The sequence below is a fragment of the Oceanobacillus arenosus genome, from assembly GCF_003369575.1.
Lineage (GTDB): Bacteria > Bacillota > Bacilli > Bacillales > Amphibacillaceae > Oceanobacillus > Oceanobacillus arenosus.
In genome coordinates, this window is record NZ_PIOC01000012.1 from 1 (window position 1) to 196,941 (window position 196,941).

The window sequence follows — 196,941 nt, forward strand, 5'->3', positions numbered from 1 at the left end:
GTGCCCGCGGAAAGCATCCGCCCGTAGCGAACTCGGACGGCGGTTTAGCACATACTATTTGTAATTCAGTTAATCTGCACTTTATATCAACTTTTATCTATTATTAACTACCAAGTGATTAAAGGTCCCTTTTTTGTTATAATTTATAGTGGTAGTTAATTGTTTCTAAATGGAGAGGGATGTGATCTTTCATGAAATATAATTCAGTATTTGATATTATTGGTCCAGTAATGATAGGACCCTCAAGTTCACATACGGCCGGTGCCGCACGAATTGGATTGGCGGCAAGAAACTTATTTGGAGAAGAACCAAAATGGGCTAAGATTCACTTATATGAATCATTTGCTAAAACATATAAAGGGCACGGAACCGACTTTGCTTTAGCTGGAGGATTATTAGGCTTTGCCACAGATGATCCACGTATGAGTAAAGCATTAGATATTGCAAAGGAACATGGAATGAAGATAGAGTATATTGAAGATAGCGCCGCCAGTAACCATCCGAACACAGCAAGGTTAATTATTGGCAATGACAAAGAAATTTTAGAACTTGTTGGTATTTCCATTGGTGGTGGTAAAGTAGAAATTACTGAATTAAATGGCTTTGAATTACGTTTGTCCGGAAATCATCCGGCAATTTTAATCATGCATAATGATCGATTTGGTGCTATTGCATCGGTTACGAGGATATTAGCCAAACATGAAATTAATATTGGTCATATGGAAGTAAATCGTAAAGATGTTGGGAAAGAAGCTTTAATGGTAATTGAAGTAGATCAAAATGTTGAAGATTCTATTTTAGAAGAATTAAGGAATGCAGAACATATTATTCGTATTTCAAAGATTGTTAGTTAACGATAGAAAGGAGCATGAAAATGTTTAGAACGGTTGCAGAGTTAGTAGCACAAGCTGACAATGAACAAATGTCAATTTCTGAAGTAATGATTCTTCAGGAAATGGATGCTAAAGAAAAGACTCGTGAAGAAGTATTCTTAGAGATGGAGAAAAATTTACAAGTGATGGAAAAAGCAATAGAGGATGGATTAAGAGGGGTACAATCCACTACCGGACTAACTGGTGGCGATGCTGTCCTGATTCAAAAATATATGAGAGAAAAGACCCCATTATCTGGTCCAGTCATGATGGATGCCGTGAGTAAAGCAATGGGAACGAATGAAGTAAATGCGGCGATGGGAATTATTTGTGCAACACCAACAGCAGGAAGCGCTGGTTGCGTACCTGGCGCTTTATTTGCGGTTAAGGATCAACTAAATGCAACGCGCGAACAAATGATCCGTTTCTTATTTACTGCCGGTGCATTTGGCATGGTAGTAGCTAATAATGCATTTATTTCTGGTGCTGCGGGTGGATGTCAAGCAGAGGTCGGTTCTGCTGGTGCAATGGCATCAGCTGCGATCGTTGAAATGGCGGGTGGTACACCACAGCAATCAGCGGAGGCATTTGCGATTACGTTAAAGAACATGCTTGGACTTGTATGTGATCCAGTTGCAGGACTTGTTGAAGTTCCATGTGTAAAACGAAATGCACTTGGCTCCTCGCAAGCAATTGTCTCAGCAGATATGGCTTTAGCAGGAGTCGTTAGTCGAATTCCTTGTGATGAAGTAATTGGTGCGATGTACCGAATTGGTAGACAAATGCCATCTTCCTTACGAGAGACTGGTGAGGGTGGATTAGCTGATACACCGACAGGTCGCTTATTAAAAGAAAAAATATTTGGAATGTCCATATAGAAAGAGTGATCGATTGTGCTTAGTGATTCAGTAATGGAGATAAAAGGTGTAGGTGAAAAATTTGCAGAGGATTTGGCTGCATTAAATATCAACACCATCAATGATTTATTGTTTTATTTCCCAAGTCGATACAATGAATTTGAAATTAAAGCCTTGAGTGAGCTAATTCACGATGATAGAGTAACGATTGAGGGAAGGGTTGTTCATGAACCTTCTCTTACTTTTTATGGAAGAAAGAAGTCGCGCTTAACGTTTACCGTCATTGTTGAAAATGTCGCGATTAAAGTGGTAATGTTCAATCGCGCATTTGCTAAAAAACAACTGAATGCAGATGATATCGTAACCCTTACAGGTAAATGGGATGCACATCGTTTACAAATAACAGTTGACCATTATAAAAAAGGACCTGCAAGTACGCAAGAGGAAATACAGAGCTTATATTCGCTAAAAGGTGATATTACCAATGTGAAGCTAAAGAAAACGATTAAACAGGCTTTAGATAGTTATGGAAATGAGATTAAGGAGTTGCTACCCGAACAATATTTACAATCCTATAAAATCCCGACTCGAAAAGTGGCGGTGCAAACGATGCACTTTCCAGCAAACCGGATTGCATTAAAACATGCAAGACGTCGATTTATTTATGAAGAATTTTTACTTTTTCAGCTAAAAATGCAGTTGTTACGAAAGATAAAACGTGAAGCAGCCCAAGGGAATGCACAGCACTATGATCAACAGAAGCTAGAGGAGTTTATTCAAGATTTCCCGTTTTCATTAACCAATGCTCAAGAGAAGTCATTGAAGCAAATTTTAGCTGATATGAAATCGCCATACCGAATGAATCGGCTATTACAGGGGGATGTAGGTTCAGGAAAAACAGCAGTAGCAGCGATTTGCTTATACGCAGCGCTCACAGCCGGGAAGCAGGGTGCATTGATGGTTCCAACTGAAATTTTAGCGGAACAGCATTATCAGTCATTAACAGAATTATTCGGAGAACGTGCCAAAATTGCCTTGCTTACAGGATCCGTAAAAGGAAAGAAACGAAAAGAAATTTTAGAGCAAATGGTGAATCATGATGTACATATCGTTGTTGGTACACATGCACTTATTCAAGATGATATTGTATTTGATGATTTAGGGTTTGTGATTGTTGACGAGCAGCACCGATTTGGTGTAGAACAGCGCCGTACATTACGGGAGAAAGGTCTTGACCCAGATGGATTATTTATGACAGCGACACCAATACCTAGAACACTTGCAATTACTGCATTTGGTGACATGGATGTGTCGGTCATTGATGAAATGCCTGTAGGAAGAAAAGCAATTGAGACTTATTGGGCTAAGGAAAATATGCTAGAACGTGTGCTCACGATGATTGAAAAACATGTAGGTTTAGGTGAACAAGCGTATGTTATTTGTCCACTTATTGAGGAATCAGATAAATTAGATATTCAAAATGCGGTAGACCTCCATCAACAGCTTCAAGTGTTTTATCCCCCAGAAATCAATGTCGGTCTTATGCATGGTCGACTGAAAGCAGCTGAAAAAGATGAGATTATGAAGCAATTTGCTGCGAATGAAATTCAAATACTCGTTTCGACGACGGTAGTTGAGGTAGGAGTAAACGTCCCAAATGCAACCATCATGGTTATTTATGATGCGGAGCGTTTCGGATTATCGCAGCTACATCAATTACGAGGTAGAGTAGGTAGGGGAAGCAAGCAAAGCTATTGTATTCTAATTGCCGATCCAAAGGGTGAGGTAGGGAAAGAACGAATGCGAATCATGACCGAAACAACCAATGGATTCGAATTATCAGAACAGGATTTGAAATTAAGGGGTCCAGGAGATTTTTTTGGCAAAAAACAAAGTGGTGTACCAGAGTTTAAAGTGGCAGATATGATCCATGATTACCGTGCACTGGAAACAGCGCGTAATGATGCGATGGAAATTATCGAGGAGAACTTATTGGAACGTGATGCTGCCTTTGCCCCTCTCTTGGATTATTTAGAAAAAAATCATACGATTACTGATAAACTTGATTAAATCGATGCTTGCATAAATATAGATGCTATTATATATTACTATTAGTACCAAGTCATAGAATGAACTAGAGTAGGGATCATATTTAATTATTCTAATTTCATATAAAGGATTCAACTTTTCCATTATATTTTATCAGTGGATATTTTCACTTCATAAACTAAAAATAAATGAAATGTAAATGTGGATGGTGCAATAATGAAACGAACAAAGGCAGAGCGTCAATCATTGTTAAAGGAGAAAATAGAAGAGACTCCATTTATAACGGATGAGCAGCTTGCAAAGTATTTTGCTGTTAGTATTCAAACAATCCGCTTAGATCGGATGGAGCTATCGATCCCGGAGCTTAGGGAGAGAATTAAATATGTTGCAACCAATCAATGGAATGAAACATTAAAGGCATTACCACTAGAAGAAGTTATTGGCGATATTATTGATTTAGAATTAGATAAACGCGCCATTTCCATTCTGGATATTACAGCTGATCTTGTCTTTTCACGGAATAAAATCGCCAGGGGGCATCATTTATTTGCACAAGCAAATTCACTTGCAGTTGCAGTGATCAATGATGAATTGGCATTAACCGCTAAATCAGAAATCAGATTTACAAGACAAGTAAAAGCTGGTGAAAGAGTAATTGCCAAAGCAACAATCGAAGGCAAGGAAAAAGGCTTAACCATTGTGAAAGTGAATAGTTATGTAGGTAAAGAAAAAGTTTTTACCGGAATCTTTTATATGTATCAATCCAATGAACAAAAAGGGGAAATATCAAATGAGACTAGCAGTTGATGCAATGGGTGGCGATAATGCACCAAAGGAAATTGTTGAAGGTGCAATGGAAGCTGTATCTCAATTAGATGATCTACAGATTATTTTAGTTGGCGATGAGAATAAGATTACCCCTTTTCTGACAAACTCGAAAAATATTGAAATTATCCATACAGAGGAGGTCATTACTGGGGATGATGAACCGGTAAGAGCTGTCCGACGTAAGAAAAATTCCTCGCTCGTACTAATGGCGAATGAAGTAAAGGAAGGGCGAGCAGATGCTTGTGTTTCCGCTGGTAATACGGGAGCGTTGATGAGTGCTGGTCTATTCGTTGTTGGTAGAATACCTGGGATTGATCGTCCGGCACTTAGCCCAACATTGCCAACGATTGATGGCAATGGCGTACTGTTGTTAGATGTAGGTGCAAATGTGGATGCAAAGACCACGCATTTAGTACAATATGCGGTCATGGGTTCTGTTTATGCAGAGAAGGTTCGTGCCGTTGATAAACCAAGAATTGGTCTATTAAACATTGGAACCGAAGATGGAAAAGGGAATGAACTGACGAAAAAGACGTTTACACAATTGCAGGATGCACCAATTAATTTTATTGGCAATGTTGAAGCACGTGATATTTTAAATGGCGTAGCAGATGTTGTTGTTGCGGAAGGGTTCAGTGGAAATGTAGCATTGAAAACAATCGAAGGTACAGCCCAAATGATATTAAAATTATTAAAAGAAACATTAATGTCATCAATGAAAACGAAGCTTGCTGCAGGGTTGATTAAAAATGACTTACTTAGCCTGAAGGAAAAACTCGATTACTCAGAATACGGTGGTGCTGGATTATTTGGATTAGCTGCCCCAGTTATTAAGGCGCATGGATCGTCCAATGCTCGAGCGATTTTTAATGCAATTAAACAAGCGAAATACATGGTAGATTTCGATGTAACGAATACGATAAAGACAACGATAGAAACAATGAAACTGGAGAAGGAGTGAGCATATGAAGCGTGTAACATTTATGTTTCCTGGGCAAGGATCACAGGCAGTAGGAATGGGAAAGGAATTTTATGAGCATTTTTCCGAGGTAAAGGATCTCTTTCAGCAAGCAAATGATTTATTAAACAAGGATATTACTTCGTTAATGTTTGAAGGCCCTGCAGAGGGTTTGACCGAGACTGAAAACGCGCAGCCAGCATTATTATTAACGAGTATTGCGATACATACATTGCTAGCAAAAGCAGAAATAAGCCCGGTCATGACAGTTGGTCATAGTCTTGGTGAATATAGTGCATTGGTTGCGGCAGGTGCCCTAACACTCGAAAGTGCACTTCCGCTAGTTGCGATGAGAGGAAAATTAATGGAAGAAGCATTCCCTAAGGGACAAGGAACAATGGCGGCGGTACTTGGTTTATCGCAAACGGAAATTGAAGATGCATTAAAAGGGATAACCAATGAAATTGTTGATATTGCCAATTTAAACTGCCCAGGACAAATTGTAATTTCAGGGTCAAAAGCCGGCATTGAAGAGGCGGCAACATTGCTGAAGGAGCATGGTGCAAAACGTGTCCTACCATTGAATGTTAGTGGTCCATTCCATTCAAGATTGATGAAATCTGCTAATGAGGAATTTGCTAACTATTTAAACAAGGTTGAAATTCGTGATGCGGCTATTCCTGTCTATGCGAATGTTTCAGCACAACCTGTAATTGCAAGCAGCGAAATTAAAGATTTATTAATCAAGCAATTGTATTCACCGGTTCGCTTTGAGGAATCGATTCACCATATGCTAGAGCAAGATGTGGATGCATTTGTTGAGGTTGGTAATGGAAAAGTACTTTCAGGACTGTTAAGAAAAATTGATCGGAAGGCACAAACATTTGCAATCCAGGATATGAAATCAATGGAGGAATTTATCGCTTGGTACAAGGAGGATGCGTCATGTTAAAAGGTAAAAATGCATTAATTACCGGAGCATCTCGCGGAATTGGTCGTGCAATTGCTTTAGAGCTTGCTAAAAACGGTGTCAATCTTGTGATTAATTATGCTGGAAATGAAGCAAAAGCACAGTCGGTTGTAGAAGAAGTCGAGCAACTTGGTGTAAAAGCATTTAAAGTCCAAGCAGACGTGGCAAATGAAACAGAAGTTAAAGCAATGATTAAAGAAGCGATTAACGAATTTGGTAGCCTTGATATTTTAGTTAATAATGCAGGTATAACGAAAGATAATTTATTAATGCGGATGAAAGAGGAAGAATTTGATCAAGTAATCAATACGAACTTAAAAGGTGCATTTATTTGTACCAAAGCGGTTACAAGACAAATGATGAAGCAAAAAGCCGGCAGAATTATTAATGTTGCATCTATTGTTGGCGTTAGTGGCAACCCTGGTCAAGCAAATTATGTTGCTGCAAAAGCAGGTGTAATCGGCTTAACAAAATCTACTGCAAAGGAACTCGCATCTAGAAATATCCTAGTGAATGCCGTTGCACCTGGATTTATAGCAACTGACATGACAGATGTAATGACAGAGGAGCAAAGAGAGCGAACGCTTGCAATGATTCCGTTAGCAGCGCTTGGTAAACCGGAAGACGTTGCAAGGGTTGTCCGTTTCCTTGCATCAGAAGACGCGAATTATATTACGGGACAAACCATCCATATTGATGGCGGAATGGTAATGTAAGGTTAAGAGCTGACGTGAATATCAAAGGTTAGACAAAGCATTTTGGCTGTAAACTACTAACTTTTTGAACAGACTTATTTCAAAACTAGATTTTTTAATAGAAAATCTTTATACTATTGAAGGGAGGTGAAGCAAAATGGCAGACGTGTTTGATCGTGTCAAAACAATTATCATCGATCGTCTTGATGTTGAAGAATCTAAAATAACGATGGAAGCATCTTTCAAAGATGATCTTGAAGCAGATTCACTTGACGTTGTTGAGTTAGTAATGGAGCTTGAAGACGAATTCGATTTAGAGATTGCTGATGAAGAAGCTGAAAATATTAATACAGTAGGTGACGCTGTGAACTACATAAATAGCAAACAGTAATTAGTCCTATTTATCAAAAAAGAGAAGTCTCGCTATATGCGAGACTTTCCGCATATTACAGACTAGAGGTGACATGCATGGATGTTACACAATTAGAAAAACAGTTAAAGATGAGCTTTCATAATCATGAGTTGATTAAACAGGCTTTTACACATTCATCTTATGTTAATGAGCATCGGCACGAAGTTTTTTTGGATAATGAACGCTTGGAGTTTTTAGGAGATGCTGTACTAGAATTAGGTGTGTCACAATATTTATATCGAAAAAATAGCGATATGCCTGAGGGAGAAATGACAAAATTACGCGCGGCAATCGTATGTGAGCCGTCGTTGATGGATTTTGCGCAGAATCTTGAGTTCGGTAAATTCTTATTACTTGGTAAAGGTGAGGAACAAACCGGTGGTAGAGAACGTCCAGCTATTTTAGCGGATGTATTTGAAGCGTTCCTCGGCGCAGTTTACCTTGATCAAGGATTTGATCAAGCATTGAAGTTTTTACAGGACCATGTGTTTCCAAAAATATCTACTGGTGCTTTTTCGCATGCGATGGATTATAAAAGTCAGTTACAAGAATTAGTACAAGCAGTGAAAAATCAAATGGTTGAGTATCAGATTGTCGAAGAAAAGGGACCGTCCCATAATAAAGAATTTATCTCACAGGTATTAATTGATAGTGCGGTACAGGGTGAAGGATTTGGGAGAACAAAGAAAGAAGCAGAGCAACGGGCTGCAAAGCATGCATTAGATAAATTCAGCGAAAATAAAAGATAATGATTTTCTAGTATTTAGGCAAAGGCTGTGATTTGATATGAATGACAGCCTTTGCCTAATTACATTATTTTTTCCTGACAATTGCTAATTCTTCTAGAAATGCTTGAGCTTCAAGTGGAGTTAGCTTCCCTTTTTTTATAACGATATCATATAATAATTTAATATCCTCATATTTATCTAAATCATAATCATCCGCATCCAAGATTGAAACATTCACGACATTCAATCGTACTGCTAAATCATCTAATAATTGTTTTAAGTTTTCTTGTGAAGCATGTTCTAAATCCATCGAATTCCCTCCTCTTTTACTAGAAATAAACAGGCACCTAGTTATATGTAGTGTGCACGCTTCTTTTGTTCCTCATTTTATGATAAAATAAATGCGGTAAAAAGCCAACTATTTAATTTAGTGCAGTTATAGCCGTCGGATAATGGCTTGGTGACAAGTGAGTTTTTGAATAATAGGAGAATTAAGTATGTATTTAAAACGAATTGAGAGTGTGGGGTTTAAATCATTTGCCGAACGGATAAATATTGAGTTTGTCCCCGGAGTAACGGCAGTCGTTGGTCCAAATGGAAGTGGAAAAAGTAATATCATTGATGCAATCCGGTGGGTTCTCGGAGAGCAATCAGCGAAAGCGTTACGTGGAACGAAAATGGAAGATATTATTTTCCAAGGTAGTGATACGAGAAAGGCCTTGAATGTTGCAGAAGTAACATTAGTGCTCGATAATCAAGACCAAAAACTTCCATTAGATTATGAAGAAGTAAGTGTAAGCAGGCGGGTATTTCGCAGTGGAGATAGTGAATTTTATATTAATAAACAATCTTGTCGTTTAAAAGATATTATTGATTTGTTTATGGATTCTGGACTTGGTCGAGAAGCCTTTTCTATTATCAGTCAAGGTAAAGTGGAAGAGATTCTCAGCTCGAAGCCGGATGATCGACGGACGATTTTTGAAGAGGCAGCAGGTGTTTTAAAATACAAGCAGCGAAAGAAGAAAGCCGAATATAAATTAGCAGAAACCCAGGAAAACCTAAATCGGGTGGAAGACATTATTCATGAGATAGAAAAACAAATAAATCCCTTAAAGGAACAAGCAGAGACCGCGAATAAATATGTCGATTTAAAAGAAAAATTAAAGCATCATGAAATTTCTTTGCTAATTGCTGAAATTGAACAATTACATAATGGGTGGCAATCATTACTGGCAGATATCGAAAAGCAAAAAGCAGCCGAGCAAAATCTGCGAACGGCAATTCAGCAAAAAGAAACTGCAATCGAAAAAGAAAAGCAAGGGATACAAAAGCTCGATGAAGAAATGGAAGTACAGCAGTCACGCTTATTGGCTACAACGGAGCATTTAGAAAAGTATGAGGGTCGGAAGCAACTGCTACATGAGCGGACAAAGCATCTTGATGAAAATAAACAAAAGCTTGATACCCAAAAGAATGAAACCGCAGTAAAAATTGGGGCAATGCATGAGGAGCTTATTAAGGAACAAAAGAAATTAAGCGAGATTCAAGCAAAGCGTCAAACTACAAAAGAACAGATAAAAAGCTTGCAAGCAAAATTAGAAATAAGTAAAGAAACAATCTTTGATCAAATTGAAGATTTAAAAGCCGACTACATTGAGTTATTAAATAACCAAGCTGCAAAGCGAAATGAAAAGCAGTCCATCCATAGTCAATTAAAGCAAATTACTGGAAAGAAAGATAAACAGCATGATAAATTTCAAGATCTATTAAAGGTCCGAGAAGCATTACAGGAGAAAAAAGTAGAAATAGAGGCCATATATCAAGTTAAAAATGAAGGTTATTTAAAGACAACGACGCAAATCAAGGGTTTGAAACAGCGTTTAGAGACGGGAAGAAATACATTCCAAGATTCACAGTCGAAGCTTTACAAAGGCTACCAATATATTGAAAACTTGAAATCGAAAAAGGAAATGCTGGATGAAATGAAAGAGGACTTCCAGGGTTTTTTCCAAGGAGTCAAGGCTGTTTTAAAGGCCCGAGAGGAGAATCAATTAGATCAGATAGAGGGAGCAGTTATTGAACTAATTGATGTACCTAAAAAGTATATTACAGCAATTGAAACGGTATTAGGTGGTCAAGCACAGCATATCGTGGTTCAAGACGACCAAGCAGCCCGAAATGCAATTATGTGGTTAAAGCGAACGAATAATGGGCGGGCAACTTTCCTACCTCTTCAGTCAATCCAGGAACGTTTTATCACACTAGATATGGAACAGCAGATAAAAACACATCAAGGCTATATTGGAATTGCTGCGCATTTAGTGAAGGCGAATGCACGTTACATGCGGGCTATAAATCATTTGATGGGACATGTTATTATTGCAGAAAACTTAAAGGATGCAAATGACATTGCAAGAATGGTTAATCGTCGGTATCGTGTCGTCACGCTTGAAGGTGATGTTGTAAATCCAGGAGGATCAATGTCAGGTGGTGCACAAAAGAAAACAAATCAATCGCTGTTTACGAGGGAAAAGGATATTCTAGAAATTACAGAGAAATTAACTGAATTCCAAAAGAAAATTATTTTATTTGAACAGAAGGTCCAGCGTGAAAAGCAGCAAATCGCTACAGATGAAAAAGAGCTGGAACAAGCGGAAGCAACTTTAGCGGATCAACAGCATACACTTCGAGAATTACAAGCAGATGCAAGAGAAGTGACATTAAAGCTGGAATCATTAAATGATAATCTGTCTATCTATGATCAGGATAAAAACCAATTCATGCAGGATAGTGATACTTTACAAACTCGCGATGAACAATTAACAAAAGAGCTTGATACAATTACGACCAGTTTAGAATCGATTCAAAAAGAGATAGACAGTTTATCCAATCAGGAAGCTAAGTTCAAAGATAACCAGGAAAAGCTGCAAAATGAATATTATCAACATCAGGTTGTACTTGCGGAACAGGATGAACGTGTGAAAAACCAAAGAGAAAAAGCGAGGATAACACAAAGTCAACTAGAGGTTCTGCAAGAACAATATGATACGATGGCAATAGAATTAACGAATTTAGTAGAAATGGAACAATCAACAGAGACAGCGGAGGAAGTTGATCAAACAATCGAATCCAGTCGACTGGAAAAAGAAGAAATAATAACATCCATTCAACAAAAGAGAAATGAGCGCATCGAACGAACAGAGCGCACTTCTGTTTTAGAAAACGAATTAAAGATAGAGAATAAAGAGCATCAAGCATTCCTACAAGCAATTCAGCAAATGGAAGTGAAAGTTAATCGTTTGGATGTGGAATTAGAAAATCGTCTGAATCATTTGCAGAATGAATATACAATCACATATGAGAAAGCGAAACAAACGTATGAAAAGGCTGATGATATGGAGCACTCGAAGCAAATAGTGCAGGAACTTAAATTCAGTATCGAACAATTGGGTGCCGTTAATTTAGGTGCGGTCGATGAATATGAGCGCATTTCGGAACGATATACTTTTTTAACGGAGCAAAAAGATGATTTGGTTGAGGCCAAACAAACCTTATATACAGTTATTAATGAGATGGATGAAGAGATGAAGCGGCGATTCGATCTTACCTTTAATCAAATAAAAGAAGAATTTACGATCGTTTTCCAACAATTATTCAATGGTGGGCATGCAGAATTAAAGCTAACAGATCCAAAAAATTTGTTAGATACAGGTATCGATATTGTCGCACAGCCACCAGGGAAAAAACTACAGAATTTAAGTCTGTTATCAGGTGGGGAACGTGCATTAACTGCAATTGCATTGTTATTTGCAATCTTACGTGTACGCCCAGTGCCATTTTGCATTCTCGATGAAGTGGAAGCCGCGCTTGATGAAGCAAATGTTGTTCGCTTTGCTAAATACGTAAAATCCTATAGTAAACAAACACAGTTCATTGTTATTACGCATCGTCAAGGAACAATGGAGGAAGCGGATGTTTTATATGGTGTAACGATGCAGGAGTCTGGTGTTTCACGGCTGGTTTCCGTTCGCCTAGAAGATACAAAGGAATTAATTAATTCATAGGGAGGTATTTTTAAGATGGGATTCATGGATAAATTAAAAGATCGGTTTAAAAAAAATAAAGAAACAGAAGAGGTTTCCGAAAAATATAAAGAAGGTATGAAAAAAACGAGAAATTCATTTTCCTCTAAATTGAATGATTTAATGGCAAGATATCGTAAAGTCGATGAGGATTTCTTTGAAGAATTGGAAGAAGTACTGATCACTGCTGATGTTGGTGTCATGACAGTTATGGATTTAATTGAGGAACTGAAGATGGAAGTAAAGCGTCAAAATATTAAGGACACAAAAGAAGTAAAAGATGTCATCTCGGAAAAACTAGTGGAAATCTATTATGGTGATGACGATGAGCAAATAGAATCCTTGAATATTCAAGAAAAAGAGTTAACGGTTATTCTAGTCGTCGGGGTAAATGGAGTAGGGAAAACAACGTCGATTGGTAAGCTTGCACACCAATTGAAACAACAAGGGAAAAAAGTTGTACTCGCGGCTGGTGATACATTTCGTGCAGGTGCAATCGAGCAACTTGAAGTATGGGGAGAGCGCGCTGGAGTTGATGTTGTAAAACAAAGTCCAGGCAGTGACCCTGCTGCGGTTATTTTCGATGGGATTAAAGCCGCAAAAACGCGAGATGCAGATGTATTATTATGTGATACAGCCGGAAGACTTCAGAATAAAGTGAATCTGATGAATGAGTTATCCAAAGTAAAACGTGTAATTGAACGGGAAGTACCTGGTGCACCACATGAGGTGTTACTCGTACTTGATGCAACAACAGGGCAAAATGCATTAAGTCAGGCAAAGACCTTCTCAGAAGCTGCCGGTGTTACAGGAATTGTCTTAACGAAATTAGATGGAACAGCAAAAGGCGGAATTGTTTTGGCGATTCGTCATGAGCTAAACCTCCCAGTGAAATTTATTGGACTTGGTGAACAAATAAATGACCTGCAAGTATTTGATGCTGAAGCCTTTGTATATGGGCTATTTGCAGACATGATTGACGAAGAGTAGAAAGTAATATCCCTTGACAGAACGTCAAAATCCAGTATGATAAAATGTAAAGGATTTTCACTTAACAAGGGGTGAACAGGATGCTGGAAAAAACAAACAGAGTGAATTTTTTATTCGATTTCTATCAAGCATTGTTAACACCCAAACAACGTAATTACATGGAATTGTATTATTTGGAGGATTATTCTCTTGGGGAAATCTCTGAATTATTTCATGTATCACGTCAAGCAGTATATGATAATATCAAACGTACAGAAGCAATGCTTGAATCCTATGAAGAGAAACTTCATTTATATGAGAAATTTGATCAACGTTTATCGATTATTGCAGAAGTTGAATCATTCATAACGGATAAAAATACGTTAGACTTAATAAAGCAATTAAAAGAATTAGATTAGGAGGACACCTTCTATGGCATTTGAAGGATTGGCCGACCGCCTGCAAAGTACAATTAAGAAGATTACCGGTAAGGGGAAGGTTTCTGAGCAAGATGTAAAAGAAATGACCCGTGAAGTGCGCTTAGCATTACTTGAAGCGGATGTAAACTTTAAGGTGGTAAAAGATTTAATCAATCGCATTAAAGAACGCGCTGTTGGACAGGAAGTAATGGAAAGCTTAACACCTGGACAGCAAGTTATTAAAGTTGTAAAAGAAGAACTGACAGGTTTAATGGGTGGCGAGCAGAGTAAGATCGCTGTTAGTGATCGTCCACCAACGGTAATTATGATGGTAGGTCTTCAAGGTGCGGGTAAAACGACGACAACAGGAAAGCTTGCTAATTTATTACGGAAGAAACACAATCGTTCACCATTACTCGTTGCTTGTGACATTTATCGTCCTGCAGCGATTAAGCAGCTGGAAACATTAGGTGTGCAATTAGATATGCCTGTTTTTTCACTTGGAACAGAGGTAAGTCCGGTAGATATCGCCAAGCAAGCGATTGAAAAAGCAAAAGAAGAACATAACGATTATGTCATCATTGATACTGCAGGTCGACTGCATATTGATACAGATTTAATGGATGAGTTACAACAAATTAAATCAACTGTAAAACCAGATGAAATCTTTCTAGTTGTTGATTCCATGACAGGTCAAGATGCGGTTAATGTTGCTGAGAGCTTTAATGAACAATTAGATATTACTGGCGTTGTCTTGACGAAGCTTGATGGGGATACACGTGGTGGTGCAGCACTGTCAATTAAGGCTGTAACTGGTAAGCCGATTAAATTTGCTGGGATGGGTGAAAAGCTAGATCAGTTAGAGGCTTTCCATCCTGAGCGAATGGCATCACGAATTCTTGGTATGGGTGACGTTCTTTCTTTAATCGAGAAAGCACAGACAAATATCAATGAAAAGCAAGCAAAAGAGCTAGAAGAGAAAATGCGGACCATGTCATTTACGTTTGATGATTTCTTAGAACAGATGGGGCAAGTTAGAAACATGGGTCCCCTCGATGAATTAATTTCGATGCTTCCAGGTGCAAACAAAATGAAAGGGCTCAAAAATGCCCAAATCGATGAAAAACAAATTGTGCACGTTGAGGCTATCATTCAGTCGATGACTAAAAAGGAAAGACAGGATCCAAGTCTTATGAATGCAAGTCGGAAGAAAAGGATTGCAAAAGGGTCAGGGACAAATGTTTCCCAAGTGAATCGATTGCTCAAGCAATTTGATGAAATGAAGAAGATGATGAAGCAAATGACCAACATGCAAAAGGGTAAAAAAGGCAAAGGAATGAAATTTCCATTCATGTAAAAAAATAAAAGCTCCGGCGACCCTCGTCGCCGAAGCTAGATGTGGCCTGTTCCCGTAAAAAAGATACTGACTGTATTTTATACTTTTTAATGTTGTAATGGAAAAATACTTTACAGACGAACAATTATCTGTTAGAATCTTAAATTGTGAATAACATTTTTATGGAGGTGCAAATAAATGGCAGTTAAAATTCGTTTAAAACGTATGGGTTCTATAAGAAATCCATTTTATCGTATCGTTGTTGCTGATTCACGTTCTCCTCGTGACGGACGTTCTATTGAACAAATTGGAACATACAACCCAGTAGTTAATCCAGTTGAAGTTAAAATAGATGAAGAAAAAGCGCTTGATTGGATGACAAAAGGTGCAAAACCAAGTGATACAGTTCGCAATCTATTCTCAAACGAAGGCATCATGAAGAAATTCCACGAAGCTAAAAACCAAAAGTAAAGTAGCGTGATATCATGAAAGCCCTAATAGAATCAATTGTTACGCCGCTTGTTGATCACCCTGAAGACATCGTAATAACGGAATCAGAAGAGGAAACAAAAATTGTTTACCATCTAACGGTTAACGGTGATGATGTTGGTAAGGTGATCGGCAAAAACGGCCGTATTGCAAAGGCGATTCGAACAGTGGTGTATGCAACAAAACAGAAAAGTAAGAAGCGTATTTATTTAGATATTATGTAAAGGGGAAGGGGATACCTTTCCCTTTTACGCATCATTGCTGGAAATTAAGACGTTTTGTGAGAGTGAGGAGAGAAGATGAAGATAATCAAGAAGGTCCTAATCAAACAAATTGTCACGGAGAAAAGCAAAGAGAAAATAGATCGGAAATTTAATGAACAGAAAATGCGACTTGAACAAGAGTGTCAACAACTGTTATTTGAAAAACGGAAGCTACAAAATAAAGCAGGTGTATCGAAGCAGGAAATTACCCAACGCTTTCAGCTGGAAATTAATAATCGCAAAGAGAAGATTAAATTGGTTGAGTTTAAGATTGAACAGTTGGACATGCTTGAAATAGGTAGTGAAATTATTGAAAAAGAAGTTGAAGCTCTTGTTGAAGTAACTGAAGGATCGCATTGGAATGATATAGATGAATCAGCAATTATTATAAAAGACGATGTCGTCATTAGAATAGATGAGTAGTAGGTGATCGTATGACAGAAAAAATGTTTAATATTGGTAAAATTATAAATACGCATGGGATACGTGGTGAGGTTAAGGTACATCGCATCACAGATTTTGAAGAACGCTTTGTGGTAGGGGAAATGGTATATCTCGCTAAAGAGGATGGAATACCATTAAAATTAATTATTGATGGGCATCGTTTGCATAAAGGGTTCGATCTGATTCATTTTGAAGGATATAATAATATTAATGATGTAGAACATTTCAAAGGGTCGGAACTGCAAATAACAGAAGACCAGCAAAAAGAGTTGGACGAGCATGAATATTACTATCATGAGATTATTGGCTGTGAAGTTCATACAACGAGTGGTGATAAACTTGGTGTAATTAAAGAAATATTGTCACCAGGTGCGAATGACGTATGGGTTGTAAAGCAAGAAAAGGGTAAGGATTTACTTATTCCATATATCGAAGAAGTTGTAAAGGAAATTGAAGTAGAAGCAAAGAAAATCGTAATTGAACCTCTGGAAGGATTGCTAGATTAATGCATATTGATATTTTGACCCTTTTTCCTGAAATGTTTTCTGGAGTTTTTGATGCTTCTATCTTGAATAAGGCAAATGAAAAAGGAAAATATAGCTATAGTCTTGTTAACTTTAGGGAATACTCGGATAATAAGCATGCAAAAGTAGATGATTATCCATATGGTGGTGGTGCAGGGATGGTATTGCAGCCACAACCGGTTTTCGATGCGGTCGAAGCAGTTACAAGTAAAAAGGCAACAAAGCCAAGAATTATATTAATGTGTCCACAAGGTGAGCCTTATAGCCAGAAAAAGGCTGAAGAACTGGCAAAGGAAGAACATCTTGTTATCATTTGCGGCCATTATGAAGGTTATGATGAACGCATTAGGGAGCATCTTGTAACAGATGAAATATCGATTGGTGATTATGTTTTAACAGGTGGGGAGCTAGGGGCAATGGTCGTCGTTGACAGTGTCGTACGTTTGCTTCCTGATGTACTGGGCAATGACCAGTCTGCACCAATGGATTCCTTTTCCACCGGTTTATTAGAACATCCGCATTATACTAGACCAGCTGATTTTAGAGGGATGAAGGTTCCAGAAGTGTTATTGTCAGGTGATCATGCAAAGATTGATGCATGGCGTTCGAGGCAGTCTTTAAAACGGACGTATGAAAGAAGGAAGGATTTACTGGAGAATCTTTCATTATCGACTGAAGAGCAAAAGTTATTAAATGAAATTAAGAAAAATGAAAATTGCTAAGGGAATTCAGTAAAATTTTGTTGAATTCGATGTTGTCTTATGATATATTAATTATTGTGCTTAAGTATGCTTAGGTCGCTATAAACGATGTTCCGCTGTTCCAATGAGAATGATGAACATTGGTTGGAAGGAGAAAAAACAATGCAAAAACTTATTGCAGACATTACAAAAGATCAACTTCGTACAGATCATCCCGAGTTTCGTGCAGGGGACACTGTAAAGGTACACGTTAAAGTTGTTGAAGGAACTCGTGAACGTATACAGATATTCGAAGGTGTTGTTATCAAACGTCAAAATGGTGGAATTAGCGAAACTTTCACAGTAAGAAAGATTTCTTATGGTGTAGGTGTTGAACGTACATTCCCAATCCATTCACCTCGAGTAGACAAAATCGAAGTTACTCGTCACGGTGTTGTACGTCGTGCGAAATTATACTATCTTCGTAATCTACGTGGAAAAGCTGCGCGTATTAGAGAACGTCGTCACTAATTCACGAATCGAAAAAACAGAAAGGAGCTTGGCAGTGTGCACAAGCTTCTTTTTTCTTTCATAGACTTACTTGGTAGTTAAGAAAGTATAACGACTTTCTTACTACATAAGTGCAACTAAGGCTGTCACCGAAAGGCTTGGTTAAACCTTAGTTTTCTAAAAAATGTGAAACTGGGTGTTTGGAGGAGTATAGATGTCCAAAAAAAGGAATGAATGGTTTGATTGGATAAAGGCATTATTAATTGCACTTGGATTGGCACTCGTCATTCGGATGTTTCTGTTTACACCCATTATTGTTGATGGCCCATCCATGGAGCCTACGTTACATGATCGTGATCAAATGATTGTGAATATGTTTACGTATCGCTTCTGGGAGCCAGAACGTTTCGATATTATTGTTTTCCATGCGAATTCTGAAAAAGATTTTATTAAACGTATTATCGGCTTGCCAGGTGAGCATGTTGAAATGAAAGATGATGTATTATACATTAATGGTGAAGAAGTGGCAGAACCATTTTTACAGGATCAAAAAGAACAATTGGCATCGAATGAAGTATTAACGAATGATTTTACACTTGAGAATTTACCTGGGGAATTTGAAGTTATACCTGATGGGTATGTACTTGTACTTGGGGACAATCGACGTAATTCTACGGATAGTCGAATCATCGGTGTGATTCCAATGGATCAAGTAGTTGGTAAGACAGAACTTACTTACTGGCCAATTAATCGGCTACAACTAGTAGGAGAGTAGGATAAAATATGACAATACAATGGTTTCCCGGGCATATGGCAAAAGCAAGACGCCAGGTAGAGGAGAAATTAAAACTCGTTGATTTTGTAATGGAGTTAGTAGATGCTAGAGCGCCATTATCATCACAAAATCCAATGCTCCAGCAAGTGCTGCAAAACAAAACAAAGATGGTTGTGCTGATGAAAAGAGACTTAGCAGACCAACGAATAACAGAGAGCTGGATAAGTTATTTTAAAGCAAAGGAAATACCAGCGATTGCCGTAAACGTGAATGATAAAGCTGATATTAAGAAAGTCGTACAACTAGCTAAATCACTTGGGCAAGAAAAAATGGAAAAGCTGATGAAAAAGGGAATCCAGCCAAGACCTGCTAGAGCAATGATTGTCGGGATCCCAAATGTCGGTAAATCGACATTGATTAACCGGTTAGCAAATAAAAAGATTGCGCAAACTGGCGATAGACCGGGAATTACAAAGCATCAATTATGGATTAAGGTAAAGAAGGATTTTGAATTACTGGATACGCCGGGAATTCTCTGGCCTAAATTCGAGGATCAAATGGTTGGCTACCGCTTAGCTGCGATTGGTACGATAAAGGACCAATTATTATCATTGCAAGATATTGTTGCATTTGTCATCAAATATTTACAAGAACATTATCCAGCAATGCTTAAAGAAAGATTTAATATTGAACATGATATGGAAGACATGTGGGAGATATTTGAATTGATTGGCAAGCAAAGAGGCGCATTAGAAAGTGGCGGAAACACTAATTTAGAAAAAGTATCGGAAATCGTACTGCAGGATCTTCGTGCAGGAAGACTCGGTAATATTACACTTGAATCACCTGAATAATAAATAAGACATGCATCTTAAATTCGCAGATGGATGTCTTATTTTTCATATTGGCTAGTAACGGGAGATAATGCATATTTGATATAAAGTGCGAACTAACTTGATTTGTCAATTGCTCTCAGGCTAATCGCTCCAGAAATACACTACGCTTTCCGCGGGGAGCTGGTGAGCCTTCTTCCCGCGAAAGCGACTGTCCGGAGCGGAAATCAACATTGCGACTAGTTCGCACTTTATATAAATAGTAACAAATGAATTAGGATGGGCCTCATAAATAAGATAAGTGTAAATGATTAAGCAGTATTATTTTTTGACGATATAAAATAGAAAGAAAGGTGTCATCATGGAGAAACAATCAATTTCAATTCTGAAACAACTAATAGACAATGGAGAACTGAATGAAGCGATGCTTGAAGCATTAAAGAAGGATGAACGAAAAGGTGTGCAAAAGTTAATCCATACATACGAAAGACGTTTGGCGAAGGAAAAAGAGCTAGAAAAGCAGTTTCTTGAGATGTGCCGCTTTGAAAAGGAAGCATTTGCAATAGGAAAGCAATATGTTGCAGGTATTGATGAAGCAGGAAGAGGACCACTTGCTGGACCAGTTGTTGCTGCAGCAGTTATTCTCCCTCAAGACTTTAGATTACTAGGGTTAAATGATTCCAAGCAAATAAATGAGGCAACAAGGAAAAAGTTTTTCATGATAATTAAACAAGAAGCAATTAGCTACGGCATATCGATTATCAGCAATGAAACAATTGATGAAATAAATATATTTGAAGCAACAAAATTAGCAATGCGAGATGCTGTTGATCAGCTTAATCCAAAGCCAAATCATGTGTTAATTGATGCTGTGCAGCTCAAAGGTCTTCCATGCACATCAGAGTCAATCATCAAAGGGGATGCGAAGAGTATTTCGATTGCAGCAGCCAGTATTTTAGCTAAAGTTACTCGTGATCATTTAATGAAGGAACTCCATCAGCAATATCCGAATTATGATTTCATTTCGAATATGGGCTATGGAACAAAGCACCATTTAGACATGTTACAAGAATATGGTGCGACACCATACCACAGAAAGTCGTTTGCACCAGTTCGAGATGTGCTAACAAATTCATGATTGTTTAGTTGTTATAGCTAGCAGTGATAGAAGGGAGTGAAACAATTTGAGTATAAATAAAATAATTGGTACGCGGATTAGTTCGACACTGGAATCATCACAAAATCTGCGACCTGGTCAAATTGTAGAAGGAAAAATTTTACATTTATATCCGAACAATAAGGCGCAAATCCAATTAGGTATGCAAAAGATGATTGCACAACTTGAAGTTAATTTACTTATTGGTGAAAAATATCATTTTCAAGTACAATCATCCGGTGATGTTATTCCATTGAGGGTGATTGGTGAACCATTAAAAAGCCAAACAAAAGCAAATGGCATCAGTTTGCTAAAGCACTTAGGCTTAAAAACGACAAAAGCTAATGTTGCTATTATGCAGCAACTTTTAGATGGCAAAATTTCTTTCAGTAAAGCACAGTTAATGGATGCTTTTCAACTATTGGATGGGGAAAAGAATAAAGTGAAAGCACAAAGTGTTTTACTTGAGATGTTTACCCGTAAATTGCCGATAACACCTTCCGTATTCGAGGCATTACTCACTGTTGAAACGACAAAGCTAAATGAATCAATGAAAACGCTATTGCATCAACTAAAGCAAAATAACACCCATCCGGAACTTGTAAAGCAATTAAGTCAAATGATCGAAAAGCCAACCGATTTAATGGCGTCATTAGTCAAACAGGTTAATCTGAATAAGCAGCAATTATTTCCGCTATTCAAGACATTGGGGATGATTGATCGAAATGTTGACTTGGAAACATGGGATACGGCCTGGAAGTCCTTATCAGAGGGAATGGGGCAGGTTAATGCTAACCAAGGGAATCCTGCCAGTAAGCAGCTAATTGACCTGGAATTACCGTTTCAATTGAATTTAACAACTATATTACAAAGCTTAAAGCAAGTTAATATGAATCCAACTTCATTGGCACCACAAGCAGAAAGATTATTACAAACATGGGGAGGTAAATTAAATAGCGTTATTTCAACGAATTCAACACTATCTGCAAATGATTTTACAATACTGAAGCAGGAGCTTGTACAAGCCTTACAGCCACTATTAGGGAAGGAAACAGGGCAAGTAATAATTGGATTAGAGAATAACCCGATACAATTAGGACAGACACGATCACTACTTCAGCTATTGAGCAATCAGCAGACTTATATGAAACTTGAAGAAATAATAACGGCAATAAATATGGATCAAGCATTTCTCTCCAGCAGCCCGAAACAGCAATTCCAGCAACAGGTTATGCAAGCACTATTATTCACGGGACTTTCCTATGAAAATCAACTTGCAAATGATCAGGTTCAACAACAACCAACGTTGAAAGAAATGTTAATCCAACGCTTACAAAGTAGTGAAGGTCAACAGCAAGAAAATAGTTCGAAGCTATTGCATTATATTAACGGAATGCAAATAAATTCCGTACAGGAGTCTAGTAACTTTATTCAAGCAAGCATACAAATACCTGCAGAAAGAATCGGATTAAATCGTGATATTGAACTGGAATTCGAGAGTAGAAAAACAGAAAATGGAGAAATTAATCCAGAATTTTGCCGAATACTTTTTTATTTAGATCTTGCCAAACTAAGAGAAACAGTGATTGATATGAACATCCAAAAGAGATCCATTTCGATCACAGTATTCAATGATTTTGACCAATTGAAAGTACAGGTAGAGCGCTTACAGTCATTGCTAAAAAAGGGTTTAGAGAGCCTAAATTATCATCTTTCAAGTGTCACTGTGAAGCCGCTAACAGAAAAGGAACAAATAAAACCGAATAAGTTTAAGCATAACACCATGTCATCCTTTCAAGGAGTGGATTACCGAATATGACCGAGAAACGTAAAAAAGCTGCAGCACTTAAATACGAGGCAGAAGCTGATTATGCTCCGAAGGTTTCTGCGACTGGTAAAGGAATCATTGCTGACGAAATCATAAAGAAAGCGAAGGAAAATAATATTCCTATTATAGAAGATGCTACCCTAGTTGAGCTTTTAGCGGAGTTAAATATAAACGAAGTGATACCAGAAGAGTTATACCAAGCGGTTGCAGAAGTATTTGCCTTTATTTATCGAGCAGATCAAAGCATAGAGAAGAGGGATGGAAAATGAGGGGCCACTGAAAAAGTCCAAAAAAGATATGATTCCCGAATTTATGTTGGGAATCATATCTTTTTTTAGTTACAATAAGAGTATCAATTAAAAGTGGGTGGCCATAATGATTCAAAAACAAGAGTCGATGATCTTAAGTCCATATTTAGAAATCTATGATTTAGTTGTGCCAAAGGATAATTTATTGCGAAGACTCAATGAGTTAGACGACTTTTCTTTTGGATATGATGAATTGAACGATAAATATTGTCATACGAATGGTCGGAATGCGATTGATCCGATTCGTATGTTTAAATATTTACTTCTTAAAACCATTTTTGATCTGTCAGATGTTGATATTGTTGAGCGTTCTTAATATGATATGTCTTTTAAATATTTCCTTGGCATGGCTCCAGAGGAATCTGTTATTGAACCAAGTTCGTTGACTAAGTTTCGTAAATTACGATTAAAAGACGTCAATCTATTAGATCTGTTGATTAATAAAACGGTGGAGATAGCCATCGAAAAAGAGGTTATAAAAAGCAATTCTATCATCGTTGATGCCACCCATACAAAAGCCCGTTATAATCAAAAATCACCACAGGAAATACTGATGGATTGTTCCAAGAAACTTCGGAGATCAGTTTATGAGATTGATGAATCCATGAAGCAGAAATTTCCATCCAAATCGACAACAAATAAGTTGGAGGATGAGATCTAATACTGCCAAAAACTAATGAATGTGATTGAGCGTTAGGAAACAATTTCCAAATTCCCGAAAGTAAAAGAGAAGTTAAACCTATTAAAAGAAACCGTAAATGATGACGTCGAACATTTACGAATCTCTGAAGACGAGGATGCGAAAATTGGTAACAAAACAAAGGATACATCGTTTTTCGGTTATAAAACACATATAGCGATGAGTGAAGAAAGAATTATCACGGTAGCTACAGTTACAACTGGTGAGAAGAATGATGGAAAGCAATTACAAACACTGATTGAGAAAAGTATAGAAGCAGGAATGTACGTCTGCCAGGCAGGACATATGGCTACACGGAAGGCACGTCAAGGAAAGAAAGGTGTTTCCACGAACCAAACTGATACCTATTATTTTGACGTGGAAAAATGTAAAATTTGTCCGTTCAGAGAAGGCTGTTACAAACCTGGTGCAAAAAGCAGGAGCTATTCCGTAAGTATCAAATCAGATGAACATAGCGAGCAGGCGACGTTCCAAGAAACGGATTATTTTAAAGAGAAATCCAAAGAGCGCTATAAAATTGAAGCAAAAAATAGTGAATTAAAACACAGACACGGGTATGATGTAGCGAAATCCTCGGGTCTAGTTGGTATGGAAATGCAAGGAGCCATGGCAATATTCACTGTAAATCTAAAACGAATATTAAAACTAATGGATTAAAAATGAGCAAAATAGGATACATGAATCAAAAAAAGACGACTCTAAATTCAAAAAAATGAATTTGAGTCGCCTTTTTTATAACAAATATTTCGTTTCTTTGAAAAATCGTAAATTCTTCAGTGGTCTCGAAAATGAGTCCATCTCTTTTTGTAATTATTAATCTGTTCCATAATTCTTGTTTATTTTGTTAATTTTTAATACAATGAAGTTGCAGTTAAATTGATAGGAGGATGGAAGATGAATATTCACGAATATCAGGGCAAAGAGCTTTTACGTGCGTTTGGTGTCAAGGTTCCTAATGGATATGTTGCATTTACAGTGGATGAAGCTGTAGAAGCGGCTGAAAAGCTAGGCACAAATGTAACCGTTGTAAAAGCGCAAATCCATGCAGGGGGACGTGGAAAAGCTGGTGGTGTCAAGGTTGCTAAAAGCTTAGATGAAGTTCGTACATATGCGAATGAAATATTAGGAAAGACGTTAGTTACCCATCAAACGGGTCCAGCAGGTAAAGAAGTTAAACGCTTACTTATCGAAGAGGGCTGTGACATACAAAAAGAATATTATGTTGGTGTCGTACTCGATCGCACAACATCTAGAGTAGTTATGATGGCTTCCGAAGAGGGTGGAACAGAGATTGAAGAAGTTGCTGAGAAAACTCCGGAGAAGATTTTCAAAGAAGTAATCGATCCTGTAATCGGACTCTCTCCTTATCAAGCTCGTAGACTAGCATTTAATATTAATATACCGAACGAATTAATTAATAAAGCAGTGCAATTTATGACAAGTCTATATCAAGCATTTGTGGAAAAAGATTGCTCTATTGCGGAAATAAACCCACTTGTAACTACTGGTGATGGTGAAGTTCTTGCGCTTGATGCTAAATTGAATTTTGATGATAATGCATTGTATCGTCATAAAGATATACTAGAATTCCGCGACCTAGAAGAGGAAGATGAGAAAGAAATCGAAGCATCGAAATATGATTTAAGTTATATTTCTTTGGATGGAAATATTGGCTGTATGGTTAACGGTGCAGGACTTGCGATGTCGACAATGGACATCATTAAACATTATGGCGGCGACCCGGCTAATTTCCTTGATGTTGGGGGCGGTGCAACAGCAGAAAAAGTAACTGAAGCATTTAAAATAATTTTATCTGACGCTAATGTTAAAGGTATTTTTGTAAATATCTTTGGTGGAATCATGAAATGTGATGTTATTGCTGAAGGTGTTGTCGAAGCAACTAAACAAGTAGGATTGGAAATACCGTTAGTCGTTCGCTTAGAAGGAACAAATGTTGATTTAGGGAAGGAAATTTTGAAGGAATCGGGACTTAATATAACTGCTGCAGACTCAATGGCTGATGGCGCTGAAAAAATCGTTTCTTTAGTGAATTAAATAGTAAATAATAGAAAGGACGGACGACAAATGGGTGTATATATTAATAAAGATACAAAAGTAATTGTTCAAGGGATTACTGGGTCTACAGCTACATTCCATACGAAACAAATGCTAGAATACGGCACCAAAATAGTTGGCGGTGTAACGCCTAAAAAGGGTGGCACAGAGGTAGAAGGTGTACCAGTATTTAATACATTACAAGAGGCAGTAGATGCAACAAATGCAACAGTTTCGGTTATTTATGTGCCAGCGCCATTTGCAGCTGATGCAATTATCGAAGCAGTTGATGCGGATTTAGATTTAGTAATTTGTATAACAGAGCATATCCCAGTTTTAGACATGGTAAAAGTGAAACGCTATATGGAAGGCAAGAAAACGCGTCTTATCGGACCAAACTGTCCTGGCGTTATCACGGCTGATGAAACAAAAGTAGGGATTATGCCAGGTTACATCCATAAAAAAGGTCATATTGGTGTTGTATCGCGTTCAGGTACCTTGACATATGAAGCAGTTCATCAACTAACACAAGCAGGTTTCGGTCAATCATCTGCTGTTGGTATTGGTGGGGATCCTGTAAATGGGACAAACTTTATTGATGTATTAAAAGCATTTAATGAAGATGATCAAACAGAAGCAGTAATCATGATTGGTGAAATTGGTGGTACCGCTGAAGAAGAAGCAGCGGAATGGGTGAAGGCAAATATGAATAAACCTGTCGTTGGCTTCATTGGTGGTGCAACAGCCCCTCCTGGAAAAAGAATGGGACATGCTGGAGCTATTATTTCAGGTGGGAAAGGGACTGCAGCAGAGAAAATTCGTGTGATGGAAGCTTGTGGTATTGCAGTTGCAGAAACACCTGCAGTTATGGGAGAAACAATGATAAGAGTGCTGGAAGAAAAAGGTCTAGCAGAAAAATGTAAAACCCATTAAAATCAGCGTATTTCCGCAATTATATTAAGCTAGGATAGCTGGAACCTAATCATTAAGTTGTAGGTTCCAGTTTAATCAATAAGATAAGGAAGTGATGTATTGAATCAGCAACGAAAGCGGCTCATCCACATTAGCAGATGCCGTGGCTTAACGAGGAGAAGTATCCGGAAAATCCTCCATCAAGACCCCACTTTAATACAAATCTATTCGATGTCCCCTACAGATATTTGCAAACAGTTTTCTCTTCCAATGAAAAATGCAACATTATTTTATCAGGATCTTCATAATCTAGGAATAATCAAACAATTAAATGTAGATTTGATAACCTTCAAAACTATCACAATACTTGACGAAAACTACCCGCGTGTGTTAAATACAATTAAAGATGCGCCACTCGTTTTATATGCAGTTGGTGATTTATCTTTGTTGTCCATAACGCCAGCATTAAGCGTAATTGGAACGAGGAATCCATCTAATGACGCAATGAAGAAGGTGGAGCATATTGTGAAACCATTGGTGGAAGAACAATGGACAATTGTAAGTGGCATGGCAAAAGGAATTGACAGTTATGCACATCTTGTATCCTTGAGAAGTAATGGCAAGACAATCGCGGTTTTAGGGGGTGGATTTCACCATATCTATCCCAAACAGAACCTCCCTTTGTTCCACCAGATTGCTAAAACAGGATTAATTATCTCGGAATACGCTCCAGATCAACCACCTGCCAAGTATCATTTTCCAGAAAGGAATCGAATAATCAGTGGATTAAGCTTTGGTACATTAGTTATTGAGGCAACGGAAAGAAGTGGCACATTGATAACTGTTGATCAAGCTTTAGATCAAGGCAGAGAAGTTTATGCTGTACCCGGTTCTCCTCTAATGGCACAAACGAAGGGCTGTCATCAGCTAATTCAAGATGGTGCGAAACTAGTCATAGAGGCAACGGATATTAAGGAAGATTGGAATAGAATAAAAAATTACCAGGCAACATTTATAGATGAAGTTTAATGTACGAATGAAACGTGAGTGTTTAATTAATGAGTATAGTAAGATTGACAAAAACAGCTTCTATCCTTACTATTAGTGAAAGATTTTAAATATTAATTGTCAACCTCATTTTAGGAGGATTTATTATGTCGGAATATCTAGTAATCGTAGAATCACCAGCAAAAGCAAAAACAATCGAACGTTATTTAGGAAAAAAATATGAAGTAAAAGCATCAATGGGGCACATACGTGATCTACCAAAGAGCCAAATGGGTGTTGATGTAGAGGATAACTATAATCCAAAATATATAACAATTCGCGGAAAAGGGGAAGTATTAAAGGAACTACGTAAGTCAGCAAAAAAGGCGAAGAAAATATATCTCGCGGCCGACCCCGACAGAGAGGGAGAGGCAATTGCTTGGCATTTAGCCCATATTTTAAATGTCGACGAAACTTCAGATTGCCGTGTTGTTTTTAATGAGATAACAAAGGATGCAATCAAAGAATCTTTTAAGCATCCAAGATCAATTGATCTTGATTTGGTGGATGCACAGCAGGCGAGACGTATTCTTGATCGCTTAGTTGGCTATAACATCAGTCCGTTACTCTGGAAAAAGGTTAAAAAGGGACTCAGTGCTGGTCGAGTACAATCCGTTGCCCTAAAAATGATTTTAGACCGTGAAAAGGAAATCGAAAACTTTGAACCAGAAGAATACTGGACAATCGAAGCAAGCTTCCTAAATGAGAAAGAGTTATTTGAAGGTTCATTTTATGGAGTCGATGGCGAAAAACAAGAGCTTAAAACAGATGCAGATGTAGAAGAAATTACCAAAAAGCTAGAAAATGATCATTTCAAGATCGACAAAATCAATAAACGTGAACGAAAACGGAATGCACCTAAACCATTTATTACCTCTTCGCTTCAACAAGAGGCAGCGCGGAAATTAAATTTCCGAGCAAGAAAAACAATGATGATTGCACAACAATTATATGAAGGAATCGATCTTGGTAGAAAAGCGGGCGGCATTACAGGTTTAATTACGTATATGCGTACCGATTCAACGAGAATCTCCGATACAGCGAAAGAGGAAGCAAAAGGCTTCATTGAAGAGAAACATGGGAAGGAATATCTTGGAACAAGTGCACCAGTGAAGAATAAAGAAGGTGCACAGGATGCGCATGAGGCAATTCGTCCAACATCTGTATTAAGGGAACCGAGTTCACTGAAAGAAATATTATCAAATGATCAACTTCGTTTATATAAACTAATTTGGGAACGATTTTTAGCTAGTCAAATGTCGGCCGCAGTGATGGACACGATGACCGTACATTTAATTAATAATGGCGTGGAATTCCGTGCGACAGGTTCTAAAATTAAGTTTAAAGGTTTCATGAAAATTTATATTGAAGGTACAGATGATAATAAGAAGGTTGAAGATAAACTACTTCCTGATTTAGCAGAAGGTATGGTCGTTGATACGAAAGAAATCATACCGAGTCAACATTTTACACAGCCACCTCCAAGATTTACGGAAGCAAGGCTAGTACAAGTAATGGAAGAACTCGGGATTGGTAGACCGTCAACCTATGCGCCGACAATCGATACGATTCAGCGCAGAGGGTATGTATCCATTGATAATAAGCGCTTTATGCCTACAGAACTCGGCACGATCGTTAATGAATTAGTGGAAGAATTTTTCCCTGAAATTATCAACGTTGATTTCACTGCCAAGATGGAAGCGGATTTGGATTCCATTGAAGACGGAAAGCGTGAATGGGTAACCATTATTGATGACTTTTATCAAGGATTTAGTAAACGACTTGAGATAGCGGAAAAAGAAATGGAAAAAATAGAAATTAAAGATGAACCAGCAGGAATTGATTGTGAAAAATGTGGTCATGAAATGGTTTACAAAATGGGAAGATACGGTAAATTCCTAGCGTGCTCCAATTTTCCGGAATGCCGAAACACAAAACCAATTTTAAAAGAAATTGGCGTTAAATGCCCGACATGTAAAGAAGGGAACGTTGTAGAGCGGAAATCTAAGAAACGCAGAACATTCTACGGCTGTGACCGATTTCCTGAATGTGATTTTGTCTCATGGGATAAACCAATCGCAAGACCATGTCCGAAATGTGATTCACTTTTAGTGGAAAAGAAAAATAAAAAAGTAACACATGTACAATGCACAAATTGTGATTATAAGGAAAATGAACAAAGTTAATTACGTGCTGCCCATCCTCAAGGTGGGCAGCATTGTTTTGATCTTGGATTGAACATTTGAAAGCAACTGAAACTCCTATTATTTATTATAAATGCTATATACCTAAGATATTTTGCTAATTAATATTACGAAGTAGATATAAAGTGCGGATTAGTGACAATTTTAAATTCAGTTCTTTAGAGAAGTTGAAATCACTCAAAAGGTTACATTGTTTTACTTCAATATAAGATCGTTTATAAGTGGTAAGCCGCTCTTTTATTAGTGATTTTTTGTAACCCCAGCAGAAGAAATACCCGAAGACTCCTGCGGGAAGAAGAGCCTACGAAGTGCGACAGCACAAGTAGGCTCACCAGCTCCCCTAAGGTGCGCGAAGGGTATGTCTGGAGCGATTAGCCTGAGAACCCTATGCACTAAACTAGTCCGCAGTTTATCCAAATACTGACATGTAATATTAAGTGACTCCTAATAAAATTTTACAAAGACTAAATAATAATGATTCAACTTATTTAATTTTGGGAAAACTACTTAAGAAGAATTCAATTAGAATAGAATGTTCAAAAAATGGCAATATTGGAAAATAGTGCAGTTTCACAAAAAATTCACGAAATCATTATGGCAGCGTTTTAACACGCAATATTTATTGACTAATTAATACCAAGCCTTTATAATATCGCATTGGTAGGATGATTTTAGTTTATTGGGCAAATTAACAAATCATTTAAAAATACCATAAACACATTATTGGCTATGATTCAGAATTTTGTTGCAATTTAGTTAAATTTATTGCATCAACTGAATTAGTATGATATGATTTATTCGCAGTCCTTTTGAGGTGCTAAAATGAAAGAATTCTTAACTTCATTTCGATCTTTTGTGGAATATTTACAGATTGAAAAAAATGCTTCCCCTAATACGGTGAAGTGTTATCAGAATGATTTGGAATCATTTTTGGAATTTCTAAATCAAGAGGGGATTCATCAGTTGAATGATGTGAATCATCAGGTTGTTCGATTGTTCTTAACGGGTTTATACGATCAGAAACTAAGTAGAAGATCGGTATCTAGAAAAATTTCGTCACTACGAAGTTTTTTTAAATTCATGGAACGAGAGAAGCAGGTTGAATCAAATCCGTTTATTCAAGTAACTTTACCAAAAACAACGAAACCGATTCCAGGTTTTTTATATATGGAAGAACTCGAGAAGCTGTTTGAAGTTAGTGATATGACGGATCCTTTAGGCCAACGTGATCAGGCAATCTTGGAAACTCTATATGGTACAGGAATTAGGGTAAGTGAATGTCAGGGAATCAAGCTAAGTGATATTGATTTTTCAATTGGTACTATTTTTATTATGGGAAAGGGTCGGAAAGAACGTTATGTTCCTTTTGGAAGGTATGCAGAAATTGCCATGGAGACGTACATCCAAGAAGGCAGACAGAAGCTACTGAAAAAGTCCAATACAGAAACTAACGCACTATTCTTAAATGCGCGAGGTAATCCGCTAACAGTTAGGGGTATCCGACTTATTCTGAATAAAATGGTTGATAAAGCGGCATTAACTGTTCATGTACACCCACATAAATTAAGGCATACATTTGCAACCCATTTACTTAATGAAGGTGCTGATCTCCGTACCGTGCAAGAACTACTTGGTCATGAAAATTTATCTTCCACTCAAATCTATACTCATGTAACGAAAGATCATTTACGAGAAGTGTACATGAAGAGTCATCCGAGAGCAAATGATTAAATGCTACTAAAGAGGTGATCGTTTTTGGCAAATGAAATGCATGCTACAACTATTTTTGCGATTCAACATAATGGACAATGTGCGATGAGTGGCGATGGTCAAGTGACACTTGGCAATGCCGTTGTTATGAAGCATAAGGCGAAGAAAGTTCGAACGTTGTATAATGGTCAAATTCTAGCTGGTTTTGCTGGATCTGTTGCAGATGCATTTACTTTATTTGAGAAATTCGAAGGAAAGCTAGAAACCTTTAATGGAAACTTAACACGTGCTGCCGTTGATTTAGCCCAAGAATGGCGAAGTGATCGAGTATTGAGAAAATTAGAAGCGATGTTGATTGTGATGAATAAAGAACAAATGTATTTAGTTTCTGGTACTGGAGAAGTGATTGAGCCTGATGATGGAATACTTGCAATTGGTTCAGGCGGAAATTATGCACTCAGTGCTGGAAGGGCTTTAGTGAGGCATTCAAGTGGGTTATCTGCTAAAGATATAGCACAAACAGCGTTAGAGGTTGCTAGTGAAATTTGTGTTTACACAAATGATTATATTACTTTAGAGGTGCTTGACTAATAAGGAGGTCATTCTAAAGCATGGGAATCGATTACACTCCAAAAGAAATTGTAAGTCAATTGGATAAATATATTATTGGACAAAAGAGTGCAAAGAGGGCTGTTGCCGTTGCGCTAAGAAATCGTTATCGAAGAATGAAGCTTGATGATGCAATGAAAGAAGAGATAATGCCTAAGAATATTTTGATGATTGGACCTACAGGAGTTGGTAAGACAGAGATTGCCAGAAGATTAGCTAAGCTTGTTGGTGCACCCTTTATAAAAGTTGAGGCAACTAAATTTACGGAAGTTGGTTATGTTGGCCGCGATGTCGAATCAATGGTACGTGACTTAGTGGAGATGGCTGTTAGAATGATCAAAGAAGAAAAGATGCATGATGTGATAGATCAGGCACAGCGAAGGGCAAATAAGAAGCTTGTCAATTTATTAGTTCCACAAGCTAAGAAACAAGCAGGCATAAAGAATCCATTCGAAATGTTTTTTTCTAATCAAGAATCTGATCAAGCTGAAAATGATATAAGTGAAAAAGATGAAGAAATGAAGAATAAACGAAAGCAAATCGAGCATAAACTTGCACTCGGTGAGCTTGAAGATCAGATGGTCACTGTAGAAATCGAAGAAATGCCGCCTTCCATGTTTGATATGCTGCAAGGTTCGGGTATGGAACATATGGGCATGAATATGCAGGATGCATTTGGTCAGTTTATGCCATCCAAGAAAAAGAAACGAAGACTTCCTGTCGAAGAGGCTAGAAAAGTATTGACACAGCAAGAAGCACAGAAGCTAGTTGATATGGAAGAAGTTGCACAAATAGCAATCGAACGCGCAGAACAATCGGGAATCATCTTTATTGATGAAATTGATAAAGTTGTCAGTAAGGGAGAAAACGCAGCGAATGTTTCACGCGAAGGTGTACAGCGGGATATTTTGCCAATTGTTGAAGGCTCAACAGTAGCTACGAAACATGGACCAGTCAAAACGGATCATATGTTATTTGTTGCAGCTGGAGCATTCCATATGGCAAAGCCATCTAATTTAATCCCTGAGTTACAAGGTAGATTTCCAATTCGAGTGGAACTTGAGAAGTTGTCGATAGAGGATTTTAGGCTGATTCTAACAGAGCCATCCAATGCGTTAATTAAACAATATCAAGCTTTATTAAAAACAGAAGGTATAGATGTTGTTTTTACAGTCGAAGCTATAGATAGATTGGCAGAAATCGCCTTCCAAGTAAATCAGGATACAGATAACATTGGTGCGAGAAGACTTCATACTATAATGGAAAAATTGTTAGAAGATCTCTCCTTTGAATCACCAGAGATAACGATGGAGAAAATTGAAATCACTCCAAATTATGTTGATCAAAAACTAAAAACTATTGTACAAAACAAAGACCTAAGCCAATTTATACTATAAATTGAAACAATTGAATGGAGGATTATCATGGAATTATTAGATCGCGCAAGAAAAATTAATGCAATGTTACAAAAGGCAACAGGAAAATCGGTAAATTTTAACGACATGTCTGCATCTTTAAGAGATGTAATCGAGGGGAATATTTATATTCTTAGTAGAAGAGGTAAATTATTAGGTTTTGCAGTAACAAAAGAAGTTGAAAACGACCGTATGAAGAAAATGCTAGAAGAAAGACGATTTCCTGAAGAATATACACAAGGACTTTCAAATATCCATGAAACAACTGCAAACCTTGATATTGATAGCCCACAATCCGTATTTCCAGTGGAAAACAAGGATTTATTCAAAAATGGTTTAACAACTGTTGTTCCTATTATTGGTGGTGGGGAACGTTTAGGTACACTTGTACTTGGAAGAGTAAACGAAACCTTTAACAATGACGACCTATTACTTGCTGAATATGGCGCAACCGTCGTTGGTATGGAAATTTTACATGAAAAAACAGAAGAAATTGAAATGGAAGCTAGAAGTAAAGCGGTTGTTCAAATGGCGATTAGTTCATTATCATATAGTGAATTAGAAGCAATTGATCATATATTTGAAGAATTAAATGGTAACGAAGGACTTCTAGTTGCAAGTAAAATTGCAGATAGAGTTGGAATTACAAGATCAGTAATTGTTAATGCATTGCGTAAGCTTGAAAGTGCTGGCGTTATTGAATCTCGTTCGTTAGGTATGAAAGGGACTTACATTAAAGTATTAAACGATAAGTTCTTAGTAGAACTTGAAAAACTACGCTCAAGATAAGTTAGAAAATAAAACAGCCAGGACATGTCCTGGCTGTTTTATTTTGTCGAAATTTAGCGATTTATGTGAGGACTATTTTATTGATCATAACTAAATAAAGGCATCACAGGAGAGTATTACTACCATCACTAATGATTTTTTTGGGTTTATAGAACTAGGTCTAGTTAACTATGCAGCACATTAACTTTCCATAATTATACAAATTTTGGTAAAAAATTTTCTAACTTTAGTTGATATCTCTGATAAATAATCCAAAATACCTATAAATAAAATAGTGCAAAAGATTCAATTGTGAACAAGCAGAGGATATTCTCTATATTTAGTGGACTTTGTCCCATTTATAAATTAAAATATTTGTAGGAACCAATAACTATTGGTCATTACTTAAAGTAACATAATAGGAGGAATTAATTTGGGGTTATTTAGTGGGACTATTCAAAAAATAGAACAATCATTGGACTACTCATCCGCTAAAAATCGAGCGATTTCTACAAATATTGCTAATATTGATACACCAAACTATAAATCTAAAGATGTCGCATTCAAAAACGTTTTAAATGATGCCCTTGAATCCTCAATTAAACCGAAAACTACCCATTCTAAACACATTTCATTTAATCAAACATCATTCACACCTTATCAAGTAGTTACAAAAAATAACACGACTTATAATAATAATGGAAATAATGTTGATATAGACGTTGAAATGGCAGAATTGGCAAAGAATCAAATATACTATAATAGTTTAGTGGACCGGATAAATGGTAAGTTTAGTAGTCTGCAAACAGTATTAAGAGGAGGAAATTAATGGTGTCTATTTTTAACGCGATTAACGCAAGTGCCAGTGCATTAACGACGCAGCGTCTACGAATGGATGTTGTTTCTTCGAATATTGCAAATGCACAAACTACTCGTGCGTTTGTAAATGAAAATGGAGACTATGAACCCTATCGGAGAAAACTAGTGGTTATGGAATCTGGTGAGAAAAACTTTGATTCAATTTTAAAATACGCAACAAATAGAAATGCATCAACTTCAAATGTAACAGTGTCCGAAATCAGGGAAGATGATGCGCCATTTAAGGTTGTCTATAATCCAACACATCCAGACGCAGATGATGCTGGATATGTTCAAATGCCAAATGTCGACCCTTTACAGGAGATGGTCGATTTGATGAGCGCTACAAGATCCTATGAGGCAAATATTACTGCATTAAATGCTAGTAAAAGTATGTTGATGAAGGCATTAGAAATTGGTAAATAAGAAGGGATATAAATGATGAATACATTATTTAACAATGTTGCACAGGTAAATCCGACACAACGAATTAGTACTAATGCAATGACCGCTCCGAAAACGGTGCAAACAAATTTTGCTGATACATTAAAAGGTGCAATCGAAAATTTAAATGATACTCAGATTGAATCTGATAAAGCAACAGAAGCACTGGCTGCGGGAAACATTGATGATATACATAATGTAATGATTTCAGCTCAGAAAGCAAGCATTACACTTGAAACTACCGTGCAAATACAGAAGAAGGTTATTGATGCCTATAACGAAGTAATGAGGATGCAAGTTTAGGTAAAATAACTATATAAAGGAAAAAACATAAATGATGAACATATTGCACGTTGGTGGGGGAACATATGAATGAAATGATAACCAAATGGAGAGAGAATCTCACTACATTCTGGACGAAACGTACGAAAAGACAGAAAGGGGTATTTTTAGGGTCTAGCCTAATCGTTGTACTATTAATTATCGGCATCTCTCTTTTTGCTTCGAACACGAAATTTGTCACATTATATAATAGTTTGTCAATTCAAGAAGCTGGGCAGATTAAGGCAGAGTTGGATACAAGAGGCGTCCCATATGAGCTCCAAGATGGAGGAACAACAATTGCTGTTCCAGAAGAACAAGTTGATACACTTTTAGTTGAACTAGCGGGCCAAGGCATACCGAATAGTGGAAACATAGACTATTCGTTTTTTAGTGAGAATTCTTCATTTGGAATTACAGATAATGAGTTTAATATAATGAAGCTTGATGCAATGCAGACGGAACTTGCAAATTTAATGACTGGTATTGAAGGCATTGAAAATGCACAAGTAATGATTAATATGCCTGAAAAGCCTGTTTTTGCCAATGAGACATCAGAGGAGGCAAGTGCATCCATTGTTTTGACGACAGAGCCTGGATATCAATTTAAAGGAAACCAGATTGAGTCATTATACACACTAGTCTCAAAGGCTGTACCTAATTTACCAGCAGATAATATTGTCATTATGAATCAATATTTTGAGTATTTTGATCGGACATCGGATTCTGGTCTTGCAGCGCAAGATGTATATAGCAACCAACAAGCGATAAAGCAAGATATCGAACGCGATATTAGACAAAGGTTGCAGCAAATGATTGGCACAATGGTAGGGATGGATAATGTGCTAGTATCTGTTACTGCTGATGTTGATTTCACGCAAGAAAATCGTGTAGAAGAGTTAGTAGAACCAGTGGATCTTGAAAATATGGAAGGTCTTCCTGTCAGTTTAGAAACAATACAGGAATCATATTCAGGTATTCCTGCTGGAGGTGGTGTTCCAGGAACTGGTCAAGAGGATATAACCAATTTTCAAGGTACAGTGGATGCAAATGGAGATGGCGATTATAAGCTTGATAAAGAGACCATAAATTACGAATTTAATAGAATTCGTAAAGAGATAGTGGAAAGTCCATATAAAATCAGAGATTTAGGAATACAAGTTGCTGTTGATAATGTCAGAAATTCGAGTGGGACAAAGCTAGAATATTTATCACAACAAGATCAAAGAACAGTCGAACAGGGTATTTCGTCAATTTTGAATTCGATTATTGCGACATCGATTGATGCAGATTACGCAACAGCACCAACAGCGGAGAACTCTTCAATCGTATTCCAGGAGTTTGTTGATGGTACTTCAACGCCACAAGCTGTTACTCCGTTAATCCCTCCGTGGATGTACGTGGTCGGTGGAATATTACTAGCAATTATTATTTTATTAATCATCCTTCTAATTCGAAATAGAAATAAGGAAGAAGATATTGAAGAAGAAATGATTGTTTCTAAACCTGTTTTTCCAGAGGTACCTGATATCGAGCAAACAGAACCATCAGAATCAGATGTACGAAGGAAACAATTGGAGAAAATAGCAAAAGAAAAACCAGAGGAATTTGCGAAACTTTTAAGAAGCTGGATGGGTCAAGATTAGGAGGATTATGAGATGGCAAGACATAAAGGTACGTTATCAGGGAAACAAAAAGCTGCAATTCTTTTAATCTCACTTGGTCCAGATGTTTCAGCACAGGTATATAAACATCTAACAGATGAGGAAATTGAAAAGCTTAGCTTAGAGATTTCCTCTGTAAAAAAAGTAGATTCAAACTTAAAAGAAGAGGTTATTGAGCAATTTCATCAAGTTGCTGTTGCACAGGACTATATTGCTCAAGGAGGTATTGGCTATGCAAAAACAGTATTAGAAAAAGCTTTTGGAAAAACCGAAGCCTCGAATATCATAAATCGCCTTACTTCCTCGTTGCAGGTAAGACCGTTTGACTTTGCTAGAAAAGCTGATCCACAACAGGTTTTAAACTTTATTCAAGGAGAACACCCTCAAACGATTGCACTTATTCTATCTTATCTGGATTCAGAACAAGCGGGTCAAATTCTGTCATCCTTACCGCAGGAAATGCAGGCAGATATTGCAAAGCGGATAGCAACAATGGACTCAACCTCACCGGAGATTATTAGTCAAGTTGAGCAGGTTTTAGAGCGGAATTTATCCTCTTCTATTACAGAAGACTTTACGCAAACCGGTGGAATTGCTGCAGTAGTCGAAGTGTTAAATGGTGTTGATCGCAGCACAGAAAGAAATATTCTGGACGCACTAGAGGTACAAGATCCTGATCTTGCTGAAGAAATTAAGAAGCGAATGTTTGTATTCGAAGATATTGTTATTCTGGATAATCGCGCAATTCAGCGCGTAATTCGTGAAGTGGAAAATGACGATTTACGCCTGGCTTTAAAAGTTGCTAGTGATGAAGTAAAACAAATTGTCTTTACGAACATGTCGCAACGGATGGCGGAAACCTTTAAAGAAGAAATGGAATTTATGGGTCCAGTAAGACTTCGTGATGTAGAGGAAGCACAGACGAGGATTGTGGGTACTATTCGTAGATTAGAAGATATTGGTGAGATTGTTATTGCACGTGGTGGAGGAGACGATATCATTGTCTAAAAATGAACAATCATTAGCATCAAAACGTAGAATAATAGAAATTAAGCCAATTGAACTGAAAAAGGAGGATAAACAGAGCGAGCAATTGACCCAAGAAGATGTTGCTACTTTACGTGCACAGGCAGAAAAGGCAAAAGCAGAGATTGCAAAGTTAAATAATAGAAAAGTATCACTCATCGAAACAACAAAAGCGGAAATTGTAAAAGAAAAAAATGAATGGCAGCAGGAGAAATTAAAGTGGATTGAATCCGCAAAAAAAGAGGGGTATTCTGCAGGGTTTGAACTAGGTAAGGCAGATATTCGTACGGAATATCAAGAAATTCTAAATCAGGCAAACAACATAGTGGAAACGACAACGAAAGATTATCATACAACACTGGAAAAAAGTGAGGAAATGATAGCGCAATTAGCCGTTAAAGTGGCAGAAAAAATTATCAAAACGTCCATAACAGAAAATCCTACAGTCTTTTTAGATATTGTCAAAGCAGCTGTTAAAGAAATAGAGGATCGATCGACAATTTCTATTTATTTGCACCCAATGAATTATGAAATGGTATTTGAGCAAAAACAGGAGCTTGTGAATTTATTAGAAAACGAATCGAAATTATCACTCTATGTTAAAGACGATTTGCCAGAGAATGCATGCATTATAGAGCATCCATTTGGACGAATAGATGCAAGTGTGGATACACAATTAAACCAAATTCGTAATGTTTTGTTAGAGTTAGTGGGTGGCGAATAAATGATGAAATTAACAGACTATGTATCTGTTATTGATCAGGTAGATACCTATAAGTATTATGGAAAGGTGCTGCGTGTTGTTGGCCTAATGATTGAATCATTAGGCCCGCAAGCAAATATTGGCGATGTATGTTATATCCATACCTCTAATAATGGAAAAAAGCCAATCCTCTCTGAAGTAGTCGGATTTAATAATGAACGTATCATTTTAATGCCTTATTCTGAAGTTACCGAAATTGGTCCAGGTAGCATTGTCGAATCTACAGGGAAATCATTAACCGTAAAAATTGGGCGCAGCATGATTGGAAATGTTGTTGACTCACTTGGAAAGCCTTTGGATGGTTCGCCATTACCAAAGGGATTGGCAAATTACTTAACAGAAAACGCACCACCGAATCCAATGCTGCGTCCACCAATTGCAGAGCCTATCCAAGTCGGAGTGAAAGCAATAGATTCACTATTAACGGTAGGAAAAGGGCAACGAGTTGGGATTTTCGCAGGAAGTGGTGTGGGGAAAAGTACATTACTCGGAATGATTGCACGCAATAGTGGTGCAGATATAAATATTATTGCATTAATTGGTGAACGGGGTCGGGAGGTTCGAGAGTTTATCGAAAAAGATCTCGGTCCAGAAGGATTGAAGAAGTCCATTGTCGTTGTTGCTACATCTGATCAACCTGCACTAATGCGGATTAAGGGTGCGTATACAGCAACAGCCTTTGCAGAGTATTTTCGTGATTTAGGCTATCAAGTTAATTTGATGATGGACTCTGTGACACGTGTTGCAATGGCACAGAGAGAAATTGGGCTTGCAATCGGTGAACCACCAACAACAAAGGGGTATACACCGTCTGTTTTTTCCATTTTACCAAAGCTTTTAGAACGCACAGGAACAAATGAGTTTGGGACCATCACTGCCTTTTATACCGTGTTAGTAGATGGTGATGATATGAATGAGCCAATTGCCGATGCAGTACGAGGGATTTTAGACGGTCACTTTGTTATGGATCGTAAAATTGCAGAACGTGGTCAATATCCAGCTATTAACGTACTTAAATCCATTAGTCGTGTTATGAACCAAATTGTCGATAAAGAACATAAGGAAACAGCTGGTGAACTTCGTACGATTCTTGCTACATATGAAGAGAATCGTGAGCTTATTAATATTGGTGCATATAAACGTGGAACCAATCAGGAAATTGATCGCTCGATCTCCTACTACCCGAAGATCCAAGCTTTTTTAAAACAGGATGTTTTTGAGTATAAAACATTAAGCGAATCAATTGAAACGATGAAAGCATTGTTAAATGGAGGCTTAAATTAATGGCGGAAACGGTTGTTTTTTCGAAAATTTTGCATGTACGCGAGAATGAAAAGAAAGATGCACAAAAAATCTATTATCAAGCAATGGATGTTTTTGAAAAGGTTGCATCAGAGTTGTACGTTTTACTAAAGAAAAAAGAAACAGCTGAAGAAATTTATGATCAATATATTCAAACAACAACAGCATTAGATAAAATTATTGATCAAGTAAATTATATTGAACAATTGAATCAACAGATTGTCATGGTTGAGCACAATGTACATAAGGCAAGAACAGACATGGAAACAAAACAATTAAAGCTTACAGATGCACATGTTGAAGTTAAGAAATTCGAAAAAATTATTGAATTACGCAGAGAAACAGAAGCAAATGAAGCAAAACAAGTGGAAAAAGCATTTATGGATGAAATTTCCATGAATCAGTATTTAAGCCACAAAAATGGGTGAGAAAATGGCAGGACAAGTGAATGGATCGAATCAAGATAAGAAAAAACGAAATCCAGTGACATGGTTTCTCTTTGCAATCATCATTCCTATTATCGTCGCGTCTACACTTATCATCATTATTTTGGAAGTAGCGGGTGTTGATGTGGTGGATTGGGCAAAGGAAAAAGTGGGTAACAATCCGGTGGTTTCCAAAGTGGAGAATACGGATGATAACGAAACTCCAATAGTCGAAACGAATGATTTGCAGTCTACAATTGATGAAAAAGATACCGAAATTGATCTATTAAATCAAGATATAGGTAAGCTTCAAGATACGATTAATGAGCTAGAACAGGAAATTGTAAAGCTGGAAAAAGATCAAGTAGATCAAGATACCACTTCATCAACAACTGAGGGAACTCAGCAAGAAACAGATTCGGTTAAGACAGTTGCGAAAGCCTATGAGGAAATGGATAGTGAGAAATCATCCGCAATATTAGAAAGTCTTGATAGAGATATGGCTGTAACAATTCTGCAAACCGTTTCAAATAAAGTTAGAGGAAGTATTTTAGAAGAGATGGACCCAAAGATTGCGGCAGAACTTACAAAATTACTGATGGGATCTGAAAGTTGATGTATTTCATTGAAAGGAGGTGAATAGGTGAACGCTATCAATATGATTTCTCAGCAGCAAAGTTCCAAAAGTATGGTGGGTGAACCAAATCCTGTAAAGACGGTTAATCGACTTCCTTCGTTTAACAATATTCTCACGAATGAGCGAAGCACGAAGCAGTTAGAATTTCTTCAAGCACATATGGATATAGAAAAGGGTCAAATAACGAACGTAAGTGTAGAGGATCAAGTATTCGCACTGAAACAGCGATTCACTGGACAATCAGTTGGCGAAGCTTCTAATAAAGATTTTCCATTAGATGAAGTGCCAATTGAAATAACGACTGAAATAAACGCATTGCAAAAGAAAATCTCAGAAGCTATTAAAGTATTAGTTAAAGAAATAGAGAAACAACAATTGGAAAATCCTCAACCATTAATAGTAGAAGAACAATTGACTGGATCCGTAACAGATGTTGTTTCAAGCGAAAACACACGGTTAGAAAACGATTCAAATGAAACACTTTCTGAAAAAGTTTCAGAGAATGGGATGAATCCGGAATCCCAATACGTGTTAGCGAAAGAATCAACTACAGTTCAATTAGGCGATGACAATCAACCAATAAATATTGGATTAGAAAGCCTGTTGCACTCTAACCAAATTGTTCAAGCAGTAACCAAAAAGGAACAAAACAATAAACAATTAGATTTAGCTAGTTCTACTAAAGATTTCTGTGTGGAAAGAGATTTAAGTGAAAAATGGGATGAAGTAAAATTTGCTGAAACGGAAGTAAGTCATTCGGATATTTCACTAGATCAAACGCAAATGAAGCAGCTTAATATACAGATGGAATTATTAGAATTGTTGAATTCAGACGGGAAAGTAAATGAATCACAAGATCTAGCCATAGAAAATGAAGCTGAATTAAGGATAGATTTAAAAAAATTGCCGGAAGCATTAGTTGAACAAATAATCCAATTAACAGACATGCTGGAGATGAGCAATTTAGCAAACGAACATTCTAATCAAAATGAATCATTTGTAAACCATTTTATGGAAACATCACAGCTATTGCAGAATCCAATTATAGACAAGACAGTTGATTTATCTTCAATCCAAGAGCAATTAGTAAACGTGTATAAAGAGGTTAAAACCCTTTTATTACAAGTGAAAAGTGAGAAAGATCTTCCAAAAGTAGCACCTAAGATTTTAGAACTGCTCCAGCAATGGTCAGTAATAGAAAAAAAACATGCGGATTCCAGTGAAAGTTCAACCATCCAAACTTTAATGAGAAAGGAAGGAGCAACGGAACAAACAATCTGGAAGGACCTGGTAGAAGTATTTCAAAAAAGGCAGAATGTAGCATCGAAGCAAATATACAATACGGATTCTAAAGTTACCACTCAAGATGTTGTAAAATGGCTAGGAAAAGCTTTGGAAAATCAAGTACAACCGGAACGAGTACTGAGTCAAACGGTAGAATTTATGCCAGCAACACCGATGCAGAAATTAGAGCAATATACGATTCACGTTAATTTGCCACAAGGGAGCGATACGCAATCTTCGGCACAACAATTAATGGATCAATTTCAATCGGTAATAAAGTCTAGTAAATTTCTAACAATGCCTAATGGTACCAATCAATTATCAATTACATTAAATCCAAATAATTTGGGTGAAATAAGACTTCACTTAATGCAAATTGATGGGGAAATGACGGTAAAGATTATCGTTACAACACAGGCTACAAAGGAAATGCTGGAGTCCAATCTTAATCAGTTGAAGCATATGTTTTCGCCAAACCAAGTAGTCATTGAAAAACAAGAATCCATCATGCAGCAAACGAGTGGAGAAATGAGAGAACCTAAGGATCAACAGATGAATAATAAGGACGAGCATGAATCGAACCATCAAGAAAAGAATGAACAACGCTTTCCAGATGATGCGTTTGAAACCCAATTCCGTGAATTGCTAATGAATGAGAAAGTGTAGGTGAATGGAATGAATACAATTGATCCATCATTATATTTAACAAATCAAAAAACAACAAGAGAGCCAAATCCCACATTAGATAAAGATGGTTTTCTAAAAATATTAATGACACAAATTCAAAATCAAGACCCAACAGAGCCGATGGATAGTCAAGCAATGATAGAACAAATGACTTCTTTAACTTCATTGGAGCAAATGATGAATATGTCGAGTTCCATTGAAAAACTTGTTCAAAGCCAATTAATTTCTCCTGTGATTCAATATAGCCATATGATTGGAAAAGAAGTTACATACCAGGCATACGATCAGGTAACAGGTGAATCGCTTGGTGAAAAAACAAGTGCTGTTATTGCTGTTAGTCAAAATGAGGGCTGGGCAATCTTAGAATTGAAAAACGGCGAAAAGATTTATGCTGATGCAGCACTAAAAGTTAGTACAACCGGTTCTGAGGAGGATGTTACAGAAGAATAGAGGGGGATAGAATATGGATCACCGAATACATCAAGTAGCAAAGCAATATGCATTACAATTACCTGCAGCCAAAAAGGCAACTACTATTGAACCAAAGGCAGCATTTAAAGATGTATTAGCGGAACATCAGACATTAAAAATTAGTAAGCATGCTAGTGAACGCATGAGTGAAAGAAATATCCAATTAAATGAGAAACAATGGCAGACGTTAGAAGCAAAAATGCTAGAGGCGAAAGAAAAAGGAATTACGGATTCATTAGTTGTTTTGAAACATGCAGCACTATTAGTGAGTGCAAAGAATAATACAGTTGTAACGGCAATGGACCGAGAAGAAGCAACAAGTAGAATTTTTACAAATATTAATGGAACGATTTTAATTAACGATTAGGCTGGACCCGATTGGGAGGCCATTAAAGCTGTTGACTGATTGATACAGCTAACGAAATTAAACCAATAAAGGGGAAATGAAAAAATGTTACGTTCAATGTACGCAGGAATCTCAGGAATGAAGAACTTTCAAACGAAATTAGATGTTATTGGGAATAATATTGCGAATGTTAATACATCTGGTTATAAAAAGGGCCGCGTTACTTTCCAGGATATGATGAGTCAAACTACAACCAATGCACAAGGAGCAACAGGAACACGCGGTGGTATAAATGCTGTTCAGGTTGGTTTAGGGTCACAACTAGGATCGATTGATAATATTCATACTCAAGGATTTTTACAAACGACAAATAATCCATTAGACCTAGCAATTGAGGGAGACGGGATGTTTGTTTTAGATGGTGGAAATGGAAACAGATATTATACACGTGCTGGTAATCTCTACTTAGATAATGCTGGTAATATTGTTAATTCAAATGGATATTATCTTCTTAACACAGCTGGAGGAAAAATAAATATCCCTTCAACTGCGGAAAGTTTTAATATTGAAACAAATGGTGCTGTTAATTATATTATTGGTACCACTACAACACCCGCTGGCACTATTGGACTAGCTAGCTTCTCTAACCCTGCTGGGCTGTTAAAAGAAGGCAATAACTTGTATTCTAGTACAAATAATGCTGGATTAGGTGCAACCCTTATTCCACCTGAATCTACAGGTGTAGGTTCATTAGTCAGTGGCTCTCTAGAAATGTCCAACGTCGACCTTGCTGAAGAATTCACTGAAATGATTACAGCACAACGTGGTTTCCAGGCAAATACTAGAATAATTACAACTTCTGATGAAATCTTGCAAGAATTAGTAAACTTAAAACGATAATAAGGGGGTAGGGAGTGCCTACTAATCAGTGGTGCACTCCTGCCAATATTATGATTCAACTATCACGTTTAAATGGAGAAGCCTTTATATTAAATGCACTTCTAATTGAACAAATTCAGTCATTACCAGATACAACGATTACTTTGCTAAATGGGAAAAAATTGGTAGTGAAAAACCCTGAAAAAGAAATTGTTCAATTAATTACTGCATATTATCAAACCATTGGATTACAAAAAATTCAAATGGAAGCAGGTGAAAAAAGTGAGTAAGTCGATAAAAGCAATGATAATCACTCTCGTGGTATTATTAATCGCAGCAATTGCCGCATTAGTAGTCATCTTGAATTCTCCTAAAGAAAATGTTCAAGGCAAGGAGCTAACAATAGATGAAGTAGTTGAATATTCTTATGAATCTCCGGAAATAACCACCGACCTTGAAGATGGCAGCTTTGTACGAATTCAATTTCAAATCCTAACAGATAGCAAAGAAGCAAAAGACGAAGTAGGTAAGCGAGAATTCCAGCTAAAAAATATTATTATTAAAGCATTGGCAGAAATGAAGGAAGAAGATTTTAAATCTGGACTAGAAAATCTAGAGGATGTATTAAGAATAAAATTAAATGAAGTAATGAAAGATGGCAGTATCACTGCTGTTTATACGATAAATAAAATTCTGCAATAGTGGGTAAATACTCCAATCTGGAGGTGAGTGATTGTAATGGAAGAAATTCTTTCGCAAAATGAAATTGATGCATTATTATCTGCTATTAGTTCAGGAGAAATGAATGCAGAAGAGCTAAAGAAAGAAGAACAAGAAAAAAGGATTCGCACCTATGACTTTAAACGAGCATTGCGTTTTTCAAAAGATCAGATTAGAAGTATATCAAGAATACATGAAAATTATGCTCGATTATTAACGACGTTCTTTTCAACGCAATTTAGGTCATTTGTAAATATATCTGTAACATCAGTAGATCAAATCCCGTTTGAAGAATTTATTCGTTCTGTACCGAAATTGACGGTATTAAATATATATAGTGTCGAGCCACTCGATGGTAGACTAATTATGGAAATTAACCCAAATATTGCTTATGCAATTTTAGATCGAATTCTCGGTGGGAAAGGAAATAGCACTTATAAAAATGAAGGGTTAACGGAAATTGAAAAAATATTGCTACGGCAAATTTTTGAAAAAACGACTGATAGCTTAACCGAAGCGTGGTCATCGGTTGCAGAAATCAATCCAAGTTTAGAAAGTTTTGAGGAGAACCCTCAATTTCTACAAATGATTTCTCCTAATGAAACGGTTGTCGTTGTTTCATTAACCACAGTAATTGGTGAGGCAAGTGGGATGATTAATATTTGTATTCCATATATTTTACTGGAACCAATAATACCGAAATTATCTGCGCACTATTGGATGCAATCCTCTAATAAAGAGCGTGATTATGAAAGCTACCATAAATTAATAAAGCATGTTCAACAAGCAGAAATAGATGTAAAATCAATATTGGGAGAAACGACTATTTCGATTCAGGAATTTTTGAAATTGGACAAACAAGATATTATTGCGTTGGACCAACCAATCGATCATCCTCTTGCATTAGTAATTAATGATGAACCTAAATTTAGTGTACAGCCAGGGAAGTATAAAAACAAAATGTCTGTACAAGTATTAGAAGAAATTAAAGGGGGGAATGAAGATAATGAATGACGGTATGCTGTCTCAGGAGGAAATTGATGCATTGTTAAATGTTGGCTCTGACGATGATGATCTAGAAGATAAAGCGTCTGAACAACAAGGTTATCTATCTAATATTGAGATAGATACACTAGGTGAAATAGGAAATATTTCATTTGGTAGTTCTGCAACAACACTTTCCACTTTGCTTAATCAAAAAGTGGAAATTACAACACCAGGTGTATCAGTGATTGAAAAAAAAGATCTAAATGAAGCATTTTCTTTTCAACCAGTGAGTATCCAAGTGAGTTATACTCAAGGATTTACAGGTAAAAATGTATTCATTATTAAGGCAACAGACGCTGCAATTATTGCTGATATCATGATAGGTGGCGATGGTACTAATCCGGATATGGAATTAAATGAGATTCATTTAAGTGCAGTTCAAGAAGCAATGAATCAAATGATGGGTGCAGCAGCAACTAGTATGTCTACCATATTTGATAGGAAAGTAGATATCTCACCACCATCCATATTAAATGATTCGGTGATAAAAAACGAAACCTTCTTTGATGAGGATGCATATGTCAGAGTTTCCTTTCGATTAATGGTAGGAAATCTTATAGACTCAGATATGATGCAACTTATGCCAATGCAATTTGCGAAGCAGCTAGTTGATCAATTATTGAATCAGGAAGCAGCTACAGATCAGGAGGACTTGACTACTGAAGTTACTGCAACAATTGACACGTTGGAAAGAACGTTAGAGCCTGAAGTAGAACACTTTCCACAAATCCCATCTACTTATCAGCAATCTACAGGATATCAAGAAGCACAGGAATCACAATTTTTAGGAAATCATGTCGGTGCACAACCAGCAACAATTCAGGAAGCATCATTTTCTAATTTTGAAAAAGTGGAATTAAATCATTTCGAACAGAGAAATTTGGATATGCTGCTTGATATTCCTTTAAAAATAACCGTTGAACTTGGTCGTACGAAACGAACAATTAAAGATATCCTTGATCTCACGTCCGGTTCAATTATTGAACTCGATAAACTGGCAGGTGAGCCCGTAGATATCTTAGTTAATGATAAACTAATTGCTGAGGGAGAAGTAGTGGTCATTGATGAGAATTTTGGTGTTCGTGTTACAGATATTATTAGTAAGCCCGACCGATTAATGAAATTAAAATAATGAATGATTATGGGGGAATTATAATGGCAAAAAGAATTTTGGTAGTAGACGATGCGGCATTTATGCGGATGATGATTAAAGATATTTTGACTAAGAATGGCTATGAAGTTGTTGGCGAAGCACAGGATGGCGCACAAGCAGTTGAAAAATATAAGGAACTTATACCTGATCTAGTGACAATGGATATTACAATGCCAGAGATGGATGGGATTACTGCATTAAAAAATATCAAAGGATTTAGCCCGGAGGCAAAAATAATCATGTGCTCCGCAATGGGACAACAAGCAATGGTTATCGATGCGATTCAAGCTGGAGCAAAGGATTTTATTGTTAAGCCGTTTCAAGCTGATCGTGTAATTGAGGCAATTCAAAAGGCGTTAAGTTAAGAAACGAGTGAGGATCTTGAATAATAAAACTATGATTTACTTTTGTCTTTCTGTTGTTTTGCTACTATATGTACTCCCTAGTACTATTGTAGTAGCAGCAACAACACCAAATGCTAAGGATTGCATTGAGAAAGCGATTGAGTGTGAAGAATTAAATGGCACGATTAATAATGAAACTGAGAAAGATAATGAAGAACCTCTTGTAAGTGGGGATAATACGGAGTCATTAGCATTATCTTTAGTACGGATGTTTTTTGCATTATTATTAGTTTTAGCCCTAATTTATTTTCTATTAAAGTTTTTAAATAAACGCAATAAATCACTAAATAATCAAGTAAAGGCGTTAGAAAAATTAGGCGGAATTTCACTAGGACAAAATAAAACGATTCAGCTCGTACGTGTTGGCAACCAAATATTTCTACTCGGTGTTGGTGATAATATTGAGTTAATAATGGAAGTCACAGAAGAAAAAGTAATAGAAGCCCTTCTTGAGAAGGATGAAAACGCGACAGATAATTTTACTGCAGGATCTCTATTCCAATCGTTTCTTTCATCGAAAACAGATGGCAAAAAAGCTACAAAAAGTAAGGAGTTCAATAAATTGTTTTCCAATGAACTTGATAACTTAAAGAAAAACAGAAAAAAATTGATCAACAAGCATGAACAGAAGGAAGATAAGCATGAATGAATTTATTGATATGTTTTCGAGTTCAGATCCTTCAAATGTAGCAACATCTGTTAAATTGCTTTTATTATTAACGGTTTTATCTATAGCACCGGGAATCCTAATTTTGATGACGAGTTTTACTAGAATCATTATTGTATTGTCATTTGTTCGAACATCACTTGGTACGCAACAAATGCCGCCAAACCAAGTACTTCTTGGCCTTGCACTGTTTTTAACCTTCTTTATCATGGCACCGACATTTAATCAAGTGTATGATGAAGCATTAGCGCCTTTATTCGCTGAGGAAATCACGTTGGACGAGGCATATGAAAATGCAAGCACACCATTAAAGGATTTCATGGCAGGTCATACAAGACAAAAGGATCTAGCATTATTTATGAATTACTCACAGATTGAAAGCCCTAAGTCAATTCAAGATATTCCACTTACAACCTTGGTACCTGCTTTCGCAATTAGTGAGTTAAAAACAGCATTCCAAATGGGCTTTATGATTTTTATCCCATTCTTGGTAATCGACATGGCTGTTGCAAGTATTCTTATGTCGATGGGAATGATGATGCTACCGCCTGTTATGATTTCTTTACCATTTAAAATATTATTATTTGTTTTAGTAGACGGTTGGTATTTGATTACACATTCCTTGTTAAACGGTTTTTAGGTTGATGAAAGGGGCTTTTGGTAAATGAGTAGTGAATATGTATTGGCATTGGCAGAGAAAGCGATAACTACATTATTGCTAGTAACAGGACCATTATTAATAGTAGCGCTTGTAGTTGGTCTGCTTGTCAGTATTTTTCAAGCAACAACACAGATACAAGAACAAACATTGGCCTTTGTCCCAAAGATTATTGCGGTATTGGTTGGTTTAATTTTTCTTGGCCCATGGATGTTAACAACGATGGTAGAATTTACTGCCTCTATATTTCAAAGTTTAAATCAGTTTGTAGGGTAAATTATGCTTGAAATGATTAATTTGAACAGTTTACCAGTATTTCTTTTAATCTTTGTAAGAGTGATGGCGTTCTTTGTTACAATGCCATTATTTTCGTATCGTACGATTCCAATGCAATTTAAAATAGGCTTTAGTTTTTTCCTAGCATTAACGATGTTTTATACAGTTGATTCGTCCATGATTACAATTGATGGGATGTTCCTCTTTCTATTAATGAAAGAGGCAATTGTTGGATTATTCATTGGGCTAATCGCCTTTATTATACTTTCTGCTATTCAAGTTGCAGGCGGATTAATTGATTTTCAAATGGGCTTTGCGATTGCTAATGTTATGGATCCACAAACAGGTGCTCAAAGTCCAATCAGTGGACAGTTTTTATACATTATTTCTTTATTATTCCTCTTATCAGTTGATGGTCATCATTTAATCATCGATGGAATTTATAACAGTTATCAATTTATTCCGTTAGAAGCATTTATTCCTTTTGAAAATAAATCGATTGCTGATTTCGTCATTCAATCGTTTAATAATATGTTTTTGATTGCTTTCCAAATTGCGATCCCGATTGTCGGCTGCCTATTTTTAGTTGATATTGCGCTTGGAATTATTGCAAGAACTGTTCCACAATTAAACGTTTTTGTTGTCGGACTCCCACTGAAAATAATTGTAAGTTTTGTCGCAATAGTAATATTTCTATCACTTTACATGTCGCTTGCACAGTATTTATTCGATACGATGTTCAAGGCGATGCGTGGACTTATGCAATTATTCGGGGGTGCTTAACTTGCGGCTAAAAATGGATCTACAGTTTTTTGCAGGTGAGAAAACCGAGAAGGCAACACCGAAAAAAAGGCAGGATGAGCGTAGGAAGGGAAAGGTTGCGAAAAGTCAGGACATCAATGCTGCAATTCTACTATTGAGCAGCCTGGTTACGTTAATCGTTTTTAGTAAGAATATATTAGGTAATATGATGTTACTATTTGAGCAGTTCTTTATTAATTTTGATAGAGAGGTCACCATTTCAAGTGTCATGCAAGTATTCATAACCGCAGTTTTTGAACTTGCTAAATTGGTAGCACCAATCTTTGTCATCTCTATTATTGCTGCGATTGCTTCGAACTTCTTACAAATTGGTTTTTTATTTACGACCGAATCACTAAAGTTTGATTTAAAGCGAATTGATCCAATCCAAGGAGCAAAACGGATATTTTCGATACGTGCTTTAGTAGAGTTATTAAAATCTTTATTGAAGATTGTTTGTATTGGCTCGATAACCTTCTTTATTATTTGGATGTATAAAGATGAAATGTTAATGACGGCATTTACCAATGCAGAGGGTGCCCTTTCCTTCTTCGGAAGGGTTACTGCAACAATGGGGATTTCCGCTACGATTGCATTATTATTTTTAGCAATCCTTGATTATGCTTATCAACGTTTTGATTTTGAAAAGAACTTACGAATGTCAAAACAGGATATAAAAGATGAGTATAAAAATATGGAAGGTGACCCATTAATTAAATCCAAGATTAAAGAGAGACAAAGACAAGCAGCAACAAGGCGGATGATGAGTGAAGTACCAAATGCCGATGTCGTGATTACGAATCCAACTCATTTCGCGATTGCGATAAAATATGATGAAAAAAAAGCAAGCGCACCATATGTGTTGGCAAAGGGTGTCGATCAAACGGCATTGAAGATTAAGGAAATTGCGAAGGAACATGATGTCGTAATGGTAGAAAATCGTCCATTAGCGCGGGCACTATACAAAGCCATTGAGATTGGTGACGTCATACCAGAGGAATTTTACCAAGCAGTTGCTGAAATTTTGGCTTATGTTTACCGATTAGAGAAAAAAGCTTAAGCAATGAGGAGAGTCATCCATGAAAGTACGTGATATGTCCGTTCTTGTAGCGGTAATTGTAGTAATAATGATGCTAGTAATTCCATTACCTGGATGGCTATTAGACATACTTATTTTAGTTAATATAACCCTTTCCTTAATCGTTATTTTAGTATCAATGAACACAACGGAAGTGCTGCAATTTTCCGTTTTCCCTACATTGATTCTATTATTAACGTTATTTCGTTTAGCATTAAATGTATCAACGACAAGAGCGATATTATCAGAAGGAAATGCTGGTGGTGTTGTTGATACATTCGGATCATTCGTAATTGGCGATAATCCACTAGTAGGTTTTGTTGTATTTATCATTTTAGTCATTATCAACTTCCTAGTTATTACAAAAGGTTCGGAACGTGTATCGGAAGTAGCAGCAAGGTTCTCTCTTGATGCGATGCCTGGAAAGCAAATGGCAATCGATGCAGACTTGAATGCTGGTCTAGTTTCTGAGAAAGAAGCTAGAGAAAGGCGTGAGAAAGTGGAACGTGAAGCAGATTTTCATGGTTCCATGGATGGGGCAAGTAAGTTCGTTAAAGGGGATGCAATTGCAGGTATCATTATTGTTATTATTAATATCGTATTTGGAATAATCATCGGAATGATGCAAATGGGAATGCCAATTGGAGACGCTGTAACAACCTTTACTCGTCTAACGGTTGGTGACGGGTTAGTAAGTCAAATCCCAGCATTATTAGTGTCAACGGCAACAGGGATTGTAGTGACTAGATCAAGTGGTTTAGGAAATTTAGGTACACAAGTAACTGGACAGCTAACGCAATATCCGAAATTATTATTTATTGCTGCAGCGACAATCTTTCTAATTGGTGTTATCACTCCAATTAACTTTCTATTAACAACGACGCTAGGAGGATTATTGGCGATTTGTGGCTACATATTATTAAAACAATCGAAAGAACCAGAAATCCCAGATGTTGAAGAAGATGTACAGGCAGAGAGCTCGGCGATGCGCTCTCCGGAAAATGTTGTCAATTTATTAAATATGGACCCAATCGAATTTGAATTTGGCTATGCACTTATTCCACTAGCAGATGCAAATCAAGGTGGAGATTTATTAGACCGAATTGTGATGATTCGAAGGCAGCTGGCAATCGAACTTGGGATTGTTATTCCGGTCGTACGTATCCGTGATAATATTCAACTTAATCCGAATGAATATCGCCTTAAGATAAAAGGAAATGTCGTCGCTTCTGGTGAGTTACTGCTTGATCATTATCTGGCGATGGCCCCAGGAATTGATGATGATGAAATTGAAGGAATCGACACAACGGAGCCTGCATTTGGCCTGCCAGCTAAATGGATAAGTGAAGAAATGAAGGATGAAGCTGAATTATCCGGCTATACAGTAGTCGACCCACCATCTGTTGTTTCCACACATATTACGGAAGTCATTAAGAACCATGCACATATTTTATTAGGTAGACAAGAAACCAAACAATTAATTGATCACTTAAAAGAGTCGTATCCAATTTTAGCAGATGAAGTAACGCCCGAACCACTTGCAATTGGTGATATTCAAAAAGTACTTGCAAAGTTACTTAGAGAGAATGTATCGATTCGTAATTTACCAATCATCTTCGAAACGCTTGCGGATTTTGCAAAATTAACGAATGATACGGAGCTATTAGGGGAATACGTTAGACAAGCATTATCAGCCCAAATAACAAAGCAATATACGAATGATGACTTGTCATTAAAGGTAATCACTGTATCTGGTAAAGTTGAAAAGACAATTGCTGAGAACATTAAGCAAACAGAACATGGCAACTATTTATCACTTGATCCAGAATCACAGCAATTGATAATAAAGACGATTCATGAGCAAGTTGAAAAATTAACCATTCAGGAAGAGGCTGCGATTGTTTTATGCTCGCCTGCAATTCGCATGTATTTAAAACAACTACTAGACAGATTCTTACCACAGGTTGTTGTATTATCCTATAATGAGCTAGAACCTAATGTACAAGTTCAAAGTGTTGGGGTGGTGAATGTAGCATGAAGATGAAAAAATATATAGCACCAACAATGCCGGAAGCAATGAAGCAGATCCGCAAAGAGCTTGGTCCTAATGCCGTCATTTTGAACTCACAAGAAATACAACAAGGTGGGTTCATGGGATTATTTAAGAAGAAAAAGATAGAAGTAGTTGCTGTACTTGATTCAGTCCCATTACCAGCAAACGCGGAGGAAAAAAAAGCAGTCTTACCTAAATTGACCGATTCCTTCTCGTCATTACAAGAAAAGAACGCCAATGCAATCGTTATAAATGAGATTAAGCAGCTAAAGAAAATGATGGAATACCAAGCGGAGAAAATGAAGACACATTATCCAATCCAATATGAAGAAATGTATCAATATTTACTCTATCAAGAGGTAGATCCGACGATTGCTCAAAAAATAATGGATTTGCTTATTGAGCGGCACGAAAAAGCAGGGATTAGCGCAGAATTAAAAGAAATGAAACAAGACACGAACAAAGTTATAAAGGATTTGCTCGAAAATATTTCCTTTAAAGGGATTGAATACGAGAAGAAAATTATTCAATTTGTCGGTCCAACAGGAGTAGGAAAAACGACGACAATTGCTAAAATTGCTGCGAATATGATATTAAAGGATCATAAAAAGGTCGCGTTTATTACAACAGACACCTATCGAATCGCTGCAATCGAGCAACTAAAAACGTATGCAAAAATTTTAAATATACCGTTAGAGGTCGCTTATTCGATTTCGGATTATAAGCTTGCAGTGCAAAACTTTCAGGAATACGATGTAATCCTAGTTGATACGGCTGGTAGAAACTTTCGTGATCAGAAGTATGTTCGCGAACTAGAAAAAAGTGTGGACATCCATATTGAAATGGATACGTATCTGGTACTATCCTTAACAGCTAAACCGCAAGATATAACGGAAATATTTGATCAATTCGGTCATCTTTTCATAAAAGAAGTGATCTTTACGAAAATTGATGAGACACGACAGTATGGCAGTATGCTCAATATTATGTTAGATAAACAAATCGGAATTGCCTATATTACAAACGGACAAGATGTTCCAGATGATTTGTTGCAAGTAACACCCGATCAAATTGCAGCATTTATAGTAGGTGATTTTGGTGATGCATGATCAAGCGGCGAGCTTACGGAGAAAATTAGCATTTACGGATAATTCGAAGCAAGCGAAAACCCTTTGCATTATAAGTGGTAAGGGTGGGGTTGGCAAATCAAATATTGCCCTCAATTTCTCATTGGAACTAATTAATAAAGGTAAGAAAGTATTGCTAATTGATTTAGATGTTGGCATGGGGAATATTGATATTCTATTGGGTTTACATGCAGAAAAGACAATTTTTGATATGTTTCATGATTTCGAGTCTATTCATGATATTATTGAACTAGGACCTAAGAACCTCGGATTCATTGCGGGTGGTTCTGGTGTAAGTGAGTTTTTTTCCCTTGATGAGGAGAAAAAGGAGCATTTTTATCATCAGTACAATGAGGTCATTCGAATGTATGATTATATTATTTTCGATATGGGTGCCGGTGTATCGAATGAAAGTTTATTTTTTATTTTGGCGGCAGATGAATGTATCGTTGTGACTACTCCTGAGCCAACATCGATTACGGATGCATATAGTGCGATTAAATTTGTTATTAACAGGGAACGGGCAATGCCGATATCGGTAATTATGAATCGAGTCGCCTCTCTGAAAGATGGGGAGCGGTCATTGGAGCGATTTAAGCAGGTCGTGTCACAATTTTTACAGGTTGAAGTTAGAAAGCTCGGTATTCTCCCAGATGACAAAAGTGTTTCGAAGGCTGTAATCAAACAAACACCATTTATACTATTTGATGAGAAGTCAAAAATATCAAAAGCAATGCAAGAATTGACATATTATTATTTATCAAATGCGAAAGCACGAAAGACGATAGAGGGTTCTTTTATCAAACGATTAAAACAATTACTATTGGAGAGGTAAAAAATGACACAATCGATTCGAGTTATCGTGATTGATGATTCCGCATTTATGAGAAAAGTTATTACGGATATTTTATCTAGTGATCCACGTATCGAGGTAGTTTCGACCGCTCGAAATGGTGAGGATGGGTTAAAAAAAATCGAGATATTTAAACCTGATGTTGTGACAATGGATATTCATATGCCTGTTATGGACGGTATAACGGCATTGCAACTGATTATGAGTACGAACCCATTGCCAGTTGTTATGCTTTCCAGCGTCTCCGAAGATGGAGTATCAAGTACGATCCAAGCAATCTCTAATGGTGCAGTAGATTTCATTATGAAACCGTCTGGACCGATTTCGTTGAATCTGACAACGATTAAAGAAGAAATTATCCACACTGTTATCACAGCTTCACAGGTGGACCTAAATAAATCGAAACAAATAAAGAAGTTTGATACAAAAACTACGAGAAAATCAGTGAAGCAAATTTTTGATCAGACGATCGTAGCAATTGGAACATCTACAGGCGGACCGAGGGCGTTACAACAAGTACTGACAGACCTTCCTAGCGACTTCTCGCCACCGATATTAATTGTCCAGCATATGCCTGCCGGATTTACGAGGTCACTGGCTAATCGCTTAAATACATTGACAAAAATAGAAGTAAAGGAAGCCGTTGATGGGGAAATTATCAAAAATAAGACGGCATATATCGCACCAGGGGATTTTCATATGAAGGTAATGCAAGTAGGACAGGAATATAAGATAAAATTAACTGATGAAGCCTTAAGAAATGGGCATCGTCCGGCAGTAGATGTACTATTTGAATCAGTTGCATTGTTGACAAGAACGAATAAAATTGCCGTCGTCCTAACAGGAATGGGGAATGATGGAACAGCAGGAGTCAAACGTTTAAATGAAATGGATCCACAGACTGTTGTCCTTTCAGAGGCAAAGGAAACCGCAATTGTTTTTGGAATGCCAAAAGCGGCTGCCGAAACAGCTTTAGTTGATCATGTTGTCCCATTACATCATGTTGGAGAAATGCTAGTAAAATTAGTGAGGGATTTAAAGTAAGCTACAGGGGGGAATTCATAATGGAGAATAATGTTACAAAAGATGGAAAAGTAATTGTATTTCAATTAAAAAATGAAGAATTTGCAATAGCTGTCGATAAAGTTGGCGCAATCGAGAAGATGCAAACTATTACAAGGGTCCCACAAACACCACAATTTGTTAAAGGTGTAATTAACCTTCGTGGTGTTGTGACGCCAATAATCGATTTACGTTTACGTTTCGGAATGGAAGAGATGGAAGTAACGGAATCCACTCGTATTATTATCGTCACATCTCGTGACATGGAAGTTGGATTAATTGTTGATGCGGCAAATGATATTATTGATATTCCAGAAGAAATGATTGAACAGCCGCCAGCGGCAATTGGTGCAATTGATGTTGATTATATAAATGGAGTAACCAAATTCAATGATCGCCTTGTTGTCTTGCTTGATTTACAAAAAGTTTTACAGATAGTTGAGCATTGATGATATGGAATATATAGAATTAACAGGGACGCAAAAAGACGTCTTACGTGAAATTGGAAATATCGGTGCAGGAAATGCAGCAACATCAATGGCAAAGCTGACGAATAAGAAAATAAATATGCAAGTACCATCTGTAAATATTCTGGATTTCGATCACATGATGGAAATGATTGGCGGTCCAGAAGAATTAATTGTCGCGCTACTGTTTCAAATTAGCGGAGAAGTACCTGGAAATGTATATTTTATCTTAAAAGTTGAAGAAGCAGAAATGCTTGTAAAAAACTTTACGAATAATCACGAGCTTTCATTAACGGATGATAATAAAGTCGATGAGTTTACCATATCTGCCTTGCAAGAAATTGGCAATATTGTAACAGGCTCATATCTATCAGCATTATCTGATTTTACGAATATCAATATGCAACCTTCCGTACCACACTTAAGCATTGATATGGCTGGCGCGATTTTAACAATGGGAATAATTGAAATATCCCAAGTATCTGATTATGTCATTATTATTGATACGCAGATTCAAAGTAGTGATCTTGAGGGCGGCATTCACAGTAATTTCTTTTTCGTACCAGATCCAGAGGCATTACCAACATTATTTACCGCATTAGGGATAAGTGAGCAGTTATGATACATTCAAATCAAACAGTTATTAAGGTTGGTATTGCAGATTTGAAGTTTGTTACAGCGCCAGATGCGATTCGTACTTTAGGACTCGGTTCCTGTGTAGGTGTCGTTGTTTATGATGAAGTGAAGAAGCTTGCTGGATTATCCCATGTTCTACTACCCGATTCGACTCATACAAGGCAATCAAATTTGAATGAATTGAAATATGCAGATACCGCTATTCCAATTTTAGTCGATGAATTAGTAAAAAGTGGCGCAAATAAGAATCGATTAAAAGCAAAAATTGCAGGTGGAGCGCAAATGTTTCAGTTTACTTCTAGTTCTGATACGATGCGGATTGGTGAACGGAATATTGATGCTGTTAAAGAGAAGTTAAAGGAATATGAAATTCCAATTGTATCATCGGATGTAGGAGGAAATTCGGGTAGGACAATAGAATTCAATCCAAGCACTAGTGAATTGAAAATTCGAAAAGTACGTAGTGATGAATACACGATATAATCATGTATAAGAAGCAGTAGGAAAATATGCTCTATTTGCTTAATAATTAGTTGGATGCTTATTCTAAAAGAGGTTGTTCAAAAAGGGCGAAGGAGGAGCAATATATAATGACAACTAATGATACTCCTATCGAACAAGAGCATTGGAATAATTGGATAATGTATCGCAGTAATGATGCTGCTAATGAACTAATCATACATTATATGTACTTGGTAAACTTTCATGTAGAGAGAATTGCTAGTAATGTACCGAAAAGCGTGAGTAGGGATGATATTAAGAGTCTTGGTTTGCTCGGATTGTATGATGCGTTAAAAAAGTTTGATCCAAGTCGTGATTTGAAATTCGATACATATGCCTCCTTTCGTATAAAAGGCTCGATTCTTGATGGCTTGAGAAAGATTGATTGGCTTCCAAGGTCCTTGAGAGAAAAGACGAAAAAGGTGGACCAGGCTACACTAGAACTTGAACAAGCCTTACAGAGACAGCCCAGTTCTCAGGAAATCGCTGATACACTGGGGATATCTTCCCAAGAAGTAGAATCAATCGTAAGTGATTCCCTCTATGCGAATGTTCTATCGATTGAAGAAAAGTCCAAAAATGGATCAGAAGGTTTGAAAGAAGGAATCGGATATTCAATCCCAGATGATGAAGCGATATTACCGGATACAATGCTTCTTCAAGGTGAATGGAAAGAAGAACTAGTTGCAGGGATTAAAGCATTAAATAAGAACGAACAAATGATTGTTAGCTTGTTTTATTTTGATGAATTAACTTTTACAGAAATTGGTCAGGTTTTAGATTTAACTACCTCAAGAATATCCCAAATCCACAAAAAGGCGATTTTCAAACTAAAAAACACGTTGACCAAGATACAAAATGTTTTATAGCTTATAAAGTTCTAAAGGGGTAAAGGGAATATGGATGAAATCGACAAATACTTTTATATTGTTATAGCCAAAGATCATTTATCTGCACAAATATATTGTACCGATTCTTACCATCATGATTTAGATCTAGATTTTAATGAAGAACAAATAATGGGATTCTTGCAAAAAAATAAAGTGAATTATGGGATTGATCACCAGGTGATTCGGCAGGTTTCAGCGACTATTGGGAAAGAAGCCTTTCCATTAGTAATTGCAAAAGGCTTACCAGCGATAAACGGGAAAGACGGAGAAATTACATATGAAACAAATTTTAGTACGGAAATTGTCCATGATTCAGAATGGGATTTTCGTGAGGTGATGCATATTCCATCTGTTGCAACTGGGCAGAAATTGGCTACTTTAATGAATCCAACTGTTGGACAAGAGGGGGTTACAGTGGAAGGTAATCGAATAAAGGCATTTCCTGGAAAACGGCTGATTATCAAAACAGGAAAAAATGTTGTTTATCGAGAGGAAGATCAATCTTTTTTTGCTGTAACAAATGGTCAATTAACGCGAGTAGGTAATTATATTCATGTACATCCAGTGTTTGAAGTGCATGAGTCGATTTCCATGAAGACGGGGAATTTAGACTTTATTGGTTCGATAATTATTCATGGGGATGTTCCAAATGGGTTTACAGTAAAAGCGGGGGGCGATATTAAAATATTCGGCATGGTTGAAGCGGCAACGGTTATTTCTGAAGGATCGATTTATATTTCTGAAGGATTTGTAGGTAATAATATCGGGCTTATTCAAGCAAAGGAAAATATTAAAGTTGGCTATATTAATCAAGGTGAGGTTTGTGCAGGAAAAGATCTATTTGTCGAAAATTCCATCTTACATAGCAATTGTCTAGCCAGAAATCAAGTTGTTTGTCAACAGGGCAATATTATTGGTGGCACGCTGTCAGCGGGAAAATCTGTTGATGTAAAGGACATTGGTAATCATTTAGGAACGAAAACAGAAGTTGTCTTTGGTATAGACAAGTCGATTCAGGATAGGAAGGACCAGTTATTCTCTGAAAAGGAGAAATTACAGGATGCACTAACTAAACTAGAGATATTAGGGAAGAGGTTAGAGGGACAAAGCAATTTACAAAGCCCTAGATCGCGTATTTCTTATCTAAGATACAGAAATACCGTGCATAAAGCGGAAACGCGATTAATCAAATTGGAAGAAGTGTTAGAACAGTTGGATGCACAAATCGGCAGTGAAAAAGAAGCATCATTACTTGTCAGAAATTTTATCCATTCCAATGTTATTGTTTCCTTTGGGAAGTATAAACAGATGATTCGAGAGAGTTATCATTATGTAGCAATTCATTTAATTAAGAATGAGATTGTCATTCATCCTTTATTTAATTAGTGAATCGATTTAATGTGCCTGTGTAGGTGCTAAGAGAATTAGCCATTTGGAGGAAATCATGCAATCATTATTACTTATTATTAGTTTCTTGCTACATATTGCTGCATTATATGCAATTTATCGTCTCTATCAACAGGTTCAATCATTTAAGAAAGAAGATACTACGGAAGTTATGGAATTATTTGAAACCTATTTACTAGAAATAAAGGAAGAAAATAATCGATTACAGGAAGAACTCAATTCAAGTTCATCATCCAATAACACTTCTTGGAAGTCACATGCTGTTTCAGAGGATAAAATGAATCATGATCCTGTTCCCCAAAAGGAAGTATCGCAAGAACCACAGGATACTATTGACACTCCCATTATTGATGAAAAAGTTCATGATGTAATGGAAACCTCCTTAGAGGCAAAAATACTACAGCTACACCATCAAGGAATGTCAATCATGGAAATAGCACAACAATTAAACCGCGGGAAAACAGAAGTAGAACTATTTATTAAAATGTATAAAAAAAATAAGGGAAATGCTTGATTACATCATGTTGATATGGTATAGTAACTTCTGGTGTAAATACTATGTTCAAATTATTGAATAGGTAAATAAAACACACGTTTGGTGATTTATGTGAAGGGTGCCATTGGATATTTTGGTCTTTACATGAAGATGATCTAAACGGAGGGAAACAAAAAAACCAAATAGGAGGAATTTATTATGGCAGCAATCTCGATGAAACAACTATTAGAAGCTGGCGTTCATTTCGGACATCAGACTCGTCGTTGGAATCCTAAGATGAAAAAATACATCTTCACGGAGCGTAACGGAATTTATATCATTGACCTACAAAAAACAGTTAAGAAGGTTGATGAAGCTTATAACTTTGTTAAGGAAATCGCATCAAATGGTGGTACAATCCTTTTCGTTGGTACTAAAAAACAAGCACAAGACTCAGTAAGAGACGAAGCAATTCGTTCTGGTATGTACTTTGTTAATCAACGTTGGTTAGGTGGTACACTTACAAACTTCCAAACAATCCGTAAACGTATCAATCGTCTAAAAGATATTGAACGTATGGAAGAAGATGGAACATTTGAAGTATTACCTAAAAAAGAAGTTGTAAATTTATTAAAAGAAAAAGATCGTTTAGTTAAATTCTTAGGTGGAATTAAAGAAATGACAAAGCTTCCAGATGCTTTGTTCATCGTTGACCCACGTAAAGAACGTATTGCGATCGCTGAAGCTCATAAATTAAACATTCCGATTATCGGAATTGTTGATACAAACTGTGATCCAGATGAAATCGATTATGTTATTCCAGCAAATGATGATGCTATTCGTGCTGTTAAACTTTTGACATCTAAAATGGCGGATGCTATTTTAGAAGTGAAACAAGAAGAAGAAGTTGAAGAGCTTCCTGAAGAAGTTGTAACTGAAGAAGTTATTGCAGAAGCAGAACAAGCATAATCAAGCTTTTAGGTGATAGGTAGGTTTCGTTACACGTATCTACCAAAAAAAAGGTTAAGGTGATAAGAGGAGAGGAACCTTTTATCACCTTTTTCAAAGAGTTTATTTAGAAGACATGAAGACATTAAAAGGAGGACAAGATCATGAATATTACTGCTAAAATGGTAAAAGAGTTACGTGAAAAGACTGGTGCGGGTATGATGGATTGTAAAAAAGCACTTCAACAAACAGAAGGTGACATCGACAAAGCAATTGACTACCTTCGTGAAAACGGAATTGCAAAAGCCTCTAAAAAAGCAGACCGAATTGCTGCTGAAGGTGCTGCATATGTTGAAGTAGATAATAATACTGCTGTACTTCTTGAAGTGAACTGTGAAACTGATTTTGTAACGAAAAACGATATGTTTAAAGATTTACTAGCAGAGTTAGGGAAACACTTAGTGAAAGAACAACCGGCAAACGTGGAAGAAGCATTACAACAAAAACTTCATGGTGAGGGTGAAACTGTAGAAACATTCATCAATGAAGCAGTAGCTAAGATCGGTGAAAAGATTTCTCTACGTCGTTTCGCAATCTTTAACAAAACAGATAATGATGCTTTTGGTGCTTACTTACATATGGGCGGAAACATCGGAGTTCTATCTGTACTTGAAGGAACAACAGACGAGCAATTAGCGAAAGATATCGCAATGCATGTTGCAGCTGTTAAGCCTAAATATGTTTCTCGTGATGCAGTTTCTGAAGAAGAAACAAATCATGAGCGTGAAATCTTAAAAGCACAAGCATTAAATGAAGGAAAACCCGAAAATATTGTTGAAAAAATGGTTGAAGGTCGTTTAAATAAATTCTTTGAAGAAATTTGCCTTCTAGATCAAAGCTTCATTAAAGATCCAGATCAAAAGGTTAAAAAATATGTAGCAGATAAAGGTGCTACAGTTAAGTCCTTTGTTCGTTATGAAGTTGGTGAAGGATTAGAAAAACGCGAAGAAAACTTTGCTGAAGAAGTAATGAGCCAAATCAACAAGCAATAAGTAATTTAAATATGGTTGTATTCTGAAATAGGGAACAAATTTTGTTCCCTATTTCAACATAACCCCATCAATTTTTGTGGGAGAGTTTAAATTACAAGGGAAAATATCAAGTTCTATGGAGGTAATTATGACAACAGCAAAGTACCGTAGAATTGTCTTGAAATTAAGTGGGGAAGCCTTAAGTGGTGATCAAGATTATGGCATAAACCCTAAGACGATTAAATCAATTGCAGAACAAGTGAAAGAAGTAGTAGAATTAGGTGTAGAAGTAGCCATCGTTGTTGGTGGAGGAAACATTTGGCGTGGGAAAGTCGGAAGTGAAATGGGAATGGACCGTGCCTCAGCAGATTATATGGGAATGCTGGCAACAGTAATGAACTCCCTTGCACTGCAAGATGGGCTGGAAAACGTCGGTGTTGAAACTCGAGTACAAACATCAATTGAAATGCGTCAGGTTGCTGAACCATACATAAGAAGAAGAGCAATCAGACATTTAGAGAAGAAACGTGTTGTTATTTTCGCTGCTGGTACAGGGAATCCATATTTCTCTACTGACACGACTGCAGCATTAAGAGCTGCTGAAATCGAAGCAGAAGTAATCTTAATGGCGAAGAATAATGTTGATGGCGTTTATACAGCGGATCCTAAAATAGATAAAGATGCAACAAAATACGAAAGTTTATCCTATATGGAAATGTTGAATGAAGGTCTAGGCGTTATGGATGCAACAGCTTCATCACTAAGTATGGATAATGATATCCCATTAATTGTATTTTCTATCACAGAAGAAGGAAATATTAAAAAAGTTGTCGAAGGTGAAACAATCGGGACAACAATAAGGGGGAAATAAATATGTCAGATGTAGTTATGAACGAATTGAAGGATAAAATGGAACAAGCTGTTCAAGCTTTTTCAAAGAGTTTAGCAACAGTAAGAGCAGGACGCGCTAATCCAAGTATTTTGGATGGTGTAAACGTGGATTATTACGGTGCTGCAACACCTTTAAATCAAATTGCTTCTATTTCAGCTGCGGAAGCAAGATTATTAGTAATCACACCATATGACAAAACTGCGATTAAAGATATTGAAAAAGCAATTCAAATCGCAGACCTTGGACTTACACCGTCAAATGATGGAAATGTTATTCGTATTAGTATTCCAGCACTTACGGAAGAAAGACGTAAAGATTTAGTTAAAGTTGTCGGTAAATATGCTGAAGAGTATCGTGTGCAGGTCAGAAATGTTCGTCGTGATGCTAATGAACAATTAAAAAAAGAAGAGAAGAATAGTGAAATCACAGAGGATGAATTAAGAAGCTCACAAGAAACAGTTCAAAAAGAAACTGATAATTTCATTGCGAAAATTGAACAGTTAGCAAAAGAAAAAGAACAAGAAATTATGGAAGTATAATATCAAGATCCTATGTAGGAAGTCTTGCTACAGCTTGAGTACTTGAGCTGGACATGTCCTAACTTGTTGCGAAATATAAAAGGTCATTCTAATATAAAAAGTGAATTCCACCTTTATTTATTCCTTGTTTAAGTGTAAAATAATATAAGAATAGCCCTCTTGTATAAGGGGGCTTTTGTATTTTTATCCTCTACTCGTTATAATAAAATGAATTGAATGTTATAATGGACAGGATGAACGGTGGAACGTTTACTTATAAGTGCAACTAAGGCTGAAACCCTAGTTTTTTCCCTTTTGAAGTCGCATTGATGGCACTGTAATATAAACTTTACGCGTACTATAATTCCTTATTCATTCATAATAATTATGTAAGAGGAAGACGTATTCAATCAACAAATGCGGAGGACAAACAATGGCGATGAAAATTCCATTTTTTAAAAGTAAACAAATCGAACAACAAGAACAAGGAGATGCCTTAGAAAATATTCCAAATCATGTCGCAATTATTATGGATGGAAATGGACGTTGGGCAGAGAAACGAGGATTACCTCGTATTGCTGGACATCAGGCAGGTGTAAAGACAGTGAATAACATTGTAAAAGCAGCTGTTGATGCAAATATACAAATTCTTACTCTATACGCTTTTTCAACCGAAAATTGGAATAGACCAAAATCAGAGATTGACTTTATTATGAAATTACCAAAGGAGTTTTTACATATATATCTTCCAGGACTAATTGATAATAATGTAAAAATTAACATGATTGGTGAAATTTCGGCGCTGCCGAAGCATACGCAAGAAGCAGTTCAATATGCGATTAATAAAACGAAAGATAATGATGGCCTACTTTTAAATTTTGCGCTTAACTATGGAAGTAGATCGGAAATTATGCGCGCGGTTAAGCAAATGATGACCGATATTGATTGTTCGAAACTATCGATTGATTCGATAGATGAGAAGGTCTTTTCAGAATACCTTTATACGCATAATTTGACAGATCCAGACTTATTAATTCGTACAAGTGGCGAACAACGTCTAAGTAATTTTTTATTATGGCAATTAGCTTACACAGAGTTTTGGTTTACAGATGTATTATGGCCTGATTTTACTAAAGAAGTATTTGGACAAGCGTTGGACGAATATCAACAACGCAAAAGACGCTATGGAGGTATATAAGGTGGGGAAAGACTTATGAAGCAAAGAACAATCACAGCAATATTGGCCCTAATTGTATTCGTACCCTTTGTTATCATCGGCGGGTGGCCATTTAAAATATTCGTTGCCACTTTGGCAACAATCAGTTTATTTGAGCTTGTTCGGATGAGAAAAAACAGTGGATATTGGATTAGTTTTATTTTAGCAGTACTACTGCTTTGGGTCATATTACTATATAACCAATCAGAAATCTTATCATTCCTCGTACTATCTGAACTGGAAATGATAACAATCATTATTTTACTATTATTATCCTACATTGTCTTAGTAAAAAATAAATTTACTTTTGACGATGCCGGCTTTACTCTACTAGCAACCTTTTATGTTGGATTAGGATTCTATTATCTAATGGAAACAAGGGATGGCGTGAATGGTCTAAGTAATATATTTTTTGCTTTCTTCATTATTTGGTCAACAGACACTGGCGCATACCTCTTCGGGCGCGCTTTTGGTAAACGAAAATTATGGCCAACAATTAGCCCAAATAAAACAGTCGAAGGTGCAATCGGTGGAATCTTGCTTGCATGTATTGTAGCGATTGTATTTCATCTCATACAACCATTTCCACATTCTTTACTTACTGTCATTGGCGTTACAATAGTTGCCTCTATTTTTGGACAAATTGGTGATCTTGTAGAATCTGCAATGAAACGAAATTATGGTGTAAAGGATTCAGGGAAAATCCTTCCTGGTCATGGTGGGATTTTAGACAGATTTGACAGTTTATTATTTGTCTTACCATTACTACATATTATCCAGTTTTTGTAAGTGACATGACTTTAGGCTTGTACAATTTAATATTATACGTTTAAATTTACTTATATCTAATTGCTTATCCAATTCCAATTAAAGGATGGTGCTACTTTTGACCACTATTATCGCGTTTATATTAATGTTTGGTTTATTAGTGTTTATTCACGAGTGGGGACACATGATTTTTGCAAAACGTGCTGGAATGCTTGTGCGTGAATTTGCAATTGGTTTTGGACCAAAAGTTTTGTCATTCACGAGAAATGAAACATTGTACACAATACGCTTAATTCCGGCTGGCGGATATGTTCGTGTAGCTGGTGAAGACCCTGAGATTATTGAACTAAAGCCTGGACACCATATTGGGCTAGAATTTAATCAAGCAGGTAAAGTTGATAAAATAATTGTAAATAATAAATCAAAACATCCGAATGCAAGAGTTATCGAGGTAGAGCGTGTAGACTTAGATCATCAGTTAATCATTGAAGGCTATGAAATTGATGAAGAGAGTGAGTTGCTCCGTTTCGATGTTGACGAAAAAGCATTTTTTATCATGGATGAAAAAGAAACACAAATAGCACCATATAATCGACAATTCGCATCAAAAACACCTGGACAGAGGGCAATGCAATTGTTTGCTGGTCCAATGATGAATTTCATACTTGCGATTGTTATCTTCATTATATTAGGTTTAATTCAAGGTGTACCAGTTGATGAAGCGCGTATGGGTAAAATTCTACCAAATACACCTGCAGAAGAAGCAGGGCTTCAACCAAATGATGAGGTTATCCAAATTGAAGAACAATCCATTTCAACCTGGGAAGAGTTTACAAGTGTTGTAAGAGATAACCCTGGTCAAGAAATTGATCTCATGATAGTAAGAGATGGACAAGAGGAAGCGATAACGCTTATTCCGAATGAGAAGGAATCAGTTGATCAGAAGGGCGAATCAATTACCATTGGGCAAATTGGTGTATATCAAGCAACCGAAAAGTCTGTATTAGGTACGTTAAAAAATGGATTTATCCAGACCTATGATATAACGAAATTAGTATTAACAAACTTAATGATGTTAATCACTGGACAGGTTTCCATTGACATGCTTTCAGGTCCTGTTGGAATTTATGATGCAACAGATCAAGTTGTTCAAACAGGATTTATGAATTTACTGTTATGGACAGCAATGTTAAGTGTTAATCTAGGAATTGTTAACCTAGTTCCTTTACCAGCACTTGATGGTGGGCGTTTACTGTTTGTTGCAATTGAAGCGATTCGCGGCAAACCAGTACCTCCAGAAAAAGAAGGGGTCTTTCATTTTGTAGGATTTGCATTACTAATGCTCTTAATGATTGTTGTAACATGGAATGATATCCAACGTCTATTCCTTTAGAAGAAATTAAACTTTGAAACCCTTGTCTTATTACTGGCAAGGGTTTCAGGTATTATACCGTTATATATGAGCAGGAGGGCTAACAATGGATATTTCAAAAAAGGACAAAATGCATTATTTATTACAGCAGCTCCAAATCCCCGAGGAATACCGCAAGCTATATTTTAATGAGAGCTATTTAGAGAAATTAGAAGTATTTAAGAAAACAAAAACGTGGCATTTTCATATTCATGTGGAAAAGGTTCTGCCAGCTAATATGTACTTGTCGCTAAAGGCCAAACTAAAGGAAACCTTTCAACAAATTGCTGGCATCGACATCACGATAACTGCCGATGATAAAGCATGTACAGGAGAAATGATTACAGGTTATTGGAAAAACTATATTACATCCATTACAAACCTATCTCCAGCATATCGAGATTTAGTGCAAAATCAAGCGCCTGCAGTTAACGGTAATAAGATTATGTTAACTGCAAGGAATGGTGCTGAAGCAAATGCACTGAAAAAACGACTTGAGGCAGACTTTAATCTATATTGTAAAAAAATAGGGACACTGGCATATTCGTTGGAAATAGAAGTGAAGAAGAATTTAGCAGATATTGAGAAATTCAAAGAACAAAAGGCAAAAGAAGATCAGCAGATTGTACTTAAAACTGTTCAGGAAAAAGAAAAACGTGACCAAGAAAAAGTAAGTCATGAAAATCAACCATTACAGCTTGGCTATAAAATTCAAGATGAACCAATCCAAATGGAACAAATTCAGGATGAAGAACGTCGTGTAACAGTACAAGGTTATATCTTTTCTGTTGAAGTACGGGAATTGCGATCTGGCAGAAGCTTATTAATTGTTAAAGCAACAGATTATACAGATTCATTGCAAATCAAGAAATTTTCTAACGGTGATGATGATGTTGCCCAATTTAAATCTGTCAAAGAAGGCATGTGGATTAAAGCAAGGGGAAGCATCCAGACAGACATGTATTCAAATGAGCTAGCGATGATGGCTAATGATATCCATGAAATTAAAGTGGAACAACGTAAAGATGAAGCAAAGGAAAATGAGAAACGTGTCGAATTACACGCACATACAACAATGAGTCAAATGGATGCTGTTGTTTCACCAAGTGCTCTAGTTACTCAGGCTGCAAAGTGGGGACATAAAGCAATTGCCATCACAGACCATGCGGGTGTTCAAGGTTTCCCAGATGCATATGCAGCAGGAAAAAAGAACGAGATTAAAGTATTGTATGGAGTAGAAGCAAATTTAGTTGATGATGGTGTTCCAATTGCATATAACGAGAAGGACATCGGGCTAGAAGAAGCTACCTATATTGTATTTGACGTCGAAACAACGGGCCTGTCAGCTGTATATGATACGATAATTGAGCTTGCTGCTGTGAAAATTCATAAAGGTGAAATTATGGACCGATTCGAGGCATTTGCCAATCCGCATCATCCCTTATCTGATACGACAATAGAATTAACTGGAATTACTGATGATATGGTGAAAGATGCACCAGAGGTTGATGAGGTCATACGGGATTTCCATGAATGGATGGGGGATGATATCCTCGTCGCACATAATGCAAGTTTTGATATGGGATTCTTGAATCAGGCGTTAAGCAGAATTAATTATGACAACGCGGTAAATCCTGTTGTTGACACATTAGAATTAGCTCGTTTTCTTTTCCCAGAATTGAAAAACCATCGCCTAAATACACTGTGTAAGCATCTCGATATTGAGCTTACACAGCACCACAGAGCAATTTATGATGCCGAAGCAACCGGTTATTTACTTTGGAAACTCGTCCAGAAGTTGTTAAATCAAGAGATTATCAATCATAACCAATTGAATAATCATATGGGTGAAGGGAATGCATATCAGCGCTCACGTCCGTTCCACTGTATTTTGCTGGCACAGACGGATGAAGGATTGAAGAATCTTTATAAGCTTGTTTCCTATGCACATATTGATTATTTCTATCGTGTGCCAAGACTACCAAGATCCGTTTTGCAAAAGCACCGGGACGGGTTATTGGTTGGGACTGCGTGTGATCGTGGGGAAGTATTTGAAACGATGATGCAAAAATCAGCCGATGAAGCAGAGCGTGTTGCTGCATTTTATGACTATATTGAAGTACAGCCGCCGACAAACTATGTCCATCTAATCGAAAAAGATCTCGTACAAAATGAAGCACAGGTCATGGATATTATTTCCAATATTGTTGCGATGGGCGACCGGATGAATAAAACAGTAGTTGCAACGGGAAATGTCCATTATATTGACGAGCATGATAAACAATATCGACAAATCCTTATCTCATCGCAAGCCGGAAATCCTTTAAGTCGTCAAACGTTGCCTGACACACCTTTCCGTACGACGAATGAAATGTTGGAGTGTTTCCAGTTCTTAGGAGAAGAAAAGGCATATGAAATCGTCGTGACCAATCCTAATCAGCTTGCAGATGACATCGAAGAGCTTTCTCCGGTTAAAGATGGACTGTATACTCCTACCATTGATGGTGCTGAACAGGAAATGCGTGATCTTTGTTATACGAATGCGAAGCGAATATATGGTGAACCGGTTCCGAAAATTGTCGTAGATCGCCTAGAAAAGGAATTGGAGAGTATTATCGGTCATGGATTTGCTGTAATTTACTTAATTTCCCATAAACTAGTGAAAAAATCACTTGATGATGGTTATCTCGTTGGTTCGCGTGGGTCTGTTGGATCGTCACTTGTAGCCACGATGTCAGAGATAACAGAGGTAAATCCGCTCGTACCACATTATGTTTGTCCAGAATGTCAATATAATGAATTTATTACAGATGGTTCTGTCGGAAGTGGTTTTGATTTACCGGATAAAAGCTGTCCAAATTGTAATACACCTTTGAAAAAAGATGGACATGATATCCCGTTTGAAACATTCCTTGGCTTCAAGGGGGATAAAGTACCAGATATTGATTTAAATTTCTCTGGAGATTACCAATCACGAGCACATAATTATACGAAGGTATTATTTGGTGAGGATAAAGTTTTCCGAGCGGGAACGATTGGAACGGTTGCAGAAAAAACTGCATATGGCTATGTAAAAGGCTATGCGTCTGATAAACAAGTAGTCTATAAAAATGCGGAAATTGATCGTTTAGTAAAAGGCAGTACAGGGGTAAAACGAACAACTGGACAGCATCCAGGGGGGATCATCGTTGTACCAGAGGATAAGGAAATTTTTGATTTTACACCAATTCAATTCCCAGCTGATGATCGTAATAGTGAATGGAAAACGACACATTTCGACTTCCATTCCATCCATGATAATTTATTGAAGCTCGATATACTCGGTCATGATGATCCGACCGTAATTCGGATGCTGCAGGATTTAAGTGGGATTGATCCTAAAACGATTCCAACGGATGATCCAGATGTATTTAAACTATTTTCTGGTACGGAAGCACTTGGTGTTACATCTGAACAAATTAATAGTAAAACAGGCACGTTGGGACTGCCTGAATTTGGAACAAAATTTGTTCGGCAAATGCTGGAAGATACGAAGCCATCAACATTTGCAGAACTATTAATCATTTCTGGGTTATCCCATGGTACAGATGTATGGCTTGGGAATGCCCAGGATCTAATCAATGATGGCACCTGTGTTCTAACAGAGGTTATCGGTTGTCGTGATGATATTATGGTATACCTTATCCACAAAGGTTTGGAAGCGTCATTGGCATTTAAAATCATGGAATCCGTCCGTAAAGGGAAAGGATTACAAGATGAATGGATAGTCGAAATGCGGAAAAACAATGTTCCTAACTGGTATATTGAGTCCTGTAAAAAGATTAAATATATGTTTCCGAAAGCACATGCTGCTGCATATGCATTAAATGCAATCCGGATTGCATATTTTAAAGTGCATTATCCAATTTATTTCTATGCTGCATATTTCACGGTTCGAGCAGATGATTTTGATTTAGAGACAATGGCGAAAGGTTCAGAGGCAATTCGAAAACAGATTCAAGGTATTGCTGTAAAAGGTAATGATGCCTCACCGAAAGAGAAGAACTTATTAACCGTTTTAGAACTTGCACTCGAAATGTGTGAGCGTGGACTATCATTCAAAAAAGTGGATCTATATAAATCAAGTGCAACTGAATTTGTTGTTGATGGGGACAGTTTAATCCCACCGTTTAATGCAATCGATGGATTAGGTACCAATGCGGCATTAAACATCGTTAAAGCAAGAGAAGAAGGCGAGTTCCTATCGAAAGAAGATTTACGTGAGCGTAGTAAGATATCCAAAACTGTATTAGAATATCTCGATAACATGGGCTGCCTAGAAGGAATGGAAGAGAAAAACCAACTTTCTTTGTTCTAATTATAATTTCGTCTGTAGCCATTGTTGATTGGGAATGTACTGCTGATTTCCGAAGCCGTAAGACACGTTCAAGTCCTCCTTGCTATTAGAAATCAGCCTATACAACGCGCAAAATTGGTAAATCTTGCATCGATACTATGTTTGTGATATAATAATCTCTGGTAAGTAATGATACGGACAGTCAAAGAGTGGGTGAAAACCCACTCTTTCTTCATAGTTCTATTCCACACTGACAAAAGATCCCCTTGCCACGAGTTTAGGCAGGGGGTTTATATTTACAAGAGGAATAAATGAAGAAGCATGAATTAGTCCATAATATACGTAAGACTACAACTGAATAAAGGAGGATGAAAGTTGGGTTCTCAAGTAATAAAAATGACCGAGGAATTAGTTCAGCCTATTCTGGAAGAAAAACAATTAGAACTAGTGGATATCGAGTATGTTAAAGAAGGAAAAAATTGGTTCCTTCGTATTTATATCGATAAACCAGGTGGGATTGATATTACGGAATGTGGAGATGTATCTGAAGCGCTGAGTGAAAAGCTTGATGCAACAGACCCAATAAAGGATCCATATTTCCTAGAGGTCTCATCACCAGGTGTTGAAAGACCACTAAAAACTAAGGAAGACTTTCATAACAATATATCTAAAAATATGTATATTAAACTATATGAACCAATTGATGATGAAAAAGAGTATGAAGGTATTTTAAAGAAATTTGAAGATAATATATTAACGATCGAATATAAAATTAAAAATCGAGTGAAACAAGTAGAAATTCCATATGACAAAATAGCAAAAGCAAGAATTGCTGTCACGTTTTAAGGGGGAAAAGAAAGTGAGCAGTCAGTTGTTTGATGCAATTGATAATTTATCAAATGAAAAAGGTATTGACAAAAAAGTATTATTAGAGGCATTAGAAGCCGCATTAATATCAGCATATAAGAAGAATTTCAAATCTGCCTCTAATGTTAGAGTTGAATTAAATGAAGCAACAGGTAAAATGAGTGTTTACTCAAGAAAAACAGTAGTAGAAGAAGTGGAGGATCCACAGCTTGAAATTTCTTTAGATGAGGCGAGAAAGATTGATCCTAATTATGAATTAGAGGATACGATTGAACTAGAAGTAACACCAAAGGACTTCGGACGAATTGCTGCACAAGCAGCGAAACAAGTAGTAACGCAACGAGTAAGAGAAGCAGAGCGTGGCGTCATCTTCTCTGAATATATTGATCGCGAAGAAGATGTAATGACTGGGATTATTCAACGTGAGGACCCGCGATTTGTTTATGTGAATTTAGGAAAAGTGGAAGCAAAACTTGCTGAAGCTGAACAAATGCCGACGGAAGAATATAAGATCCATGATCGTTTGAAAGTGTTTGTTACTAAAGTTGAGAACACGAGTAAGGGACCCCAAATATATGTTTCAAGATCCCATCCGGGGCTGTTAAAACGTCTGTTTGAAATGGAAGTTCCAGAAATATTTGATGGTGTTGTAGAAATCAAGTCTGTGGCTAGAGAAGCAGGAGACCGCTCAAAACTATCCGTATATGCTACCAATCCGGAAATCGATCCAGTTGGTTCATGTGTTGGTCAAAGAGGACAACGTGTACAAGCAATCGTGGATGAACTAAAAGGTGAAAAAATCGATATTGTTGAATGGTCAGAGGATCCGAAAGTATATGTTGCGAATGCACTAAGCCCATCAAAAGTTGTTGATGTCATCGTAAATGAAGAAGAAAAAGCAACAACAGTAATCGTGCCGGATTATCAATTATCGTTAGCCATTGGAAAACGTGGGCAAAATGCAAGACTAGCCGCGAAGCTTACAGGCTGGAAAATTGATATTAAGAGTGAAACAGAAGCAAGAGAAGAAGGTCTATTAACCGAAACAGAGGATACGTATTCAGATTCAGAAGAAGCGGAAGACTTGTTCGAATAAGGAGGGATACGTATGGTAAAACAACGGAAGACACCAGAACGGAAATGCATTATAACGAATGAAATGAAACCAAAAAAAGACCTCATCCGTGTTGTACGCAACAAAGAAGGAGAAGTCTTTGTTGATCCAACTGGCAAGAAAAATGGACGCGGTGCTTACTTATCTCGGGACTTGGATGTCATTGTAAAGGCGGAGAAATCAAATGCACTTAATCGCCAGTTAAATACGGAAGTCGATGCTTCCATATATGAAGAATTAAGAATTCTTGTCACAGGTAATGCCAATGAAAAATAGTTATCTAAACCTAATTGGGCTTGCATATCGAGCTAGAAAGTGTTCCTTAGGTGAAGAATTGATTATTAAGGATATTCAAAACCAGCGTGCAAAATTAGTGCTTTTAGCAAGTGATACTGGTCCACAAACGAAGAAGAAAATAATGGATAAATGTAGTTATTATAATGTGCCAGTTGTGATCGTAGATGATCGGGAAACACTATCGAACGCAATTGGGAAATCCCAAAGGGTTGCGGTAGGCATTCTAGATGCCGGTTTTGCAACTAAGATAAGATCGTTGTTGGGTAATTAATCTCGGGGGTGAACGTATGAGTAAAATGCGTGTATATGAATATGCAAAACAAATTAATACGTCAAGTAAAAATGTAATAGACTATTTGAAGGAATTGGATGTGGAAGTTTCGAATCATATGTCAACAATCTCAGACGATACAATCGTAAAATTAGATAAGAAATTCAGTAGTAAGCCGAAGCAAGAGGAGAAAACAGTACAACAAACAACCGTGAAAAATGATGCAAATAAAAACGGATCAAATCAAATGAAGAAGAAAGACAATCGCCCAGAGAAAAAGGGAAATACAACACAAAATAATAAATCCGGCGGTCATCAGAAAAATAATCGAAATCAAAATAGACGTCCGAATCATGCTAATAAAGGAAGAGGAAAACAAACATCCACACACCAATCAACTGTAGTTGAAACACCTGAAAAGATTACGTATAGTGATACATTGACGGTAAGTGGATTAGCTAGCAAACTTTATAAAAAAGAAGCGGAAATTATTAAAAAGTTAATGTTCATGGGTGTAATGGCAACGAAAAACCAAGATTTAGACGATAATACAATTGAACTGATTTGTAGTGAATATAATGTAGAGGTAGAGAAAGAAATCATTATTGAAGATACGAATTTTGATAAATACATCGTTGAAGATAAACCAGAGGATCTTGTTGAGCGACCTGCTGTAGTTACGATTATGGGGCATGTTGACCACGGAAAGACAACAACACTCGATTCGATTCGTAATACGAAAGTAACTGCTGGTGAGGCTGGAGGTATTACACAGCATATCGGTGCATATCAAGTAGATGTGAATGGAAAGAAAATAACATTCTTAGATACGCCAGGACATGCTGCGTTTACAAGCATGCGTTCACGTGGTGCACAAATTACAGATATTGCGATTCTAGTTGTAGCAGCGGATGATGGGGTTATGCCACAAACAATCGAAGCAATTAACCATGCAAAAGCAGCAGAAGTACCGATTATTGTTGCAGTGAATAAAGTGGATAAAGAAGCAGCGAACCCTGATCGCGTGATGCAGGAATTGACCGAGCATGGTCTTGTACCTGAAGACTGGGGCGGCGAGACTATTTTTGTAAAAATTTCAGCGAAACAACATACAGGTATCGATGATTTATTAGAAATGATTTTGCTCGTAGCTGAGGTTGAGGAATTAAAGGCAAATCCAAATACAAATGGATTTGGTACTGTTGTTGAAGCAGAGCTTGATAAAGGTCGAGGTTCTGTTGCAACATTACTCGTACAAAATGGTACCTTAAATGTAGGAGATCCCGTTGTAGTTGGTAATACATTTGGTCGTGTTCGTGCAATGGTAAATGATCTAGGCGAACGTGTTACAAGTGCAGGTCCATCTACTCCTGTAGCAATTACTGGATTACATGATGTGCCACAGGCCGGTGACCAATTCTTAGTATTTAAGGATGAGAAAAAAGCGCGTCAAATTGGAGAAGCGCGTCAGCAAAAACATATCATGGAAAATCGTCATGAACAAACGAAAATTAGCTTAGATGATCTATTTGAGCAAATTAAACTTGGTGAAATGAAAGAATTAAATATTATTATCAAGGCGGATGTACAAGGGTCTGCTGAAGCACTTTCGTCATCGCTTCAAAAGATTGATGTAGAAGGCGTTAATATTAAAATCATCCATTCCGGTGTAGGTGCGATTACAGAGTCAGATATTATCTTAGCTTCTGCTTCAAATGCGATTGTTATCGGCTTTAATGTCCGTCCAGATGTGAATGCGAAGAAAGCTGCAGAATCTGAAAAAGTAGATGTTCGCCTGCATCGTGTTATTTATAGTGCAATTGAAGAAATTGAATCTGCAATGAAAGGCTTGCTTGACCCAGAATTTGAAGAGCAGGTTATCGGGCAAGCAGAAATACGTGAAACATTTAAAGTTTCTAAAGTTGGTACAATTGCAGGAAGCTATGTAACGGATGGTAAAATAACAAGAGATGCAAGTATTCGTTTAATCCGTGATGGTATTGTATTATTCGAAGGCGAAATTGATACGCTACGACGCTTTAAAGATGATGTAAAAGAAGTAGCACAAAACTATGAATGTGGTATTACGATTGCTAACTTTAATGATGTTAAAGAAGGCGACGTTATTGAAGCATATAAAATGGTAGAAATCGAACGCAAATGATCTTATTTGCGGAGGTTGAATGCAAGTTGTATGAAGGAAATTCGCTCAAAGAAAAACGCTCTGTTATCAAAAGATTATTAGCAAAGTTACGTAAGGATTATAATGTTGCGGTGACGGAACTGGATTATCATGATCTTTGGCAACGGACTAAAATTGGGATTGTCACCATTTCAACGGATTTATCACATGCTGAACAAAGAATCCAAAAGACGTTACAGGTTATTGACTCTTTTCCAGAATTAGAACGTACAATTACAACTGTGGAACGCATATAAGCGCCTTTCTTCCTGTAATTTATTACAAAATTGCAGGAAGAGGATAATAGGTTTTTGACGAGGTGAAAGTATAATGTCTGAATTACGTGCAAATCGAATTGCAGAACAAATGAAAAAAGAACTAGGAGAAATTCTTACGCGTAAGTTAAAGGATCCAAGAGTTGGCTTCGTTACGGTAACGGATGTTGAAGTGACAGGGGATTTACAACAAGCAACAATATTCATTTCCGTTTTAGGTGATGAAAAGCAAAAACATGAAACCCTTACAGGACTAGCGAAAGCGAAAGGGTTTATCCGTACAGAAATCGGCAGAAGAATTCGTTTACGTAAAACTCCAGAGCTTATTTTTGAATTTGATGAAGCATTTGAATATGGTAATCGTATTGATACGATTTTACGTGATCTAAATAAATAATAATATGAATCTGACTTGGTTATTCATTTAACCAGTCAGATTTTTCCATGGGAAAATAAATATCGATATTTTATGTTTTTGGAGCTGATTATATGAATGGTATTTTACCATTGTGGAAGCCAAAGGGAATGACATCACATGATTGTGTGATGAAGTGTAGAAGGCTGTTTAAAACCAGGAAGGTTGGTCACACTGGAACCCTTGATCCTGAAGTGGAAGGTGTTCTACCAATCTGTATTGGCGAGGCAACCAAAATTGTCCCGTTTTTAACCGATACAAAAAAAACGTATATAGCAGAAGTGAAGCTAGGAACGGCGACAGATACAGAAGATGCACAAGGAAAAGTAGTCGAAGCAAAGAAAGTAGTGACCCCCATAGCAGAGAACACAATTAATGAAGTGCTAGAATCTTTCATGGGAACGATTACACAAATCCCGCCGATGTATTCCGCCGTTAAAGTAAATGGAAGAAAACTATATGAATATGCTAGAGCAAATGAAACAGTGGAACGGCCAAAACGGGAGATCACCATTTATGATATCCAGTTATTATCATTGGATACAGATAGTTTCAAAATCAAGGTGCTATGTTCAAAAGGTACGTATATCCGTACATTATGTGTTGATATTGGTAAAAAATTAGGATATCCTGCACATATGTCTGCTCTAGTTCGGACAAATACCGGTTCGTTTTCCGAGAAAAATACAGTGACATTTGCTAATATAGAAGAGGCTGCTGAAATTAATGAACAGGAAAGATTACTTGTTCCTATTATTCATGGAGTAGATCATCTAGCCATACTTGATGTTGATGAAGTAACAACATCTAAAGTGATGAATGGTCAAAAGCTGCCAAAGCCACAACAGACAATTGAAACAGATCCATTTTTAGTTATGCATGAGCAGCAATTATTAGCAATTTATCAGAACCACCCTGATCATCCGGACCAAATTAAACCGGTTCGAGTATTTAATGGGTGAGAAAGAAGTGAAAAAATTTGAGAACATTTGAATTAACATACCCACATGCCTTAGTTTTGGATGAATTACCAGATACGATTAGTGCGATTGGATTTTTTGATGGCATACATATAGGACATCAGAAAGTGATACAGGCGGCAATCGATGAAGCGAAAGAAAAGCATATGGAGAGTGCTGTCATCTCCTTTCACCCACATCCATCCGTAGTGTTGAAGAAGGATACACAACATGTGAAATACATTACACCGATGCGAGAAAAAAAGGAAATGCTTAAACAGTTAAATGTGGATCGGTTATATATTATCAAGTTTAATGAGAAACTATCTAAATTATCTCCGCAGGAATTCATAGATCACTTCATAATTGGCTTAAATATTAAACATTTAGTTGCTGGATTTGATTATACGTTTGGTCATAAGGGTAGTGGAAACATGAATAATTTAGCAGGGTATACGAGAGATAAATTTACGTTTACGACAATTAATAAATTCACATTGGATAACGAGAAGGTCAGTTCAACAAAAATTAGAGAGCTTTTACGAACAGGACAAGTTGAGGAAGCAAATCAGCTACTTGGAAGGCCTTTTAAGCTGGATGGAATAGTAATAAAAGGCGACCAACGCGGCAGAGAACTAGGCTATCCAACTGCAAATTTAAGCGTCAATCCAGACACACTGCTCCCAAAACAGGGAATTTATGCAGTGAAAGTAATTTACAAGAATGAAACCTACGAAGGCATGGCTAGTATTGGGACAAACCCAACCTTTACTGCTGATCGTGAGGATTTATCTGTCGAAGTAAATATATTTGATTACAATAATGATTTGTATGGCGAAGAATTATATATCGAGTGGTATAAATATATGCGGGATGAAGAGAAATTTGCGAATGCCGAGGAACTTATCGTGCAATTAGCACTGGATGAGAAAAATATTCGTAGCTACTTTGGCAGATAATTACAACGAAGACTGTCAATATGTATGGAGGCGGCAATTAATTTCTCTAACCGTTCAATGTATTTCTGCTTGCATTTTAATTGGAAAAGAGTTATGCTTGTAATCGTAAAACCGTTGCTTGGCAAATCGTAACTCCGACGTTTGCTAGGAAACTGGGGATATAGAATTAAATTAGGAGGTGAGCCAGATGGCTATTACACAAGAACGTAAGAATGAAATTATCAATGAATACAAAGTACATGATACTGATACTGGTTCTCCAGAAGTACAAATTGCTGTACTAACTGCAGAAATCACAACTTTAAATGAACATTTACGTGTTCATAAAAAAGATCACCATTCACGTCGTGGTTTATTGAAAATGGTTGGTAAACGTCGTAATTTACTAACTTATCTTCGTAATAAAGATGTTACACGTTACCGTGAATTAATTAAACGACTTGGATTACGTCGATAATCTTAAAAAGCAGGAGAAATCCTGCTTTTTCTATTATTTTAAGGTATAATACATAAGATAATTAAAATCAAATTTACTTTTTTTCATTTAATATATAAAATGGAAAATATAACGTGATATTGAAAGGAGCACTTTAACTAATGGCAGAAGAAAAACACGTATTTTCTACAGAAATTGCAGGTAAAAAATTTACTGTAGAAATTGGAGAATTAGCAAAGCAAGCAAATGGTGCTTGTATGGTCCATTATGGAGATACATCTGTACTTTCTGTTGCAACGGCATCAAAAGAACCAAAAGACTTACCATTTTTCCCGTTAACGGTTAATTATGAAGAACGTCTATATGCTGTAGGGAAAATTCCCGGAGGATTTATCAAACGTGAAGGTAGACCGAGTGAAAAGGCAATACTTAATTCACGATTAATTGATCGCCCAATCCGCCCGCTATTTCCAGACGGGTTTAGAAATGAAGTGCAAGTAATTAGTATGGTTATGAGTGCAGATCAGGATTGTCCATCTGAAATTGCAGCAATGATTGGGTCATCCATTGCATTAGGTGTTTCTGATATTCCGTTTGCTGGACCGATAGCAGGTGTTCATGTTGGACGAGTTGACGGTGAATTTGTCATTAATCCAACAGTTGAACAAGCTGAGAAAAGTGATATCGAATTAACCGTTGCTGGTACGAAAGATGCGATTAATATGGTTGAAGCAGGTGCATTTGAAGTACCTGAAGAAATCATGCTGGAAGCAATTCTTTTCGGTCACAAAGAAATTATTCGTCTTGTTGAGTTTCAAGAGGAAATTGTGAAGCAAATTGGTGTAGAGAAGTTTGATGTTGTTATATCTGAAGTTAACGAAGAATTAGTTGCTCGAGTGGAAGCAGAAGCAAAGGTGAAATTGCATGAGGCAATTCAAGTGCAAGAGAAGCATGCAAGAGACGAAGCAATAAATCTTGTTAAAAAAGAAGTACTTGCTACATTTGATGAAGACGAACAAGATGTCATCAAAGATGTTAAATCTATTTTAGATAAAATGGTAAAGGCGGAAGTACGTCGATTAATTACCGTTGAAAAAATCCGCCCTGATGGAAGAAAAATTGACGAAATTCGTCCATTATCATCGCGAGTACATCTACTTCCACGGACACATGGTTCTGGATTATTTACCCGTGGACAAACCCAGGCACTAAGTATTTGTACTCTAGGTGCACTAGGTGATGTGCAAATATTAGATGGACTAGATTTGGAAGAAACAAAACGTTTCATGCACCACTACAATTTCCCGCAATTCAGTGTTGGGGAAACAGGTCCAATTCGCGGTCCAGGTCGTCGTGAAATTGGACATGGCGCATTAGGTGAACGGGCACTTGAGAAAGTTGTACCATCTGAGAAGGAATTCCCATATACCATTCGTTTAGTTTCGGAAGTATTAGAATCAAATGGTTCTACGTCGCAAGCAAGTATCTGTGCTAGTACATTAGCAATGATGGATGCAGGTGTACCGATTAAAGCACCAGTTGCGGGGATTGCCATGGGTCTAGTGAAAACTGGCGATGACTATACTATTTTAACGGATATCCAAGGTATGGAAGATGCGCTTGGTGATATGGACTTTAAAGTAGCTGGAACTGCGAAAGGTGTTACGGCATTGCAAATGGATATAAAAATTGACGGATTATCGTCTGAAATTTTATCCGAAGCATTAGCGCAAGCTAAAAAGGGTCGTATGCAAATTCTAGAATCCATGTTAGCCACAATTAATGAGCCAAAATCGGAGCTTTCTGAATATGCGCCTAAAATCCTAACAATGGAAATTAATCCAGATAAAATCCGCGATGTTATTGGACCGGGTGGAAAGCAAATCAATAAAATCATTGATGAAACTGGCGTTAAGATTGATATTGAGCAGGATGGTAAAGTCTTTATTTCTTCAACGAATTCATCGATGAATAAAGAGGCACAAAAAATCATCGAGGATCTTGTGAGAGAAGTTGAAGTTGGACAAATGTACTTAGGTACGGTCAAACGGATTGAGAAATTCGGAGCATTTGTTGAATTGTTCAAAGGTAAGGATGGTCTCGTTCATATCTCTGAATTAGCAGAAGAAAGAACCAATAAAGTGGAAGATGTTGTATCTATCGGCGATCAAATTATGGTAAAAGTAAAAGAAATTGATCGACAAGGTAGAATCAATCTCTCTCGAAAAGCTGTTTTAGTTGAAGATAAAGAAAGAAAAGAAAAGGCCAATCAATAATTAAATAAAGTTTGAAAAAGGAAGCTGGAGAATCAGTTTCTTTTTTTATACCCATTTTTTGATGTTTGATTAGTAGTTTAGATAAACTTCGGACTAGTTTAGGATGATATTTTGCCTCCTGTTCCACCGCTCCAGAAATACACTACGCTTTCCGCGGGGAGCTGGCGAGCATTCTTGTGCTGACGCACTGCGAAGTCTCGCCTAGGCTCTTCTTCCCGCAGGAGTCTCCGTGTACGAATAGTAACTGCTGGCAAGTTCTGAAATCATAATTATCACTAGTCCGCATTTTATTTCAATAGTTCATTATCATTCAATACTGATATGCTTTAACCGAAACTCTAATTAAACTGCCTTGCAAAATTGATTTAGAATTGGTATAAACCTGTCCATCCTTTGCATAAAGATGTATGGGAGGGATGAACGATGAAGAAATTTCGTAAGTATATAAATTTATTTATCTTTATGATCCTGGTCATATTAACATTTAATTCACAATATAATCCTTTTAAAATGGGTGACGTAGCCATTTTTTCACAAAGCAAAAAAGAAGACCCCTTGTATCAGGAAATTCTCGATAAGCAGTTAGAATATCAAGAAGATGCGGAAAATGCTTATATTGATGATGTTTGGAAAAAGACACCTGGAAGAAATGGTCGAGTAGTCAATGTGGATAAATCCTATGATAAGATGAAAGAAGCAGGCACATTCGATGGTTCACTTCTGGTTTATGAAAAAATAGAGCCGGAAGTTTCATTAAGTGACCTTCCAGCATCACCGATATATCGTGGCCATCCTAAAAAAGAGATGGTTGCTTTAATGATAAATGTATCATGGGGAACAGAGCATATACCAACAATGCTGAAAACCTTACAGGAAAATAAAGTTAAAGCAACGTTTTTTATTGAAGGAAAGTGGGCAAAGGAAAATTCTGAGCTAGTTAAAATGATCGATGAACAAGGTCATATCATTGGCAACCATGCATATAATCATCCTGACATGGCAAGGATATCAAATCAAAACATTGTAGATCAAATTGCCCAAACGAATGAAATTCTCGAAGCAATTACAGGTAAAACACCGAAGTGGTTTGCACCTCCAAGTGGAAGTTTTAATGACCAGGTAGTACAATCGGCATATAACCTAAATATGGAAACGATTCTTTGGACAGTGGATACCATTGATTGGAAGAATCCATCTGTATCTGTTATGATAAATCGAGTAAACAGCAAGCTGCACCCTGGAGCAACAATATTAATGCATCCTACCCCGGTTATGGCTGAGGGACTTGATTTATTGATCAAAACCATTAAAGAAAATGAATATCGAATCGGCACTATTGATAAACTATTAAACAATGATAGGTAATGGAAATAATAATTCATGATGTAGTGGACCATTGATTCAAATTATAGGAGGAACCATATTGATAGAAAAACATAACTGTAAAAATGGTGTAAGGATTGTGCTAGAGAAAATACCAGCAGTACGTTCTGTAACGATAGGTATTTGGGTATTAACAGGTTCAAGAAATGAAAACGGGCAAAACAACGGGATATCTCATTTTATCGAGCACATGCTTTTTAAAGGAACGAAGACAAGAACAGCTCAAGATATTGCGGAAGCATTTGATGCAATTGGTGGGCAAATTAATGCGTTTACTTCAAAAGAATATACGTGTTTCTATGCGAAAGTATTGGATACACATAAGGAGCATGCATTAGAGATTTTGGCAGATATGTTCTTTAACTCTGCTTTCGACGGGGAGGAAATGGAACGAGAGAAGAAGGTTGTATATGAAGAAATTAAAATGTATGAAGATACACCAGATGACATCGTTCATGATTTATTAGCTAGGGCATCTTTTGGAGAGCATCCACTTGGATATTCCATATTAGGTACGGAGGAGAAATTGAAATCCTTTACGCCAGATGATTTAAGAATATACATCAAGGAGCGCTATACACCTGAAAACGTCGTTATATCTGTTGCAGGAAATGTTGAGGAATCTTTTATCAATGATATTGACACATACTTCGGCGCATTTCAATCCAAGAGCAACCAATCCACTATTATAAAACCGACATTTTTAGCGCATAATATTGAACAATTTAAGGAAACAGAGCAAGCACATTTATGCTTCGGATTTAATGGTTTATCTGTTGGCGATGCGAATGCGTATAGCTTAGTTATTATGAATAATGTATTAGGTGGCAGTATGAGCTCAAGATTATTCCAAGATGTAAGGGAAAAGCAAGGGTTAGCCTATTCAGTGTTTTCGTATCACTCTGCGTTTTTAGATAATGGTTTATTAACGATATATGCAGGGACAGGGAAAGAACAGCTTCCACTGCTTCGCGATACGATTAAAAAGACAGTTGATACATTGATTGCTAAAGGGTTAACGGATAAGGAATTACATAATAGCAAGGAACAATTAAAAGGGAATTTAATGCTAGGTTTAGAAAGTACGAGTAGTCGGATGAACAGAAACGGCAGAAACGAATTATTATTACAACGTCATCGTTCATTGGATGAAATGATTCGGGAGATTGATGCAGTAGATCATGAATCAATTCAAAAAGTAATTGAATCAACTTTTAACCAGCCTGCTTCAATGGCCTTAATTGGTCCAGATAAGTTGGATTAATATGTCGACCTAACATAGCCTCATATTTTTAGCATATATATGTATTATGCCGAATAAATGGAGGGAATGCGATGCGTTTTAAAGATATCAGTGGCAAGGAAATTGTCAATGTAATTGAAGGGACACGTCTAGGAATGTTAGGGCAGACCGATTTAGAGATTAATGAGCAAACCGGACAAATCGAAGCTTTTATTATTCCGAATTATAAATGGTTTGGATTAAAAAAAGAGGGCGAAGAAACGAAAATCCGCTGGCAATCAATTAAAAAAATTGGCGAAGATATGATCATGGTGGAAACTGATACATTTGAATAAGCATGAAATGTAAGATCAAAAACGTTTATTCTGGACATGCCTGTCATATTAAGAAAAATGTAATAAGACGGTTTAACATTTTAATATTTGCTCATAAAAATGAGGCTGCATCCAGATTCTGTGGCATGTTAGGCTAATATCACAAAACCGTGGTATTAGCCTTTTTCATTTTATTCAAAACTCCTTATCACTCTCGGGCGCTCTCCACATAAGCTATTAAGAAGTATTTTTAAGGAATTGATGTTTGGGAGGGTATATGATATTGAGTCAGACAATTGCTGTTATTGGCGGCGATGCCAGATATCTTGAATTAATTAGGCAATTACAAACGTTACCAGATGCAATCATTATGCTTGTTGGCTATGATAAATTAGAGCAAGGATACATCGGTTTAAAACAGGTTGACTTTCATGAGCTAGAACTAGAAAAACTTGATGCAATTGTTTTACCTATTACTGGCACGGATTCAGAAGGCTATGTTGAGACAATATTTTCCGATCAAACGATCCAATTAACGAAAGAATGGTTTGACCAAATTACACGATCGACCATTGTTTTTACTGGAATCTCAAATGCTTATTTAGATGAAATTTCGGCAAATGATGCAATCTCACTCGTCCCACTGCTAGATCGTGATGATGTGGCGATTTATAATTCCATCCCAACGGCAGAGGGTGCGATTATGATGGCGATTGAAAATACGGATTATACGATTCATTCCTCGCGCGTGATTGTCACAGGCTTCGGTAGAGTAGGGAATACCGTTGCAAATAAGTTCTCAGCACTTGGAGCAAAGGTAGCGGTTAGTGCGAGAAATATTAAGGATTTAGCGAGAATAAATGAGATGGGATTAACAGCCTTCCCGTTAGAAAAATTACATGAATATACGAGTAAATGTGATTTATTAATTAATACAATTCCAGCGCATGTGGTAGACCAAAAGGCCATTCAGCAGCTTCCGGTGAGTGCGGTAATTATTGATCTTGCCTCAAAGCCAGGTGGAACCGACTTTGAATATGCAAAAAAGCGTGGGATTAAGGCGATTTTAGCAAGAAGTTTACCAAGTATTGTCGCACCGAAGACAGCTGGTAAGATTTTGGGTGATGTGGTGAAGCAAATAATGATGGATGAAGGGAGTACATCATGAGCTTAGCAGGTAAACGAATCGGGTTTGGCTTGACAGGATCCCATCATACGTATAGTAAAGCATTTATCGAGATGGAAAAGCTCATCGCCGGTGAGGTAGAATTGATCCCAATCGTTTCAGATACCGTAATGAATATGGATACGAAATTCGGTAAGGGTAGTGAGCATATTGAGAAAATTGAAGCCATCACAGGGAAACAAGTAATTGCAACCATTCCAGATGCAGAACCGCTTGGCCCAGATTATCCACTTGACTGTATGATCATTGCTCCACTTACAGGAAATTCCCTAAGTAAGCTCGCAAACGCCCATACGGATAACGCTGTTCTGATGGCTGCAAAATCAACAATCCGTAATGAAAGACCAGTCATTTTAGGAATTACAACGAATGATGCACTCGGTTTAAATGGTGTGAATCTAATGAAGCTAATGAATAGCAAGCATATTTACTTCATCCCGTTTGGTCAAGATAATCCTTTCAAAAAACCAAACTCATTAGTAGCAGATTTGGATTATTTAGCTGCCGCTGTAACAGCTGCACTGCAAGGTAAGCAACTTCAACCAGTAATTATTCCTTTTATTCGCTAAAATGTGATAAGATAGTACAAATATTAGAAATACATTTCAGGAGGAATCTTACAAATGACAGCAAAAACAACATATAATGTAGCAGTGGTTGGAGCAACAGGAGCAGTAGGGCAAAAAATCTTAAAATTATTAGCAGAGAAAGAATTTCCAGTCAACGAAATAAAACTATTATCATCAAAGCGATCTGCAGGAAAGATTGTAGCTTTTAATCATAAAGATGTGACAATTGAGGAAGCAACACCAGAAAGCTTTGAAGGAATTGATATCGCATTATTTTCTGCAGGTGGTTCTGTTTCAAAACAACTTGCACCAGAAGCAGTAAAACGTGGTGCAGTTGTAGTTGATAATACAAGTGCATATCGAATGGCTGAAGATGTTCCATTAGTTGTTCCCGAAGTAAACAATGATGCAATCAAAGACCATAATGGAATTATTGCGAATCCAAATTGCTCGACAATCCAAATGGTAACCGCATTGAAGCCAATTAAAGACCGGTTTGGCTTAAAACGTGTTATTGTTTCAACATATCAAGCAGTGTCCGGCGCTGGAACACAAGCAGCAATTGAATTGCAACAACAAGCAAGGCAATTTATCAACAATGAAGAATTAGAAGCAAATATTTTACCTGTTAAAGGTGAAGAAAAGCATTATCCCATCGCATTTAATGCATTGCCACAAATTGATGTATTTAATGAAAATGGCTATACCTTTGAAGAAATGAAGATGATTAACGAAACGAAGAAGATTTTAGGTGATCAGGATCTATCTGTTGCAGCTACATGTGTACGACTTCCATTCTTCACGTCCCATGCTGAAAGTGTCTATATCGAAGTAGAAAAAGCAGGTGTAACGGTTCAAGATCTTTGGAAAGAATTAGAGTCAGCAGATGGCGTAATATTGGAAGATGATCCTGCAACACAAACGTATCCAACTCCATTAAGTGCTGCTGATAAAGAAGCAGTATTCGTTGGGCGCGTTCGTAAGGATTTAGATAATGAAAATGGATTCCATTTATGGGTTGTGTCTGATAATCTTCTTAAGGGTGCGGCATTAAATACAGTGCAAATTGCACAATCCATCATTAAGAATAATTGGCTTTAAAAATTCCTTAAGAAATTGAGTTGAACTTGTGTAGTAGGAAAGTAATAGATGGTAATGAGGAGTGGAAATAAAGTGCGAACAAGTGACAATTATGATTTCAGACCTTACCAGCGTTACTATTCACACAAAAGATTCCATTGTTAGTGGTAAGTTACTCTTTTATATGTGATTTTATACAACCCTAGCGTAAGAAATACACGGAGACTCCTGCGAGTAGGTTCACCAGCTCCCCGCGGAAAGCAACGTGTATTTCTGGAGCGACTGTCCCGAGAACCTTTAGCACACTAAACTAGTTCGCACTTTATTTATCAATAGCAACAAATGATAAGAAATGGATCTAATGTTTGAGCATCCCCTTAAAAAAGGAGATTATGATAGAGGTGTTATGATGCAGCTACTAGTTCAAAAATATGGTGGTACTTCCGTGCAATCTAAGGAAAACAGAAAACATGTTATAAAACACATCAAAGATGCATTAGTACAAGGATATAAACTAGTCGTTGTTGTATCAGCATTAGGAAGAAAACCAGATCCATATGCAACAGATACATTGCTTGGATTGGTTGATCATTCAGCAAATCATAACGCAAATCGTGAACTCGATTTGTTAATGGCATGCGGTGAAATCATCTCAGCAGTTGTCTTAACAAGTGAATTAAAGAATCAACAGATTAAATCGTTGGCACTTACTGGTGCACAAGCGGGGATTATTACATCAATGGATTATAATAACGCAAGAATAAAAACGGTAGACACAACAAGAATATTACAAGAGTTAAACCATCATGATGTTGTTGTTGTTGCAGGATTTCAAGGGCAAACAGTGCAAGGGGAAATAACTACCATTGGCCGTGGTGGAAGCGATACTACGGCAGCAGCCCTTGGAGCGTCACTGCTTGCTGAGCAAATTGAAATATTTACCGATGTAGATGGGGTCATGACTGCCGATCCTAGGCTTGTCGAAAATGCAAGACATTTGGAAATGGTCACATATACAGAAATTTGTAATTTGGCATATCAAGGTGCAAAGGTTGTTCATCCAAGAGCGGTAGAAATTGCAATGCAATCCAATATTCCGATGCGCATCCGATCGACCTATACCAATCTACCCGGAACATACGTCACATCAGCAACTAATCTTGAGATTGAAATTCCGGATCGTTTGATAACTGGGATTGCACATATTGCATCAATTTCACAAATAAAAGTGCAAACGAAGGAAGCGGCATACCGGGTCCAATCGGAAGTATTTAAAGCAATGGCTGCTGCAGGTATTTCTGTTGATTTTATCAATATGTCGCCAACTGGAGTAATTTATACGATTCCGGACTATTTAACGAGTGAAGCGGTATCCATATTGGAATCTTTAGGCTTTCATCCAGAGGTCACAGAGAACTGTGCAAAGGTATCTGCTGTTGGTGCGGGAATGACTGGCGAGCCTGGTGTTATTTCGAAAATCGTTCAAGCACTAACAGATGCTGGTATTGAAATTCTCCAATCTGCCGATAGCCATACAACGATATGGGTGCTTGTAATGGAGAAGGACCTTAATATAGCGGTAAATGCATTACATGAAGTATTTAAACTTAGTTAATATTGAATTATGAGGTACGTCGAACCAATAATACGAAAGGGTGGACATCTCATGAATTTTGGTAAGCTATTAACAGCAATGGTTACTCCATTTGCTACTGATGGGAAAATCGATTTCGAACAAACTGCGAAGCTAATTGAATATCTCCTTAACAATGGTACAGAAGGATTAATTGTGGCAGGTACGACAGGGGAATCGCCTACACTAACGAATGAAGAGAAAATTCAATTGTTTAAGCACGTTGTAAACGTAGTAGGGAACCGTGTACCTGTAATTGCTGGAACAGGAAATAATAATACGGCAGCGTCCATCGCATTAACAAAAGAAGCGGAATCATGTGGAGTTGACGGTATTTTACTTGTCACTCCATATTATAACAAGCCAAATCAACAAGGCTTATATGAGCATTTTAAGACGATTGCTATTGAAACAACGTTGCCTATTATGCTTTACAATATTCCAGGTCGATCGGTTATCAATTTAAACGCAGAAACGGTAATTAAGTTAAGTAAAATCGATAATATTGTCGCATTGAAGGAAGCTGGATTGGACCTTGATCAAGTAGCAACCATTATTGAAAATACGGATCATCATTTTAGCGTATTAAGTGGAAACGATAGTATGACATTGCCAATGCTCGCAATCGGTGCAAATGGCGTAGTTTCCGTTTCCTCCCATATTATCGGTAACGAAATGAAAGAAATGATCGATTTATTTTTTGCTGGTAAAATTAAGGAAGCGGGGACACTGCATCGTAAGTTAATTCCAGTGATGAATGGATTATTTCATTCGCCATCACCAACACCAGTTAAGGCTGCATTAGAACTAAAAGGTATTGCAGTTGGCAGTGTGCGGTTACCATTAGTAGATCTAACCGAAGATGAGAAGGCGAAATTAAAATCATTATTAAAGTATTAAAAATATCGGCTTTTTAGGCCGATATTTTTTTGTTCTAGCTTAGGAAACTACATAATTGGACGCTGTGGATAACTAAATTACCGAAACAGCCACGTCCAGCTCCAGCGCTAAAGCTGTAGCGAGACTTCCCTCACCTCCGTACGATAAAGAAGACTTGCCGATTGGTTACACACGAGGCTTATTCGCACTTATACCCTTGTGGTGAAAGTCAACATCGACTCCAGTGATTAAGGAAGGCCGACTAAAACCAGGCTTCGCCAACGTCGAACCACCTCACGTCTGTGAGGCGCAGTTCGTACACAGCTCAAACGGGCGCTTGCGCTTTTGTTTGTAGGTAAGATAGTGTAAAATTTGACTGAAATATTTCTTATACTATATCAACCATGTGCATGTATCCGATAGATTACGCCAATACTAACCTTATCAATCAAAAGGGGTGTACGTAAATGGATAAGGATAATGAGAAAAAGGATGATCAGGCAAACGGGTCGTCTTTGGTACAAAAAATACAAGCACTAGGGCAAACAACGATCCCACAAGCTCCTGACTCTAATATTCATGTATTAACAATTATTGGTCAGGTTGAGGGGCATATGCAATTGCCGCCACAAAATAAAACGACAAAATATGAACATTTGCTTCCGCAATTAATCGCCATCGAACAAAATCCAAAAATTGAAGGGTTGATAATCTTGTTGAATACGGTTGGTGGCGATGTCGAAGCAGGGCTTGCATTGTCTGAGATGATTGCCTCCATTTCTAAACCGACCGTTTCGATTGTGTTGGGCGGGGGACATTCGATTGGAGTGCCCATCGCAGTTGCAACGAATTATTCCTTTATTGTACCGACTGCAACGATGATCATTCACCCGGTTCGTTTAACAGGTCTCGTAATTGGTGTGCCACAAACATTTGAATACTTAGATAAAATGCAAGAAAGAGTTATTCAATTTGTTGTCAATCATTCAAAGGTGAAGGAAGAGAAATTTAAGGATCTGATGTTTGCCAAAGGTAATCTGACACGAGATATCGGGACTAATATTATTGGAATTGAAGCGGTTGATTGTGGGCTGATCGATGAAGTTGGCGGTGTAAAAGAAGCGATGCAAAAATTAAATGAGTTAATAAATAATACGCATATAGAAAATCAGGTGGTACAATGATACTTTATACGCCAATCTCGATAACAGATATTTATCCAGAAACATCGGATATGTTTGTGAATCGAAAGTATATCGAACATGAGGGAAGACTTATTGCTGTTGAAAGAAATAGTGAAGGTGCATATCAAATGATCCAGCTTTTATCGACAGATCCACAGGATTTCTTAGATGATAAATACTCTCCAGGAACAATTATATAATTACCAGATTATGTTATAATAAATTCGACTGTATAAATAGGATGACCCTTGCCATGCAGTGGTAAGGGTTTACTGTTTAAGTGACATTGGGTAGTTGGAAAGAAGTGGAAATTGAGGTGGTAAAGATGGCGAAGAAACGGAGAAAGCGCCGAAACAGTAAACAATCGAAACTATTAAAATATGAATTACTAGGATTATTATTTACCTTTTTAGCTATTTTTGGAAGTGGTGCAAGTGCGATAAGTGATGGCGCAATCCCTGGTGGACTGGAGCATTTATTTCGTTTCTTTTTAGGGATTTGGTATTTTATTGCATCCGTCTTTCTGTTAATTACAGGAATTAGCCTACTTGTCAGAAGAAAATATCCTAATTTCTTAACGAAAAAGATGGTTGGATTCTATTTTCTATTTGCAGGGATTCTTTTATTAACGCATATTCAAGCATTTGAAAGATTACTAATATCTCCAGAGGATGTATCGATTATCGGGACGACTTGGGATAATTTCTTCTTGTACTTAAATGGACAAGGTACTTCCATCCAAACGGGCGGTGGAATCATTGGTGCAGTCCTTTTAGCATTTTGCAATTATTTGTTTTCATTAGTTGGGGCAAAGATTGTCGCGGTTTTTTCTATAGTGATCGGTCTCATTTTTATTACGAATCTATCCATTAGTGAGTTATTCGCTAATTTCTTTAAAAAGGCAAAGGAATTTACATTTAGTTTCTATGAAAAATGGAAAACGAGAAGAATAGATAAGAAGAATCAGAAGGAAGAAAAACTTCTTCAAGCGGAGACAATGGAAGATACGGATATATCTGAGGAACCGAACATGGATGACTTTCCAGAGGTTGCTTATTCCACTCCAATTGTTGAGAATCAGAAGGAACACGAGACTACGCAACATAGAGTAGAAGAATTAGATTCAGATCCACCAATGCAAATGGCGGAGACGGAGAATTTCGACTATGTTTTACCATCTGTCGACTTATTAGCAGAGCCACAGCCGAGCGGACAGCATCAGGAAAAATCTGAAGTACAGGCAACAGTTAGAAAGCTAGAGCGAACATTTAAGAGCTTTTCTGTCAAGGCAAGAATTACAAAAGTGCATGTCGGTCCAGCCGTTACAAAATATGAAGTCTCACCTGAAGCGGGAGTGAAGGTAAGTAAAATTGTTGGTCTACATGATGACTTAGCACTTGCGCTCGCTGCAAAAGATTTAAGGATTGAAGCACCAATCCCCGGGAAGTCGGCAGTTGGTATTGAGGTGCCAAATAAAGAGATTTCAATGGTATCACTGCGGGAAGTGTTGGATAGCACGTGGAATAATAAAACCTCTAAACTTTTAGTTGCACTTGGTCGGGACATTTCCGGTGATGCTGTTTCTGCGGAGCTAAATAAAATGCCCCATCTATTAATTGCTGGCTCCACTGGTAGCGGAAAAAGTGTATGTGTCAATGGAATCATCACAACAATTCTCATGCGTGCAAAGCCACATGAAGTCAAAATGATGATGATTGACCCAAAGAAAGTAGAATTAAATGTTTATAATGGCATTCCCCATTTACTTGCACCTGTTGTAACCGATCCGAAAAAGGCTTCTCGTGCATTAAAGAAGGTAGTTTCGGAGATGGAAAGAAGATATGATTTATTCTCAGACTCGGGAACACGTAATATTGAAAGTTATAATGAGTATATTCGTAAATATAATTTAACAACAGAAGATATCCAACCGAATCTACCATATATTGTGGTAATTGTCGATGAATTAGCGGATCTAATGATGGTTGCTTCAAGTGATGTTGAAGATTCAATTACGAGACTTGCACAAATGGCAAGGGCAGCTGGAATTCATTTAATCATTGCTACACAAAGACCATCTGTGGATGTTATTACTGGTATAATAAAGGCGAATATTCCATCTCGGATTGCTTTCAGTGTATCCTCACAAACGGATTCTCGAACAATTTTAGACTCAGGTGGGGCAGAGAAGCTCTTAGGGCGTGGTGACATGCTATTTCTACCTGTTGGTCAATCGAAACCTACAAGAATACAAGGTGCCTTCTTAACCGATGAAGAGGTAGAGCGCGTTGTCGATCATTGTATTGAACAACAAAAGGCATCTTATCAAGAAGATATGATTCCAGAAGACACAGACGATATGGTAGAAGAAGTAGATGATGAATTATATGATGATGCCGTTAAACTTGTTTCAGAAATGCAAAGTGCAAGTGTATCCATGCTACAACGCAGATTCAGGATTGGCTATAATCGTGCGGCGCGTCTAATCGATGCGATGGAAGCAAGAGGTGTCGTTGGGCCATATGAAGGTAGTAAGCCAAGAACAGTATTAGTTTCCCAAGTAAGTGAAGAAGTAACGTCTTAAGAATTATCTGTAAGTAACATTTTTTAGTAAGAAATAGAGCAATTTGATCTTTAATAAATAGTTTAGTATTGTTTGATTTTTTTGAAAAACTGATTTTGTTTAAATGAATATTAATTTTGAATTAATCAAAATCCGTACATTAGCCAATTAAATGATAAAAACGTTCGATATTTTATTGACAGTATCCTATTGAATTTGTTATGCTTATCTAGACAAAAGAATACTAATTATACCTCATATATTTACTAAGGATATGGCTTAGAAGTTTCTACCTAGCACCGTAAATGCTAGACTATGAGAAAGATGAATCATTGTGGATACAGTGATCTATGTTTAGTTTAAAGTTTATTCATCTTCTCTCGTTTTTTGAGGAAGTAGAATAGGCTTTTTATTTTTTCCTATTTCTCATAAATTAGATAATTCCTAAAGCTAGTTTTAGTGTATTATTAAATTACTAATAATTAATTGTTTTCTTACTTTTAGGAGGTGATTGTGTAGCTGGTGAAATGGGTAATTTAACAAGTTTTCTAAAAAATATTGAATTATGGGGGTTAATTTAGGATGAAAAACAGCAAAATAGTCTTAATATTCGCGTTGATTCTTGGTTTAGGAATATTCTTATCTGCATGTGGAAGTAGTGCCAATAATAAAGATACGGATACAAGTGCAAATGAAAAAGAAAACGCTAGTGGCACTGAAGGTGAAGTAACAGATTTCAGTATTGCAATGGTAACAGACCAAGGTGGAGTTGATGATAAGTCATTTAACCAATCCGCATGGGAAGGTTTACAAGAATTCGGTGAAGAAAATGGATTATCAAAGGGTAATGGGATTAATTATGCACAATCAACTGGACAAGCAGACTTTATGCCGAACATTACGCGTTTAGTTCGTGATAAATATGATGTAATACTTGCTACAGGATTCCTGCTAAAAGAAGATATTCAAAAAGCAGCGGAACAGTTTCCAGAATCGAATTTCGTAATCGTTGATGAAACGGTTGATGCACCAAATGCTGCAAGTGTAGCATTTGCAGAACATCAAGGCTCATTTTTAGTCGGTGTTGCTGCAGCAATGAAATCTGAAACAGGTAAATTAGGTTTTGTTGGTGGAATTGATTCCCCACTAATCGCTAAATTCGAAGCTGGGTTTGTTGCAGGTGCTAAATCCGTAAATCCAGATATTACGGTAGATGTTCAATACGCAGAGCATTTTAGTGATCCAGCAAAAGGTAAATTAATTGCATCGAATATGTATGATAATGGTGTTGATGTAATCTATCATGCTGCAGGTGGTACTGGTAACGGTGTATTCAACCAAGCAAAAGATATTAAGCAAAATGATCCAGATCGTCAAGTATGGGTAATTGGTGTTGACCGTGACCAGCATGAAGAAGGTCAAATCGGTGAAAATAATGTAACCCTCACTTCTATGGTAAAACGTGTAGATGTTGCTGCAAAAGAAGTTGCTAATCTTGCAAAAAATGGTGAATTCCCTGGTGGAGAGACATTAGAATTTGGTATTGAAGAAAACGGAATAGCGATTACCACTTCAAATGAAGAAGCAATGACGGAAGATATTATTCAAGCTGTTGATGAATGGCAAGAGAAAATTCTAAACGGCGAAGTAGAAGTACCAAAAACACGCGAAGAACTAAAAACATTTGAAGAATCACTTTAATCAATAAATGGGAGAAGGCTTATCATAAGCCTTCTTCTATCATGACTGCTATTTTTATTTAAAATCCTCAAATAAAAAGGAGCTACAACGATTAGCCTTTTTTCTTTGATGATTTTACTAACAAAATCATAAAAAATATAGACATATTTTAATAGAGGTGAACTCAGTGGAATACGTGATTGAAATGTTAAACATCCGAAAAGAATTCCCTGGTATTGTTGCAAATGATGACATTACAATCCAATTAAAAAAAGGCGAAATTCACGCTTTATTGGGTGAAAATGGTGCAGGGAAATCGACATTAATGAATGTTTTATTTGGTCTGTACCAACCTGAAAAGGGTGAAATTCGTGTTAATGGTAAAAAGGAAAATATTACGAGTCCGAATAAAGCGAATGAACTTGGGATTGGTATGGTGCATCAACACTTTATGTTAGTTGAACCATTTACAGTGACACAAAATATCGTTTTAGGTAAGGAACCAAAGAAGAAAACGGGTGCAATCGATATTGAAAAAGCAAGAAAGGAAATTCAAGATCTTTCTGATCGCTATGGGTTAAAGGTTGATCCCAACGCGAAAATAGCGGATATATCTGTTGGGATGCAGCAGCGAGTGGAAATCCTTAAAACACTTTATCGCGGCGCGGAGGTTCTTATTTTTGATGAACCGACAGCAGTTTTAACACCACAGGAAATTAAAGAGTTAATGGAGATACTAAGATCATTAACACGTGAAGGAAAATCAATCATATTAATCACACATAAGTTAAAAGAAATAATGGAAGTATGTGATACATGTACGATTATTCGCAAAGGAAGGGGAATTGGAACGGTTAATGTAGCAGAAACAAACCCAATAGAACTTGCTTCATTGATGGTTGGTAGAGAGGTCAACTTTAAAACGGAGAAAACAATTGCAGATCCAAAAGAAAATGTACTTCATATCGAAAATTTATATGTGAAGGATTCTCGAAAAGTAGATCTCGTTAAAGGGCTAAATCTTGATATCCGTGCAGGTGAAATTGTTGGAATTGCTGGTGTTGACGGTAATGGGCAATCTGAATTAATTGAAGCAATCGCAGGTTTAAGGAAATCAAGATTTGGTGTAATCAAAATAAATAATAAAGACATTACAAACCTCTCTCCAAGAAAGATAACCGAAAGTGGTGTAGGGCATATTCCAGAGGACAGACACAGATTCGGCCTGGTATTAGATTATTCGATTGGGGAAAATATTGTTTTACAAACGTATTACAAAAAGCCATATTCGAAGGCAAAAGTTTTAAACAATAAAGAAATATACAAGAAGGCAGAGCAAATTATTGCAGAGTATGATGTACGGACACCAAGTGTTTATACGAAGGCTCGTGCATTATCTGGTGGTAATCAGCAGAAAGCTATTATCGGTCGGGAAGTAGACCGCTCACCGGATTTATTAATTGCAGCGCAACCAACAAGAGGGCTTGATGTCGGAGCAATTGAGTTTATTCATAAAAAACTGATTGAAGAGCGTGATAAAGGAAAAGCCGTGCTACTTGTTTCATTCGAATTGGATGAAATTCTCAATGTGAGCGATCGAATTGCTGTTATGTTTGACGGTAAGATTGTTGCGGTTGTGAAACCTAAGGAAACAAATGAGCAAGAGCTAGGTATGTTAATGGCGGGCAGTAATGTTAGTGGGATAGGTGAAGCAAATGGCGAATAATAAACGATTAATTACAATTTTAATTCCAATTATTTCTGTATTATTAGGTTTAATCGCCGGGGCAATTATCATGCTTGCCTCTGGTTATAATCCAATCGCAGGGTACACTGCATTATGGAATGGTGCCTTTGGAGATTCATACACAATAGGGGAAACAATAAGACGTACGACACCATATATATTGACGGGTCTCTCGATCGCGTTTGCTTTTAGAACCGGTCTATTTAATATCGGTGCTGAAGGGCAAGTAATTGTTGGCTGGCTTGCAGCGATATGGGTTGGACTTGCTGTTGATGCACCAATGATTATTCATTTACCATTAGCAATTCTTGCTTCTATTGCTGCGGGGGCATTATGGGCATTTGTTCCAGGAATCTTAAAAGCAAAATTAGGCGTACATGAAGTTATTGTGACGATTATGATGAATTATATTGCATTATTTAGTGCAAATGAGATTATTCGTAAAGTGTTAACAGATGGAGGGACAACTACTGAGTCTATTCCTGCTACTGCATCACTTGCATCGCCATGGTTACAAAGTATAACCTTCTATTCAAGGATGCATTACGGTATCCTAATTGCATTATTTGCAGCTGTTATCATGTGGTTTATTATTGAAAGAACAACATTAGGTTATGAATTAAAGGCAGTTGGCTATAATCAGCATGCCTCTAAGTATGCTGGTATGAATGTTAGTAAGAATATTGTACTAACGATGGTGATTGCTGGAGCATTTGCAGGCTTAGCTGGAGCAATGGAGGGCTTAGGTACATATGGTACCATCTCCGTTATGTCTGGGAATATCAACATTGGTTTTGATGGGATTGCGGTAGCATTACTTGGCGCAAATAATCCATTAGGTGTTGTGTTTGCTGCCTTTCTATTCGGTGCATTAAAAGAAGGTGCGGGTGAAATGCCAACAGGTGCAGGTGTACCAACAGAGCTTGTTGATATTATAATCGCCTTAATTATATTCTTTGTTGCATCGAGTTATATTATACGCTGGGCATTACTGCGTTTTAAAAAGGGGGAGAAATAAATGTTTGATATTTTGCAATCGATTGTACCAACTGCATTATTTTATTCCGCTCCTCTAATATTTACAGCACTAGGTGGGGTATTTAGTGAAAGATCTGGCGTCATTAACATTGGACTAGAGGGTTTAATGGTAATGGGCGCATTTGTGGGAATTGTGTTCAATTTAACGTTCGCGGATGTTTTAGGTGCTTGGACTCCTTGGGTTTCAATTGTTGTAGCAACAATTGTTGGTGCAATCTTCTCGATAATCCATGCAGTAGCATCAATTTCATTCCGGTCAGATCAGACGATTAGTGGTGTGGCCATTAATATGCTTGCATTGGGAATAGGGGTATATTTGACAAAAATATGGTATGGAAAAGGACAAACAGATATGGTTCAACAACCATTCTATACAACGGATATTCCGTTACTTTCTGAAATTCCAATCATTGGTCCAATCTTTTTCCAAGGTGTATATGTGACATCCTACCTGGCAATCATCGTGGCTTTTATTGCTTGGTATGTACTTTATAAAACTGCTTTTGGTCTACGTTTACGTGCTGTTGGTGAACATCCGATGGCAGCAGATACGAATGGCATAAACGTTTATAAAATGCGTTATATCGGTGTTATTCTTTCAGGTGCACTTGGAGGATTAGGCGGCTCGGTATTCGCGTTAACGATTGTATCTAACTTCTCCCATTCAACGATTGTTGGACAAGGATTTATGGCGTTAGCTGCAGTTATCTTTGGTAAATGGCATCCACTAGGTGCAATGGGAGCAGCACTGTTCTTTGGATTAGCACAAAGCTTAAGTGTTGTAGGTGCGGGGGTTCCATTACTTGCAGATGTTCCGCAAGTATACTTATTAATTGCTCCATATGTATTAACCATTCTTGCTTTAGCAGGATTTATTGGGCGTGCAGAAGCACCAAAAGCAAGTGGAATTCCTTATATTAAAGGAAATCGGTAGATAGGACACAACAGACCTGTTATGTACACAATAGCAGGTCTGTTTTTTTAACGAATAAGTTGAGCCTACAGGATATAAGTCAGTTCGGTGCTGCAACAAGAGTTTTCGGTGGGCGAGTAATCGCAGTCCCACGACGCACTAGTTTTTAACCGTTCCCCTACGGCTGTCACTGACAATTTTGGTGACAACTAAGTTTTCTAACCGTATAATGGATGACAGTTGGTAAAATTGTGCAGAATAGGAAATATAAAAGAATGCTGGGAGGAAATTGCATGCTCCATATAGAAGAAAAGCGTAGGAATGAAAATGGATTACAGTTACACTTCATCCAAAGTAAAAAGTATAAAACATTAAACATCGTTGCAAAATTAAGAGCCCCATTGAATCGAGAGACGATTACAAAGCGGGCGCTGCTACCATATATTTTAAATCAGGGGTCAAAGCGTTATCCTAGTAAGCCGGAATTACAATTAAAATTAGATGATTTATATGGTGCAGTTTTATCTGTTGATGGGTCAAAAAAAGGTGACAATCATATTATTAGCATTCGTTTAGAGCTTGCAAACCCTAAATTCATCCCAGAAAAAACAGCGATTATTGACGATGGCATTCGCTTATTTAGTGAGTTACTTCTAGATCCAAATGCTGCAAATAATTCTTTCGATGAAAAGATTGTAGAACGTGAAAAGAACACATTGAAGAGTCGGATCCAAGCGGTTAAAGACGATAAAATGAACTATGCAAATATGAGATTAATTGACGCGATGTGTGAGGGTGAAGCATACGGGCTGCATGTGCATGGGTATGAAGAAGATTTACAAGAAATAACCGCAGCAAACCTCTATGAATATTATCATTCATTAATAGAAGAGGATAGCTTAGATATTTACGTCCTAGGTGATTTTGATGAGGATGAAATGAGCAGGAAAATAGCAGCCATGTTCGAGCGAATCGGTAATAAAGTCCGAACAGTAACTCAAAGCAATACAATCAAAAAGGAAATTCAAACGAAAGAAGTCATTGAAACGGAGAATATCCAACAAGCAAAATTGCATATTGGCTATCGTACCAATACGACATTCAAAGATGAGGATTATGCCACATTGCAAGTATTTAATGGGATATTTGGCGGCTTTCCGAATTCGAAATTATTTATCAATGTAAGAGAAAAGAATAGTCTTGCATATTATGCATCGTCACGTATCGAGAGTCATAAAGGATTATTATTTGTTTTCAGTGGAATTGCTCCAAAGGATTATCAGCAGGCAAAGGATATTATCCAATTGCAGATGGAAGCGATGAAGAAGGGCGATTTTACGGAAGCTGAATTACAGGAAACAAAGGATTTAATTATTAATCAATTACTCGAAACTATGGATCACTCTCAAGGATTAATCGAATTATTATATCAGCAGGTGATTGGCGATCGAATAATCACTCCTGAACAATTGATTAACAATATCAGACAGGTAACGAAGGGACAAGTGACAATGCTTGCAACTAAAATTGAAGAGGACACTGTTTATCTTCTTACAAGTGAAGGGGGAAAAACCAATGAATAAGGTCTTACATCAAGATATAGCTGAAACGATATTTTCCGAGAAGCTTGATAATGGATTAACCGTCTACTTATTACCAAAAACAGAAATGGCAAAAACGTATGCAATTTTTTCAACGGATTATGGTTCCATTGATCAAAGATTCATTCCAATTGGTAAACAAGAAATGATAACTGTTCCAGAGGGTGTTGCCCATTTCTTAGAGCATAAATTATTTGAAAAAGAAGACCATGACGTATTTGCTGATTTTGGTAAACAGGGTGCTTCTGCAAATGCATTTACGTCGTTCACGAAAACAGCGTATTTGTTTTCGGCAACAAGCAATATCGAAGAAAATGTGCAAACCTTAATCAACTTTGTTCAGGACCCTTACTTTTCCGAAGCGTCTGTTGAGAAAGAGAAGGGGATTATTGGGCAAGAAATTAAGATGTACGATGATCAGGCAGATTGGCAATCGTTTATGGGCACAATTAAAAGCATGTTTAAAAATCATCCAGTAAATATTGATATTGCTGGAACCGTCGAATCAATTACAGATATTACAAAAGACGATTTGTATACATGCTACAACACATTTTATCATCCAGAGAATATGACATTATTTATTGCTGGTAATTTCAATGTAGAAAAAATGATCGACCTTATCCAAACCAACCAAGCAGCAAAAACATTTAAAAAAATGGAAAAGCTTGTAAGAGAATTTCCGGACGAACCTGAAGCAGTTGCAATGAAGGAAAATAAAATTATCATGCCAGTATCGATTCCAAAATGTACAATTGGTATTAAGGAATCAACTACAGCATTAAGTGGTGAAGTATTTCTAAAAAAAGACTTGCTGCAAAGCATGGTTGTTGATCATTATTTTTCAAAAGGCTCCGTTTTCTATCAGGAATTGTATCAATCAGGATTAATCGATACGAGTTTTTACTTTGAGACGACGTTAGAAAAGAACTTCGGATACACATTGATTGGCACGAATACCGATCAGCCTGAAAAATTTGCTGAAAAAGTAAAGGAATTATTAAATTCAACCAATACGGAATCATTAACGATAGAAGAATTTACACGCATGAAGAAGAAAAAGATTGGTCAATTATTACGAGCAATGAATTCACTTGAGTTCATTGCTAATAAATATATCCATTATCATACAATTGGTATTGATTTCTTTGATGTCATTCCAGCAATCCAAGCATTAAGTCTTGATGATGTGAATGATTTTATCCGAAACTGGATAGATGAGGATCGACTTGCAGTATGTACAATAGCTGAAAAGTAAGGAGATATTATGGGGAAGAATGTACTAGTTATCGGTGCAAGCGGAGAAATTGGTATCAGTATTGCAGAACGACTAGCCGAGGAAGGATACCAATTAATCTTGCACTATAATCAACATGAAGCGGCAATAAATAAACTAAGTGAGAAATTAGATCACCATTCAATTTTAGGCACAATTCAGGCAGATTTAAGCAATGAAGCAGAGATACAGAATTTCATATCTGCGCTTGTTTTTCAAGTGGATATGATTGTATTTGCCAGTGGGCGTGCACAGTATGGCGTATTTCAAGAAACATCGGATATGATAATGGATAAAATGCTAACCTTACATGTAAAGGCGCCATGGCTGATTACGAAGGCGTTATTACCAGGTATGCTTCATAAAAAATATGGAAAAATTATTATGATTAGCTCCATCTGGGGTGACGTAGGGGCAAGTTATGAGGTGGTTTATTCTACAGTAAAGGGTGCACAAAATAGCTTTGTCAAGGCTTTAGCGAAAGAAGTCGCACCAAGTGGGATAACAGTCAATGCAATTAGTCCAGGATTTATTGAGACGAAGATGAATCATCATCTATCTGCAGAAGAGAAGGAATTATTAATCTCGGAAATTCCGATGAATCGGGCGGGAAGACCGGATGAAATCGCCCATGTTGTTTCCTTTTTATTAGATGATAAATCAAGCTATATTCAAGGGGAAATTATTCGTGTAACAGGTGCATGGTAATCATATAGATAATTAATGGATATATTTTATATTTTACGGAGGCAGCCATGTCACAACTGACTTGAGTTTGCCTTCGTTTTAATGATGTTTTTTTATTTAAAATTATGTCTATTTCCTTTTCATCGAGTGAATTATGCATTATGATAGAACTATATATTGCAATTATGAATTAGATTCGTTACCATTATATGAGTATGTAATATGAAGGAGACATTTATGGCGAAAGAATGGTACCTAGAGTACGAAATACTTATTAATCGACCTGGACTTTTAGGAGATATTTCTTCATTATTAGGAATGCTTTCCATAAACATCATAACCATTAATGGCGTTGAGAATTCTAGAAGAGGGATGCTTCTTCTATCAAAGCATGATGAAAATATTATGCGCCTTAATTCAATATTACAAACGATGGATACAATTGAGTTAAGAAAAATACGAAAACCAAAATTAAAAGATAAAATGGCTGTACGACATGGGAAATATATTCATACAGATGCAGATGATCGTAAAACGGTTCGCTTTGTTCGTGATGAGCTTGGACTATTAGTCGATTTCATGGCAGAATTATATAAACAAGAAGGGCATAAGCTGATTGGAATTAGGGGAATGCCGAGAGTTGGAAAGACGGAATCGGTTGTTGCTGCTAGTGTATGTGCGAATAAACGTTGGCTATTTGTGTCTAGTACGATGCTGAAACAGACGATTAGAAGTCAACTAATCGAAGGGGAATATAATGTTGATAATATTTATATTATTGACGGCATACTATCAACTAGACAGGCTAATGATAAGCATTGGCAATTAATTCGGGAAATCATGCAATTGCCCTCAATAAAAGTTGTAGAGCATCCCGATATATTTGTTCAAACAACAGAATATAAGCTTGATGATTTCGACTATATTATTGAGTTACGTAGTCATGAAGATGAAGAGATTACATATGATACGGTTGAAAATCACACATCAAGTATTACCAATGGCTTGTCTATGTTTGATTTCTAGAACGGAAGGTGTTATTTATGGATGTAGGGGCAAGATTGAAAGAGGCACGACTTGAAAAGGGACTCACATTAGATGAATTACAGGAGATCACAAAAATACAGAAGCGCTATTTAGTTGCAATCGAAGAAGGAAATTTGGGCGTCCTGCCTGGTAAATTTTATGCTAGAGCTTTTATTAAGGAATATGCAACAGCGGTTGGTATAGATTCCAGTGAGTTATTAGAGGAGCATAAAGAAGAAATCCCTAAAACGGAAGAAGAAAGTGAAATTCAATATACGAGAATGGAACGATCGCGAAAAGAAGCAAATGTTGATAAAAGTTCGAGCTTTTCATTTCTTCCAACTATTATTGTAGTTCTATTAGTAATTGGTATCTTCTTTGTTGCGTGGTATTTCATCAAAGAAGGATCGTCAGGTGAAGGAAATCCACCGGAAGAAGGGCTCACAGAAAATGAAATCATTTTAAATGAACCGAATACAGGCGCATCTGATAACGGCGCACAAGATCAAGTTGATAGAGAACCGACGGACGAGAAAGAAGAAGCAGGTACAGCCACGGATGAAGAAAAACCATTGGAATTTACTGTAACTGAAGAGGGAACTGGTACTGTTCCAGAATCTACGTTATCTTTGAATGCTCCAGACGATGAATTAATCTTTACATTTGAATCGGCAAGTGAAGTTTGGTTGGATGTTGAGAATGGGGATGGAGAATCCTTCTATAGTGCAATTCTGACAAATACAGATTCACCGTTAGAATTAGACCTATCTGGAGAAGAAAGCATTTATTTAAACATTGGTAGTGCGCCGAATTTAACATTTGACGTTAATGGCGTAGCATTTGAATATCCAGTTGATCCTAACGAGCGGGATCATCAGCGGATATGGATAAATATTCAACGATAAAGTGAATATGCGTATTGAACCCTTCCGCTGCTCTGGAGGGGTTTTATACCTTAAAGCGGATGCACAACATGTTTGAGAAATCGGACTCTGTTTACATCCACAATTAAATAGATAATTTGGAGGAAAGTATAATTATGAATTTACCAAATAAATTAACCCTATCAAGAATAATATTAATTCCGGTTTTTATCCTTTTATTAAGTATTCCATTTGATTGGGGGACGTGGGATATTGGTAATACGGCCCTTCCTGTCTCCCATTTTGTGGCAGCAATTTTATTCATTTTTGCATCTGCAACAGATTGGGTTGATGGGTATTATGCAAGAAAACATAATTTAGTCACGAATTTAGGAAAGTTTATGGATCCTCTTGCAGATAAGCTGCTTGTTTCAGCTGCTTTAATCTTATTAATTGAGATGGGGCTAGCACCTGCATGGGTTGTTATTATCATTATTAGCAGGGAATTTGCTGTAACAGGATTGAGGCTTGTAGCAGCGGGAGAAGGGATTGTGTTAGCAGCAGGGAACCTTGGGAAAATTAAAACAGCAACACAGATGGTTGCAATTGCTGTTTTATTATTACATAATTTCCCTTTCTCTTATCTAGGATTCCCATTCGGTACGATCATGTTGTATATCGCACTATTTTTCACCATTTTATCTGGAGTTGATTACTTTATTAAAAACTGGCATGTGATGGGAGAGTCTAAATAATGCACCAACCAAAAGCTGAAATAATCGCTGTTGGTACTGAGTTGTTACTAGGTCAAATCGCGAATACAAATGCACAATGGATCTCACAGCAACTCGCACTTTATGGAATCAATATCTATCATCATACTGTTGTAGGTGATAATCTTAATCGTGTAGTCGGAGCGTTTTCAGACGCACATTCACGTTCTGATATTATTATTGTTACTGGTGGGCTGGGTCCTACTGAGGATGACCTTACAAGAGAAGCATTTCAACAATTGAGTAAGTTGGATATGGTCGAACATAAGCCTTCGATGGATAAAATCGAACTTTTTTTTAGAGAGCATAAAGTGGTAATGACGCCGAATAATCGCAGACAGGCACGGGTGTTTACTGACAGTATCGTGCTAGATAATAAAGTCGGTATGGCTCCAGGAATGATTGTAAGCTACGATAATCGAAAATGGGTTTTCCTACCTGGTGTACCACGTGAAATGATGAGCCTAGTTACGAATGACGTGCTTCCATATCTTCTCCAATTAGTTGGCAATAAAGCAATCATTAAATCCGAAGTATTGCGCTTTATTGGGATTGGTGAATCAATCTTAGAACATGAGATTAAAGATATTATTCATGGACAAAGCAATCCAACAATTGCGCCATTAGCAACAGATAGTGGAGTCATTATTCGACTGACAGCTAGAGCAGATTCGTCGGAGGATGCCATAAGATTAATTGAAGAAAGTAAGCAGGAGATATTATCGAAAATCGGCAATTTCTTTTATGGTACGGAACAGCAAACATTGGAGCAACAGATCGTCGATAAACTACGGGTAAGTAATAAACGACTTGCACTTGCAGAAAGCTTGACTGGGGGTATGGCTACTAGTAAGCTCGTTTCTGTCAGTGGTGCTTCCGACGTTTTGAGAGGTGGAATCGTTTGTTATGATCCAAAGGTTAAAGAGGGCGTATTAGGTGTTTCAAGTAAAACCATTGCTGCATTCGGTACGGTCAGTGAAGAATGTGCAATTGAAATGGCGACCAATGTATGCCTTGTGTTAGATGCAGATATTGGGATTAGCTTTACTGGTGTTGCGGGACCAAATGAGTCGGAAGGTAAGCCTGTAGGAATGGTGTACATTGCTGTTTGTACAAGAGACGGACATCAACAAGTGGAAGAATTTAGGTTTCAAGGTGATCGCGATACGATTAGAAATCGTGCAGTATTAAAAGGATTAGAAATTCTTTTTAATTTACTAAAATCTTAATATGTATTCGTTTTACGAATCGAAACGGCATTTTCTTAATTAAATATAGTTCCATATTTAATTTGTTAAGGAAATATTACCATCAAAAGACAAGAACATTTATTCGTCTTTTTGTTGGCAAAATGAAAAAAACAATGTATGATGGAAATAGTTAATTTAAGGAGGTAGTTTCGTTGAGTGATAGAAAACAAGCTTTAGATATGGCTTTGAGACAAATAGAAAAACAATTTGGTAAAGGCTCGGTAATGAAGCTCGGTGAAAATGAGTTTCAACCGATTGAAACCATCCCAAGTGGATCGTTAGCGCTGGATGTTGCATTAGGTATAGGTGGTTATCCGAAAGGGCGTATCATTGAAATCTATGGTCCAGAATCATCTGGTAAAACAACGGTAGCACTACATGCAATTGCTGAAGCACAGAAAAAAGGCGGACAAGCTGCATTTATTGATGCAGAGCATGCGCTAGATCCATCATATGCAAGGGCATTAGGAGTTAATATTGACGAATTACTATTGTCCCAACCCGATACAGGGGAGCAAGGATTAGAAATTGCAGAAGCACTCGTACGAAGTGGCGCAGTAGACATTCTAGTAATTGACTCTGTAGCTGCACTTGTTCCAAAGGCAGAAATTGAAGGTGAGATGGGAGATTCCCATATGGGGTTACAAGCACGTTTAATGTCACAAGCACTAAGAAAACTATCTGGAGCAATCAATAAATCAAAGACCATTGCTATCTTTATCAACCAAATTCGTGAGAAAATTGGCGTAATGTTTGGTAATCCAGAAACAACACCAGGTGGACGTGCACTTAAATTCTATTCTTCTGTTAGACTAGAGGTGCGCCGTGCAGAGCAATTAAAACAAGGTAATGAGATTGTTGGGAATAGAACGAGAGTCAAAGTTGTGAAAAACAAGGTTGCACCACCATTTAAACAAGCAGAAGTTGATATTATGTACGGAAAAGGAATTTCTAGAGAAGGTGAAATTCTTGATGTTGGTTCCGAGCTTGATATCGTTGATAAGAGTGGTGCATGGTATTCATACAATGGAGAGCGATTAGGACAAGGACGAGAAAACTCCAAACTATATTTATTAGAGAATCCAGAAATAGCCGAAGATATTCATAAAGCAATCCGTGAACATTATGAATTAGATAAAAAAGCAGAAGCTGCTCCAGAGTCAACTCCAGAGTCAACTGAAGCAGCACAAGAGAGTTTAGATGTATAAAATTTAAGATTAAAATCCTTTGCTGATCCCAGCAAAGGATTTTTTTATGAGATATTATGGCGTTTCCTTGACAATTTTATAATAGACAATTAAAATTAAAAATGTATAATTTTATATTTTTCTATAAAACGTATTGTTAATTATACATCTAAAATGTTACATGCCGACAAATAAGAATTGTAAAACTTTATAGCAATAGGAGGTGAAAACATGGACAATCCTATCATCATCTCCATTTTGTTTATTATTATCCTAATCGTCGGTATTGTTGTTGGTTATCTGATACGTAAATCTATTGCAGAAGCTAAAATTTCAAGTGCGGAAACATTGGCAAAACAAATCGTCGAAGAAGCACATCGAAATGCTGATGCCGCTAAGAAAGAGGCACTCCTTGAGGCGCGAGATGAAAGCCATAAGCTTCGTCAACAAACAGAAGATGAATTACGCGAACGCCGTGCAGAATCTTCGAAGCTTGAAAATCGTCTTACGCAAAAAGAAGAAAATCTGGATCGAAAAAGTGAAACACTAGACAAACGTGAATTGTTGTTAGAGAAAAAAGAACAATCATTAGCAGAAAAACAACAACAAATTGAAGAAATGGAAAGCAAAGTGGAAGCTATGAAAGATGAGCAGCAAACGGAGCTTGAGCGCATTTCAGGATACACATCAGACCAAGCCAAACAGATAATTTTAGAACGGATTGAAAAAGAAGTACAACATGAATCAGCAATCATGATTAAAGAAACCGAAAATCGTGCGAAGGAAGAAGCAGATAAGAAAGCGAAAGATATTCTTTCACTCGCAATACAGCGTTGTGCTGCTGACCACGTTGCCGAAACAACTGTATCTGTTGTAAATCTTCCAAATGATGAGATGAAGGGTCGTATTATTGGTCGTGAAGGTCGAAACATACGTACACTTGAAACATTAACTGGAATTGATTTAATTATTGATGATACACCAGAAGCAGTGATTTTATCCGGTTTCGATCCAATAAGAAGAGAAATTGCCCGTATGGCATTAGAAAAACTTGTACAAGATGGTCGAATCCACCCAGCTAGAATAGAAGAAATGGTGGATAAGGCTAGACGTGAGGTTGACGAATATATACGGGAAATTGGTGAAGAAACTACATTTGAGGTTGGTGTACATGGCCTACATCCAGATCTAGTTAAGATACTAGGAAGACTAAAATATCGTACAAGCTATGGGCAAAATGTATTGAAGCACTCAACAGAGGTTGCATACCTTTCCGGATTGCTGGCTGCTGAATTAGGTGAAGATGTTACGTTAGCAAGAAGAGCTGGCTTACTTCATGATATAGGGAAAGCAATCGATCATGAGGTTGAAGGTAGTCACGTAGAAATTGGTAAAGAACTAGCGATTAAATACAAAGAACACAATGTAGTCATCAATTCAATTGCTTCCCACCATGGCGACGAAGAAGCGACATCCGTTATTGCAGTTCTTGTAGCTGCTGCTGACGCATTGTCTGCTGCAAGACCTGGTGCAAGAAGTGAAACATTAGAAAACTATATCAAACGATTAGAGAAACTTGAAGAAATTTCTGAGTCATTCGAAGGTGTAGAGAAATCATTTGCAATTCAAGCTGGCCGTGAAATCAGAATTATGGTTAAACCAGATGAAATAGATGATCTTGAATCTGTTCGCATCGCTCGAGAAATTAGAAAACAAATTGAGAATGAACTTGATTACCCTGGTCACATCAAAGTAACAGTGATTAGAGAAACAAGAGCAGTAGAATATGCTAAATAAAAATAAAAGCAAAGATGGCCGTTTGGCGACGTATGGAACATTCCCTCTTAAGAGATAAAAGAAACACAGCGAGCTGATGTTGACTTATCGTACGGAGGTGAAGGAAGTCCACTAGTCGCAGGGCACATGAGCTAAATAAAAATAAAAGCGGTCATGTGAACCGCTTTTATTTTTATTTACACGTAAGGAAAGCTAGTAACATACAGAAAAGATAGGGTGAATTTAATATGAAAATATTATTTATTGGTGATGTGGTAGGTTCTCCGGGGAGAGAGATGGTACAGGAATATTTGCCAAAATTGAAGGATAAGTATCATCCTAATTTAACGATTATTAATGGGGAAAATGCAGCGGCAGGAAAAGGAATCACGGAGAAAATCTACAAGCAATTTCTAGAGTGGGGTGCGCAAGTAGTTACGATGGGCAATCATACTTGGGATAAAAAGGAGATCTTCGAGTTTATTGATGATGCTAAGAATATGATCAGGCCTGCAAATTTTCCTGAAGGGAATCCGGGTAAAGGAATAGTTTTCATCAATATTAATGGGATAGAAGTAGCCGTCATTAATATGCAAGGTCGTACATTTTTACCTGCTATCGATGATCCATTCCGGAAAATTGATGAATTAATTGATGAAGCAAAGAAGCGTACGAATATTATATTTGTAGATTTTCACGGGGAGGCAACAAGTGAAAAGCAAGCATTTGGCTGGTATATCGACGGCAGAGTTAGTGCGGTAGTTGGTACACATACACATACACAAACAGCTGATGAACGAATCTTGCCAGCAGGTACGGCATATATAACAGATGTGGGAATGACTGGACCATATGATGGAATATTGGGTGTTGAACGGGAAGCAGTAATAAAAAGATTCCTAACTTCGTTGCCAGTACGTTTCGAAACGACAAAAGAGGGTAGAACACAATTAAATGGTTTTTTTGTAACGATTGATGATAGTAGTGGAAAGGCAACAAAAGTAGAGCGAATTATGATCAACGAAGACCATCCCTTTTTCAGCTGATTTATTGAATTTTGCGAACCATTGATGGATAATAGGGAATAAGCTAACATCTCCAAGAATATAGTAGCAATAGAACTACAATAGGAAATGAAGGAGGTACTAGTAATGGATGTATTAAAGGTTTCAGCAAAATCAAGTCCAAATTCTGTAGCAGGTGCACTAGCCAACGTACTACGTGAACAAGGTACTGCGGAGATGCAGGCAATCGGTGCAGGGGCATTAAACCAAGCCGTTAAAGCTGTAGCAATTGCAAGAGGATTTGTAGCACCAAGCGGGGTTGACTTAATTTGTATCCCGGCCTTTACCGATATTATGATCGACAATGAGGAGCGAACTGCGATTAAATTAATCGTTGAACCTAGATAGTACACAATAAATCAACCTTCCTAATAATAGGGAGGTTTTACTTTTATTCTTTCTCTTTACATTATTTGTTATATTTGACATTATCCATTATACTATAATAATGTAATCCTATACATAATGATTTTACAGATAATTTTATAATTCTGCCAATACAAGTTGTATGTCACTCATTTCAAAGGTTTAAGACCAAATTGATTTTTCACTTTGTGGAAAGGAGTTTTTCCCATGAACGAGCAGCAACGAATAGACCAAGCACAAATAAAGCAGATAAGAAAAGAATTTGTAGAGCAAGAAAACAATATTACAAGGATTAAAAATACGCCCAGTGAGGAAATGATTGCGAAATATTTTCAAACGAGCTACGAGCCACAAGCACCAGATATTAAAAAAGCAAGAAAACGCCGGAAAGAAGATATTCAGTTTCACTATGATTTTGCAATTCCAGAAAACATGGAACAGATTGGAAAAGGGAAGAAATTCTTAATTCGTACATATGGTTGTCAAATGAATGAACATGATACAGAGGTAATGGCGGGGATTTTGATCGAAATGGGATATGAATCTACTTCAGATACGAATGAAGCGGATATTATTTTATTGAATACGTGTGCAATCCGGGAAAATGCAGAGAATAAAGTATTTGGCGAAATTGGCCACTTGAAACCTTTGAAACTAGAAAAACCGGATTTAATTATCGGCGTCTGTGGTTGTATGTCTCAGGAAGAATCTGTTGTTGACCGTATTCTAAAAAAACACCAGCATATCGATTTGATCTTTGGTACACATAATATTCATCGGCTACCTCAATTACTTAAAGAAGCTTTATTTGGTAAAGAAATGATTGTTGAGGTTTGGTCGAAAGAGGGAGATATTATTGAAAATCTTCCAAAAGCTCGTAAGGGGAAAATTAAGGCATGGGTTAACATTATGTATGGCTGTGATAAATTCTGTACCTATTGTATTGTACCAATGACACGTGGGAAAGAAAGAAGTCGTAAACCAGCGGATATTATTCAGGAAGTTCGTCACCTGGCTGCACAGGGTTATCAAGAAGTAACATTACTTGGTCAGAATGTAAATGCATATGGTAAGGACTTTGAAGATATCACCTATGGTCTTGGAGATTTAATGGATGATATTCATCAAATAGATATACCACGGGTTCGATTTACAACGTCACACCCAAGGGATTTCGATGATTATTTAATCGAAGTGTTAGCAAAAGGTGGAAATCTTCTCGATCATATCCATCTTCCGGTACAATCGGGTAGCGATGAAATTCTTAAGAAAATGAATCGTAAATATACGAGAGAAGAATACTTGGAATTAGTCCGGAAAATCCGAAAAGAGATTCCGAATGTAACATTAACGACAGATATTATTGTTGGTTTCCCTAACGAAACAGAGGACCAATTTGAGGAAACCATGACATTGATGGAGGAAGTTGGTTTTGAAGCGGCATATACGTATATCTATTCTCCACGTGAAGGAACGCCAGCAGCCCGCAAATTGGATGATGTTCCTGAAGAAGTGAAAAAACAGCGGTTATATCGCCTAAATGCCCTTGTTAACAAACAATCTGCTGTATCGATGAAGAGCTATAAGGATAAAGTTGTAAAAGTACTTGTTGAAGGTGAAAGTAAAAAGAATCCAGATGTACTAGCTGGATATACAGAAAAAAATAAATTAGTTAACTTTAGGGGACCGAAATCCTCGATTGGTAAAATTGTAGAAGTTAAAATTACAGAAACAAAAACATGGTCCCTAGATGGTATCATGGTTGAAAATATGGTTGAGGTGAAATAAAAAAATGGCTGATTATACACGTAAAGAAGTATTAGATGAAGCAAAAAAATTAGCAGATATGCTTGCAAATACAGAAGAGGTTGATCGTTTCAAACTAGTAGAAGCAAAGCTTAATGAAAATAAGAAAGTGCAGCAGCTAATTCAAAAAATAAAGACCCTTCAAAAACAAGCGGTTAATTTTCAAGCATATGAGAAAAAAGAAGCGTTAAAAAATATTGAAGCAGAACTTGATCGTCTGCAAAATGAAATTGACGAAATACCGGTTGTTCAAGAATTTAAAGAAACGCAAATCATTGTAAATGATGTGCTTCAGCTCGTTTCTGGAACCATCGCTAGGGAAGTAACCAATAGTGTCATTGAATCGACTGGTGGCGATATTTTATCAGGTGAAACAGGATCTAAAACGAAAAACAAAATAGGACACAGTCATTAAATAAGAAAATCAAGTAAGCAGGACGAATTGCTTACTTGATTTTTTCTTTTATTACGGTAACTCCACAAATATATCTCAATATAATGGAGGAAGATCATTCCTTTTCCACCTTTAATAAAATCGTCATGCACTTTAGGTGTTTGTCTTGCATAAAATGACTATGAAAAAAGAGGAGGTAAAAGTAATCATGACTTTTCTCGATAAAGAATATAGAGAGATCATTTCGAAAGCTGTCATTGGTAAGGGTAAGAAGTTTACGCAAGAGTCCCATTCCGTTACACCATCACACAGACCATCAAGCATTCTTGGATGTTGGGTAATCAACCATTTATATAATGCCAAGAAAAAATCAGAAGAATCCGTTGAAATTCAAGGTAGCTATGATGTGAACATTTGGTATTCCTACAACGATAATACTAAAACAGAAGTTGTAACAGAAAGAGTAACGTATACGGATATTATTCCACTTTCTGTAAAGGATGATAATTGCATTAATGACGAACATGATGTAATTGCAAAGGTTATCCAACAGCCAAATTGCTTGGAATGTAAAATTGCAAGTAATGGACATAAGATTGTAGTGGAAATCGAACGAGAATTTATAGTGCAAGTAATTGGTGAGACAAAACTATCTGTTCGAGTAAATCCAGTACAGGATCATTTCGATGATGACGATGAGGCATGGGACTTCAAGCTAACAGATGATGAATTGGAAGGCGTAGAACCAGATTTTCTAAACAAACAGGATTAAGAAAATTACGAGGGATAACATCTCTCGTAATTTTTTACATATGTATGTTTTAGATAAAGTGCTGATTAGTTAGGCGCAAAGTTGATTTTCGCTACGGACAGTCGCGTATCCGGAGGGATCGATCTGAGCCTCTAGCAAGAACGCTATGGTCTTAACATCTTCGCTTTTCCCGCAGGAGTCTCCTGTCCTCCGCTACAATCAATGGCCTTTAGAGAGGGAATGCTGACTCCTATTTTTAAGAAAATGATAAAAATTAACAACTGCACAATCCAAGCGTAGTGTATTTCTGGAGCGACTGGCCTGAGAGTCATTAGCACATTAGAGTAGTTCGCACTTTGTATCAATAGTGACGTACGATGATGTGCTTTTATAAAAATACGGCGATATGTTCGCCATTCAAACTGTTGTCTGCGCTTTTCTGGCTATTTATGCTATAATTATAGAAGTATATTACGGTTTTTTGGAGGATTAATGATGGGCAAGCAGACACCGATGATGGAACAATACTTAAAAATAAAAGCAGATTATCAGGATGCATTTCTATTCTTTCGGCTAGGTGATTTTTATGAAATGTTTAATGATGATGCAATAAATGCTGCAAGAGAGCTAGAGATTACCCTTACAAAACGTGGTGGTAGTGAGGGAATTCCGATGTGTGGAGTTCCGTACCATGCTGCTGAAAATTATATAAAAATATTAGTTGAAAAAGGCTATAAAGTAGCAATTTGTGAGCAGGTAGAAGATCCGAAAACTGCGAAAGGTGTAGTAAAACGGGAAGTAGTACAACTGATTACGCCAGGGACGGTAATGGAAAGCAACATGTTAAAGGAAGGAGAAAATAATTATATTGCAAGTCTTTCTCATTTTGAGGATGGCTCCTATGTAATTGTATATAACGACCTTTCGACTGGTGAGAATAATATCACGGTGATTTCTCATGGATGGGACGCTGTTATTCATGAGTTATACAATCAACCAATAAAGGAAATGGTTATTTCTTCTAATCTACCAGAAGACTTGCGATCCCAGCTTCAGGTTCGATTAAATGTTACATTATCATACCAGGATGAAGTGACATTCAATGCAGAGTATCGTAATCTTACGGAAGACTTAAATGATGAACGTTTAATGAAGGCGTTCAGCCGTTTATTAAATTATATCCAGCATACACAAAAACGCTCACTTGACCATTTGCAAAAGGCGAAGGTAATCGAGTTAAAGCATTATCTATCACTCGATATGTATTCCAAACGAAATTTAGAATTAACGGAAACGATTATTAAAAAAGGAAAGCATGGTAGCTTACTGTGGGTTCTTGATCAAACAGTAACATCAATGGGATCAAGATTGCTTAAGAAATGGATTGAGCGTCCATTGCTGGATAAACATCTAATTGAGGATCGGTTAAACATTGTCGATGCTTTCTATCAGGGTTTTATGGAAAGAGACACATTAAGGGATACATTAAAATCAGTCTATGATTTAGAGCGGCTTGCAGGAAGAGTTGCTTTTGGAAATGTGAATGCTCGCGATTTATTACAGCTTAAGCAGTCACTGGAGAAAATCCCAGAATTAAAAGCGACCTTGAATCAATTTGAACAGCATCAAATTCAGACGCTATCAAAAGGGCTGATTTACCCGAAGGATTTAATAAATTTATTAAATACGAGTATTATAGAAAATCCACCAATTTCGATTAAAGAAGGATCGATTATAAGAGATGGTTACAATGATGTGCTTGATACTTATCGCGATGCATCAAGAAATGGCAAGAAGTGGATTGCGACGTTAGAAAAGAAAGAAAAAGAAGAAACCAATATTAAGTCATTAAAGATTGGATATAATCGCGTATTCGGTTACTACATCGAAATTACAAAAGCAAACGTCCATTTGATTCCTGAGGGAAGATACGAACGGAAGCAAACATTGGCGAATGCGGAACGTTATATTACTCCGGAATTAAAGGAAAAGGAACAGTTAATTCTGGAAGCAGAAGAAAAAAGTATTGATCTTGAATATAATCTATTTATTGAAATACGTGAGAAAATTAAGGAGCATATTCCAGAATTACAACATTTAGCGGAAATTGTAAGTAAAATCGATGTGTTGCAAGCATTTGCTACGGTAAGTGAAGCAAACAATTATCACCGGCCACATTTTGTGGAAAGTGAATTGAATATCAAGAACGGTCGTCATCCTGTCATTGAGCAAGTAATGAAGGACGGCTCTTTTGTGCCGAACGATGTTACGTTAGACGAAAATAAAAATATATTATTAATAACGGGACCGAATATGTCAGGGAAAAGTACGTACATGCGTCAGCTCGCGCTTACGGTCATTATGGGGCAAATCGGTTGCTTTGTTCCATGTGATGAGGCAGATTTAATCATATTCGATCAAATTTTTACACGAATTGGTGCGGCAGATGATTTAGTTTCTGGGCAAAGCACATTCATGGTGGAGATGCTTGAAGCCAATCACGCTATCGCCAATGCAACTGACAGAAGTTTAATCTTGCTCGATGAAATTGGCCGTGGGACAAGCACGTATGATGGTATGGCGTTAGCACAGGCAATCGTTGAGTATATTCATAATAATATTCACGCTAAAACGTTATTTTCTACGCATTATCATGAATTAACGGTATTAGAGAATACGTTAGATAACTTAAAGAATATCCATGTTCGGGCAGAAGAATTTGAAGGAAATGTTGTATTTCTACATCAAATACAAGAGGGTGCAGCAGATAAGAGCTATGGTATCCATGTGGCGAAATTGGCAAATTTGCCACAAGCACTTATTGAGCGGGCGCGTACAATACTGCAAGCATTAGAATCAGGTAATAAACCAACACCTACAACTGAAAAAATTGAATCTGGGCAGTTATCCTTTTTTGTTGAAGAAGCGGAACGGGAAAAGGAGAATAAGAAACCAATTCCTGCATCAGAAGAAAAAGCGTTAGACGAATTAAAACGGCTGAATTTATTCGAGATGACGCCAATGGAAGCGATGAATGCATTATATCGCTTGCAAAAGCAAGTGAAACTGTAGAAATTCAGACGAAAGGATTGTTAACATGAAAATCGTACAAATGTCTGATGCACTAGCAAATAAAATAGCAGCCGGTGAAGTTGTTGAACGTCCAGCCTCTGTTGTCAAAGAACTTGTCGAAAATAGTATTGATGCTAATAGTACATGGATTAAAGTCGAAATAACCGAGGCGGGATTACAACAAATCAAAATTACCGATAATGGGGACGGGATGTCTGAAACAGACTGTGAAATGGCTTTCTTACCTCATGCGACAAGTAAGGTGAAGAGTGAAAGTGATTTATTTCATGTGAAAACCTTAGGATTTCGTGGGGAGGCTCTTGCGAGTATCGCTTCAGTAAGTAAACTGTCCATTCAGTCCTCTGAAGGTGATGAAGCAGGAACTTATTTAAAGCTTGAGGGCGGTAAAATAATTGAAAAGAAGAAGAGCGATGCGCGTAAGGGATCGGAAATCATCGTTGAAGATTTATTTTTTAATACACCTGCACGCCTAAAGTATATGAAGAGTCTTCATACAGAGCTTGGCCATATAACGGATTTATTGAATCGATTAGCACTTGCCCATCCTGAAATAAGGTTTGAAGCTATTCATAATGATAAAGGATTATTTAAGACATCAGGAACTGGTGATTTATTACAAGTTATCTCTCAAGTATATGGAATGAATGTTGCGAAGAAAATGCTTCTAGTCCAGCAAGAGACGCTTGATTATGCGATAACTGGGTATATTGCAAAGCCAGAGGTTACTAGAGCATCAAGATCCTATATATCAATCATTATCAATGGCCGCTATATTAAGAGCATACCATTAACTCAGGCTATTATCCGTGCTTATCACACGCTTCTGCCAATCGGGCGCTCGCCTATTGTCGTATTAAGAATTGAAATGGATCCGATATTAGTAGATGTCAACGTACATCCAACGAAATTGGAAGTTCGCTTTAGTAAAGATAAAGAATTATTCACTGAAATCGAGGATATGATTAAAAGTAAATTTCGCGAAATTACATTAATACCGGAAATACAACAAAAGCCAAAACCAAAAATCCAGTCCTTCCAATCAATGATGAATTTTGACGAGCCAGTGAGGGAAGCTTCAGCACAAGAAAATGACAAAACACAGGCAATTGAAAACCTACAACAAAATCCTGCCCTTAATCTTAATCAAAATGAGATAAAGGAAACAACGTCATACATTATAAATGATAAGCAAATGAACAATACAGTGGAAGAACACAATCCTATCGTAGACTTTCAAGAACGAGAAACTGAGAATATCGAACATGAATCCCAGTCAATTGAAAATTCGAAAATGCGTGTACCACAAATGTATCCGGTGGGACAGGTACAGGGAACCTATATTATTGCACAAAATGAAAATGGGCTTTATATGATTGACCAGCATGCAGCACAGGAAAGAATCAAATATGAATTCTTTAAAGAAAAGCTTGGTAAGCCGGTAAATCAATCACAGGAATTATTAATCCCAATGACCTTTGAATTTTCTAAGCAAGAATCAATTTTCATCGAACAATATCGAGAAGCATTTGAAAATGTTGGATTAAATTTTGAGCAGTTCGGCAATCAAACCTATATTATCCGTTCCCATCCAAGTTGGTTTCCAAATGGCTTTGAAGAAGAAGTCATCCGGGAAATGATTGATCAAATCATGAATGAAGAGAAGGTTAATATCGAATCTATCCGGGAAGATGCTGCAATTCTTATGTCTTGCAAGCGATCCATTAAAGCAAATCATTATTTAAATCAGGACGAAATGTTTCGGTTATTGGAAGATCTTCGTAAGACAACAGATCCATTTACATGCCCACATGGTCGGCCAATCATCATTCATTTTTCAACATATGAATTAGAGAAAATGTTTAAACGTGTGATGTAAAACTAGTATAAATCATTGCCATCTCGGGTAATCCTAGTAATAAAACATCGAGGTGCAGCATGGAAAATCAAAAGCTGATCAATTTTTTAAATCAACTGCTATCAAATTATGTTGTCCTGTATATTAAGCTCCATCGATATCATTGGTTTATTCAAGGGAGACATTTCTTCCTTTTACACGAGAAATTTGAGGAAATGTATAAGGTAATAGCTAGTGATATCGATGAAATTGCAGAACGAATTCTAATGATTGATGGCAAGCCACTTGCAACAATGGTCAAGTATTTAAAGGAAACGACATTAGTTGAGGCGAATGCAGACGATAAAGAAAATGAGATCATTGCACAATTGATCGAGGATTTCGAGCAGATGATTGCAGAAATTCATCAAGCAGGAATACCTCTCAGCGAAGAGCAGAACGATGATCCAACATTCGATTTATTAGCAACATTACAAGGGAAATTAGAAAAATATGTATGGATGTTAAAAAGCTATCTCGCATTTGAATAAAAAGAATAGAATTTAGGGGAAAACGAATGAAAAAAACAGTAGTAGCTATCGTTGGTCCAACTGCGGTAGGGAAAACGAAGCTGAGTATCGAAATCGCCAAAAGATTTAATGGAGAGATTATCAGCGGAGATTCGATGCAAGTATACAAAGGTTTTGATATTGGAACGGCGAAGATAAGCGAGGAAGAAATGGAGGGAATTCCTCATCATATGATCGATATCTTAAATGAGGATGAAGTCTTTTCTGTCGCAGATTATCAATATTACGTTCAGAAGTATATTGATGAGATTTCCGCTAAAGGGAAATTGCCGATTATCGTCGGTGGTAGTGGTCTTTATATACAGGCGGCATTATATAACTATAATTTTGCTGAGCAAAAAAGAGATGACACACTAACAAGTAAGCTAGAGCGGATGATTGAGCAGGAAGGAATTATGCCATTATATCATCGTCTGGAAGAAATTGATCCCGAACAAGCGAAGAAAATCCATCCGAATAACCATCGAAGGGTGATTCGAGCGCTTGAAATCTATGAAACAACTGGAATGACGATGACGGCGTATCAACAGGAGCAAGTAGTGGAATCCCCGTACAACCTAATATTACTCGGGTTAGAGATGGAGAGGGAACGGTTGTACGAAAGAATCAATCAAAGGGTTGATTTAATGATCAAGACGGGACTTGTCAAGGAAGTAAAAGATCACTATGATCGAGGTCTAGAAAATAGCCAGGCAATGACAGCAATTGGCTATAAAGAGTTTATCCCATTATTCAAGGGTGAAGAAAGCGAAGAGCTAGCAATTGAGCTTTTAAAGCGTAATTCAAGAAGGTATGCGAAACGACAATATACATGGTTTAAAAACAAAATGGATATTAGCTGGTATTCGCTCTCGCCGAGCAGCATAAATGAAAAGTTTAAAATGATTTTTGACGATTTAGCAGGGATTTTAGAAAAAAAGTAGAATGGTTATAGTATAGATAAATAGAGGAGGAAGTACGATGGCGCAAACTGTAAATGTTCAAGATCAATATTTAAATCAATTAAGAAAACATCATATTTCAGTTACTGTATTCCTTACAAATGGTTTCCAATTAAGAGGGATTGTGAAGGCATTTGATAATTTCACGGTATTACTTGAAACCGACGGGAAACAACAGCTTATATTTAAACATGCTATTTCTACCTTTGCTCCTGTTAAAAATGTATCATTAGAAAATGAGTAAGTGGAAAACGGACGCTAGCAATGGCGTCCGTTTTCCATTGGTTTTGAAACTTAGGCGTTTGTCACAACTTTTTTCCCTTATGCGTATACTAAGGTTGACTAAAGGGGTGATAACGTGGAATCACAATTGAACCGTAATCGAAATGGTCAAATAAATATTATATTGCATAACAATAATAATAAACCAAATGTAGAGCGAAAGAATCCGTTAGAATTTAGTAAGAATGAACAATATAAAGCGATTGATCATGAATTTTCTTCATTTATTGGCATGGATAAGTTAAAAATGACGGTTAAAGAGATCTATGCGACAATCATTATCAATGAAAAACGGAAAGAGCTAGGCTTAAAAAGCTCCAAGCAAGTACTCCACATGCTATTTAAAGGTAATCCCGGTACTGGTAAGACTACAGTTGCGAGAAAGCTTGCCAAAGTATATTTTAATATGAATATATTATCAAAAGGACATTTTGTTGAGGCGGAACGAGCGGATTTGGTTGGTGAATACATTGGTCAGACCGCACAAAAGACGCGCGCAATCATCCAGAAAGCAATGGGTGGTGTACTTTTTATTGATGAAGCATATTCATTAGCACGTGGTGGAGAAAAGGATTTTGGCAAGGAAGCAATCGATACCTTAGTGAAGCATATGGAGGACCATCATAACGATTTTGTCTTAATTCTTGCAGGATATCCTTATGAAATGGATAAATTTCTATTATTAAATCCTGGTTTACAGTCGAGATTTCCTTTTATCTTAAATTTTGAAGATTATGGGGTCGATCAATTATTAGAAATTGCAAAACAAATGGTAGGTGAAAGGGAATATGAATTAACAAAGGAAGCGGAATGGGAGCTCAGAAATCAATTATATAAGAAAACAGGTGGAAGTGTACGCAACTTTTCCAATGCCCGTTATGTACGGAACGTAATTGAACATGCGATTCGGATGCATGCTGTAAGGTTATTACAGGAAGAGCGCTATACATCGGAAGACCTGACCCAAATTACGGCAAAAGACTTGCAGATGGATGATTGAATACTAGTGAATAGCGTAACTACATGTGATTTACGGAAATGAGTGAACATATTAGAAAATCCTCAGTGATGATTCGTTGCTGAGGATCCATCTATCTCTAATTGCATACTCTAATTTTGTAAATACCTCCCTTTTTGTTATGATGGAGGAATAGATAGGATACATAAGGATGCTTTCATATTAATAGATGTAGAACAGTTCTGTTAGAAAGAGATTCTTCAAAAGAAAGAGGTCGTTACATGTCCAAAGAGAAAATCCTAGTTATCGCAGTTAAAAAAGATGGCCAGCAGGAGGAAAGGTTTCATTCTTCGTTAGATGAACTTGTTTCACTAGGAAAAACAGCTGGTGGAACAGTAGTACGTGTAATCACGCAAAATCGCAATCGAATCCATCCGGCTACATATATCGGGGAAGGAAAAATTGAAGAAATTAAACAGGAAATTGATACATTGGAAATAGATCTTGTCATATCGAATGATGAGCTGTCACCGAGTCAGTTAAGGAATTTAGGAAATCGTTTCGAGGTTCGAATCATCGATCGGAGTCAGCTGATCCTAGATATCTTTGCTCAGCGAGCTCGGACAAGAGAAGGGAAGCTGCAGGTCGAACTGGCACAATTGGAATATTTGTTGCCAAGGCTTCAAGGACAAGGGATTGCCATGTCGCGTCTAGGAGCAGGTATTGGCACGAGAGGACCCGGGGAAACCAAATTAGAAACCGATCGACGTCATATTAAAAACAAAATCCATGATATTAAACAAAAACTAAAATTAGTGGTTCGTACCCGGGAACAGTATAGGAAGCGAAGGAAGATTAACGAGGTATTCCAAATTGCTGTTGTTGGATATACGAATGCAGGCAAATCTACCTTGTTTAATCGATTAACAGCAAGTAATACGTTAGAGGAAAATAAATTATTTGCAACACTTGATCCATTAACACGGAAATTACAGCTTAACTCCGGTTTCCAAGCATTGATCACCGATACAGTTGGCTTTCTTCAGGAATTACCAACATCATTGATCGCTTCCTTCCGTTCGACATTAGAGGAGGTTTCCGCTGCAAATCTGCTTTTACATGTTGTTGATGGATCGCATGAAGATCAAGTACAGCAACAGAAGACAGTTTTAAAATTACTTGATGATTTACACGCACAGCAAATCCCTGTACTTACGATCTATAATAAAAAGGATTTAATCAAAGACGCTGTTATTCCATTGAATCATCCATATCTGATCATTAGTGCATACGATGAAAATGATGTACAACGTGTGCTGCTTGAGATTGAAGGGCTTCTTAAGGAATTATGGGAAAGCTATGCGGTCGAACTAGACCCAGATAAGGGGAAATTAATTTCTAAACTTGAGCGCGAAACAATTATTACAAAGAAGATATTTGACGAAACGAAAAATAAATACATTATTTATGGCTATATTCGGAAAGAACACCCGATAAATTATATGACAAAAACAGATGCAGAGTAAAACAGCAATAAGTAAAAAGAGGAGAAATAATGAACATGATTGAAGAATTGGTAAAACAAGCAGAATTAGATTGTAGTTTCGTACATCAGAAAATGAATGAAATCGTTGAAAAAAATCAGAAACGTGTGCTTGACGCATTTATTAGTAATCGTATTAGTGATAGCCATTTTAGCTCAACAACAGGCTATGGTTATGATGATCTAGGCCGTGATGCATTGGAAGCTGTTTATGCAGAAGTCTTTGGTGGGGAGGATGCACTTGTCCGACCACAAATCGTTTCTGGCACACATGCAATTGCGACGACATTATTTGGTTTATTAAGGCCAAATGATGAACTGATTTATATTACTGGAAAACCTTATGACACGCTGGAAGAGGTAATCGGCATTAGGGGAAACAATACTGGATCATTAAAAGACTATCATATTAAGTATCAGGAAGTAAGCCTAACAGATGCAGGTGAAATTGACTTACCAGCTGTTAAAAATACGATTACAGCTGATACGAAGGTGATTGGTATTCAACGGTCGAAAGGATATGATGATCGCCCATCATTTACAATTCAGGAAATTGCAGAAGCAATCCGATTTGTAAAAGAGATAAACCCTAATATTATTATCTTTATTGATAATTGTTATGGTGAATTTGTAGAAGAACAGGAGCCACTTCATGTTGGCGCGGATATTATGGCAGGTTCTTTAATTAAGAATCCTGGTGGAGGTATCGTTCGTGCAGGTGGCTATATTGTTGGGCGAGAAGATCTAATTAATCAATGTGCAAACCGCTTAACTGCACCGGGTCTTGGCAAGGAAACTGGCGCAACCTTTAATATGTTGCAAGAAATGTACCAAGGGTTATTTTTAGCGCCACATGTCGTTGGACAAGCATTGAAGGGCGCAATATTTACGGCTAGATTTCTTGAATTGATAGGTTTTAAAACGTCACCACATTATCAAGCAAATCGTACGGATCTAATTCAATCCGTCACTTTTCCAGATGCAGAGCAAATGATCGCCTTCTGTCAAGCGATACAACGAAATTCACCAGTGAACTCTTATGTGACTCCGTATCCAAGTGAAATGCCTGGCTATGAAGATAAAGTAATTATGGCTGCAGGGACATTTATTCAGGGATCAAGCATCGAATTATCTGCTGATGGTCCGATTCGTCCACCGTATACGGCGTTTGTTCAAGGTGGACTAACATATGAGCATGTGAAAATAGCATTAATAGAAGCAGTAAAAAGTTTGGTAAATCAGGGTTTTATAAAACTTATTTAGGGAATACAAGAAAAGAGTCCAAAAAGGCTCTTTTTTACTTACTCAATTTTCATCGGTTATTGTAATGGAGAGTCATAGACAGTTTTGTAGCTTGTTGATTCCCGCCCGCAGCATGCCAAGTGTTTCTCTGGAGCGTTAAGATATGCTAACATGTTTCATTACTATAAAAAAGTGTTCTTGATGTAAGGTTATCTAACAAATAATTGACAGCTAACCTTACATACAATATAATTAACCTATCAATTAGTTGGGGGTAATGGTTTGAATGATCAGGATCGTCGTTCAATGCCTTTGTTTTCAATTGGCATTGTCATGAAATTGACCGAACTCACTGCTCGTCAAATTAGATATTATGAAGAACATGAATTAATATCTCCAGAACGAACAGCTGGTAATCAACGATTATTTTCATTTAATGATGTTGATAAACTGCTAGAGATAAAAAATCTATTGGATAATGGTCTTAATCTTGCGGGTATAAAAATCATGCTGCAAGATGAACTTAAGCAAGAAGAGAAAGAGCAGGTAGCAAAGACAGATTTAACGGACAAACAGCTTCGAAATATCCTGAGAACAGAATTGAACCATCTTGGCATGAATGGCAGAGTAAGCATTAGACAAGGAGAGCTATCAAGGTTTTTTGTCAACCGTTAAACAATTGTGAAACATTAGAGTAAGTATTTTTGAAATGATTCAAGGAGGAAAATTAGTGGGACAGTTTACGAAAGAAGCAATTACGAAAAAAATTAAAGAAGAAAACGTAAGATTCATTCGACTTCAATTTACAGATATGTTCGGTAGCATTAAAAATGTGGAAATTCCATTAAGTCAATTAGATAAAGCATTATCGAATAAAATGATGTTCGATGGTTCTTCAATTGAAGGTTTTGTACGAATTGAAGAGTCAGATATGTATTTATATCCAGATTTAGATACATTCGTTGTATTCCCATGGACATCTGACAAAGGAAAAGTAGCTAGATTTATTTGTGATATTTATAATCCAGATGGAACACCTTTCGCAGGCTGCCCAAGATATAATTTAAAACGTAATTTAAAGAAGATGGCTGAATTAGGATTCGATACCTTTAATATTGGTGCAGAACCAGAGTTCTTCTTATTTAAACTAGACCAAAACGGTGATCCATCATTAGAGCTTAATGATCATGGTGGTTATTTTGATTTAGCTCCTACTGATCTTGGAGAAAACTGTCGTCGAGATATTGTATTAGAACTTGAAGAAATGGGATTTGAAATTGAAGCATCCCATCATGAAGTAGCTCCTGGACAACATGAAATAGATTTTAAATATTCCAATGCAGTAAAACATGCTGACGATATTCAAACCTTTAAATTGGTAGTAAAAACGATTGCAAGAAAATATAATCTCCATGCAACCTTTATGCCGAAGCCATTATTCGGTGTAGCTGGGTCTGGGATGCATGTTAACATGTCATTATTTAAAGATGGAAAAAATGTCTTTTTAGATGAAAAAGGGGAAAGACAATTAAGTGATGTTGCATATCAATTCATTGCGGGAATTATGAAGCATGCAACTGGATTCACAGCAGTAACAAACCCGATTGTAAATTCATATAAACGATTGGTACCAGGATATGAAGCACCTTGCTATGTTGCTTGGTCAGGTTCAAATAGAAGCCCATTACTGCGAATTCCTAATTCACGCGGATTAAGTACACGTGTTGAAGTACGGAGTGTAGACCCATCTGCAAATCCATACATGGCTCTTTCTGTACTACTTGCATCTGGGTTAGAAGGTGTAGAAAATAAATTAGTGGCACCACAAGCTGTAGATCGCAATATCTACGTAATGACGAAAGAAGAACGTGAAGAAAATGGTATAGAAGATTTACCAAGTACACTAGCAGATGCGCTTGAGCTATTAAAGAAAGATGAAACCATTGTAAGATCACTTGGCAAACATCTATTTGAGAATTTCGTGGAAGCGAAAGAGATTGAATGGGAAATGTTTAAGACCCAAGTCCATCCTTGGGAACGAGAACAGTATATTACACAATATTAAATCGCATTATTAACGAAAAAGCTTCGAACGAGGGACATCCTCTTGTTCGAAGCTTTTTTCTTATAGCTTAGGAAACTATAAAATTGGACGCTGTGGATAACTAAATTACCGAAACAGCCACGTCCAGCTCCAGCGCTAAAGCTGTAGCGAGACTTCCCTCACCTCCGTACGATAAGCCAACATTGACTCCCTAGATTAAGGAAGGCCGACTAAAATCAGGCTTCGCCAACGTCGGCATACCTCTAAAGTGAAGGGGCATGTTTCCTTTATCTCAAAAGGCAAGGAGAAGTTCGTACACAGCTCAAACGGGCGCTTGCGCTTTTGTTCCTACATAAGAGCAACTAGGGCTGTCAACCAAGTTTTCTAACTTAATGAATGGTTCGATATAGGCCAATGACTTTGCCAAGGATGCTGACATTATCATATATGAGTGGTTCCATCGTCGCATTTTCCGGCTGTAGTCTGATGTGGTTCTTCTCTTTAAAAAATCTTTTTACTGTTGCTTCATTATCTTCTGTCATTGCAACAACGATATCTCCATTATTCGCGGTATTCTGTTGCTTGACGATTACCATATCCCGGTCTAGTATCCCTGCCTCTATCATACTTTCCCCATCAATAACTAAGACAAATAGATTATCATCCGGGCTCGAAGTAGAGCTTGGAAGCGGAATGAATTCCTCGATATTCTCTACTGCAGTAATTGGAACACCAGCAGTAACTTTCCCGATTACTGGTGCATATCGTGCAATATCTTTTGGTATATTGCTATCTTCTGCTTGATTAAGAATTTCAATTGCTCTCGGTTTTGTTGGATCTCGTCTAATAAAGCCCTTACTCTCTAATCTCTCAAGATGACCATGGACAGTAGAGCTTGATGCAAGTCCAACGGCTACTGCTATTTCCCGAACAGACGGCGGATAGCCTTTGCTACTAACTTCACTCTTAATAAAATCGAGTATCATTTGTTGTCGATTTGAAAGTTTTGTCATCAATTATACACCTCACACATAGGATTTATTATTAATAGTTTATCATTATATATAAAACTAAGCAAACATTCGTTCGAAAAAAACGTTGACAAGATCATGTGTTCGTGTGATAATAAAATTAACGAACAGCGAACAAAGGTTCTGTAAAACCAATTAGGGAGGAATTTATATGTTTGAAAAAATCACAAAAACAGATATATTTTATTTAGTTGCTTTTGCATTAACTTTAGGGTTTCTATATTTTTCAATGATAATTAGTGGCTAAAATTTAATTATATTAAGGGGTATTACCAAGGTGAAGGCTATATTATATTGTCGCGTAAGCACGGATAAGGTTACACAAGAAACGTCTTTGGTAAGGCAGAAAGAGGAATTACTTGCGCTTGCTGCTAGACATCAAATTACTGTAGTAGATTGCATTGAAGAGAAACAGAGCGGATATGATATAGAAAGAGAAGGTATATTCCGAATGCTCGACTATTTCTCTGCTAACGAGGCAGATTGTCTGTTAATTCAGGATGAAACTAGATTAGGGCGCGGAAACACGAAAATCGCTTTATTCCATCAATTATACAAATTACACGTTCGTATATTTACGGCTACACAAGATGGTGAATTAGAACTTTCGGAATCTGATTCTATGGTACTACAAATCGTTGGGGTAGTAGAGGAATATCAGCGTAAAATTCATAACATGAAAATTAAACGAGGTATGAAAAAGGCAGTTGCAGCTGGCTATGATCCTAGTAAAAATCTTACAAATCAAGATAAAGCACCGGGCAGGGAACGGATAGTATTTCCAATTGAAGAGGTAGTCAGATTGAAGGAAAAAAATTTAACCTTTGCGGAAATAACGAAAGTATTAAATGGATTAGGTTATGATGTATCAAAAGCTACCGTCCATCGAAGATACCAGGAGTATCAAATGCTTGAATAACCGTAAAGTAAATAGTACTATTAAAAAAGCAAGAACATAGTTAGATGGGTTCTTGTTTTTTAGTAGTTAAGTGCAACCAAGTTTTCTAATTTTTATATTTTAAATAAGAAAGGATAGTTTTGATGCTTTCACAAGATAAATTAGGTCGTATTAATGAGCTTGCAAGAAAAGCCAAAAATGAAGGACTAAATGACATAGAGAAACAAGAGCAAAAAGATTTAAGAGAAGCATATTTAAAAAATGTACGCAGCTCGTTTAAAAATCATTTAAAAACGATGACGGTAATTGATCCAGCTGGCAATGATGTTACACCGCAAAAAGTAAGAGATATGCAAGCAAGGAATAGGAATCATTAAGTATGTGAATAATGAAGATGACTTCGATAGCGAAGTCATCTTTTTTCTATCTATGGTAGGTAAAAAAAGTATATAAAGCGAGACTTCCCTCACTACAGAACAATCTAAGGAAGACTTACCCAACGTCGAACCAACCCATGTCCCTTGGATCTTTAATCGACAAAACTAGTGTTCGTTCGCAATACGATTTGACATGATTCGTAAATAGAATATGTATAATATAGATTAAAAGGGAGCGATTGTAATGTTTGAGTATTCTATCTATCGTATTAGAGAAGAAATTGCTAACCATTATTATCATAAAAGTGATATATTATATCGTTTTCTCAAGGAGTATGAACAAAACAGTGGACAGCTCTATTTGCATGGTCAGTTTCTATATATAACAAATAAATTTATCCAAAAGAATATAGAATATTACGTAGATAATTTTCTTCCAAAGAATGTTTCGCACAAAACGGAGCAAACTAGAATAGAAATATTTAATAAAAGGAAGTCAATTACTTTACATATAAATAAAAACTGTTTAAACTTTCGTTGTGAGTCTCTACATGATGCGGAAGAATTATTGTTTCCAGTACTAAGAAAATTTGACGCTTTATTATTTGTGATTGGCAGGAAGCATGAAAACTATGGATGGATTTCGCCAAATACAAAACTAAATAGTGATCCAGAAAATCTAGTATTGTATTCTTCGCGCTGATTTAATATACTGTATAAGAGACAACACGAAGGAGGAAAATCTAGAAATGGACGTAATTTGGGTCGTGCTAATTGCTATAGTAGCATTAATTGCTGGTGTTGCTCTTGGATTTTTCATTGCAAGAAAATACATGATGAATTACTTGAAAAAGAATCCACCAATTAATGAGCAAATGCTACGTACGCTAATGATGCAGATGGGACAAAAACCATCGCAGAAGAAAATCAATCAAATGATGCGTGCAATGAATAATCAAACTGATAAAAAATAGCAATTATAAATATCAGATAAGTTTATAAAAAATTGTATGGAATACCCCTTCACATAATTGGAGGGGTATTTGAATACTTATTGCGGATGATTTTTGTTAATTCAACCTTTTGTCGAATTCAGAAGTTATTAAACCGGTTACTTCTGTTAAAATAATGGGAGTGGGATGACTATAGGGGGGGATTTTTTTGTCAGAAATTAATGTGTTTCTTGCGTTTGGGGCAGGCTTTTTATCTTTTGTATCACCATGTGTACTGCCTCTCTATCCGGTATTTTTATCTTATATTACTGGAATGAGTATAAGTGAAGTGAAAGAAGAGAATAAGAAGGTAAATAAAAAGGCATTATTACATACAATAAGTTTCTTGCTTGGATTCTCAAGTATTTTTATGATGATTGGATTCTCTACAAATTATATTTCTGAATTTTTAATGACAAATCGGAATCTGATAAGACAAATTGGAGCAATCTTAATTGTTTTCTTTGGGCTAGTCATTGTTGGAATCTTTAATTTTCAGTTTTTGATGAAGGATAGGAAGATTCATTTTAAAAATCGCCCAACAGGATTTATTGGTTCGTTTATTATTGGGATGGCGTTTTCTTTAGGATGGACACCATGTACTGGACCGATTCTCATGATTGTATTTTCACTTGCAGCAACAGATCCGAGCTCGGGGATGGTCATGATGATTTCTTATGTGCTAGGTTTTTCTATTCCGTTTATTTTATTGTCCATTTTCATTGGAAATTTTACTTGGATTAAAAAGTATAGTGGTCCTATAGTAAAAATTGGCGGATATGTTATGATATTTATGGGTATTGCGCTCTTTTTTGATTGGATGACTAAATTAACAGCATTCCTAGCAGGCTGGTTTGGTTTCTCAGGTTTTTAATGATTTCAATCTATCCAATTTTCCTTGAAGACCAATGCTAACAATCAACAAATGAAGTGTACCATTTAGGAGGAAAATTTAATGGCAAAAATACTAATAGCCGATGATGCTAAATTCATGAGAATAACCCTTTCCACGATGTTAAGTAAAGATAATCATGAAATCATAGGTGAAGCGGTAAATGGTGAAGAGGCTATTAAACTTTTTAAGGAATTACATCCCGACATCATTACAATGGACATTACAATGCCGATTGTGAATGGAATTGATGCAATTAAAGAAATTATTAAATTAGATGAAGAAGCGAAAATTATTGTTTGCTCGGCAATAGGACAGCAAAAAGTAGTTGTTGAAGCAATAGAAGCAGGTGCAAAAGATTTTATTGTGAAACCATTTGATGAGCATAGTGTGTTAGCTACAATTAATCGTATATTAAATACGACTGATTAATATCTCTGTAAATTCTAAAGTCAGAAAGTGTGATAATCATGTTCTGGGTGATTGCGAGTACAGTGGTAGCAGCAATGATGGCTATTACCATGATATTTATTCGTTTAAGAGCAGCAAAGAAGCCTGCTTCTATAAGAAAAATTATTCTTCCGCCATTAATGATGAGTACGGGTGCTTTTATGTTTTTATTCCCAGTATTTCGTGTAGGTTGGATTCAAGTGCTTGAAGCAATTGGAATCGGAATCATTTTTTCCGTTTTTTTAATCAGGACATCGAAGTTCGAAGTGCATAATGGGGAAATTTATTTAGTACCATCGCGGGCATTCCCGATAATTCTTTTCAGTCTCTTAATCGTTCGTATTATCATTAAATTAATTATCGGCAGTTATATTTCCGTAGGGGAAACAAGCGGTATGTTCTTTCTTCTGGCACTAGGTATGATTGTGACCTGGAGACTTTCAATGCTTTATCAATACTATCAAATTAAAAAAGAACATTAAAAAAGATATGCAGCAGATTTCTTCTACTGCATATCTTTTTTATATCGTGCCTGCCAGTTATCTCGATAACTACTTTGAGAAAGCTCGAATAGATGTTCATATGGTGTCACATCTATTTTCTTTTCTTTTAATTTCTTTCTTAGAAATTTATGATCGCGTTTTGGAGTTGCGATAATATAACCTTCGATAACGGTTTCTTGTGTTATTTTCCTTTGCTTCTTTTCCAGGGATACTTCGCCAATTTTACTAGCAATCGTATGTTTGGCTACGTCGCGAAATAATTCCGGTACAGGTGAAACTAATTCTTCTAGTAATCCTTTTTCGTTGTCCCCCCACATATGCTTTGTCTTTTCCATATAATATTCTTCCCAGTCCATCATAGATTTTCCGTCTTCTTTTGGTAGTTTCTTAAGGAATTTACGAAACATGAAGAATCCACCAATGGCCATTAAGCTAATTAGCAATATTCCCCATAACACAAGCAAAGCCCCCATTATGTCACCTTTTCCCTTTTTTTTTTAGAAATGTTACTTTTCAGCAGATATTAATTCATTTTTATTATCGTTTATAGTAAGATACATGTAATCAGATAAATTAAATTATACTGTAATTATTATTATAGTGGTCTTTTTAAAGACAGACAAGTATCATATCTTATCGGATTCTCCATATACTAAATCTAGAGGGCAGTAAATGTAGAAAAAAGGAGGAGTTTGATGGATTCTGAAGGAATAAAACCAGATAATGTCGAAAAGCATATTGCACTGCAACCCAGTGATGTATCTAAAGCTGGTGACTTGGATTTTGGAAAGATCCCCGAATTTATGTTTCGATGGATTGAAAATAATCGAGATGAAATCATAACGGTCTGGAATCATGAAGGAAAGATGCTCTTTATTTCGGATGCGATTGAACGGTTATTAGGGATTGATAAATCTGAGCTAATCGGTTCTTCTTGGTATGATCGGATGTATCCAGAAGACGTTGATTATCTGGCACATCATTTAAACCGAAATATAAACCAGAGGCAGCAATTTATTATTAACCTACTTCATAAAAATGGAAAGTATGTAACAACAGAATGCACGGTCCAAAAGTTAATCGATGATTCGAGTGGCATTACTTATTATATCGCCTTACAAAAGGATATTACAGATAAGCGGCAAGTGGAGGAATTGATGATTCGCTCGGAAAAAATGTCCATTTCAGGTCAGATTGCTGCGGGAATCGCACATGAAATTAGAAACCCACTTACTTCAATTAAAGGATTTTTACAACTGCTACAAGCGGGAGTAAGACATAAGGACAAGTATTACAGTATCATGTTAGATGAGATTGAGAAGATGGAGAAGATTACATCCGAACTATTATTTCTATCGAAGCCAGTCACGGATGATAGAAACATAGAATCGATAAAAAATATGATTGAAGATGTAGTCCGTTTACTTCAGCCACAAGCAAGAATGAAAAACATCGATATTGTAATAAATTGCCGGAAATTAGATTCTATTCTATGTGATCGGACCCAAATTAAGCAGGTATTGATCAATATCGTTAAAAATGCGATTGAAGCGATGGAGAGCCCAGGAGAAATTACCATTCGTGTTGTATCCAGTGAATCTAAAGTTATCGTTTCGATCATGGATGAGGGCCCAGGCGTTTCGGATGATGTATTAGAGAAATTAGGTGAGCCATTTTTTACGACGAAAAAAAACGGAACAGGTTTAGGCTTACTAATAACAAAGCAAATATTAGATAGACATCATGCAAAATTAACGATTCTAAAAAATGCAGAAAAGGGAAGTACATTTCAATTAACGTTTCCTAAATAAAAATAGTTATCTATTCATATTGGTATAGGAATATTATCATGTAAGTGATTGGTGTGCATGCCCCTTGTTCCCCATATGGTAAAATTGATGTAATCGTTCACATTATCTCAATATATTCTCCTCATAGTTTACTACAGGGGAACAAATACTGTATTTTTATTCGTTTTTACAAACACAATAACAAAGATGAACAATAATAATGTTTTTATATAAGAAAAAGTTATCATCCTACATAACTTTTTAATATATATCGAAGCACTTGAATTAATTGTCTTATGTAAACGAATACGATAAGATGTATAGTAAAGGGGCTTTCCAAGATTATTAGTTTGAAAGAGAGTCTCTTAAAAGAAATAATAATCAATTATTTTACTGAAAATTTGAAAAAACAATGAAGTTTGAAAGGGGTAACTTGCATGAGTAATGAAAATGCATTTCAAGCAAAAAAGCAATTTGAATTACATGGGAAAAAGTATAACTATTACCAAATTAAGGCATTAGAAGGAGCTGGGATTGGTAAAGTTGATCGTTTACCATTCTCCATTCGTGTGCTCTTAGAATCAGTAATTCGTCAGCATGATGACCGTCAAATTAAGGATGAGCATGTTGAAGCACTCGCAAAATGGGGAAATAAGGAAGTTAAAGGTGTCGACGTGCCATTTAAGCCATCGCGTGTTATCCTCCAAGATTTCACTGGAGTACCTGCGGTCGTTGACCTTGCATCACTAAGAAAAGCAATGGTTGATATCGGTGGAGATCCGAATAAAATAAACCCTGAAGTTCCCGTTGATCTAGTTATTGATCACTCCGTACAAGTTGACCAATACGGAACAGCAAACGCACTACATGCGAATATGGACCTAGAATTCAAACGTAATGCTGAGCGCTATGAGTTCTTAAATTGGGCACAAAAATCATTTGATAACTATCGGGCAGTACCTCCAGCAACTGGGATTGTTCACCAAGTGAATCTGGAGTACCTTGCCAATGTTGTCCATGGTATCAAGAAAGATAATGGAGAGTATGATGCATATCCTGATACATTAGTTGGAACGGATTCACATACAACTATGATCAATGGTTTAGGTGTACTTGGCTGGGGTGTAGGTGGTATTGAAGCAGAAGCAGGAATGCTTGGACAACCATCTTATTTCCCACAACCAGAAGTAATCGGTGTTAAATTTACAGGAAGTTTCCCAGATGGAACAACCGCGACAGATCTTGCATTGAAAGTAACACAAGTATTGCGTGCCGAAAATGTTGTTGGAAAATTTGTTGAGTATTTTGGTCCTGGATTAAAAGACATGCCGTTAGCAGACCGAGCAACAATTTCAAATATGGCGCCAGAATATGGTGCAACATGTGGCTTCTTCCCAGTAGATGAGGAATCATTAAGTTATTTACGTTTAACAGGTCGAAGTGAAGAACAAATTGATTTGGTTGAAACATATTGTAAAGAAAATAATCTATGGTATTCTTCAGATCAAGCGGATCCAGATTATACTGAAGTTATTGAAATTAATCTTTCTGAACTTGAACCAAATCTGTCCGGACCTAAACGTCCACAAGATTTGATTTCCTTATCAAATATGCAAAAGGAATTTAATAGAGCAATCACTGCAAAAGAAGGAAACCAAGGCTATGGCTTAGATAAATCTGAATTTGATAAAGTTGTAACGATTGCACATCCAAGTGGCAATACATCTGTAATGAAAACTGGTTCATTAGCAATTGCTGCCATTACATCTTGTACGAATACTTCGAATCCATATGTTATGTTAGGTGCTGGATTAGTAGCGAAAAAAGCTGTTGAAAAAGGTCTAAAAGTACCTGAATATGTTAAAACATCATTAGCACCAGGTTCTAAAGTTGTTACACGTTACCTAGAAGATGCTGGATTACAATCTTATTTAGATCAATTAGGATTTAATTTAGTTGGATATGGTTGTACAACATGTATCGGAAACTCTGGTCCATTACGTGAGGAAATAGAAGAAGCGATTATGGAAAGTGATTTGATTGCATCTTCTGTACTATCTGGTAACCGTAACTTTGAAGGACGGATCCATCCGTTAGTCAAAGCAAACTATTTAGCATCCCCACCGCTTGTTGTTGCGTATGCACTAGCAGGTACCGTTGATATAGATTTAACGAAAGATGCGATTGGTACCGGTAAAGATGGAAATCCTGTCTATATTCGTGATATTTGGCCATCAATGCAAGAAATAAAAGCAGAAGTTAATAAGGTAGTCACACCGGAGATTTTTCGTAAAGAATATGAAAATGTATTCAATTCCAATGATCAATGGAATGAAATTGAAACAACTGATGAAGCATTATTTGAGTGGGATGATGATTCAACCTACATTCAAAACCCACCATTCTTTGAAGGATTGGCGAAAAATGCGGGTACAGTTGAAGCCTTAAATGATTTGCGTGCAATTGGTGAATTTGGCGATTCTGTTACTACGGACCATATCTCACCAGCTGGAGCGATTGCGAAAGACATGCCAGCAGGAAAGTATTTACAAGAGAAGGGTGTATCACCTAGAAACTTTAATTCTTATGGTTCGCGTCGTGGAAACCATGAAATTATGATGCGTGGTACGTTCGCTAACATACGTATTCGTAATAAGCTTGCACCTAATACTGAAGGTGGCTATACAACGTATTGGCCAACAGGAGAAGTAATGCCAATCTATGATGCGGCAATGAAGTATCAAGAGGCTGGTACTGGATTAATCGTATTCGGTGGAAAAGATTATGGTATGGGTTCTTCACGAGACTGGGCAGCAAAAGGAACGAATTTATTAGGAATTAAAACCGTTATTGCTGAAAGCTTTGAACGTATTCACCGTTCAAACCTTGTAATGATGGGGGTATTACCGCTACAATTTCAAAAAGGGCAAAATCCTGAGAAACTTGGTTTAACAGGTAAAGAAACCTTTAATGTGGAAATTGATGAAAGTGTTAAACCCCATGATTTACTAAAAGTAACTGCGACAGATGAAGCAGGAAAAACGACAGACTTTGAAGTTATCGCACGTTTCGATAGTGATGTAGAAATTGATTACTATCGTCATGGTGGGATTCTACAAATGGTGTTACGAGAAAAAATAGGAGCATAAATTATTTGGAGAAGCGTTCTATCTTAATAATAGGACGCTTTTTCTAGTATGATGACGATTTTTCTGGACAATGGATACAATCCTGCTATATTAGCGAAGTATATTCCAATCCACAAATTTTGAAACAAAAGAAGTATTTACGAAATTTTTACGAACAATTAAATGAATCCCTTTACAAAATTGGTGAAGTTCCATACCATTTAGTTATTGTGTTACTTTTTCTTTGGTACATGGACAAACTCTAGGGGTGTTGAACAATGTATAAAAAAATGGCAGGATTAACAATCTTATTAGTTTTAGTTGGAATATTAATCGCAAACATTATCGATCAAAATATAAATCAAATAACGGAAACAAATAACAATGAGTATGATGTTAGTGGTGATACAAGCATACAGGGTGGCTCGATTGCCCCGATAGAGAGCGTCGGCATTGAACCAGGTGAACTAGCACCGGAAATTGAACTTGAAGCAGCGGACGGCTCACTGTTCAAACTATCGGATCTTCGTGGCAAAAAAGTAATATTGAACTTCTGGGCGACATGGTGTCCACCATGTAAAGAAGAGATGCCAGCAATGCAGCAATTTTACGATAATTATCATGATGAAATCGAAGTAATCGCAATTAATTTCAAGGAAAAAGACAAAAAGGTACGCGATTTTATTAATGATTCTGTTTATACATATACGATTCCAATGGATGTAGAAGGAGTCATAAGCAAGGAATATGGGGTTTATACAATCCCGACGACGTATTTCATCGGAACCGATGGCATTATTCAGCAGCCTAGAAGGGTTGGACCGATGACATATGAATTTATGGAAGAAATGCTCCATACCTTAAATTAATTTCTTTTGTTTCATTATTATAATTTTTAATAAATATGGCGATACTTCTAAATAATGTGAAGCATCTATTAGGTAGAATGCAGAGCAAACAGGGCATTTACTATTGGGTCAGATTTGATGGATAATGCTCTTAAACAAGGAGTGAATCGCTATCTCATTGAAAAAGAAAACTACATTTGCTGAGCTTGTTCAAGAAAATCGAAGACAAATATTACAAGATCGTCTATTACTGGATAAAATTGAGCAAAATTTAGAAATGAGAATGCATCAATCATTGAAAGTGAATGAAAACTAATTCCTATGTCCCTTTCTTGCATGTTAAGAAAGGGACATTTTTTCTCGTATAATTTAGATATCTCTAGGTAAGATAATATCAATAGAAAGGAGAATGAAAATGACTGATAACTTCAACCAACCGAAACCTGATGATCGAAGTGACAATGCAAGCAAATTAGAAAGTGCGATATACAATACGATCGAAAATATTGAAGAAGCAAATGAAACGATGCAATTTTCAAATGGAGTGGAAAAAGAACAAATTAAAGCTAAAAATAAACGTCGAGAACAAGCAATTGAAGGAATGCGTGAAGAAATAAAAGATGAAATTTAACAAAATATCATCTAATAATTATGAAGGGAACCTATATCCAGTTATATGGAATTAGGTTCTTTTATTTAGTACTAAGTACAACTCTCAATTTTCTAATCATTTTATTTTATGATAAGATAGTAGAAGTATTTGAATAATAGGGGGAACTAATTTTGAATAAAGTGCGTACACCCATTGAGGTAAGATATCAAGAAACAGACCAGATGGGTGTTGTTTATCATGCCAATTATTTGGTGTGGTTTGAAATAGGTCGGACAAAATATATCGAAAGCTTAGGATTAAGTTATGCAAAAATGGAAGCTGAAAACGTAGTATCACCGGTCATTGATGTGCAAATTTCATACAAGAAACCTGTGAAATATGGAGAGAGTACGTTTGTTGAAACATGGGTAGAGGAATATGATGGTCTTCGAACAACATATGGCTATCATGTAATAAATGAGCGCGGAGAAATTGCTGTGAGTGGAACAACCAAGCATGTTATTGTCAGGAAAGATACATTTCGCCCTTTATCATTACGGAGATCCTTTCCAGAATGGCATCAAGCATACCTTACGAGTATGGAGGGAGAATTGTAATGGCGTTTGGAATAAAACGAGAAGAATTAATGGCATGGAAGAAAAATGTCGAAAATGGGGAAATTGATTTTCTTACCCATTATTGGCAAGATGAGCGATTTCCTAATTGTAACACAGTTACAAAAGTCGGCTGTAGTGATATCGAAAAATTAAAAACATGGGGTAGGAAATACGGTCTAGAGGAAAATTGGATTGACATGAGGGAGCAGTACCCACACTTTGATTTATTTGGAGTGCACCAAGAGGAGGTATTACGTAATGAAGGAAAATGGGATCAATTATCCCGGTTTAATTTAATGAATACAGAAAATAAATAAGAGCGGCTAAAAAATCCTGTTCTTATTTATTAGTTAACATAAGTGCAACTAAGGCTGTCACCGAAAGGCTTGGTTAAACCTTAGTTTTCTAATTTTTTTCCTTTTTTTCAGGGACTAGATCTACTCCTCCTGGATGTAAGGGATGACACTTACTGATTCTTTTAACCGTTAAATAAGAACCTTTCATTGCCCCAAAGCGTTTGAAAGCTTCTAAACCATACTCGGAGCATGTTGGATAGAACCGGCAAGTAGCTGGTGTAAAGGGACTTATGACTTTACGGTAAAACTGAATTAGACCGATAAATATATATTTCATGGACGAATCTTCATCTCCAGCTTATGTTTTCTTTAAATCTCCCTTAATTATACGTGAAAAAATAGGATGAATCAATTGAATGAATCATCCCATCCATTTAATTTTAGGCTCTGTTCCCTTTCGTATTCGCTTAATATTTTCCCGATGTCGATAAATAACAAAAATTGTAAGTAAGGCAATTACAATGGTTAGACTGATATCTCGGAAAAATATAGCAATAATCGTACCAACTACCCCTGTAATCATTGAAGATAATGAAACATATTTCGAGATATACAAGGTTAAAATGAATGTAATAATAATGAAAAGAAATAGCAACGGATTTATCCCTAATATTATTCCACCAGAGGTTGCAACTGCCTTTCCACCTTTAAATTTAGCAAAAAGAGGATAAGTATGACCTAGAACTGCGAAAATCCCTATAATTAAACGATTCACTTCCACATCAAATAATAATGGGATTAATACAGCAATCGTTCCTTTTAAAATATCTGCTAATGTTACGATAATCCCAGCCTTTACTCCCAAAACACGAAAGGCATTCGTTGCACCTAAATTCCCACTACCATGTTCGCGAACATCAATCTTATATCCGACTTTACCAACGACTAAGGCGGATGGAATTGATCCTAATAGATAAGCGACAATGATAAATAAAATATATTCCATCGTACATCCTACTCTCTCATTTAATGAATCGTCCAACTTCATCTCTCATTTTAGCATGAAGTAAACCAGGAGAGTATATAAAAATTAATTTTCCAAAAGAATGATACGAAATCTCCTATTCTCCCGATTCTGTAGCCGTTTTTTTGTTCATAATAAAAAACGTATGCTATAATAACGGTAGATATGGTAGAAAAAGGTTTCCTTCTCTAATTAAATTGTATTTACTTGATAGGTATAAGGAGGGTAACATCATGACTTGGGAAAATCCATCAAAAGAAGTATTGAAGGAAGTATTAGAATCTGCGAAGACGATTGCTGTGGTAGGGCTTTCTGATAATCAGGAGCGCACATCTTATCAAATCGCGAAGAGGATGCAGGAAAATGGGTATCGAATTATTCCTGTGAATCCGACCATTACAGAAGTTCTAGGTGAAAAAGCGTATCCGTCATTAACCGATATTCCCGAAGATTTTGATATTATTAATGTGTTTAGACGTCCAGAACATTTGCCAGAAATTGCAAAAGAGGCTACAATGACAAATGCAAAAGTTTTCTGGGCACAACAGGGAATTGTGAATGAGGAAGCATATCATTACCTCAAAGAACATGATTTTACAGTAATTATGGATTTATGCATAAAGGTAGTCCATTCAGTGTTAGTGAAATAATGAGTGACTTGGGATGACATGCTTTGTCATCCTTTTTCTTCGAATGAATATAAATATTCATACACTTGAATTAGACCTATTCGTCAGCAAATGCAATCAAATCTTAATTATAGTATACTTATTACCATGTTCTGGGCTAATATAAGTGTACTATAATTTTTTTTAATATCGCAAACGAATGTTTGTTCTGATATGATAATTATGCTATGAGATTTTTTGGTAGTAAGAAAGTATAACGACTTTCTTACTACATAAGTGCAACTAAGTCTGTCACCAAAAGGCTTAGGTTAAACCCAAGTTTTCTAAAGAAAGGAGTTGATGGTCAATTGACCAATCAACCAACCCAATATACAGATGATTCAATTCAAGTTCTAGAAGGTCTTGATGCAGTTAGAAAAAGACCAGGAATGTACATTGGCAGTACAGATAGCCGAGGATTACATCATCTTGTATTTGAAATTGTAGACAATGCCGTTGATGAGGCGTTATCCGGTTACGGAAATGAAATAAAGGTGACAATTCATAAAGATAATAGTATTTCTGTAGAAGATAGTGGAAGAGGGATACCAACAGGGATACATAGCTCTGGAAAGCCTACTACAGAAGTGATTTTTACCGTACTTCATGCGGGGGGGAAGTTCGGACAAGGTGGCTATAAGACTAGTGGTGGACTACATGGCGTAGGTGCCTCTGTCGTGAATGCACTGTCGGAATGGTTAGAGGTCACCATTTTCCGTGATGGGCAAACCTTCAAGCAACGATTTGAAAATGGCGGGAAGCCTGCTACTACATTAGTGAAAAAGGGCCCTACCAAAAAAAATGGAACCATTATTCATTTTAAACCAGACGCATTAATTTTCTCCTCTTTAATTTATGATTATGAAATCATTTCGGAGCGATTACGTGAATCAGCGTATTTATTAAAAGGAATTACGATTGAGCTTAATGATCAACGTACAGAAAATAAAGAAGTGTTCCATTATCCAAATGGCATTGAATCATTTGTCAGTTACTTAAATGAAGAAAAGGATTCACTTAGCCCGATTGTTTCTTTTGAGGGAGAACAACAGGAAATTGAAGTTGAATTTGCTTTTCAGTATAATGATGGCTACTCTGAGACAATGCTTTCGTTTGTCAACCATGTTCGTACAAGAGATGGTGGAACCCATGAATCTGGTGCAAGGACAGCAATTACAAGAACGATTAATGAATATGCGAGAAGAACAGGGATCTTAAAAGAAAAAGATAAAAACCTTGAAGGCTCTGATATTCGTGAGGGAATGACCGCAGTTATTTCCGTTCGTGTTCCTGAAGATAAGTTGCAATTTGAAGGTCAGACGAAGGGCAGGCTTGGTACAATTGAAGCAAGATCTGTCGTTGATAGTATTGTTTCCGAACATCTGGCATATTTCCTTGAAGAGAATCCAGATATCGCTGGAATGCTAACAAGAAAATCCTTGAAGGCAAAGGAAGCACGTGATGCGGCAAGGAAGGCAAGAGAAGAAGCAAGATCTGGTAAACAGCGGAAGAAACGAGACACGTTATTGAGTGGTAAACTTACACCCGCACAATCACGAAATCCAAAACGTAATGAACTTTATTTGGTTGAAGGAGACTCTGCTGGTGGATCTGCTAAACAAGGAAGAGACCGTAAGTTCCAAGCAGTACTTCCATTAAGAGGTAAAGTCATTAATACCGAGAAAGCTAAACTTGAAGATGTGATGAAGAATGAGGAAATCTCGACAATCATTCATACGATTGGTGCTGGTGTTGGTAGTGATTTTGATATAGAGGATGTACAATACGATAAAGTGATTATTATGACGGATGCCGATACAGATGGGGCGCATATTCAAGTATTGTTACTAACCTTCTTCTATCGCTACATGCGTAAGCTAATCGAAGCTGGAAAAGTCTTTATTGGTTTACCACCACTCTTCAAAATTTCCAAAGGGAAAGGCAAGAGTGAGAAGGTTGTCTATGCTTGGGAAGAAGAAGAGATGAAAAAGGCGGTACATGAATTTAAAAATGGCTATACTGTACAACGATATAAAGGTCTAGGGGAAATGAACGCGGATCAATTATGGGATACTACGATGAATCCAGAAACACGTACATTAATCAGAGTAACAATCGATGACTTTGCACGTGCGGATCGGAGAATTACGACATTAATGGGCGATAAAGTAGAGCCACGAAGAAAGTGGATTGAAGGTAATGTTAAATTTGGTTTGGAAGAAGATGCCACAATTATAGAAAATGAGAAAATCATAAAGGAATAAGGGGGGGTTGGTTTGTCACAACCTGAGAAGTTTTTAGACCTTCCACTCGAAGAAGCAATTGGTGATCGATTCGGTAGGTATAGTAAATATATTATACAAGACAGGGCTTTACCAGATGTCAGAGACGGATTAAAGCCTGTGCAACGTAGAATTTTATATGCAATGCACGTAGAAAAGAATACCCATGATAGAATATTTCGTAAATCTGCAAAAACGGTCGGTAACGTAATTGGGAATTATCATCCACATGGTGATTCCTCCGTATATGAAGCAATGGTTCGCTTGAGTCAGGATTGGAAATTAAGAAACGAATTAATTGAGATGCATGGGAACAACGGGAGTATGGATGGGGACCCGGCAGCAGCAATGCGTTATACGGAGGCGAGACTTTCAGCAATTTCTTCGGAATTACTTCGCGATATTGATAAAGAGACCGTTGATTTTATTCCTAACTTTGATGAAACAACGCTGGAGCCTGTAGTGCTACCAGCTAAATTTCCTAATTTACTCGTAAATGGTTCAACAGGAATATCTGCCGGATATGCAACTGATATTCCCCCGCATAATCTAGCAGAAGTAATCGATGCCGTTATCATGAAGGTCGACAATCCTGAGGCAACCATTGAAGATTTAATGAAAGTTATTAAAGGACCAGACTTCCCTACAGGTGGAATTATACAGGGTGTGGAGGGAATAAAGAAGGCCTATGAGACCGGTCGTGGGAAAATCATTGTTCGTGGGAAAGCGAGAATCGAAGAAATTCGTGGCAATCGTGAACAGATTGTGATTGAGGAAATCCCATTTGAAGTGAACAAAGCAAATATGGTTAAGAAAATGGATGAACTTCGGCTTGATCGCAAGGTAGAGGGAATAGCAGAAGTTCGTGATGAATCGGATCGTACTGGGTTAAGGGTAGTAGTTGAGCTGAAGAAAGAAGTGAATAGTGAAGGTATCTTAAATTACTTATATAAGAATACCGACCTACAAGTGAACTATCATTTCAATATGGTAGCAATCCAGGATCGGACACCAAAACTATTATCGCTATCACAAATACTCGATGCCTATATTGAGCATCAAAAGGAAGTTGTAACACGACAAACAACCTTTGACCTGAAAAAGGCAAAAGATCGTGCACATATTGTGGAAGGATTAATAAAGGCAATTTCGATTCTTGATGAATTAATTGTTACGATCCGTTCTTCAAAGGATAAGCAAGATGCGAAGAAGCGAATTGTTGCTGCATATGATTTCTCGGAAGCGCAAGCAGAAGCAATTGTGATGCTCCAGCTTTATCGCTTAACAAACACCGATATTACACAGCTGCAAAAGGAAGCGGAAGAATTATTCAAACAAATTGAAGATTTAGAAGCGATTCTTGGAAGTGAGAAAGTACTTCTACAATCAATTAAAAAGGATTTACGATTGATTAAGCGGACATTCCAAAATCCAAGAAGAACAGCGATTGAAGACAAAATTGAAGAATTAAAAATTAATATCGAGGTTATGATTGCAAGCGAAGATGTCCTCGTATCGATTTCGAAGGATGGTTACTTGAAGCGTACGAGCTTACGGTCTTATACTGCTTCAAATGGTGAGGATTTAGCGATTAAGGATCAGGATCATCTCGTATCGTTAATGGAAGTAAATACAACAGACAAATTGTTATTGTTCACGAATAAGGGCAAGTATATCATCATTCCTGTCCACGAATTGCCGGATATCCGCTGGAAAGATATTGGGCAGCATCTGTCAAATGTAGTTGCTTTTGATAAAGATGAACACATTATTCAATGTATTCCCATCCGTAAATTTGAGGAAAACAAATATCTATTGTTCTTCACGAAAAATGGAATGGTAAAACGAAGTGAATTAATGCTATATAATGCGCAGCGTCAATCGAAGTCACTCATTGCGTTAAATTTAAAGCAGGATGATGAAGTTGTGAGTGTGCATGTAACAGGTGGAAAGTCTGATGTATTTATTACGTCAAATAAAGGCTTCGGATTATGGTATGCTGAAGAAGAAATAAACGTTGTTGGCCAACGTGCAGCAGGTGTAAAAGCGATTCAATTAAAAGAAGATGAATATGTGGTGAATGGTCAAATATTCTATGAGCTAAGTAATCCATCGCTCTTTATCATTACGCAGCGTGGTGCTGCTAAGCGGATGAGACTTCTGGAATTTGAACGGACAAGTCGTGCGAAAAGAGGACTTGTCATGTTAAGAGACTTGAAGAGTAAGCCACATCGTGTGAGAGGCTTCTTTGTTGTGAATGAGCAGGATAAAGTTAATTTCCGGACATCTAACGGAGAAATCCATCAAGTATTCCCACTCGGATTATCAAATAGTGATCGATATAGCAATGGATCGTTTCTCATCGATACCGAAATTCAAGGGGAGGTCATAGAGGTGTGGAAAGAAGCACAGTATGAACGTCCTTTTGGGGAAGCGGATGCTTGATTAAAGTGATCAGGAAATAAATGCTTTTCTATTTTCCGATTAGAGTATACAATTAAGATATATTTGTAATCATTAAGAATTGATGATATTTTTTCGATTCTTAATGGTTACGTTTATAAATATCTGAATATTTCGGTATATGCGCTTAGGGGGGAGAAATAATGAACTTCGAGTTATCAAAGGAACAGCAAATGATTAAACATATGGTACATGAGTTTGCGGAAGAAGTGATTCGACCTAGAGCTATTGATATTGACAGACTAGCAAAATTTCCAGATGATATTTTTAAGCAAATGGGTGAATTAGGATTACTCGGTATTCCTTTTCCAGAAGAATATGGTGGTTCGGGTGGCGATACATTATCCTATGCAATAGCGGTTGAGGAAATTGGTCGTGTTTGTGGCAGTACTGGGTTAAGCTATGCTGCAGCAGTATCACTTGGAGCGAGTCCGATACATTACTTTGGAACGGAAGATCAAAAGAAGCAATTTTTGAAACCGCTTGCAGAAGGAGCGTCTTTAGGCTCATTTGGATTGACCGAATCAAATGCTGGTTCAGATGCTGGTGGAACAGTAACAACGGCAGTGCTTCAGGATGATTTCTATGTTATTAATGGTGAGAAATGTTTCATTACGAATGCAAGCTACGCTGAAACGTTAATTATCACAGCTGTCACAGTCAAAAATGAGAATGGCAAGAATACGATTTCAGCGTTTATTGTGCCTGCAAATACTGAGGGCGTCAAGATTACGAGTAATTACAACAAAATGGGCATGCGCGGGTCTGATACCGCCGAGATTGTTTTAAATAATGTAAGCGTTCCAAAAGAGAATCTCTTAGGAGAGAAGGATAAAGGATTTAAACAATTTTTATATACCCTTGACGGTGGCAGGATTTCAATAGGTGCACTAGGAGTTGGCATTGCCCAGGCAGCATTAGAAAAGTCATTACAATATGCAAAGGGTCGCAAACAATTTGGAAAATCCATTTCAAGCTTTCAAGCAGTTCAATTTAAACTTGCGGACATGGCAATGGAGGTAGAGCTTGCTAGAAATATGGTACATAAAGCAGCATGGCTAAAGGATCAAGGGAAACCCTTTAGTAAGGAAGCGGCATTTGCAAAGTTATTTGCTACCGAAACGGCTTTCCGCTCCGCAAATCAAGCGGTACAAATTCACGGTGGATATGGGTACATGCGTGAATACGAGGTTGAGCGGTACTTAAGAGACGCAAAGTTACTAGAAATTGGCGAAGGAACTTCAGAGATTCAGCGACTTGTTATTGCTAGAGAACTAGGTTGTTAGAAACAAAATAACAAGTGAAATGGGTGAGCATACATGATTAAAAAAGTACTGGTCGCAAATCGAGCTGAAATTGCTGTGCGGATTATCCGTACTTGCAAAAAACTTGGTATAAAAACTGTTGCAATTTACTCGGAAGCGGATGAAAAAGCACCACATGTCAAATCGGCTGATGAAGCCTATCTTATCGGTCCGTCCCGTGTTAGTGAAAGTTATGTAAAGGTCGAGAAAATTCTTGAAATTGCTAAATTGTCCGGTGTCGATGCGATTCATCCAGGATATGGCTTTCTGAGTGAGAATGCTGCATTTGCTGATCGTTGTAGTCATGAAGGGATGATATTTATTGGACCGACAAGTAAGGTAATCGAGCAAATGGGGGATAAGATAAAGGCGCGGAAATTAATGACAGAAGCGGGTGTTCCTGTGATTCCAGGGGAAAATACTGCAATATCTTCTTTAGCCGAAGCAATGGAGATAGCAGAAGAGCTTGGATTTCCGGTAATGTTAAAGGCTGCTGCAGGTGGCGGTGGTATCGGCATGCAAGTCGTTCGCAGTGCAGAAGAATTGCAGCCGGCGTTTGAAAGTAACTCCAAACGGGCCTTAACATTTTTCGGTGATGGCTCGATGTTTATAGAAAAGAAGATCGACAATGCACGTCATATTGAAATTCAATTACTAGCAGATAAACACGGGAATGTGATTCACCTATTTGAGCGAGATTGCTCAGTCCAAAGAAGAAATCAAAAAGTGATTGAAGAAGCTCCATCGACGTTTATTACGGAGTCAACTCGTAACGCAATGGGTGAAGCAGCGATTATGGCAGCAAAAGCTATCGGTTATACAAATGCCGGAACGATCGAATTTTTAGTAGATGAATCGGAAAGTTTTTATTTTCTAGAAATGAATACAAGAATTCAAGTAGAACATCCTGTCACGGAAGAAATTACGGGGATTGACATTGTCGAACAACAAATTCGGATTGCAAATGGTGAAAAACTCGATTACAAGCAGGAAGATTTTACGATTAATGGTCATGCAATTGAGGCACGAATCTATGCAGAGGACCCAAACACCTTCTATCCCTCACCAGGTCATATTACAACTTTAGTTTTACCAAAGGGTGAACATATTCGACATGAACTAGCGATAAAAAATAACTATGATGTCACTCCCTTCTATGATCCGATGATTGCAAAATTAATCGTTACAGCAGTAAGTCGAGGGGATGCAATTACATTATTAAAGGGTGCACTAGAGGAGTACAAGATTGAAGGTATTAAGACAAATATTCCGCTACTGTTAAACATCGTGAATCATGATGCATTTATTAAAGGTGCGACTACAACAGATTTTATTGAAAAACATGTAAAAATGAAGACTAAAGATAAATGAGGAGGAAACGAAATGGAAGAAATACGTGCAAGTATGGCAGGGAATATTTGGAAGATTACCGTTAAACCTGGCGATGTTGTTGAAGAAGGTCAGGATGTTGTAATTTTAGAATCGATGAAAATGGAAATTCCAATTGCGGCAGAAGATGGTGGCACTGTAAAAGAGTTAATGGTTGCTGAAGGTGATTTTGTAAATGAAGGCGATATCATCGCGATAATTGAATAGAGGGACGGGGAGGTAGCATGGATCAGTTTATCAAGCTTAATCGGGATAGACAGCATATTGCAATTATCATGTTAAATCGACCGGAAGCAGCAAATGCAATGTCGAGGGAACTCCTTCATCAATTAAATCGAGCGCTACAGGAGGTTAATGAGGATGCCTCGATTTATACAACGATAATTACAGGTTCGGGCGAAAAGGCATTTTGTGCAGGTGCTGACTTGAAAGAAAGAAGAAAAATGACAAATGATACGGTAATCGATACTGTATCATATATTGGTAACACGGTGAGTGCTATTGAACATATACGAATGCCGGTAATAGCGGCAATTAATGGTGCTGCATTTGGCGGTGGATTGGAGCTAGCATTGGCATGTGATATCCGAATTGCTGCTGAGGATGTAAGAATGGGATTAACAGAAACATCGCTCGCGATTATCCCAGGCGCTGGGGGAACACAGCGTTTGCCCCGTTTAATCGGTTTAGGTCAAGCGAAGCGGCTTATCTTCTCAGCAAAGCCGATTTTAGCAGATGAGGCTTTAAAGATTGGCTTGGTGGACCAAGTCGTGACCAAGGAAAATTTGCTTGGTGAAGCAATCCAGCTTGCTGAAACTATCGCAGCCAATGGCCCAATTGCAATCGAGCAAGCAAAGCTAGCAATCAATACTGGAATGCAAACAGATTTATCATCGGGAATTGTAATTGAACATGAAGCATATAAGAAAACAATACCGACAGCAGATCGATTAGAAGGATTGTATGCCTTTTACGAAAAAAGAAAGCCCATGTATAGAGGGAAATAATGGAGGGAAGGTCCATGTCGTCTACCGAGGAATTAAAAGCAAGGATCGATAAAATAGAACAAGGTGGCCATGAGAAATACCATTCAAAAAACAAAGAAAGAGGAAAGCTCTTTGTTCGTGAGCGTTTAGCATTATTATTTGATGAAGGTATCGAAATTGAGGATGCATTTTTCGCTAATTGCATGGATGATTCACTCCCATCAGATGGTGTTGTCACAGGGATTGGCAAAATTAATGGGCAAAAGGTTTGTGTGATGGCAAATGATTCTACCGTTAAGGCAGGATCATGGGGAAAGCGCACCGTTGAAAAAATTCTCCGGATTCAGGAAACGGCAGAGAAGCTGGAGCTACCGATGATTTATTTAGTTGACTCTGCTGGAGCAAGAATTACCAATCAAATTGAGATGTTTCCTGGAAGGCGTGGTGCGGGGAGAATATTCCATAACCAAATTAAATTGTCTGGACGTGTTCCACAAATATGCTTATTATTTGGACCATCCGCTGCAGGCGGTGCGTATATCCCAGCTTTTTGTGATGTCGTCGTTATGGTTGATGGAAATGCCTCGATGTATTTAGGTTCACCAAGAATGGCAGAAAAAGTGATTGGTGAGAAAGTGACGCTCGAGGAAATGGGTGGTGCGAGAATGCATACTACCATTTCGGGTGTAGGTGACGTTTTAGTAAAGTCAGAAGCGGAAGCAATTCAGTATGCAAAGCGCTATTTAAGCTATTTTCCAGCTAATTTTAGGTCGAGACCAGGTTTGGTGGCTGGGAAAGAAGTAAAGCCTTTTGAAAAGTCGATATCGGAAATTATTCCTGAAAATCAAAATGCAGCATTTAATATGTATGACCTAATTGATCGGATAATTGATGAAGATTCTTTCTGTGAAATCAAGAAGAAATTTGCTGCAGAGCTTATCACTGGAGTTGCAAGGATTAATGGCAGATCGATCGGGATTATTGCGAATCAGCCACGGGTAAAAGGTGGAGTACTTTTTACAGATTCGGCTGATAAGGCGGCAAAGTTTATCCAGCTTTGTGATGCATTCAATATCCCGTTATTATTCCTTACCGATGTTCCAGGATTTATGATAGGTACAAAGGTTGAAAGAGAAGGGATTATTCGTCATGGTGCAAAGATGCTGTCTTCTATGAGTGAAGCTACTGTACCGAAGATCTCTGTCATCGTTCGAAAGGCATATGGTGCAGGTTTATACGCGATGGCAGGACCGGCATTTGACCCAGATTGTGTCATCGCCTTTCCAAATGCACAAATAGCAGTCATGGGGGCAGAAGCAGCGATTAATGCGGTAAATGCAAATAAAATAGCGGCATTACCAGAGGAAGAACGTGCAGCATATATTAAAGAAAAACAAGATGAATATCGAAGAGAAATTGATATCTATCGATTGGCTTCGGAAATGGTTGTTGATACAATCATCAATCCTGATGACTTGAGGAAGGAATTAAACGCTCGATTCTCGATTTATGAGGATAAGAAAATCGTATTTACTGAAAGAAAGCATGGCGTTTATCCAGTGTAGACGAAAAAAACTTTGGTAAAGCCTACCAAAGTTTTTTTACTGTATATAGTTAACAATAATAATATTATGTGAACAAGAAGTTGGAAATTAGAATATTATAAATGATTTGCATAGAATATAAAAGAAAAGTTTCGTATAATAGGGGTTAAGTTGGGATACGGGAAGGGCTTGAAGACAATGAAATTAAAAGAAGAAATTAAATCACAAACGACATTTCCACATTTGGTAGCGCTATATCAGCTAATGATTGATAATGGGGATCAAGCAACAGCTGAGAAAATAATCGATTTATACGAGAAACTAGAAAAAGAGGAATTTACCATTAGTTTTTCTGGACATTTTTCTGCTGGAAAATCATCGATGATTAATGCGCTAATTGGCGCTGACCTTCTAGCAAAAAGTCCGGTACCGACTAGTGCAAACATCGTGAAAATAAGTGCTGGCGATGGTTCTGCCCTTGTTTATTTTCATAATGATGACGTAATCGAATTCAAAGAGCCATATGATTTGGATATGATCAAAGCATATTCGATGGATAAAGATACCATTAAAAAAATCGAAATACGAACGAGTGAGGATGTAATACCTGCTGGTGTAAGCATTATGGATACACCTGGGATTGATGCGGCAGATGACGCCGATCGATTAATTACGGAGGCTTCTCTACATCTTGTGGACGTGTTGTTCTATGTGATGGATTATAATCATGTGCAATCAGAAGTGAATTTGCGGTTTTTGAAATCTATTCAGGAGAAAGGGATTCCTTTCTATACGATAATTAATCAAATCGACAAGCATGATGAAAGTGAAATATCCTTCAAGCAGTACGTTTCAAAAATCAAACAAACGTTTGATCAATGGAATTTGTTTCCAAAGGACATCTATTTCACTTCATTATTGGATGAGACGATACAATATAGTCAGTTTTCTCGATTAAAGCATTTCCTTTATGAGCAAATATTTGAGGGAAAAAATCGTTTATTTCAAATGGACCAATCTATTCAGCAAGTGGTCAGTGAACATAAAGGTTTTCTAAAACAGAAATATGAGGAATCGACGATTGATTTAAATCCTTACACAACAACGCAAATTGAGACGAGTAAATTAGAAATCGAGTCATTAACGACCCGAATGGATGAGTTGCAACAAATACCGTTAGCATTTGAAAAGGATTTTAATCATGAGATACATGCAACATTAGATAATGCCTATATCATGCCAGCTAGTCTACGTGATAAGGTAGAGTCATTTCTAGAGTCGCAGCAAAAGAATTTTAAAGTTGGATTCTTTTCTTCCGCAAAAAAAATAGCCGATGAAAAAAACAATCGTTTATCTGACTTTTTGTCGACATTACAGGGAAATATAGATGCATTAATACAGTGGAAGCTTCGTGAAAAAATTTTAAAACTGGCAAATCAATATGGCATACAAAATAGTGATTTACAAAAGCAAATCCAGGCATTATCTATCATTTTTAACGCTACGGATATTATCGAAATTATAAAATCAGGAGCTAAGGTTAATGGTGATTATGTGCTCATTTACACGAAAGATGTGACTGCAGATATTAAGCAGAAATTCAACCAAGCAGCAAAGCAGTTACTTGGACGTCTTAAAACAAATTTAGAAGAAGAACTTCGTGTAAAAATAGAAAAAGTGAATTCACTGCTTGTAGAACATAAACAAATATTGGCGACACAAGGTAAGTACGACAGTCTCCAGGTTGAGCTCGATGCACAGTACAGACAATTGGAGCAGCAATTGGAATCGCCGAATCCATCACAATTTGCATATGAACTCCTTGAAACTGCTCGGGAGAAACAGCAGAACATGATAAAACAGGTCAGTAGTCCGCTTCCAAATGCAATTACCGTAAAAGAGTCGGAGCCAGAAGAAAGGCATAGAGAAGAAACGAAACAAGCAAAAAATTTTGAGCTGGATTCCATCTTAAAGAATCTTGAGGAAACCATTCATGTCATTGAGGATTTGCCTAGTTTTGCATCGCTCAAACAAGATTTAATGAATAGGCAAGATCAATTAACAAATCGTACGTTTACGATTGCTCTATTCGGAGCATTTAGTGCAGGAAAATCATCGTTTGCAAATGCGCTTATGGGTGAAAATGTATTACCTGTTTCACCGAATCCAACAACGGCAGTAGTAAACCGGATTCGTCCAGTAACGGAAACATCAAAGCATGGGGATGTCATCATATCTTTAAAAGATGAAGATTCCCTAGTAAATGATCTGCGGTTAATTACAAAGAAATTTTCTCCAAAAGAAATGACATTAGAAGGCTTATTAGCTTGGGTTAAAGCGAATCGAATCCACCAAGACGAAAAGCTAAATAAAATGTATCAATCCCATTTACAAGCGATGCTTGCTGGATTCGAAGCAAATCAAGCAAATATTGGCAAGCAATTAACAATTTCACTAGAGGAATTTGCAGCTTATGTGACGGATGAGACAATGGCATGTTATTTTGAGGCGATAGATTTGTATTATGATTGTTCATTAACAAGACAAGGGATTGTCCTCGTTGATACGCCAGGAGCGGATTCTGTTAATGCAAGGCACACGAACGTTGCCTTTGATTATATTAAACACGCCGATGCGATTTTATATGTTACGTATTATAATCATGCATTGTCACGAGCCGATCGAGACTTTCTTCTTCAATTAGGACGTGTGAAGGAATCATTTGAACTGGATAAAATGTTTTTTATCGTAAATGCCGCAGACCTTGCTTCTGACCAAAAGGAGCTTGAAATGGTTACAGACTATGTGCAGGAACAGTTATTACAATTAGGAATTCGTTTACCAAATCTATATCCAGTTTCGAGTAAAAACGCATTAATTGATAAGCAATCCAATCAAAGGTTAAATCAGCAAATGCAATATTTTGAGAATCATTTCTATCAATTTATTCATCATGATTTAACTGCACTAACGGTTGAATCGGCCAGATGGGATATAACAAGAACATTTCAAACGATGAAACATTCTATTGAAACCTTACAATTGGATGAGAATCAAAAGGATGCTTATAAACAGCGTCTTATAATGAAAAAGGAGCAGCTTGTTACAGAAATTACTTCAATCAAGGCAACGGTTAATGAAGAACGGTTAATACAAAAAATTGATAAGCAGTTGTATTTTGTAATCGAACGATTATCGATTCGGTTCCACGATATGTACAAGGAATTCTTTAATCCAACTACCGTTACTGATTCTGGAAGAATGGCTAGGGTGCAATTAAGAAATAATCTAGAGGGCTTAATTGATTATGTTGCAAATGAACTATACCAGGAGCTCCAAGCAATTTCATTACGGATTGAACAGTTTACACAAGGGGAAGTCTCGAATGTATATAAGTATATTATGAATAAGGGAAAACAAGCGGATTCTATCTTTGTCTTACCAAATTTTAGCGGATTTGATATGGAAACCCCGAAATACGAACACGGGTTCTATTCCCTTGATTTCGGCATATTTGATGGAGCAATCGCTACTTTTAAAGGTACAAAAGCTTTCTTTGAAAAGAATGAAAAAGAACAATTGAAAGAGCAGCTGTATACGATTCTCTTACCTATTGTAAAAGATTATATCAACTTGAATAAAGCAACTATGTTAGAATATTACGTAGAGGCGCTCAATCGATTTGTAATGGACATAAAAGATAATGCAATCGATTCTGTAACGGTACTGTTAGATAGTCATTTGAAAATGATGGTAACAGCGATGGAACTATCCATTTTATCGGAAAAAGAAGAAAAGCTAAAAGCAATTATTGAGCAATAAGGTGAAAAGGAAGTGTCATAATGGATAGAAATAAAATACTTTTAGTAGATGGAATGGCGTTATTATTCCGTGGGTTCTTCGCAACTTCCTTTAGAGGTAACTTTATGCGAACGAGTCAGGGGGTGCCGACGAATGGAATCTACCAGTTTATCCGCTATTTCACGGATGCTGTTAATAAGTTTGAACCAACACATATCATTTGCTGCTGGGACATGGGAAGTAAAACCTTCCGTACAGATCTCTATGATGGGTATAAAGCAAATAGAGGAGCACCACCAGAAGAACTTGTTCCACAATTTGATCTAATTAAGGAAGTAGTAGACTCCTTTGATATGCCGAATATTGGCGTAGTGAATTATGAAGCGGATGATTGTATCGGTACATTGGCAAATGATTTCCGCCTAGAACATGATGTCATTATCTTAACTGGTGATCAGGACATGCTCCAGCTTGTAGAAAATGGTGTTGAAGTAGCAATCATGAAGAAGGGAATTGGCAATTACGATATCTATACAATCGATAACTTTTATGAGAAAAAGGGAATTACACCTAATCAGGTAATTGATATTAAGGGGTTAATGGGTGATACAGCAGATAATTATCCTGGCGTTAAAGGGATTGGTGAGAAGACAGCGACGAAATTGATTCAAGAGTATGGATCAATTGATAATTTATTGGAAAATATCGACCAACTCTCTAAGGGTATCCAGACGAAAATTAAAGAAAATATTGATCTGCTTCATTTATCTCGAAATCTAGCAGAAATTAAATGTGATGTGCCAATCACCTGTTCAATTGAAACAGCAATTTGGAAATATGATAAAATAAAAGTAGAGGCAAAATTTGCTGAGTTAGAATTTAAAAACATTGCCAATTTATTTTAAAAAAAGTGAATAATAATTAGGAGAAAAGCGCAAAAATTCATTGCGCTTTTTATTTTTGTTCGATACCCGCACTGTATATGTAAATAGGGGTATAGGTATATTAAAAGGATGTATTTTCTGTTTTAATAATATGTGGGGGGTTTATGCTGATAAGGGTATTAGTATATAGGTAGTTTTGTATCTATTGGTGTATATGTGTTCAATGTGTTAATTATTTTTTTGATGTAAGGGTATATTATTTTCGGGTATTTCGATGGTTGCTTCTGAAGAATAGTCAAATGATGATTGATAGTGTTGGGTTGTTGTTAACGCTATAATTAACTATAATTGGAAATGGGAGTTGTTAACTTTTAAACTAAATAGAAAGCGGGTTAATAAATCATGCGTGTAGTAGAAAATATTACAGAGCTAATCGGTCAAACGCCGATGGTCAGGCTTAAGAAACTTGTGCCCGCTGATGCTGCCGATGTGTATATTAAGCTGGAAATGTTTAATCCTAGTAAAAGTGTAAAAGATCGCGCAGCATACAATATGATTAAAGTTGCAGAAGAGCAAGGGATTATTAAGCCTGGTGACACAATTATTGAACCAACAAGCGGCAATACTGGTATCGGACTAGCAATGACGGTTGCTGCAAAAGGGTATAAATCTATTTTAGTTATGCCAGATAACAGTACGATGGAAAGAAGACAGATATTAAAAGCATATGGAGCAAAAATTGTCTTAACACCAAGTGAAGAAAAAATGCCCGGCGCGATAAAGAAGGCAATGGAATTGAAGGAAGAAATACCTGGAAGTTTTATTCCGCAGCAATTTGAAAATCAGGCTAATCCTGACATCCACCGAACAACAACAGCAATTGAGATTCTCGAACAAACGGATGGTGGTTTGGATGCATTTGTTTGTACGGCAGGGACTGGCGGAACCGTAACAGGAACAGGTGAAAAATTAAAGGAAAAGCTTCCAAATTTACATATTGCAGTTGTAGAACCTAAAGGGTCTCCGGTCCTTTCGGGTGGAAAGCCGGGGAAACATATATTAGTAGGGACAAGCCCTGGTTTTATTCCATCGATTCTAAATACGGACATTTTTGATGAGATTATCCAAATGGATGATCATGATGCTATTCAAATGTTACGCAAGCTTGCCCAAATGGAAGGTATTTTTATTGGCCCATCTGGTGCAGCGGCTGTACATGCAGCAATCGGTGTTGCGAAGCGGCTTGGAAAAGGAAAGAGAGTTGTATGCATTGCACCTGATACTGGGGAGCGATATTTAAGTATGGATCTATTTGAACAGTAATAAAGGGGGAAACAAATGTACATTAACCAGCTAATTCCGATACTTGCAGAGAATCAGAATAAAGTAGATGCAGTAAAGATGGAAAAATATATGAGAAATAAATTTCCATTCTTGGGGATTCGCGCACCAGAGAGAAAAGCATTGATGAGAAGATTCTATCAGGAGACAATGATTTTAAAAGAGCCATTTCAAGTAGATTTCGTTTTTTCATTATGGAAGCAGGCTGAGCGGGAATACCAAAACGCTGCATTAGATTATATTGAACGCTCACTGAAGAAGCTGGAGAAAGAGCATTTGTCGTTAATTGAAAAATTAATTACGACAAAATCATGGTGGGATACTGTTGATTTGCTGGCATCTAAGGCAGTTGGCAAAATTACGAGGGACAATCCTGAAGTCATTGATGAGACGATTGAGGGATGGGCAACAAGTGATAATATTTGGCTGCAGCGCACAGCTATACTATTCCAGCTGAAATATAAGCAAGATACTGATGAAAAATTACTATATCGCTATATTCAGCTACATAAGGATAGTAATGAGTTTTTCATCCAAAAAGCGATTGGCTGGGCCTTAAGGGAATATTCGAAAACAAATTCAGCATCTGTTAAGCGGTTTATTGAGGGTAATAAGCTTGCTAAATTAAGTATTCGTGAAGGAAGTAAATACTTAGATTAATATTGAAAAATGACATAGTGGAGATGATGAAAATGAAAAGAGTACTTTTATTAATTGGTGTATTGATTGTCGGTTTACTAGCAGCGTGTGGAACTACATCGTCTGACGATAATAGTAATGAGAATAGTTCAGATCAACAAGAAACGTCGAACTATCCAACAGATGTTGCAGAGAACCCAGTGGTCAAAATCACAATGGAAAATGATGAACAAATCGTACTAGAATTATATCCAGAAATTGCACCGAATACGGTAGCAAACTTTATTTCTTTAGCGGAAGAGGGCTACTATGATGGATTAATTTTTCACCGCGTAATTCCGCAGTTTATGATTCAGGGAGGAGACCCTGATGGCAATGGAACAGGTGGACCTGGATATGGAATTAAAGGTGAATTTAGCTCCAATGGATTTGAGAATGAGTTAATCCATGAGCGCGGGGTTATCTCAATGGCAAGATCAAGTGCTCCTGATTCTGCCGGTTCCCAGTTCTTCATTATGGTCGCAGATTCGCCATATCTTGACGGGGAATACGCCTCATTTGGAAAAGTTACTGAAGGGATGGAAGTAGCAGATAATATCGTTTCAGTAGAACGTGGTGCTGCTGATAAACCACTGGAAGATCAAAAGATGAAAACAGTCGAAGTGGACACAAAGGGATATAATTATCCGAAACCTGAAGTGATTGAATGATGATAGTAGAGCGGGCGTAATGCTGGCTCTCTTTTTAATGTTCATTTCGATGTTATTTAAGCAACATGAGGGGAATTGATAACATATTATCGTATAATAGAGATAAGTAACTAGGGGGGATTTCATGAGCAAAATTATCCTATTCGATGGTGTATGTAATTTTTGCAGTAGTAGTGTAAATTTTATTATAGAACGTGACAAGCGTGCGATATTTAAATTTGGTTCATTGCAAAGCGAGTTAGGTGAAATGCTGAAAAATAAAGCAGGTCTGCCTGAAGATACGGATAGCATTATTCTGATTGAAAATGGTAAAGCCTATGATAAATCCACAGCGGCACTCCGGATTAGCAAGGAATTAGATGGATTATGGAGGCTTTTTTATGTATTTATTATCGTTCCTAAGCCTTTAAGGGATATAGCCTATAATATCTTGGCGAGGAATAGGTATAAATGGTTTGGTCAAATGGATCAGTGTATGATTCCATCACGAGAAATTAGAGATAGGTTTTTGGGCGGTACTTTTAAAAGAAGGTAATATCTTCAATGGCGATTGTGGAATAACGATGCAAACTATCGATGGGAAAACATTACCTAAATTTGTTTCCACATTATAAAAGAACATTGCAATAAAGGATTTGCAACAGAAGCAGCATTGGTATGTATGGAATACGCATTTTAATTGGAATTGAATTAGGAATCCAGTTGTAAGGCACTCACTTTGTGGGAGCCTTTCTTTATTGTGGATCGTTCTTTATAATAAACAACAAAAATTATGAGTGAGAAAATTACCGGGGTTATACATTTTATAACGAACAAAAGGGGAGAGTGACGGTCAATATCTTCTCCTAATATTTCTGTAATATTAATTATTCTTTCTTCATCATCTAGCATTCCTTTAAGTCGTTTACCTCTTTTTATTCGTTTCCATGTTAATACAATTGTTGAGTATGAAGGAAAATGTACAGTGCTATTTACATATATTTTAGGTTTTTGTATAATTAAATAGTGTGAATTATCAAAATATTAAGGGGCGAAGAAATTATGAAAAGAGAATTATTAAGGGTAGGAACTACTTATATACCAGTAACTAATGTAGACCTTTTTTCGGATTGATATATCAATAAATTAGATGCAAACTTAAGCTTCAAAGATGAAGATAAAGCGATTAGAGGATATGTTGATTCGTACAGACTTATGGGAAACATTCAGTAAATAAAATTATTTAAAAATCCAGTTATAGTTGTTGCACTACCATGAAAATAAACTTCTGTAACCTATCAAAAATGGCAATACTAAAGAAGACGCAGCTTATTCATTTTTTAAAGAAGAGGAGAGCGCCTAATTAATTGATCTTATTGTAGATAAGTTGACTAGGTTAAGATGCTTCAGGCTCTTGTAAAGTTACTGTGTATCCTAAGCTTTCGAGTCTTCGTAATGAATGTCGAACAAGGGATTGCTGTCTTTGTTTATCAAAGTAGTCTTCGCCTAAGTCTATATACATTTCTTTCCGTGTTAAGAGATAATACGAGATACGCAATATGGCATGAGCTACCACAATTCCTGCTCGTTTCTTACCTTTTCGTGATACAATGCGCCAAGGTAATTTTTAGAACCTCTTACAGAATGGGCTGCTTCTGTTAATGCTGATCTTAAATATTTGTTCCCTTTTTTGTTTTAGTTGATTTCCTTTTTCCAGCACTTTCGTTATGTCCAGGAACTAATCCTGCCCAGGAACACATATGAGCCGCACTAGGAAACTGTTTTTTTATATCTGTCCCAATCTCGGATAGGATTTTGTTCTGCCATTCTAGTCGCAATACCAGGAATTGAATCTAATCTTTCAACATCTTCTTAATAAACGCTCACTCTATCAGCATTTTCATTCTCTGTGGTGAAGCGCTGATTTTTGCGCTTCATGGATGGCTAATGGGGCAGTTTTGTCCAACAAAAAATCTATTTTCCAAATATATACTAGAACGTATATTCGTGTTATAATTTCATAATAAAGTTAACCAGGGGGAGAATAATGAAATTAAAAAACATCAATATTGAAGAAAGAATGGAACATTATAATGTAAACGGTTTAAGTATTGCAATGTTCGAAGAAGGTCAAATCAGCGGAACAGGAAACTACGGGTTACTTGAAGTTAAAAGTGATAGAAAAGTAAGTGATAAGTCCATTTTTAGTGCGTGTTCCATTAGTAAATTCTTAACTGGTATGATAGCAATAAGGTTACTAGAAGAAGGGTATCTTGATTTAGATCAAAATGTAAATGAAAGACTTGTAACTTGGAAAGTACCAGAAAATAAATATACCCAAAATAAAAAAGTTACTCTGAGAAACTTGCTTAGTCATCAATCTGGAATCAAGGACCATGAAGGTAGTTTTTCAGAGCTGAATTCTGAAATAGGTCATCCTTCGATGGTTGAATTGTTAGAGGGAAAATCACATTATTGTAAGGTTCCAATTGAAGTTCAATTCGAGCCAGAGAGTGAATTCCATTATTCAGATGCAGGCTATTGTATTATTCAGCAACTAATAGAAGATGTGACGAAAAAGCAGTATTATCAAGCGGTAAATGAACTCATATTTAAACCATTAAGAATGGAAAGTAGCTATTTAAATACAACTATGTTAGAGATAGATAAAAAAGAATTTGCTTGTGGTCATAATAAAAATGGAGAATTGGTAGAAGGAAAATATCCTATTTACCCTTATCCAGCAGCTTCAGGGTTATGGACAACTTCATTAGATTTATCTGTATTAGTCCTTGAACTAATGAACGCCTTAAAAGGAGAAAGTAAAATTGGATTCTCAAAAAGTTTAGCTAAAGAAATAATAACCTCTCAAAGAGGAAAAAGCTGGACTGGATTAGGTGTATTTCTAGAGGGTTGTGAAAAAGAATTAGAAATTACATCTATGGGTTGGGGAATAGGTTTTCAGTGTATGATGGTGGCGTACCCACACATGGCAAAAGGTGCCGTCATTATGACGAATGCAGAATTAGGTATTCATCAATTGGAAGGGATTATTGGGGAGATTTATAAATCTATTATCTCTTAACAAGCGTTACGTTAAGAGCGATAAGAATTATTTGAAACATGGGTTTTTAAAAATGGACTTTTGTATGCCTATAAATTTCATCTTCAACTAAAGGTCAACCAGAAAAATCTGGTTAACCTTATATTACGATCTAGTGTATTAGTTGAAGATGAAATAAGCTTCAGCTATTTCTTTCTTCTTGTACTATAGGGCAGGTGTTAGTTGAACAAGGAATGTTATGATAATATCAAAGTGTCCTACATAATAAAATAGTGAAATCAATGGATATGGACTTATGGTTAGAACGAAAACAAAAAGGAGAATCTTTATGTGCAGAAACATTAGAACATTATTTAATTTTGATCCACCAGCTACCAATGAAGAAATTCATGCGGCTTCTTTGCAGTTCGTCAAAAAGATAACAGGCTATAACAAACCATCAAAGATTAACGAAGAGGCATTTAATCGGGCAATCAATGAAATAGCTATAGTCACAAGTAATTTATTGAATACGTTGGAGACCAGTGCGGAGCCTCGTAATCGAGAGGCAGAAGCTGAGCGTGCGCGCATTAGATCAGTTAAAAGATTTGGAACAAAATAATTAGAACTAAAGAAAAGAGATTAAGAAATTAATTTAACTTTATGTGTGATTTCATCAGTCGAAATAAAAAAGAATTCTTATTTCGAATTAAAAGGATTTAAACATTTTGAGGTGACCCCGAAAAGTTGCTTATGCTATTTCTAAGAAATATAGAAATAAGGGGTACACAACACAAGCGGTTGAGGGATTAGTAAAATATTTATTTGAAAACACTGATGTTCAACAATTGAATGCTGTGTTTTTCCACGTAATATAGCTTCAAATAAAGTAATTACAAGGAGAAGTGGAAATTCTTATAATACTGATTTCAATTTTATGGTGCTCATTTAGGCTTTTGAATTATAATTAACGATAATAATATTATGTAAATAAGATGTGAACATTAATTAGGTAGGGAATGGAATAGGAGTAATCAAAGGCTATAAAAAAGATTTAAGGTAGACAAATAACAGTTTAAATTAAATTAGTTAATATATTTTTATAAGGCACTATCTTTATAGATGTCTTTATACAATAGTTTGCGTTCTATAAAGAACAATTAAAGTGGCGAGTGAGAAAATTATCGGGGGTTATACATTTTATAACGAACAATAATAGAGGATTGATCATGGTGGACAACAAATCACGCGAACCGGTAGGGATTTAACAAAAAATATTACCTATTCAATGTTTTTTGTAGTTCACTCATTTCATGTTAAAGATTTGCTCCATTTGAAGAGATGTATGTTTATAAAGAATTAGGTGACCGATTCATAGCATTTTTCTATATAAATGCTATGAGTTAGCTAGAACAGCAACTATTAGCTGTTTTATGTAATATTAGTTGGCGCTGGGTAATTATCATTTATAATGTTAATCACTTTTCTTTAGTCAGAAATTCGTAGGAAAATGTATTTCTTCCGACTTATAAATCATATAGGTAACTATTGTAGGGAGCTACATACTTGTAATAAAAAATATGTAGCAGAGATGTTAGATTCTTATGGATATAATTAATGTATATGTAGACCTATTATAAGATGGTATAAAAACGCATAAAAATTCGCTTAAAAAAAGAGAGGATAAAGAAGGGTAGAATTTGCTTTTTTATTTATATTTCTCCTAGTTTACATAATATTTATTATAGGAAGTAAAGTCAAAAACGATTAAAACACATCTCATATTGAAGTATACTCTTGATAGTGAGACAAAATGATTTTTTTTGATATTCTAGATCTAAATACATTAATACTTTTAAAGAAAACCCTGGATGCATTCTATTTGGCATCCGGGGTTTTCTTTTCGTGTAATTTAATTGTCTCCGTATAGTAATCCAATAATTGTTGGGACGCTTTTTCCCAAGCAAATTTTTCAGCTTCTTTACGGGCGTTTATTTTCATTTGTTGTAAGCTGTTTTTGTCATCCAATTTCTCTGCTGCAGCAATCATGCTATCAACATTTTCATTTTCAAATAATAGTCCTGTTTCGCCGTCACTGATTTGTTCCATTGTAGGACCACTTTTGGCAGCTACTACTGGTAATCCAGATGCCATTGCCTCTAATATTACTAAGCCCAATGTCTCTGTTACAGATGGGAAAATAAACGCATCAGCTGATGCAAATGCCTTTGATAGTTCTTCACCATGTAGAAATCCTGTGAAAATCGTGTTTGTATCTTTAAATGTATGCATTAAGTCATTTCTTGCTGGGCCATCACCGATGATTGCAAGCATAATATCGTTTCGAACATCTAATAATGGCTTGATTTTATGAATTTCCTTTTCAATTGCTAATCTGCCAACAAAAATAAGTAATTTCTTCGATTTATTCCCATTTGTTAATCGATAACGCATTTCCTCATCATAAAAACTTGGATGACGATTTTTGGTATCAACACCACGCTGCAATACATGTAAATGATGGATATCTTGCTTTACCAGCTCGTCTTTAATCGTTTCTGATGTGCAAAGATTGAGTTCAACACGATTATGAAGTCTCCTTATGTAACTCCACAGGATTGGCTTCGCTGGCTTATAAAACGTATAATAATCTAGATATTTTGGAATATGCGTGTGATATGACGCAAGTAACGGTAAATCTAATTTCTTAGCATAACGAACAGCAGAAGCTGCGATTAAGGCAGGATTTGCTGCATGCACGATGTCTGGCTGGAATGCATCCAGTAAATCCTTAATCCTTTTTGATGGTAAGGAAAATTTCCGGTATCGATAAAATGGAAATGTAATTGTTTTGATTCCTTCTACCTTTGCACCCTCGTACTCAGAAATGCCAAGATCAGGAGCAATTACTAATACCTCATGATCAAGTGAGCGAAAATATTTAACAGCTTGAGTGAGTCTTGTTACGACACCATCGGTAGAAGGTAAAAAGGTTTCTGTTACAATCGCGATTTTCAAACGCTAAAGCCCCTTCTTATCCTCTCCAAGATACTTGTGGAAGTACATTTTTTTTAATTACTCGATCTTTATTTTCTAATGCTACTTGTAAAATTTCTTTAAGCACATCATCCGTTAATAGATTTGGTTCTAATCCAAGCGCTCGTAGATTCGTATTGACCGCATGGTAATAGTGTTCTTCAGCCTCGACGCGTGGATTTTCGATATGGGAAATGCCTACTGTTAGTCCCATCTCTTCTGCTACACGCTTCGTTCTTTCGGCAAGATCATTTACAGAGAAGTATTCAGTAAATTGATTGAATACCCTAAACTCCCCTTTATCTGCAGGATTATTGGCTGCTATTTCCACACATCTTACCGTATCTTTAATGTTTAAGAATGCTCTTGTTTGTCCGCCTGCACCATAAACAGTTAAATCATGGCCAATAGCAGATTGAATCAAGAAGCGATTTAGAGCTGTACCAAATACACCATCATAATCAAGGCGATTATATAATACAGAATCAAGTTCAGTTTCTTCAGTGTGTAGGCCGTATACGATTCCTTGGTTCAAATCTGTTGCACGAATACCCCAGATTTTACATGCAAGCATGATGTTATGGCTATCGTGAACCTTCGTTAAATGATAGAAAGAACCGGGTTGTTTTGGATATGGCATGCGATCTTTTCTGCCATTATGTTCTATTTCAATATATCCTTCTTCAATATCAATATTTGGTGCACCATATTCTCCCATTGTTCCGAGTTTTATTAAATGGCACTCAGGCGCAAATTCTTTAATTGCATAAAGTACATTTAGATTGCCAAGTACATTATTCGATTGTGTGTATATTGCATGCTCTCGATCAATCATCGAATATGGTGCTGATCGTTGCTCTGCAAAATGTACGAATGCTTCTGGTTCTGTTTGTCTAAATACCTCACGAAGGAAATCATAATGATTTAAGTCACCAATAAATGTTCTGATTTCATTTCCTGTTATTTCTTTCCATTTGGCAACACGTTCCTCTAATGTTGCCAATGGTGTAACGGAATTTGAATGTAATTCCTTGTCCATTTTTCTTCTAACTAAATTATCTACAATCGTAACGTCATGACCTTGTTTTGATAAATATAGAGCTGTTGGCCAACCACAAAATCCGTCCCCACCTGCTATAATAATTCTCATATTCCTGTCCCTCCATTGCTATGTATATAATTCATGCTTCTATCATATTATATTGTATTGTCAGCCGATTTAAAATTTTAACAGTATTATTTACAATAATTTTACATATAAAAAGAAGCCAGTACAATTGGTACTGGCTTCTTTTGCTTAATTTCCTTGGAAAAACAATCGATTCAATTCAATAAATTCATTTTCCTCAGCTGGAACTTCATCTTCCATATAAATTGCTGTTACAGGGCACACTGCTTCACATGCTCCACAATCAATACAAATATCGGGATCGATAAAGAACATATCTTTCCCTTCTTCTATGCAATCAACAGGACAAACTTCGACACATTCGCCTGCTTTTTCCGCTTTACACGGTGACGTAATGACAAAAGCCATTTTCATTGCCTCCTTCTACCATAACTTGCTTCATTTCTATTCATTAGTATAACTCATTTTTATGAAAAAATAAAAGGAGAATCGTTCACTTACTATTCCATACATGTTCAAATGAAATAACATCATCATTGTATGCTAGTGCGTATATATCAGGACTTCCTAGCTCTTTCCATTGATTAAATCCAAAGTGCTTGTCGAATTGACTAAACAATAATGCTAATAGATTTCCATGACTAATAATGATTGCGCTTGTTGCCCTATTTCCCCTTATTATTGGCGTTAATACCTCGTTCGCACGGCTGATTGCAGCATTAGCAGATTCTCCACCATGTAAAGCGTAAGTATAATCATTAAAGGAGTACTCTAATTCTTCCAACCAGTCTTCGATAGGCTCGTCGCTAAGTATACGTTCCTCTAAACGATTGTCAATATCAATGGTAATTCCCACTTTTTCTGCAAAAGGTTTAATGCTTTCAATAGCCCTTAAATAGGGGCTAGAAATAATTTGATCAAATGTGATATTTTGTTCTTGAAAAAAATCCGCAAGAAGTTGTGCTTGCATAATTCCATCTTTTGTTAAAGGAGAATCTTTATGCTGCCCATCAGCAGAACAATGACGAACAAAATATATTTTTTTCAAATCGATCATTCCTTTTTTGAGATTTAAGTAGTTTCACTATATTAGAAATTGTATATTTATTATACATCTAATAAGTATTTACACAAAGAATAATCTCTATTAACAAAGGTTTACATAAAGATAACAGGAGAATTTCCCTGTTATCTGCTAGATCTTATATTTCCTTGAAATAATCTTTTAAGAATCCACCAATTCGATTGCTGTTATCAACGATAAAATAGAATTCATCCGATTCATTTTTAACGTCATATTTCTTTCCTGGTGTTAATTTATGATTAACTATAAATTTCTTTGCATCTGCATGAACACATTCAATTTGTTTAATCGTTTCTCTGTTTTCCCAATCTAGATGAATCATCTATAAATCCACTCCATTTTATAAGTTTACATAATATTACTATTGTTAATTCCCTTATTTAAATAAACGTAAATAATTTCCATACCCTTTTTCTTCCATTTCCTCTTTTGGAATGAACTCCATTGCAGCAGAATTCATACAATAGCGAAGACCACCCGCTTCAACTGGTCCATCCTCAAAGACATGACCAAGATGTGAGTCCGCTACTTTACTTCTTACTTCTGTACGGACCATGCCATGCGTTGTATCTGTCTTTTCTTCTAGTTGGTAGCTGTCTATTGGTTTTGTAAAGCTTGGCCAACCACAGCCCGCATCGTATTGATCGGTTGAGGCGAATAGTGCTTCTCTTGAAATTAGATCTACGTAGATGCCTTCTTTTGCATTATCCCAATATTCGTTTTGGAACGGTCTTTCTGTACCGTTTTCTTGTGTTACAATGTATTGGATTGGTGTTAATTCTTCTTTCAATTTTGATTTGTCTATTGGCATCTTTTGATTTGATTTAATAAAGTCTTCCCTTCCAGATCCTTTTTTATATGAACGATAATGAAAGGCTTGTTTTTTATAATAGTCCTGATGCTCATCTTCAGCAGGATAGAACGCTGCTGCAGGCAATATTTTTGTAGCAATTGGTTTGTTAAACTTCCCACTTGCTCCTAACTTTTCTTTGGAATCCTCTGCAATTTTCTTTTGTTGTTCATTATGATAGAAAATTGCGGTTTGATAGGACTCCCCTCTATCGTGGAATTGACCACCTGGATCTGTTGGATCAATCTGTTGCCAAAATGTTTGAACAAGCTGTTCATATGACATAATCAAAGGATCAAATTTGATTTGTACTGCTTCTACATGTCCTGTTGTATTGGAACAAACTTGTTCATATGTCGGGTTTTCAACTGTTCCACCGGTATACCCAGACACAACACTTTCAATTCCAGGTCTTGTATCAAAAGGCTCGACCATACACCAAAAGCATCCACCAGCAAATGTTGCAAGTTCATAATCCGTTGCCATTTATTAATTCCTCCAATACTGTATTGATTATATCTATTTTTCCCTTTTTTGATTTAAAAATCAAGTAGTATGTTTATTATTCGCTTAGATATACAGTTTTGGTGTAGATTTTCCACTCCCCTGTTTGGTTTCTAACCTTTCAATTATGTCTGTATTTTGAGTGTTTTTAGATGAAACAGCCTGTTTTTCATCACTTACTTTCGTTTTTTCTTCAGTACCCTCATCAGTCATATCAAAATTTTTAAATGCCTTCATCATTCGATACATTGCAGGAAGGTTTTTGACCATCGGCCCATATTCTTGTACGAGTGGCGCAGTCGATTGAACGACCCTTAACACCTGCTGGACATTATTTAATGTATTCGTTAACCCACCCGCTCCTTTACTTGCTATCGTTGCAGCCTGAGCTTGTTGTGGTAAAAATCGCTGTAATAAGCCTGCTCCTATACCCCGCCCGGGTTGCTGAGTAAAACCTTGATTCGGAAATCTGAAATTATTTGTTCCACGATTCATTGGCATTGGAAATTGATCTCGTCTGTTTCCTGGAAACATAGTACTCTCCCCTTATATCGTTAAATGCAGTATAGGATATTGTACGTAAATATATAGAAAGTGTTTGGGCAAAGGTTCTCTTTGCAATTATAAAGTAAAATTCCCCACCATTTATATTTCCCGGGTAAGCGCAAAAATCAACAAATAAAACTTTTATTTGCAGATAATGATGAAATTAGACATTTTTTGTTTTTTTATAATCCCATTGTATTCGGAAAAGTGAATTATCAGTTATTAAATCAAACGTTTGTTTGAATTGGTTTGTCCCTTGATCCATAAGGCTTTAGTGGACTCTCTATATTCTATTATGCCAACAAGCTTCTCCAAGTAATAGCAATTGAGTATTCATCACAGACTAATATCTAGTTCTGGATTATAATATTGCTTGTCTTAATCATTCCTATTTAATTATTTTTCTCAAGGAGATAGTAAATCGCCATTAAATCTCGTTTATTCAACTTACAAATACGATTGAAAATTGGAATATTTACTACAGGATCAAGATTTAAGCCTTCATGAACAACATCACTTACTTTACCGGTTAGCCATGTTTTTATCTCTATACCATCAACAACTTCCTTAAGCCCTTCATCACTGATGCCACTTGCATTACAACTAACACATGGTGTCTATACATAGGTCGGTTTAAATTAATTTTGCTAAATACAAAGGGTGTATGCAGGCTAATAAAAGATTAGAACAATAAGATAAACTGTTTAAGTTGGATAAAGAACCTACGTTCGTATATAATGTAATTGAGGTGATAAACATGGCAAAGGATAGAGGTACAATAAAATGGTCATCTTTAATGTTGCCAGAACATGTAGAAATGTTAAAAGAATTATGGAAGGAAGATGAAAAAGTCCAAAAGCCTGTGCTTGACCAACAGCAAATCGAAATCATTCATAATGATATGATGAATGCATATCATTCAGGGAGTGCTGTTACACTCACCAGCTATCAAAATGCGACGATATCCCATTTATCAGGCGTAATTACTAAGTTGGATCAGTTTAGAAAGAGTATTATTTTGCAAACGGATGACAATGAAAGACACATCATTCCCTTTCAGCAAATAACATCGCTTATAGTAGAATAAATGGCCCTGAAATATGAATCCAGAGCCATTTATTCTTATTATATTCTTTTATTTTTGATAGATGTCCCATAATGCATCAAATGTCACTAGAGCATTCGAGAATGGGCTATTCCACTCTAAATAATTACTTATTTCATGATAATCCTTTGAATATTTAGGAAAACTAGAATCAAAAAATGCCCAGTCAGCTAATCTGCTATAGTCATCCGCTTTTATTTTCCCTCGATATGTCATTAGAAATTGATAAAATGTACGCATTTTTTCACCCCGCTTAAATACTCTCCTCGCTCATTATTTCTTCATGCTTTTGTAGTTTTTTTCGGTAGATTCTTTTCGCTAATTGGATACTAACTTCATAAATTAAAATAAGTGGTATCGAAATAATTAATGGCAAGATAAAATCAGGAGCTGGCGTGATAATGGTACTAACAACAACCAATGCAAAATATGCATATCTCCTATTTTTCTCTAAAAACTTTGGTGTAAGAATTCCGATACTAGTTAAGAACATAACTACAATTGGTAGCTCAAAAAGGACTGCAATAGGTATTGTTACTTGCATTAGAAACTTGAAATATTTGTCAATCGTAAACATGATTTCAAACATTCCATTATTTAAAGAAAGTAAGAATGGGATGAGTGACTTGGTAAACATTAAGTATCCGAATATTAATCCAACTATAAATAAGATAAATGTGGCAGGAATATATGCTAGAGTTGCGCGTTGTTCCCACGCTGTTAGTCCAGGTTTAACAAATGCCCAGATTTGATATGTTAAAATAGGGATACTTCCGACTATTGCAATTAGCCCAGCCATTGAGAAATAAATCCAAATAATTTCACTTGGCCCGATTGCTGTTAGTTTGAATTCCAAATCTTTAACAAAGAACGCGTAAATTTCTTCTACATAGATAAAACCAACAATAAATAGGATTATAAATAATATTGCGGTTACAATCAATCGATTTCTAAGCTCAGATAAATGACCGACGAAATCCATTTCCTTTTCGTCAACCGTTACTTTTCTATCCTCTTCCATTCATTAACACCCCTTAGGATTAAAGCAGAAAAGAAGATGTAAGGTTTAATGACCCCTCACACCTTCATTGTCGTTCTATTTTTATTTATTCTTATTTTTTATCGTCATCAACAATGTCTTTTGCAGCATTTTTGAATTCTCTTAAAGAAGTACCAAACGATTTGCCTATTTCCGGCAGCTTAGAAGGTCCAAAAACAACTAAAGCAACGATCAAAATTAAGATTAATCCTGGTACTCCAATACTATTAAGCATATCATCACTCCAAGATTATTTAATTTCTTTCTGATTAACGATTCCTTTTGCCTCATCTATTTCTTCTTTTGCATCGCTTGTTATCTCGCGAGCAGAGTTCTTAAATTCACGCAATGTTTGTCCAGCAGCCTTACCGATTTCTGGTAATTTTTTAGGACCAAAAATAACGAGTGCAATGATTAAGATTAAGATTAATCCTGGTATTCCTATACTATTCAACATAAGTACACCTTCTTTACCTGATAATGTTCTAAATTACATAATTATTAATATTATCATACAAGTACATAGTAACATGTTTATCTTCTTTAAAACAAGTTCTATTGGCACTATTGAAATAAAAATGATCGATATAGTCGCTTATCCTTTACGATCATATTGTAGGAAGTAATAGTCGTAAGGATTTTTGTCATCTTTATCACCCTTTACTTTAGAGGTCAACGTCCAATCTCCTTCTGCAAAAGTCGGAAAATATGTATCACCATCAAAATCATGGTCAATGAATGTAATATACATTCGATCAGCAATCGGCATGACTTGTGTAAATATATTTCCGCCACCAATGACAAAATACTCATTCTTAGGGTTCTGCTTCTCCCATTCCTGAATCTTCGACAATTCATTTATTACGTCAACATTTTCAGGGCACTTATAGTCTTGACGCGTTAATACAACATTCTTTCGATTAGGTAAAGCCCCACCCATGGATTCATAGGTTTTTCTTCCCATGATAATTGTATTTCCAGTTGTTTTTTCTTTAAAAAATCGTAAGTCTTTCGGCAGGCGCCATGGCAGCTGATTATTAATCCCGATAACATGATTACGATCCATAGCTACTAATAAAGAGATCATCTATATTCCTCCTCTTACTTTTTTATACTGCGATTGGTGCTTTAATTCCTGGATGTGGATCATATCCAATCAGTTCGAAATCCGACAGTTCAAAATCAAAAATGGAAGCTTTCTCTTTGTTAATTTTAATTTGTGGGAATGCTTTTGGTTCTCTAGCTAACTGGGTTTTTATTTGTTCCAGATGATTGGAGTAAATATGCGCATCCCCCAATGTATGAATAAATTCTCCTACCTCTAATTCACATTCATGTGCAATTAGGTGTGTGAGTAATGCATAGCTCGCGATATTAAATGGTACTCCAAGGAATACATCTGCACTTCGTTGATACAATTGGCAGGATAATTTTCCGTCAGCAACATAGAACTGGAACAGGGTGTGACATGGTGGCAACGCCATGCTTGGAATATCTTCCGGATTCCATGCCGAAACGATATGTCTGCGGGAATTAGGATTAGTACGAATCGATTCAATTACATCCTTTAATTGGTCAATACTTTCATTTTGAGAGGTTTTCCAGTCTCGCCATTGTTTCCCATACACAAAACCAAGGTCACCATATTTTTCTGCGAATGCTGCATCTTCAAGGACCTTCTCCTTAAAACAATCCATTTCTTCCATATAAACTTTGTTAAACTCAGGATCCTGTTGACTGCGTATACCAAAATTGGTCATATCTGGACCGGAATAATCATCACTAGATACCCATCGTTCAAATGCCCATTCATTCCAGATATTATTGTTATTCTCTAGTAAATAACGGATATTTGTATCCCCTTTAATAAACCAGAGAAGCTCCGACGCGACTAAGCGGAAGGGAACTCTTTTAGTAGTTAATAGTGGAAACCCTTCGCTTAAATCAAAACGCATTTGATGCCCGAATATAGAGTATGTTCCTGTATTTGTCCGATCGTCTTTCACTGCGGCATTTTCTAATATATAATTACACAGGTTTAAGTAAGCTTGTTCACCTTTAATCATGGGATTATTCCCTCCATTACTTCATTTTATTTATCTATTAATAAGCATAATGCACCTATTGTAACATAACGTTAATTATTAATTAACTTGCTTTACCATTCTTTAAAAAATTGCTCCAAATATCGCTCCATAAACCGGTGACGACTTATAGCCATTTCCTTTGCCTTTGTTGTATGTAGTAAATCATATAGCTTTAATAACTTATCATAAAAATGTTGGATTGACGTGTTTTTCTCTGTATGATGATGGATCATTTGCTGTTTTGCACCGCCATATGCAAAAGTTCTAGCAATTCCAATAGCACCGATGGCATCCATACGGTCTGAGTCCTGTACAATTCTTCCCTCTAATGAAGCTGGAACTTGCACCCCTTTGCTAAAAGAAACATCGGTAATAATCTGATTAATGGTTTCCATTTGTTCCGCTGTTAATCCAATAGATTTTAGAAAAGAATTCATTGCTTTCACATTTTCTTCTGGATGCCCAAATAGTTTCGCATCGCCAACATCATGGAACAGTGCAGCCGCTTCACATATAAATAAATCCGCTTCTTCGTCCATTGCAATCTGCACAGCTGTCTGTGCAACCCGGTTCATATGATAATAATCATGACCAGTTATATCATCATGGAATATCTGAAAAACATACTCTCTAATTCTCGTTAGTTTCTCTCTATCATTCATTTGATACCCACCCCTCGTCTACTTCTTAATAACTATAATAATGATAAGGCTACCATCGTTCAACTAATTAAGTAGATATCATCACAATAAGTTAAAATCATTGACTAGTATAAAGAATTAAAATAAATTAGATAGTAGGAAAAGAAGAAGTACGGATCCGTTAATGACACAGGCAACTTCTGTGGATGAACTTAAGGTCCTACTCTTCTATCGATGTTGCCTTTTTTAATGGGCTATGGATTTATTCAACTGGAGGAAGGTGAATGTGGCCCGTAAGCTGCAAATGTAGTTGAAAAATAATAAATAGCACAAGGCAGTGCCCATTATAAAATGGAGCACTGCCTTTTTAAAATACTCTTTTTATCCCGAATTAACTGGCTGTAAGACCCCCACTTAATGAAGTTTCACTTTATTGATAGATTGCAGTATACTTCTTCGTTAGATATTCTACAAGATAATCAGGGTTTAGTTGTTCTTTTGTTACATCTTCAATAATCTCTAATGGCTTCTTCATTTTTCCATACTGATGAATATTCTTTGACAGCCATTCAAGAATTGGTGCAAAGTTTCCAGATGCAACCAATTTATCTATGTTCATTTCATCTGCTAATGTATGATGAATTTGTGCAGCATACATATATCCAAGAGCATAAGAAGGGAAATAACCAAAATCTCCACCTGCCCAGTGAATATCCTGCAGCACGCCTTCCCTGTCTGAAGGAGGCTCAATTCCTAAATATTCTACCATCAATTTATTCCATAAATCTGTTAAATCCTTAACTGCAATATCCCCATTAATTAAGCCTTTTTCTAATTCATAGCGAATCATTATATGCAGGGCGTATGTCAGTTCATCTGCTTCAATTCGAATAAACGATGGCTTTACTTCATTAATGGAACGGTAAAACTCATCCAATGAAACATTCTTAAATGAATCAGGTGCATAAGATCTGAATAATTCATAATAATGCTCCCAAAATGACTTGCTTCTGCCGATTAAATTCTCCCAAAATAGTGACTGTGATTCATGTATTCCCATTGAAGTTCCACTTGCAAGCGGAGTACGTGCTAAGTCCTTACTAACATTCTGTTCATACAATGCATGCCCGCCTTCATGGATAATCCCAAACACTGCCATGCGGAAATCTTCTTCATCATATCTTGTTGTAATACGAACATCACTGCCATTTAATGTGATTTCGAATGGATGGATTGTATCATCAAGTCTTCCAGAATCAAAATCATAGCCAATTTGTTTCAGTACTTCAACCGAAAAAGCTTCCTGCTTCTCTTTAGGGAAATGTCCCTTAAGAACTGACGGATCAGGTTTCGCTTTACTGCTTTTTACCTTTTCGACTAAGTCTGTTAATGAAGTCCTTAACTTGGAAAAAACACCGTCAAGCATTTTTGTTGTCACACCAGGTTCGAAGTTATGCAACAATGCATCATAAACATTATCTTCATAACCCCAGTAGTTTGCGAATTTCTTATTGTATTCAACCAGCTGTTCTAAATAAGGCTGGAATAGAGCAAAATCTGCTTTCTCGCGTGCCTCCTGCCAAACAGCTTCTGATTTCGATTGAAGCATGACATATTCTTTAAATTCATTGCTTGGAATCTTACTGCTTTTATTATAAGTTTCTTCGCATTCTTCCACTGCTTTTTTAATAATTTCATTCGTTGTCTTACCCTTTAGCCGATCGATAAAGCTCTTCATTTGCTCGGAAGTCTCTAAAGTATGCAGTTTATGTGCTAGGAAGCCAACAACCTCTGAACGCTGTTCCACACCATTTTTCGGAATCTTTGTCCGCATATCCCATTGTGCTAGCGCGATCACTTCACGGTAGCTATCCATTTCTTTTAATAATTCCAGGAAATCCTGTTCGATTGATTCGATTTGTTTCAAAGTTATTCCCCCTTAACTATTTCTCCAAAATATTGATAATAGTTTTTAATAAACACAAGTAACATTATTATATATTAAGAAGCATTGATATATCAATGCTTCTTAATATATGTAGAAATGCTTAACCAGAAGGTGACTAAATGTTGAAATTGCGGTGCTAGTTAAGACATGCTCATGAATAGGTAATTAACATATATTGTTGGTAACTAAATGTTTAGGGGAGATGTGTTTTGTACTACAATAATCCGTATGTTTACCACTTTTCTAACGGTTATAGCTATTGCACGCTATATCTGAATCCAATAATTCGAAGTTCAACTTTGTATGGAAATAATCGATCTGAAACTAGCGTTAAGTCTTTTTCTAAAGAGGAGGCAGAAGCGATTGCTTTACTTTTAGGTATTGATTTTGCTAAAAGTAAGTTTGATTTAAATGAGTTTTGGATGGGAGTAAATACAGAGCTTGAACATGGAAGAATATCCAGCGAAACTAATGTTACAAACGATAATCCTATTATTACTGGGAAAATAGCACTTGCCCATCTTAACGAGTTTCCTGATTACTACAAAAGATTAAAACTACTTGAGGAAGAAGCAAAAGCCTATTGGAATAAATGATTTAATTGAATATCTAAATAATAAAAATAAATGCCCGAAGGATTGAAAAGATACAGGTAAGAACTAGATAAAGGAATGAAGAATATTAAAACTAATGGATTAAAAATAAGCAAAATAGTATACATGAATCAAAAAAAGACGACTCTAAATTCAAAAAAATGAATTTGAGTCGTCTTTTTTATAACAAATATTTCGTTTCTTTGAAAAATCGTAAGTTCTTCAGTGGTCTCCACAAACGTGAGGGCTTTTTTCTTCCTATTAATAACCTTGTGATTCCAACCTTTTTTCTTAATCCAGACTTCATTTTTTTAAATTTCTCTTGTCTTAACCCACCACTTGATATATAAAGTGTTATGCTTTTTCTCCAAAGTACTGATAGTAATTTGTCTCAATAAAGCCGTTAAATAATTTTCGTTTCTTTGTTGCTTGCATGCCGAATTGCTTTTCAAAAGCTGCAAATGCAGTGATGACATAAATATTCCATGTTGGATGGTTTTTCATAATCACCCCGAAATCTTTATAGAGCTCTGCAACAGATTCCTTATCACTTAGACGCTCACCATAAGGAGGATTTGTGACAATATAGCCGTTTTCATTGCGAATGAATAGATCCTTCACCTGCATTTGCTTCCATGTAATTAAATCGCCCAATCCAGCTTCGATGGCATTATCACTCGCAATTTTAATTAGATTATGATCGATGTCGGAACCAATGATTTCTAGTTTTTGATCATAATTGGCAAGGTCTTCTGCTTCCTCAAACGCCTTTTGCCAATGTTGATTACGAATAAAACTCCAGTTCTCTGAGGCAAAATCACGATTAAAACCTGGTGCAATGTTTTGCCCAATTAGAGCAGCCTCAATTGGAATGGTACCAGATCCACAGAAGGGGTCAATAAATGTGTATTCTGCCTTCCAATTCGTTAACAACACGAGTGCGGCAGCCATTGTCTCTTTTAAAGGTGCATCGCCCTGTCCTACACGATAACCTCTTTTATGTAGTCCAGTGCCAGATGTGTCTAATGTTAACGTTACTTCGTCCTTTAATAATGCGACTTCAATTTTGTATAATGCACCTGTCTCTGGCATTTTCGATACCATACCATATTTAAGCTTCAGTCGTTCAGCAATTGATTTTTTGACAATCTTTTGGCAATCAGGAACACTGTGTAATTGTGATTTAATGGATTTTCCAGATACAGGGAATTGCCCATCCTCTGCGATAAATTCTTCCCATGGAAGTGCCTTCGTGGATTCGAATAATTCATCAAAGGTGGTTGCGTTAAATTTCCCAACAAGAATCTTTACCCTGTCCGCTGTACGTAACCATAGATTACAGCGTGGAATAGCTGAAACCGGCGCATCAAAGATTACCTTGCCATTCTCTACCGTTGCTTCATAGCCTAGCTGTTTTACTTCCTGTGCAACTACAGATTCTAGTCCCATAGCGGCTGTTGCTATTAATGTTATATTTTTCATATATGAATTCCTCTCGTTACTAGGTTTAGTGTAGTCCTAGTTTATCACATTCAAGTAAAAATAAAAAAACCTTTTTATAGCTGCTGCTATAAAAAGGTCTAATGAATTAATTTAGGAGACCAATTAAATACTCGATAAGCCATGTTCTGTACCTTCGTACTGCAAACGGTGGTCATGCCTCGTACATTAGGTTGCAATCATCTATCTACAAGGATTTCCTTGTCCCTCTTTCGGTTGAATTCCCTACTAAAGGATGCCCCTACCATTATTTGGGTTGCTCACTCGCGGGGTTTACCTCGTTCCACCTGAAATGTTTCCATTCCAGCTCCGTCACTGTGGCACTTTCAAGTATAATATTCCATATCCAATAGGACTTAGGAATATTTCCTGCCGTTAACCATTGTTGGTTACCTTGACTTATGAATTCATCAAGCACGAACACTACAAACATCTCAGTTTGTGTGAGCATGGACTTTCCTCTGCATAAACTGCAGCGATCACATGAGTATTTAATATTAACCCTAGATTATATTATCATATTATTGCCTTCTTTACAATCCTTCGTCTAAATGTTAGTTGGTTTCTTCTTCTGCATCAATAAACTTTTTTCCAAAAACTTCTTTTTCTAGATTGGATAAACGCTTTAATACGTCGTAATTAACCTGGGTATTTTGCTGAGCTACTCTCGTCCGTGTTGGCTGATCTGGTGTGCTCTTTTTAAGTTTATCGATTTCCTGCTGTAACCGAACTATTTCTTGATTAAATGCATCATAATCCTGAATGATGATATCTAGAAATTCATCTACTTCCTCTTGATTATACCCTCGCATGGTTGTTTTAAAATCTTTTTCAAGAATTGCTTTGCCATTTAACTGTGCGCGTTTACTCATCTTCTCACCTCATAATATTCACTTTTTCATATCAACCATCAATATTTATACTATTATTGCAACAATTAAATATAACCTTTGCTTCTCATTTTATTATACCATTAAAAAAGGAAACTGAAAATCAGTCTCCAATGTAAGCTTAATATAGCAATCCTATCTGACATTTACTCACCGAGCAAATCATTGGTGCTAAATGAAAATGGTAATAGTTCTTCCATTGTAAATGTTTTGGTTTCTTTATTCGTATTTGTTAAGTGTATATTCATTTTACTATCGAAGAATTCACTCATCACTTGTCTACATGACCCACATGGTGGTACGGGGCGATTCGTATCTGCAGCAACTGCCATTTCGACAAACTCTGTTTCCCCTTCAGATAATGCTTTAAAAATGGTCACACGTTCTGCACAGCATGCTACAGAGTATGCTGCATTTTCAATGTTACAGCCTGTATAAATCTTGCCTGACTTCGTTAATAGTGCAGCACCAACCTGGAATTTCGAATACGGTACATAAGCGTTCTTTCTTATATTAATTGCTTCGTCGATTAGCTTATTCATGGTCATCATTGTTCCCTTCAGTCTACTGTATTACTATAAATTATAAGAAATTAATGGAAAATTGTAAAGCAATGAAAGGTTTATCCCGGATTAATTGGCTGTAAGACCCACCTTCAAGAATTCAAGAAAAATCAAGAATTGTAAATGGGAATCAACAGAAAATCAAAATCCCGATTCTGTTCAACTAACATTAAGTGGGGCGGATATTATCCCCACTTAATGAAGTTTCACTTTATAAATCTCTAATCAATTGATCATAAATATAGACTACGGAGTTATATAGCTCCATATAGCGTTTTCTTCTGGCATCTTTATAATAGCTATGCATGAGCAGTAACTCCATATTCTCTTTCGTAGAAGTGATTTGTTGTGGATGGACCGTGAGCCTTTTTTCTTTCACTAATTTAAGTGCATCCTCTTCCCAGGTTGCTGTTAATTCGAAAATTGGTGTTGTCCCCGCTTTTACCTTTTCAAAAAAGCTGCGATCCTTCACATTGTCTGGTGGATCACTATGTTCAAATAGATCCCGTAAATATTCAAGATGTTCTCTCAAGATTTCGGTTTGTTTTAATAATTCCATGATGTATTCGCCTTCTTCTATCTAAAAATCATTCATATTCTTTACTTTATCATATTATTTTGTGGATGGGCATCTTATCTATCATTATTTAATTGGATTAGCATCGCTTCAATTGCTAGAACTTTATTATGTTGTTGTTGAAAGTTATGCTTAATTTCATTTTCTGTTTTCATTCTTAGTTTTTGATCGATTCTTCTTATCTGATCTAAAAGTCGTTCTAATGATAACTCAACATCTTCTTTATTAACCCCATTGACGAAGGAATCTAATTCTTTAACAGCAAACATAAGTCCCACCTCATTCAATTTAGTTAATTACTATTTCGATAAAAATATTAATACTCCTTCACGTTCGACAAAACTAGAACAATATATACAAAACTAGTGTAGGTACTTATGATTTTTTTAAATTAAGACATAATAATAGTAAAAGGAGGTAATAAAATTGAAACAAAAGAAGAATCAATCAAAGAAACAAGAAAGAAATATATCTGATTCAGCGGTTATTGGTGATAAAAAGTTAAATGGGCCAAACCGTCCTTCAACTTAAAAGGGTGTATATCAAATAATCTAGCCAAAATGGATTTGCTATAAATTAGCAAATCCATTTTTGAATTTTATCGTCATTTATTGTTCAAATATGTGATTTTCTTCACTTTGCTATATAATGTATAATGAAAGGAATCGTATTTTTTGATATGATACGAATGCTAGGAGGAATCGAGATGAATTATCCGAATGGACAAAAGAAAGTCATATCAAAGAAGGCATCATCCGGACGAGCAAATAAGTCATTCAGCAATCGAGGGATGTCCTTAGAGGATGATATAAATACGACAAATCAATTCTACTTGGATGTAAATCGTGCTATCATTCATAAGAAACCAACACCAGTCCAAATTGTCAACGTGGATTACCCGAGACGAAGTGCTGCTGTTATTAAGGAAGCTTATTTTAAACAAGCATCAACAACAGACTATAATGGCATATACCGAGGGAAATATGTTGATTTTGAAGCGAAGGAAACAAAGAATAAGACGCTTTTCCCATTGGCGAATATTCATGAACATCAAATCAATCATATGCGATCAATTGTAGAGCATGGCGGTATTTGCTTCATACTTCTACGCTTTGCTGCACTTGATGAAACATATTATATGCAAGCAGAGAAGCTTTTTCCTTATTGGCATGATAAATTAAATGGAGGGAGAAAATCAATCCCCTATGAATCAATAACACAGGATGGTTTTCATATTCCCTTGCAGTATCAGGCAAGGGTTGATTATTTATCAATTATTGATAAGCTTTATTTTTAGAGATGGAGGTGTAGAGCTATGGCAGAAAATGGCCAAACTCGCACAGCAAGAAGACAACAAAAGAAGAAAAAAAATAGAAGGAAACCAATTTGGAAGAGAATTCTACAAATAGGCTTGATTATCATTTTAGTAATCGCCATTGGTGTTGGTGGATTATTCGCCTATTGGGTTGCTACTGCACCAGATATAGATGCTGCCCAATTGTCTGATCCATTTTCATCATCTCTTGTAGATCAGAATGGTAATGAATTTGCAGAACTCGGTGCACTAAAACGTAAAAAAGTGAATTTTGAGGATTTGCCAGAGGTGTTAATTAATGCCGTTACGGCTACAGAGGATGCTAGATTCTTTGAACACCATGGTATTGATCTTCGGCGAATCGGTGGTGCAATCATTGCCAATATTACGAATGGCTTTGGCTCTCAAGGTGCGAGTACGATTACACAACAAGTAGTGGAAAAGTCATTTTTAACAGCTGACAAAGAATTAAAGCTAAAAGTACAGGAACAATGGTTAGCATTGAAACTAGAACGTCAATATTCTAAAGAAGAAATTTTAGAAATGTATTTAAATAAAATATACTATGGCGCTGGAGCATATGGTGTTAGTCAGGCTGCGGAAACTTACTTTGGGGTTACAGATTTACAGAACCTAACGTTGCCACAAGCTGCAATTCTAGCTGGTTTACCACAAAGACCGTCAGCATATGACCCATTTATTAATCCGGATTTAACAAAAGAACGGATGGATACTGTATTAACGCTGATGGTACGACATGAAAAAATTACACAAGCACAAGCGGACGAAGCAAGAGCTGTTGATATACCTTCTCTACTTGTTGAAAAACAGCCAGATTCAACAAAATATGAAGCTTTTATTCAACAAGTAAATGAAGATGTAAAAGATAAACTAGATGGTGCAGATATATACTCTGATGGACTAAAAATATACACGACATTAGATCCAAGCATTCAGGATCATGTGGAGTTTTTATTAACAGATAGTGAAGAAAATCCGATTCCATATCCAGATGATGAAATGCAGGCAGGTATGGTCGTCCTTGATACAAAAAACGGCGCAATAAAAGCAATCGGTGGAAGTAGAAATGATGATGGTAATTTGGGATACAACTATGCTATCAAAGGGACTTATCAACCCGGTTCGACCATCAAACCAATACTTGATTATGGTCCAGCGATTGAATATGACAAAATGTCGACGTATCATCTTATTAATGACGATAAGCCATATGAAGTTGCAGGAGCAAATGGTCATACCATCAATAACTGGAATCGTAAATATTCTGGGTGGATAACTGCAAGATATGCATTAAGTCAATCATTAAACGTTCCAGCAGTAAAAACATTTGAAGAAGTTGGTAGCGAAAATGCGAAAACCTTTGCTGAAAGTTTAGGAATCAATTTTGCTAATGATCAAGTGCAATTAACAGATGCGATTGGTGGAGCGGAAACGGAAGTAACGCCATTGCAGTTGGCTGGTGCATACCGTGCATTTGGTAATGAAGGTATATATAATGAGCCATACGCTGTTACAAAAGTAGAATTTCCAGATGGACGCGTGGTTGATCTAGTACCAGAGCCAGAGGCTGTTATGTCTGATTATACCGCGTACATGATAACGGATATGCTGAAAACAGCAGTAACAGAAGGTGTTGGTTATAAAGCTAATGTTCCAGGATTACCACTAGCCGCTAAAACAGGTACAACGAACTTAACAGATAAACCAGGAAGCCCTGATTCTTGGTTGGCTGGATATACGACAAACTATACGATGGCGGTGTGGACTGGCGACTATAAAGATGAAGAAGGCAAACGGGATGTCATGCCAACAACGGAAATATCACATGCCCTCTTCAAAAATACAATGGAAACTATTTCACAAGGACTCGATACGGCAGATTTTGCAAAACCAGACTCTGTTGTTGAGGTTGCAGTAGAAAAAGGATCAAACCCTGCAACATTACCTAGCAAATATACGCCATCATCAGAAATTATTACGGAGTTATTCGTTAAAGGTACTGAGCCTACTAAAGCATCGAAGAAATTCAATCAACTTGATCCTGTTAGTGGATTAACAGCAAGCTACGATGAGGATGCAAATGCAATCCATGTTGAATGGCAATATGATTCAGGGGATGATATAACATTCGATGTGAGTGCCAGTGTCAATGGCGGAGAAAAACAAAACCTTTCTTCAACCAAAGAAAAGTCAATGGATATATCAGAGGTTGAGTCGGATGCAGAATATGTAATTGAGGTCATTGTTAATGATGGTACAAGTACAAGTAAAGCTGCCAAGACAACAGTGAAGACATCGGGCAAGGTAAAAGAACTTCCAGGAGTTTCCGGCTTATCTGCACAGTATATTGAGGAAAACTCAATTATCGATGTAACATGGGATTACAATGGTCCACCTGCTTCCTATGAAGTGTCTGTTAATGGACAAATACAAACGGTAGATTCGAAGGGTATTGAAATCAGTGGTGGTTCACCAGGTCAGAACTATACGATTACGGTAACACCAATTGGCAAAAATGGTGCGAACGAAGGAGTTAGAGGTATCACGGAGAGTACATCATTGACTATCCCTAATCCCGTGGATGAAAATCCTAATCCTAATCCAGATCCAGGAACCGAACCTGAGCTAGATCCAGTACCAGACCCAGAGCCTAACCCTGATCAAGAGCCCGATTCAGAGGCAAATCCAGACCCGCAACCAGAAACTAATCCTGAAACAGAGCAAGATACAGAAACAACTACAGGCTGATAATAGAAGGATAAGTACAAACAAAGAGAAGAGGTAACCTTGCAATATAGGTTACCTCTTCATTAATATTTAGTAGTTATTAAACATTCTTTACTCGCTTTTTTCCTTCTCTACATAGCTCGAGTAATGGGCATTCAAGACAATTAGGATTTCTAGCTTTGCAATGGTACCTGCCAAAAAAGATTATCCGGTGGTGTGTTACGCTCCACTCTTCCCGAGGCACTTTTCGCATTAAGGTTTCTTCTACCTCTATTACAGAATCTTTCCATCTGCAGATCCCCAGCCTTTTTGAAACTCGTTCAACATGTGTATCTACCGCAATTGCTGGTTCACCAAAAGCAATGGAGGCAACAACATTCGCTGTTTTTCTTCCAACACCTGCAAGCGTCATTAGTTCTTCTTTTGTCCTTGGAACCTCTCCATTGTACTCATCAATTAATACTTTGCAAAGCTTTTGGATGTTCTTTGCCTTTGTACGATATAGTCCTATTGAACGAATATCCTGCTGCAATTCTTCTAATGATACTGCCAGATAATCTTCTGGTTCTTTGTATTTTAGAAATAAATGGGCAGTTACCTTATTAACAAGCTTGTCTGTACATTGTGCAGATAATAAGACGGCAATTACCAGTTCGAATGGATTGGAATGGATTAATTCCCCCTTCGCATCGGGAAACATTTCTGCCATTACATCCAAACAATATCTGATTTGCTTTTTATTTAACATGCTTCTATTCTTCCCCTTCTAACCAGTTATAATAAAAGGAGGTGTCCCTCTTTTGTTGATTATCTTGTTTAATCACTTGTTTATTGTGGAAATTCTTGCTAGCGTCACGGGCCTGTTCAACAGAATGAATACCCTTCTTCTTCCATTCCCTTAGGATACGGTCAATATACTTGAAATTCAGCTTGCCCATTAAGACCGATTCACGTAGGCCTGCCTTGATTAAAGCGGGTGCAATTTCATCTTCATCTAACCATGCATTAATGGTTTCGATTTCAAATGGAGAAAGTGGTCTACCAAACTCCTGCTCGAATAAAATAAAAATCGTTCCCACTGCTTGCTCTTCTGGGACTGGGATGGGAGAATATAATTTCTCCCAAAGCGGGTCGAGTACGTAGGATTCACTTAATTGCTGCACATCATTTACTTGTTGTTCAATTGCTAGAAAATCCTTCTGAATTAGCTTACGGAGAATATTTGCACAATCTTTTTCAGAAATTGTCATCTGTTCTGCAAGCTCAAATGGCGTTGGAAAGTCATTATTAGCTTGCAGAAAGCGTAATAGATGTATTATTACCATTACCTCCCTCTCATCTAATCCAAGGTGATGGTAGCTAGTCAGCAATTTAATGGGAATTGGTAATTGGTTTAATAATATTTTTTGAAATGGAATTGATTTTGACATCTTTTTAAACACCTCATTATAAGTATATCATGAAAGAAAAAATAAAATCCCTTGCGAATACTGCCAAGGGATTTTATATGCTCAGCTGGTAAGAAAGAACAATACTACTCACCGACTTTGATTTCTAATAAAGGAAACTTCATTAATTGGGAGTAATATCGGCCACCACTTACAATTCTTGCTTTTTCTCGAATTCTTGAAGGGGGGTCTTACAGCCAGTTAATTTGGGATAAATCATGGGTATAGACGATTTAATAATCTTGGGAATGGAATGGTTTCACGGACATGATCAACACCGGATAACCATGCAACCGTTCGTTCTAATCCTAGTCCAAATCCTGAATGTGGAACACTGCCATATTGTCTAAGCTCTTGATACCACTTATATTCAGGACCTGTTAATCCATGTTGTTCATAACGCTCTTTCATTAATTCTAAATCATCGATGCGCTGAGAACCACCAATGATTTCACCGTAGCCCTCGGGTGCAATTAAATCAGCACATAGTACAACTTCCGGTCTTTCAGGATCTGGCTTCATATAAAATGCTTTAATTTCAGCAGGATAATTTGTAATAAATACAGGCTTTTCAAAACTTTCGGCAATCGCTGTTTCATGTGGTGCCCCAAAGTCCTCGCCCCACTCGATATCTGTAAAGCCCTTTTCTTTTAATAATGTAATTGCATCATCATAAGAGATTCTTGGGAATGGTGCTGTAATCTTTTCTAGTTTTGTTACATCGCGTTCTAAAATATCCAACTCTAACTGACAGTTGTCAAGAACCGATTTCACGATATAGCTTACATAGTTTTCTTGGACTTCTAAACTTTCGTCATGTGTCATAAATGCCATTTCCGGTTCAATCATCCAAAATTCAATTAAATGGCGACGTGTTTTCGATTTTTCTGCACGGAATGTCGGTCCAAAAGAAAATACTTTTCCAAATGCCATTGCAGCTGCTTCCATGTACAATTGACCGCTTTGTGATAAATATGCTTCTTCATCGAAATACTTTGTGTGGAATAGCTCCGTTGTTCCTTCTGCAGATGAGCCAGTTAGTATTGGCGGATCAATTTTCACATAACCATTTTCGTTGAAGAAATTATAAGTGGAACGAATGATCTCATTTCGGATTTTCATCACTGCATGCTGCTTCTTTGATCGTAACCATAAATGGCGATGATCCATTAGAAACTCTATTCCATGCTCCTTTGGTGTGATTGGATAATCAATGGATTCATGAATAACTTCAATTTCAGATACTTGCATTTCATAACCGAACTTCGATCTTGTATCCTCTACAATTTTTCCTGTAATATAGATTGATGTTTCTTGTGTTAATCCTTTCGCAGTTTGGAAAGTTTCTTCTGATACATCGCTTTTAACAACGACACCTTGCATAAAGCCTGTACCATCGCGTAACTGAAGGAAAGCGATTTTACCGCTTGAACGTTTATTTGTAAGCCATGCTCCAATTGTAACGGTCTGATCTAAGTGGTCCGCTACCTGTGAAATAGTTGTTTTCATAAAATATTACCTCCGTAAAACGTAAATTAATAAGTTAAAATGAATCGTTTAATCGTTGTTGCAGCTTCCAAATGTAACTGCTCCAAATTAATCCTGGTTCTTGTATATTATACATCAATTGAGTAGGATTACTATCTGTTCCGTTAAATTCAAACAATTTACCTAAAAAAACTGTTCCCAGCTACTTAACAAGCTTTGAAAAATGAAGCTGCTCTATCCGGCTTGCATCATCCATCGATAAATAATCGAGTACATACGTTGACTTATTGTCTTTATAATAAGCGATTTCCCATAATGGCTCGCCATCGACCAATGCTGGATTGATATGTACAAATTGACATTTGCTGCATTGATTTTCCCAAGCATTCAAGATTTGTTGCTCTGATATTATCCTGGAAGTATCGATTGTTGTAAGATTCTTTTCGTTGCCGTTTAATGGGTAGAAGATAATTTTCTCTTCATTATCTCCATTTTTTCCATACACGATATGGTAAGGACTGTCCCCATTATAGTGTTCAATCTTTTCAACGTCCGTTATCGCGGTTTGTGCCAAAATTTGCTTCTCTGTATCAGCAAACCCCGCTGTTTTACTATCATATAAATCATTATATAAAAATATCGCGTAAATAATACAAGCGATTGCAAGGACAAGCAGCGTCCATAAACTCCACTTTAGCCATTCATGCTTTGATGATTGCGAATATCCGTTGTTCATTATTCTCTCCATCCTATTTCAAGATTAGATCTTATGGTTTAATATTCAGTAGTGATTTCATTTCTTATACATCAATATTGTTCGGTTTAAAAAACTTCTTGTTTTATCAAAATTTACTAATCATAGGATGATGGCATGTTGCTAACACTAGAATTAAGTTGATATTATTTAGATGAAGCACCATTATAGTATACAATTTTTCTGTCAATTTTGCTTTATTTTTATAACTTTCAACAATAATTTTTAACCCATACCATTTTACCTATACTACTGACGAGTTCCAACCCCATCAGTAGTTTTTTCTTTTTAAAAAGAAATTAAAACCATTCCTCTGCTTTACTCATTAGCGTTTGAGTGGAATCAAAGGTTATTGGAACTTCTGGGATTGAATTGATGAAATGCCTTCCATATCTTGCCTTCATTATTCTAGCGTCACATACAAAGACAATTCCCCTATCACTTGTCGAACGAATTAATCTTCCAAATCCTTGTTTAAATCGAATGACAGCATTTGGTAAGGACAATTCCATAAAGGCATTCTTGCCATTCTCCTTCAAATAATTTGACTTTGCTTCATAAACCGGGTGTGCTGGCGGCTGGAATGGCAGACGAACAATCACGAGACAAGATAGATCATCCCCAGGAATATCTACACCTTCCCAGAATGAACTTGTACCTAACAGGATCGCTTGGTCGAAAGTTTGGAAGTTTTTCTTTAATCTCGCGCGACTTCCACTAGAAATGCCTTGTCCAATTAGTACGTATTTATTAGTATCGATAATCTCTTTTAATAAATGATACGATTTCCTAAGCATGTCATAAGAGGTAAAGAGTACAAGCATTCTGCCATCTGTAATCTCCGCTAATGATAAAATTGCTTCACATGTCGCATAAATAAAATCATCCGTGTCTCCGTAGTTTATATCCGGAAAATCGTTAGGAATCATTAACTGGACCTGATTTTGATATGTAAATGGCGAGCTAAATTTCTTTGTTACTAAGCGATCAGAAGGTATTCCTAAACGATCTTGAATAAAGGTAAAGGAATTATTCATCGTCAATGTTGCACTTGTTAAAATAACACTATCTTTTTTATCAAAGAAATCCGTTGCCAATAATTGGGAAACATCTGTTGGTTCACAATATAAATAAACGGCATTCTTCGGACTCTTTGTATCAATTTCAACCCATCTTACTTGTGGAATGATATCTTCTAGTAAGAATAATTGCTCTAAATGATCAATAAATGTTTGCAGTAATTTGGTAATGCCATGTAAATCATCTTTATCATGCTTATCTAATGGTGCATCCTTATCAAAATGCTGTTCAACGATTGCGAGTATATGGATTAGGTCTCGAAGAAAGAATGTAAGTCGAGTTACCATTTCCTTGATCACGTTCCATTTTTTTGATTCCTCTTTCGCGAAATCAAATCGATACTGAATTCGGCCGATATCACTTAATGATTTATTATTCTTTTGTTGTGCAATAACGTATTTGTATAATGTTTGGAATAATGTATCTATTTCGTACTTCGTATCCGCCAGAATGGAATCCCATTTTTCGAGAGGAACCTCTTTTTGATCAAAGGAATATTTTGCTAAAAATTTACCAAATAGTTTTGCTTCATCACTTATTCCAATTTGGTTCAAAATATAAAGCATGTTGATATTATCCAGCTTTAATCCATAGTGATGGGAAGCTGTATCTTCGATGTGATGCGCTTCGTCAATTATAACGCGATGATAGGTTGGCAAAAATTGATAATCATTAAACATATCAGTACATAGTAATGCATGATTCGTAATGATGATATCCGCTTGTTGTGCCTTTTTTCTAGCCTTTTGATAATAGGATTTAGAGAACCATGGTGAATATGCATCAATCATACCCTCAGCATCAGTAGAAATCCGCTTATAAAATAAATAGCCACTCGATGATAGATGTAGTTCGTCAATATCGCCTGTTTCTGTCTCTGTCAACCAAATAAGAATCATTGCTTTTGTTAATGTGATATCATAGTTCTCATGTGGATTCGAATTTAATTCGTGTGCAAACTTCTCTAAGCTTATATAGTGATTCTTTCCTTTCAATAATGCAGCTTTAAAAGGGAAACCAATTAATTTCTGAATCAATGGTAATTCCTCGTCTAATAATTGGGTTTGAAGTTGGGTAGTATACGTACTAATGACAATTCTTTCCCTTGTTTTCACCGCTTCATAAATCGTCGGAATCAAATATGCAAGTGACTTACCTGTTCCCGTTTCCGCTTCTATTAGTGCATGATTCTTTGTCTGGAACGAATCAAAAATAGTCTCTGACATCTGTCTTTGACCTGGACGTGGCTCGTAATTTTTCATATATTGCTTAATTGAGCCTGTTTCTTCAAATATATCATCTAAATACTCACCAAAAGATGGCAATGCCTCATTGGTGTCTACTGTTGTATCCTCGATTTGTTTAAAAGCGATACCATTGAACGACATGATTTGCTCATTTTCATTTGTTGAAAACGCTAATGCTTGTTGTCTTTCCAATAAAAGCTCATGTAAATCAGACTTTAACATCTTCTCTAAAGTTAGTAGATGTGTAATCGTTTCATATGGTAATGTGTTTATTTTCTCTGCTAATTTCAGAAATAGCTTAGCTGTGACATATGCATCTGACAATGCCCGATGTGGATCATCATGTACAATATTAAGATATTCTGCTAATTGTACCAATTTATATCCAGGTGCTTTCGGAAATAAAATACGGGACAGCTCCACCGTATCGATAACGGAATTATGAAGAATTTGCTTGTCGTTGTTCATTAGTTCCGCATTTAAGAAACCTAAATCGAAAGGGACATTATGCGCAATTAAATAGCTGTCCTGAAAGATTGAGATAATTTCATCTGCTTTTTCATGAAAGAATGGTGCATCCTTCACATCATCATCACTTATCCCTGTTAGATTTGTAATAAATGGCGGAATCGACTGGTTTGGATTAAATAGGGTTGTTTTCGTTTCTATAATTTGATTATTTTTGATTACGACAATTCCAACATCAATGATCTTGTCATCCTTTGTTGGAGAATGTCCGGTCGTTTCTAAATCAATGACTACATATTTTTTCACATGTATCACCTTGCTTTCTTACCCATTTACTATCGTAATTATCAATCAAATGATAGCATGGTTTTCATTATCGTCAAACCAGTCAATTTCAGCGGAATACAGTTTCTCGGTCGATCCATCCATTCGTTTAATTCGTAATGCACCATCTTCTTCAATCCCTAAGAATGTTGCTTGGAAGTGATCCCTTAATGTCTTGATTGTAATTTCTTCACCTATTTTAAAGCCATAGCTCTCCCATTTCCGTTTTACATCAGGAAAACCGTTTTTGATAAATTGGTCATAAGCCTTCTCAAATGCTACTAATATTTCTTGAATCAATCCCTTAATGGAATGTTCCTTTTCCGTTTCAATAAATAAGGAAGTCGCCTTATGCCGTATTTCTTCTGGTAGTTCAGATTCGCTTTGGTTAACATTAAGCCCGATTCCAATAACAATGTAATTAATAATATCCTGCTCCGCTTGCATCTCCGTCAAAATCCCAGCGGTTTTCTTATTATTAAGCAAGATATCATTTGGCCATTTGATTAATGGTGTTACATGACAATAAGCATGTAGGACATCTGCTAACACTGTTGCGGTTAATAGCGTTAGCTGTGGAGCTTGCTGTGGCGAGATTCTAGGTCTTAGAATCATACTAAGCCACATTCCTTTTCCCTTTGATGAAAACCAAGAGCGATTCATTCGTCCCTTCCCATTCGTTTGTTCATCGGCAATTATGATTGTGCCATGGGATGCGCCATTGCGGGCTTCGTCATGTGCAATATGCTGCGTCGAAGTTGTTGATTCTTTATGGACAATCGATTTGCCAATCCAGTCGGTATCTAGTCCCCAACGAATGGTATTCTCACTTAGTTTATCTGGATAGCTAATAATTCGATAGCCTTTATTTGATTTTCCTTCGATTTGATAGCCATCCTTCTCAAGCTCTTTCATATGCTTCCAAATTGCGCTCCTAGAAATCTCAAGTTCCTCTGATAGTAGTTGTCCAGAAATATATTGTTCCGAGTTATCTGCAAGCAGCTGGATTAATTTATTTCGGGTGGATTCCATTTTATCCACTCCTTTATATCATGTTCTGTATTTTGTAATCGACCGAAAATAATTTCCTTCTCAATCTTTGTTAACAGTTGTTTTATCCATGGTCCACCTTTCATGGTAGGAAACAATTTCATGATGTCATTTCCGTTAATGGCTATATCCTTTCCAGCATTTATTGGGAGCAGTTCTTTCACGCTCATTAATTGCTGTGGTGCAATAGAATTAGGTTGTAAGCTATTCATCAAACGAATAAATCCTTCATAATACGCTTCCTTTAGTTGATACACCAGAAGGGAATCAAGTCCATTTACTAGAAAGTATTGATATGCCTTTACTAATTGAATTCCTTCAAGTTTTATTTTATTGGAGCATTTCCACGCATTTACCCATGTTAATACAGATACTTCCGGATTCATGATGTGAAATAATGCGATTACTTCGCCGAAAGACTTCAAGGGTTGGAGTGATTCAGGAAGATTATCCAATATTTCCGGATGTTCACTAAATACCGGTAAATATTGTTGGATTTCCAGTTTTTGTAAATAATCAATCCCAATGTTTACAAAGTCACCAGAAAATAATTTCGCAAATTCATTCGTTAATCGCTCGATAGCTAAGCCCTCAATCTCCGCTTTCACATGCAGCATCGCCGTGAATGTATCCGGATGAATGGTAAAGCCCAATTGACTAGAAAATCGTAATGCTCGAATGATTCGCAGTGAATCTTCTGCGAAACGTTCTTCTCCATTCCCTACCGTTCGAATAACCTTTGCTTTCAAATCACGTTTTCCATCAAATAAATCAAGGATCTCCCCTTTAACATTCATTGCCAGTGCATTGATCGTAAAGTCACGGCGCTCTAAATCTTTGTCAATATTATCAATAAAGGTCACTGCATCTGGATGGCGTTTATCAGCATAGTCCCCGTCGATGCGAAATGTCGTTACCTCATATGATTGATGTTCATGACGAACAATAACCGTACCATGTTCAATCCCAACCGGAATAACTTTAAGAAAAATCTTCTGAATTTGTTCCGGTGTTGCTGATGTTGTAATATCGATATCGCCAATTGGACGATTTAATAACAAGTCACGAACACAGCCACCAACATAATATGCTTGCTGCTGGTGTGCTTCAATCTGCTCGAGAATTGGTTGTGCTACTAAAAAAGGTTCTGTTAACATAAAATCACCATTTATTCTGTTATTCCTTCACTCAATACTTTATCATAAACCGTTAAATATTGTTTCACGATAGCATTCGAATGGAAGGTCTTTCTAGCATGTGTTCGCGCATTTTTTGAAAGACGGATGCGTTCTGTTTCGTCGGTTAATATATCAATGCAATACAAAGCAGATTGGTTAATGTCGCCTAAATCTACAAGGTAGCCAGTTTCCCCGTGTTTTATAACTTCTGGAATTCCACCTACATTGGTAGCAATACATGGTACTTCACAGGAATTTGCTTCTAGTAAAACGAGTCCAAAGCTTTCTTTTTCCGATAATAAGAGCAAAACATCGGAAATGGATAATAATTTGCTTATATTATTCTGTTTCCCTAAAAATATCACATCATCAACTAAATGCAATTCATGTACTAACTTCTGCATACTGGAATATTCCGGTCCATCCCCAACTAGCAACAGCTTGCTCTTTACGCTGTCCCGAACACGTTGGAAGGTGTAAATAACATCCTGTACCCGCTTCACTTTTCGAAAATTCGATATGTGAATCATTACTTTTTCATCCTGGGCGATGCCGTATTGCTGTTTTAATAATGGTTGATTTGCTTTCACATACTCGCTTTCATTTACGAAATTATAAATAACTTCGATCTCTTTATTTACTTGCAGCATCTCTTTCGTTTGGTTGACCAAGCTTTTGGAAACAGCTGTAGTTGCATCCGACTGTTCAATCGCATATTTTATCATTTTTTTAAATGTTGTATCAATACCAAGGACCGTAATATCGGTACCATGTAGCGTCGTTACTATTTTTACATTATGGCTCGCAATCTCCCGTGCCAGAATTGCACAAATCGCATGTGGCATTGCATAATGTACATGAAGAATATCAAGTTGTTCTTGATCAATAATCTCCGCCATTTTTGATGTGAGTGCAAGATCATATGGCGGATATTGAAAAACGGGATAATGATTTATTTCTACCTCGTGATAAAAGATTCTAGGATGAAAGTTATCTAAACGAAATGGAATGCTCGATGAGATAAAATGAATTTCATGGCCAGCTTCAGCCAGCAACTTCCCTAGTTCTGTAGCGATGACACCAGAGCCTCCAACCGTTGGATAACAGGTTATTCCTATTTTCATTATGTGTCATCTCAATTCTATAAAATATTTTCTAATCCGTAGACAAGCTCGTCTAAATCCATTACCTTTTCTATTGAAAATTTGATTCCCTCCATAAAGGAACCGCGGTTAAAAGAATCATGTTTAATTGTTAAGAGCTGCCCTTTACTTCCAAAGATAACTTCTTGGTGGGCTACAAGACCTGGTAGACGAACACTATGGATTCTCATCCCATCGAATTCTGCACCTCTTGCCCCATTAATGGTTTCTCTCTCGTTAGGATGTCCTTGTTTTTTAATGCTTCTTGATTCTCTTATTAGTTCTGCAGTTTTAATTGCGGTTCCTGAAGGTGCATCGAGCTTATTATCATGATGCTTCTCGATAATTTCTATGTCAGGAAAATATTTAGCTGCCATTTGTGAAAATTTCATCATGAGAACAGCACCGATGGCGAAATTGGGGGCGATTATCGCTCCGATATTTTTTTCCTTTGCTAAAGCCGTTAATTCACTAATTTGCTCAGAGGTAAAACCAGAAGTACCGACGACAGGCCGGATATTATGTTTAATTGCTGCTAATGTATGTAAGAAACCTACTTCTGGTATTGTTAAATCAATGAATACATCCGCATTAACGCTCTCGAAACATGCTTCAACATCTTCAAAAACAGGAATATTTAATGCAGGTTGGTTTTCGATATCTTCTAAGGATTTTCCGCCGTTTTTTCGATCGATACAAGCTATTAATCGGAAATTTTCTTCTTTATTAATCATATTAATTGCTTCCGACCCCATTTTGCCTCGTGGACCTGCTACTATTATATTTATTGTCATGAATAATTCCTCCTATACGAAATCGTATCAATTATGAATCTTTACGTGTCCAGCGATCCTTATCTCTCATTTCAAACTTTGTCATTGCGAGGTCAAATGCCTTTGAAAGGTCAATATCAAGTGAATTTGCAATGCATGTAAGGACAAAGATAATATCCCCAAGCTCTTCCTCTACCGTTTTCTCTACTTCGGCTGATTTCTTTGGTTTCTCGCCATAATAATGATTTACTTCCCTGGCAAGCTCGCCGACTTCCTCTGTCATTCTTGCCATTAAACTTAAGGGTGAAAAATAACCTTCTTTAAATTGTGATATATAATCATCAACCCGTTTTTGGATTTCTGCTGTATTGTATAATGTTTTTTCGATGATAATTACCCCTTTATGCATAAGATTCTATCTTTATGTTAGCGAATGGATTGTGTTTTGACAAATTTTTTCTTCTATTGATCATCATGCCTATGGAAGATAATAGGTGAAGGGTGGAATAAATTGTTATTATTATCCAAAGTGATTATAATAAGAAAGGAATTTGTAAAAAGTAATCGAAATTGGGAGGTTCCCGTATGAAGGTTAGACTAAAGCTTAAAAATATTTTATTCATTTTATTAGGTGCCGCTATTTTTTCTTTCGGTATTGTTCACTTCAACATGCAACATAACCTAAGTGAAGGTGGATTTACTGGTATTACATTATTATTTTATTTCTTATGGGGCTGGGATCCAGCAATAATGAATATTGTATTAAATGTCCCAGTGTTTTTCGTCGGATGGAAATACCTTGGTAGATCTACATTTTATTATACTATCATTGGAACCGTTGCGGTATCCGTATTCTTAAGTATTTTTCAAAAGTATCAATTCCCAATTAATTTACAAAACGATATGACGCTTGTCGCTCTATTTGCAGGTGTGTTTATCGGTGTCGGACTTGGAATTATCTTCCGCTTCGGTGGAACTACTGGTGGAGTCGATATCATCGCTCGAATCGTGAATAAATATGTTGGCTGGAGTATGGGAAGAACAATGTTCATCTTTGACTTCATCGTTATCACGACGTCCATCTTCATTATTCTGGAGCTGAATCAAGGGATGTACACACTTGTTGCTGTTTACATCGGTGCACGGGTGATTGATTTCCTTCAAGAAGGCGCATATTCAGCAAAAGGTACGATGATAATCTCCAATCGAAGTGATGAAGTAGCACAAACAATTTTGAAAAAAATGGACCGTGGAGTTACTGTTCTAGATGGACGTGGGAGTTACTCTGGAGAGAAACGAGAAGTACTCTATTGTATTGTTGCACGAAATGAAATTGTTCATCTGAAAAGTATCATTAATCAGATTGACCCACATGCATTTGTTGCCGTTACAACCGTACATGATGTACTTGGGGAAGGATTTACATTGGATGAGAATAAAAATCCAATAAGAGAACAATAAACCAAAGCGCTAGTGCTCGACGTGGCTGTTCTCGGTAATTAAGTTATCCACAGCATCCAATTTTATAGTTTCCTAAACGAAAAAAGGGATGAAATGGTGGTTACCCCTAAAAGTTAGAGTTTTTATTATGCAGCTGATTGGCTGGATTGAGTTCGGTATTCGACTGGACTCAATCCAGCCAATTT

The 196,941-nt window shown here is 36.7% G+C and carries 196 protein-coding genes, 1 other RNA gene, 3 pseudogenes and 1 riboswitch; of the genes and pseudogenes, 162 read left to right on the top strand and 38 right to left on the bottom strand.

The window, feature by feature from the left end; all coding sequences use genetic code 11:
- Window positions 1–191 precede the first annotated feature (191 nt).
- The 9 genes from sdaAB to rnc all read left to right on the top strand — a co-directional run bounded on the left by sdaAB (window position 192) and on the right by rnc (window position 8,390).
- Window positions 192–854 carry an L-serine ammonia-lyase, iron-sulfur-dependent subunit beta gene (gene sdaAB / locus CWR48_RS06950; RefSeq protein WP_115772524.1) on the top strand — a complete coding sequence of 221 codons (663 nt, stop codon included), beginning with the start codon at window positions 192–194 and terminating at the stop codon, window positions 852–854.
- 20 nt (window positions 855–874) lie between these two features.
- Entirely contained in the window at window positions 875–1,750 is an 876-nt protein-coding gene (gene sdaAA, locus CWR48_RS06955) for an L-serine ammonia-lyase, iron-sulfur-dependent, subunit alpha (protein ID WP_115772525.1), read from the top strand.
- A 15-nt stretch (window positions 1,751–1,765) separates the two neighbouring features.
- Window positions 1,766–3,799, top strand: coding sequence for an ATP-dependent DNA helicase RecG (gene recG / locus CWR48_RS06960; RefSeq protein WP_115772526.1), 2,034 nt, complete (start codon window positions 1,766–1,768; stop codon window positions 3,797–3,799).
- Between the two features lie 195 nt (window positions 3,800–3,994).
- Window positions 3,995–4,585 carry a transcription factor FapR gene (gene fapR, locus CWR48_RS06965; protein ID WP_115772527.1) on the top strand — a complete coding sequence of 197 codons (591 nt, stop codon included), beginning with the start codon at window positions 3,995–3,997 and terminating at the stop codon, window positions 4,583–4,585.
- Window positions 4,569–5,567 (top strand): phosphate acyltransferase PlsX, encoded by a 999-nt coding sequence (gene plsX / locus CWR48_RS06970; protein ID WP_115772528.1) that lies wholly within the window; start codon window positions 4,569–4,571, stop codon window positions 5,565–5,567. Before fapR ends, plsX begins: the two co-directional genes overlap by 17 nt.
- 4 nt (window positions 5,568–5,571) lie before the next feature.
- A complete protein-coding gene (gene fabD / locus CWR48_RS06975; RefSeq protein WP_115772529.1) occupies window positions 5,572–6,516 on the top strand; it encodes an ACP S-malonyltransferase in 945 nt (314 codons plus the stop codon).
- Window positions 6,510–7,250 (top strand): 3-oxoacyl-[acyl-carrier-protein] reductase, encoded by a 741-nt coding sequence (gene fabG, locus CWR48_RS06980; protein ID WP_115772530.1) that lies wholly within the window; start codon window positions 6,510–6,512, stop codon window positions 7,248–7,250. The genes fabD and fabG overlap by 7 nt, the downstream gene beginning before the upstream one ends.
- A 136-nt stretch (window positions 7,251–7,386) precedes the next feature.
- Window positions 7,387–7,620 carry an acyl carrier protein gene (locus CWR48_RS06985; RefSeq protein WP_115772531.1) on the top strand — a complete coding sequence of 78 codons (234 nt, stop codon included), beginning with the start codon at window positions 7,387–7,389 and terminating at the stop codon, window positions 7,618–7,620.
- A gap of 77 nt (window positions 7,621–7,697) precedes the next feature.
- Window positions 7,698–8,390: a ribonuclease III gene (gene rnc, locus CWR48_RS06990; RefSeq protein ID WP_115772532.1), complete on the top strand. Its 693-nt coding sequence runs from the start codon at window positions 7,698–7,700 to the stop codon at window positions 8,388–8,390.
- Window positions 8,391–8,454: 64 nt separating this feature from the next.
- Here rnc and CWR48_RS06995 read toward each other — a convergent pair whose 3' ends face one another.
- Window positions 8,455–8,679, bottom strand: coding sequence for a DUF1128 domain-containing protein (locus tag CWR48_RS06995; RefSeq protein ID WP_115772533.1), 225 nt, complete (start codon window positions 8,677–8,679; stop codon window positions 8,455–8,457).
- A gap of 187 nt (window positions 8,680–8,866) precedes the next feature.
- Here CWR48_RS06995 and smc point away from each other — a divergent pair, with 187 nt between their 5' ends.
- From smc to glnA, 115 genes and pseudogenes are all read left to right on the top strand, one after another.
- Window positions 8,867–12,433, top strand: coding sequence for a chromosome segregation protein SMC (gene smc, locus CWR48_RS07000; RefSeq protein WP_115772534.1), 3,567 nt, complete (start codon window positions 8,867–8,869; stop codon window positions 12,431–12,433).
- 15 nt (window positions 12,434–12,448) lie between these two features.
- The gene (gene ftsY / locus CWR48_RS07005; RefSeq protein WP_115772535.1) at window positions 12,449–13,441 is read left to right on the top strand and encodes a signal recognition particle-docking protein FtsY; all 993 of its coding nucleotides are present in this window, start codon (window positions 12,449–12,451) and stop codon (window positions 13,439–13,441) included.
- Window positions 13,442–13,521: 80 nt separating this feature from the next.
- The gene (locus tag CWR48_RS07010; protein ID WP_115772536.1) at window positions 13,522–13,839 is read left to right on the top strand and encodes a putative DNA-binding protein; all 318 of its coding nucleotides are present in this window, start codon (window positions 13,522–13,524) and stop codon (window positions 13,837–13,839) included.
- A 13-nt stretch (window positions 13,840–13,852) separates the two neighbouring features.
- Window positions 13,853–15,196, top strand: coding sequence for a signal recognition particle protein (ffh, locus tag CWR48_RS07015; protein WP_115772537.1), 1,344 nt, complete (start codon window positions 13,853–13,855; stop codon window positions 15,194–15,196).
- 177 nt (window positions 15,197–15,373) lie between these two features.
- On the top strand, window positions 15,374–15,646 hold the full coding sequence (gene rpsP, locus CWR48_RS07020; protein ID WP_115772538.1) for a 30S ribosomal protein S16: 273 nt from the start codon (window positions 15,374–15,376) through the stop codon (window positions 15,644–15,646).
- Window positions 15,647–15,660: 14 nt separating this feature from the next.
- Complete coding sequence (locus CWR48_RS07025) at window positions 15,661–15,888, top strand: KH domain-containing protein (protein WP_115772539.1); 228 nt, start codon at window positions 15,661–15,663, stop codon at window positions 15,886–15,888.
- A gap of 75 nt (window positions 15,889–15,963) precedes the next feature.
- Window positions 15,964–16,350 carry a YlqD family protein gene (locus CWR48_RS07030; RefSeq protein ID WP_115772540.1) on the top strand — a complete coding sequence of 129 codons (387 nt, stop codon included), beginning with the start codon at window positions 15,964–15,966 and terminating at the stop codon, window positions 16,348–16,350.
- An 11-nt stretch (window positions 16,351–16,361) separates the two neighbouring features.
- The gene (rimM, locus tag CWR48_RS07035) at window positions 16,362–16,877 is read left to right on the top strand and encodes a ribosome maturation factor RimM (protein WP_115772541.1); all 516 of its coding nucleotides are present in this window, start codon (window positions 16,362–16,364) and stop codon (window positions 16,875–16,877) included.
- Window positions 16,877–17,617 (top strand): tRNA (guanosine(37)-N1)-methyltransferase TrmD, encoded by a 741-nt coding sequence (trmD, locus tag CWR48_RS07040; RefSeq protein ID WP_115772542.1) that lies wholly within the window; start codon window positions 16,877–16,879, stop codon window positions 17,615–17,617. The genes rimM and trmD overlap by 1 nt, the downstream gene beginning before the upstream one ends.
- A gap of 141 nt (window positions 17,618–17,758) precedes the next feature.
- A complete protein-coding gene (gene rplS / locus CWR48_RS07045) occupies window positions 17,759–18,106 on the top strand; it encodes a 50S ribosomal protein L19 (RefSeq protein ID WP_115772543.1) in 348 nt (115 codons plus the stop codon).
- 193 nt (window positions 18,107–18,299) lie between these two features.
- Window positions 18,300–18,860, top strand: coding sequence for a signal peptidase I (gene lepB / locus CWR48_RS07050; RefSeq protein WP_115772544.1), 561 nt, complete (start codon window positions 18,300–18,302; stop codon window positions 18,858–18,860).
- A gap of 8 nt (window positions 18,861–18,868) precedes the next feature.
- Window positions 18,869–19,714, top strand: coding sequence for a ribosome biogenesis GTPase YlqF (gene ylqF, locus CWR48_RS07055; protein ID WP_115772545.1), 846 nt, complete (start codon window positions 18,869–18,871; stop codon window positions 19,712–19,714).
- A gap of 340 nt (window positions 19,715–20,054) precedes the next feature.
- On the top strand, window positions 20,055–20,831 hold the full coding sequence (locus tag CWR48_RS07060) for a ribonuclease HII (RefSeq protein ID WP_115772546.1): 777 nt from the start codon (window positions 20,055–20,057) through the stop codon (window positions 20,829–20,831).
- Between the two features lie 46 nt (window positions 20,832–20,877).
- Window positions 20,878–22,668 (top strand): hypothetical protein, encoded by a 1,791-nt coding sequence (locus tag CWR48_RS07065; RefSeq protein ID WP_115772547.1) that lies wholly within the window; start codon window positions 20,878–20,880, stop codon window positions 22,666–22,668.
- The gene (locus tag CWR48_RS07070; protein ID WP_115772548.1) at window positions 22,665–22,946 is read left to right on the top strand and encodes an EscU/YscU/HrcU family type III secretion system export apparatus switch protein; all 282 of its coding nucleotides are present in this window, start codon (window positions 22,665–22,667) and stop codon (window positions 22,944–22,946) included. The genes CWR48_RS07065 and CWR48_RS07070 overlap by 4 nt, the downstream gene beginning before the upstream one ends.
- Before the next feature lie 106 nt (window positions 22,947–23,052).
- Window positions 23,053–24,342, top strand: a pseudogene (locus CWR48_RS07075) (transposase).
- Window positions 24,343–24,579: 237 nt separating this feature from the next.
- Window positions 24,580–25,740, top strand: coding sequence for an ADP-forming succinate--CoA ligase subunit beta (sucC, locus tag CWR48_RS07080; protein ID WP_115772549.1), 1,161 nt, complete (start codon window positions 24,580–24,582; stop codon window positions 25,738–25,740).
- Between the two features lie 30 nt (window positions 25,741–25,770).
- Window positions 25,771–26,673, top strand: coding sequence for a succinate--CoA ligase subunit alpha (sucD, locus tag CWR48_RS07085; RefSeq protein WP_115772550.1), 903 nt, complete (start codon window positions 25,771–25,773; stop codon window positions 26,671–26,673).
- Between the two features lie 99 nt (window positions 26,674–26,772).
- The gene (gene dprA / locus CWR48_RS07090; RefSeq protein ID WP_115772551.1) at window positions 26,773–27,681 is read left to right on the top strand and encodes a DNA-processing protein DprA; all 909 of its coding nucleotides are present in this window, start codon (window positions 26,773–26,775) and stop codon (window positions 27,679–27,681) included.
- Window positions 27,682–27,806: 125 nt separating this feature from the next.
- Entirely contained in the window at window positions 27,807–29,885 is a 2,079-nt protein-coding gene (topA, locus tag CWR48_RS07095) for a type I DNA topoisomerase (RefSeq protein ID WP_115772552.1), read from the top strand.
- A gap of 840 nt (window positions 29,886–30,725) precedes the next feature.
- Window positions 30,726–31,634 (top strand): tyrosine recombinase XerC, encoded by a 909-nt coding sequence (gene xerC, locus CWR48_RS07100; protein WP_115772553.1) that lies wholly within the window; start codon window positions 30,726–30,728, stop codon window positions 31,632–31,634.
- 24 nt (window positions 31,635–31,658) lie between these two features.
- A complete protein-coding gene (gene hslV, locus CWR48_RS07105; protein ID WP_115772554.1) occupies window positions 31,659–32,204 on the top strand; it encodes an ATP-dependent protease subunit HslV in 546 nt (181 codons plus the stop codon).
- Between the two features lie 20 nt (window positions 32,205–32,224).
- Window positions 32,225–33,619 carry an ATP-dependent protease ATPase subunit HslU gene (gene hslU / locus CWR48_RS07110; protein WP_115772555.1) on the top strand — a complete coding sequence of 465 codons (1,395 nt, stop codon included), beginning with the start codon at window positions 32,225–32,227 and terminating at the stop codon, window positions 33,617–33,619.
- Between the two features lie 27 nt (window positions 33,620–33,646).
- The gene (gene codY / locus CWR48_RS07115; RefSeq protein WP_115772556.1) at window positions 33,647–34,426 is read left to right on the top strand and encodes a GTP-sensing pleiotropic transcriptional regulator CodY; all 780 of its coding nucleotides are present in this window, start codon (window positions 33,647–33,649) and stop codon (window positions 34,424–34,426) included.
- A gap of 412 nt (window positions 34,427–34,838) precedes the next feature.
- Window positions 34,839–35,234 (top strand): flagellar basal body rod protein FlgB, encoded by a 396-nt coding sequence (gene flgB / locus CWR48_RS07120; protein WP_115772557.1) that lies wholly within the window; start codon window positions 34,839–34,841, stop codon window positions 35,232–35,234.
- Between the two features lie 2 nt (window positions 35,235–35,236).
- Window positions 35,237–35,689, top strand: coding sequence for a flagellar basal body rod protein FlgC (gene flgC / locus CWR48_RS07125; protein WP_115772707.1), 453 nt, complete (start codon window positions 35,237–35,239; stop codon window positions 35,687–35,689).
- A gap of 15 nt (window positions 35,690–35,704) precedes the next feature.
- Window positions 35,705–36,010, top strand: a complete 306-nt coding sequence (gene fliE / locus CWR48_RS07130) for a flagellar hook-basal body complex protein FliE (protein WP_115772708.1) — start codon at window positions 35,705–35,707, stop codon at window positions 36,008–36,010.
- Window positions 36,011–36,075: 65 nt separating this feature from the next.
- Window positions 36,076–37,674: a flagellar basal-body MS-ring/collar protein FliF gene (fliF, locus tag CWR48_RS07135; protein WP_115772558.1), complete on the top strand. Its 1,599-nt coding sequence runs from the start codon at window positions 36,076–36,078 to the stop codon at window positions 37,672–37,674.
- A gap of 12 nt (window positions 37,675–37,686) precedes the next feature.
- Entirely contained in the window at window positions 37,687–38,700 is a 1,014-nt protein-coding gene (gene fliG, locus CWR48_RS07140) for a flagellar motor switch protein FliG (RefSeq protein ID WP_115772559.1), read from the top strand.
- Entirely contained in the window at window positions 38,693–39,442 is a 750-nt protein-coding gene (gene fliH, locus CWR48_RS07145; RefSeq protein ID WP_170140722.1) for a flagellar assembly protein FliH, read from the top strand. The genes fliG and fliH overlap by 8 nt, the downstream gene beginning before the upstream one ends.
- Window positions 39,443–39,445: 3 nt before the next feature.
- Window positions 39,446–40,765 (top strand): flagellar protein export ATPase FliI, encoded by a 1,320-nt coding sequence (gene fliI, locus CWR48_RS07150; RefSeq protein ID WP_115772709.1) that lies wholly within the window; start codon window positions 39,446–39,448, stop codon window positions 40,763–40,765.
- Window positions 40,765–41,211 carry a flagellar export protein FliJ gene (fliJ, locus tag CWR48_RS07155; protein ID WP_115772561.1) on the top strand — a complete coding sequence of 149 codons (447 nt, stop codon included), beginning with the start codon at window positions 40,765–40,767 and terminating at the stop codon, window positions 41,209–41,211. Before fliI ends, fliJ begins: the two co-directional genes overlap by 1 nt.
- A gap of 4 nt (window positions 41,212–41,215) precedes the next feature.
- The gene (locus CWR48_RS07160; protein ID WP_170140723.1) at window positions 41,216–41,824 is read left to right on the top strand and encodes a MotE family protein; all 609 of its coding nucleotides are present in this window, start codon (window positions 41,216–41,218) and stop codon (window positions 41,822–41,824) included.
- A 27-nt stretch (window positions 41,825–41,851) separates the two neighbouring features.
- A complete protein-coding gene (locus tag CWR48_RS07165; RefSeq protein WP_115772563.1) occupies window positions 41,852–43,795 on the top strand; it encodes a flagellar hook-length control protein FliK in 1,944 nt (647 codons plus the stop codon).
- A 9-nt stretch (window positions 43,796–43,804) separates the two neighbouring features.
- On the top strand, window positions 43,805–44,266 hold the full coding sequence (locus CWR48_RS07170; protein ID WP_115772710.1) for a flagellar hook capping FlgD N-terminal domain-containing protein: 462 nt from the start codon (window positions 43,805–43,807) through the stop codon (window positions 44,264–44,266).
- A gap of 13 nt (window positions 44,267–44,279) precedes the next feature.
- The gene (locus CWR48_RS07175; protein WP_115772564.1) at window positions 44,280–44,654 is read left to right on the top strand and encodes a TIGR02530 family flagellar biosynthesis protein; all 375 of its coding nucleotides are present in this window, start codon (window positions 44,280–44,282) and stop codon (window positions 44,652–44,654) included.
- An 84-nt stretch (window positions 44,655–44,738) separates the two neighbouring features.
- A complete protein-coding gene (gene flgG, locus CWR48_RS07180; RefSeq protein WP_115772565.1) occupies window positions 44,739–45,533 on the top strand; it encodes a flagellar basal body rod protein FlgG in 795 nt (264 codons plus the stop codon).
- A gap of 50 nt (window positions 45,534–45,583) precedes the next feature.
- On the top strand, window positions 45,584–45,802 hold the full coding sequence (locus CWR48_RS07185) for a flagellar FlbD family protein (RefSeq protein WP_115772711.1): 219 nt from the start codon (window positions 45,584–45,586) through the stop codon (window positions 45,800–45,802).
- The gene (fliL, locus tag CWR48_RS07190; RefSeq protein ID WP_115772566.1) at window positions 45,795–46,214 is read left to right on the top strand and encodes a flagellar basal body-associated protein FliL; all 420 of its coding nucleotides are present in this window, start codon (window positions 45,795–45,797) and stop codon (window positions 46,212–46,214) included. Before CWR48_RS07185 ends, fliL begins: the two co-directional genes overlap by 8 nt.
- A 36-nt stretch (window positions 46,215–46,250) precedes the next feature.
- Entirely contained in the window at window positions 46,251–47,246 is a 996-nt protein-coding gene (gene fliM, locus CWR48_RS07195; protein ID WP_115772567.1) for a flagellar motor switch protein FliM, read from the top strand.
- Complete coding sequence (gene fliY, locus CWR48_RS07200) at window positions 47,236–48,411, top strand: flagellar motor switch phosphatase FliY (RefSeq protein WP_115772712.1); 1,176 nt, start codon at window positions 47,236–47,238, stop codon at window positions 48,409–48,411. The genes fliM and fliY overlap by 11 nt, the downstream gene beginning before the upstream one ends.
- A gap of 23 nt (window positions 48,412–48,434) precedes the next feature.
- Entirely contained in the window at window positions 48,435–48,797 is a 363-nt protein-coding gene (locus CWR48_RS07205) for a response regulator (RefSeq protein WP_115772568.1), read from the top strand.
- A 16-nt stretch (window positions 48,798–48,813) separates the two neighbouring features.
- Complete coding sequence (locus CWR48_RS07210; protein WP_147294873.1) at window positions 48,814–49,485, top strand: flagellar biosynthetic protein FliO; 672 nt, start codon at window positions 48,814–48,816, stop codon at window positions 49,483–49,485.
- A complete protein-coding gene (fliP, locus tag CWR48_RS07215) occupies window positions 49,478–50,143 on the top strand; it encodes a flagellar type III secretion system pore protein FliP (protein WP_115772570.1) in 666 nt (221 codons plus the stop codon). Before CWR48_RS07210 ends, fliP begins: the two co-directional genes overlap by 8 nt.
- Window positions 50,144–50,167: 24 nt before the next feature.
- Entirely contained in the window at window positions 50,168–50,437 is a 270-nt protein-coding gene (gene fliQ, locus CWR48_RS07220) for a flagellar biosynthesis protein FliQ (RefSeq protein ID WP_115772571.1), read from the top strand.
- A gap of 3 nt (window positions 50,438–50,440) precedes the next feature.
- Window positions 50,441–51,220, top strand: a complete 780-nt coding sequence (gene fliR, locus CWR48_RS07225; protein ID WP_115772572.1) for a flagellar biosynthetic protein FliR — start codon at window positions 50,441–50,443, stop codon at window positions 51,218–51,220.
- A 1-nt stretch (window position 51,221) separates the two neighbouring features.
- On the top strand, window positions 51,222–52,298 hold the full coding sequence (flhB, locus tag CWR48_RS07230; protein WP_115772573.1) for a flagellar biosynthesis protein FlhB: 1,077 nt from the start codon (window positions 51,222–51,224) through the stop codon (window positions 52,296–52,298).
- Between the two features lie 19 nt (window positions 52,299–52,317).
- The gene (gene flhA, locus CWR48_RS07235; RefSeq protein ID WP_115772574.1) at window positions 52,318–54,354 is read left to right on the top strand and encodes a flagellar biosynthesis protein FlhA; all 2,037 of its coding nucleotides are present in this window, start codon (window positions 52,318–52,320) and stop codon (window positions 54,352–54,354) included.
- Window positions 54,351–55,478: a flagellar biosynthesis GTPase FlhF gene (gene flhF / locus CWR48_RS07240; RefSeq protein WP_115772575.1), complete on the top strand. Its 1,128-nt coding sequence runs from the start codon at window positions 54,351–54,353 to the stop codon at window positions 55,476–55,478. Before flhA ends, flhF begins: the two co-directional genes overlap by 4 nt.
- Window positions 55,471–56,331, top strand: coding sequence for a MinD/ParA family protein (locus CWR48_RS07245; RefSeq protein WP_115772576.1), 861 nt, complete (start codon window positions 55,471–55,473; stop codon window positions 56,329–56,331). The genes flhF and CWR48_RS07245 overlap by 8 nt, the downstream gene beginning before the upstream one ends.
- A 3-nt stretch (window positions 56,332–56,334) precedes the next feature.
- Window positions 56,335–57,393, top strand: a complete 1,059-nt coding sequence (locus CWR48_RS07250; protein ID WP_115772577.1) for a protein-glutamate methylesterase/protein-glutamine glutaminase — start codon at window positions 56,335–56,337, stop codon at window positions 57,391–57,393.
- A 20-nt stretch (window positions 57,394–57,413) separates the two neighbouring features.
- Complete coding sequence (locus CWR48_RS07255) at window positions 57,414–57,860, top strand: chemotaxis protein CheW (protein ID WP_115772578.1); 447 nt, start codon at window positions 57,414–57,416, stop codon at window positions 57,858–57,860.
- A 4-nt stretch (window positions 57,861–57,864) separates the two neighbouring features.
- A complete protein-coding gene (locus tag CWR48_RS07260) occupies window positions 57,865–58,500 on the top strand; it encodes a chemotaxis protein CheC (protein ID WP_115772713.1) in 636 nt (211 codons plus the stop codon).
- A complete protein-coding gene (locus tag CWR48_RS07265; RefSeq protein ID WP_115772579.1) occupies window positions 58,497–58,997 on the top strand; it encodes a chemotaxis protein CheD in 501 nt (166 codons plus the stop codon). Before CWR48_RS07260 ends, CWR48_RS07265 begins: the two co-directional genes overlap by 4 nt.
- Window positions 58,998–59,104: 107 nt before the next feature.
- The gene (locus tag CWR48_RS07270) at window positions 59,105–59,884 is read left to right on the top strand and encodes a FliA/WhiG family RNA polymerase sigma factor (RefSeq protein WP_115772580.1); all 780 of its coding nucleotides are present in this window, start codon (window positions 59,105–59,107) and stop codon (window positions 59,882–59,884) included.
- A gap of 30 nt (window positions 59,885–59,914) precedes the next feature.
- Window positions 59,915–61,291, top strand: coding sequence for a flagellar assembly protein A (locus tag CWR48_RS07275; protein ID WP_115772581.1), 1,377 nt, complete (start codon window positions 59,915–59,917; stop codon window positions 61,289–61,291).
- Window positions 61,292–61,349: 58 nt separating this feature from the next.
- Entirely contained in the window at window positions 61,350–61,826 is a 477-nt protein-coding gene (locus CWR48_RS07280) for a DUF6115 domain-containing protein (RefSeq protein WP_115772582.1), read from the top strand.
- Between the two features lie 180 nt (window positions 61,827–62,006).
- Window positions 62,007–62,756, top strand: coding sequence for a 30S ribosomal protein S2 (gene rpsB / locus CWR48_RS07285; protein WP_115772583.1), 750 nt, complete (start codon window positions 62,007–62,009; stop codon window positions 62,754–62,756).
- Between the two features lie 143 nt (window positions 62,757–62,899).
- The gene (gene tsf, locus CWR48_RS07290) at window positions 62,900–63,787 is read left to right on the top strand and encodes a translation elongation factor Ts (protein WP_115772584.1); all 888 of its coding nucleotides are present in this window, start codon (window positions 62,900–62,902) and stop codon (window positions 63,785–63,787) included.
- 127 nt (window positions 63,788–63,914) lie between these two features.
- Complete coding sequence (gene pyrH, locus CWR48_RS07295; RefSeq protein WP_115772585.1) at window positions 63,915–64,637, top strand: UMP kinase; 723 nt, start codon at window positions 63,915–63,917, stop codon at window positions 64,635–64,637.
- Window positions 64,638–64,639: 2 nt separating this feature from the next.
- Entirely contained in the window at window positions 64,640–65,197 is a 558-nt protein-coding gene (gene frr / locus CWR48_RS07300; RefSeq protein WP_115772586.1) for a ribosome recycling factor, read from the top strand.
- Window positions 65,198–65,609: 412 nt separating this feature from the next.
- Window positions 65,610–66,374 carry an undecaprenyl pyrophosphate synthase gene (locus tag CWR48_RS07305; protein WP_115772587.1) on the top strand — a complete coding sequence of 255 codons (765 nt, stop codon included), beginning with the start codon at window positions 65,610–65,612 and terminating at the stop codon, window positions 66,372–66,374.
- Window positions 66,375–66,389: 15 nt separating this feature from the next.
- Complete coding sequence (locus CWR48_RS07310) at window positions 66,390–67,181, top strand: phosphatidate cytidylyltransferase (RefSeq protein ID WP_115772588.1); 792 nt, start codon at window positions 66,390–66,392, stop codon at window positions 67,179–67,181.
- Window positions 67,182–67,278: 97 nt separating this feature from the next.
- Complete coding sequence (gene rseP / locus CWR48_RS07315; RefSeq protein ID WP_115772589.1) at window positions 67,279–68,553, top strand: RIP metalloprotease RseP; 1,275 nt, start codon at window positions 67,279–67,281, stop codon at window positions 68,551–68,553.
- Between the two features lie 85 nt (window positions 68,554–68,638).
- Complete coding sequence (locus tag CWR48_RS07320) at window positions 68,639–72,928, top strand: PolC-type DNA polymerase III (protein ID WP_115772590.1); 4,290 nt, start codon at window positions 68,639–68,641, stop codon at window positions 72,926–72,928.
- 354 nt (window positions 72,929–73,282) lie between these two features.
- Entirely contained in the window at window positions 73,283–73,753 is a 471-nt protein-coding gene (gene rimP, locus CWR48_RS07325) for a ribosome maturation factor RimP (RefSeq protein WP_115772591.1), read from the top strand.
- Window positions 73,754–73,766: 13 nt separating this feature from the next.
- Window positions 73,767–74,870, top strand: coding sequence for a transcription termination factor NusA (gene nusA / locus CWR48_RS07330; protein WP_115772592.1), 1,104 nt, complete (start codon window positions 73,767–73,769; stop codon window positions 74,868–74,870).
- A gap of 12 nt (window positions 74,871–74,882) precedes the next feature.
- On the top strand, window positions 74,883–75,164 hold the full coding sequence (gene rnpM, locus CWR48_RS07335; protein ID WP_115772593.1) for an RNase P modulator RnpM: 282 nt from the start codon (window positions 74,883–74,885) through the stop codon (window positions 75,162–75,164).
- Window positions 75,154–75,456, top strand: coding sequence for a YlxQ family RNA-binding protein (locus tag CWR48_RS07340; protein WP_115772594.1), 303 nt, complete (start codon window positions 75,154–75,156; stop codon window positions 75,454–75,456). Before rnpM ends, CWR48_RS07340 begins: the two co-directional genes overlap by 11 nt.
- Window positions 75,457–75,472: 16 nt before the next feature.
- Window positions 75,473–77,620: a translation initiation factor IF-2 gene (gene infB / locus CWR48_RS07345; protein WP_115772595.1), complete on the top strand. Its 2,148-nt coding sequence runs from the start codon at window positions 75,473–75,475 to the stop codon at window positions 77,618–77,620.
- A complete protein-coding gene (locus CWR48_RS07350; RefSeq protein WP_115772596.1) occupies window positions 77,617–77,895 on the top strand; it encodes a DUF503 domain-containing protein in 279 nt (92 codons plus the stop codon). Before infB ends, CWR48_RS07350 begins: the two co-directional genes overlap by 4 nt.
- Before the next feature lie 73 nt (window positions 77,896–77,968).
- Window positions 77,969–78,310, top strand: a complete 342-nt coding sequence (gene rbfA, locus CWR48_RS07355) for a 30S ribosome-binding factor RbfA (protein ID WP_115772597.1) — start codon at window positions 77,969–77,971, stop codon at window positions 78,308–78,310.
- Between the two features lie 92 nt (window positions 78,311–78,402).
- On the top strand, window positions 78,403–79,290 hold the full coding sequence (gene truB, locus CWR48_RS07360) for a tRNA pseudouridine(55) synthase TruB (protein WP_115772598.1): 888 nt from the start codon (window positions 78,403–78,405) through the stop codon (window positions 79,288–79,290).
- Window positions 79,291–79,307: 17 nt separating this feature from the next.
- Window positions 79,308–80,246: a bifunctional riboflavin kinase/FAD synthetase gene (locus CWR48_RS07365; protein ID WP_115772599.1), complete on the top strand. Its 939-nt coding sequence runs from the start codon at window positions 79,308–79,310 to the stop codon at window positions 80,244–80,246.
- A 187-nt stretch (window positions 80,247–80,433) separates the two neighbouring features.
- The gene (rpsO, locus tag CWR48_RS07370) at window positions 80,434–80,703 is read left to right on the top strand and encodes a 30S ribosomal protein S15 (protein ID WP_115772600.1); all 270 of its coding nucleotides are present in this window, start codon (window positions 80,434–80,436) and stop codon (window positions 80,701–80,703) included.
- A gap of 140 nt (window positions 80,704–80,843) precedes the next feature.
- Entirely contained in the window at window positions 80,844–82,958 is a 2,115-nt protein-coding gene (locus CWR48_RS07375) for a polyribonucleotide nucleotidyltransferase (RefSeq protein ID WP_115772601.1), read from the top strand.
- 423 nt (window positions 82,959–83,381) lie between these two features.
- Window positions 83,382–84,323, top strand: coding sequence for a polysaccharide deacetylase family protein (locus CWR48_RS07380; protein WP_115772602.1), 942 nt, complete (start codon window positions 83,382–83,384; stop codon window positions 84,321–84,323).
- Between the two features lie 58 nt (window positions 84,324–84,381).
- The gene (locus CWR48_RS07385) at window positions 84,382–85,605 is read left to right on the top strand and encodes a M16 family metallopeptidase (RefSeq protein WP_115772603.1); all 1,224 of its coding nucleotides are present in this window, start codon (window positions 84,382–84,384) and stop codon (window positions 85,603–85,605) included.
- Between the two features lie 71 nt (window positions 85,606–85,676).
- Complete coding sequence (locus CWR48_RS07390) at window positions 85,677–85,919, top strand: YlmC/YmxH family sporulation protein (protein ID WP_115772604.1); 243 nt, start codon at window positions 85,677–85,679, stop codon at window positions 85,917–85,919.
- A 262-nt stretch (window positions 85,920–86,181) separates the two neighbouring features.
- Complete coding sequence (gene dpaA / locus CWR48_RS07395; RefSeq protein ID WP_115772605.1) at window positions 86,182–87,066, top strand: dipicolinic acid synthetase subunit A; 885 nt, start codon at window positions 86,182–86,184, stop codon at window positions 87,064–87,066.
- On the top strand, window positions 87,063–87,653 hold the full coding sequence (gene dpaB, locus CWR48_RS07400) for a dipicolinate synthase subunit B (protein ID WP_115772606.1): 591 nt from the start codon (window positions 87,063–87,065) through the stop codon (window positions 87,651–87,653). Before dpaA ends, dpaB begins: the two co-directional genes overlap by 4 nt.
- Window positions 87,654–87,707: 54 nt before the next feature.
- Complete coding sequence (asd, locus tag CWR48_RS07405; protein ID WP_115772607.1) at window positions 87,708–88,754, top strand: aspartate-semialdehyde dehydrogenase; 1,047 nt, start codon at window positions 87,708–87,710, stop codon at window positions 88,752–88,754.
- Between the two features lie 388 nt (window positions 88,755–89,142).
- Window positions 89,143–90,348 carry an aspartate kinase gene (gene dapG, locus CWR48_RS07410; protein WP_115772608.1) on the top strand — a complete coding sequence of 402 codons (1,206 nt, stop codon included), beginning with the start codon at window positions 89,143–89,145 and terminating at the stop codon, window positions 90,346–90,348.
- Window positions 90,349–90,399: 51 nt separating this feature from the next.
- Window positions 90,400–91,266 (top strand): 4-hydroxy-tetrahydrodipicolinate synthase, encoded by an 867-nt coding sequence (gene dapA / locus CWR48_RS07415; protein ID WP_115772609.1) that lies wholly within the window; start codon window positions 90,400–90,402, stop codon window positions 91,264–91,266.
- A 446-nt stretch (window positions 91,267–91,712) separates the two neighbouring features.
- Window positions 91,713–92,429 (top strand): ClpP family protease, encoded by a 717-nt coding sequence (locus CWR48_RS07420; protein ID WP_115772610.1) that lies wholly within the window; start codon window positions 91,713–91,715, stop codon window positions 92,427–92,429.
- The gene (locus CWR48_RS07425; RefSeq protein WP_115772611.1) at window positions 92,426–92,629 is read left to right on the top strand and encodes a YlzJ-like family protein; all 204 of its coding nucleotides are present in this window, start codon (window positions 92,426–92,428) and stop codon (window positions 92,627–92,629) included. The genes CWR48_RS07420 and CWR48_RS07425 overlap by 4 nt, the downstream gene beginning before the upstream one ends.
- 125 nt (window positions 92,630–92,754) lie before the next feature.
- Window positions 92,755–95,013, top strand: coding sequence for an FtsK/SpoIIIE family DNA translocase (locus CWR48_RS07430; RefSeq protein ID WP_115772612.1), 2,259 nt, complete (start codon window positions 92,755–92,757; stop codon window positions 95,011–95,013).
- A gap of 214 nt (window positions 95,014–95,227) precedes the next feature.
- Window positions 95,228–95,328: riboswitch (purine riboswitch) on the top strand.
- A 246-nt stretch (window positions 95,329–95,574) separates the two neighbouring features.
- On the top strand, window positions 95,575–96,693 hold the full coding sequence (locus CWR48_RS07435; RefSeq protein ID WP_115772613.1) for a BMP family lipoprotein: 1,119 nt from the start codon (window positions 95,575–95,577) through the stop codon (window positions 96,691–96,693).
- Between the two features lie 166 nt (window positions 96,694–96,859).
- A complete protein-coding gene (locus tag CWR48_RS07440; RefSeq protein WP_115772614.1) occupies window positions 96,860–98,398 on the top strand; it encodes an ABC transporter ATP-binding protein in 1,539 nt (512 codons plus the stop codon).
- Complete coding sequence (locus tag CWR48_RS07445; protein ID WP_115772615.1) at window positions 98,388–99,437, top strand: ABC transporter permease; 1,050 nt, start codon at window positions 98,388–98,390, stop codon at window positions 99,435–99,437. The genes CWR48_RS07440 and CWR48_RS07445 overlap by 11 nt, the downstream gene beginning before the upstream one ends.
- Window positions 99,438–100,391 carry an ABC transporter permease gene (locus tag CWR48_RS07450; protein WP_115772616.1) on the top strand — a complete coding sequence of 318 codons (954 nt, stop codon included), beginning with the start codon at window positions 99,438–99,440 and terminating at the stop codon, window positions 100,389–100,391.
- A gap of 272 nt (window positions 100,392–100,663) precedes the next feature.
- Window positions 100,664–101,953, top strand: coding sequence for an EF-P 5-aminopentanol modification-associated protein YfmF (gene yfmF / locus CWR48_RS07455; protein WP_115772617.1), 1,290 nt, complete (start codon window positions 100,664–100,666; stop codon window positions 101,951–101,953).
- On the top strand, window positions 101,946–103,229 hold the full coding sequence (yfmH, locus tag CWR48_RS07460) for an EF-P 5-aminopentanol modification-associated protein YfmH (protein ID WP_115772618.1): 1,284 nt from the start codon (window positions 101,946–101,948) through the stop codon (window positions 103,227–103,229). The genes yfmF and yfmH overlap by 8 nt, the downstream gene beginning before the upstream one ends.
- Before the next feature lie 9 nt (window positions 103,230–103,238).
- Window positions 103,239–103,955, top strand: coding sequence for an elongation factor P 5-aminopentanone reductase (ymfI, locus tag CWR48_RS07465; RefSeq protein ID WP_115772619.1), 717 nt, complete (start codon window positions 103,239–103,241; stop codon window positions 103,953–103,955).
- Window positions 103,956–104,171: 216 nt separating this feature from the next.
- On the top strand, window positions 104,172–104,960 hold the full coding sequence (locus CWR48_RS07470) for a DUF3388 domain-containing protein (protein WP_115772620.1): 789 nt from the start codon (window positions 104,172–104,174) through the stop codon (window positions 104,958–104,960).
- Window positions 104,961–104,977: 17 nt separating this feature from the next.
- Entirely contained in the window at window positions 104,978–105,865 is an 888-nt protein-coding gene (locus tag CWR48_RS07475) for a helix-turn-helix domain-containing protein (RefSeq protein ID WP_115772621.1), read from the top strand.
- A 134-nt stretch (window positions 105,866–105,999) separates the two neighbouring features.
- Window positions 106,000–106,578, top strand: coding sequence for a CDP-diacylglycerol--glycerol-3-phosphate 3-phosphatidyltransferase (gene pgsA / locus CWR48_RS07480; RefSeq protein WP_115772622.1), 579 nt, complete (start codon window positions 106,000–106,002; stop codon window positions 106,576–106,578).
- Entirely contained in the window at window positions 106,578–107,825 is a 1,248-nt protein-coding gene (locus tag CWR48_RS07485; RefSeq protein ID WP_115772623.1) for a competence/damage-inducible protein A, read from the top strand. Before pgsA ends, CWR48_RS07485 begins: the two co-directional genes overlap by 1 nt.
- Window positions 107,826–107,998: 173 nt before the next feature.
- Complete coding sequence (gene recA, locus CWR48_RS07490) at window positions 107,999–109,054, top strand: recombinase RecA (RefSeq protein ID WP_115772624.1); 1,056 nt, start codon at window positions 107,999–108,001, stop codon at window positions 109,052–109,054.
- A 210-nt stretch (window positions 109,055–109,264) separates the two neighbouring features.
- The gene (gene rny / locus CWR48_RS07495) at window positions 109,265–110,830 is read left to right on the top strand and encodes a ribonuclease Y (protein ID WP_115772625.1); all 1,566 of its coding nucleotides are present in this window, start codon (window positions 109,265–109,267) and stop codon (window positions 110,828–110,830) included.
- 227 nt (window positions 110,831–111,057) lie between these two features.
- The gene (locus CWR48_RS07500) at window positions 111,058–111,855 is read left to right on the top strand and encodes a TIGR00282 family metallophosphoesterase (RefSeq protein WP_115772626.1); all 798 of its coding nucleotides are present in this window, start codon (window positions 111,058–111,060) and stop codon (window positions 111,853–111,855) included.
- A gap of 105 nt (window positions 111,856–111,960) precedes the next feature.
- On the top strand, window positions 111,961–112,221 hold the full coding sequence (locus tag CWR48_RS07505) for a stage V sporulation protein S (protein ID WP_115772627.1): 261 nt from the start codon (window positions 111,961–111,963) through the stop codon (window positions 112,219–112,221).
- A 225-nt stretch (window positions 112,222–112,446) separates the two neighbouring features.
- Window positions 112,447–114,027, top strand: a complete 1,581-nt coding sequence (gene miaB, locus CWR48_RS07510) for a tRNA (N6-isopentenyl adenosine(37)-C2)-methylthiotransferase MiaB (RefSeq protein ID WP_115772628.1) — start codon at window positions 112,447–112,449, stop codon at window positions 114,025–114,027.
- A gap of 4 nt (window positions 114,028–114,031) precedes the next feature.
- Window positions 114,032–114,460, top strand: a complete 429-nt coding sequence (locus tag CWR48_RS07515; protein ID WP_115772629.1) for a YlbF/YmcA family competence regulator — start codon at window positions 114,032–114,034, stop codon at window positions 114,458–114,460.
- A 187-nt stretch (window positions 114,461–114,647) separates the two neighbouring features.
- Window positions 114,648–115,211, top strand: a complete 564-nt coding sequence (locus tag CWR48_RS07520; protein ID WP_115772630.1) for an outer spore coat protein CotE — start codon at window positions 114,648–114,650, stop codon at window positions 115,209–115,211.
- A 474-nt stretch (window positions 115,212–115,685) separates the two neighbouring features.
- Window positions 115,686–118,262, top strand: coding sequence for a DNA mismatch repair protein MutS (mutS, locus tag CWR48_RS07525; protein WP_115772631.1), 2,577 nt, complete (start codon window positions 115,686–115,688; stop codon window positions 118,260–118,262).
- Window positions 118,263–118,287: 25 nt separating this feature from the next.
- Entirely contained in the window at window positions 118,288–120,159 is a 1,872-nt protein-coding gene (mutL, locus tag CWR48_RS07530) for a DNA mismatch repair endonuclease MutL (RefSeq protein ID WP_115772632.1), read from the top strand.
- A gap of 59 nt (window positions 120,160–120,218) precedes the next feature.
- Window positions 120,219–120,668, top strand: a complete 450-nt coding sequence (locus CWR48_RS07535; protein ID WP_115772633.1) for a Dps family protein — start codon at window positions 120,219–120,221, stop codon at window positions 120,666–120,668.
- A 26-nt stretch (window positions 120,669–120,694) separates the two neighbouring features.
- Entirely contained in the window at window positions 120,695–121,630 is a 936-nt protein-coding gene (gene miaA, locus CWR48_RS07540; RefSeq protein ID WP_115772634.1) for a tRNA (adenosine(37)-N6)-dimethylallyltransferase MiaA, read from the top strand.
- A gap of 37 nt (window positions 121,631–121,667) precedes the next feature.
- On the top strand, window positions 121,668–121,892 hold the full coding sequence (hfq, locus tag CWR48_RS07545; protein WP_115772635.1) for an RNA chaperone Hfq: 225 nt from the start codon (window positions 121,668–121,670) through the stop codon (window positions 121,890–121,892).
- A gap of 114 nt (window positions 121,893–122,006) precedes the next feature.
- On the top strand, window positions 122,007–122,930 hold the full coding sequence (spoVK, locus tag CWR48_RS07550; protein WP_115772636.1) for a stage V sporulation protein K: 924 nt from the start codon (window positions 122,007–122,009) through the stop codon (window positions 122,928–122,930).
- 239 nt (window positions 122,931–123,169) lie between these two features.
- Complete coding sequence (gene hflX / locus CWR48_RS07555) at window positions 123,170–124,414, top strand: GTPase HflX (RefSeq protein WP_115772637.1); 1,245 nt, start codon at window positions 123,170–123,172, stop codon at window positions 124,412–124,414.
- Window positions 124,415–124,449: 35 nt separating this feature from the next.
- Window positions 124,450–125,694: a methionine gamma-lyase family protein gene (locus CWR48_RS07560; RefSeq protein ID WP_115772638.1), complete on the top strand. Its 1,245-nt coding sequence runs from the start codon at window positions 124,450–124,452 to the stop codon at window positions 125,692–125,694.
- A 261-nt stretch (window positions 125,695–125,955) separates the two neighbouring features.
- Window positions 125,956–126,348 (top strand): MerR family transcriptional regulator, encoded by a 393-nt coding sequence (locus tag CWR48_RS07565; RefSeq protein WP_115772639.1) that lies wholly within the window; start codon window positions 125,956–125,958, stop codon window positions 126,346–126,348.
- 34 nt (window positions 126,349–126,382) lie between these two features.
- Window positions 126,383–127,738, top strand: a complete 1,356-nt coding sequence (gene glnA / locus CWR48_RS07570) for a type I glutamate--ammonia ligase (RefSeq protein WP_115772640.1) — start codon at window positions 126,383–126,385, stop codon at window positions 127,736–127,738.
- A 368-nt stretch (window positions 127,739–128,106) separates the two neighbouring features.
- Here the strand turns inward: glnA and lexA are convergent, their stop codons facing one another.
- A complete protein-coding gene (gene lexA / locus CWR48_RS07575) occupies window positions 128,107–128,730 on the bottom strand; it encodes a transcriptional repressor LexA (protein ID WP_115772641.1) in 624 nt (207 codons plus the stop codon).
- A 295-nt stretch (window positions 128,731–129,025) separates the two neighbouring features.
- Between lexA and CWR48_RS07580 the strand changes: the two genes are divergently transcribed.
- From CWR48_RS07580 to CWR48_RS07610, 7 genes are all read left to right on the top strand, one after another.
- Window positions 129,026–129,667 (top strand): YneB family resolvase-like protein, encoded by a 642-nt coding sequence (locus tag CWR48_RS07580; protein ID WP_115772642.1) that lies wholly within the window; start codon window positions 129,026–129,028, stop codon window positions 129,665–129,667.
- Window positions 129,668–129,789: 122 nt separating this feature from the next.
- Complete coding sequence (locus CWR48_RS07585) at window positions 129,790–130,023, top strand: DUF896 domain-containing protein (protein ID WP_115772643.1); 234 nt, start codon at window positions 129,790–129,792, stop codon at window positions 130,021–130,023.
- Window positions 130,024–130,267: 244 nt separating this feature from the next.
- Window positions 130,268–130,726, top strand: a complete 459-nt coding sequence (sirA, locus tag CWR48_RS07590) for a sporulation inhibitor of replication protein SirA (protein WP_115772644.1) — start codon at window positions 130,268–130,270, stop codon at window positions 130,724–130,726.
- A gap of 46 nt (window positions 130,727–130,772) precedes the next feature.
- On the top strand, window positions 130,773–130,997 hold the full coding sequence (locus tag CWR48_RS07595) for a YneF family protein (RefSeq protein WP_115772645.1): 225 nt from the start codon (window positions 130,773–130,775) through the stop codon (window positions 130,995–130,997).
- Between the two features lie 187 nt (window positions 130,998–131,184).
- The gene (locus tag CWR48_RS07600; RefSeq protein ID WP_115772646.1) at window positions 131,185–131,889 is read left to right on the top strand and encodes a cytochrome c biogenesis CcdA family protein; all 705 of its coding nucleotides are present in this window, start codon (window positions 131,185–131,187) and stop codon (window positions 131,887–131,889) included.
- 81 nt (window positions 131,890–131,970) lie between these two features.
- Complete coding sequence (locus tag CWR48_RS07605) at window positions 131,971–132,339, top strand: response regulator (RefSeq protein WP_115772647.1); 369 nt, start codon at window positions 131,971–131,973, stop codon at window positions 132,337–132,339.
- 38 nt (window positions 132,340–132,377) lie between these two features.
- Complete coding sequence (locus CWR48_RS07610) at window positions 132,378–132,839, top strand: CcdC family protein (protein ID WP_115772648.1); 462 nt, start codon at window positions 132,378–132,380, stop codon at window positions 132,837–132,839.
- Window positions 132,840–132,862: 23 nt separating this feature from the next.
- Here the strand turns inward: CWR48_RS07610 and CWR48_RS07615 are convergent, their stop codons facing one another.
- Window positions 132,863–133,333 (bottom strand): DUF2621 family protein, encoded by a 471-nt coding sequence (locus CWR48_RS07615; RefSeq protein ID WP_115772649.1) that lies wholly within the window; start codon window positions 133,331–133,333, stop codon window positions 132,863–132,865.
- Window positions 133,334–133,555: 222 nt separating this feature from the next.
- Between CWR48_RS07615 and CWR48_RS07620 the strand changes: the two genes are divergently transcribed.
- The 7 genes from CWR48_RS07620 (at window position 133,556) to CWR48_RS07650 (ending at window position 140,152) form a co-directional block, all read left to right on the top strand.
- Window positions 133,556–134,671 (top strand): ATP-binding protein, encoded by a 1,116-nt coding sequence (locus CWR48_RS07620; protein ID WP_245976760.1) that lies wholly within the window; start codon window positions 133,556–133,558, stop codon window positions 134,669–134,671.
- A 416-nt stretch (window positions 134,672–135,087) separates the two neighbouring features.
- Window positions 135,088–137,799 (top strand): aconitate hydratase AcnA, encoded by a 2,712-nt coding sequence (acnA, locus tag CWR48_RS07625; protein WP_115772650.1) that lies wholly within the window; start codon window positions 135,088–135,090, stop codon window positions 137,797–137,799.
- A 257-nt stretch (window positions 137,800–138,056) separates the two neighbouring features.
- A complete protein-coding gene (locus CWR48_RS07630) occupies window positions 138,057–138,647 on the top strand; it encodes a TlpA family protein disulfide reductase (protein ID WP_115772651.1) in 591 nt (196 codons plus the stop codon).
- Between the two features lie 157 nt (window positions 138,648–138,804).
- Entirely contained in the window at window positions 138,805–138,942 is a 138-nt protein-coding gene (locus tag CWR48_RS07635) for an FbpB family small basic protein (RefSeq protein ID WP_342772440.1), read from the top strand.
- A gap of 99 nt (window positions 138,943–139,041) precedes the next feature.
- Window positions 139,042–139,257, top strand: a complete 216-nt coding sequence (gene tlp, locus CWR48_RS07640) for a small acid-soluble spore protein Tlp (RefSeq protein WP_115772653.1) — start codon at window positions 139,042–139,044, stop codon at window positions 139,255–139,257.
- Window positions 139,258–139,409: 152 nt separating this feature from the next.
- Window positions 139,410–139,835 carry an acyl-CoA thioesterase gene (locus CWR48_RS07645; protein ID WP_115772654.1) on the top strand — a complete coding sequence of 142 codons (426 nt, stop codon included), beginning with the start codon at window positions 139,410–139,412 and terminating at the stop codon, window positions 139,833–139,835.
- Window positions 139,835–140,152, top strand: a complete 318-nt coding sequence (locus CWR48_RS07650) for a hypothetical protein (protein WP_115772655.1) — start codon at window positions 139,835–139,837, stop codon at window positions 140,150–140,152. The genes CWR48_RS07645 and CWR48_RS07650 overlap by 1 nt, the downstream gene beginning before the upstream one ends.
- An 88-nt stretch (window positions 140,153–140,240) precedes the next feature.
- Here CWR48_RS07650 and yidD read toward each other — a convergent pair whose 3' ends face one another.
- Together yidD and plsY are read right to left on the bottom strand one after the other, a co-directional pair.
- Window positions 140,241–140,468: a membrane protein insertion efficiency factor YidD gene (yidD, locus tag CWR48_RS07655; protein WP_115772656.1), complete on the bottom strand. Its 228-nt coding sequence runs from the start codon at window positions 140,466–140,468 to the stop codon at window positions 140,241–140,243.
- Window positions 140,469–140,552: 84 nt separating this feature from the next.
- The gene (gene plsY / locus CWR48_RS07660; RefSeq protein ID WP_115772657.1) at window positions 140,553–141,137 is read right to left on the bottom strand and encodes a glycerol-3-phosphate 1-O-acyltransferase PlsY; all 585 of its coding nucleotides are present in this window, start codon (window positions 141,135–141,137) and stop codon (window positions 140,553–140,555) included.
- Between the two features lie 251 nt (window positions 141,138–141,388).
- Between plsY and CWR48_RS07665 the strand changes: the two genes are divergently transcribed.
- The 15 genes and pseudogenes from CWR48_RS07665 to CWR48_RS21190 all read left to right on the top strand — a co-directional run.
- Window positions 141,389–141,805, top strand: a complete 417-nt coding sequence (locus tag CWR48_RS07665) for a CoA-binding protein (protein WP_115772658.1) — start codon at window positions 141,389–141,391, stop codon at window positions 141,803–141,805.
- 326 nt (window positions 141,806–142,131) lie between these two features.
- Entirely contained in the window at window positions 142,132–144,087 is a 1,956-nt protein-coding gene (gene parE, locus CWR48_RS07670; RefSeq protein ID WP_115772659.1) for a DNA topoisomerase IV subunit B, read from the top strand.
- A 12-nt stretch (window positions 144,088–144,099) separates the two neighbouring features.
- Window positions 144,100–146,550, top strand: coding sequence for a DNA topoisomerase IV subunit A (parC, locus tag CWR48_RS07675; protein WP_115772660.1), 2,451 nt, complete (start codon window positions 144,100–144,102; stop codon window positions 146,548–146,550).
- Window positions 146,551–146,711: 161 nt separating this feature from the next.
- Window positions 146,712–147,854 (top strand): acyl-CoA dehydrogenase family protein, encoded by a 1,143-nt coding sequence (locus CWR48_RS07680; protein WP_115772661.1) that lies wholly within the window; start codon window positions 146,712–146,714, stop codon window positions 147,852–147,854.
- 33 nt (window positions 147,855–147,887) lie between these two features.
- Complete coding sequence (locus CWR48_RS07685) at window positions 147,888–149,243, top strand: acetyl-CoA carboxylase biotin carboxylase subunit (protein WP_115772662.1); 1,356 nt, start codon at window positions 147,888–147,890, stop codon at window positions 149,241–149,243.
- Window positions 149,244–149,255: 12 nt separating this feature from the next.
- A complete protein-coding gene (locus CWR48_RS07690; protein ID WP_115772663.1) occupies window positions 149,256–149,468 on the top strand; it encodes an acetyl-CoA carboxylase biotin carboxyl carrier protein subunit in 213 nt (70 codons plus the stop codon).
- A 17-nt stretch (window positions 149,469–149,485) separates the two neighbouring features.
- On the top strand, window positions 149,486–150,268 hold the full coding sequence (locus CWR48_RS07695; protein WP_115772664.1) for an enoyl-CoA hydratase: 783 nt from the start codon (window positions 149,486–149,488) through the stop codon (window positions 150,266–150,268).
- 14 nt (window positions 150,269–150,282) lie between these two features.
- Window positions 150,283–151,812, top strand: coding sequence for an acyl-CoA carboxylase subunit beta (locus tag CWR48_RS07700; protein WP_115772665.1), 1,530 nt, complete (start codon window positions 150,283–150,285; stop codon window positions 151,810–151,812).
- 177 nt (window positions 151,813–151,989) lie between these two features.
- Entirely contained in the window at window positions 151,990–155,613 is a 3,624-nt protein-coding gene (locus CWR48_RS07705; RefSeq protein WP_147294874.1) for a dynamin family protein, read from the top strand.
- Window positions 155,614–155,633: 20 nt separating this feature from the next.
- On the top strand, window positions 155,634–156,497 hold the full coding sequence (locus CWR48_RS07710) for a 5'-3' exonuclease (protein ID WP_115772667.1): 864 nt from the start codon (window positions 155,634–155,636) through the stop codon (window positions 156,495–156,497).
- Window positions 156,498–156,878: 381 nt separating this feature from the next.
- On the top strand, window positions 156,879–157,799 hold the full coding sequence (gene cysK, locus CWR48_RS07715; RefSeq protein WP_115772668.1) for a cysteine synthase A: 921 nt from the start codon (window positions 156,879–156,881) through the stop codon (window positions 157,797–157,799).
- 15 nt (window positions 157,800–157,814) lie between these two features.
- On the top strand, window positions 157,815–158,477 hold the full coding sequence (locus CWR48_RS07720; RefSeq protein WP_115772669.1) for a DNA alkylation repair protein: 663 nt from the start codon (window positions 157,815–157,817) through the stop codon (window positions 158,475–158,477).
- Between the two features lie 26 nt (window positions 158,478–158,503).
- Window positions 158,504–159,166: a peptidylprolyl isomerase gene (locus CWR48_RS07725; RefSeq protein WP_115772715.1), complete on the top strand. Its 663-nt coding sequence runs from the start codon at window positions 158,504–158,506 to the stop codon at window positions 159,164–159,166.
- A 124-nt stretch (window positions 159,167–159,290) separates the two neighbouring features.
- Window positions 159,291–159,701: a thiol-disulfide oxidoreductase DCC family protein gene (locus CWR48_RS07730; RefSeq protein WP_115772670.1), complete on the top strand. Its 411-nt coding sequence runs from the start codon at window positions 159,291–159,293 to the stop codon at window positions 159,699–159,701.
- A gap of 506 nt (window positions 159,702–160,207) precedes the next feature.
- Window positions 160,208–160,348 (top strand): annotated as a pseudogene (locus CWR48_RS21190) (VOC family protein); the annotation flags it as partial.
- Window positions 160,349–160,815: 467 nt separating this feature from the next.
- On the opposite strand, the gene CWR48_RS20795 reads toward CWR48_RS21190, so the two are convergent.
- Window positions 160,816–160,905 (bottom strand): IS110 family transposase, encoded by a 90-nt coding sequence (locus CWR48_RS20795; RefSeq protein ID WP_245976763.1) that lies wholly within the window; start codon window positions 160,903–160,905, stop codon window positions 160,816–160,818.
- A 287-nt stretch (window positions 160,906–161,192) separates the two neighbouring features.
- Between CWR48_RS20795 and CWR48_RS07740 the strand changes: the two genes are divergently transcribed.
- From CWR48_RS07740 to CWR48_RS07750, 3 genes are all read left to right on the top strand, one after another.
- On the top strand, window positions 161,193–162,230 hold the full coding sequence (locus tag CWR48_RS07740; RefSeq protein WP_115772671.1) for a serine hydrolase domain-containing protein: 1,038 nt from the start codon (window positions 161,193–161,195) through the stop codon (window positions 162,228–162,230).
- A 307-nt stretch (window positions 162,231–162,537) separates the two neighbouring features.
- Window positions 162,538–162,810, top strand: a complete 273-nt coding sequence (locus tag CWR48_RS07745; protein ID WP_115772672.1) for a DUF2277 domain-containing protein — start codon at window positions 162,538–162,540, stop codon at window positions 162,808–162,810.
- Between the two features lie 136 nt (window positions 162,811–162,946).
- Window positions 162,947–163,066, top strand: a complete 120-nt coding sequence (locus CWR48_RS07750; RefSeq protein WP_115772716.1) for a hypothetical protein — start codon at window positions 162,947–162,949, stop codon at window positions 163,064–163,066.
- A gap of 1,000 nt (window positions 163,067–164,066) precedes the next feature.
- Here CWR48_RS07750 and CWR48_RS07755 read toward each other — a convergent pair.
- The 8 genes and pseudogenes from CWR48_RS07755 to CWR48_RS20800 form a co-directional block, all read right to left on the bottom strand.
- A complete protein-coding gene (locus CWR48_RS07755; protein ID WP_115772673.1) occupies window positions 164,067–165,206 on the bottom strand; it encodes a glycosyltransferase family 4 protein in 1,140 nt (379 codons plus the stop codon).
- A 16-nt stretch (window positions 165,207–165,222) separates the two neighbouring features.
- The gene (locus tag CWR48_RS07760) at window positions 165,223–166,374 is read right to left on the bottom strand and encodes an NAD-dependent epimerase/dehydratase family protein (protein WP_115772674.1); all 1,152 of its coding nucleotides are present in this window, start codon (window positions 166,372–166,374) and stop codon (window positions 165,223–165,225) included.
- A 147-nt stretch (window positions 166,375–166,521) separates the two neighbouring features.
- Window positions 166,522–166,761, bottom strand: coding sequence for a ferredoxin family protein (locus tag CWR48_RS07765; protein ID WP_115772675.1), 240 nt, complete (start codon window positions 166,759–166,761; stop codon window positions 166,522–166,524).
- An 85-nt stretch (window positions 166,762–166,846) separates the two neighbouring features.
- A complete protein-coding gene (locus tag CWR48_RS07770; protein WP_115772676.1) occupies window positions 166,847–167,401 on the bottom strand; it encodes a histidine phosphatase family protein in 555 nt (184 codons plus the stop codon).
- 154 nt (window positions 167,402–167,555) lie between these two features.
- Entirely contained in the window at window positions 167,556–167,759 is a 204-nt protein-coding gene (locus CWR48_RS07775; RefSeq protein WP_115772677.1) for a DUF6501 family protein, read from the bottom strand.
- 54 nt (window positions 167,760–167,813) lie between these two features.
- A complete protein-coding gene (gene msrA, locus CWR48_RS07780; protein WP_115772678.1) occupies window positions 167,814–168,773 on the bottom strand; it encodes a peptide-methionine (S)-S-oxide reductase MsrA in 960 nt (319 codons plus the stop codon).
- Between the two features lie 84 nt (window positions 168,774–168,857).
- The gene (gene vrrA / locus CWR48_RS07785; RefSeq protein ID WP_115772679.1) at window positions 168,858–169,325 is read right to left on the bottom strand and encodes a VrrA/YqfQ family protein; all 468 of its coding nucleotides are present in this window, start codon (window positions 169,323–169,325) and stop codon (window positions 168,858–168,860) included.
- A 404-nt stretch (window positions 169,326–169,729) separates the two neighbouring features.
- Window positions 169,730–169,951 (bottom strand): annotated as a pseudogene (locus CWR48_RS20800) (ABC transporter); the annotation flags it as partial.
- Window positions 169,952–170,094: 143 nt separating this feature from the next.
- Between CWR48_RS20800 and CWR48_RS07790 the strand changes: the two are divergent.
- Window positions 170,095–170,424, top strand: coding sequence for a YolD-like family protein (locus CWR48_RS07790; protein ID WP_115772680.1), 330 nt, complete (start codon window positions 170,095–170,097; stop codon window positions 170,422–170,424).
- A gap of 48 nt (window positions 170,425–170,472) precedes the next feature.
- On the opposite strand, the gene CWR48_RS07795 is transcribed toward CWR48_RS07790, so the two are convergent.
- From CWR48_RS07795 to CWR48_RS07830, 8 genes are all read right to left on the bottom strand, one after another.
- Window positions 170,473–170,682, bottom strand: a complete 210-nt coding sequence (locus CWR48_RS07795) for a YozE family protein (protein WP_115772681.1) — start codon at window positions 170,680–170,682, stop codon at window positions 170,473–170,475.
- Between the two features lie 13 nt (window positions 170,683–170,695).
- Entirely contained in the window at window positions 170,696–171,463 is a 768-nt protein-coding gene (tatC, locus tag CWR48_RS07800; protein ID WP_115772682.1) for a twin-arginine translocase subunit TatC, read from the bottom strand.
- Window positions 171,464–171,554: 91 nt separating this feature from the next.
- On the bottom strand, window positions 171,555–171,716 hold the full coding sequence (locus tag CWR48_RS07805) for a twin-arginine translocase TatA/TatE family subunit (RefSeq protein WP_115772683.1): 162 nt from the start codon (window positions 171,714–171,716) through the stop codon (window positions 171,555–171,557).
- A 15-nt stretch (window positions 171,717–171,731) separates the two neighbouring features.
- A complete protein-coding gene (gene tatA, locus CWR48_RS07810; RefSeq protein WP_115772684.1) occupies window positions 171,732–171,938 on the bottom strand; it encodes a twin-arginine translocase TatA/TatE family subunit in 207 nt (68 codons plus the stop codon).
- Window positions 171,939–172,076: 138 nt separating this feature from the next.
- Window positions 172,077–172,568 carry a dihydrofolate reductase gene (locus CWR48_RS07815; RefSeq protein WP_115772685.1) on the bottom strand — a complete coding sequence of 164 codons (492 nt, stop codon included), beginning with the start codon at window positions 172,566–172,568 and terminating at the stop codon, window positions 172,077–172,079.
- Between the two features lie 22 nt (window positions 172,569–172,590).
- Window positions 172,591–173,547 carry a thymidylate synthase gene (locus tag CWR48_RS07820; protein ID WP_115772686.1) on the bottom strand — a complete coding sequence of 319 codons (957 nt, stop codon included), beginning with the start codon at window positions 173,545–173,547 and terminating at the stop codon, window positions 172,591–172,593.
- Window positions 173,548–173,639: 92 nt separating this feature from the next.
- Window positions 173,640–174,230 carry an HD domain-containing protein gene (locus tag CWR48_RS07825; protein WP_115772687.1) on the bottom strand — a complete coding sequence of 197 codons (591 nt, stop codon included), beginning with the start codon at window positions 174,228–174,230 and terminating at the stop codon, window positions 173,640–173,642.
- 409 nt (window positions 174,231–174,639) lie between these two features.
- Window positions 174,640–176,127 (bottom strand): carboxypeptidase M32, encoded by a 1,488-nt coding sequence (locus tag CWR48_RS07830; RefSeq protein WP_425453887.1) that lies wholly within the window; start codon window positions 176,125–176,127, stop codon window positions 174,640–174,642.
- Window positions 176,128–176,366: 239 nt separating this feature from the next.
- Between CWR48_RS07830 and CWR48_RS07835 the strand changes: the two genes are divergently transcribed.
- Window positions 176,367–176,753, top strand: a complete 387-nt coding sequence (locus CWR48_RS07835; protein WP_211316725.1) for a DUF5661 family protein — start codon at window positions 176,367–176,369, stop codon at window positions 176,751–176,753.
- Between the two features lie 351 nt (window positions 176,754–177,104).
- On the opposite strand, the gene CWR48_RS07840 is transcribed toward CWR48_RS07835, so the two are convergent.
- From CWR48_RS07840 to CWR48_RS07865, 6 genes are all read right to left on the bottom strand, one after another.
- On the bottom strand, window positions 177,105–178,232 hold the full coding sequence (locus CWR48_RS07840) for a THUMP domain-containing class I SAM-dependent RNA methyltransferase (protein WP_115772689.1): 1,128 nt from the start codon (window positions 178,230–178,232) through the stop codon (window positions 177,105–177,107).
- A 130-nt stretch (window positions 178,233–178,362) separates the two neighbouring features.
- Window positions 178,363–178,741: RNase P RNA component class B (rnpB, locus tag CWR48_RS07845), an RNA gene on the bottom strand.
- A 63-nt stretch (window positions 178,742–178,804) separates the two neighbouring features.
- Window positions 178,805–179,122, bottom strand: coding sequence for a cell division regulator GpsB (gpsB, locus tag CWR48_RS07850; protein ID WP_115772690.1), 318 nt, complete (start codon window positions 179,120–179,122; stop codon window positions 178,805–178,807).
- A gap of 164 nt (window positions 179,123–179,286) precedes the next feature.
- Window positions 179,287–179,688 (bottom strand): cytidine deaminase, encoded by a 402-nt coding sequence (locus CWR48_RS07855; protein WP_115772691.1) that lies wholly within the window; start codon window positions 179,686–179,688, stop codon window positions 179,287–179,289.
- A gap of 226 nt (window positions 179,689–179,914) precedes the next feature.
- Complete coding sequence (locus tag CWR48_RS07860; RefSeq protein WP_115772692.1) at window positions 179,915–180,262, bottom strand: DUF1798 family protein; 348 nt, start codon at window positions 180,260–180,262, stop codon at window positions 179,915–179,917.
- Window positions 180,263–180,336: 74 nt separating this feature from the next.
- Window positions 180,337–180,549 carry a hypothetical protein gene (locus CWR48_RS07865; RefSeq protein WP_115772693.1) on the bottom strand — a complete coding sequence of 71 codons (213 nt, stop codon included), beginning with the start codon at window positions 180,547–180,549 and terminating at the stop codon, window positions 180,337–180,339.
- 157 nt (window positions 180,550–180,706) lie between these two features.
- Here CWR48_RS07865 and CWR48_RS20590 point away from each other — a divergent pair, with 157 nt between their 5' ends.
- From CWR48_RS20590 to CWR48_RS07875, 3 genes are all read left to right on the top strand, one after another.
- Window positions 180,707–180,811, top strand: coding sequence for a spore protein (locus CWR48_RS20590; protein WP_245976761.1), 105 nt, complete (start codon window positions 180,707–180,709; stop codon window positions 180,809–180,811).
- 175 nt (window positions 180,812–180,986) lie between these two features.
- Complete coding sequence (recU, locus tag CWR48_RS07870) at window positions 180,987–181,577, top strand: Holliday junction resolvase RecU (protein ID WP_115772694.1); 591 nt, start codon at window positions 180,987–180,989, stop codon at window positions 181,575–181,577.
- An 18-nt stretch (window positions 181,578–181,595) separates the two neighbouring features.
- Window positions 181,596–184,364, top strand: coding sequence for a PBP1A family penicillin-binding protein (locus CWR48_RS07875; protein ID WP_115772695.1), 2,769 nt, complete (start codon window positions 181,596–181,598; stop codon window positions 184,362–184,364).
- Window positions 184,365–184,443: 79 nt separating this feature from the next.
- Here CWR48_RS07875 and nth read toward each other — a convergent pair whose 3' ends face one another.
- From nth to CWR48_RS07925, 10 genes are all read right to left on the bottom strand, one after another.
- Complete coding sequence (nth, locus tag CWR48_RS07880) at window positions 184,444–185,091, bottom strand: endonuclease III (RefSeq protein WP_115772696.1); 648 nt, start codon at window positions 185,089–185,091, stop codon at window positions 184,444–184,446.
- A gap of 4 nt (window positions 185,092–185,095) precedes the next feature.
- A complete protein-coding gene (locus tag CWR48_RS07885; RefSeq protein ID WP_115772697.1) occupies window positions 185,096–185,773 on the bottom strand; it encodes a DnaD domain-containing protein in 678 nt (225 codons plus the stop codon).
- 234 nt (window positions 185,774–186,007) lie between these two features.
- On the bottom strand, window positions 186,008–187,300 hold the full coding sequence (gene asnS / locus CWR48_RS07890; RefSeq protein ID WP_115772698.1) for an asparagine--tRNA ligase: 1,293 nt from the start codon (window positions 187,298–187,300) through the stop codon (window positions 186,008–186,010).
- 181 nt (window positions 187,301–187,481) lie between these two features.
- Window positions 187,482–188,015, bottom strand: coding sequence for a cell wall elongation regulator TseB-like domain-containing protein (locus CWR48_RS07895; protein WP_115772699.1), 534 nt, complete (start codon window positions 188,013–188,015; stop codon window positions 187,482–187,484).
- 317 nt (window positions 188,016–188,332) lie between these two features.
- Window positions 188,333–191,134: an ATP-dependent DNA helicase DinG gene (gene dinG, locus CWR48_RS07900; RefSeq protein ID WP_115772700.1), complete on the bottom strand. Its 2,802-nt coding sequence runs from the start codon at window positions 191,132–191,134 to the stop codon at window positions 188,333–188,335.
- Between the two features lie 45 nt (window positions 191,135–191,179).
- Complete coding sequence (locus CWR48_RS07905) at window positions 191,180–192,184, bottom strand: biotin--[acetyl-CoA-carboxylase] ligase (protein WP_115772701.1); 1,005 nt, start codon at window positions 192,182–192,184, stop codon at window positions 191,180–191,182.
- Window positions 192,160–193,359: a CCA tRNA nucleotidyltransferase gene (locus CWR48_RS07910; protein WP_115772702.1), complete on the bottom strand. Its 1,200-nt coding sequence runs from the start codon at window positions 193,357–193,359 to the stop codon at window positions 192,160–192,162. The genes CWR48_RS07905 and CWR48_RS07910 overlap by 25 nt, the downstream gene beginning before the upstream one ends.
- Window positions 193,360–193,370: 11 nt before the next feature.
- Window positions 193,371–194,507 carry an N-acetyl-alpha-D-glucosaminyl L-malate synthase BshA gene (bshA, locus tag CWR48_RS07915; RefSeq protein WP_115772703.1) on the bottom strand — a complete coding sequence of 379 codons (1,137 nt, stop codon included), beginning with the start codon at window positions 194,505–194,507 and terminating at the stop codon, window positions 193,371–193,373.
- 14 nt (window positions 194,508–194,521) lie between these two features.
- Entirely contained in the window at window positions 194,522–195,316 is a 795-nt protein-coding gene (gene dapB / locus CWR48_RS07920) for a 4-hydroxy-tetrahydrodipicolinate reductase (protein ID WP_115772704.1), read from the bottom strand.
- Window positions 195,317–195,347: 31 nt separating this feature from the next.
- Window positions 195,348–195,704, bottom strand: coding sequence for a nucleotide pyrophosphohydrolase (locus CWR48_RS07925; protein WP_115772705.1), 357 nt, complete (start codon window positions 195,702–195,704; stop codon window positions 195,348–195,350).
- A gap of 176 nt (window positions 195,705–195,880) precedes the next feature.
- Between CWR48_RS07925 and CWR48_RS07930 the strand changes: the two genes are divergently transcribed.
- A complete protein-coding gene (locus CWR48_RS07930; RefSeq protein WP_115772706.1) occupies window positions 195,881–196,756 on the top strand; it encodes a YitT family protein in 876 nt (291 codons plus the stop codon).
- Window positions 196,757–196,941 lie beyond the last annotated feature (185 nt).

Coding starts and splice junctions, on each gene's coding strand:
- CWR48_RS07685 (WP_115772662.1), top strand. CDS start 147,888: ATGATTAAAAAAGTACTGGTCGCAAATCGAGCTGAAATTGCTGTGCGG.
- fliP (WP_115772570.1), top strand. CDS start 49,478: ATGAATGAATTTATTGATATGTTTTCGAGTTCAGATCCTTCAAATGTA.
- CWR48_RS07760 (WP_115772674.1), bottom strand. CDS start 166,374: ATGAGAATTATTATAGCAGGTGGGGACGGATTTTGTGGTTGGCCAACA.
- CWR48_RS07475 (WP_115772621.1), top strand. CDS start 104,978: ATGGATGTAGGGGCAAGATTGAAAGAGGCACGACTTGAAAAGGGACTC.
- CWR48_RS07175 (WP_115772564.1), top strand. CDS start 44,280: ATGGATCACCGAATACATCAAGTAGCAAAGCAATATGCATTACAATTA.
- sucD (WP_115772550.1), top strand. CDS start 25,771: ATGGGTGTATATATTAATAAAGATACAAAAGTAATTGTTCAAGGGATT.
- yfmH (WP_115772618.1), top strand. CDS start 101,946: ATGAATAAGGTCTTACATCAAGATATAGCTGAAACGATATTTTCCGAG.
- fabD (WP_115772529.1), top strand. CDS start 5,572: ATGAAGCGTGTAACATTTATGTTTCCTGGGCAAGGATCACAGGCAGTA.
- tsf (WP_115772584.1), top strand. CDS start 62,900: ATGAATATTACTGCTAAAATGGTAAAAGAGTTACGTGAAAAGACTGGT.
- CWR48_RS07205 (WP_115772568.1), top strand. CDS start 48,435: ATGGCAAAAAGAATTTTGGTAGTAGACGATGCGGCATTTATGCGGATG.
- CWR48_RS06995 (WP_115772533.1), bottom strand. CDS start 8,679: ATGGATTTAGAACATGCTTCACAAGAAAACTTAAAACAATTATTAGAT.
- CWR48_RS07425 (WP_115772611.1), top strand. CDS start 92,426: ATGATACTTTATACGCCAATCTCGATAACAGATATTTATCCAGAAACA.
- CWR48_RS07855 (WP_115772691.1), bottom strand. CDS start 179,688: ATGACCATGAATAAGCTAATCGACGAAGCAATTAATATAAGAAAGAAC.
- CWR48_RS07895 (WP_115772699.1), bottom strand. CDS start 188,015: ATGAACAACGGATATTCGCAATCATCAAAGCATGAATGGCTAAAGTGG.
- CWR48_RS07930 (WP_115772706.1), top strand. CDS start 195,881: ATGAAGGTTAGACTAAAGCTTAAAAATATTTTATTCATTTTATTAGGT.
- recU (WP_115772694.1), top strand. CDS start 180,987: ATGAATTATCCGAATGGACAAAAGAAAGTCATATCAAAGAAGGCATCA.
- CWR48_RS07825 (WP_115772687.1), bottom strand. CDS start 174,230: ATGAATGATAGAGAGAAACTAACGAGAATTAGAGAGTATGTTTTTCAG.
- fliR (WP_115772572.1), top strand. CDS start 50,441: ATGCTTGAAATGATTAATTTGAACAGTTTACCAGTATTTCTTTTAATC.
- fliE (WP_115772708.1), top strand. CDS start 35,705: ATGAATACATTATTTAACAATGTTGCACAGGTAAATCCGACACAACGA.
- CWR48_RS07720 (WP_115772669.1), top strand. CDS start 157,815: ATGTACATTAACCAGCTAATTCCGATACTTGCAGAGAATCAGAATAAA.
- CWR48_RS07690 (WP_115772663.1), top strand. CDS start 149,256: ATGGAAGAAATACGTGCAAGTATGGCAGGGAATATTTGGAAGATTACC.
- CWR48_RS07585 (WP_115772643.1), top strand. CDS start 129,790: ATGCTTTCACAAGATAAATTAGGTCGTATTAATGAGCTTGCAAGAAAA.
- CWR48_RS07695 (WP_115772664.1), top strand. CDS start 149,486: ATGGATCAGTTTATCAAGCTTAATCGGGATAGACAGCATATTGCAATT.
- CWR48_RS07305 (WP_115772587.1), top strand. CDS start 65,610: ATGGCGATGAAAATTCCATTTTTTAAAAGTAAACAAATCGAACAACAA.
- CWR48_RS07025 (WP_115772539.1), top strand. CDS start 15,661: ATGAAAGCCCTAATAGAATCAATTGTTACGCCGCTTGTTGATCACCCT.
- CWR48_RS07260 (WP_115772713.1), top strand. CDS start 57,865: ATGGAATATATAGAATTAACAGGGACGCAAAAAGACGTCTTACGTGAA.
- CWR48_RS07740 (WP_115772671.1), top strand. CDS start 161,193: ATGAAATTAAAAAACATCAATATTGAAGAAAGAATGGAACATTATAAT.
- CWR48_RS07860 (WP_115772692.1), bottom strand. CDS start 180,262: ATGGAATTATTAAAACAAACCGAAATCTTGAGAGAACATCTTGAATAT.
- CWR48_RS06985 (WP_115772531.1), top strand. CDS start 7,387: ATGGCAGACGTGTTTGATCGTGTCAAAACAATTATCATCGATCGTCTT.
- fliQ (WP_115772571.1), top strand. CDS start 50,168: ATGAGTAGTGAATATGTATTGGCATTGGCAGAGAAAGCGATAACTACA.
- CWR48_RS07805 (WP_115772683.1), bottom strand. CDS start 171,716: ATGCTTAATAGTATTGGAGTACCAGGATTAATCTTAATTTTGATCGTT.
- dpaB (WP_115772606.1), top strand. CDS start 87,063: ATGAGCTTAGCAGGTAAACGAATCGGGTTTGGCTTGACAGGATCCCAT.
- lexA (WP_115772641.1), bottom strand. CDS start 128,730: ATGACAAAACTTTCAAATCGACAACAAATGATACTCGATTTTATTAAG.
- fapR (WP_115772527.1), top strand. CDS start 3,995: ATGAAACGAACAAAGGCAGAGCGTCAATCATTGTTAAAGGAGAAAATA.
- CWR48_RS07885 (WP_115772697.1), bottom strand. CDS start 185,773: ATGTCAAAATCAATTCCATTTCAAAAAATATTATTAAACCAATTACCA.
- CWR48_RS07515 (WP_115772629.1), top strand. CDS start 114,032: ATGGCTGATTATACACGTAAAGAAGTATTAGATGAAGCAAAAAAATTA.
- CWR48_RS07435 (WP_115772613.1), top strand. CDS start 95,575: ATGAAAAACAGCAAAATAGTCTTAATATTCGCGTTGATTCTTGGTTTA.
- CWR48_RS07840 (WP_115772689.1), bottom strand. CDS start 178,232: ATGAAAAATATAACATTAATAGCAACAGCCGCTATGGGACTAGAATCT.
- glnA (WP_115772640.1), top strand. CDS start 126,383: ATGATTCAAGGAGGAAAATTAGTGGGACAGTTTACGAAAGAAGCAATT.
- CWR48_RS07245 (WP_115772576.1), top strand. CDS start 55,471: ATGCATGATCAAGCGGCGAGCTTACGGAGAAAATTAGCATTTACGGAT.
- CWR48_RS20795 (WP_245976763.1), bottom strand. CDS start 160,905: ATGTGTTCCTGGGCAGGATTAGTTCCTGGACATAACGAAAGTGCTGGA.
- lepB (WP_115772544.1), top strand. CDS start 18,300: ATGTCCAAAAAAAGGAATGAATGGTTTGATTGGATAAAGGCATTATTA.
- CWR48_RS07905 (WP_115772701.1), bottom strand. CDS start 192,184: ATGGAATCCACCCGAAATAAATTAATCCAGCTGCTTGCAGATAACTCG.
- sdaAB (WP_115772524.1), top strand. CDS start 192: ATGAAATATAATTCAGTATTTGATATTATTGGTCCAGTAATGATAGGA.
- sirA (WP_115772644.1), top strand. CDS start 130,268: ATGTTTGAGTATTCTATCTATCGTATTAGAGAAGAAATTGCTAACCAT.
- smc (WP_115772534.1), top strand. CDS start 8,867: ATGTATTTAAAACGAATTGAGAGTGTGGGGTTTAAATCATTTGCCGAA.
- cysK (WP_115772668.1), top strand. CDS start 156,879: ATGCGTGTAGTAGAAAATATTACAGAGCTAATCGGTCAAACGCCGATG.
- flhF (WP_115772575.1), top strand. CDS start 54,351: ATGAAGATGAAAAAATATATAGCACCAACAATGCCGGAAGCAATGAAG.
- mutS (WP_115772631.1), top strand. CDS start 115,686: ATGGGCAAGCAGACACCGATGATGGAACAATACTTAAAAATAAAAGCA.
- CWR48_RS07505 (WP_115772627.1), top strand. CDS start 111,961: ATGGATGTATTAAAGGTTTCAGCAAAATCAAGTCCAAATTCTGTAGCA.
- sdaAA (WP_115772525.1), top strand. CDS start 875: ATGTTTAGAACGGTTGCAGAGTTAGTAGCACAAGCTGACAATGAACAA.
- CWR48_RS07320 (WP_115772590.1), top strand. CDS start 68,639: ATGGATATTTCAAAAAAGGACAAAATGCATTATTTATTACAGCAGCTC.
- fliI (WP_115772709.1), top strand. CDS start 39,446: ATGAAATTAACAGACTATGTATCTGTTATTGATCAGGTAGATACCTAT.
- CWR48_RS07710 (WP_115772667.1), top strand. CDS start 155,634: ATGGATAGAAATAAAATACTTTTAGTAGATGGAATGGCGTTATTATTC.
- CWR48_RS07520 (WP_115772630.1), top strand. CDS start 114,648: ATGACTTTTCTCGATAAAGAATATAGAGAGATCATTTCGAAAGCTGTC.
- sucC (WP_115772549.1), top strand. CDS start 24,580: ATGAATATTCACGAATATCAGGGCAAAGAGCTTTTACGTGCGTTTGGT.
- trmD (WP_115772542.1), top strand. CDS start 16,877: ATGCATATTGATATTTTGACCCTTTTTCCTGAAATGTTTTCTGGAGTT.
- CWR48_RS07470 (WP_115772620.1), top strand. CDS start 104,172: ATGGCGAAAGAATGGTACCTAGAGTACGAAATACTTATTAATCGACCT.
- CWR48_RS07010 (WP_115772536.1), top strand. CDS start 13,522: ATGCTGGAAAAAACAAACAGAGTGAATTTTTTATTCGATTTCTATCAA.
- CWR48_RS07390 (WP_115772604.1), top strand. CDS start 85,677: ATGCGTTTTAAAGATATCAGTGGCAAGGAAATTGTCAATGTAATTGAA.
- CWR48_RS07375 (WP_115772601.1), top strand. CDS start 80,844: ATGGCAGAAGAAAAACACGTATTTTCTACAGAAATTGCAGGTAAAAAA.
- CWR48_RS07535 (WP_115772633.1), top strand. CDS start 120,219: ATGGAAAATCAAAAGCTGATCAATTTTTTAAATCAACTGCTATCAAAT.
- CWR48_RS07875 (WP_115772695.1), top strand. CDS start 181,596: ATGGCAGAAAATGGCCAAACTCGCACAGCAAGAAGACAACAAAAGAAG.
- CWR48_RS07420 (WP_115772610.1), top strand. CDS start 91,713: ATGGATAAGGATAATGAGAAAAAGGATGATCAGGCAAACGGGTCGTCT.
- CWR48_RS07170 (WP_115772710.1), top strand. CDS start 43,805: ATGAATACAATTGATCCATCATTATATTTAACAAATCAAAAAACAACA.
- rnpM (WP_115772593.1), top strand. CDS start 74,883: ATGGTAAAACAACGGAAGACACCAGAACGGAAATGCATTATAACGAAT.
- CWR48_RS07445 (WP_115772615.1), top strand. CDS start 98,388: ATGGCGAATAATAAACGATTAATTACAATTTTAATTCCAATTATTTCT.
- CWR48_RS07255 (WP_115772578.1), top strand. CDS start 57,414: ATGGAGAATAATGTTACAAAAGATGGAAAAGTAATTGTATTTCAATTA.
- gpsB (WP_115772690.1), bottom strand. CDS start 179,122: ATGAGTAAACGCGCACAGTTAAATGGCAAAGCAATTCTTGAAAAAGAT.
- asnS (WP_115772698.1), bottom strand. CDS start 187,300: ATGAAAACAACTATTTCACAGGTAGCGGACCACTTAGATCAGACCGTT.
- hslU (WP_115772555.1), top strand. CDS start 32,225: ATGGGAATCGATTACACTCCAAAAGAAATTGTAAGTCAATTGGATAAA.
- ftsY (WP_115772535.1), top strand. CDS start 12,449: ATGGGATTCATGGATAAATTAAAAGATCGGTTTAAAAAAAATAAAGAA.
- ylqF (WP_115772545.1), top strand. CDS start 18,869: ATGACAATACAATGGTTTCCCGGGCATATGGCAAAAGCAAGACGCCAG.
- rnc (WP_115772532.1), top strand. CDS start 7,698: ATGGATGTTACACAATTAGAAAAACAGTTAAAGATGAGCTTTCATAAT.
- CWR48_RS07665 (WP_115772658.1), top strand. CDS start 141,389: ATGACTTGGGAAAATCCATCAAAAGAAGTATTGAAGGAAGTATTAGAA.
- CWR48_RS07060 (WP_115772546.1), top strand. CDS start 20,055: ATGGAGAAACAATCAATTTCAATTCTGAAACAACTAATAGACAATGGA.
- CWR48_RS07615 (WP_115772649.1), bottom strand. CDS start 133,333: ATGGGGGCTTTGCTTGTGTTATGGGGAATATTGCTAATTAGCTTAATG.
- CWR48_RS07500 (WP_115772626.1), top strand. CDS start 111,058: ATGAAAATATTATTTATTGGTGATGTGGTAGGTTCTCCGGGGAGAGAG.
- CWR48_RS07560 (WP_115772638.1), top strand. CDS start 124,450: ATGATTGAAGAATTGGTAAAACAAGCAGAATTAGATTGTAGTTTCGTA.
- CWR48_RS07730 (WP_115772670.1), top strand. CDS start 159,291: ATGAGCAAAATTATCCTATTCGATGGTGTATGTAATTTTTGCAGTAGT.
- CWR48_RS07605 (WP_115772647.1), top strand. CDS start 131,971: ATGGCAAAAATACTAATAGCCGATGATGCTAAATTCATGAGAATAACC.
- CWR48_RS07865 (WP_115772693.1), bottom strand. CDS start 180,549: ATGTTTGCTGTTAAAGAATTAGATTCCTTCGTCAATGGGGTTAATAAA.
- hflX (WP_115772637.1), top strand. CDS start 123,170: ATGTCCAAAGAGAAAATCCTAGTTATCGCAGTTAAAAAAGATGGCCAG.
- CWR48_RS07450 (WP_115772616.1), top strand. CDS start 99,438: ATGTTTGATATTTTGCAATCGATTGTACCAACTGCATTATTTTATTCC.
- ffh (WP_115772537.1), top strand. CDS start 13,853: ATGGCATTTGAAGGATTGGCCGACCGCCTGCAAAGTACAATTAAGAAG.
- CWR48_RS07815 (WP_115772685.1), bottom strand. CDS start 172,568: ATGATCTCTTTATTAGTAGCTATGGATCGTAATCATGTTATCGGGATT.
- CWR48_RS07795 (WP_115772681.1), bottom strand. CDS start 170,682: ATGCGTACATTTTATCAATTTCTAATGACATATCGAGGGAAAATAAAA.
- fabG (WP_115772530.1), top strand. CDS start 6,510: ATGTTAAAAGGTAAAAATGCATTAATTACCGGAGCATCTCGCGGAATT.
- ymfI (WP_115772619.1), top strand. CDS start 103,239: ATGGGGAAGAATGTACTAGTTATCGGTGCAAGCGGAGAAATTGGTATC.
- dapA (WP_115772609.1), top strand. CDS start 90,400: ATGAATTTTGGTAAGCTATTAACAGCAATGGTTACTCCATTTGCTACT.
- rny (WP_115772625.1), top strand. CDS start 109,265: ATGGACAATCCTATCATCATCTCCATTTTGTTTATTATTATCCTAATC.
- mutL (WP_115772632.1), top strand. CDS start 118,288: ATGAAAATCGTACAAATGTCTGATGCACTAGCAAATAAAATAGCAGCC.
- asd (WP_115772607.1), top strand. CDS start 87,708: ATGACAGCAAAAACAACATATAATGTAGCAGTGGTTGGAGCAACAGGA.
- fliF (WP_115772558.1), top strand. CDS start 36,076: ATGAATGAAATGATAACCAAATGGAGAGAGAATCTCACTACATTCTGG.
- CWR48_RS07745 (WP_115772672.1), top strand. CDS start 162,538: ATGTGCAGAAACATTAGAACATTATTTAATTTTGATCCACCAGCTACC.
- fliJ (WP_115772561.1), top strand. CDS start 40,765: ATGGCGGAAACGGTTGTTTTTTCGAAAATTTTGCATGTACGCGAGAAT.
- CWR48_RS07630 (WP_115772651.1), top strand. CDS start 138,057: ATGTATAAAAAAATGGCAGGATTAACAATCTTATTAGTTTTAGTTGGA.
- CWR48_RS07280 (WP_115772582.1), top strand. CDS start 61,350: ATGCAATCATTATTACTTATTATTAGTTTCTTGCTACATATTGCTGCA.
- nth (WP_115772696.1), bottom strand. CDS start 185,091: ATGTTAAATAAAAAGCAAATCAGATATTGTTTGGATGTAATGGCAGAA.
- CWR48_RS07910 (WP_115772702.1), bottom strand. CDS start 193,359: ATGTTAACAGAACCTTTTTTAGTAGCACAACCAATTCTCGAGCAGATT.
- CWR48_RS07250 (WP_115772577.1), top strand. CDS start 56,335: ATGACACAATCGATTCGAGTTATCGTGATTGATGATTCCGCATTTATG.
- dapB (WP_115772704.1), bottom strand. CDS start 195,316: ATGACAATAAATATAATAGTAGCAGGTCCACGAGGCAAAATGGGGTCG.
- plsY (WP_115772657.1), bottom strand. CDS start 141,137: ATGGAATATATTTTATTTATCATTGTCGCTTATCTATTAGGATCAATT.
- fliG (WP_115772559.1), top strand. CDS start 37,687: ATGGCAAGACATAAAGGTACGTTATCAGGGAAACAAAAAGCTGCAATT.
- CWR48_RS07340 (WP_115772594.1), top strand. CDS start 75,154: ATGAAAAATAGTTATCTAAACCTAATTGGGCTTGCATATCGAGCTAGA.
- CWR48_RS07775 (WP_115772677.1), bottom strand. CDS start 167,759: ATGATTCATCTAGATTGGGAAAACAGAGAAACGATTAAACAAATTGAA.
- infB (WP_115772595.1), top strand. CDS start 75,473: ATGAGTAAAATGCGTGTATATGAATATGCAAAACAAATTAATACGTCA.
- topA (WP_115772552.1), top strand. CDS start 27,807: ATGTCGGAATATCTAGTAATCGTAGAATCACCAGCAAAAGCAAAAACA.
- vrrA (WP_115772679.1), bottom strand. CDS start 169,325: ATGTTTCCAGGAAACAGACGAGATCAATTTCCAATGCCAATGAATCGT.
- pyrH (WP_115772585.1), top strand. CDS start 63,915: ATGACAACAGCAAAGTACCGTAGAATTGTCTTGAAATTAAGTGGGGAA.
- CWR48_RS07430 (WP_115772612.1), top strand. CDS start 92,755: ATGGCGAAGAAACGGAGAAAGCGCCGAAACAGTAAACAATCGAAACTA.
- flgG (WP_115772565.1), top strand. CDS start 44,739: ATGTTACGTTCAATGTACGCAGGAATCTCAGGAATGAAGAACTTTCAA.
- rimM (WP_115772541.1), top strand. CDS start 16,362: ATGACAGAAAAAATGTTTAATATTGGTAAAATTATAAATACGCATGGG.
- CWR48_RS07160 (WP_170140723.1), top strand. CDS start 41,216: ATGGCAGGACAAGTGAATGGATCGAATCAAGATAAGAAAAAACGAAAT.
- truB (WP_115772598.1), top strand. CDS start 78,403: ATGAATGGTATTTTACCATTGTGGAAGCCAAAGGGAATGACATCACAT.
- CWR48_RS07485 (WP_115772623.1), top strand. CDS start 106,578: ATGCACCAACCAAAAGCTGAAATAATCGCTGTTGGTACTGAGTTGTTA.
- CWR48_RS07765 (WP_115772675.1), bottom strand. CDS start 166,761: ATGGCTTTTGTCATTACGTCACCGTGTAAAGCGGAAAAAGCAGGCGAA.
- CWR48_RS07790 (WP_115772680.1), top strand. CDS start 170,095: ATGGCAAAGGATAGAGGTACAATAAAATGGTCATCTTTAATGTTGCCA.
- rpsB (WP_115772583.1), top strand. CDS start 62,007: ATGGCAGCAATCTCGATGAAACAACTATTAGAAGCTGGCGTTCATTTC.
- fliM (WP_115772567.1), top strand. CDS start 46,251: ATGGAAGAAATTCTTTCGCAAAATGAAATTGATGCATTATTATCTGCT.
- hfq (WP_115772635.1), top strand. CDS start 121,668: ATGGCGCAAACTGTAAATGTTCAAGATCAATATTTAAATCAATTAAGA.
- rplS (WP_115772543.1), top strand. CDS start 17,759: ATGCAAAAACTTATTGCAGACATTACAAAAGATCAACTTCGTACAGAT.
- miaA (WP_115772634.1), top strand. CDS start 120,695: ATGAAAAAAACAGTAGTAGCTATCGTTGGTCCAACTGCGGTAGGGAAA.
- CWR48_RS07070 (WP_115772548.1), top strand. CDS start 22,665: ATGACCGAGAAACGTAAAAAAGCTGCAGCACTTAAATACGAGGCAGAA.
- CWR48_RS07700 (WP_115772665.1), top strand. CDS start 150,283: ATGTCGTCTACCGAGGAATTAAAAGCAAGGATCGATAAAATAGAACAA.
- CWR48_RS07650 (WP_115772655.1), top strand. CDS start 139,835: ATGGCGTTTGGAATAAAACGAGAAGAATTAATGGCATGGAAGAAAAAT.
- msrA (WP_115772678.1), bottom strand. CDS start 168,773: ATGGCAACGGATTATGAACTTGCAACATTTGCTGGTGGATGCTTTTGG.
- tatA (WP_115772684.1), bottom strand. CDS start 171,938: ATGTTGAATAGTATAGGAATACCAGGATTAATCTTAATCTTAATCATT.
- CWR48_RS07275 (WP_115772581.1), top strand. CDS start 59,915: ATGGATGAAATCGACAAATACTTTTATATTGTTATAGCCAAAGATCAT.
- flhA (WP_115772574.1), top strand. CDS start 52,318: ATGAAAGTACGTGATATGTCCGTTCTTGTAGCGGTAATTGTAGTAATA.
- CWR48_RS07705 (WP_147294874.1), top strand. CDS start 151,990: ATGAAATTAAAAGAAGAAATTAAATCACAAACGACATTTCCACATTTG.
- pgsA (WP_115772622.1), top strand. CDS start 106,000: ATGAATTTACCAAATAAATTAACCCTATCAAGAATAATATTAATTCCG.
- CWR48_RS07725 (WP_115772715.1), top strand. CDS start 158,504: ATGAAAATGAAAAGAGTACTTTTATTAATTGGTGTATTGATTGTCGGT.
- CWR48_RS07925 (WP_115772705.1), bottom strand. CDS start 195,704: ATGCATAAAGGGGTAATTATCATCGAAAAAACATTATACAATACAGCA.
- tlp (WP_115772653.1), top strand. CDS start 139,042: ATGACTGATAACTTCAACCAACCGAAACCTGATGATCGAAGTGACAAT.
- xerC (WP_115772553.1), top strand. CDS start 30,726: ATGAAAGAATTCTTAACTTCATTTCGATCTTTTGTGGAATATTTACAG.
- rpsP (WP_115772538.1), top strand. CDS start 15,374: ATGGCAGTTAAAATTCGTTTAAAACGTATGGGTTCTATAAGAAATCCA.
- tatC (WP_115772682.1), bottom strand. CDS start 171,463: ATGGAAGAGGATAGAAAAGTAACGGTTGACGAAAAGGAAATGGATTTC.
- codY (WP_115772556.1), top strand. CDS start 33,647: ATGGAATTATTAGATCGCGCAAGAAAAATTAATGCAATGTTACAAAAG.
- CWR48_RS07595 (WP_115772645.1), top strand. CDS start 130,773: ATGGACGTAATTTGGGTCGTGCTAATTGCTATAGTAGCATTAATTGCT.
- CWR48_RS07350 (WP_115772596.1), top strand. CDS start 77,617: ATGATCTTATTTGCGGAGGTTGAATGCAAGTTGTATGAAGGAAATTCG.
- CWR48_RS07620 (WP_245976760.1), top strand. CDS start 133,556: ATGGATTCTGAAGGAATAAAACCAGATAATGTCGAAAAGCATATTGCA.
- plsX (WP_115772528.1), top strand. CDS start 4,569: ATGAGACTAGCAGTTGATGCAATGGGTGGCGATAATGCACCAAAGGAA.
- miaB (WP_115772628.1), top strand. CDS start 112,447: ATGAACGAGCAGCAACGAATAGACCAAGCACAAATAAAGCAGATAAGA.
- acnA (WP_115772650.1), top strand. CDS start 135,088: ATGAGTAATGAAAATGCATTTCAAGCAAAAAAGCAATTTGAATTACAT.
- CWR48_RS07030 (WP_115772540.1), top strand. CDS start 15,964: ATGAAGATAATCAAGAAGGTCCTAATCAAACAAATTGTCACGGAGAAA.
- CWR48_RS07680 (WP_115772661.1), top strand. CDS start 146,712: ATGAACTTCGAGTTATCAAAGGAACAGCAAATGATTAAACATATGGTA.
- frr (WP_115772586.1), top strand. CDS start 64,640: ATGTCAGATGTAGTTATGAACGAATTGAAGGATAAAATGGAACAAGCT.
- yfmF (WP_115772617.1), top strand. CDS start 100,664: ATGCTCCATATAGAAGAAAAGCGTAGGAATGAAAATGGATTACAGTTA.
- CWR48_RS07265 (WP_115772579.1), top strand. CDS start 58,497: ATGATACATTCAAATCAAACAGTTATTAAGGTTGGTATTGCAGATTTG.
- rbfA (WP_115772597.1), top strand. CDS start 77,969: ATGTCTGAATTACGTGCAAATCGAATTGCAGAACAAATGAAAAAAGAA.
- dapG (WP_115772608.1), top strand. CDS start 89,143: ATGCAGCTACTAGTTCAAAAATATGGTGGTACTTCCGTGCAATCTAAG.
- CWR48_RS07610 (WP_115772648.1), top strand. CDS start 132,378: ATGTTCTGGGTGATTGCGAGTACAGTGGTAGCAGCAATGATGGCTATT.
- yidD (WP_115772656.1), bottom strand. CDS start 140,468: ATGAAATATATATTTATCGGTCTAATTCAGTTTTACCGTAAAGTCATA.
- CWR48_RS07310 (WP_115772588.1), top strand. CDS start 66,390: ATGAAGCAAAGAACAATCACAGCAATATTGGCCCTAATTGTATTCGTA.
- CWR48_RS07820 (WP_115772686.1), bottom strand. CDS start 173,547: ATGATTAAAGGTGAACAAGCTTACTTAAACCTGTGTAATTATATATTA.
- rpsO (WP_115772600.1), top strand. CDS start 80,434: ATGGCTATTACACAAGAACGTAAGAATGAAATTATCAATGAATACAAA.
- CWR48_RS07270 (WP_115772580.1), top strand. CDS start 59,105: ATGACAACTAATGATACTCCTATCGAACAAGAGCATTGGAATAATTGG.
- CWR48_RS07185 (WP_115772711.1), top strand. CDS start 45,584: ATGATTCAACTATCACGTTTAAATGGAGAAGCCTTTATATTAAATGCA.
- CWR48_RS07380 (WP_115772602.1), top strand. CDS start 83,382: ATGAAGAAATTTCGTAAGTATATAAATTTATTTATCTTTATGATCCTG.